We start from the raw sequence: 205,730 nt of genomic DNA, 5'->3' as shown, positions 1-205,730 counted from the left end.
TAATCAGACTTTGCACAAAGCCAGTGACCATACGTAAAGATAGACGGAATAAGGATTTAATCATTAAGCAGCATTGGATGGCTGCGTCGGAGTAGGTTTGATTTCGCCCTTGTTTGCCTTTTGATGGAGCATACCATTGCGTAGCAGGATCAAACCAAAGGGCAATATTTCCGCGATTAATGAGTGCTCGGTTATATGCGGGCCAATTGGTTGTGCGGTAGATTTTGTGTGTAGGCTTCTTCATTTGAAAATTATATCGCTGAAAAAGCCTTTACAGATAGGTTTGTGCAACAAAGCCGTTTTAGATATTAAGCTGCTATTTTTAGTGGCTTAATATTGTTTATTTTTTTGGAAATAAATTATAAAAACCTATTAGAATTAAATCATATTTTGTTTGGGGATTATATTATAAAGAAAACCTAAAAATTGCTTTAGTATAAAAATAAATAAAATGCTGGCGAATATTTTATGACTAAGAAAATTAGTTTTAATGCTTTTGAAATGAATTGTATTGCCCACCAATCTCCTGGATTATGGCGGCATCCTCAAGACCGATCTGTTGAATATAAAGATCTAGAATATTGGACAGATTTAGCACAAATTCTTGAGCGTGGTTTTTTTGACGGTATTTTTATTGCAGATGTGCTTGGTATTTATGACGTTTACCATCAAAGTGCTGAGCATGCTTTAACAGGTGCAGTACAGGTTCCGGTCAATGATCCTTTGCAGATTGTACCAGCGATGGCCGCAGTCACAAAGCACTTGGGCTTTGGTGTCACAACTTCGATTTCCTTTGAACATCCTTATCCTTTTGCTAGACGTATTAGTACACTAGACCATTTAACCAAAGGGCGAGTTGGATGGAATATCGTGACGTCTTATTTGGAAAGTGGTTCAAAAAACTTAGGTCTAAAAACTCAGGTTAATCATGACAATCGTTATGATATTGCTGATGAATACTTAGAGGTCCTTTACAAACTTTGGGAAGGTTCTTGGGAAGAAGGTTCGGTAGTTCGTGACCGTGAAAGCGGTATCTTTGCTGACCATAAAAAAGTGCATCCAATTCAGCACGAAGGTAAATACTTTACTGTACCGGGCATCCATATTTGTGAACCATCACCGCAAAGAACACCAGTACTTTACCAAGCAGGTGCATCTTCACGTGGGCAGAAGTTTGCCAGTCAAAATGCCGAGTGCGTATTCATAGCGGCGCCGTCTAAAATTGCCACTAAAAAAGTAGTACAGGGCATTCGCCAAAAATTGGCTCAAGAAGGCCGCGACCCGTACTCAGTTAAAATTTATGCGCTTTTGTCGATTGTCACTGATGAAACCGATGCAAAAGCACAGGCTAAGTTTAAAGAATATCAAACCTATGGAAGCTACGATGGCGCTTTAACATTGCTATCTGGCTGGTCGGGTGTTGATTTTTCACAATATCAACCCACCGATAAAGTTGAATATATTCAAACCAACGCCATTCAATCTTTATTAGATTCTTATGTAAATGCGGACCCAGAACGTGTTTGGACCATTGAAGAAATTGCAAACTGGAACAGCTTAGGCGGTAATGGGCCTGTGTTAGTGGGTTCGGGAGAAACCGTTTCGGATGCTCTACAGCAATGGGTTGAAGATACAGATGTCGATGGCTTTAACCTTGCCTATATTTTGGCGCATCAAACCTTTGCCGATGTAGTTGAGTTTATTGTGCCAGAGTTGCAAAAACGTGGGGTATATCAAACCTCATATGCACAAGGAACATTAAGAGAAAAACTATTTGGTGCTGGGCCATATTTGCCTGAAAATCACCGAGGTGCAAAATATCGTAATCTAAAAGAGTTAAAACTTGCAGAGGCGAGTTAATATTTTGGAAAACCTTTAAATAAATAGCTGGTTAAATGCCAGCTTTTATTTTGTCTTTTTATATCCATTTTACTGCTGAGTTAATAATGAAAAGATAATTCTATAATTTAGATTAAAACATCAGATTAATTTGTTTTTGTATTATGTGAATAATCATTATTTTGTTCCTGTTATTAAAATTCAGGAATTATTAAGTGAGCACACAAGAACTCGATCATAACCATCGTTATGAAATTAAATCTCCCGATGATGTTTCACAATTAATTTCCAAATTTGCAGGGAAGGGTAAATCGAATAAAGTTATTTGGTTGGCACTGATTGGGGTGTTTATTGATGCCTACGATTTAACAACGCTGTCCTTTGGTATTGAGCAAGTTATCTCAGAGTTTTCTTTAAGCCCTGTGATGACCGGTGTGGTGGCTTCAGCAATTGTCTGCGGAACCATTGTTGGTAACCTGATTGGTGGTTGGCTGACAGATAAAATTGGCCGTTATCGGGTCTTTATGGCGGACATGGTGCTCTTTGTCATTGCGGCAATTGTCGCAGGCTTTGCACCGAATGTATGGGTTTTGATTTTAGCCAGATTTATTATGGGAATTAGTGTTGGTATTGATTTGCCTGTGGCAATGTCATACTTATCTGAGTTTTCCAAGTTTAATGGAAGTAGCAACAAGGCGGCGCGTTTAGCTGCATGGTGCCCAATGTGGTATGCCGCTTCTTCGGTCTGTTTTGGTCTAGTTCTGGCGCTTTATTTTCTTTTACCCCCTGAGCATAGCAACTGGCTATGGCGAGCATCTTTAATTTTTGGAGCAGTGCCAGCGTTACTCATTATTTTTATTCGTGGTAAATATTTAACTGAATCACCAATCTGGCTTGCAAACCAAGGCGATTTAAAAGGGGCGGCTGAAGTTCTACAAGAATCCTATGCAATTAATGCAGTCGCTACAGTTGAAAAAGTAGAAAGAACTGCTGAAAAGAAAAAGCGCGAGGGGTTTGCGGTTTTATTTAATAAAACCTATTTGCCAAGAACTATTGTGGCAATTGTGATTCACATTTCGGTGGCATTTCAGTACACGACCATTGCCTTCTTTTTACCTTCTATTTTAACGCGTTTTTTTCATACCGATGTCTTGACGACCATTACTACCACACTCGGACTCAATTTACTGTTTGCATTTACGGGCGGCCTGTTAGGCGTATTTGTTGCCAGCAGATTTAAATCTCGTCATGTGTTGCTTACAGGCTTTTTACTTCAGTTTATTGCCCTGATTGCTTTGGCATTCATTGGTGAACCCGGTAATAGCTTTTTACTCTATACCGCAATTGGCATGCTCGGTTTGTGGCTTTTTGCCGAAGGCTTTGGGCCTGGGGCACAAATGATGGTTTATCCAACTATGGCTTATCCAGCTTCGATTCGTGGTGTTGGAGTCGGCTTTAACCGTGCGGTAACAGGTGTTGCTCAAGCCATTGCTTTGTTTGTTTTACCGATCTGGATGGCGGGATATAAAACCGATGTTTACCTGATTATTTCTATCTTTGCGTTTATTCCTTTAATTGTGATTGGACTACTGATTAAGTTTGAGCCTACCGCCCATGATGTCGATGTGATTGATGAAGATAAAGCAGAACTTCCTCTCAATAATTCACCTGTAATCGACTAGAGTAAAAATAAATCTCTAAATAAAAATAAAGGCCAACATCTGTTGGCCTTTATTTTGGGAGTTAGAAGTAGTAAGCAAAAATCACAAACGCTTTTTTGTTCCATTTATTATTGGTTCCGCCAGCCGCAAGACCTTCACTGTCTCCTAAATATGGATCATGTTTACCCATCAGCAACTCGGCTTGTACTGTCAATTTTTGATAGTTAAAGGCAATGCCGGGAATAAAACGGGTTGAATCTTTAAAGCCATCTTGTTCTTTTCGATAAGAGCTGTAGTTTAAATACGGGCGAACAGAGGTAATAGGGCCAAACTGCTGAGGAAATAAATAGCTGAGTTCTGCTGAGTAAATCTGACCTTTGGTTGCGGAGTTAAATGAATAATCGAAACCACCCAAAGTCAGGTGGTCTTTATATTCAGTGTCGGCATTATCAATGTCTTGATAACCAGCCAAAAGCTGTAAATTCCATTGATTATAATTGGTATTGCTAAAAACGGAATAGACTTGGCGATCTCCATCTTGCCCTGAACGTTTATTTTCAATGGTGGAGTACCATGCAGAGGCGCCCAGTTGGGTAGAAAAATTTTCTTGGCCTAAGACATTTTTAAAGGTATGAGCACCGCGAACAACAATGGAGTTCTTTTCTTTAGTATTGGTGCCTTGTGGTACAGAGTCATCTGCATTGACAGGGTTAATACTAAATCGACTCGAGTCTTTGCTTTTACCTCTATAGGTGCCACCATCGGTAGGATAAAAGGCGAGTTGTGCTTCATTGATTCCATCATTGAAATCATATTTTACCCCAAGGTTATGTACATCTTCCCAACCGGCACTATTGGCAATGCCTAAATAATAAGTATTTCCCCAAAAGCGACCCAAGCCAAAAGGAACGGGGTTTAAGCCAGCAATAATTTTACTGTTGTCATTAATTTTATAACCCAACCACGCATCGGTGAGCCAATTGGCATCGCCTAAACGTCCATAATATTCATAAACCCGATAATCTAGGCGGCCAATCCACTTTGGGGAATTGTAATCTAGCCATAATACCGCGTCATTAAAGGAAAATTTACTGGTAGTGGGGTCAGAGTCAAAATCATAAACATATTTAGCTCGAACAGTACCACTTACTTTAAGTTGACCTTCTTCAGCATTACCAAAGGTGAGAGCCGCATGACTTGAAAGGCTAAATGTAATTAAAGACACTGTAATTAATGTTTTTTTCAAAAATTGAGAATGTTTAAACAAAAGAATTTTTCTCCTCTTAAAAATAAAAATTAAATTTGCGTCATGTATAAACCAGAAAAAGATTTGTCCAAATCTTAATATTTGCAGAAGTTTTAAGATAAAAAGATAATAAAATCTTAACTTTATATAAAAGAATGAAAATTAATTAGATGCAAAACTCTGGATGCGATAAGCAAAAAATAAAAATGACGAAATGAGTAGGATAAAATAATTAGAGTAGGTATGTCAGGTTTTTCTCATCATGTGTTTTTTGAATATACTTTTTAATTATTGATATATAAGTATTTTAATTTTATGGCTAATCTGTAAGTTTACTTAGAATTTTCTTTTTACCAAAAGATAAAAACTTATAAGGAAAAGTTATTTATAAAAATTAGATAAGCAACTCATATTTTTTTATTTTTCATTATAAAGCCGGCTGCATACCATGGGCTTATATTATTGAAAGATCATGAAATTATGAGCACAAAGACCAAACCGTTGATTATCACGGCAATTGTGGCTGTAGCAATTGTTGCATTTATCGTATGGCAAAATAAGAAAGATAATAATACAGGTGCTTCAGTTCGTGACAACAAACCTGTCGTGATTGCTTATCAAACAGGGGTGGACCCAAGCAAAGTTGCACAGGCTAACGGAGATTATGAAAAACATAGTCAACGGACCATTCAATGGAAAAAATTTGATGCGGGTTCAGATGTTGTAAATGCACTTGCTTCAGGTGATGTGGTACTTGGCAATATTGGTTCAAGCCCACTTGCTGCTGCGGCAAGCCGTGATTTACCGATTGAAGTATTCTTAATTACTTCAAAACTTGGTGGGTCTGAAGCATTAGTGGTGAGTAATAAATCAGGCATTAAAACCCCTCAAGATTTAATTGGCAAAACCATTGCTGTACCTTTTGTTTCAACAACCCATTACAGCCTTTTGTCTGCACTTAAACATTGGAACATTCCAGAAGACAAAGTAAAAATTATCAACTTGCGTCCACCTGAAATTTCAGCTGCTTGGGAACGTGGTGATATTGATGCTGCTTATGTTTGGGAACCTGCTTTAAGTAAAGCCAAAGCATCTGGTACGGTTTTAACCGACTCGAAACAAGTGGGTGAATGGGGCGCTCCAACTTATGACTTATGGGTTGTACGTAAAGACTTTGCAGAGAAAAATCCTGATTTCTTAAAAGCTTTTGTCCAAACCACGCTTGAGCAGCTTGAAAAATATAACCAAGACCCAACCGCTTACGTTAAAGATGCCGATAACGTGCAAAAAATTGCGCAGCTCACAGGTTCTGATCCAAAAGATATCCCGCTTTTATTAAGTGGAAATATTTACCTTGACCACGCTCAGCAAAAACAAACTTTAGATGGTGAATTTGCACAAAATGTTTTTGATACGGCGAAGTTCTTAAAAGGTCAGGGCAAAGTCGATCAACTGAAAGCCGATTATAAAGGCAATGTGAATTCTTCATTTTTGCAGCCTTAAGGAGTTGTCATGAGTGTACTAGAAGCCAAACATATTCATCTGACTTTTCCTAAACAGCAAAAGCCAGTTTTACAAGATATTAACCTAACCATTGAAGAAGGTTCTTTAACCGTAATTTTAGGCGAGTCAGGTTGCGGCAAAACAACTTTACTTAATATCTTGGCAGGATTTCAAAAGCCGAGTTCTGGTGATGTGCTTGTAAATCATGAGGTCGTAACTGGTCCAGATGTAACCCGCGCTGTGGTGTTTCAGGATCATGCCTTACTTCCTTGGTTGAATGTTGCAGATAATGTTGGCTTCGCTTTGCAGTTAAAAGGTTTAAAGCGCGCAGATATCGAAGCACAAGTGAGTGCAATTTTAAAAATTGTAGGTTTAAGTCACGTTGAAAAAGCTAATATCTGGGAACTTTCGGGTGGTATGAAACAACGTGTTGGTATTGCCAGAGCTTTGATCAGTCACGCGCCGTTTATTTTATTAGATGAACCTTTTGCCGCCTTAGATGCTTTTACGCGTGAAAACATGCAGCAATTAGTGCTCGATTTATGGATTCAACAGAATAAAAGCTTCTTTTTAATTACACATGACATTGAAGAAGCATTATTGCTCAGCAATCAGTTAGTTCTGATGACGGCGCATCCAGGCAAAATTGTAGAAACTCTACATCTCGATTTTGCTCAACGATATCGTCAGGGCGAGCCTATTCGTTCGATTAAATCTGACCCTCAGTTTATTCAGCTCAGAGAACAGCTATTTGAAAGTTTAAGGGCTCAAAAACAAAGCGGTAAGGAGGCGTTACCTACATGAACACTAAAGATAACGTCTATGAATATGACAAAGCAGAGCTAAAACTTAAGCCAGATGTGCAAACAGAAAAAGCTTCATTTTTATCGTCATTTTTTGAGAAACATCGCACTTTGGCAGTTAGCATAATTAGTGTGGGAAGTGTGGTTGCACTCTGGTTCCTCATTACTGCTTTGCATGTCGTACCCGAACTGTTTTTACCAAGCCCACAGGCAGTCTGGCAAAAATTTATATCGGTCAGCCAAGAAGGCTTTATGAAGGCGACTTTGTGGCAACACTTGGCAGCCAGTATCTCGCGTGTGTTTTTAGCTTTGATTGCTGCCGTGGTGATTGGTGTACCACTGGGCTTATGGATGGGCCTGAACAAATGGGTTCGCGCTGTTCTAGATCCTTTGGTTGAATTATTACGTCCAATTCCGCCGTTAGCTTATTTGCCGTTACTTGTGATTTGGTTCGGTATTGGCGAAACCACAAAAGTACTTTTGATTTTCTTCTCGATTTTGGCACCTGTTATTATTAGTAGTGCGCATGGTGTGTTAAGCCATCAGCTAAATCGTGAGCGTGCAGCATTGTCATTAGGGGCAAGTCAGTCACAAGTCTTTTGGCATGTCATTTTACCAACGGCTTTGCCTCATATTATTACCGGTATTCGTATTGGTCTTGGGGTGGGCTGGTCAACATTAGTTGCAGCAGAGTTGGTTGCAGCGGACCGTGGTATTGGTTTTATGGTGCAATCGGCAGCACAGTTCTTAATTACCGATACGGTGATTCTGGGCATTATTGTGATTGCGATTGTCGCAGTTAGTTTTGAGCTGTTTTTACGTTGGTTACAAAAACAGTTTTCTCCTTGGTATGGTCAGCAGTTGTAGTAAAGAAGATGAATACAGTAGTAGCAAACTTAAATATAGAAGTGATCAAGCCTACCATTGGCGCAATTATTCACGATATTGATTTAAATGCGTTAAATGAACAGACAACGCAACAAATCCAGCAGGCTTTGCTTGATCATCAGGTTATTTTTTTTCGAAAGCAACAATTAGCGCCGCAAGCACAAGCAGACTTGGCACGCAGTTTTGGTAGCTTACATGTGCACCCGATTTATCCTTCAATTGAAGATGTACCTGAAGTGATGGTACTCGATAGCTGGAAACAAGATTTGCGTGACAATGAACTTTGGCACACAGATGTGACTTTTAGTAAAACCCCGCCTTTAGGTTGTGTGTTGCAAGCCATTAAAATTCCACCTGTAGGCGGAGATACATTATGGTCGAGTAACACAGCAGCTTTTAAAGGGCTTCCGCTTGAGTTACAGCAAAAACTACGTGGCTTAACTGCAACCCACGATATTCGTAAGTCTTTTCCGCTTGAACGTTTTGCTCATAACGAAGAAGAACGTGAAAAGCTTTTGCAAACATTTAAGCGTAATCCTCCAGTGGTTCACCCAGTGGTGCGTACCCATCCTGTTACAGGTGAGCCTTTGTTGTTTGTAAGTGAGGGCTTTACCACTCGCATTAATGAGTTATCTGAACAAGAAAGTGAGCAATTACTTGATTTCTTGTTTGAACATGCGACTCAAGAGCAATTTCATTTGCGTTGGAAATGGCAAGATGGTGATATCGCGATTTGGGATAACCGTTGCACGCAACATAAAGCATTATTTGATTACGGCGATGCTCATCGCATCATGCACCGTGCAACTATTAATGGTGATGTGCCATTTTATAAAAATGAACAACAGCCAGAGTTAGCCGAAGTTTAATTCTTTGATTTTGAGCCGTTTCAATTCCAACGCAGCGTTTTGAGTTGGAATTGAAACAATAGCTCTTTAGCGTATTCCAAATCCTGACAATATGCCTGTGTAATTTTTTACAGGGGGTGAGGCCCAATCACCAACTTTGCTGGTTTTTAAATTTAACTGAACTAACATTTCAGCTTGTTTAACTGCTGCTGCAACGCCGTCAATAACAATCACTTCCAATTCGTTTTGTAGTTTTAGGCATAAATCACTCATACCTGCACAGCCCAAAACAATTGCATCGCTTTTATCTTCTACCAGTGCTTTTTTGCACTCCTCTCGTATGGTTCGATAAGCATCTGAGTCAGGAAGCTCCAATTCTTCAACTGCAATGTCACAAGCTCGAACATTTTTGCAAAATGGTGTAGCCCCATAGCGATGAGCCAAATGCCAACTCATATTCACTGTACGTTGTAAGGTGGTGACTATACTAAACCCAGTACTGATATAACTTGCAGTTCGCATAGCTGCTTCGGCAATTCCAATCACAGGTGCTGATGTCATTTCACGGGCAGCATAAAGTGCAGGGTCACCAAAACAGCCAATAATATAAGCATTTACACCTAGATGCTCACCTTGGCGAATTTCCTCCAACACACCTACGGCACTTAGAGCTTCATCATAATAACTTTCAATTGTTGCAGGGCCCATTTGAGGACTCACTGCAATAATTTGAGTACCAGAACTGGCGACTACTTTTGCTGATGCAGCAATTTTGTCAGTCATGCTTTGGGTGGTATTGGGATTAATAATTTTTATTTTCATTATACTTTTGCCTTAGTCAGTGCCGATTTAGCATGAGCAAGCGGTTGATTAAGAAATCGGTATATGACAAAACCGAATCCCATCCCAATAAACCATGTGAAATTAGCAAGTGCAGATAATTGTGGTAAAAGTACGCAGAGAATAGGAATTAATGAAGCTGGAATTAAGGCATAAAAGGCAGAGTGGTTATAACCATTTTTGTACCAATACAAACCTTTGGGATCTAAGGTATATAAATCATCTACTTCGATTTTTTGTTTTTTAACGAGGTAAAAATCGGCGAGCAATACACCAAAAAGTGGGCCGATAAATGCACCTAAAATATCAATGGTGTAATGGATCACTTGAGGATTATTAAATAAATTCCATGGGGTAATGAAAATTGAACCTACTGCTGCGATCATTCCACCCATGCGCCAGCTAATTTTGCTAGGTGAAACGTTGGAAAAATCAAAGGCAGGTGAAACAAAGTTAGCGACAATATTAATCCCAATGGTGGCAATCATTAAGGTCAAACTACCTAAAATGACTACAAATGTGTTATCCAGTTTACCGACCATCTCGACAGGGTCTGTAATGAGCTTGCCGTACACTGGAAGCGTTGCAGCAATACAAACCACAGTAAGTAAAGAAAAGCCTAAGAAGTTAATCGGTAGGCCAAGAAAGTTGCCCATTTTAATCGCGTTAAAGCTTTTACCATAACGAGAGAAGTCACCAAAGTTCAGCATCGGCCCTGAAAAATATGAGACAACAAGCGCAATAGCACCAATCATGACAGGTACAACCGCAAAGCCGTCGTATTGAACACCACTCAAGTTTAAATCAATATTTTGCCAGCCAGCTTTCCAGATGAGCCAGACTGCCATCGCAAACATCACTACGTAGACAGCTGGACCTGCCCAGTCAATGAATTTACGAATGCTGTCCATGCCAGACCAAAAAACAATCGCTTGCAGTAGCCAAAGCAGCATGAAGCCAACCCATCCTAAATAGGAAAGCCCAAGAAAGCCGTAAGTTGAAACATCAGCATAGGGTGACCATTCTGGAAAGAACTTTAAAATGACCAATAAAAAGGCACTGGAGGCCAAATAAGTTTGAATGCCATACCATGCGACAGCAATAAGACCACGGATAACAGCAGGAATATTTGCACCAAGCACACCGAAAGTGGCACGACAAATAACAGGATAGGGCGTGCCTGTTTGTTGGCTAGACTTGGCAATCAGATTTGTAAAAAACTGAACTATGGCAATGCCGATGAGTAAAGATAAAAGTACCTGCCAGCTGTTCAGCCCGAGTGCAAAAAGGCTCCCAGCCATGACATAACCGCCGACACTATGAACATCAGACATCCAGAAAGCAAAAATATTATAAGCGCCCCATGTTTGCTTTTTTAAAGGAGCTAAGTCTTGATTTGTCAGTTTTGCATCATAAGAAGGTTTAATTATTGCTTCGGTATTATTCATCTTGAACACTCACTTCCCTTATGTTGGGCCGGCACATTCTTCAGCAGCTTGAAATTCTGGCTAAAAGAATGAAATTAAAATTGTGCACAATGTTATATTTATATTGTGCACAATTTTAATTGAGCAAAAGTTATGCCAAATTTAAGAAGTAGCGCTTATGAGTTATTTAAACTGGTATGGATTTTGGATATGCAGAGACAGATTTATAAAATGGGAAGTGCTTAATTTTTTATAAAAAGTAAGTAAATTTAGCTGTATAAGTGGATCTTTAGAGATTTAATATTGAATTATTTGGTTCAGTATATTTGTTATGGGGATGAGAGCAATATTCCATAATGCTTAAGTTAAACTTACACTACAGTTATTAGATAAAGTTTTAAAAAGAGGGGGGCGTTAATAAAAATGGAGAAATCAATGCCATCGAATGCACCAAAAAAAGCCGTAGAAATGAGCAATGATGAAATTGATGACCATATATATAACGCAATTGTAGATGCTATTTTAAATCGACAACTTGCCCCTGGCGCACGTTTAGTTGAAGCACCTTTGTGTGAAGCATTCGGTGTAACGCGGGGAGTATTAAGACGTGTTTTCGTCAAACTTGCACATGATAAGGTCATCGAAATTCAGCCCAATCGTGGAGCACTCATTGCAAAACATAGTGTTCATGAAACAAAAGAGGTCTTTGAAGCACGCAGCATGCTTGAAATCGCTACTGTAAAAAAGCTAGCTCAAAAATCACATAGCCTAGATTTTAGTGAGCTTCGAGGCATAGTAGATCAAGAGTCTCATGAGCGTTTAGCTGGCAATTGGGCCGAGTGGATTAAGCTATCAGGGCAATTTCATTTAAAGCTAATTGAAGCAAATCAAAATACGATTATGACCAGTTATTTGCAGACACTTATTGCAAGGACTTCATTATTAATTGGCTTATATGAAATTCCAAAACATAATAATTGTTCGGCAGATGAACACCGTGCAATTTTAGATGCGATTGAACAAGGCGATGAAAAACGAGCAACTCAATTGATGGAAGAGCATTTAGAACACTACGCGACGACATTTATTGAACAAGACAGCACAGCGTCAGCAGAACAAAATTTATTAAATTTATTTAAAAATAAGAAGATTGAATCCATTTAAACTAACTAAAAAATAATGGGGCCAATTCTTCTGGAAAAGGCCCAAATTGGTTATTTTATGGGAACGATTTGACGTGTTAGAAAATCAATAAATAATTTTACTTTCTTCGATAAAATCTTACGGTTTGGCCATGTGACATATAGGTGAAGCGGCTGACTGGTGTAGTCTTCCAAACATTTCTGTAATTTACCTTCTTTGTAGTAAGGCTCTGCAATAAACTCTGGAAGAAAGACGATACCATGATCTTTCAAACACATATCTAATAATAATTCACCATTATTACAGGTCATCACAGGGAAGCAATTAAAGGACACTTCTTTTTGATCTTTTTGAAAGATCAACTTCTTATGTCGGCTATCCTGATAGTAAATTAGAAACTTATGTTCTTTAAGTTCTTCTAATGAATATGGCAATCCATGCTGATTAAAATACTCAGGTGTTGCATACAAATATCGTTGATAGGTATTTAATATTTTACTATTTGCCAAATTAGGAGGAGAGCCATCTACACGAATGGTTAAATCAAATTTATTATTATTCATGTCTAATAGCTGATCAGTCATGAATAAATCAATTTTGATGCTGGGATATTTCTCTATAAAGTCCGAAATGATATGTTGAAGAAAAATGTTGCTAAAAGACATTGGTGTATTGAGCTTGAGTTCGCCTTCAGGGTACTGCTGATTATAGCTAATTTCATATGCAGCCCATTCGAACTCACTTAAAATGACTTTGCTATGTTGATAAAACTTTTCCCCACAAGAGGTGAGGTTCATCTGTCTTGTTGTTCGAGTTAAAAGTGTGGTTCTGAGGTCATTTTCGAGGTAGCAAACACGTTTGGCAACTAAGTCGCGAGAAATATCGAGTGCTCTGGCTGCGCTACTAAAATTCCCATGTTCTACAACACTTACAAAAGTGGAAATACAGTCTAATCGATCCATGGATAAGCGAAAGGTAAAAAAATATATATCAATGATTAAACTATAAAAATTAAAAAGCAATCATTGTTTTGATTGTATTCGTACAGAATACAGATTCGTGCTGATTTGCTGTCTATGCTTTTACATTTTTATCTGTTTTCATAATAACCAGTAAGCAATTTTAATGCATTACTCATAAGGAATAATGGAGTTTACCCATGAATAAATCACTTTTAGAACAACTATCACCAACCAATTGTCAGGTTATTTTTATTGATCATCAGCCACAAATGGCTTTTGGGGTACAGTCAATAGATCGCCAAGTATTAAAGAATAATACTGTAGGATTAGCAAAAGCAGCTAAAACATTCAATATTCCTGTCACCATTACAACGGTTGAAACTGAAAGCTTCTCTGGTCATACCTATCCAGAACTTTTAGATGTATTTCCAGATGCTCCATTACTAGAACGTACTTCAATGAATTCGTGGGATGACCAAAAAGTACGTGATTCGCTTGCAAAAAATAATCGTAAAAAAGTGATTGTTTCAGGTTTGTGGACTGAAGTGTGTAATAACACCTTCGCTTTTGGTGCGATGCTTGAAGGGGATTATGAGATTTATATGGTCGCGGATGCTTCAGGTGGTACATCGAAAGAGGCACATGACTATGCCATGCAACGTATGATTCAAGCTGGTGTTGTTCCGGTAACTTGGCAACAAGTATTACTTGAATGGCAGCGTGATTGGGCACACCGTGATACGTATGATGCAGTTATGGCGATTGTCCGTGAACACTCTGGTGCTTACGGTATGGGTGTGGATTATGCTTATACGATGGTACATAAGGCACCTGAGCGTACAACATCAAAACATGAAGTACTTGCACCAGTTCCTGCAAAATAAAACACTACTGATTTAGGTAAAGGCATGTCTAGTATTCAATATTTAAGTGATATTAATACAGATATGCCTTTATTTTTTAGAACGATAATTCACAAGAATGGAGTTCAGAATGACCGAAATAAACCTCATACTCATAAACGGTAAAATCACAACATTAGACCCCAAAAGTCCAGAAGTACAAGCAATTGCGATTGCAGATGGTAAAGTGTTACGCACGGGTACAAATGATGAGGTTATGAAGCTCGCAACACCAACAAGCAAAGTTGTAGATTTAAATGGCCGTCGCGTTATACCGGGTCTAAATGACAGTCATCTGCATATTATTCGTGGTGGCCTAAATTACAATATGGAACTGCGCTGGGAAGGTGTGCCATCCGTTGCCGATGCGTTACGCTTACTCAAAGAACAAGCAGACAATACTCCAGCTCCACAATGGGTTCGTGTCGTAGGCGGTTGGACTGAATTCCAGTTTGCCGAAAAGCGTTTACCGACTTTAGAAGAAATTAATAAAGCTGCACCAGATACTCCTGTCTTTGTTTTACATCTATACGCTAGTGCCATGTTGAACCGAGCTGCGCTTGATGTATTGGGCTTTAACAAAGACACACTGGACCCACCTGGCGGCAAGATTGTACGAAATGAAAAAGGTGAGCCAACAGGTCTCTTGCTCGCAACTCCATCCGCTATGATTTTATATTCGACTTTAGGTAAAGCGCCGAAATTGCCAGTTGAAGATCAAGTCAATTCAACTCGTCATTTCATGCGTGAGTTGAACCGATTAGGCATTACTTCAGCAATTGATGCAGGTGGCGGCGGGCAAAACTATCCTGAAGATTATGATGTGATTAAGCAATTGCACGATCAAAATCAAATGACGGTGCGAATCGCTTACAACCTATTTGCTCAAAAGGCAGGCCAAGAGCTTGATGATTATCGCCGTTGGACAGAAATGACATTTCCGGGTGATGGTGATGAGCTATTTAGAATGAATGGAGCAGGTGAGAACCTGACTTGGTCAGCGGGGGACTTTGAAGACTTCTATGAACCACGTCCAGATTTACCAGAAAAAATGGAAGGTGAACTCGAAGCTATTGTAGAGCACTTGGCTGAAAAGAAATGGCCATTCCGTATTCATGCAACCTATGATGAAAGTATTAATCGTCTGCTCAATGTATTTGAAAAAGTAAATTCAAAACAGCCATTTGCGACACGATTTATTATTGACCATGCCGAAACTGTATCTGAGCGTAATATTGAACGTATTGGCGCGTTGGGTGGTGGTATTGCCATTCAACACCGTATGGCATATCAAGGTGAGATTTTCGTAAAACGCTATGGTGCCGAAGCCGCTCAGGCAACGCCACCAGTCAAGAAAATGTTAGAACTTGGTGTTCCTGTGGGTGCGGGGACAGATGCGACTCGTGTTGCTTCTTATAACCCTTGGGTGTGTTTGTATTGGCTAAGTACTGGTAAAACAGTCGGCGGTTTACCTCTCTATGATGAAAAAAATCTATTAGACCGTCAAACAGCACTCAAACTCTGGACTAAAGGTTCAGCTTGGTTCTCAGGTGAAAAAGATGTCAAAGGTTCACTAACAGCAGGGGAACTTGCCGACTTAGTTGTGTTGTCAGATGACTACTTCAAAGTTGAAGCAGAAGATATCCAGTGGATTGAGTCTGTACTCACTGTTTTAGGCGGCAAAGTGGTGTACGCAGGGGCAGAGTTTAAGCAAGACGATCCGCCGTTACCGCCAGCATCTCCAACATGGTCGCCGGTAAAACGCTTCGGTGGTCAGTGGCGTTTATCTGAAAACCGTAATGCTCCTTCCAATCAATCATTACAGTCGCAAAGTGCATTGTGTGCATGTGCTAGCAGCTGTGGAATGCATGGACACAGCCACGCTTGGATGCTTGATGTACCTGTAAATGATAAGGACAAAAAATCTTTCTGGGGCGCACTTGGGTGCTCGTGTTTTGCATTTTAAATAAAACAGTATGGGAACCTGCTGATTAAATGGCTTGATTCTCTAAGGTATATACGATGAAAATGTACTTGTTATCTTTGGCTGTAGGGTTGCTTGTTGGTGTCTTATATTATGTTTTAAATGTTAAGTCACCAGCTCCACCTCTTGTTGCGTTAGTCGGATTATTAGGCATGGTAATAGGAGAGCAACTTCTTCCTTTTATCAAATCCTATTTTTAACCCGCTTCATTCAAAAAAAGCTAAATGGTTCCATGCCATTTAGCTTTTTATATTAATAAATATCTTCAATTACTTTATACGGCGGCCTTGTTCGTCAATAATCACTTCGCCATCTTCTTTCGCAAAATAGCCTAAGTTTTGTGAATCTAAAATGTCGAGCACCACTTCAGAAGGGCGGCAAAGGCGCGTGCCTTTTGGTGTAACCACAAATGGGCGATTAATTAAAATTGGATATTGCACCATAAAATCAATTAAATGTTCATCGGTCCAATGGTCTTGTTCCAAATCTAAATCTTTATAGGGATCAACATTTTTACGAATTGCTTCACGTACAGTTAAGCCTGAATCCTTAATGAGTTGAATTAATTCATCTTTACTAGGTGGAGTTTGCAAATATTCAATAACGATAGGCTCAAACCCAGCATGACGAATAAGCGCCAATGTATTGCGTGAGGTTCCGCAAGCAGGATTATGGTAAATTTTCACTAGCTCAGTCATGGTAAATTTATTATCAAATTAAGATATTGCATTTATATATGGATATCCGTATATTTGCAATAACGAATATATTTTGTTGAAGATATGATCAACCAAATCGATTTCTTTAAATGTCTATCTGACCAAACTCGGTTAAACATTCTTAAGTTAGTTCTGAGCAAACAAAATATTTGTGTTTGTGAGCTAACAGAACAGCTTGAGTTGAGCCAACCGAAAATCTCCAGACATTTAGCTTTATTAAGAACTCATGGTATTTTACTTGATGCACGACAGGGGCAATGGGTGTATTACAGCGTCAATCCAGATTTACCAAATTGGGCTGTTGAAGTTTTGAAAACTATAGGAAACCAAGATGAAAGTTTAGTGAATCAATCATCTTCAAAGTTTTCTTCTATTTCTACCTATTGTGAGTAAGACCATGAAATTCTTATTTTTATGCACTGGAAACAGTTGTCGTAGCATTTTGTCAGAAGTTTTATTTAATAGTCGTGCACCAGAAAATTGGAAAGCGTATAGCGCAGGCAGTAAACCATCAGGGCAGGTGCATCCATTAACCATTGAAACACTTGAAAACTTAGGTCTTTCAACAGATGGGTTATGGAGTAAAACTATTGATGACTGCGAACAGTATCAACCAGATGTTGTGATTACAGTCTGTGATTCTGCTGCACAAGAAGCATGCCCACTTTATTTAGGTGGCGCAATCAAAGCACACTGGGGCTTAAGTGATCCATCTCATTTGGACTTGCCAAAAGAAGAAAAGCTTAAAGCATTCCAAGAGACTGTAGATCATATCAACCGTCGTTTAGATGCATTGTTTGCACTTGATGTTCCGAACTTAAGCCGTTCACATTTAATTGCTGAGATTAATGAAATCTCTCATATTGAGTGAGAGAGCCGAGATGACTAAGCAAAAGCTTTCTTTTTTAGATCGTAACCTGACGCTATGGATTTTTATTGCCATGGCTTTAGGTTTGGCAATTGGGGTGTTCTTTCCTCAAGCCTCGGTTTCTTTGAACAGAATGAGTGTAGATAACGTTAATATTCCGATCGCAATCGGCTTAATTTTGATGATGTATCCACCTTTAGCAAAGGTTGATTATGCTACGTTACCAGAAGTATTTAAAGATAAGAAAACCTTAACTTTATCGTTGGTACAGAACTGGATTATTGCTCCAGTTTTAATGTTCGTACTTGCTATAGTTTTCTTGCATAGTTATCCGGAATACATGACAGGCCTGATTTTGATTGGTTTGGCACGTTGTATTGCAATGGTTTTGGTGTGGAATGGTCTGGCTTGTGGTGATAACCAATACGTTGCAGCTTTGGTTGCCTTTAACAGTATTTTCCAAATTTTGTTCTTTAGTACCTACGCCTGGCTTTTCTTAACCTTCTTACCTCCGTATTTTGGTGTGGCAGGGCAAGTCATTGATGTGAATTTTTGGACTATCACACATGCGGTTTTGGTGTACTTAGGTATTCCATTCTTAATGGGGTTCTTGACGCGTTTGATTTTAGTCAAGTCGAAAGGGTTGGAATGGTATCAAACTAAATTTTTACCAAAAATCAGCCCGATTAGTTTAATTGCTTTACTTTTTACCATTGTGGCTATGTTTAGTCTAAAAGGTGGTGATGTGGTGAGCTTGCCTTTAGATGTATTACGTATTGCAATTCCACTGACGATTTACTTTCTGGTGATGTTCTTTATTAGCTTCTTTATGAGTAAACGTATGGGGAATAACTATCCACGTACCACTGCTATTTCGTTTACTGCGGCTGGTAACAATTTTGAGTTAGCTTTAGCGGTTGCCATTGCAACATTTGGTTTGGCATCACCTGTGGCATTTACCACAGTGATTGGACCATTGGTTGAAGTTCCCGTTTTAATTTCACTCGTTACCGTTTCTCTTTGGTTAAAGAAAAAGTATTTCTCAGATGAACAGTCTTGATAATGATTTATCAAATGTAGCATTAGATCTTTTAGATAAACCTACATTTGAGCAAGTGCAAGCGCAGCAGCTTGAGCATCCACCTCGCATTTTATTGCTATATGGTTCTAATCGTGAACGTTCTTATAGTCGTTTTGCTGTGCTGACTGCTGGTCGAATCCTTGAATACTTAGGTGCTGAAGTCAAAATCTTTCATCCTAAAGGTTTACCTTTACCTGAGGATGCAGAAACAGATCATCCGAAAGTTCAAGAATTACACGCGCTTTTGGCTTGGGCAGAAGGTATGGTGTGGTGTTCACCTGAACGTCATGGTGCGATGAGTTCAATTTTAAAAGCCCAGATTGACTGGATTCCTTTGGCAGCCGGAGCAATCCGTGCAACTCAAGGTAAAACCTTAGCAGTCATGCAAGTTAGTGGTGGTTCGCAGTCGTTTAATGCGGTCAATCAAATGCGTATTTTAGGGCGTTGGATGCGCATGATTACTATCCCAAATCAGTCTTCAGTTGCTAAAGCTTTTTTAGAGTTTGAAGAAGATGGCAGTATGAAACCATCCTCTTACTATGACCGAATCGTTGATGTAATGGAGGAGTTGTATAAGTTCACTTTATTAACACGTGGGCAAAAACAATACCTGACAGATCGCTATTCTGAGCGCAAAGAATCGGCAGAAGAGCTGTCAAAACGAGTAAATCAAAAATAAACAGTTTCATAAAAAAGTGCTCCATTCGGGGCACTTTTTATTACTTTGCTTTTACACTCAGGCCATTGGGTAAAAGTTTTTGCAATAGTTCAATAAAGTTTGAAACTTTGGCAGAACTCTCATTTTCCCGAGTAATCAGGTAAAGAGGCGCATTTAGTTTCATTGAATCATCAAACTCCCGATATACAATTTCATGTTCCCAAAAATTATGCATTGAGGCCGGCACAATCGTTATACCAATTCCAGCAGCGACTAAATTTAATGTAGCGGTAGGTCTAGGCGCTTCTTGAATAATGCGTGGACTAAAACCTGCTTGGTAGCAACTATATAAAATATTGTCATATAAACCTTGTCCTGAAGAACGACGGTATAAAACAAAATTTTCATTTGATAAGTCATTTGAACTAATTTTTTCTTTTTGTGTAAGTGGATGGCCTATAGGCAATGCCACCATCATTGGCTCATCTAATATATGGTGATGTTTTAACCCAATATCACGGCTGATCGGTGCTCTTAAAAAAGCAATATCAAGTTTCTCGGAGATTAATCGATCTAATTGTTTTTGGCTGCCTGCTTCTTCAAGTTTGGTTTGTACGTTTGGATATATTTCTCGATATGAGCGCAATACTAGTGAAATAAGCGGATGCAAACCTGCGGAACTTGTAAAACCAATATTGAGTTGTCCAGTTTTACCTTGGCTAACATCTTGGACTAATTTTGGAATATGTCTGGCATGTTCTAATAAAAGTTGTGCTTCTTTAAATAAAGCTAAACCAGCCTCAGTTGGTTCAATTCCTCGAGGCTGGCGAATAAGTAATTGTGTACCAAGTTCTTCTTCGAGTTTTTTAAGTAAACGCGTTAGAGGCGGCTGTTGAATAAACAATCGGTTTGCGGCATGCGTAATATTCCTTTCTTCAACTACTACAACAAAGGCATGGAGCTTATGTAAATCGAGCATAGAAATACCTTTATGGTATGGTTAATGAAAATAAAAGCATTTGTAGATATATCACAAAAGTATCATTCTATTTTGGTCAGATAAAGTGAAAAGTAACGAAAATGAACCATGTTGAGATTGCCGTGCAGAAGGAGAGTGTCCCGACCTGCACAGAGTTATTTTTAGGTTTTTTAACATTAGGTTTAATTGGATTCGGTGGCGTGCTGCCTTTAGCCCGTAAAGTTATTGTAGAGCAAAGGCATTGGTTAAGCCCTGAAAAATTCACCGAGTTACTTGGTCTGTGTCAATTTTTACCGGGTGGCAATATTATTAATTTATCGGTTGCGATTGGCATGGAGTTTCGTGGTGTTCGTGGGGCAGTGAGCTCACTCATTGGTCTGATCCTTGCACCTACGATAATTGTTGTACTTTTACATTATGTCTATGAGCAGTTCCAAGATAATTTAATGGTTAAGCATCTTTTCGAAGGTTTAGCGGCGGCGGCGGCTGGACTTCTGGTTGCAACAGGTTTGAAAATGCTTAAGCCATTATTACGTAATCCATTAGCGATTTGCGTAGTTGTTGCTGCAATTATCAGTATTGCTTTTCTAAAAATCTCTTTACTAGTGACGATGCTGATTTTGTTGGCATTTTATTCAGCTATCATTTGGAGACGTGTGTAATGGGTGCAGTTCTACTTACTTTAGCGATTATTTTTACTCAATTGTCTCTTATTGCATTTGGTGGCGGCAATACAATTTTGCCTGAAATGCAACGCCAAGTAGTTGATATTCACCACTGGATGACGGCACAAGAATTCAGTGCATTGTTCGCCATGGCTCAAGCTGCACCTGGTCCGAACATGATGATCGTGCCGTTGGTGGGATGGCATGTAGCAGGGTTGTCAGGTCTACTTGTAACGTCTACTGCTAAATTTTTACCTTCGTCTCTTATTACTGTATTTGTGATGAGAGGCTGGTCAAAATTTAAAGATAAGAAATGGCGCCGTGTTTTACAGCTTGCTTTACAACCTGTCACTGTGGGAACTGTACTTGCCAGTGCGTGGATTATTTCTGAGGCAGCTGCCATAAATACTTTACTCATTATTATGGTAGTCATTGCAACTTTATTATCTTTAATTAAAAAGGTTCATCCTTTACATGTCTTGATTGCTGGGGCTGTATTTGGTGTGGTCTTACTCTAGTTTAACCAGTTTGCCGACCTGCGCTGGATGAGTTCAGGTTGGCTTTTTTTGATTTGAAGTAAATAATAATTAAATCTAAAAAACCGATTAAATATATAAAAACATACTGTTTCACCTATTCTGTGTTTTCACGTACTATGCATCTATTGAAAGAATTTGGATGCATTGGAGTAAAAACAGATGTTAGATCAAAACATTAAAACTCAATTAAAAGCTTACTTAGAACGTCTAGAAAGTCCAATCGAATTAGTTGCTGCTTTAGATGAATCAGATAAAGCTGCTCAAATTAAAGAGTTGGTGAGTGAAATCGCTGAGCTTTCTGACAAGGTGACTGCCCGTTTTGACGGTAATAATACACGTCGTCCAAGCTTTGGTGTGGTTAAAGCAGGTGAACAACCTCGCGTATTCTTCGCAGGCTTACCAATGGGTCATGAGTTTACGTCTTTGATCTTGGCGCTGTTACAAGTGTCTGGCTATGCACCTAAAGTGTCGGATGAAGTTTTAAATCAAATTAAAGGCTTAAACCTCAAAGCTAACTTTGATGTGTTTGTATCATTAAGCTGTCATAACTGTCCGGACGTGGTACAAGCGCTTAACCTGATTGCCATTTATAACCCGAACACTACAGCAACCATGATTGACGGTTCATTCTTCCAAGATGAAGTGGAACAACGCAAAATCATGGCTGTGCCAATGGTGTTCCAAGACAACGAACACATTGGCCAAGGTCGTATGACCCTTGAAGAGATTGTAGCGAAACTCGACACTAACTCAGCTGAAAAAGATGCAGCAGCACTCAATGCCAAAGATGCATTTGATGTGTTGGTGATTGGTGGTGGTCCTGCGGGTGCAACGGCTGCGATCTATGCTGCACGTAAAGGCATTAACACTGGTATCGTGGCTGAACGCTTCGGTGGTCAAGTGATGGACACCATGGACATTGAAAACTTCACTTCTGTGCAAAAGACGCAAGGTCCTAAGTTTGCTGCCGAGATGGAAGCCCATGTTCGTGAATATGATGTCGATATCATGAACCTGCAACGTGTCAGCAAAATCACGGGTGCCAACCAGACTGCAAATGGCTTGGTTGAAGTTGAACTTGAAAACGGTGCAAAACTTGAATCGAAAACTGTAATCCTTTCTACAGGTGCACGTTGGAGAGAAATGAATGTACCGGGTGAGCAAGAATACCGTACCCGTGGTGTTGCCTACTGCCCACACTGTGATGGTCCGTTGTTCAAAGGTAAACGTGTTGCTGTGATTGGTGGTGGTAACTCAGGTGTTGAGGCAGCAATTGACCTTGCAGGGATTGTTGAGCATGTAACTCTGGTTGAGTTTGACACCAAGCTTCGTGCTGACCAAGTGTTGCAAAACAAATTGCATAGCTTGCCAAACACAACGGTGATTATGAATGCCTTAAGTACAGAAGTGTTAGGTGATGGTTCACAAGTGACTGGTCTTAAATATAAAGACCGTGCGACTGATGAAGAGCATGTGGTCGAGCTTGCAGGGATCTTTGTACAGATTGGTTTACTGCCAAACACTGACTTCTTGAAAGACAGTGAAGTTGAATTAACCAACCGTGGCGAGATCATTGTGAATGACCGCAACGAAACCAATGTGCAAGGTGTATTTGCTGCGGGTGACTGTACCACTGTACCTTACAAGCAAATCATTATTGCCACAGGTGAAGGTGCTAAAGCATCACTCTCTGCGTTTGATTACATTATCCGTTCTGGGCAATAAAATTTAAGTCCAAAACGAAAGAGCCAAAGTATATCCTTTGGCTCTTTTTCTTTTTATGGTTTATATAAACCGTGTTCGACTAAATGCTCTCGTAAAATACGGCGTAACTCTAGTACAGCTTGCGGTGTAAGCTGGATGGAATGACCACCTGGAAGAACTTTCTCAGATTTTGCACCTTCTAAGTGAGCACTCTTATAAGGGACAATACCATCGGTAATCACATTTGGATCATCACTCTTGGTGATGTTGCCCATAATAGAGTGGAAAACTAATCCTTGGTGTGGATTAATATCTTTTGTGAGTTCCATAAATTTAGATTGATGACTTAGATCGCTCGGTCCATTTTGAATCAAACCATTATCAATATTACTCAAGAAATCTTTAACATCTAAATTTTCAGTTGTCAGTGAAGTCGCTACAGCCGACAAAAATGCACCCGGTAAACGAATAATTTTACGTGCTGCCAAGGTAAACCAACGATCCGCATAATCTGTACCGCGATGAGGAGAAGCCAAGAAAATTGCACGATCAAAATTATTGATTGAATGCATTTGCAATCGTTCAGTAACCATTGGATGTTTTTTAAAGCGGTTTTGCTGACGAATCGTCATCAACTCTAAGGCAGGTTTAGTAATATCTCCATCACTGACCAGTAAACGGCTGATAATACCTCCCATGCTATGTCCAACAAGAACTGCATCATGTGCGGCAGGATCATTTGGGTTTAGTGAACTAAAAGCTTGTTTAAGCAATGCATAAATTTGAAAACGACTTTCCAAAATTGGCATATTGGTCGAATAGAAAACTTGCCAAACTTGGTAATTGTCTCTTAAAACCGTATCGCCCATAACATCATTGGTCAGTGCAATCCATGCTTCGGGACTACTTGCTAAACCATGTACCAACACGATAATTTTTTTGTTCGGATTATATGGTTCAAGCATATAGAGATGCGGCATAGTTAAATGCTGATCGCGATCAATCAGACTCAAATAGGCTGCAACTCCTAAATTGTTTTCGGCTAACCATAGGCCATAAGGTGCTGAAAAGTTAGCTGCTAGCGGATATTGCTTGCCTGCTACATTAATATTATCTGTCCGATATGGATCATAAACTCGAATCACAAATTCTGGATTATTAATAATTTCTTCGACAGTGGTCGCGTGTTTGGGTTCAGCTACAATAGTCGCAGCTAAGTAGCGTGCATTATGAATATTTGGATTAACACCATTTTTATAATTATATTTAAGTGGGTCTAGGATATATTCATTAATATCTTCATTTCCTGAACTCGGAAAAACAGCCACAAATTCGGAGCCAAAACCATCGCGGCGGTTAATGGTTCTTAAGCCAGAAAAATTCAGGTTATAACTTGAAATTAATTTTTCTAGTTTTTGACCCGTTAATTGTTTATGAAATTCAAAATCGATTGAATAAATACTCTTACCAATATGAATTTGTGGTTCAACAACATTTTTCTTTGGATGTCTTAAGTCGTAAACACCGACCATTTTGGCGATTGCTTGATTATAGAAATCGCGAATTTGAACTTGTCTATTATCAAAAATACGGTCATTAGGCTTACGTTTTGTTGAAAATAGATAGGCATAGCTATAGCGAATACTTTTATCTAATAGGCTCAATTGCTGGTCTAAGCAATCATCATATCTATTCAGAAGATTCTTTTGTTCTTCTTCAGATTTATGTTTAGTAAATCTACTTACTTTACAGTCAGATGTATCTGATAAAGCCATTGCTTTTGCGAGATACATCTCGCTTGCTGCTGATAAGAACTGTTCATCTAAAATTTGAGGAAGGTTTTTGAGTTGAATTACACAGGTTTCAGGTGTATCTGTACAAACTTTAGCTTCCTGACCAGACATTGATAAAACATTCAGACTCGCTTCGCTAAGTTTATCTTGGGTAAGAATACTATTACGTTCATTTGCAATCGTTACATTCAAAGCTTGCTGTTTAACATTTACGACCTGACAACCACTCAGAATTGAACCGAGTAGTATGACCGTCAACAGTGTTTTGCTTCTTTTTATTGAAAACATTATGGTCAAAATATAGTGGCTCAATGGTAGGTAGATCATACAAATTTTAAAATATTTTTCAAATGATCAAATATAAAAAAGGGCTGTCAAAACAGCCCTTTTTTATAGAATTAAGTTTATTTTTTTGGTGCAGTAGCAGGAGTAGTTGCTGACATTGCTGGGTTAGTTAAAACTTGCCATACATTCCAACGACCTTGTTTTTCAATTTCTTGAATTAAACGGTCAGCAATTTCCGCTTCGTCTGGATATTTAACTTTATAGTTCTTTAGCGTCTGGATCGCGTTTTTCTTTTGCTCCATTGCAATATAGTTATTTGCAGCAGCTAAATATGCTTCTTGAACATTACCTTTAATGGCTTTGTCTAAGTATGGAATCGCTTCACGTTGACCGCCACCTTCAGATAAACCAAAACCGAACCAGAAATTTGTCTCCGCATCATCTGGATTAATTTTTAAAAGTCTTTGAGCATATTCTAAAGATTTAGTGGTATGAACAGTACCTAAATCAAGGTTACGTGCAAGAACACTTGCTTTAAAAGCACGAATTAAAATATCAAATGATGCATTTGGATTTGCAGCAAGTGTATCAAGTTGTTGTGTTACTTCTTTAAGTTTACTTTCAAAGCCTTTACGTTCTTGACGGTCAGTAAAGCGAGGCGGGTAGTGACGTGCTTTACCTTCTACTAACTGTAAAAAGTCATCAATAGTAGTCACGTCAATTTCATTTTCACCGGCTAAAACTGCGTATTTCATTGAACGTTGTGAATTATTGACAGTCGGAACGATCAGTTTATTGACGTCGAGAGTAAGCTGTTTGGTTGGATCATCTTGACGATTAACGACCATTTTGGTTACAGGCTGTGCAGCAGCGTCTTTTAATGCAACTTCAAATGCCGGTGGCTGATCATAGTTAAAAGGGTTTAGCGCATAAAAAGGAGGAGTAAGCTCTGGTTCCTTGAAAACAAAAGGCTCAATTTTTTGTTGTTTTACGGGTGCCATTGTACAAGCGGTTAAACTTGAGGTCGCAAGGATTATATATGCCAAAGGCTTAAAATTCATAGGATCTTCCGTTCATTTTAGTAAAGTCAGATTTGGTACAGGTAAGTCTAGAAAAAGCTAAACACACATGCAAGGGTAAGCGTGTTACATTATGAATCAAGAATATTACGTTTTTGATGTCTTATCTTGCGCACCGCATTCACGACGGACTTCTTCAATAATTTTCAGTTCTTCATCACTAAAAGGCTGTTCATCCTGACTTTCTTTTTTGAAGCTCGGATCTAGCTCTGATAAACGCTGGCATAAATTATTCATACGCGTTTCATTATGCTGAATACGATCAAGTAAAACGCGCATACCTTCTAAAATAGGGTCTGACTGATCAGCAGTTGTCGCATATGGGGCAAAGCCAATACTTTGTGCATAATCACGACGACGTTCTTCATCTTTATTCTTGTCAGGTGCATCTTTATAAATATAGCGGGCAGGGTTCCCTACAGCGGTCACGCCAGCAGGAACAGCTTTAGTTACCACAGCATTTGAACCGACTTTAGCACCTTTACCTATTGTAAATGGACCTAAAATTTTTGCACCAGCACCAACAACAACGCCATCTTCTAAAGTTGGGTGGCGTTTACCTTTATTCCATGTTGTACCACCTAGGGTAACACCATGATAAAGCGTAACATCATCGCCAATTTCAGCCGTTTCACCAATCACAACACCCATACCGTGATCAATAAAAAAACGTTTACCGATTTTAGCGCCAGGATGAATTTCAATTCCTGTTGCAAAACGACTAAATGAAGAAAGAAGGCGAGCAGCACCTTTACAATCTTTTTGCCATAACTCATGTGCGACACGATGCATCATAATCGCATGAATGCCAGGGTAGGTCGTGAGAACTTCGAGTGTATTGCGGGCAGCAGGATCTCGCGCAAATACAGCCTTTATATCTTCTTTCAGCTGTTTAAGCATTGGGTTGATCCTCCTTGTCAGATAATGCTTTTTTCCATTTACCACTGGTTAGGGCTTGTACACGACTAAAAATACCGCGAAGTAAATGATATTCCATACGATCTAATTGTATACGACCAAATAAACGACGCAAGCGTAAAGGTAACAAACGTGGATTATCTGGATCTAAAAATTCAATTTCAGTCAGCATTTTCTCTAGATGAGGATAAAACTCTTCCATTTGTTGTTGAGTCACCAATGGTTCATCCCATTGCATGCTTTGACCTTGGACTAATGGCATTTCTTCTGCATCTTGGTCCACGTTTTGTTGCTCTAGAGCAGACATGCGAAGTTCGTAACATACGACTTGAATTGCTTGCGCAACATTTAATACGCCATAGTCCGGATTTACAGGAATTGTTAAATGATAATTTGCCAGTGCTAATTCTTCGTTGGTTAAACCACGATCTTCACGGCCAAAAACAATCGCAATTTGTTGTCCTTGAGTAGTGGCCTTAATAGCTTCTTTAGCAGCTGGTCTTACGTCAAGTAAAGGCCAAGGAATAGTACGGCTACGTGCACTTGTTCCAAATACTAAATGGCAATCTTTAATAGCATCTTCTAGGGTATCGACAATCTCAAGATGTTCAAATAAATCCTGGGCACCAGCAGCAAGCGCTTGTATGTCTGGGTGAGGATATGTTTTAGGTGCAACAAGAACTAATTTAATTAGCCCCATTGTTTTCATGGCACGTAAAGCACTGCCAATATTGGCAGGCAAGGTAGTGTTTACCATGACAATACGCACTTGTGCTAATTGTTTTGACACAGTGTTGTGATCAAACGAACTCATAAGATTTCCAGAAATTACGAATATTGAGAAACTTCGCTTTGGTATAAATCCAATGCATCGTCCATAGTCATGTCCGCGGGAGGGGAAGCAACGGTTTGCGGACGAGCAGGTTCTGCTGCTTTAGCTGCTTTCGACTTTACTTGATATTCAATATAAATATTATCTTTACCAAAATAATCTCTGAGTTTAGCAAGTAATTCATCGAGAGGAGCAACTTTCCATTGCGGACCAAGTTGAAGCTCGGCTTGAGCATAAGGTTGATCAATCTGTAGCTGTAGAGCGATATGTTGATGCATATCTACATTGCAAAATGGCAAGATGATATTTTGTAAATCTTTTGCCAAAGTGGCTTGCATAAACTCTTCTGTTAATTTGATCTGAATGCTATTAGCACGTTTTTGTCGTATTTCATTTAAAGTAAAAGCCTTAGTTAAACGGCCCATCGGACGTTCAAAGCCTTCTCTTTCATAAATTTCGCCTTCAAAGACGACAACACGCTCAACTTGGATAATATCTTTAAAACGTTGGAAACGTTCATGGTTGCAACTTACTTCAATACGAGCTGTACCATCATCTAATACAATAACTACCCGATTTGGGAAGTTTGCGACGTCAATGACTAAACCTGCATACACCGTTGTAACACCACGACGTGTAGCCGTAATCTCATTTAATTTTACCGGAATAAAAGCTTTAAGCTCTTGGCGGTAAACATCAATTGGGTGACCAGTGAGATATAGGCCAAGCGTATCTTTTTCGCCTTTTAGACGAACTTCATCACTCCACGGTTTAACAGGTTTAGCTGGCTTACGCTGAACTTCTTCAACCTCACCAAATAAATCCATAATACCGCTTTCACGGTTACTGCGCGCTTGTTCAGCAGCTTGAACAGCTTCAGGCAATTGTGCCATTAAGCTTGCACGTTCAATTCCCAAGCAATCGAGTGCACCCGCACGAATTAAAGCTTCAAGAGTACGCTTATTGATTTTCTTCAAATCAATACGATGGCAAAAATCGAATAGATCTGTATAAGGACCAAATTGTCGACGAGAGTCAATAACTGACTGCATTGCTTGTTCGCCAACGCCTTTAATTGCACCTAAACCATACACAATAGTTTTATCATCGCTCGCATGGAAATGATAAGTCGACATATTGACTGATGGTGGTAAAACTTCTAGGCCATTATTTCGGCAGTCATCAATTAAAAATACAACACTGTCAGTGTTCTGCATTTCCGATGACATTACTGCTGCCATAAACTCAGCAGGATAATGTGCTTTTAACCATGCAGTATGGTAGGCAACGAGGGCATAAGCGGCGGCGTGAGATTTGTTGAAACCATAGCCTGCGAACTTTTCCATATAGTCAAAGATATGGTTGGCTGTACTTTCATCAATTCCTTTTTCAGCAGCACCTGCCAAGAAAATTTGGCGCTGCTTAACCATCTCCTCAGGTTTCTTTTTACCCATTGCACGGCGTAGTAAGTCCGCGCCACCGAGCGTATAACCCGCACAGATCTGTGCAGTCTGCATCACCTGTTCTTGATAAACCATAATCCCGTAAGTTGGCTCTAATACACCTTCAAGAAGTGGGTGAAGATATTCAAAATCTCCACCATGCATACGGTGAATAAAGTCAGGAATAAGATCCATTGGGCCAGGACGGTACAATGATACGAACGCAATAATCTCTTCAAATTTACTTGGACGTGCTTCTTTAAGCATTCGTTTCATGCCGACGGATTCAAACTGGAATACCGCGGTTGTATTTGCATCGGCAAAGACTGAATATGCTTTAGCATCATCAAGTGGAACATGCGAAATAATGAGCGGATCATTACTATCGCGATTTTTATTAATATTTTGAATTGCGTCTTCAATAACGGTTAAGTTACGTAAACCCAAGAAGTCGAATTTGACGAGACCTGCTGCTTCTACATCGTCTTTATCATATTGAGCAACACGGCTTGTTCCATCTTCCTCACAAAGTACAGCCGAGAAATCGGTAATCTTACCTGGTGCAATGACGACACCACCGGCATGTTTACCAGTATTTCGGGTGATACCTTCCAATTTTAAAGCCATTTCCCAGATTTCACTCGCATCATCATTATCTGGGTTAGATGGGTTGGTAACGATATCTTTAAGCTGAGGTTCCATCTCGATAGCAGTGGCTAAGTCCACACCGAGCGGTTTAGTCGGTACCATTTTTGAGATACGGTCAGCTAAACCGTAAGACTTACCCAATACACGGGCAACGTCACGAATTGCACCTTTTGCCGCCATCGTACCGAAAGTTGCAATTTGCGAAACGGCTTCACGTCCATAAGTACGGGAAACATAATCAATGACGCGGTCACGTCCGGCAATACAGAAGTCGACGTCAAAGTCGGGCATCGAAACACGTTCTGGGTTTAAGAAACGTTCGAAAAGTAGATCGTAACGAAGAGGATCAAGATCAGTAATTTTTAAGCTATATGCAACGAGTGAACCCGCACCTGAACCACGACCAGGTCCTACAGGAACGCCATTATTTTTTGCCCACTGGATGAAGTCCATGACGATAAGGAAGTAACCAGGGAAACCCATTTTGAGGATAATGCCGACTTCGTAATCAATTCGTTCATCGTAAGGTTTACGAATCTCTGGCCAGTCTTCGCCACGTTTTTCGAGAGGGTAGAGATAATCTAAACGTTCTTCTAGACCTACTTTTGACAAATGCTCAAAGTAGGTGTCGATGGTAAAGCCATCTGGAATTGGGTAGTCAGGTAAAAAGTAGGTGCCGAGTTGTAGGCTAACATTACAGCGTTTTGCAATGTTATAAGTATTTTCGATAGCACTTGGGATATCTGAAAACAACTCGATCATTTCGTCCGAGGTTTTAAAATGTTGCTCAGGACTATATAAGCGTGGACGACGGTCATCTGCTAATACATAGCCATCAGCAATACAAACACGGGCTTCGTGGGCTTCAAAATCTTCTTTTTCTACAAAGTGCACATCATTATGCGCAACTACACCGACATTATATTGGGCAGCAAGTTTAGCGGCTTCTTGAATAAAGTCTTCTTCACCAGGACGATCGGTACGTGTTAAAGCCAGATAAACACGGTTACCAAATTTTTCGATCCATGCTTCTAACAGGGGAGCTGCTTTTTGAGGGTTAGATGAACAAAGCATCTGACCCACATCACTGTGTTGGCCAAGTAAAACAATAATATCTTGATGCTGTTCAAGTACCCATTCTTTTTTTACACATGGAATACTGAGTTGTTGACCTTCAATAAAACCGCGTGAAACGATTTCGGTAAGACTTTTCCAGCCTACATTACTCATTGCAAGTAAAGTTGCACGATGTTGAGCATCGTCAAGGCGAATTGTGCTACCTAAAAGCGGCTTAATCCCTTTTTTTAAACAAGAATTATAAAATTTTACCGCAGCATGAAGGTTTGATAGATCGGTTAATGCCAGCGCAGGCATTTGGTCTTTAACCGCAGCGTTGACCAAGTCAGGTATGCGAACTATCGACTCTGTAATCGAAAATTCTGTATAAATACCGAGATGAACAAACTGCATAAACCAATCCTTAATACGACTGCAGCATAGTTTAGCACGCAAAGTTAAAACGAAATGCTTAATATTTTGGCAAACTGTTAAGGATTTTATTATTTAAGAAGAATGATTTGAATATCTATTGTACAGATTTAATATAAAAGAGCTTATTTTTAAGAAATAGGACCAACCCAAACTTTGTGTTTGGGCTGGTTGAAAAACTTAGTACTGCCAGAACATGCGCTGAATTTCTTTCGTGTCATTCGTCTTAGTAAGAGCTAAAGCTGCAAGAAGACGCGCTTTTTGAGGGTTTAAATCATGTGCTGCTACCCAACCATATTTAGAGTCAGGTTGTTCTGCATCACGTAATACGAAGCCTTGTGCGACACGTGATGAACGGATAATTTGAATACCGTTTTTGTCATGAAGATTTTGTAAGGTTGGTACGATATATTTTGGTACAGAACCGTTACCAGTACCTGCATTAATGATCGCTTTAGCACCAGCTTTTGCATACGCTTCATATGCATCTGGAAGCATAGAGTCCGAACCATAAACGATCTGTACAGTTGGAAGTGCATCGCCTTTAATATTTTCAATATTAAACTCTGAAGCATTTGTATGACGTTTTACAGACTGTCTGAACCAGTATGGTTTGCCTTCAACCAATGTACCTAAAGCGCCCCATTGACTAACAAAAGCATTTGTATGAATGTTAATGCCTTTAGTTACATCACGTGCAGCAAAAATAGAGTCGTTCATAAGAACCATAACGCCTTTATTTTTCGCATCATCAGAAGCTGCTAAAGCAACTGCACTATAAAGGTTAAGTGGGCCATCAGCTGAAAGAGCTGTTGAAGGACGCATTGAGCCAACAAGTACAATCGGTTTATCAGTATGAACAACCAAATTTAAGAAAAATGCTGTTTCTTCTAAAGTATCTGTACCGTGTGTAATTACGACACCATTAACAGATGGCTTTTTAACAAGCTCATTCACTTGACGAGCAATTTCTAATAATTCCTTGTCAGTAATACTCTCAGAAGCGATTTGTAATGCTTGAATACCAGTTACATTTGCCAAATCTTTGATTTGTGGAACTGCGTTAATTAGCGTATCAACAGGAACTTTTGCAGCAGTATAAGTTGCACTATTTGCCGAGCTTGCGCCAGCACCAGCGATAGTACCGCCAGTCGCAACTACAACAACATTATTTTTTGCATAAAGTGGGAGAGAGCAGGCTAATAAGCCCATCGCTAAACCTAAAGATTTAACAGTTTTAGTCAACATCGAAAATATCCTTATGAAGTGACGAAGTAAAAGTTTGTTGAATATGACTGCTTTTCCTAAGCAAAATACATACCATGTAAAACATATTCATAACTTGTTTGAATAAGAAGCATCCTTGAATAGCATTTTGTTTCACCAACAACCGCTTAATCATTGCTTTTATTTAGCGCTAATAAATAACATGAATAAAATAAAAAATCTATTAAGTTTTTCTAATTTATCTTGATTTGTTTACTTTTTAATATAAATAAAACAAATGATTTTTTTATCTGTATAAAATTAAAAAATAATAGATGTGTTTAAGTAATTTTTTGCCATTTGATATTTTTATATTGTTGATTTTTATTGTTATAATTTAATATTAAGATGATTTTAAATTTTTCAGTATGAATTGAAAAATAATTCCATTAATTTAATATAATTTAATCGTTGTAAATTGAATTAAAATTTAATCACTTGGTATTTATTTTTAAAAATATAAAATTTGTTTGAATAATTTTCATTCTATTTTTAAGGTTTGATTTAAGAAAATTTAATAGCAGTTTAAAGTCATTATTTAATATAAAAATATATGTGAATTTCCGCCACCAATTTTAAAATAAAAAAAGAGCAATTTTATAAGGTCATATAAAATTGCTCTTAAGTTGGGAGAGTGGGAGAAAAGAGAAACTTATGCGGTCGTTTGTTCTTGAGTTGATTTAATTAATACTGGCTCTGGTAGTTCTTCAGTATCAGCCACTTTATCGCCTTCAAGCTTGGCAACAACTGCGGTAGCAATACTGTTACCTACTACGTTTGTTGCAGTACGGCCCATATCAAGGAACTGATCGATACCGAGTAATAAAAGGATGCCAGCTTCAGGTAAGTGGAACATAGTGAGCGTCGCTGAAATAACTACAATAGAAGCTCGTGAAACACCAGCAATACCTTTACTTGTTACCATTAGAGTTAACAAAATTAAGATTTGTTGAGTGAAGCTAAGATCAATATTGTAGGCCTGAGCAATAAAGAGCACTGCAAACGTGGTGTACATCATTGAACCATCAAGGTTGAATGAATAACCTAAAGGTAATACAAAGCTCGTTACTTTTTTAGGCACGCCAAATTTATTTAGTGCATCCATAACTTTAGGATAGGCTGATTCACTTGAAGCTGTGGCAAAAGCAAGCGTCACAGGTTCACGAATTAATTTACCTAAGCGGAAAATATCTTTTTTAAGTACGATTGCACCTACAGAGAATAAGATGATCCACAGTAATAAAAGACCAAAGTAGAACTCCGCGATTAAAATGCCATAATCAACAATCAAGCCTAAACCTTGTACTGTAATTGCTGAAGCGATTGCTGCAAATACTGCAACAGGTGCAAACATCATGACGTAATCAGTAATACGGAACATGATTTTGCTGAGTTCATCAGTCAAACGAATGATAACTGAATCTTTTTCTTTGCCTTGATTTACAAAAGCAAGGGCTGAGCCAAAGAAAATAGAGAAAACAAGGACTTGCAAAATATCGTTATTTGCCATTGCTTCGGCAATACTGCGTGGGAAAACATGGCTTAAAAATGATTGTAGAGTGAAGCCTGTAGTCGCTGGAGCAGAAGAGCTACTCAATTGTTGCGCAGTTGGTAATACTAAATCTAAAGCTGCACCTGGTTGGAAAAAGTTTGCCAGACCCATACCGATAGCAAGCGATACGAACGAAGCAGTAATAAACCAAGTCATTGATTTAAGGGTGATACTGCCGATTGATGTCGATTTCCCCATTGATACAATGCCTGAAACAATAGTGGCAAATACCAATGGAGCAATAATCATTTTGATAAGGCGTAAAAAGATATCTGTAGGTATGTTGAGATAAGAAGCGATTTGCTTCAATTGTTCACCCTCATTAAAGAAGTGGTGACAAATCCAACCTGTCAGTATGCCAAGTAAAATAGCAACAACAATATACTTTAGCAATTTCTTTTGCTTCATATGAACCTCTATCCATTTGATTCAATCATCCTTTGATGGGATTTGAATGATTGAAAGCTTTCCTTGTTAGTTCAGTTCGGTTGTTCTAACGATGTTATCTTCCTAGATCTGTATCTGTTTTAACCGAATCGAATATGGCGATGTTGTTATGGAGATGGATTGTTGCTCGATTTTGAAGCGGTGTGAAATGCAAAAAAATATTGATCCATGCATTTTTTGCATAATAAAGGTTAAGTAGATTGAGGAAATCAAGTGATTTTAAACGTATGGTAAAAAATATATAAATCAAAAAATTAACTAATTTTTAAAGTTAAAAGAATTATAAAATTTATAAAAATAATTTAAATACAATAATTTATTTTGTGTTGATAAAATTGTTATGTGGTTAGAAGATTCTTCTTTTATAAAAATGAAAAAAATAGAATTATAAAAAAGGCACCTATTTAGAGATGCCTTTTTTGTTATGCATTTTTTTAACGGCGATTGGCTAAGAAACGACCTAGACGGGTAATTGCTTCACGTAATTCATTTTCAGCAGGTAAGAAAACCACGCGGAAATGATCAGGTGTTGGCCAGTTAAAGCCTGTACCTTGCACCAATAAAACTTTTTCTGCACGTAGCAAATCAAGCATTAACTTTTCATCATCCTCAATTGGGTAGATGTTCGGGTCAAGGCGCGGGAAACAGTACATTGCTCCATCTGGTTTTACACAACTTACGCCTGGAATTTCATTAAGCATTTCCCACGCAATATTACGCTGTTCATATAAACGGCCACCAGGACGGATCAAGTCATTAATTGATTGATAACCGCCTAGGGCAGTTTGAATCGCATATTGAGCTTGAACGTTAGCACATAGGCGCATTGACGCTAACATGTCTAATCCTTCGATATAGTCGGCAGCACGGCTTTTATCACCCGTAATTGCCATCCAACCTGAACGGAAGCCTGCAATACGATAAGCTTTTGATAAACCATTAAAAGATACGCAAAGCTGGTCGCCCGCTAATGATGCTACTGAAACATGTTCAATACCGTCATAAATAATTTTGTCGTAAATTTCATCAGCAAATAAAATTAGATCATATTTTTTTGCAATCTCTACAATCTGTTCAAGAATGTGGCGTGGATATACCGAACCCGTAGGGTTGTTCGGGTTAATGATGACAATACCGCGAGTATTCGGAGTAATCTTACTTTCAATATCAGCAATATCTGGGTACCAGCTATTTTCTTCATCACATTTATAATGAATTGCTGTGCCGCCTGAAAGATTAACTGCTGCTGTCCAAAGCGGATAATCCGGCATTGGAATCAGCATTTCGTCTCCATCATCTAATAGGCCTTGCATAGCCATTACGATGAGTTCAGATACGCCATTACCAATATACACGTCATTGACATGCATATTGAGAATTCCTTTTTGCTGGTAATACTGACAAATTGCTTTGCGAGCAGGGAAGATACCTTTTGAGTCAACATAACCAATTGCATTTGGTAAGTTTAAAGCAACATCATTAATAATTTCTTGGGGTGCTTCAAAACCAAATGGAGCAGGGTTGCCGATATTCAGCTTGATAATCTTATGTCCTTGCTCTTCCATTTCATTGGCGGCTCGTAAAACTGGCCCACGGATGTCATAACAAACATGCTCAAGCTTCGATGATTTTTTGATTTCTCGAGTAGATGGCATGGAATGGATGGTAGCAGTATTTTTAGACATAACGGGATTCACTTTTGCATATCGGTATAAATAACTTTTAAATGTTTTAACTGTTACCAAATTTAGATCATGTTGATCTTTCAATAGTTCAACAATTTTTTCATGGGTAAAACCCGATTGTTGATATTGTTTGATAATTGGTAGTAGTTGTTGGAAAACCACACTTTTTTTCTGAGACATGTTCTGTCCTATACAACCGTGCGCACTTAGAATAGCACTATGTTTGCTTGCTTTAAAGAAGATTAGTAATAAATTTGCTTACTTTTGATTTTGTATTTTGCTTACTTTTTGCTTTTTGTTCTTTATATGTTTAAATTCCAACAAATTTTACGTTCAGAGACTAGTGTTTTTGTGATGAATGGCGTAAATATAAAACTCGATCATCAGAAATGTTTACTTCAGAATAAAAGGTGTATGTCATGGGAAAAGTCAATAAAACAGACCGGGAATGGCAAAGAGAGTTATCACCAGAAGAGTATCGGATTACACGACAAAAAGGCACTGAACCTGCATTTACGGGGCAATACTGGAATACTAAGCAACATGGTACTTATGTTTGCCGTTGCTGCGGCGCAGAGTTGTTCTCATCAGATACCAAATATGATAGCGGTTGCGGTTGGCCAAGTTTCTTCCGTCCGATCAATGGTGCTGTCATTGATGAACATGAAGATTTAACGCATGGTATGGTCAGAACTGAAATAGTTTGTCATGATTGCGAAGCTCATTTAGGGCATGTATTTGAAGATGGACCACAGCCGACTGGTTTGCGCTACTGTGTAAACTCGGCATCATTACAACTGAAAACAGAAGAAAAAAATGATGAGGAAACCTATCCATGAGTAATATTTATCAGTTTGAAGCTGAGCTGTTAGAGGGTGAAGTTAAGCAATTAGCTGATTATAAAGGTAAAGTTTTACTAATTGTAAACACTGCCAGTAAATGTGGTTTTACACCACAATTTGCTGGCCTCGAAAAACTTTATGAAAAATATAAAGATCAAGGATTAGAAGTTTTAGGTTTTCCCTGCAACCAGTTTGGTGGGCAAGATCCAGGAAGCAATAAAGAAATTGGTAGCTTCTGTCAGCGTAACTATGGGGTGAAATTTCCCATGTTTGCTAAAGTTGATGTAAAAGGCCCGGAAGCCCATGTGATTTTTAGATATTTAACACGTGAAGCTAAAGGTATTTTAGGTAGTAGTAGCATTAAATGGAACTTTACCAAATTCTTGGTAGGTAAAGATGGTGCTGTTTTAAATCGCTATGCACCTACGACTAAGCCAGAAGCTTTAGAAGCTGATATTGAAAAAGCATTAGCGAGTTAATTGTTTAAATGAACGCTATTCCTCAAGCTTTTGAGTTTTGGCAGGATGGGCGAATGCCGTATGTTGAAACCAGAAGATCCTGTTTTAGCCGAACGTGTTATAAGTCTCATAGTCATCCAACGTTTTCTATCGGGGCTATAGACGAGGGGAATAGCGTTTTTCAAAGTTCATTTGGTACACCCCAAAAGATTGATGCTGGTACTTTGGTGATCGTACCCGCACATATTGAGCATTCATGTAACCCTTTGCCAGATCAAGCTTGGAGCTACCAAATGCTACATTTGGACATAAGGTGGTTAAATCAGCTGTATTCAGAATTTCGAGAACATGGTCTGGATTTACATCTGCCTCAGCATAAGCCGCTCATAATAAAAGAAGAAACTTTATATCAGGCTTTTTCTGATATGAATGAAACTTTATTCGATCCTGAAAAATTAATTATTGAAAAAGAACAGTCGCTGATCTATTGCCTTACCCAGTTGTTACTCCCACATTTCGTATTAGAAGAAATACAAAAAACTGAATATTTGTATGAAGATTTTTTGGACTTAATTCATATTATTAAATCGTCAGAACAATTTATTTCTCTTGAAGAGCTTGCAGAGCAGGTTGGTCTTAGTCGATATGCAATCATTCGTTTATTCAAGGCCAATGTTGGTTTAACTCCACATGCATTTCAAATTAATTTAAAGATTAATCAAGCCAGAGCTCAATTAAAGCAAGGGATTTCACTCGCAGAGCTAGCTGTCAATTTAGGCTTTAGTGATCAAAGCCATTTTCATAAAGCTTTTAAAGCACATACGGGAATTACTCCTCGACAGTTTCAACTTGCAGCCGCGCAATAATTTACAAGAAATTATTTTTCTCTATTTTTAAGCTACTCCATACAGTTTTAAAGATGAAATCGTTATGGAAGTTTTTTTGGTTATCGCCGTTACTCACTTTTTAGCACTACTATCTCCAGGTCCAGATTTTTTTCTTATTTTGACCAGTCTTTTGCAAAAAGGAGCGCGTTATACCTATGGCGTTATTCTGGGAATTACTTTGGGTAATGCTGTTATCTTAATGGTGTGTATATTTGGACTTATGGTTCTTGGTAATTTAAGTACAATGATTCTTTTAGTACTTAAATGGATGGGGGCTGGATATTTAGCTTATTTGAGTTTTCTCTGTTTTAGAGCCACTCAAGGAACAAACTTAAATATTACTGTTGCTGAAAATAGTTTGGTTGAACAAAAGTCTAATTATAAGAGTAAAGCTAAAAGCTTGGCTCTGGGTTTGCAATCCAGTCTTCTTAATCCTAAAAATATTATGTTTTATAGTAGTTTAATGCTACTTATTCAACAGGAATTTAGCTTATTTCAAAAATTACTAATGAGTATATGGATGACAGGAGTGGTTTTCGGGTGGAATTTATTATTAGTTCGTTTATTGCGTCAAGAGCGTGTATTAGCACAGATTAAACGCTCTGCTAGAGGAATATATTATTGCTCCAGTCTGGCTTTCGTTTTTTTCGCAGTGTTATTGGTTGCCTATAGTTAAAGCAGATCGCATAGCCTTCTAAATAAAACTGAAGGCTATGCAATTTTGCTGGGTTTAAAGAATCGCTTTTAAACGTTTAACAACTTCTTCACATTGTGCCAAATCTGCTACTAAAGCCATACGCACATGATTGGCACCAGGGTTACCTTGTTCGGTATCACGAGATAGATAACGACCCGGTAAAACTTTAATGTGTGCTTTTTCCATCAGCATCTTGGCAAAAGTTTCATCATTATCGACTTTTAACCAGTAATAAAAACCGGCATCAGGTTTTTGTAATGGGAGGAGATGACCTAGCTCAGATTGGAATAAATCAAACTTTGCACGATATTGCTTACGGTTTTCTTCAACATGGTTTTCATCGTTCCACGCTGCGATTGAAGCAAGCTGGTGTTGTACTGGCATTGCAGCGCCGTGATAGGTGCGGTATTGCAAATATGGCTTTAACAGATCGGCATCACCCGCTACAAAACCTGAGCGCAAACCCGGTAAGTTTGAACGCTTTGAAAGTGAATGAAATACGATACAGTTTTTGTAGTCATCACGTCCAAGCTCTGCACAAACTTCTAATAGACCAGTAGGTGCTTGGTCAAACCAAAGCTCTGAATAGCATTCATCAGAAGCAATAACGAAATTATATTGATCAGATAAGGCAATTAACTTTTTAAATTGTTCTTTAGAAAGCACAGTACCTGTTGGGTTACCTGGTGTACATACAAAAAGAAGGGCTGTCTTTTCCCAAACTTCTGCTGGTACAGCATCAAAATCACCTAAATAGCCATTTTCTTCCGTGCAATTAATGAAGTATGGCTTTGCACCTGCAAGTAAAGCTGCACCTTCATAAATTTGATAAAACGGATTCGGCATCACCACATAAGGTGCATCTTCACGATTAATTAATGCCTGTACAAAAGAGAAAATGCCTTCACGTGTACCAGAGACAGGCAAGATGTGGTTTTCAGCACTAATGCTGTTAAGTTTAAAGCGCTTAGTTAACCAATCTGCAATGCTTTGGCGAAGCTCTGGTAAGCCTTTACTGTTTGGATAAGTTGATAAATGGTTAAAGTTATCAATAATAGCCTGTTTAACAAACTCTGGTGCTGGATGCTTAGGTTCGCCAATTGATAGAGGAATCAAGGGAAGGTTAGCAGGAGTAGTATCCTTAAAAAGTTGGTTTAACTTTTCAAATGGATACGGGTGTAATAACGACAAGCTAGAGTTCATTAAACAGTTACCAAGTAGTTGAGTTTCAGTGCTGACAAATTTGATTAGATGCTTCATCTAATGCAGCTTTCAGTTTTTCCGAGAAGAGTTTGACCTCTTCGTTATTCAGCGGTTTTCCATCTTTTTTGGTGACAAAGAAAATATCTTCGGCACGTTCACCTAAAGTTGCGATTCGGGCTGAATGGATGTCTAAACCTTGCATCATAAATAAACCACCCACGCGTGCAAGTAGACCGGGGTGATCGAGTGTTGAAATTTCGACCATATTTTGCTGTAAGGCTTCATTTAATGTTACGTCGACTGTATTTTCAATATCGAAATGACGTAATTGACGTGGAATACGACGTTGCATGAGTCCCGGATATTGGTCTGGTTGGCTAAGGGCTTTCACTAATGCATTTTTAACGGTTTCTTCACGTTCTGGGTCGGTAAGCAATGTCCCGAAACGATCAAGTACAACATAAGTGTCTAAGCTAAATGCTGTACTTGCCGTGATAATTTTTGCATCCTGAACGTCTAAGTTCATTCGGTCTAAAACGGCAACAGTGGTGGCAAATAGGTTAGGTTGATCGCGAGTATAAATAAAGATTTGCACCGCATCTTGAGCTGCTTTACGGTGAGCACGCAAGAGGACTAATGGCTCTGGATTATCACCGTGTTTTAAAATTGCTTGTGTATGCCACGCAATTTCATCCGCTGATTCTTTAATGAAGTATTCATCACCTAGTTCTTGCCATACTTTTTCGACATCTGCCAATGCGAAGTTATTTACCAGCAATTCACTTGCTGCAAATTTGGTGTCTTCAATCAGCATTTGGTAGTCAACGGGACGGCCTAAACCTGTACGGATTACATCACGAGCATGCGTATAAAGTTGACGCATGAGAGAAGCGCGCCATGTGTTCCATAGTTTTGGATTTGTCGCGTTAATATCGGCAACCGTTAAGGTATATAGATAATCAAGATGCTCCATATCGCCCAGTTTCTCTGCAAAATCTTTCACGACATCAGGATCAGAAATATCTTTTTTCTGAGCGGTCAAAGACATGAGCAAATGGTTTTGAATAAGCCATGCAATTAATTTGCATTCACGCTCTGTAAAGCCATGTGCACGGCCAAACTCAATCGCGTCTTCTGCGCCGAGTTCGCTGTGGTCACCACCGCGACCTTTTGCGATGTCATGGAATAAAGCAGCAATGAACACAATATCTTGACGAGCAAGACGTTGGAAAACTGAACTTACTACAGGGAATTCTTTGGCAAATTCAGGTTCTCTAAAACGATTTAAATTACGCAGCAATAATAATGTGTGAGCATCGACCGTATAGATATGGAACAAGTCATATTGCATAAGGCCCATAATTTGGCCAAAAGCAGGAATATAGTTTCCTAAAACACCATATCGTTTCATCGCAACCAAGGTATCGTATAAACGATATGGTGAGCGAATAATCGACATAAACAGTGCTTGATGCTCTGGATTATCGCGATAACTTTGGTTGATTCGTTTTGCGGCAAGAATAAGTAAGCGTAAAGTCCGGGCGCGAATACCTTCAATATCTGGTCGATTGGCTAAAATATAGAACAACTCTAAAATCGCGCTTGGATGCTCGGCGAATATTTTATGATGTTGTACGGCAAGTTTATTATCGACAATTTTAAAGTGATCGTTAACAACTTCAATTTTGCGTTCATAGTTGGGCAGTCGAGGAGTAATCACTGACTCGCTAAAATACGCAAGCAACATTTCATTGAGTGTTGAAACTTGCTGCGCCGTACGGTAGTAGCGTTTCATGAACTGCTCAACACCATAATTTACAGGTTGGCCTTCTTGACGAACATAACCAAATTTAGCGGCAATTTCCCTTTGGTGGTCAAAGAGTAAACGGTTTTCATCACGTTTAGCTAAACGGTGTAAATGATGTCGAATTTCCCAAAGAAAACTTTCAGCTTCTTCTAAAACTGCCAATTCAAACTCTGAAATGAAACCTAAATGCACTAAGTCATAAATACGATTTACGCGAAAGTGACGTTTGGCTATCCAGCCAATTTGGTTAATGTCACGTATACCACCCGGTGCATTTTTAATGTCGGGTTCTAAATTACTTTCAGTATTGTTGTGTTGATGGTAACGCTTGGCTTGTTCGGCCATTTTTGCGTCATAGAATGTTTTGTCAGTCCATGTCTGCGAAACAATACGGCGAGGCCATTTCGCAAGCTGACTATTGCCAGTAATTAACCGCGCTTCAATTAAAGTTGTTGCAACGGTTAAATCGGTAGCAGCCTGTTCAACACAGCTTTGAATCGTGCGAACACTAATGCCGGGTTTAAAGTTTCCAACGTCCCATAAAGAAGAAATAAATGTAGAGATACGTTTTTCGTTTTCTTCGTTAATTTCATGCTCCGATAGGATCATGATATCGACATCGGAATAGGGCAACATTTCACGGCGCCCATAACCGCCTACAGCAAAAAGGCCCAGTTCTGTCTGATCGAGTTCAGCATGTTTCCATAAAAAGATCAGTGCTTCATCTACTAAATCTGAACGGGCTTTAATGATTTCACGAATAGATTGCCCATTTTCATATGAATCTTGCAACTGTTTTTCTACATCCGTTCGCCACTGATTAATGGCTTTAATATCATGATGACTTGAGACATAGTTCAACAATGGCGATATATTGATCATGAAAATGGGTCTACCAATAAGTAAAAATTAAGAGTTTGTTTGAACGCTTACTTGATCAGCGGTTTCTTTCGCTAAAGTACGAGCAAGATCAGTATTTTCAGCACGAGCGGTTGCTACCCCCATACGACGACGTTTGAAACCTTCTGGTTTGCCAAACAGGCGTAAATCGGTGTCTGGGTGGGTTAAAGCTACATTGAGATTGCTATAACTTAAATTGCTGGCATCAACTCCAGCATAAATTACCGCACTTGCTGCAACACTGTGGCGTGCTGTGTTTACAGGTAAACCTACAATTGCACGTGCATGCAGTTCAAATTCACTTTGAAACTGAGATGCTAAAGTTACGAGTCCTGTATCGTGTGGGCGAGGTGAGACTTCACTAAACCAAACCTTGTCGCCTTTAATAAACAGTTCTACACCAAAAATACCACAGCCACCAAGTGCAGTTGTCACTTTATTTGCAATACGTTTTGCTTCTTCAAGTGCCGCCGCCGTCATTGGTTGAGGTTGCCAGCTTTCTACATAATCCCCGGCATCTTGGCGGTGACCAATTGGGTCACAGTAATGAGTTTCGATTTCACCAGTTTCAGGGTTTTTAGCGCGAACGGTAAGTAATGTAATTTCAAAATCAAAATCAATTTGAGATTCAATAATAACCGTGCCTTGGTTAACACGGCCACCTTGCAATGCATATTCCCATGCAGCATCGACTTCATCGAAACTTTTTACACGAGACTGACCTTTACCTGAAGATGACATGACTGGTTTTACAAAGTTTGGATAACCAATGTCATCGCAAGCGGCGCGGAAGCTTTCGAGCGTATCAGCAAAACGATAAGCAGAAGTAGGTAGGCCAAGTTCTTCAGCCGCAAGACGGCGGATGCCTTCACGGTTCATTGTGAGGTTTACAGCTTTAGCAGAAGGGATGACAGTTGCTGTTTTGCTCGCTTCAATTTCAAGTAAAACTTCTGTCGCAATTGCTTCAATTTCTGGAACAATTAAATTTGGTTTAATTTTCTCGATGAGTTGTTTTAATTGGGCAGGATCTGCCATGTTTAATACATAAGAAAAATGTGCAACTTGCATTGCTGGTGCGTGATCATAACGGTCGGCTGCATGTACTTCTACACCAAGGCGTTGTAAGGAAATTACAACTTCTTTGCCAAGCTCTCCTGAACCTAACAATAAAACTTTAAATGCAGAAGATTGAAGTGGGGTACCGAGTGTCACGCTCATGCGAATCATCCTGACAAAATTATTTTTTTAAGCATAGCAGAACTTATGGTGGAGTTAAGCCTTATCATGCATAAAAAAAGTAATTTTGTCGGACAATTAAAAAAGTGGTTTTTAGATATTAACCTGATAGTTTAAAAGCAATTCATCCGCATTTTTACCACGGATGCCCCAATTTTCTTTAGGTGTTTCAAAAATAGTAATTTCAATGTCTTGTGGAGAAATTTTGCATTGTTCTTGAATATTACGAAATAAGGTTTGAATAAGCTGCTTTTTAGTGGCTGGGCTGCGGCCTGCAAACATTGAAAGTTCGATAATAATGTAATGCTGGCTCCTGTCAGAAGGATAAATGAAATTTCCTGGTTTAAGGCTAATAAAACGTTGAAACTTCTTCTCAACAGGATATTTCAATTCTTCAATAAGCGCTTGATGGATTGCATGAGAAAGTAATTCTCGGTACTGCATAATGGTTTGTTCATTTGCATAAATTTTAACTTGTGACATTTTTATCTCTATTAAGTAGCTAAGGTTATCTTTTTAATCAATTCAAAAATTAAATTTTCCAAGCCAGAAGTTTCAATCTTAAACGCCTCTAGCCAGATTTTATTTTATATAAGGAAGATCAGTTTATCTATTTATAAACGTAAATAAGTATAGATCAGACCATAAACAATTGCGGCAGTTAAAGTTGCAAGTACGATTTTCTTAAATTTAAAATAAAGACCTGCTAAAACAAAAAAACCGATAAGCATTGCGAAACTCTTATTGGGAGTTTCAAGGAGAGGTGGAAGGGTAGCAACTACAAGCATGGCACTAATTGCAGATATTCCAATACTTCCTAAGGCAATTTTGATCCAGATTGAGCCGCGTCTTTGTTGGTTGCCCTGTAGTTTTTGTATTACGAAAAAAGGTCCAAAGCGTGAAGCAAAATTGGCTATGCCTACAATAATGCCGACCAGAATAATTTCTAGGTTCATATTAAGCCTCAACCTCCTCATGCTGTTTCAGCACGTAGTGTTTAAATAGACCAGCTAAAATGCCTGAAAAAATACCTATAAAGATAGCCGCTGATAAGTTAATCCAATAACATGCCAAAGCTGAAACTACTAAAGATACAGCAACAACAAGGCTGTGCTTTCGTTCAAACGCCGCTAATAAAAAACTTAAGAATAAAGCAGGTAATAAGAAGTCTAAAGCTGCTTGTAAAAACTTTGGTAAATGAGCAACTTGATCGGCAAATAATCCGCCTAACAAAGAGCCAGTTGCCCAAGCCATCCAACTAAATAGACTTAAGCCTAACATCCAAGACTCGGACCATTGTTGTTTGCGCTGTGAAAGTTGGATCATTCCACTGGCAAAAACTTCATCCGTTAAGCCCCAAGCCCATACTGCAGTTTTCTTAAGATTTAATTTGTTTGGAATCAGGTTGTATAGAGCAGGCCCATAAAGGACATGGCGAATATCTAGTGCTATAACTGTTAATGCTGTTAGCCAGATGGATGAACCGCTAGCCAAAAGAGCGACAACCAAAAATTGGCTAGCGCCAGCATACATTGAACAAGATAGAAAAAAAGCTTCCCATGGTGTAAAACCAAACTGAGATGCAGAAACGCCAAAGGCAAAAGAAACGGGTAAATAGGTGAGTACGATAGCTTGGCTATCTTTGGCGCCTTGCCAAAAAGTTGCTGTTTGGGCAGGCATCAATTGTTGTTCGGACACAATACACCTTGGCAATAAACCAAATGATAAAAATACTTGAAAGATTGAGTATTGTAGCCGAATTTAATAGCATAGTGCCGAAATGTTTAATCGGCAGTTTGATATGTTCAAGGCAAAGATTCGTTTAGTTTATATCGCCATGATGAGTGCAGGTATTTTTACATTGCAGGGCTGTGATAATGGTAATCAAGGTGCAGAAAAAAAAGTAGAAATTAAGCCAGCACCGAAACTAACCAATGATGCAACTGTTTATGCTCAAAAAGCATGGGCATTAATTAACACGGTTGAGCATTTAGTTTATGAAAAACAACTCAGCCAAATTGATGACAAAGTTCGTAAACCTTTACGTCAACTGAGTACAGACTGGCGCATTAATGTAAAAATGACGGATTCGGTGACAGAAGGGAAATATGCACTCTGTCGTAAGGCTCTGACAAGTTTAGATATATGGGCACGCGAAACGCTAGAAAACAATAGTTCAGTTGCCCAAAAACAAGCGGACTATGAGCGAGATAAAGCGCAATGTAAGGATGCGATCGATACACCAAATCTTGGAAATACGTCGCCAAAATAAAACTAATGAATCTAAAAAAAGCGAGATGACCAATCTCGCTTTTTTTGCTTTTAAACGATAATGAATGTGAATTACGGTTTTGTGGCAGCTTTAGCGGTGTTTGCAGTCTTCACAGCATCTTGTTTCATTTGATGAGTCATTTGCTGTGATTCATGTTGAGAATGAGTCGCGCTGGTCATTGCATTATGTTTTTGAGTGCTTAAGTCTTTTTTACATCCTGTTTAGTTTTAGTTACCTCTTTCTTGGCTTTTTGAGCGGTAGCTTTTCCATGTACCGCTACACATTTTCCACCTTTGTGATTTGGTCCTGTACCGCCTTGTAGTTGAGTCCCTTTTGGACATGCAAATGCCGAAACACTTAACATAGCCAATACGCCTGCTGTAAGAATTGTTGATAATTTTTTCATGTTAATCAGTGCCTTGTTGAGTATTATTGCTCAGCTTGAGTGTAGGGTGAAAATATCTGCTTTAACACATTTATTTTGTGGAAATAGAGTTTGAACAATGTTTTGATTTGCAGTGTTATCTAATTTTTTAATTTAATTTTAAGTTTTTATTATTTAGCCGCTTTTAAAAAATTAGCATTGTGCTTGAGCAACTATTTTCAATTTCTCAATATCTAGAATCTCAATTTTTCTAAAAGCAATTTTGATGATTTTCTGTTTTTCGAGCAGGCTCAGCTCATGATTGATCGTCTGTCTAGATGTGGTCAGCATATTTGCCAACTGTTCTTGAGAAATATGAATTTGACGATCTTGAATAAGAATATGATTCCCATATCCTTCTAAAATGAATAGAAGACGCTGAGCCAGCCTTTGAGAAATACTGCGTGTTTGTATCGCAATCTGTTCTAAGAAAACGTATCTAAGTTTTTGACTGGTTAAACGTGCGAAAAAATACCAATAATATGGATTGTCCTTGAGTAGATCATTTAATGGTTTTGCAGGAATATGTAGAACTGTGCTTTTTTTCAAGGCAATCGCATCGTGTGAGCGCGGTTCATGATCAATCAATGATATTTCACCAAACCACATAATCGGCTCAGCAATAGCAGAAAGTGCTTCATTACCATTTACATCGACATAACCCAAGCTAATTGAGCCTTCAAGTACGGTATAAATACCATCAAATAGATCTTGAGCATGGAAAACATAGCTATTTTTCTCAAAGGTGATTTGCTTGCCATGTTCTAAAATAAAATTTTGGAATGTTTCCGGAAGCACACTAAACCATGTGTTTTCTTTTAGTCGGTTAATATAAATTAGGTCCAAAATTCGGTCATCCATGAAAAAATTCATTACTTTGTCAAATAGCTGACAACTTTACGTTTTCCTTATATGTACAGTATGACTATATGTAAGTGAATAGGGAATAACTCATGTCAAATCTGGAGCAAGAGCTTAGCAAATATGCGGCTTACCACTTAAATCATAAAAATATTTTGACGCATTTTATCGGTATTCCGCTCATCGTGTTTTCAATTTTGTGTTTAACCGCAAGAGCTGGAGTCGATATTGGTAGTTTTAAGCTTACTTTAGCCATAGTGCTGATTGTAGCTAGTACGATTTATTATTTATTGCTAGATAAAATTTTTGGTTTACTCATGCTCATTATCTTGTTTGCTGTGTATCCACTAGCGAGCCAAATTGCTCAATTGTCTTTAGGAGAATGGTTAGCAGCAAGTATTGGCTTCTTTGTTGTCGGTTGGGTCTTTCAGTTTGTGGGACATTATTTTGAAAAGAAAAAACCGGCTTTTGTTGATGATGTGATTGGACTTGCGATAGGGCCGTTATTTGTATTGGCAGAATTTATATTTATGCTAGGTTTTAGAAAGCCTTTGCATGCACGTATTTTACAAGAGGCGCGCAGTAAACGAGAGGCGATGGATTTAAGTCATTAAATGTAAAAAAGCCCCAACATATTGGGGCTTTTTTAGCTTTAACTTAAACGTTAAAACGGAAGTGCATTACATCGCCGTCTTGAACAACGTAAGTTTTACCTTCTAAACGCCATTTACCAGCTTCTTTAGCGCCGTTTTCACCGTTGTATTGTACGAAGTCATCATATGCAACAACTTCAGCACGGATGAAGCCTTTTTCGAAGTCGGTATGAATCACACCAGCGGCTTGAGGAGCGGTTGCGCCAACTTTTACTGTCCATGCACGAACTTCTTGTACACCAGCAGTGAAATAAGTCTGTAAACCTAAAAGCGCATAACCTGCACGAATAACCACATTTAAACCTGGTTCTTCCATGCCCATTGCTTCTAGGAACTCAGCACGGTCTTCATCTTCTAATAATGAAATTTCAGCTTCGATTTGGTTGCAAAGAGGAACAACAATCGCATTTTCCTCAGCAGCAAGTTTTTTAACAGCTTCTAAGTGTGGGTTGTTTTCAAAACCGTCTTCTGCAACGTTTGCAATATACATGGTTGGTTTTAAAGTCATTAAACCAAAACCACGAACTAATTTGCGTTCGTCATCAGACAAATCAGCTGCACGCGCTGGTTTACCTTCGTCAAGTAACGGTTGGATTTTTTCTAAAACTGCTTTAGTTGCTACAGCTTCTTTGTCACCACCTTTAGCAACTTTAGTTAAACGTAAAATTGCTTTAGCAACAGTTTCAAGATCGGCAAGCGCAAGTTCAGTATTAATAGTTGCGATGTCGTCTAATGGATCAATTTTACCATTTACGTGAATCACGTTTTCGTCTTCGAAACAACGTACAACATGAGCGATTGCATCAGTTTCACGGATGTTAGCAAGGAATTGGTTACCTAAGCCTTCACCTTTTGATGCACCAGCAACAAGACCTGCAATGTCCACAAATTCCATTGTAGTTGGCAAAATACGCTGTGGTTTAACAATCGCAGCAAGTTTGTCTAAACGTGGATCTGGTACAGGAACAATACCTGTGTTTGGTTCAATGGTACAGAAAGGGAAGTTTTCCGCTGCAATCGCTGCTTTCGTTAATGCATTGAAAAGGGTAGATTTCCCTACGTTTGGCAGACCAACAATACCGCAATTAAAACCCATGAAAACCACTCACAAATGTGTAAATTAAAAATTGTCGCTGATTTTACATGAAAGCCATGACAAAGTCATGGCTAGAGCAGGGTTGTATTGCGTTTAAACTTTACGTTTATCAAGTTGCTGGGCTAATGCATCGCCAGTCGCTTGTACCAACATGACTAAAACAATGAGCACTAAAATTACAGCCAACATAATTTGCATATCAAAACGTTGATAGCCATAACGATAAGCAATGTCTCCTAGACCACCTGCACCAATAGCACCAGCAATCGCAGAGGAGTTAATCATAGTCACAATAGTCACGGTAAAACCCGCCACAATACCCGGCAAAGCCTCTGGTAAAAGTACATGCCAGATAATTTGTTTACGGTTACAACCCATGGCTTGTGCTGCTTCAATTAAGCCTTGATCGACTTCGCGTAAGCTGACTTCTGCAATACGCGCAAAGAAGGGAATTGCCGCAATCGTCAATGGAACAACGGCTGCCCAAACCCCATAACTTGTCCCGACAATCCAGCGAGTAAGCGGAATAAGTGCAACCATTAAAATAAGAAAGGGTACAGAGCGAGTAATGTTGATGACCCAACCCAAAGCTTGATTAATCTTTTGTGACGGATGAATGCCGTGCTCAGAAGTACTGACTAAAACAACAGCAATCGGTAAGCCAATTAAAAAAGCAATAAATGCAGATGCACCTACCATGAGTAAGGTATCTACAGTTCCAGTAATTAATAAATCAATGAGCTGGTCGTGCATAGCCAAGTACCTCAAATTGTGCAATTGCAGTTAATGCATCTTGTCGTATAGATGAAATATCAATTTCTACGTTAGGAATACCGACTAAAAGTGAACCAATAATATGCCCTTGAATGGTATCGACCTGACTTTGATATAAATTGATGGGCGCTTTAAATTTGGCAAGTAATTCTTGAATATCAGGAACCTGATGTGCTTCAGCCTCATATTTCAGTTTTACAATAATATGAGTCGAATCTTCATCGGGTAGAGGACTGATTTTAAAAGGCAGGGTAATTTGCTCAAGGTTTAACAATTCTTGAGTAATTTGTTGTTCTGGTCGTGAAAATACAGACCAGACTTGTCCAGCCTCTACTATCTCACCTTGATCAATCACCACCACTTGATCACAAATTTCTCGAATGACCTGCATTTCATGAGTGATGAGTACAATCGTTAGACCCAGTTCCTGATTAATCTTTTTAAGTAAAGCCAAAATAGTGGCGGTACTTTCAGGGTCAAGTGCCGAGGTGGCTTCATCACAAAGTAAAATTTCTGGGTGGTGAACAAGTGCACGTGCAATACCGACACGTTGCTTTTGTCCGCCTGAAAGTTGCGATGGGTAGTAGCCAGACTTATCTGCAAGACCTACGAGTGCCAGAACTTCATTTACACGTTGGTCGATATCTGCTTTGTTGTAATTGGAAACTTTTAAAGGCAATGCCACATTTTCCCAGACCGTTTTTGCAGACATCAAATTGAAGTGTTGGAAAATCATTCCAATACGTTGGCGAGTTTGAATAAGCTCGGAATGGCTCAATTCAGCAATATTTTGTTGATGAATATGAATACTGCCTGTATTTACTTGTTCTAAGCCATTTAAAGTGCGGAGTAGGGAAGATTTTCCCGCACCACTTTTACCAATAATGCCTAAAATCTTACCTTGAGGAATATCAAGGTTAATCTCTTTTAAAGCATGCAGTTTTTGACCTTGCGATTGGTAAAATTTATTCAAACCACGAATTTTGATATGAGGTAGAGAAAAATCAACTTGTGATCCAAAACTCACCATTGTCATTCTCCTTATTTCCAGCCTTGAAACCACATACCTTGGCCAAAGTCTTTATCCAGAATATCTCGTGCTTGTTTTGAGTTCTGGAATGCTTTAACAAAGGTTGCAAGTTTTTGGTTTTTATCTTGGTAATCGCGACGGGTCACAAACAAAATTGCATATTTTTTATCGATTGGATCTAAAAATAATGCGCTATGTGGGTCGGTTACTTTTGCCATTTTTAAGTAGTGAGGGAAGCCGAAAATTAAATCGACATCGTTATATGCATGTGCTGTCTGTGGGCCTTCAACTTCAACAAAGCTCAGCTGTTTAGGATTAGCAATAATGTCTTGAGTGGTTGAAAGCTCATTATTAATGTCTTTAAGCTGAATTAAACCTGCACGATGTAATAAAATTAAAGCACGGGCTAAATTGACGGGATCGTTTGGAATAGCAACACGTGCATTTGAAGGTAAGTCTTCAAGTGATTTATATTTTCTTGAATATAAACCCACATGACTTCCTGAACCCACACCAAATGCGTGTAAGTCATAACCCGTTTCTTTAACAGCATTACGTAGAAATACGCTTTGCTGGAAAAAGTTTGCATCAATATCACCGTTTTGTACGGCAACATTGGGTGCTCGCCAATCAGAAAATTCAACGAGTTTGACATGAACACCTTGCTTTTCTACTTCATTGGCAACGCTTTGTAATAGCTCAGCATAAGGCGGGCTAATCCCGATCGTTAAAACATCATCGGCTTGTTTATTTTTAATATAACGGTAACCGACGAGGCCCAGAACTACGATTAAAACCGTAATTCCGAGTAACCAAGGCTTATGCTGTTTGAACTGAATCGCCATAATCTTTCCGTTATTACTTCCAGCCAGGGAACCAAAGTTTTGGACCAATCTCAGCATCTAACACAGCTTTAACTTTTGGCGAGTTTTGATAGATCTCAACAAATTTCTTTAATTTGTCTCCCTTATCTTGGTAGTCATCACGCACTACAAATAAAATTGCATAACGTTTATTGGTATTGTCATCAAGTAAAAGTGCACTTTCAGGGTCAGCTGTTTTTGCTAAGCGTAGGTAATGCGGATAGCCAAAAGCCAAGTCAACATCATCAATTGCACGAGCAGTTTGTGGTCCTTCAACCTCTACGAATTGCAAATTTTTAGGGTTTGAAACTACATCTTTTAGTGCAGATAAATGATTATTTGAATCTTTAAGCGTAATTAATTTAGCTTGCTGTAAGAGTAGCAGGGCACGACCTTGGTTCACTGGATCATTTGGAATGACTACACGTGCGTTTTGCGGCAATTCATCTAAGCTTTTGTGCTTCTTTGAATAAAGTCCCACATGTGATGCTGCACCCACTGCAAATGCCTTTAATTTAAAGCCAGTTTCTTTAATTGCATTATCTAAGAAAGGTTGATGCTGGAAAAAGTTCGCATCAATATCCCCATGATTTAAAGTAATGTTTGGTGTGTTCCAGTCAGAAAATTCGACCAGTTTTACATTTAAACCTTGTTTCTTTGCTTCATCGGCAGCAGCTTGTAAAGGTTTTGCAAATGGTGGGCTAATACCAATCACAAGTTCATTTGAGCCACTTTGACGATGTTTATTCCAAAAGAATAAAGCAGCAACAAGGACTACAACGACTAAGCCTATGCCTAGCCATTTTTTAGAGGCTGTTTGAGCCATGTCTATCTCCAAATTTAAGCGGTTATTTCTTCAATTTTTGTTAAGTTTTTGCTGTTGTTATAGGGACTACATCGGAACGCTTGAACAGGGTGTTGTTCTGGTAATTGATCACCCCGATTAAAGATTTTGTTCCGCAGTGAACCCGTTTTATATGCAGTTTTATAGCGACCACGTTGTTGTAGCTCAGGAATAACCAAGCGAATAAAGTCGTGGTGAGACTCAGGTGCAACAGTACGTGTCAAATTAAAGCCATCAATATCTGTTTCATCTAAAAGATGAATTAGGTATTCAGCAACTTCTTTGCCACTACCGACAATGAGTGGATAACGACCACCCAAAACATGCTGAGCTTTTAAGTCATTTTTCGTGATTTGTTGCTCTTTAAATTTTTCGGTAATCGAAACAATACTGTTACTTTTTTGGTAAGGAATCGCTTCATCGTCGGCAAATTTACTTAAGTCGATACCAGTTGAACTCGCATAATGCGCTAAGCCTGCTTCAGGACTTGCATATTGACGATATTCATTAAGTTTCTGTACAGCGAGATCATGTGTTTCGGCAACAACAACGGTGATGCCAACGAAGACTTTAATGTCATCCGCTGAACGGCCTTGCTGTTCTGCAAGAGCACGAATCTTTTTCACTTGTTCTCGTATTTTTTCGGGTTTTTCGCCGCCAATAAATACACACTCAGCATGACGAGTCGCAAACTGCATACCTTTGGGAGAAGCACCTGCTTGAAACAGTGTTGGAGTGCGTTGCACAGAAGGAGACACCTGAAATACACCTTCGCTTTGGTAATATTTTCCGTGGTGGTGAATGGTGTGAACTTTAGATGGATCTGTAAAAACACGCTGTACTTTATCTTTTTTTACTGCGTCGTTTTCCCATGAACCTTCCCAATATTTATAGCAAAGCTCTAAAAATTCTTCGGCTTGTTCATAGCGAGCATCGTGGTCTTTTAAACCTTTTTGACCAATTAAGCGTTCCGCACTATCTAGATAACCTGTCACGATATTCCAGCCAATACGACCTTGAGTTAAATGGTCGAGACTCGCAAAGCGACGAGCAAACTGATATGGATGCTCATAGCTTAAGTTCACAGTGACCCCAAAACTTAAGTTTTGAGTGACTGCCGCCATAGCAGAAATGAGTGTAGATGGGTCATGGCTCGGAAGTTGAATGGACTCTTTTAAAGTGAGATCAATACCATTTTGATAGACGTCATACACACCAGTAATATCGGCTATAAACAAGCCGTCAAATAAACCACTTTCTAAGGTCTTAGCTTGTTCTGTCCAATAGCTCAGTTCATTAAAGCGGTGTGATTCATCACGTGGATGTGTCCATAAGCCATGATTGATATGCCCAACACAGTTCATGTCAAAGGCGTTTAATAAAATCTCTTTTGCTTTGAAATCTGCCATTACAATGTCCCCCGACGAGGTGGAAGCACACCGTTAAGAACGTAGTTCCCAATAAAGTAATATTTCCATCGTGCGGCATCATGCAACGTATGTACACGCGCATTACGCCAGAAACGGTCTAGGCCATCTTGAGACTGACTACCACGACTACCAGCAAGTTCAATCAGCTTAGACGATGCTTTTAGGGCGATATCTGTACTATGAGCACGCACTTTAGCCACATCAATTGAAGCTTTAGCAATGCTTTCAGGTGTGGTCTCAATTTTTGCAGCATCGATTGATTGCGCAGCTTGTTTTAATAACACTTCGCTTGCCCGTACATCGACAGCAATGCGTCCTAGCTCATAAATCGTTAATGGATCTTGGTTGGCTATTTCTACATTTGAGTCAATCCATGGGCGGGCTTGATGCACTCTTTGCAAGCTTTCTTCAAAGGCCGCACGTGCAATGCCTACCTCAATCGATGCATGCATAATTTGCGCAAAAGGACCCACTAAGGTTGGCTGTAAAAATGCAGTATCAAAAGGAATAACATCATCTGCATCGACAAAAACCTGATCAAACTTGACCGTGCCGCTGCCTGTAGTTTTCTGTCCAAAGCCAGACCAGTCATCAACAAGTTTTAATCCTTGTGAACCACTTTTTACAAATGCCAGATACTCACGTCCTGCATCGTCTAAAACTAAGGTTGGAATACGGTGAGCAAATAAACTTCCTGTGCAGTAAAACTTTTCACCCTGAATGAGATATCCATTTTCGTGTGGACGGATATTGGTTTGCTTATGAGTTGAAGTTTTGGTTTTAAACTCAGCAAGTGCATTACCAAAGCGAGTGCCATTTAAAACTTCGCTATATAACCGTTGTTTTTGAGCTTCTGTGCCTGTATTGCGCAATACTTCTAAAGCGTAAAAATGGTTTTGTGGAATTTGTCCGATTGAGCCATCTGCACCACTTAAAAGAGCAATCACTTTAGCAACAGTATGACTTGAAACTTCGGCACCGCCATATTGCTTTGGCACTGTAATTGCCCAAAGACCAGATTGGCTCAATGCATCAATTTCGGTATACGGTAAAATTCGCTTAGTGTCTCGCTCAACTGCGGTTTTTTTAAATTGCTCAGCAAATTGTTTTGCAATTTCTAAAGCTTCAGCATCATTTTGAATAATGTGTGCTTGGCCAGATGCCGAGGTTTGTTTTGTTTGAACCGATTGATATGAAGTCATGACAATTTCTCCTTAAATCCAAGCATGGCGGGCAGGGAAATGACCATTAAGGTAATAATTGCCAATGGCATGTAATTTCCAACGAACAGGGTCGTGTAAGGTATGTACACGGGCATTTCGCCAATGTTGATCTAAATTGTGTTGGCTTAAGCTTGAACGGCTACCACCTAGTTCCAGCAATTTTTCAGAGATTTGTAGAGCCGCATCATTGGCATAGACTTTCGCTTCTGCGACCAAAATTGAAGCTTTAGCTACTTGTTCATCAGTCACAGTTTGAAGTTGGTCAAGTTCATCTAAATATTCAGCAGCTTCATCAAGCAGTAAAATTGCAGCATCGAGCAAAATATTTAACTTACCTACTTCTTGCAGGGTGTAATGTTCAAAGCTGGCTTTTTCAACATTTGCATCAATAATTGGGCGTGCTTTATGAATAGTCGATAAAGTATCGTCAAATGCAGCTTCTGCAATCCCCACATCAATGGCAACTTGTAATAACTGCGAATACGCACCGCGATAGGTGGGAACTTGTGTTAATAAGCGTTCGTCAAAAATGAGTTCTGGATTAACTTCAACTTGATTTAATTTAACTGTACCACTCGCTGTAGTACGCTGACCAAATCCATTCCAGTCATTAATGACTTCAATGCCTTGAGCATCTCGGTCAACAATGACTAAAACCACATGACCTTCGGGATGAACCGCTTTAATTGCGAGCCAATGCGCAAAACTTGTACCTGTCGAATAAAACTTTTCGCCGTTTAAAATATATTTGCCGTTCTCAACAGTAAGATTGCTTTTTAATGTTTTTGAATCATGGGTATTACGTTCTGGTCCACCGTTGGCAAGACGTTTACCTGCTAATATTTCTGAAAAGATGAATTGTTTTTGTTGTTCTGTGCCCATGATTTCGATCAGGTTTAACAGGCTAATCTGATTTTGTGGAATCTGACCAACGTTCGCATCACCTTTACTTAAAATACGGAAAACTTGAGCGAGTGTTTTATTGGAAACAAAAGCTCCGCCGTATTTTTTTGCAATGCGAATTCCGCCTAAACCTTTTTGGCTAAAGCTTTCGATTTGCTCATGCGGTAGTAAGCGTTGTTGATCACGTGTATTACGACCCTCTAAAGCATAATCAGCCACTTGATAAGCAGCATTAATGGCTTGTTGATCATTTTGAATGATTTGGACGTATGCCGTCGTTTTAGATAGAGAATTAGACATAATGACACCTTGTATTGCTGTCATTACCTTACAAAAGAAATATTTTTCCACTAAACGAGGACTTATGCTCAGCTTATGAAATAAAGTGCAAAGCATTTTTTTTGCTTTTTAATTAAAAAATATAGATATTGAAAATTAATAAAAAACAATACCTTATATTTATTATGCAAAAAAATAATAATAGAATTGGTTTTAATATGAAAAAGAGCAATAACTACGGTAAAAAAAGATATAAAAAAAATAGACTTAAGTGTCAGTGAAAAATGAGCACAATATCCATTGTTTTAACTAAAAATAGCTTCTAAAGTATCTACTTACCGACGACCATTTTTGTACAAATAGTCAAATAAAAATAAACGTGGAGATTTTATGCGGGTTTTGTATCAGTTTCCTTTGTCCCATTATTGTGAAAAAGCTCGCTGGTTGTTAGACCATAAAGAACTTGATTATGTGGCTCATAACTTAATTCCAGGCTTTCATCGTGCTTTTGCACAACTCAAAACAGGCCAAAATTTACTGCCTATTTTGAAAGATGATCATCAATGGATCGCTGAATCGACTAAAATTGCACTTTATCTGGATGATACTTATCCGGAGCATTCACTGTTACGTCGTGATGAACAATTAAGACAGCAAACATTAAAAATAGATAGCTTGGCTGATGAGCTGGGTATTCATGTCCGTCGTTGGGCTCTAGCTCACACGTTGGCGCATGGAGACCATGCTTTAGAAATTATGATGGGTGAACAAGGCTATTTACGTCAGTTTGAAAAAATATCGAAGCCATTCCTCAAAACACTGGTAAAGAAGAACTATAAACTTGAAGAAGAGCTAGTCAACCAGTCAAAAGAACGTATGGATGAACTCATAAATGAACTAAATAACTGCTTAATCGAAAATCAGGCACGTTATATGGTAGGTGATCGCTTAAGTCTTGCTGATATTTCTGTATGTTCTATGCTTGCTCCTTTATTAGAAATAAAGGGCACGCCATGGGAGCGGGAAGAAGCTGAAGGTGTTTCGGAAGAATGGAATAACTATCAGCAAAATTTACTCGATTTACCTCTAGGTCAGTATGTTTTAAGAATATATCAAACTGAGCGTAATGCGCGAGTAGATTGGCGCGGAATTTAAAATTATAAAATGCCCTGAGAAAATCGGGGCTTATTTTTATCTTTGCTAGTTATTTTATTAATGTAGATATTACTATCAATTTTCTAAATGATTTTTATTAAGCCATTTGTTTATATTATTTTGATGCCTAAATTACTTTTTACAATATAAATTCCATTTTATCTAAATGACTAATAACTTTAATTTTTATGATTTTTTGGAAAATACAATTTTTCTAAATAATATTTTTAGCCAAAGTTAAGCCACTTTATTGTGCATGTGTTTACAATGTAATCAATAATTGCCACATTTAAGTGTAAATAGATGAGCTTAATAATAGACAGAAGATTAAAACATAGATTAAAGTAGAAACATGTGAGCAGTTTTAAAGGTATTAATTCTGCAAAACAGATTGAATAGAATAAGTGAAGCAAATGGATGGGTCCGACTTGGAAAAGTTGGCTCGATAATTGCAATTTAATAAAAAATCACTCTATTGCTCTATATGAATGATTCTATAGATAAATAGAGAGAATGATCATCAAGGAGTTCTTATGAAACGTTCTGCAACCTCTCTCATTATTTCAACAGTTATGCTTTGTACGGTTGGCGCTACTTCTCAAATTCAAGCAGCAGATACATTAGCTAAAATTAAAAGTACCGGAAAAATCGTAATTGGTCATCGAGAATCCTCAGATCCAATTTCATATGTTGTTGCAGGTAAACCAGTAGGTTATGCAGTCGATATCTGTAACCAGTTTGCAAATGACATTAAAAAAGAATTGAAAATGCCTGGCTTAAAAGTTGAGTACAAGGCAGTAACTTCATCAACACGTATTCCTGAGCTTTTGGCAGGCAATATCGATATGGAATGTGGTACCACTACAAACTCTAAACAACGTCAGCAACAAGTTGGTTTCTCAACTAACTACTATGCAACAGAAGTGCGCATGGCTGTTAAAGCAAACTCTGGCATTAAGAGTTTGGCGGACTTAAATGGTAAAGCAGTTGTTACTACTCAAGGCACTACATCTGACAAATACATTAAGATGAATGAAAAAGGTCAGGCTGTTAATGTTCAAAATATTTATGGTAAAGATCATGCTGACTCTTTTGCCATGATGGCATCTGGCCGTGCTGCTGCATTTGTAATGGATGATAATATTTTAGCAGGCTTGATTGCGAAGTCTTCTACACCTAAAGCTTTCGCAATTGTAGGTCCGGTACTTTCATCTGAACCTTATGGAATTATGCTTGCTAAAGATGATCCAAAATTTAAAGCGGTTGCAGACCGTACTGTAAATAACTTGTGGAAAACTGGTAAAATGGACGCTTTATATAAGAAGTGGTTCTTATCTCCAATTCCACCAAAAAACACGAATTTGAACATGCAACAAAGTTCATCTTATAAGAAATTAAAAGCTAACCCAACAGATGCAGGAATCTAACTGGATCTTTTTGTCCTAAATTTACTTGTGTAAGTGTAAAGATTCATTTGCACAAGTGGTCTATTTTCTAAAGATATTAATTTAAGGGGCAAACATGTCAGTCGGCTCGCTAAACTGGACTATATTCTGTGCGGAGTCTAATGAATATGGTGTCGATAAAGCCGCATGGGCAGAATCAGTTTGTAAAGCTATTGGTAGCTCAAGCTACAATGCTTATGCTGAGGCACCCACATGGTTACAAATGTTAGGTTCAGGCGTGTTCACTATGGTTTGGACAGCTATTATAGCCTTTCTTATCGCATTTTTATTAGGTTCTCTCCTAGGTGTAATTCGTACATTACCCAACAAACCTCTCGCATTTATCGGCAATTGTTACGTTGAAATTTTCCGTAATATTCCACTTATTGTGCAACTATTCTTCTGGGCTTTTGTTTTTCCCGAGTTTTTACCGGACAGCTTAAGTGCAGGTAGTGGGGATGTAGTTGCTGGCGGTTGGTGGAAAAATATTTTAAATCAGCAACCGGCGGTTATTGGTGTTTTTGCATTAGGTCTCTACACGGCTGCCCGTGTATCTGAGCACATACGTGCCGGAATTAATACCGTTTCTCGTGGACAGAAGTTCGCAGCTTCCGCTATGGGTTTTACTACTGCACAAAGCTATCGTTATGTCATTTTACCGGTTGCATATCGTACCGTATGGCCAACGATTACATCTGAAGCAATGAACGTTTTTAAAAACTCAGCTGTTTTATATGCGTTGAGTGTGTTGAATTTCTTTGCTTACACGAAAACCATGCGTGAAGAAACTTCTCAGGACATTATCATTCTTATTCTCTCTACGCCTGTTTATTTGATTATCACTTATAGCATTAAGTTTGTGATGGCATGGATTGAGAAACGAATGGCTGTACCTGGCTTAGGTTCAGGAGGGAAGTAATCATGGATTTTTCTTTATTACAAAACCCTGATGTGATCGCGGCACTCAAAGAAGGTTTCATTTTTACGCTTACCGTAACGGTATTAGCAATGATGGGCGGTATCCTAATTGGAACCCCATTGGCAATGATGCGTTTATCTAGTAATGCCATCGCAAGTAATTTTGCAAAATTTTATGTTGATCTGTTTCGTGGTATTCCACTGATTCAGGTGATCTTTATCTTCTATTTTTTGTTGCCGAAAGTATTTGAGTTTCAATCTGATACTTATTGGGGACCGTTGTTTTCGAGTGTTGTAACTTTTGCCATTTTTGAAGCAGCTTTTTTCTCGGAAATTGTACGTTCTGGAATTCAGTCTATTTCAAAAGGTCAGGTACATGCAGGCTATGCGCTAGGTTTTACCTACGGTCAATCAATGCGCTACGTGGTATTACCTCAAGCCTTCCGTAATATGCTCCCAGTATTGTTAACTCAAACAATCATTCTATTTCAGGACATCTCTTTAGTTTATGTGATTAGTGCACCAGACTTTTTAGGCCGTGCAGATACATTGGCTAATACTTATGGACCTGAAACAAAAGCAACATTCTATTTAATCGTCGCTGTAGTGTATTTCTGTAGCTCGTTTGTGCTGTCGCATTTAGTCAAACGCTTACAGCAAAAAATTGCCATCATTCGCTAATTGGAGATTTTAAATGCCAATGATAGACATCCAACATATCTCTAAATGGTATGGTGATTTTCAGGTTTTAACAGATTGCACGACGAGTATTGAAAAAGGTGATGTCGTTGTTGTTTGCGGACCATCTGGTTCAGGAAAATCAACACTCATCAAAACAGTAAATGCTTTGGAACCATTTCAACAAGGTGACATTATTGTTGATGGAATTTCGCTTAAAGATCCAAAAACAGATCTTGCTAAATTCCGTTCACGAGTGGGGATGGTCTTTCAACACTTTGAACTTTTTCCGCACATGACTGTTTTGGAAAATTTGACGATTGCTCAAGTTAAAGTGTTAAAGCGTTCAGTTGCAGATGCTCGTGCAAAAGGTTTGAAATATTTAGAGCGTGTAGGCTTACTTGCTCATAAAGATAAATTTCCAGGGCAGTTGTCGGGTGGTCAGCAGCAACGTGTAGCGATTGCACGTGGCTTGTCTATGGACCCAATCTGTATGTTATTTGATGAACCAACTTCTGCACTTGATCCTGAAATGGTCGGTGAGGTTCTTGAAGTTATGGTGCAGCTCGCACATGAAGGCATGACCATGATGTGTGTTACTCATGAAATGGGCTTTGCTAAAAGAGTATCTAACCGTTTAATTTTTATGGATGAAGGTAAAATTTTAGAAGATTGCCCAACCCATGAGTTCTTTGATAATTTAGAAGCTCGTCATGAGCGTGCTAAACTTTTCTTAGAAAAAATTCAGGCGATGCACTAATAACCCTAATAAAAAAAGAGCCATTAAAGGCTCTTTTTTTATATCTAATTTTTAGAAACTATATTTTGCTAGCAGGTTGATACGTGAATAATCACCCTTGTCACCTGCAAAAGTTTCACGTTGACCGTAAGTATATTCTGCTCCTAAATCAATATTTTTAACTGGGTTCCAGATTAAATTGACTAAAGCGTTATAAATTTCTTTGTTATAGCTGGTATTGGTTAAATTGCTATTTGCATAGACATTATCATCTTTATATTGAATCCCACCTACAGCAAAAGTAGAACGCAGAATAGGGCTCCATTTACGTTGATACCCAATTACTGCGCTATCGAATTCTCCTAAATTAATATCTTGTGTTGTTGTGTCATAGTTATAAGCCGAATTGCTATAAAGTAAATAACGGCCATCACCTTTAACATGATAGTAGTTAGCAACCACACTATCTTGAGGCGTTAAATCATATTTACCACCAACACCGACACCCCAGCCAAATTTCTCTTCAGAAGTGCTATCTTTTGGAGCCACACGGTTTTCATGGGCAAGACCATGTAACTGTAATAGGCCTTTGTTATCCGTAGTTTTGAAATCATATCGTGCTGTTAAAGCAGGAAAACGGCTTCCACCGGCAGCATTACCTGCTTTTTCAACATCACCGCCTTCTAAGGCAACTAATATTTTTTGTTGTGGATTAATTGGCTGGGTGTAACGAACCTGTACTGTACGTGTAGTACCTGTACCAATAGCACCATTAAAGTCTACTGTTTCTGGTGATGTATCTGTGTTTACAAAGGGTGAGGTTGTTTGACCAGCTAACCATTTTCCTAAAGACATATAGGCATGACGAACACGGAAAGTACCATTGCCATTATCTCCATTGCCACCCATGAAATCGGCTTCAATTTTACCTGTTAAATCTCCATATTGAGTTGGGCGAGTAATATCTAAGCCAATTCGTGAAGTTGCTGCAGATACATTGAGTGAGTCTTGTTTTGGATCATCTTTATTGAGTGGATAATTGGCACCATTTGAAATATTGCCATTTGAACCTTTAAAGTCATAGGTTGCATCTGCGCGAACACTACCATAAAGCTTGACTTGAGTTTGCCCATCGGCCATAGCCATCCAACCTGGTTTTGATGCAGGAGGTGTAGGGGTGGCAGGAGTCGCGGGAATTGTTGCTGGAGCAGTGACAGTTAAAGCTGTTTTTTGTTGATCAGATAGTTTCTGAACGAGTTGTTTTAACTCCTTTACTTCATCACGTAAGGCGTTAACTTCAGCATCTGTAGCGGCATGCACAGGCATCGTCACGCTCATTACACCTAAAGAACTCATTGCTAACACTAGTGTTTTGATCTTATTCACAGGAACTCCCCCGACATGGATAAAAATTTTCCTGCAAATACATAACAAAAATGATGCCAACTTTACGAAGCTTGAAAAATAGTCAAATTTTGATGATTACTTCCTTTTTAGCGTTAAATAGTAGTGAGAATAAGGATTCTGAATAGATAAATCAGATTTAAGCATAAACCGACTCTCTAAAATGAACCGCCCCTGACACTATTTGCACGTTTAAAAGGCATAAAAGAATTAAGCTCTATAAAAGAAAAAGAGTTTTGCTGTCTATAAACCTCTGTATTTTCAATGCAGAGGTAATGGTATAGGGTTATACTGTCTTCACTGTGAAATTCTGGCTGGAGATAAGAGTGGAGTTAGATCGTTTTGATAAACAAATTCTAGAAATTTTGTCTCATGAAGACTTAAATTTGAATGAACTTTCAGAACGGATCAATCTGTCAGTCAGTTCTGTACACCGCCGTATTAAGCACCTGATTGAAGCCAATATTATGGGGAAGCTCAAAAGGGAAATTAATTTTAGTAAGCTTGGTTTTACTTTACATATTTTATTGCAAGTTTCACTGAGCAAACATGATAGCGAAACATTTGATAAGTTTTTGTCTGAAATAGAGGCAATTCCAGAAGTAACAAACGCATTCTTAGTCACAGGGCAAAGTGCAGATTTTATTTTGGAGCTTGTAGCACGCAACATGGATGACTACAGTGAAATTTTATTAAGACGTATTGGAAAAATCGACAATGTCGTTGCTTTACATTCTAGTTTTGTCATTAAAGAGTATAATGTATTTAATTGCTATAACTTGCTCAACAAGCTATAAAAAAACGCACCAAATGGTGCGTTTTCTTTGATTCAAATGTTTGATTTAAGCATCAAGTTGAGCCAAAACCTCATCCGAGAATTCAACGTTAGTATAAACGTTTTGTACATCGTCAAGATCTTCAAACATATCAATCATTTTAAGAATTTGTTTTGCTTGATCAACATCTGTAATTTCAGCTTTTGTGGATGGACTCATCACAACTTCTGCGTTATCAGATTTTAAACCAGCAGCAGCAAGAGCATCCTGAACTTCACCGAAAGTCTCAGGTGAGGTGATTACTAAAATTTCATCTTCTGAAACTTCAATATCTTCAGCCCCAGCTTCTAAAGCAACTTCCATGATTTTATCTTCTAAAGAAACATCTTCAAAAGTAATCTCACCACGTTTAGTAAATAGATAAGATACAGAACCCGCAGTTCCTAAGTTACCATTTGTTTTACTGAAACAGTGACGTACATCGGGAACTGTACGGTTCAAGTTATCTGTCATTGTTTCAACAAGAACAGCAACACCGCCAACCCCATAACCTTCGTAAGTTACTTCTTTTAAATCATCATTATCTTCACCACCAGCACCACGTTGGATTGCACGGTTAATGGTGTCACGTGTCATATTAACTGAGAGAGCTTTTTCAACTACTGCACGCAGACGAGGGTTGCTAGCAGGATCTCCACCACCAAGTTTGGCAGCAGTCACAATTTCACGAATATATTTAGTAAAAACTTTACCGCGACTTGCATCTTGTTTAGCTTTACGATGCTTAATATTGGCCCATTTAGAATGACCCGCCATGGACGTGAACTCCAAAAAAAGAAAATGCAAAAGTGCTAGAATATTAGCATAGGCTTGGTTTTGTTGAAAACTGTTGCCCTGCGTTTTGTTAGCCAATTGAATAAGAACAATAAGCTTAAAACCTAATGATTGAGATTAGGTCAAATCAAGTCCAATTTGATTTAGCTAATTTTGACATCTATGTCAAATTGAGCATATAACTCTTTAATAGTTTCCAAGTCTTTTTGTAAATCAGTCGGGTAAATTTTACCTAAAATCCCACCTTGTTTACTTCGAGCATTCGCATACATTAAAACAATAGGAACATTGGCTGCTTTTGCAATATGCCAAAAACCTGTGCGGATAGGTTTACGTTCAGAGCCATCTTTGGCACGTGTAGCTTCAGGAGCAATCACCAAGTTAAAAGTTTCATGAGTTTGAAACTGTTCAACCATTTGTGAAACGATATCTTTACTTGCTTTTCGGTCAACTGGAATACCACCAAGTTTTTCTAGAAGGGGCTTAAGTGGGCCCCTAAAGAGTTCTTTCTTTATTAAGGTATGAATTTTGATGTCTAACATTTGGAAGAGGGCAATCGAGAGCACTGCATCTAGATTTGATGTATGTTCAAAGCCAATAATAACTTGTTTTTTCTCAAGAATTTTTGGGTCTACATTGTAGGTCCAACCAACGGCTTTAAAGATAGAGTTAGCTAAAAATTTTTTCATACATCAGTGCAAGTTGATAAATTTTCAGGATTCTAATATGAGTTTGTAAAAAAGCCTAGAGAAATTATGAAAGCTAAAGTAGAGCACAAAAGTTAAGGATTATCTAAGTTCTAAAATACTTTAAAAGTTCTTTTTTTATTTTTCTCAAACCTCGTCTGAAAGTAATAAACCTAGATAATTTTAAAATTAAGATACTGGCTGTGGTATCTCTTCATTAATTAAATATTCAATATATTTCCAAATTTTTTCAGGGTTAATAAGGTTTTTATCGGTCGTTCCATCGATAATCATCCCATCAATAATAGAAATAATGATATGAACAAGGGGAGTTGGGTTTTCTATACCTAACTGAGTAAGTTTTTCATGTAACAGATTAGTCAACCATTTTGTATATTCATAAAATGGTTCACGAATTGAAGTATATTGTTTTGATACTTCAATAAATGCCTTTTTAAATAAACAGCCATTAAATGTTTCGCTATTGATCCATTCAATATACCAATTAAAAATAATATGAATTTTCTCAAGAGGACTAGCATCTTGATGTAAACTTAATTGTTCATTGATTGAGTTTTGAATATTTATATTTCGATGTTGCAAACATTCCATAATTAAATTTTCTTTTGACGGAAAATATTTATAAAAAGTCATTTTTGCAACATTTGATTCAGCAATAATACGGTCAACACCAGTAGCATTGTACCCAATCTGATTAAATAAATTTAAAGCAGTATTTATAATATCTTCTTTTTTTGACATTACTATTCCATATAGTTAAAACTAATTATAACTTAATCTAAAATATTAAATTTTTAATACAAATTATGATAATAAAAAACTGATTTTGATTCAAGTTGAGATTGTGATAATGATTATCATTAATTGAAGTTTTTTTTAATTTTTCATTTGATTTCGTACGATTTTAATTCTAATATTAATCGATGAAGGAACATATTTAAATATTAATTTAAGTCATTGTTTTTATAATAAAATATGTAAAAATCGATCATGCTTCAATAAGTTTAATGAGAGCGGATATGCCTAAGAAATTTGAGAATTTTAATAATCCTAGAAAGAAAGCACTCGCAGGGATGAAACAAAGCATTTCAGCTGAACTATGGGGAAAAAATTCAAAGTTTTTGACCCGATTAAGAGCAAAGATTGCGAAACATCCTGTATCTCATCATCCTGCAATCGATACTTTAAATAATGGCGAAATTAATAAAGAAGATTTAAAAAAAATTCATTTAGAGTATCGCCATGCAATTGTGCAAACTTTTACTGATGCATTGCTCATGGCTCAATTTCAAACTAAACAATTAGAGCCGAGATTGCATGCTGGTGCAAAAATGTTCCCGCGTTTTCTTTTAAGTTTAAATATTTTTGATGAATTTGGATTTCGGCCAGGATTAGATAAAGACGGCTACTATCAGGGAAATCCTGAATATGCTCATTATCCCTTATTTGAAGATATATTGAATGATTTTGGTATTACAGAACAAGATCGTCTAACTTATCATCCGACTGAAATTGCAGATCAGGTTAGAGTATTTTTAGAAAATGCTTATGATGACTATAAAGCTGTTTCAGCCTTATTAGCAGTCGCAGAGGAAGAAGTCATTCTATATAGTCCACCTTTACGTAGAGCAACTAAAGCAGTTGGTCTAGATGTGGAGGGTGGTGGTTATTATCATGTACATGGTATCTCTGAGGATGAAAGTGCTGAAGCAGCAGATGATGATCATGAAGAAGATTTATGGTATGTCTTGATGCAAGCTTGTACAGAAGAAGACTATAACTATATTGAAAAATTATGCTTAGAGTATTGTGATTTATGGGAAAAGTTTTGGGATACACAATTAGAGAATTCGGAGCCCATGCGAAAGCAAATCTTAGCCTAATAGATGAAAGATGGATATTTAGTACGGAACGTAAGTGTATTTTAAAACATCTAAAATTTAGGGATAAAATAAATTTAAATTTTGAGTATTTTTTATAAGAGTAAAGCATATTCTATTTAGATATATATTAAAAAACCCCATAAACTTTTTGTTTATGAGGTTCGGTATTTGGTGGGCCCACACAGACTTGAACTGTGGACCAACGGATTATGAGTCCTACAGTAAAAGTATTTATTACTGTTGATGACTACTAATTAAATTTATTTAAATTTATGAAAAACAATAGCATAGTCATGATTGTTATTGATTAGTGTTGACTATGATTGAATTAATTTGCTTACATACTGCTTACACGAACCCCATGTAACCGCTTTTTTATGAAAACCAAGTTCACAACCCTTAAAGTTTTAAAATTTGATCCTCCAACTGAAGGTAAGAACCAAATATTTTATTGGGATAGTGATACACCAAGTTTATCTGTCAGGGTAACACAGAATGAGAATAGATCTTACATATTTCAAAGTCGTGTTTCTGGTAAATCTATTCGTATAACAATAGGCGGCGTTACTATATGGTCTTTAGATGATGCAAGAAAAGAGTCTAGACGATTACAGCAACTATGTGATCAGGGAATTGATCCAAGACGTAGTAAAGCTGAAGAGAATTATAAAAATAATGAATATTCTGAATTACAAGAACAAAAGAAAATAAAATTTGAAACTGCTTTTTTAGAATATGTTGAGGAAAATAAAACAGCTTGGAGTGATCGTTATATTAATGATCATTACACTTTAATACACCGCGGTGGAGAAAAGAAAAAAAGGGGCCCGGGTCTAACAATACCTGGTGTATTAGCTTCATTATTAGATAAACCATTATATGAGATTAATGCTGAATTTATAATTTATTGGCAAATTGAAGAAGCTAAAACAAGACCTACCCGAGCTGCTTTAGGGTTTAGAACATTACGTGCATTTATTAATTGGTGCATGGAGCACGAAGTCTATTCACAGATTATTAATGATGAAGCTCATAAATCTAAACGCGTTCGTAAAGTAGTTCCAACTGTAAAAGCTAAAAAACAAGCTATACAAAGAAATCAGCTTGCGACATGGTTTAAAGCAGTTAATGATTTACCGAATATAATGCACCGAGCCTTTTTACAAATAACAATTTTAACAGGTCCACGTTCTGAATCGATGCGAGGATTAGAATATCACTTGTTAGATTTTAAATGGAAAACTATAAAAGTTTGGGATAAAGTTGATCAAGATTATCGTATTATCCCAATGACAAGATACGTAGAGAAACTATTATTAAGTCTTCCAAAACATCCAGAATCAAATTATGTATTTTGGTCTACTAATTCTGATTGTGGTTACGTTACCGATGTGCGCAAAAAATACTATCAACATTTAAAAGAGAAGGGTTTGCCACGTTTTACAATTCACGATTTAAGACGTTCTTTTAGTAACCTTACAGAGTGGCTGGATGTGCCAGCGGGTGTAGTCGCTCAGATAATGGGCCATAAACCTAGTGCAACCCAAGAGAAACATTATAAAGATCGTCCAGTTGATTTACTAAGAATACATCATCAACGTATTGAAGATTGGATTTTAACTGAAGCGGGAATAATAGACGAAGAAAAAGGGGCCTAAGCCCCTACAAGATTTCTGATATCAGTTAGCCGCCAACGTGCACCGTTTTTAGTCATAACTGGTGTTAAATCACCGCCCCCTCGACTAGCCCATACTCGCAAAGTGTTGGGCTTATAACCTAGGACCTTTGCAGCATCAATAGTGCTTACTAAACTTGCGCCAGAATCAATGAGCTGCTGCAATTTTTCTTCAGGTCTTAATTTCAACGCACCCATTTAAACTTCCTCCTTCTTAGTATTCACACGCTTTATTACTTTATTTAAAGTCTCTCTAGTCATACCGAGAATTTGCGCTGCTTCGGTTTTATTGCCTCTGGTCTTTACTAATACTTTTTCAATAAGTAAGAATGCGACATGATTAAGAATGTCTCGGTACGAATCACCATTATTAAGCGCTACATCTAGATCTGTTTCAGTTAAAATAATATTCATCTCTAAGACCTTTTTATTTTCTGCCTCAAAAATTGTTCCTTCTGGATCGATACCGAAATATCTGCAAATTTCGTGAGCTTTTGAAGATCCTGGTCCATGTTTTTCAACATGAACCCAATTCGGTCTTGTTTTGGGCTTAGGCGAGTTCATCAAAGCCATCAAATAGAGCTCTTCGAAATTAAATTCACTCATTTTGGCACCTCCCATTGCTTACGGTCTTTAATGTGCCCGAATAGAACAGGCTCAGAGAGCCGTATCTTTTTCACCTCAAAATCGAAATTACCTTCCTTGATTTGATCACCCGCTAATTTCTTTATTAAATCAACTTCATCAACGGAGAAATAGGCAGTATCATCAAAGCCAAGATAAAAAAGGTTACGTGTTTTATAACAATCAACTTTTTCAGCTTCTTCAAATTTTTGTAGGACTTCTCTACATTCAGATTGAATAAATCGCACATCATCAAGACTTAAGTTTTCAAATCGAACGTCAAATGATTCCATTAACACTCGCAAATCAAGTCCACCATTTTTGAAAGCTTTTTCAAAAGTTTCACTTAATCTACTCATCGATCAGTTCCTCAATTCATTGCGTTCTTGTTTCAAACGCATCACTAAGTTATTCAGAGTAACGCTCACAGTTTTCTCAAAATTCTTAGTAGATTGAAATTCAGCAAACTGAGACAGAGCCAAACCAAAAATATGGTATGCAAAAACTTTTGCTGCTTCAGGATTATTTTTTAGTAGCTCTTCAGTACTTGGGCAAATAATATTTTGAAAGATATGTGCAGCTACCTCAGCAGGTGTACCTTCAATACGATTAGGTGTTAGATTAACTTCACCAATAACTTTACTCACTCTGCTTCTCCTGATTCGCTATTAACTAATTGCTCAATAAACTCTGCAAGTTCATTTGCCCCCACTACAAAAGTTTCGCCGTCTAACTCCATTGCTTGTATGGATACGACAGCAACCCAAGATTGGATATCATCTGCAATTTGTTCTGGCACCGGCTGAGCTTTGGCTTTTTCCATCCAAACTTCCTGCATTAATTCAATGTCGTTATAACTAAGTGTGCAGCCAGCTTCACGAACCAAATTTGTTATAACACCTAAACTATTCCAACCAACTTTTACTACACCTTTCGTTTGAAGAAATCTTTGAAAAGCTTCTCTTTCTTTATTCAAATCAATCACGTTTGATCCTCCGAAACTATTTCCCATTCACCCCAATCGCCCAAATAGCCAGATTTAGAAATATTGGTTGTAATCACTTGGCCATCATCACAAGTAACTTTCATTCGATGCTCATCAATTCGAATTGCGTGATAAACCACATTGAGCTGAAGATTAGAAGGTAGGCCCATTTCTCCAGTAAAAGTTTTAATTCTTACTTCCATATTTAAGCCTTCAAATGTTCTTCAAATTCTTTACCAAGTGAATTAGCCAGCTCATTTCCAGTTAATGCTCTAGTAACCATGCCGTATTGCTTTTTAAAGCGGAAATTAAAGCCTCGGCCATCTTCCATATCTTTAACTTGGTAGCCCAGAAGGGCTAACCAAATTTTGAAAGCTAGTAGATTTTTGCGTTTTACTACTGTTCGCATTATTTTCCCCAGCTTCCTTCTTTAAGCTTTACGTCATAGAGACATTGTTCAATCTCAGAAGCATTAACATTGTCGAAGTGGTGATTCATAAAATTACCGATAACAATTAACGTGCGAGTGGTTGTGGAATACCGGTATTTCATGGGTAATTCTCCAGTAAATAATCAGGTTCAGCCGAAGGAGTTACTGGGACACTTAATTCAGCACGGCGTTTTTTGGCCATGTTCCACAATGTCTTATGAACATCTGGATTGCGTGAAGGAATTTCACGTTCTAATTCTTCAAGTGTTTTTAGATCTGCCGCATATTGAAGGCGAACAATTAAAGGAGATAGCCCATCATCTTGCTGTTTAGTTTGATTTAACTCAGATAGGCGTTTATGCATTTCATTTAATAGTGGCTTGCGTTGTTCTTCAGTCCATTTAGAGGTATACCGAACAACACTATTTACCTCTTCAGGTGTATGGGCCTGTTGAATAGTTTTAACAAGAGACTCATAGTTTTCAGGCATAGAGGTAACTGCATCAATTTCTTGCGCGTCAAGCTCAGTCAGGCGATTTTGTTTAGCATCATCAATCGATTTGATTTGCTCAGGTGAAAAGCCTTCTTTTTCAAGATTTACACAAGTTGAGTCGAGTTCTTTTTCAGATTGGCAAATGCGAATGGCATCCAGCAAAATTTCAAATTGAGCATTAACATTCGGCTTTATATCTGGATCAGAAGTTTCTGGAACTAACAGATCCTCTGACGTGGTGACATTAGTTTGTTCAGTAATAACAATTGCAGGCTGAGTTTCTACAGCAATAACTTCACTATTCTTTTCTTTAACTTGTGGTTCTTCTGCCTTGACCTGAGGCTCTTTTTTACTACGCTTCTTTGACTGTTTATTCTCAATCTCAAGTTCCGTAGTTTTCAAAGGCACATCTTTTATTGAATTGCCACCAAGTACTTTACAAAGAGCTTCATATTGTAATCTGGCATTATCCAAATCACGTTGAGCAAAACCGCCATCAACCATAGTGACAATGCCATAACCCACACCTTGATAAATATGCTTCTCAATAAAACCAGCGGGATTAATAACAAATACCTCTTTATCAATCTCTAATTCATCAACAGTTAAAGGCTTAGTAAAGGTAATGCCAGCAAGTTCAATCACATCAATTTTGATGCAGAATTCAAAACCCGGTTTACCAAACACAGAAGCAGGGAATTGATCTAAATCGGCAAAGTCCAACATGTCTCCAGCTGGACGACAAAGTACAGTTTTACCTTTTTGAAGAGCTTCAAATGCTTCGTTAGCTGAAATTAAATTTGTCATATTCTTATCCTTTTAATGCTTTAAGTACGTACTGATCTATTTCGTCCTGTCTTAACAACCAAGCAACATAATCAGCGGGTAGATCTTTAATTTTTGTCCCTTTGTATTTACCAAAAGGCATGATGGTCGGAACTCGTGCATGTTCAGATGCAAGGTAGAGCGATTGCATATCTTTAAGGCCGAGATTCTTGCAAATATGGGTTAAAACAAAACCTGTTAAAAATACGTCCTGCTTTGCATTGTGGGCATTACGAATACTTTGACGGGCTTTCTCACTCCCTTTGGTCAGCATGTAAACTAATGTTGAAATGTTATGAGCCTCTTCAGGCCATACCATTCTTGAAAGGGCTAGTGTACAAATTGCCTTCGCACTAAATTCTTTATGAGCTAATCGAATAGCTTGAATGTCATAATCAATATTATGGCCAATGATGAATTCACATTCTGGAGCACGGAAAGTTTCATAGCTTGGTTTACCTGCAATGTCACTTTCTAAAATGTGATGTACAGCCATAGCACCATATTCAATTTTATCTGGACAAGAAAAGTACTCGTCAAAACAGGCATCTTTATTGACAACCAACACACCATTTTCAAAGTAAGTTGGTACATGGGCTATCTCAATTGGATAGCCGTTTAAAGTGTTAGTTTCAGTATCTAAAATGATTGCACTCATGCAGAGATTTCCTGTTTTGCAAGTTGTTCAATTTCTTGTTTTACTTTTTCTAGCTGTACCGCTTCTATTTGAGTCAGAGCATCGATGCCGAAATGTTCACAGACCGACTTAACATCTAAACCACAAGTATCTATAAACACCTGTAATTGATCACGATCAGCTTCGGTGATTAAATCCACTGGAATAGAATTAGGATCCATGTATTTGTTTTTCTCAGTGTCAAATACAAAGCCCAAGCTTTTAACTCTATCAATGAAGTGCTTACGCATTTCTTTATAGTGAGGATGGTTTTTGTCGAGCTGTTCAATTAATGTATTTAGCTCAAAAACATAATTATTTTGATCGCATTCGGAAAAGAATTGATCGCGCTCTTCAATTGCCTTCATCGTTTGCAACTGGGCAGGGGTCATAGTGTTAAGATGACTTTTTGCTTGCTCGATCAAATCACCGAAAAATGTAGGGGCGTGGTAAAGATCTGGTAAAACTATATTTCCACCTGTTTCAGCACCAAGATTTCCTGAGTTTTTGGCATGATGCGAATTTGAAGCTTTGAACTTTAGAACACGGACAATTTGCCCATCTGTAGCTTTTTCATAAGTTAGATAGGCCATGATGTCTGATATGCGGTAAAGCACATCACGATTTTTACCACTCATAGAAGGACGGTGAATTAACAAATCATCATTACGCTGTTCTTCAGCATGACCAATAAAAATGATGTGTTTGCCATAACTACGAATACGATTAATTAATCCAATAAAATCATTACCAGCATAACCTTGGGCTTTTAAAGTCAGGTTTCCATCTCTCTGGGTATTTCCTTGAATGCCTTGATAATAGATTTTGACGCAATCAAGCATGGTGCCTACAGTGTCGAAAGCAACAGTTTTATAAGGTTTAAGATCCTCTTCAGTTACGTTAGATACATCAGTCCATTTTTGTACTTGTACAGCCGTTCCTCGACGTAATGCTCCTACACGGTGAACACCTTTATCAAAGTCAAACAAAATGGTGTCTTTTGCAGTAAAAGCTAAAGAAGATTTACCAATGTCCGGATCTGCATAGTAATAAGCGACAATTGTTTCTACATGGATCGGTTCATTTGCATGAACAATATTTGCAAGTGCCATATTACTTATCCTTATCTTGAGCCCGTGAAGCCGCGTGAACGCTTATAGTTTTTACGGTCATTTGATGGGATGTTTGTTTCGCGTAGCTTTATTGCGAGCTGCTTTCTACGCTGAAAATCAATTTCTCGCATTAGAGAAGCAAGAACTTTGGGGCGCTTCGCCTTAAAATCTTCCACATTTAAAGGTGTCTTTACGTCACCTTTTACGGTGTACAGCACACTGCAGTTTGCATTAGCTGCATAAACAGTCCAGCCGACACGTACAGAGTAGAGACCTGTTAAGCGGTCATGACCGATATAGGTTTTAATACCGTCTGGATGTGGTTTGAAATGAGCATTCATAATTAACTAGCTCCCTTAGGTTCTTCATAAATCCAAACTTTAGGATTGCTATCAAACTTTGCAGAAAAAACACCTGTACCTTTAGTTCGAATAATTACACCTAGATCATAGGCACATTGTTTTTCGGTAATTTGGTGACCTTTAACCACCATGCATGCAGCAACTTGCCAAGCAAAAGGCTGATGGCCTTTTTTATTAATCTCGATAACAGTTTGCAAAACTGCTTGTTGGCGTTCTGATAGATTTAGAGTTGAATTAGCCATAATTAAGCCTCCACCAACTTATTACGTTCGATGAAGCCTTTTAGAGTTGCATTGATGTTGCGAATGTCTTCGAATTCAGTGAAATCGTTGTATGACTTGCCATTAATATCAGTGATTTCATTTACTGTTAGTTGAGTAATATCAACAGCGGTAAATTCGGAACCTGGTACGCCGTAGCTGTCTGGATGAGCTTCAAAGTCGAAACTAACGTTTAAGCGAAAGCTATCTAACTTAACGACAGCAACGCCAGAACGTTTACTTGTGATTTTTGCTGTTAATACGCTGTAAGTACTTGGTTGAACTTTAGGAGTGAAAGCAGTATATGAATCATTAGCTTCAGCTGCTGGTTGAAATTGGCAAGCAACTAAAGTACCGCCTGATAATGCAAGGGCAGCCATACTACCAATTGCAAATAAGTTGAAAGAATTAGCTTTTACGTTCATAATCGATCTCGCAGTTTGCAAAGCACATTTGATTTGACGGTCGGTGTGCTTTTTTGTTGTCTACGAGACAAATATAAGTTCTCTAATATTAGTAGTCAATAAGTTTGCTAATATTTTTTTAAAAGTTTGCTAATATTTTTTATAGGCCGTAATAAAAAACCCACCAAAAGGTGGGTTTTGATAACAGGGAAGATTACTTTATTGGTTGCCCTAGTTTACCTTCTTTTACTAACTCAACGATTTGATCGTTAGAAAGTACTGGAATAAAAAAACTATCACCAATGTCTTTTGAAAGAATTTTCACTTCTTCAGCTGAGAGGATCAAACTCTCATTAGCATTAGCCGCTTCGTTTATGCGCGATATTATCTGGTTAATAGGGAGTTTGGTGTTATCCATGTATGTTCCTGGAAATCATAATTTTATCAATGTGATTTTGGATGATCATGTTTATGCTGACTTGGCGGGACAATATCAGTAATAGCCGTAATGCTTTCAACTTCATCCATATTAAACGTAAGTCTTTCTCCGCCATTTACAGCTATTAGACTTAAAACATCATTTTGAATTCCAATGAATTCTTTAATAGTACATCGACCATCTTTAAGACAAACTTGGACAAATTCCATAGGAACTAGTTCAGCATCTGGATCGCAAACTACATACCAACCATTACGAATAGCAGGGAACATTGAATCCCCAGTACCCTTTACAGCATATGCTTTTGATCCAGCAGTATGAGTTGGAATATATCCATCACCGCCATTTCCTTCAAAACCCATGTCTACGAAATAGCCATCCATGCCCATTTTAGAGTAAGCTTTTACTGGGACCCACCGCTTAGATGTTGGATTAAAAGGCTTTTCAACGATATTTGAAAATAGAACAGCCTCATCACTATCACTAATATTATATTTTTTCTTAAATTCTTCGATGTCTAATTTTTTAAAATTTGAACCATCATTTTGCTGTTGAGCGTGATCTTTATTAGGCTCACCCTCACCAGTTTGAAGCCAATAAGCATCTACACCAAGAAATTTAGCAATAGAGGCTAAATGCGATGATGAGCTTACTAAGCCTGTTTCGAGCTGACTCAATGCTGATTGAGTAATACCAACAGCTTCAACAACATCTTTCTGAGATTTTTTAGCCTTCTTACGGGCTTCTTTAAGTCTGTCCTTTAGCATATCGGATCACCTATTACAACTCGCGTTAGCATATTAGTGAACTAATAACAAATCAAATTAGAATACTTATTGACGTAGTATTAGTTTGCTAATATTATTCTAATATCACTTATATTTAAGAGATGGCTATGCAACCCATTTACCAAAAGCTTGTTGAGCATTTTGGTGGTCAAGTCGCCACTGCAAAAGCCCTGAAAGTTAGCCAAGCCAATATTAGTGGCTATGTTTCAGGACGATGGAATATGTCTGAAGTGGTAGCAATGAGAGCAGAAAAAGCTACTGAAGGCGAATTCAAAGCAGCTGAACTTTGTCCATCACTCAAAGAGTTTCAAATACAAACCGCTTAGGACACATCATGAGAAAAATATCACTACCAAAACATATAGAGGAAAAAACATGCAAAACATGAATTTAGACGATATGCACATAAGCAATAAATTACTTGTGAGTTTAAGCACTCGAGTACCTGAAGAAGTGCAAGTGCTAGTTGATGATGTAGCCAAATCAAATGGAATGGATCGGGCGAAATGGATAAGAGCAGCCATTAGATTAAAGCTCGAAATGGATTTAGAACAATCTTCATCCAATGACATAAATAATTCAATGAATACAACGTCTTCAAATGAATTCAAAAATGTATTCAAAAATATATTTAGCTTCCTTTTAGCAAATAAAAAGCCCGACGTTGCAGGTCGAGCTTTTCGTGTTCATTAATTTTAGGAATCGCAGAACATGAGTAATTTATCAAATCAACAGCAAATAATCCAGAGCTGGTTTGAGCCAGCGCTTCATACACTTAGCGCATTAATTAAAAAATGTGAAGAGAACTTAGAGCGCATTAAGGCAGACACTAAAAATGCGGCAGTTAAACGTGAAGAGTTCAAAGAGGCTTTAGCTCGTCAACATCGTATTACTTATATGCAAGCTGAAGAACTTATCAAAAGTTTGGGTCGTGCTGGTCGGATCCGTTTCTTGGGTAGTACTTACATTCAGCTTAATAAGGGCGGTGAAGCATGAATACATTTGTTGATGCTAAACGTTCTTTCAGAACACAGTTTGATTTAAATTTCTCTGAAAAAATCATTGTAGATTTTTTTGCAGGTGGTGGTGGTGCCAGCACAGGTTTAGAGATGGGATTAAACAGGCCTGTTCATGTTGCTGTAAATCATAACCCTAAAGCTATTTCTATGCATGAAGCTAATCACCCACACGCCAAGCATTATGTTCAAGATGTTTTTGCAGTTGATCCAGTTGAAATATGTGATGGCTATCAAGTCGGTTGGTTTCATGCAAGCCCAGACTGCACACATCATTCGCAAGCTGCTGGCGGTCAACCACGTAAAAAAGAAATACGTGACCTTTCATGGGTCGTTCTTAAGTTTGCTGGCAAGGTTAAACCAGACGTTATTAGTTTGGAAAATGTAGAGCAGATCCTTAATTGGGGCCCTCTTATTGCTAAGCGAGACAAAACTACAGGTCGTGTTATTACTCTCGAAAAAATTGATGTGAACGGAAAAAAGGTACACCGAGTTGCAGAACCTGGTGAACATGTTCCAAGAGATAATCAGTTCTTGGTGCCAGATCCAAAAAAGAACGGAAAAACTTGGCGACATTTTGTAAGAAGCCTTGAGCGACTTGGTTATGTTGTGGAATGGAAAAAGATTATTGCTGCAGACTATAGTGCTCCGACAATTCGTAAACGCCTGTTTATGGTTGCACGTTGTGATGGGCAAGCAATTGTTTGGCCAGAAGCTACTCATGCCAAAAAACCTAAACGTGGTCAAAAAAAATGGCGTGAAGCAGCTGAGTGCATTGATTTTAGTGATTTGGGTAATTCTATTTTTGATCGCCCAAAACCTCTTGTTGATGCGACCTTGAGACGAGTTGCACGAGGTATGAAAAAACTCGTCCTTGATGCCAAAAAACCTTACATCGTAAAAAATACAGCTCCTTTTATTGGAAGGGATTTTAATACGAGTTTTGGTCATGCAATTACCGAACCTTTAGGCACGACAACTGCTGGATATGGTGGACATAGTTCACTTGTCAGCCCAATCATAGCGCCATTTTTAACAGAGTTTGCAAATGCGTCACATCAACGTAATTGGGGAATTTTCGAGCCTTTAACAACGATATGCGCTCAAGTCAAAGGTGGTCATCATGCATTAGTAGCTCCAATGCTAGTACATATCGGTCATGGTGAGGGAACGCCTGATAGCCCTAGATGGAGTAAAGGCTTTGATTGCATAACACAACCTTTAGGAACTGTTACAGCTTCAGGAGCACAACGTAATTTAGTTACTGCATACATGATGCAGGCTAATGGTGGTTTCAATGAGACTGCGGGTCATGACTTAAGAGACCCATTAACCACCATTACAAACAAAGGAAGCCAACAGCAGCTCGTTACAGCAGAACTTAGTAAAGAAAATATGGATGGCGCATTGCGTGTAGCAGCTTTCCTAATCAATTACTACGGAAATGGGGATGCTCGAGACATTACTGCACCCATCGACACACTTACCACTAAAGACCGACTAGCTCTTGTAACTGTTTGGGTTAAAGGGGAGCCATGGGTAATTGTGGATATAAAAATGCGCATGCTTTATCCGCGGGAGTTGTACACAGCTCAAGGGTTTCCTCAGTCTTACATCATTGACCGTGGTCATGACGGCAAGCCCTTAACCAAAACAGAACAAGTCCATATGTGTGGAAATAGTGTCTCACCTGAACCTATGGCAGCAATTGCCAGAGCAAACAATCCATTTATTTCGAATCAAATGAAGGGGGCCGCATGAATACCATGAATCACCCTTTAATTCGCTATCACGGCGGTAAGTTCAGAATTGCTGATTGGGTCATTTCACATTTTCCTGACCACAAAACTTATGTTGAACCTTTTGGAGGAGGTGCTTCAGTTCTTTTGAAAAAGCAACCTAGCTCAATTGAAGTTTATAACGATATTGATAGCGAAGTTGTCAATTTGTTTAAGGTCTTAAGAAGTGAAGAACAAAGACAAATGCTTGAGGAGCAACTGTCTTTGACGCCTTTTTCACGTGATGAATTTTATCAAGCTTATGAAGATACAGACTGCCCAGTAGAGAAGGCTAGACGCATGATAATTCGTGCACAAATGGGATTTGGATCAGCAGGAGCTACTAAGGGTAGTACTGGGTTTCGGATGGCTGGTGGACGCCAGAAGAATTATGAAATTTCTTTATGGGATCGCTATCCGGAAAGGTTGGCTTTTTTTGCAAAGCGTCTTAAGCAGGTGCTTATCGAAAATCAACCTGCTACCAAAGTCATTTCTCTTTATGACCATCCAGAAACACTTTTTTTTGTTGACCCTCCATATGTGACAAGTACTAGAACTGCAAATGTAGTTGCTTATAGACATGAGTTAGCAGACCAAGATCACATTGAACTTATTGATTTGCTTTTGACCGTAGAGGGAAAAGTAGTTCTTTCAGGATATGAACATCCTATTTATGACAACCGATTAGATGGATGGAAGAAAGTAACTAAATCAGTTCAGGCCTCAGGAAATAGAGGCGGGGTAAGCCGTCAAGAATGCCTTTGGATTTCTCCAAATGCACAACACCAAGATTTATTTGGAGGCATCCATGTATAAATATTTACATCATATTAGCGACTTTATGGTTGATACAGCTCACCTAACACCAGTAGAGGAGTGCTTCTATCGCAGAGCTTTAGACTTCTACTACTTGAATGAAAAACCATTACCCAAAGAAACCCAGTCGGTTTTTCGTCGGTTACGTGCAAATACCCAAGAAGAAAGGGAAGCAGTATTAATTGTGCTGGAAGAGTTCTTTTGTGAGAAAGATGATGGTTTTCACAATAAACGTTGTGATGCCGAAATTGCTGCATATCTTAAGATTGGCGATAAAAATCGCGAAAATGGAAAGAAAGGTGGGCGTCCACGCAAGGAAAAACCAAAAGAAAACCAAAATGAAAACGGTTCGGTTAATTCTGAAAATCCAGAAAAACCCAGTGGGTTAAATTTGGGTTCCGAAAGTGAAAGCCAAAAAAACCTTAACCATAAACCGTTAACCGATAACCAATATATAGATAGTAGTAGTAATGCGCGCGGAGAAAATTCTCAAATTCCTCCAATTCAATTTGCTCAGTACCAAAGTGAAGATCACAAGCGTTACTCAATGCGTGAGTTCGTTTCTGAATACACAGAGTTTCAATACGATTTCATTTCACTTGCTCAACAGAGATTCGTTTCAGTACCTGAAATAGACTTGAGAACAATGATTCAAAACTTTGGAGATTGGTACTTTGCAAACGAAGCAAGTTCAGTGAATACACCAAGCCTTTGGTTGGTTAAGTGGTTTTCTTGGGTTCAAAACAACGAGAAACAAGTTGCTGCTAACCGCAAGAAGCAAGAAAAAATCACTACTGCAGGTCAAAAACCACAAGAGCCCGGTTACTTTGCAAATATTTTTGAAGAACAAAACCAATCTCAAATTGTGGATGTAACCCCAGCAAAAAAGTTTCCAATGATTGAGGAGATCGGTCATGCATGAGATTACTTTGAACGAAGTGCGTCAATTAATCGCATCTCTTCGTACAGTCTATGCGGCACAGTTCAATAAGCAATTCCCGGTAACAGGTGAAAGCGCAATACCTTTGTCGGTTGTAGAGCAGATCTCACTTAAAACACTTGCTGGGGTTCAGCAAAATCAATTTAACAACGCACTTGGTCGATTGCTTACAGCTGGTGGTCGTTTCATGCCTTCGTTTGCTGAATTCCGCACCTGGTGTATTGGTGAAAGTTGGATGTCTCCGGAAGAGGCTTGGTCGCGTGCTTGTAAGTTCACAGCAGATCGTTCGGTTGTGATTACCCAAATTACAAAGTACGCATTAGACGAGGTTATGTATTTGATCGAAGCGGGCCAAATGAGAGCAGCTCAAGATAATTTCTTTGGGACCTACAATGTGATGGTGGCTAAAGCGCAATTAAAAGGCCGTCAGCAAGAGTTTTACACCCCGCCGCTACAACTAGAGCATAAAGAGCCTAAACATGTTCCTGTGAGCAATGGTGAAGCACAAAAGCATCTCAATTCACTAATGCAACGCTTAAAGATTAATGGGCGTAAGCCTGCACCAGTGCAAAAACTGGAAGCCAAGGAAAAAGAACCTGAACTCACGCATGAGTTAGGTCCAGATCCTTTCGACAATCCGCACGAATACGCAGAGATGTGCCGCCGTGAAGGTATGCCTATTCCTCGCAATATTCAGCAGTTAATTGATGGGGCGAATGTATGAAGCTAACAAAGCAACAACGTGCTGAGCTCAAGCAAAAATTCGGTGGTCATTGTGCCTACTGCGGTGAGCTGCTTGGCGATAAGTGGCATGCGGATCATATCGAAGCTGTGAAACGAGATTTAATTCATATTGGTGGTGGCAAGTTGATTTCAGGAGAAATGACAAGACCACAAAACGACACCTTAGAAAACATGAATCCCGCTTGCGTCCCATGCAATACAAACAAGTCATCTATGCCTTTGGAAGGTTGGAGAAAGATGCTGGCTCATTATCGTGATGTGCAGTTATTGCGTGATAGCACACATGCACGTCATTTGCTCCGCTTTGGATTAATCGAAATCAAATCAAATCCAGTGACTTTTTTCTTTGAGAAGGGAGCCAGCCATGAGTGAGTTTGAGAGTAAGTTTGGAAAGTGGTCTTGGGAGATTCAAAAAGAACAACAAGCGACTGTGGATGAGCTTAAAAAATCAATAAGCGAAATGGCTCAGAAGTACAGAGTTGAAGCACACGAATTAAGTCGTATTAGAGATTTTGAAAAGTCTCAGATGTATAGCCATTTTGCTAATGAATTGGATCGCTTAAATAAGGGTGGTGCTTGATGTCATCCATGAGCTTAGCTGACTATCACTCAAAGTTTCCAAATGGCCACAAAGCTAAGAAGGGTCGTAATAAGTTTAATGCCTCGAAAGTTCAATTAGATGGAATGACTTTTGATAGCACCAAAGAATACAAGCGGTATATCGAACTTAAAGCATTGCAACAACGCGGTGAAATCTTTGGTTTAGAGCATCATACAAAATTTGAATTGGCACCTAGAACAAAGATAGAGGGGGAGAAACGTACAAAGCCAGCGCTTAGATATTTTGCGGATTTTACTTATTACCTCATCAATGGCGAATACATCGTTGAGGACGTTAAATCTATTGCTACTAGAAAGCTGCCAAGTTATCGCAACAAGAAACACCTGATGAAGACGGTGCACGGTATTGATGTTAGAGAGGTTTGAGGAGAGTTTATGAGTGACATTGAAACAGTAGGTTGGACTGTAGATAAGAAATTTTTCATATTGAAAATAAATATGAATGCATTTTTGAGTACAGATGAGTTTGATGCTTTGGCTGTGCTGTATGCAGGTAAATACGGTCAGGAATTTTCTGGTTGTCAGTTTAAGGGAAAGCTCGCCGTTATGTGTGGGGATACAGTTTATATAAATCCTTGGTCTCTTGATCATGAATTAAGTGTTGATGAACCAATCGAGGAACTACTTTTCAGTGAGTTCCAAAAGCATTTGAATAAATAAGGTGGTGAATATGCAGTCTCTAGTGGTAATGGATTGGTCAAGATTTCAAATTTTTGAATGGTTCGTAAGTGGCGGAAGCCTTAAATCACCATCTTATGGGGCTGCGAATGTTAGGTGTACAGATGGGAGGTCAATAGACTTTCAAGATAAATTAGGGGTGGTAGCTGCTATGGGTGATCAACTTACAAAATCGGTTGCAATGGTCATTATGACCGAAGGAAAATCACAACAGGATTATGAGTACGTTAGGAATCACCTGGCGAAAATCATGATGGATGGAGCCAAAAAGGATAAAAGAAGAGAGCCAGAAGGAATTGCGATTTATCATTTAGCCTGGTTAATTGCTCGTATTGTTATTGACTATGCTTTAGATCCTGAATTAGAAAATGGGCATAAAGATCCTGGGCGTTTAGTTTATGCTGGTATTAGAAGTTATCAGATGAATCCAGAGGTTTATCGTCAAACTTGGAAACGGTATGAAAAGTTAATGGTTGCTGCATTAGAGGAAGAAATTAAAAAAGCGACTAAAATTGCTAGACGTTACAAGGAAGAAACTTTAAATGAGGTGAGAAATTAGTTTCCACTTTTGCGCTAACTAAGGTATAGTTTTATTAAATTGGTCGTAGTATAAATTAGACCAAATTGAATTTAAAAGCTCATCTAAATAGGTGGGCTTTTTTATTGCCCAATAAAAACTCGGTTCCAAATGGAGACCGAGTTTTTTATATCGAGTAAAACTGGGGACGAAGTACTGCGGTAACAGCACTTCGACCTCCTGACAGATGTAGCCTGCCAAAAGCCAAGCCCAGCTATCGTGCACACGATTTGCGAAGGCTATCAGAATCAATTGCTTTTGCACAGGAAAATATTTATGAAATCAAAACCAATAATTCCATGGCAAGGTGGAAAAACCCGTTTAGCTAAGGATTTGTTGAGTAGATTCCCAGATCATTCTTGTTATGTGGAATTGTTTTGCGGTGGAGCTGCTTTATTTTTCTTAAAGGAAAATCAAGCTAAAACAGAAGTTATAAATGATCTAAATGGTGAACTCGTAAATCTTTATCGCGTTGTTCAAAATCATTTAGAAGAGTTTGTAAGGCAATTCAAGTGGTGTATATCAAGCCGCCAGATTTTTGAATGGGAAAAATTAAAGGTTCCAGACACTCTTACCGATATTCAGCGTGCAGCAAGATTTTATTATCTTCAGCAGCATGCATTTGGTGGGAAGGTTTCTGGCCAAACTTTCGGTTATGCCACAACAGGTCGTTCTTTAAATCTTTTGCGGATTGAGGAATATTTAAGCGCAGCACATTTGCGTTTAAATGGTGTCTATATTGAAAATCAGACCTGGGATGTTTGCTTTGATAAATATGATCGTGAGCATACTTTCTTTTACGCGGATCCGCCGTATCTTGATACTGCAGGTTACGGAATAGATTTTCCACTTGATCAATACGAATTGCTTGCTGAAAAGATGAAGAATTGCAAAGGGAAGGTAATGCTTTCAATTAATGATCATGAAAAGATTCGTGAAATCTTTAAGAGATTTAATTTTGAAGTTACTTCCATCAATTATTCGGTTGGTCGCGATTTAGCAGCCAAGAGCAAGAAAAGTAATGAACTAATAATTATGAATTATTAATTTCATAATTTGGTTTGTAAGTTTGCCGTAATTGTTTCGGCACAAATGGCCCCTCTAAAAAATGGTTATTGGAGGGGCTTTTTCTTTTTAAGAAAGAATTTCTTGATATAGTGTTTGTATCAAACTTGAGGAATTAATAATGATTCTAGATGAAATACAAGAAGCTTTTTTTAAACAAGAAGAAAAACCATACAAATTGGAAATTTCACGCAACACCTATCATGAGTTAATGAGGGATAGTCGTTGTATAGATCATTCTTTTGTGGCAGATAAAGAGGGAAAACTTGGAGCACCTCTTTTTGGTTGTGTTGTGCAAGTAGTAGATGATCTCAAAAGTCCATATAACTGGCTTTCTAGTGAAAGGCCAAGCCAAATTAAAGTAATTGTAAATTAAGCCACCCTTGAGGTGGTTTTTTTTGGGAGATATATATGCCTAATAACTGGATTAAGTTTGAGGATGAATCTCCAGTTGATAAAGGGGAAGTTATTCTTTATTTGGATAATGACTCAATGGGGTTTGGTGAGATTATTGACTGTAAGACTTATCTCAGGATGAGATTTAATGGAACTAGCCAAGCCTTAGAATATTGCAAAGCTAAGCCCACACATTGGACGTACAAACCAGAACCACCTTAATGGTGGTTTTTTTAATTGGATAATTTATGACTGACAAAGTACAAGCTCAAAAATCATTAGATTTCTGTTGTAGGGAACTCAACAAATATCAAACTTTATCTAGATCAGGTTTATCACGTGAAGAGCTTATTACTATCGATCGCATAATGATCCGTTTGAAGGGGCGCATTAAAAATTTACGGACTGCCTTATATGGAAATTAAAGATTACTTCGGACTAACAAGAAAAAAGGAATTTAAAAAAAAAACCAAAAGCCGACCATTACCTAAAGCCACCGAGAAATATTTAAAAGCAGAAGAAGAATTTACAAAGGCTTTAGATATTTTGGAAATCAAGTATGAAAAGAATTTTCAGTTTAAAACAACAAAGCACTGGCGTTTTGATTTTCATTTAATTGAATACAAAATTTTAGTGGAAATTGCTGGCGGCCCTTGGTCAGCTGGAAGAAAAAGAAAACAAATTTCTTATGATTTGGATCGTGAGGATACTGCTCATGATATGGGATATACGATTGTTCGATTGGAATCTGCAGCTAGATTCAAAATCAATGAATCTGGACCATTACAGATACAAGCTCACTTTGCCAGCCAGTGGCTCGAAAATTTAAAGAGGCAAATATTCAATGGAGATCAGACCATTCCCTCCAACGGACTTTCTTGATCAATCGGAAAATGAGAAAGCTATCCGTTTAATCCCTGCACCAGAATTAATGGAGTGGGTTAAAGCAAACTTTCTTACATTGGGTGGACCACTTCACAACCCTGACCATGACCACATTGCAGAAATACTTCATGATCAAGATGAGTTTTTAGCATTTGCCTGGGCTTCTTCAGCTTATAAAAGCAAACAGGCTATGGTGTTAGGGCAATGCGAAAAAGTTATGTTTAACGTTGGGGGGTGGCGCAAGGCTCGTCAAGAGCAACAGATGCGCGACTGGTTTGGATTTGTACCAACTTATTTAATTACGATTGATGGCGGTTTTTGCGATAAGGCAAACGATAGCGAGTTTTGTGCTTTGATTGAGCATGAACTTTACCACATCGGTGTAGAACGCGATGAAGATGGCGAAATGCTCTTCAGTAGTTCCACTGGATTACCTAAGCACTATTTAGCTGGGCATGATGTCGAAGAGTTTATTGGTGTTGTCAAACGGTGGGGACCAAGTAAGAGCGTAAAACGTCTTGTTGAGGCTGCGAAGAATCCGCCGTTTGTTTCAGATTTAGATATTTCAAGATGCTGCGGAAATTGCGTAATCAACTGAGCCTAGCGGCTCTTTTTTTTGCCTATCTTGTTGGACGTAGTTGGACGAAGGGGGGAGTATGGCGGCGCTTAAAGAGCCTGTGAAAATCTTTATAGTTCAGTCTCTTGCCTGCTTTGATACCCCTCAACAAGTAGCGGATGCTGTCAAACAAAGATTTGGTATAGAAATTGACCGAAGACAATGTGAGGCGTATGACCCCACAAAGGCAACGGGGAAGAACTTAAGTAAGAAACTTATTACTTTGTTTAATAAGACCAGGGCAGATTTCCAAAAGAATGTTTATGACATTCCCTTGGCCAATAAAGCCTATCGTTTAAGAGAGCTCCAGAATATTTATGAGGGCTGGAAAAATAACAGGCTGATGAAGCAGGGGGTAATTAAACAGGTTCGGGAAGAAATGCAAGGCCATGACCTGATGCTTTTAAATGTTGAGTTGAAACAACTTGAGATTGAGAAGATCAGAGAAGGCGAACGGGACGATGATCCAACACCAGTCAAGGTGACCATTCAAGTTGTAGATGCGAGTAAAAAAGATGCCGAACATCAATCCGACGCTGAATGTACCTCAGGCTAATTTTTTACAGATGGAAAATAAATTCCGTGCATTTGTAGCGGGATTTGGTTCTGGAAAAACTTGGGTTGGTAGTGCAAGCCTTTGTAATACTTCATGGGAGTTCCCAAAAGTACCATTAGGTTATTTTGCGCCGACTTACGCTCAGATCAGAGATATCTTTTACCCTACAATTGATGAAGTAGCATTTGACTGGGGTTTAAAAACAAAAGTTTATCAGTCAAATAAAGAAGTCGATATTTATTATGGTCGCCAGTATCGCACTACTATTATTTGTCGATCCATGGATATTCCTGACTCAATTGTCGGTTTTAAAATTGGTCGTGGCTTGATTGATGAACTTGATGTCATGGCTAAGCTTAAAGCACAACAAGCTTGGCGAAAGATCATTGCGCGTATGCGCTATAAGCAAGCTGGTTTGCTCAATGGTATTGATGTGGCCACAACACCTGAAGGGTTTAAATTCACTTATGAGCAGTTTGTAAAAGAGGCAAATAAAACACCAGCTAAGCGAAAGCTTTATGGAATGATCCAGGCTTCAACTTATGACAACGAAGCCAATTTGCCAGATGACTATATTTCATCGCTTTATGAGTCCTATCCGCCACAATTGATTTCAGCTTACTTAAAGGGGCAATTTGTCAATTTAACAAGTGGTGCTGTTTACCCAGACTTTGACCGAGTTAAAAATCACACAGATGAAGAAATCAAGCAGGGCGAGCCTTTACTTATTGGGATGGACTTTAACGTACTTAAGATGGCTGCTGTGGTTTATGTCATTAGAGAAGGTAAACCAAGGGCCTTGGATGAATTGGTCGGGGTGAGAGATACACCGACCATGTGTCAGTTGATTATAGAGCGTTTTCCTTTTCATGATATCACTGTGGTACCAGATGCTTCAGGTCAAGCGACCTCATCAAAGAACTTTAGTGAATCTGATCATGCGATCTTAAAGAAAAATGGTTTTAAGGTTGAAGTGAATGGTGTAAACCCAAGCATTAAAGATCGAATAAATGCAGTGAATGCACAGATCCTAAACGCTGACGGTGATCGACATCTAAAAGTGAACACAAATAAGTGTCCTAACTTTACGGCTACTTTAGAGCAGCAAGTCTATGACGATTTTGGAATGCCAGATAAAAGTGCTGGCTTGGATCATGTGGGTGATGCTGGTGGTTATCCGATAGCTAAGCGGTTCCCAATTATCATTCAGAAAGTATTTAAACGGCGCACGATCGCTGGTTATTCTCATTAAACAATGCACCTTTTTAGGTGCTTTTTTTTGGTGTTTTTTTATGGCAGTTACTGATAAACATCCGCAGTATATTGCTGCGCAAAAAGCCTGGTTGATTATGCACGATGCCGTTGCTGGTGAAGAGGAAATCAAACAAGCACAAACTAAGTATCTTTCTAAATCGGCAGGGATGATCGAAGCTGAAAAGCAGGGTGATACGGCTGGAGCGATTTATAAGGCTTATCTCAGTCGCGCTCAGTATCCATTATGGGTTCAGGATTCATTGCGCACGATGATCGGGCTAGTCTCAAAGCTTGAGCCCAATATTGTGATTGAAAGTTCTTTGCTTAAAGGACTGATCGATAATGCCACAAATGATGGATTTGGCTTAAAACAGCTTTTTATTCGTATTTGTCTAGAGTTACTTGAATATGGCCGTTGTGGCTTGCTTGTTGATGTAGACGCTAATGGAGTGCCTTATTTTGCACTTTATGACGCCTTATCAATTATTAACTGGAAGGAAAACAGTATTGATGGTCGAAAGGATTTGAAGCTTTTAGTGCTCGAGGAGCAGTTTGATAATAGTGAAGATGAGTTTGGCCATGATACCAGGACAGTACATCGCGTTTTATCTATGGATAATGGTGCTCTAACAGTCCGTTTGTTTGATGGATCTGCTGTAGAAGATAAAACACCAGATCTTGGTAAAAACATGCTTTCTTTTACACCTTTTGTTTTTTGTGGCACCACAGATAATTCAGCGCATGTTGGAACGGTGCCACTTCTCACTATGGCCAAAGCCGCTTTGAAGTATTACCAGCTAAGCGCTGATTATTTCCAGTCACTTCATCACACAGCTCATCCTCAGCCTTGGATTAATGGTCTTGATGATGGTGCTGATATTAGTGTTACTGGTGTTATGGCTGTTTGGGATCTTCCTGGTGAAGCGCAATGCGGTTATTTGGAAATTTCAGGTAATGGGATTGAGCTAACCAAAAAAGAAATGGATGCACAAAAGAATGCAGCTCTTGAGGCTGGTGCAAAGGTTATTGATACAAATACACAAGAATCTGGAGAAGCACGCCGCGCACGTCAGGATGACCAGCATGCAAGCTTACATAGCATTGTGATGTGTGCAGCTGCAGCAATCGAGCAAGCAATTAAATATGCAGCTCAGTGGTTAAAGCTAAATCCTTCTAAATATGCGTTTACTGTTGAGCCCGAGTTTATTGTTCAGCAATACGATATCAACCTTGCTAAGCAGCTTTATGAAGGTGCTATTTCTGGAAAAAATTCATTCCAGACATATTGGGAATATATCGCTACAGGTAAATTACCTGGTCATGATTATAAGGAAGAATTGAAGCGGATTGAAGGTGAGCGTGATAGCGCTCCGCTATGAGGTGTTAAATGGCTTCAGATACCCAAAAATCGCTTATTGAGGTACTTACACAACATCAGGCGTATTTATATCGAGCTTCTTCTCAATCAGTTAATGAGTTATTAAAAATCTTTAATGATGAGTCGGCATTGATGCTGGCAAAACTTAGAGATTTGTTAGAAGAGTTGAATGATTTTGAAAAGGCTGCCCTTGCTAGTGGCCAATATACAACTACAAACCTCAAAGAAATTCGGGACCTAATTTCTCAGTGGTTTACGGCAATTAATACTTCATTACCTGAAGCATTCGCGGTTTCTGCTACAGCATTAGCGGTATATGAGGCCAATTACACGGCAAAGCTATACGGCGGAAAGATAAAACAGCCCAGTGGGGAAAAACTTTATAAGGCGGCAAAAAAAGTTCCTTTGGTAGGCGGGGCATTGGTCGACGACCTTTTAACAAAGTTGGCTGAAAGTGCTCGTCAAAAGGTTGAATACGCGATTCGGGATGGAATTAGTTCTGGTAAAACGAATCAGCAAATTGTTCAGCGCATTGGTGGGACTAAGCGCCTTAATTATGAAGATGGCATTTTAATCAGTAGCAAGTCTGATATCGATCGGACGGTAAGAACTGTTAGGAGTCATGTTGCTAATCAAGCTTACCTGAATAGCTTTAACCAGATCGGCTTTGAATACGTAAAGCTGGTAGCAACGTTGGATGGTAGAACATCAAAACTATGCGCCTCACTGGATGGTGCCGTTTGGAAAATTGATGACCCAGCCAAAAGAGTGCCGCCGTTGCATCCAAATTGCCGAAGTATTCTGGTACCAGTGGAAAAAGACGGAAAACTAACAGGCGAGCGTCCTTTTGTAATGGATGACCGAAGAGTTAAGGACATTCCAAAGGACGAGCGAAGCCAACTCATCGGCCAACTGGATGCAAATACAACATTTAAAGAGTTTTTCGGAAAGACTGACGATTTCTTTCAAAAAGAATGGTTAGGGCCAAAGCGTTATAAGCTCTTTAAGGAAGGAAAATTTGATTTTGATAAGTTTTTCGATCCAGATGGGCGACTTTACACACTTGACCAACTTCGGAAGTTGGATGAACAAATTTTTAAGAGGTTGGGCATATGAGTGAATCAAAAGTTAAGCACCTGGTGCTTAAACGACATCCAACTTTGAAAGGTTACTTAATTATTTGTGATGAAGAATCTGGATTGCCATTAGCTGGGCAAAAAGCAGTACAGATGAACAGTAATGCTAATGATGGACCAGCCACAATAACAGTAACTTTCGAAGCTTATGGTCGTAATGGTGTTCGCTTAGTAAGCGATGAACCTAGGGCCAAAGAGGAAAAATAATGGTAAAGGTAATTAAGCCAGGTAAATTGCCTGAGGACACTATTCATGAGATTACTTGTCACAATTGCAAATCTGACTTGGAGTTTAAAGAAAGTGAAGCCCGCATTTTTAACCACCGAAATGAAATTAATTTAGTTATAACTTGTCCCGTTTGTAAGAAAGAACTCGGGAAAACAAAGTAATCAATTTATTTTAACCATAGCACCTTCGGGTGCTTTTTTTATGTGAGGTCATCATGACAAAGCAACCGCTAACACTTCAAGAGCTAGTGCAAAATTTTGAATATTTCAACGTGGACCAAGCATCACCAGAAGCACTACCTAAACGCATTATATGCATCTTAAAACTTCACTCTGGAGTGCAAGTAAACGGCGAGTATTTGATACCTGAAGGCTCACCAGTTGGTGATTACAATCCGTTTGCACTTACAGCTGCCATTGAAAATTTAAAACAGCTCGGGTTTGAAATTATTGAACCACCTTCAGAGCCACAAGTGATCGAAGGTGAGGCGGTTGAGGTTGGCCAGAATTTAGATGAGCCATCAAAGTCACCAGGTGTACAGTCGATTGAAGCGATTTCATCACCTTATATTCAGACGGTTGAAAACTCATATGATGCTCATCATGCAAATCTTCATTCTATTGAAGTATTGACCTCACTTTTGAAAGCTCCTCGGTTAAATAACAAAGTACAGGAATCAACCAATAATAAGCTTATTGAACTGATTGAGAGCCTTTAATTTTCTTTGATGTTTTGAGCGTGAAATCAATTTAACTAGCACCTAAAGGTGCTTTTTTTGTGAGTATAAAAAATGTCTAAGAAGTTATTAGCATTATCAATGGTTGCGTATATCGGCACTAAATCAGTATTAGCAGTGCCTATGTCACGTGGCGAATACAATGAGTACCAAGGTTGGCAAATTCCTGAAAATGAAGATCCAGCAGATCCAGGCTATTTGATCGAGTACAAAGATGGTGGCAAGGCTAATCATCCAGATCATGAAGGTTATATCTCTTGGTCACCAAAGGATGTTTTTGAACATTCATATCAACCAGATGGTATTCAAAATTGTGTAATGGGCCGTGAAATCCATAAAGATGATAACGAAGTAACGGTTTTCCATAACGAAACAGTTAAAACCCGAGACGGTGAGCAGTCTCTTGAACCAGGACATTTCTATGATGTTGTAGCTGGAGATTCACTTACTCCAATTCAATTCCAACTTGGTCCAGTTAAGGAAGTTGGAGTTAATGGCATCACGAATGAAGCGTTAATTGCGATTGTTCTACATCGTTTACGTGTTTTGAATGAAAAGTTTCCTTGCCGCGAAAATTCACTTGCTATTACTAATATTGAGCAAGGTCAAATGTGGCTAGAGCAACGTACCCGAAATCGTCAGAAGCGTGGTGTTGAAGGTTTTAACATCGCATAACTTTATTAATCGAAATACAGCGTCCTAATGGGCGCTTTTTTAATGCCTTGAGATAAGGCTTTACCCCAATCAAACGAGAGGTTTGAACATGTCATTGCCATTTATTGTTGATTCGCTTGATGCCATCAAAGAAGAGCACCGCGCTTTATATGTTGAGGAAAACGGGAAGTTTCGCCTTGACCTAGAAGGTTACGAAGATCCAAAAGGTTTGAAATCTGCACTTCAGAGTGAGCGTGATGCTGCTAAGAATGCAAAACGAGAACTTCAGGATTTTCAAAAACAATTTGAGGGCATTGACCCTGAAATTGTTAAGAAGGTTTTTGCTCAACTTGACCAGGATGAAGAAGCCAAATTAATCGCAGACGGCAAAGTAAACGAAGTGATCCAGAAACGTACCGAGAAGATGCGTGAAGAACATGAACGTGTACTTAAAGCCGAAAAAGACCGTGCTGACAAAGCAGAAGCTTATGCAAATAAGTTCAAAGATTCTGTAATCCAAGGGCAAATCATTCAAGCAGCTGTAGAGCTTGAAGCGTTACCTGAAGCAACAGGCGACATTGCGTTTTTAGCTAAAACAAAATTTGCATTAGATGAAAACGGCAAAGCGGTCGCTGTTGATGAAAACGGCGAAGTGATCATTGGTAAAGATGGCCAAACAGCATTATCGCCAAAAGAGTGGGTTGAATCTCTACGTGAACAAAAGCCGTACTACTGGCCTAAAGCAAGTGGTATGGGCGCACCAGGTTCAGGCGCTTCAATTAAAAAATGGTCGGACTATTCAGAAGCTGAACGAGCGAGTCTAGCTCGTGAAAATCCAGCAGCATTCCAGCAATTATTGAAAACTAAAGGTAACTAATTATGCCATCTGTTCAATTACAAGATATTTTCGTTGGTGACTACTACCAGACTTTGGACCCAGTAAATTCACCTGAAAAAACCGCCGTATTCCAATCAGGAATTGTTGTAAAAAATGAAGCTTTAACTGACATTGCTAATAATGGCCAAGGCTCATCAACGATTTCATATTGGAATGATCTTGATGCTGACGAAGAAGCGAATGCATCAACTGACAATCCTGATGATAAAGGTGCGGTCGGTAAGGCCACTCAAGGCTCAATGCAGGCCCGAACTCTTTATTTAAACAAAGGTTATGGAACAGCCGACCTTTCAACTGAATTGGCAAATAGTGAGCCAATGCAGCATATTCGTAACCGCTTTGGTAAATACTGGGAGCGCCAGTGGCAGCGCTATTTATTGGGAGCTGCACGCGGTGTTATTGCTTCCAATATTGCCAATAACAATGGCGATATGGTGATCGATGCAGGTGCAACTGTATCGGCTAATGCATTCCAAGACGCTGCATTTACAGCAGGTGATACCGCTGACCAATTTACAGCGATGGGTGTTCATTCAGTAGTAATGAACCAAATGGTAAAGCAAGACATGATCGAGTATTTACGTGACAGTAATGGTCAGATCATTCTTGCTACTTATCTCGGTAAGCCGATCTTCATGGATGATGGTTTGGTTTACGGTAATGGACGTTATATTTCTCTCATTTTTGGAAATGGTGCATTTGGTTATGGAGAGGGAACTCCAACTACTCCAGTAGAACTTGAGCGTCTACCGTCAGGCGGTAATGGTGGTGGTGCTGAAATTTTATGGGAACGTAAAACATTCATTCTTCATCCAGCTGGTTTCTCATGGAAAGGTTCTGTAGATCCAAATGCTTCGCCAAAAATTGCAGGCTATGCAACTGCTGGTAATTGGGAGCGAGTGTTTGATCGTAAAAATGTTCCATTTAGTGCCGTAATTTCAGGTACAGCAACCCCTTAATAAACATGGCGGCGTAAGCCGCCTTTGTTTTGGAGAGAAGAAATGAAAGTAATTTACACAAATAATATCCCATTGATTCGTGACCCAAGCGTTTGCTATCGAAACGACTTTATTGGGGTAATCGGGAACGCTACTGCAGTAGAAGTTGATGATGATTTTCCTGATGCTGAAATCATTAAGCAGGCTTATGGCCGTTTAGCAATACCTCTTGAAGAGGAAGCTGCTGATGTGGGCTCAAATAGCGATTTAAAATTGCAAGAACGCTTAACCGATGCTTTAAGCAAGCTTGAATCAGTTGAAGCAGAAAAGACCCGACTTGAAGCAGAAAATACTCGTTTAGAGGGTGAACTTGCAGAAGAAGTGGCGGAAAAAGCTGCATTGCTTGTCGATGAGCAAATCGCAACTGCAAAAGGTGAGTTGGCATCGTTCAAAAATGATATTCCTGCTATGAAAGCACGTATTGCTGAATTAGAAGCAGGCAAAGGTACACCTGATCCATTAGATGGCCCTACACCAGGTGATTATGAAAATTGGAAGGTCGACCAAATAAAGGCTTATTTAACTGATAAAGGTATCGAGTTTAAACAGTCTGCCTTAAAGCCAGAATTGATTGCATTGATTCCACAAGATCCAAAGGAATAATCCATGAGCTTTATCACTGAACAAGAAGCAATTGAACGTGTAGCTGGCTTTGCTGCTTTATCTGACGGTGATAAAGCTGACTATCTTGAAAAGTCAGAAGCTTATTTATTGGCGCGTAATGTTAAGCCTTATGAAGATATAACAACCGTCCCTAAAGCCCTCAAAACGGCGTCATACGAAGTCATAAAAGGCATTATGAAGGGTGAGATATATCAAGGCCAAGAACAGGCATTAAAGCGCAAAAGAGTGAAGGCTGAGGTTGAGTCTGAAAAAGAGTATCAAGACGGATCTGTAAAGCTTAATGCAACTGAGCAATACATTCTTGATTTGATCAAACCTTACTGCAAACGGCGCTCAGTGATCTATATTCGGAGAATCTAATGGGTTTAAGAGATGAACTTCAGGCTGAAATTGCCGAAGCATTTGATGAGGATCTAGCAGACGCCGTTCATGCTTTTACGTGTGAAAGGATTGTAAGCACAAGCTGGAACCCAAAAACGAATACTTCTGAAAATATTGTTGATCAATACAATGGTCGAGGTGTTTTGTTTGGCTCTTACAATCAGTATGAGATCCAGACATTAGGTGTACTAGCAACGGATAAAAAAGCCATTGTTCTTCAGAATGAAGTGACTATGGTACCGAAAATTGATGATGAGTGGATTACTGGGTTAGGAACATTCCGTGTAATACATATCCAACAAGATCCAGCCGCGACCATTTGGAAGTGTCAGTTGAGGAGAGTGTAATGTCTTGGGTTGTATATACATTTCATGAAAGTGTTCAGGTAGTACCTATAGAAGATTTAAAACCACATTCATTTTTTCATTGTGAATGCCATCCTAAAATTGTGGACGGCGTTTTTGTTCATAACTCGTTTGATGGTAGAGAGGCAACAGAAACAATCTTACCAAGTTAAAAGGATGGCCATGGTTAATACAGATTATGTGCCTGAGTGGTACACCTCACCGTTTCAGCATGTCAAATATACACTCGCAAGAAATCAGTTACACATGGACCTATTATTTGAGGATATGGGTAAAGCTGATCAATTCTTAGATATGGGTGCAGATGCTCAAGTTAGTTCCTTTTCTGATGGTGCTTATGCAATTGTCCAAATAGGTGACACGGGGGATAAGGACCAATTACAAGTTTATGGACTGCTTTTACACGAGGCAGTTCATGTCTGGCAAATAGTAAAACGAAGAATGGGTGAGCGAGAGCCAAGCTTAGAGTTTGAAGCTTATTCAATTCAAGCTATAGCTCAAGACCTATTTGAAATGTACGAAGCAAGCGAGGTTAAAAGTCATGGGGTGGACGGGGAAAAAGCCGACTAGATTTAGTTTTGAAGTAGAAAAAAAAGCTGAAGACCAAGTAAAGAAAATCGTCATGGATACAGTGCAATCACTTGTTGTTTCTAGTCCTGTTGATACTGGGGCTTACCGAGCTTCACACGTTGTTTCGATTGGATCTGCTGATTATGGTGTACGTGGACCTGAAACAGACGCCGTTCAGGATGCAGCAATTCAAGCCATTAAGTTTAAGCTTGGAAACTTAGTTTATATCCAAAACAACAAAGCCTACGCAGAACGTTTGGAAGATGGCTGGTCAGATCAAGCACCACTAGGTATTTACAGCACTACATTCACTTATATTACTCAAAAGTATGGTGGTTAAGATGGCAATGACTTTAGAACAAGCTAGGCAAGCTATCGTTGACCGTATGATGAGCTTTACAGGAATTTCTCAAGATAGAATCCAATATCCAAATGCTCCAGGCTTTACTGTTCCAACAAAAGGCTTATGGTGCCGATTAACCATAAAAGGCGGATCTAGTTTTATTGCTGGCCTTGCTGATACACCTTGCACCCGCCGTACTGGCAATATCTTAATTCAGTGTTTTGCACGGCATAATACTGGAGATCAAGAAATAACAGTTCTAACTGTCGCTTTGCTTGCTCATTTTGAATATTTCAATTTTCAGCATTTACAATGTTGGCAAGGGCAAGCGATAGATGCTGGAAAAGATAATGATTTTGTGCAGTACAATGTGACAATTGGATATACGGTGAATTGATATGTCATGCATGCTGACCCTAGAAGAAATTGAAATTAAAAGACAAGAACTCGAAAGACACTTGGAAGCTGTAATGGGTGCGGTGCTAGATAAATGGCAACTGGATAACAAGCTATGTGTTTCTGATGTAAACATCCGTTTGGCTAATGTTCATAGTATTGAAGGAACTAAACACAATATTGTCACTGGAGTAAGCGTTGAACTAGATGATTGATCTAAAACTTTAAAGAAATTACCGCCGTTTGGCGGTTTTTTACATCCCTAATTTTGTGGCCACCTTCGGGTGGCTTTTTTTATGCCTATCGTTAGGAGTATTAAGCCATGTCTAGTGGTGCACGTCAGCTAACACAAATCGCAAAGGAGTCCACGGTTGGTACCACACCATCACCTTTTGCACGTACAACTTTCGAATTTACTGAAAATGCCCTTGATGCAACGGTAACTAAGGAAGATTCAAATTCCATTACCAGTGGACGTATTGCACGTTCATCAATGATTACAGGTGCCGAGTATGCTGGTGAATTAAAGTGCGAGGCAAAATATAGCGCTTTAGTTCAAGACCTAATGGCCGCTGCTGCCTTTAATAACTGGTCATCAAATGTTTTAACTTTTGGGGGTACGCTTCGACAAACCTTTTCTGTTTTACGCGGCTTTGACGATGTAAATGACTATCATGTTTTCCGAGGGTGCCATGTAAACACTTTTGGAATTGATATTCCTGAAGCTGGTTTAATTACAATGACCTTTGGCCTAATGGCCCTCGGTCGCACAAACTTTTCTACAGCTCCTGCTGGAACAATTACAGCAGCAGATAACAGCCCAAAAATGTCAAATGTCTCAGTCGGTGATATTTTGATTGATGGTGTTTCTCAAGCAGGGATTTCATGTTTAACCGCTTTTACATTTAATTGGGATAACACTATGCAGCTGCAACGCTGCTTGGGCGGTGGGATCAATGCACGTGCAATTTTAGAAATGCTTGCCAATGGCACAGGTTCATTTACGGCGGCTTGGTCACGTAACACATCTGATATGTATGAAAAGCAATTCACCAATAAAACAATTTCTTTGAAGGTTCCAATCACTGATACAGATGGGAATAAATATGAAATCTTTATTCCTAAAGCTGAAATCACAGCACCTTTGCCAAGTGGTGGTAATGGCGACCTTTTAAATGCTTCATTTGAATATAAGGTAGTTGAAGTTGCCCCAACCATTACACGTACACCAGTAGCAGTTCCTGCGCCTTAATTAATCTGATAGCAGCCTTTATGGCTGCTTTTTTTGGAGTTAAACATGGCTTTAAAAGTAAGCATTCAGACTAGTAAAACTGTTAGTAAATGGCGTGAGTACGTTGATAAAGAAGGAAATGTATTAGCTGAATTTAAAATTCGTGGTATCTCATATAAGCCATATCAGGTGGCCCTTGAACGAGCAAATAACCAAATTACCTCTAAAGGTTATGATGTCAGTAAGGCTTCAAAAGAAGATAAGCTTTATCATGAGCTTCTTTTAGAAGCAGCTGCATGTCACCTAATTGAGGACTGGAAAGGTGTTGTTTTTGAGGAGGAGAATGCCGAAAAAGAGATTGTCGTAACAGAGCCAGAATATTCACCCGAGAATGCAACTAAGCTTTTAAATATGGGGGATATTGGTGTTTCAATATGGCTTTATATCAGACAAGAAGCCGAAACCATCCAAAAAGAGGCGGATTCTTATAAGGATGAAGTGGTGGGAAAGTCGTCCAGCTCTACAACTGGTCAAAGTTCAACACAGAACAAGAAGCGAGCGACCACAACCAAAAGCAAACGGCAATCGCCAAAGCTTTAAATCTACGACAGCCGCAAGAATTTAAGAAGCCTGAATATTCTTTTACTTCACATTCAATTTTAACGGCATACAACATCATTTCGCGCTCAAGACGTTATGAGCAAGGTATTCCTCTAGCATTAGATATTTCATCTATTTCTGCATACTGTGATTATTATGAACTGCCAGTCGATAGAGATATTTTTAACGACTGCATATTTGCTATGGATAATATTTTTCTTGATGATTCGCATAAAAAAATGAAGCGTCCTATTAAAAAATAACCCTAGAGGTATTTACTTAGAATAACTCTAGGGTTATAATTGTCTCATCAAGTTAATAAGGGGACGGTGTGAAAAGTCTGGATTTAGTCAAAATGATTGAAGCAGACGGTTGGTACTTAGTTAGGGTTAAAGGAAGTCATCATCACTTCAAACATCCAACTAAAGGGGGCTTAGTTACTATCCCTCATCCAAAAAAGGAATTACCAAGCGGAACTGTTAAAAGCATTTTGAAGCAAGCGGGTCTAAATTGACCCGCTTCAATCAGACTCATAAAGTCCTATTTCACAGTACGATTTTGTACAAGAGGTGAGTGCAATGTTGTATCCAATTGCTATAGAAAGAGGTAACGACACCGAGGCTTATGGTGTTACTGTTCCAGATATTCCTGGTTGTTTTAGTGCTGGCGACACTTTAGAGGAAGCTATCGAGAACGTAAAAGAGGCTATTTCTGGCCATTTAGAAATCCTAGCTGAAGATGGCGAGGAGATTCCATTAGCATCTGATGTAAGTAAGTTTATAGATGATGCTGACTATAAAGGAATGATCTGGGCAGTTACAGAAGTTGATGTTAGTCGTTACTTAGGTAAGCCAGAAAAAATCAATGTCACTTTACCAAGTCGTTTAATTCATATAATTGATGAAAATGTAGGTAAAGGAAAAAGATTTAAAACCCGATCTGCATTTTTGGCCGCTGGTGCTGAAAAGCTTCTACATGCTTAAAATAGAGAAGCCACTCAATCGAGTGGCTTTTTTATTTCCCACCTGTTAAATTTTATCCATTAAAAATGATGGGTAATTTCATGAAAAAGATTATTTTATTGAGCTTGATTTTTGGTCTTAGTGGCTGTGCAGCTACAACTGATATGATGAACAATCAATACATGTCTGTTATTCCGACCGAAACGGATTTAAACGGATACTGGTCGGGCAATAATGGTCCATATGCTGTGACTTATTCCTTCAAAAAAGATGGTACAGGTCTTATGTGTTCTAGTTGGAACGGGAAAGATTCAATCGAAAAATTAAAAGTAAGTGGAAATGAAATCATCGTTCAATCTGGTCTAAAACAAACAATTAAAAGTAAAACTGATTCAAAGCTTGAATTAAAAGCTAACTACTATGCTGGAGGTAGTTACCAATATAGTTCAGATCCAAACCTACAAAATGCCTCACCTTACTGTGAGAAAGCCCTCCGAAACTAATTTGAATTAAACATTAAACCCGCGAAAGCGGGTTTTTTATTGCCTAGAGGAAAGTTAAAGATGACTCAAGAATCACGTTTAGTCATTACTATTGATTCAAGAAATGCGGAACGAAACGCAAGAAATCTAGGCAATGAACTAGACAGCATAGAAAAGAAAGGTGATTTCGCAACAAAGTCAATGGATGGTTTATCTGTTGCAACAAGAGCACTGGCTGGACACATGGCAGGGCTTGTAACTATCGGTGCTGCTATCTCTAAAATGGATGAATACACAGGATTACAGAACCGACTTAAATTAGTTACCAGCAATCAAATAGAACTTAATAAGGCGACTGAAGACACCTTCAGAATTGCGCAAAAAACTTATTCTGCTTGGGATTCGGTTTTGCAGGTTTACCAACGCTTTAGCGACAATGCCAAAACACTTAATTTAAATATGGATGAAACTGCTCGCTTAACTGAGACAGTATCAAAAGCTGTGGCTATTAGCGGAGCAAGTGCAGCAGCTGCAGATGCTGCACTTGTTCAATTTGGACAAGCCCTAGCAAGCGGAACACTTCGCGGTGAAGAACTTAACTCTGTAATGGAACAAACACCTGCTTTAGCTAAAGCAATCGCTCAGGGTATGGGCATTACTGTAGGAGAGTTACGATCAGTAGCTGCTGAAGGAAAAATTACTTCTAAGGAAATTGTTAAAGCACTTAAAAATGTCCAAGATGATGTTGATGCTCTATTTGCAAAAACGGATATTACTATTGGCCAATCTCTCACCCTTTTAAATAATGAAATTACAAAGTTCGTAGGTGAATCTGGTAAAGGGAGTGGAGCAGCTCAAGTTTTAGCTGACTCAGTGCAGCTACTAGCCTCAAATTTAGAATTAATTTCAAATGGTGCAATGGTTTTAGGGATTGGTTATTTAACTAAAGCTATAGCTGCGAAGAGTGTTGCTGTTTATGCAGATGTTGCGGCTACTGCTGCAAATGTTAAAGCAAGTAAGGAAAAAGCTATAGCAGATGCTTTAGAGGCTTCGGCAGCCGTTAAAAATGCACAAGCACAAGTTGTAAGCTCTCAAGCTACCTTACAAGTATTAGCAGCTGAAAAAGCATTAGAAGTCGAGAGACTCAAAGCACAAATGAATGCAGTTGGCCGTACTCAGTCTATTACACGTATGGCTGAATTGAAAAAGGTAGAAGCTCAAGTTACACGTGAACTTGCAGCTGCAGAGACTGCGCTTGCAGCAGCACAAACAAAAGCCAATGCTACAAAGGTTACAGCATTATCAACTTTAGGAAAATTAGGTTCAGGAGCATTGGGATTAGTAGGTGGACCAATCGGTGCACTTGCTTTAGGTGTAACAGCATTATCCGCTACCTATGTTTATTTTAAAGATAAAGCAGAGGAGGCTAATAAGAAGCTCGAGGAGCAAGCGGACGTTGCCAATAGATCTGCAACAGAATTAAAAAATTTACAGGGTCAGGCCAGAACGAAAGCGATTGATGATTTAACTACTGCATTTAAAGCTCAGAATGATCAGCTTGAAAAAATGGAATTACGTGTCGGTTCAGCACTTATTGATATACAAAACTATGCACAAGGAAATGTGGAAGTAACACGTATTTCGAATGAGGCTCGCCTAGGTACAATTAGTTATAAAGAGGCATTACAACAATTATCAAAACAAAATCTACCTCCAAACTTGAGAAAAGCCCTTGAGGAACAAATTGAAAAATATAAGGAAGCGTATGATAAAGCCGATAAAACAAAAACGGCCATTAAGCTTTTCGGTAAAGAAGTTGAATTAACAGGCAACAAGGCTCAAAACGCAGCTTTAGAACAACAAAAACATGCTGATGCAATCAAAAATACCAAACAAGCAGCAGATGATGCTCAAAAGTCACTAAAGAAAATGTATGAAGATAAGTTGTTTGATACGCAATTTGTTGAAAAGGTGATGAAGCGAGGATTTACTGAAGCCCAAGCCAACGATCTTCTGAAAGTTTATAAAGATTCGATTGCCAAAGGTTTAAAAGGAGCTGATCTAGAGACTATTAATCTGCAAAAAGCGATTTGGAAATCTGAGGAATCCATTAAAGCGCAAACGGATGCAAGAACAGAGTCAATTCGTGAACAAAATAAGGAGTTAAAAAATCAGCAAAAAATTATGGCCGTGAATGAAAAAGTCCAATCATTATCTAAGAAATATAATATTTCAGAAAAGGCTGCTGCTGCTGGTATTCCACAAGGCTTGATTGAAGGCATGATTATGCAGGAAAGCAGAGGTGATACTTATCGTAAAGGCAAATTATTAACATCACCAGTTGGTGCTCAAGGTTTGGCACAATTTATGCCAGCCACAGCCAAACAGTATGGTGTAGATGTTACAAGCGAAGAATCTAGCATTAATGGAATGATCAAGTATGTTTCAGACCTTCTTAAGCAGTTTGGCGGAGATGTAAACAAGGCCATTATGGCTTACAACGCTGGTCCAGGTAATGTAAAAAGCGGTAAGGCATATGGATTTAAAGAAACTAAGCAATATCTTGCAAATGTAAAATCTTATACAGCTGGAGCAAATGGTTTTGATACGAGAGGGGTATCAGAGAAAGATTTTGATTCATATCTCAATCAGTTCCTGAAAACTCAGGAAGAAGCTGAGAACTTAAGAAATCAGTATCTTGATAAAGATACGCTTGCTGAAAAAGAGCACTTAAAAACTCTTAGTGACTTAAAACTGCATTTTAAGGGTGAAGAATTAAAAAGTTTAACTGCAAAAGAAGTTAATCGTTTTAATGCCCAGAAACAACTCAACGCTCAGCAACTAGAATATGAACTTAATGAATATAAGCTGAATGAAGTTCAAAAACTTGAGATGCAAAAGCAAACTAAATTGCTGCAAATTAAGGCATCAAAAGAATATTCTGATACTGAAAAAGAAATTCGCAGCAAGGCTGTAACAGCCATGTTTGATTATGAAATTGCGGAATATCGCAAACTTCAAAAGCAAAAGCTCGATGAATATCAAAAAGCGATGTATGAGCAGGCGTCTATCGCTCAAGCCGAGGCTTTAAACTTAAAAGCTAAGAAGACACTCACACCCGACCAACTTGATTCATGGAACTTACAAAATCAATATAGCGATGAAATGCAGAAGGCAAATGAATCTTATTCTTCTACAGCTAAATCAATCTCTGAAGATAAAACTATTGTGGATGAAGAGAAGCGTTTTCAAGCTTTATTAGATGCTGAAGAAATATTTCGCCAGCAAAAATATGCAATTAATGAAAAATATACGCTTATGGAGCAAGACCTACAGAAATCTGCAAGAGAACGAGAAATCGAAGGTTACGGGCAATTGATGTCTCAAGCTTCTACGGTTTGGGGAAATATGACCGCAATGGTCAGAGAGTCAGCTGGAGAGCAAAGTGGCGCTTATAAAGCAATGTTCTTGGTTCAGCAAGGGATTGCAATAGCGCAAGGTATTATTAGTACCGAATTAGCAGCAGCCAAAGCTTTAGAACTAGGACCAATTCTAGGTATTCCAGCTGCCGCCGTTGTGCGTGGTTTGGGCTATGCCTCTGTAGGCTTAATTGCAGCACAGACTATCGCTGGATTCTCTGATGGCGGCTATACAGGAAATGGGCTTAAACATACTCCAGCTGGAGTAGTACATAAGGGCGAAGTTGTATGGTCGCAAGAAGACATTAAAAGATGGGGTGGGGTGAGCGTTGTCGAATCTATGCGGACAAGCTCACCTGGTGGCTATGCTAACGGCGGGTACGTATCTAATAATCAATCTGATGCGATTGCTACGAGAAGGGAGTCTAGACAATTTGATGCGATTAATTCCAACCAGACGCAATCCAGTTCAAATGAAACCCCAATTACTGTCTATGTCACTGTAAGCGCTGATGGTTCTAGTAAAACTGAGACTCAGAATGATTCTAAAGAGTTAGGCCAGATGATTGGAAATGCTGTAAGAACTGTAATCCGTCAAGAACAGAGACAGGGCGGTTTATTGTCAAAGTAGGGCTCGAACTAGTTTCCACTTTTTCGTTATTTACGGTATAGTTTTATTAATCTGGTCATACTTTAGATATGGCTATTAAAAGCTCGCTTAACGCGGGCTTTTTTTGTGAGAAAAATTTATGAGTGATCTTATATTCACTTTTGAATGTGACCTAGATGGTAATAACCAAACGCAACGCTTTAATACGTTATCAACCAAATTTGGTGATGGATATGAGCAAACTGCATCAGTTGGTCTAAACAATAGATCTGGTGAATGGACTTATCAACGCACAGCTTATAAAGCTGAAATTATGCAAATTAAAGCTTTTTTTGATGCCCACAAGGGTGCTAATTCCTTTTTATGGAATTCGCCGTTGGATGGGCAAGTGCGTGTAAAAACTGTTGATTATCAACATACGTGTATGGGTGGTGATGTCTGGAGGATTTCCACAACCTTCACCCAAGTTTTCCAACCTTAATATTTTTACTCAACAGCTCCTATTAGGAGCTATTTTTTTGCTTATAGGAGCAAACCCATGGCTGTTAAAACTTTAGATCTTGCTGAAGCTTTTTTTGTTGGCGAATTGCGTGCTCAGTTGTTTGATGCTCGTAGTTTTGGTAACGATTTGCCCGCTGGTAAAATTGAAACGCTGACTATTAATTATGATAAACCTTCTAATTCAGTGGGTATCGTAGTTACACCTGGAGGCGGTACCAATGGAAGCATGACTTTACTTGATGCTGATATTACCAGATGGGTAATACAGGCAATTCAAAATGCTGGGTATTTATATGGCGTAACAGTTAATTCATTAAATATGAAATATGACTTAGCTACGAAAAAAATTAGCGTTGAATATACTCCTGTCGCGGAAGCTCCAGCTCAAGCTTAAGGAGTATCTATGACTTTACAAAGTGATTTTCAAAAACTTGAACCAGGTGGATTAGTTCACCTGTATGAATTAGATGCCAGTTCCTACGGAATTGGCATTTTGCGTTTTCATGGTCATCAACAAGAAGGAAGCATTTTTTGGCAGGGTGAAGAGTTTGAAGCAATTAGCTTAGAAGTCTCTGGCCTAGAAATGCGGTCGGACGGTAAAGCTTCTGCTCCAACTTTAACGATCGCAAATAACATCGGTGGAATACAGGGGGCAATTTCAGCTTACTGTCTTCAATGCAAAGATTTTGTTGGGGCAAAGCTTAAAGTAATAACTACCCTTGCCAAATATCTCGATGCTAAAAATTTCCCTGAAGGTAACCCTACAGCGTCGAATGAAGCTAAAGAACAGAAATGGTATATCGAGCAAAAGACATCTGAAAATGCTCAGCAAGTAACTTTTGAGCTTTCAAATCCAATTGATTTTGAAGGTTTAAAAATACCTGTTCGTCAAATCACTTCTTTATGCCATTGGTGCACCATGGGCAAATATCGGGGCGAAGAGTGCGGCTATACAGGAACTGCCATGTTTACTGATAAAGATGAGCAAACTGATGATCCAGCTTTAGATCGATGTGGTGGAAGGCTCCGATCATGCCGTGTGCGTTTCGGAGAAAACAAACCATTGCCTTTCGGCGGTTTCCCAGCATCAAGTCTTATGTGAGAACTTATGAAATTAACGGCAAAGATTAAAAAAGCAATCATGACACATGCTGATGAATGCTATCCACAAGAATGCTGCGGCGTGATCGTTGGTAAAGAGTATATCCGTTGCCGCAATATTTCTGATAATGCGGATCAATTTGAAATTCATCCCGAAGATTTAACTTTGGCAGAAGACCAGGGGGAAATCAAAGCTTATGTGCATTCGCATCCTGATGGCACTACTCGAGCAACTGATCTTGATTTAGTTCAAATCGAATTACATAAAAAACCGTGGGTAATCTGTTCTTATCCAGATCTAGATTTCGCTATTTATGAACCATGTGGATATCTAACGCCTTTAATTGGGCGAAATTATTACCATGGCTGGCAAGATTGTTATGCACTTATACGCGATTTTTATAGTCGAGAGTTGGGTATTGAGCTCATGGATTTTGAGAGAAAAGATGCCTGGTGGGAAGAAAGTGATCACCCTTCACTTTACCTAGAAAACTACGAGAAAGCAGGGTTCTATGAAGTAGATACTCCTCAATATGGCGATATGTTAATTTGCCGTGTAGGGCGTACAGAGCATCCAAATCATGCACTTGTTTGGCTAGGAGATAATGGAAAATTAAAGTCAGAAGAGGCAGAAAACTGCATAGGTTCAACTCTAATTCTTCATCATCCTTATAACCGAAAGTCAGTGCGAGAAATTTATGGTCAGCAATGGCTTGAACGTACAGTTAAAATCTTGAGGCATAGAGATGTTAAAAACAATTAAATTGTATGGCGTACTTGGACAACAGTTTGGTCGTGAATTTAAGCTCGATGTGGCAAATACACGTGAAGCTATGCGTGCCTTATCTGTACAAATTGCAGGGTTCGAGAAGTTTATGCTGCATGCCCACGAGCAAGGCTTGCGGTTTGCCGTATTTCTTAAAAGTAAAAATTCAAATAATAAACGCGGCAAGAAAAGCCCATCAATCTATGACCATGAAACTAAGCGACTCATTACTGGAGACAATATCGGTGAAGAGCAGCTTGATATGAATACCGAAGCTGATGTTATTCATGTAGTACCTCGTGTTGTAGGTGCTGGGGGTAATGGGGCATTACAAACCATTATTGGGGCTGTCATGGTTGTTGTTGGTGTGGTTGTTGGGGTGTTTGCTGGCTGGACTGGTGTTGGCGCAGTTGTAGCACAAGGTCTGATTGGAGCTGGTATCGGGATGATGTTGGGTGGTATTGCAATGATGCTGATGCCTAAAGTCGATAATACCCAAGACCAAAACCAAGATGGGAATAAAGCCAATAAAGGTTTTGGCGGCGCTGTAACAACAGTTGCCCAGGGAAATCCAGTTCCTGTTCTTTATGGCCAACGTGAGGTTGGTGGGTTCATTGTGAGTGCTGGCCAATATCCAGAAGACCAATTGTAAAAAATTAAATGTTTTCCAAGGCGCTTTTAAGCGCCTTTTTTATTGCGCGAGATTTTTGTTATGGCGATTGTAAAAGGCGCGAAAAAAGGTAAAGACGAAGCACGGCAACCAATAATTGCCTCAGATTCTGCACAATCCAAAACCTATATCAATATATTATATGGTTTAGCAGAGGGTGAGGTCGAGGGATTAGCGAATGGATATCAATCAATTTCTCTTGAAGAGACTCCGCTTCAGGATGCAAATGGAAATCTCAATTTTTCAAATGTAAAAGTAGATTTCCGAAAGGGTACTAATGACCAAGATTACATAGAAGGCTTCCCCTCAGTAGATAGTGAATCAGCTGTTGATGTTGAATTAAAGTCAGGAACTCCTTGGGTACGTGCATTTAACAATATCGATCTTGATGCTTTACGTATTCGGTTTAAGTGGGGTCCACTACGCAAACAAGATGCCACTACAGGGGATGTTAGTGGTCTAACAATTGAATACGCTATTGATCTTCAAACTGATGGCGGAACGTGGACAGAAGTTTTAAAAACAAAAATATCAGACAAAACTTCTGCAAATTATGAACGGGCTCATCGTATTGATTTACCTAAAGCTGATACTGGTTGGCTCATCCGTGTTCGCCGTCTTACGCCTAATTCAACATCTGAATATGTCAGCGACAAGATGTATATCGAGGCTATTACTGAAGTAGTCGATGTAAAACTACGCTACCCAAATACAGCTTTACTTGGCATTCGATACGATGCTGAAACTTTTGGGAATGTTGCAAAAGTTGCTGTTGATTTGAAAGGTACCTTAATTTTGGTACCCACAAATTATAACACTCAAACCCGACAATATACGGGAATGTGGGATGGTACCTTTAAGCGAGCCTATACAAATAACCCCGCATGGATTTACTACGATTTATGTACAAATGATCGGTATGGCCTTGGGAGTCGTTTAACTCCTTTTATGATTGATAAATGGTCTTTGTACCGTTTAGCTCAATATTGCGACCAGACAGTTTCTGATGGGGTTGGTGGCCAAGAACCACGTTTTACTTGTAACGTTTATCTGCAAAGTGCTGAAGAAGCTTTTAGCATTTTAATGAAGTTAGCTGGTGTATTTCGTGCGATTGCTTATTGGGATGGTAATAGCATCAATTGTGATGCAGACATTCCCCAAGATACATATTTCACCTATAGCCGAGCTAACGTAATCGGTGGAGTATTTGAATACTCTGGTACTCGTGCACGTGATCGTCACAACGTAGTTAAGGTTGCCTGGGATAACCCAGCAAATCACTACAAAACCGAGTACGAATATGTACGTGATGAGAAGGCAATTGCTGAGGCTGGCCAAGTACGCATTCTTGAATTAGATGCGTGGGGATGTACTTCTCGTGGCCAGGCTCAACGTGCAGGCCACTGGGCTTTAAAATCCGAGCAAAAGGAGACTCGTACAGTTTCGTTTAAAGTCGGTTTAGATGGGCATATTCCACTGCCAGGAAGAGTAATTGAAATTGCGGATGAACTGTTTGCAGGACGTGCTAATGGCGGACGTGTATCTAAAATTTCTGCTGATCTCAAAAGCATAACCATTGATCGAGATGACGTTATTGCTAAAGCTGGTGATCGTCTGGTTATCAATGGCGAAAATGGCAAAGCACAAACGCGAATTGTTCAGTCGATCTCTGGTCGGGTTATCACAGTAACACTTCCGTTCGATGAGAATTCAATTGCTGTACAAAACGTATGGGTTCTTGATGCTCAAGATTTAGCGACAATGAAGTTCCGTGTTATTTCAATCTCACAAGATGAAAAACACCAGTTCAGTATTACAGCACTCCAATATAACCCTCAAAAATTTGATGAAATTGATAACGGTGCATTCTTTGAAGAAGCACCTATATCAATAGTCAATCCTTCAACTCAAGAACCAGTCAAAGATGTTTTGATTACGACCGAAAGTCGTGTTGATCAAGGTATTAATGTCACCACAATGATTGTGTCATGGACACAAGCAAAAGGTGCTGTTAAGTATCTTGTTGAGTGGCGAAAAGATGATGGTTCGTGGATTCGTTTACCATTAACTGGTAATAATTCAGTCGAGGTACCTGGTGTTTATTCAGGTCAATATCAAGCTCGTGTTACAGCAATTTCTGCTTTTGAAATCGCATCTTTACCGGTTACATCTTCCTTAACTGAAATTACTGGAAAGCAGGGATTACCGCCGAAAATAGCTTTTATACGTGCCACAGGTATTTTGTTTGGAATGAAGCTTGATTGGGGATTCCCTCCAACAGGTGCAAAAGATACAGCTTATACCGAAATTGAAGTTTCACCTGATGGCATCAACAATATTGCTCAATTAGGATTGTTTGCATATCCGACTACCACTACCACAATCCAAGGTTTACAACCTAATCTTAGACAGTTTTATCGCGGTCGATTAATTGACCGGATTGGCAATGTTGGTCCTTGGTCTGAATGGGTCAATGGTACGACCACAGCAGATCCGGAAGCGGTTCTTGATCTTATTTCTGGTCATATTAATGAGAGTGATCTTGCCCAAGAGCTTCAAGGTAAAATTGAAAATTCAGTCGATGTATCTGAAGCAGCCCAAGCTGCAGCAAATAATGCCCAAGCTGTTGCTAGTAGCGCCCAAACTGCAGCTAACAATGCCCAGGCTGTGGCCTCTGAAGCTAAGACGGCGGCCTCGAGTGCTCAATCGGCAGCAACCTCTGCTCAAACACAAGCTTCTTCAGCCCAAAAAATAGCAAATGATGCGAGTGTTATAGCGACCAATGCTAAAAATACAGCGAATAATGCATCAACAGCAGCATCTAAAGTAGCAAGTGATTTAATCACTTCTACAAATCTGTTAAATCAAAAGATTGCAGATGAGAGTTCTACTCGTATCGCTGCAATTTCTAATTTGAATGATGGATTAACAACTGAAACTACTCAGCGCAAGTCTGAAGATGCGGCCCTGTTAAGCAACATTGAAACTTATAAATCAAGCACCAATGGCACTTTATCAAGTTTGCAGACTCAGATTACGACAAATGCTACAAATACAAGTGCCAATGCTACGCAAATTAACGCGCTAGATTCACGTTTAACTACGAATGAATCAAAGACGAATACAGCTATTTCATCTGCGGCCACAGCTCAAACAACTGCAAACACAGCAGTAAGCAAGGCTGATGCAGCTTCGATGTCAATCAATACGCTAAAAAGCACTTTAAGAGTACAAGCAGACGCGCTCAATATTGATCCTCATTTTGTATCTGGTTTGGAATATTACACAATTGCTGAAACACCGGCAGGTAACTCTGTTACGCACGGCGCTTACGGTGAGAATGGGTCACTTGGTATTCGTGTAATTAAGTCAAATACAGATACATCTGCTGGAACAAATACAAACGTCAATACAAACCGGACAGATGGTTTTTTCTTAAAAGCTAATAATACGTATCGGGCAATTGTTAGATGTAAGTTGATATCAGGCACGGGAAGTATTCTTGGTCGTTTTCACAGAAAATCTGATAATGCTGTTCTTGCGTCTGCGACACTATCTGTGACATCAACATCGGCTTATGTCGATTTAATTTATACATATAAACCGACATCAGATGTTCTTGTGTATTTCGGAACATGGGTCATGGCATCTGGTACGATTGATTATGATTCGATTAGTATCATTAATGCTACGGATGCGGTTGCTTCTGACGCCAATGCATCGGCTATCACAAATCTAGCCAGTCGTGTGACAAATGCCGAAGGGACTCTAACAAGTCAAGGCAGCTCAATTACGCAACTGAATAATAATATTGTAAGTATCAACGGAACGCTTGCAAGTAAAGCGGATGCATCTACTTTAAGTTCTTTGGCTAACCGTGTGACTACAACTGAGGGCAATATATCATCTCAGGGAGGTGCTATTACATCCCTTCAAAATAACGTTTCTACAATTAATAATGCGCTTGCATCAAAAGCAGATTCAATCGCCTTATCCGCCCTAGATAGCCGAGTAACTACTACCGAGGGGACTATTACAAGTCAAGGCGCGTCTATCGCATCTTTACAGAATTCATTGAGCAGTGTGGGTGTAAACTTAGTTGCTTTGGCAGATCAGTTAAAAACTGTATCAATGGCCGCAACTACGGGTGAAAGCTATATCACATGGTCTTTAACTGATCCTGCACTTAAGCCAGACACTTATTACACTTTGTCTTTTTGGGCAGTGCGAACCGCAAATGTTAAGAGCGTTGAATCATTCTTAATTGCTAGTAATGGTGCACATCACAAATCAACTTATGTGACAGTTGGAACAACGAATCTTGTTCGATATTCAGTAACATTTAAAACTAGTGCGGATGCAGTAGGCGTTACCTATTCCCTACGTTTTGATCTTAACGGTTCTAGTGATGGCAATAATGCGACATTAACAATTCAAAAGCCTCAATTAGAAGAAGGCCAAGTTGCAACTTACTGGAAACCATCTACTTATGATAAAGCAGATGCTAGTGCGTTAAGCACGCTTCAGAACACAGTTACACAACAAGGAAATACCCTAACATCAAACAGTAGTGCTATCACTTCGCTGCAAAACAGTGTTACTAACATTAATAACGCTTTAACGTCAAAAGCGGATGCAAGTGCGGTTAGTAGTATTGATTCAAAAGTGACAACTATTGACGGTAAAGTAACGTCAAATACTGCAAATATTACTTCGCTGAATAACTCGATCACGAATGGGAGTCTTAACTTAGTCTATAACACCCTTTACAACGACTTAAGTAATATCACAGCGAATGGTAATCATAGTATTGCAGTGGATAGCGCAACTTATGCCCGATCTAGAGTTTTAAAAGTAACAGCTAGTGGTGCTGGGCAAGATGGTGTGCATCAAATCTTAATGACCACATCAGTTGTTCCAGTGGCGAGTTCTAATGAACCACTTGTCTTATCGTTTTTTGCAAAAGCTGATGCTGCATTATCTGTAAAAATTCAATTATTCGGTGGTATCGGTTCCCAAAATATTGCACTAACAACTACATGGACAAAGTACACAATTACAACTTTAAGAAAGTCAGCATCACATGTTGATACTACTAATTTGTATATGTTATTGCTTGCCGCAGGCGTTGCATATTTTACAAATGTTCAATTAGAAAGAGGGACAATCGCAACCGCATATTCAGCAGCTTCTACTGAAACAGGTAATTTAATTGCTGCAAATGCTTCTGCACTTTCATCTTTAAGTTCCACAGTTACTCAGCAGGGAAATACGTTAACAAGTCAAGGTAACTCCCTTACTTCACTCAATAACAGTGTAGCAACAGCGCAAAAAACAGCTAATGATGCAGTATCCGCAGCAGATGCAGCACAGAAGACAGCGAATACAAAAGCCGATGCTTCGGCATTGGAGGCATTGTCTAACACTGTGACATCACAAGGTAATACTATATCTTCTCAAGGAAGTGCAATTACCTCTCTGAACAATAGTGTTAATACAATTAATAACGCTCTGGCATCAAAAGCAGATTCAAGTGCTATTACAGCTTTAGATAGTCGTGTAACAGCTACAGAAAATGGTCTAACTACAACCAACAGCAACATCACAAGTTTGCAGTCTGCTATTCAGTCAAAAGGTGATGCGCTAAATTTAGACCCAAATTTTAGAGAGGGCTTGAAGTTCATTGCCGTAAGTGAGCTTGCAACAGGTAACTCAATTGTTGCTGGTAATTACGGTGAAGGTGGGGGTACTGGCTTACGAGTAACTAAATCAAATGATGCCGGTACCTCTGGTACCAACCCAACGGTAAGAACACCGACCTCGGGGATGTGGTTAAAAGCAGGGCGAACTTACCAAGCAACTGTAAGGGCACGTAAGGTATCTGGAACCGCAGGTTTATTGCTGCGCTGGATTAGAACAGGTGATAACGCCACATTAGCAGTAAAACAAGTAACAGCAACAGATACAACCAATTTTGTTGATTTCTCTTTAGATTATGCACCAACCTCAGATGTATTCGCATGGTTTGGTGTATGGATGTATCCAAACGCTGGGGTTGTTGATTATTCTTCTATTCGCTTGGTAGATAAAACGGCATCTTTAGAAAATGCTGCAACAGCATCAGCCGTTTCTTCACTAACCTCCCGTGTCGCAAGTGCAGAAGGTACGATTACAAGCCAAGGGAACAGCATTGTTTCTTTAAATAATAGTGTTTCAAATATTAATGGCGCTTTAGCTACGAAAGCAGATAACGCTGCATTATCAAGTTTGGATTCCAGAGTCACCGCGACGGAGAACTCTATTACAAGCCAAGGTAACCAGATCACCAGTTTGCAGGCAGGTTTAAGCGCCGCGGCAGTAATTGGTGCAAACTTATTAAGTAATACGGCTGCTCCGAACTCTGCGAATCAACCAAAAACAAGCGATGGTACAGCTTCTGCCCAAGGATTTTCGACAAATTTCAATATTGATTCTTACTTTACTGTTAACGATGCGAGTGTAGAACGCTACTACCGTATGACCTCACCAGTCAACGCTACCAGTGTTTTACGCGCAAGCACTACTTACACAATTAGTGCAGATGTGCGTGGTGCTGCATTGCCAGTGCGCTGGCGGATTATTGCCCAAGTTGGCGGCGCTTGGAGTGATATTGCTGTTAAATCAATGAGCGGTATCAGCAATAATCAATACACTCGACAAAGTTGCACATTCACAGTTCCAGCAAATGCAACAAGCCTCATTATGTCTTTTCAGTCTGATTCAACTACAGTTGGAAACGCATTGGCTATAAGACGCATGAAGTTGGAACAAGGGAATGTTGCAACACTGTGGGAGCAACCAATTGGCGAAATTGCAACTTCAAAAGCTTTATCTTCACTTGATACTCGAGTTACGAATGCTGAAGGGACCATTTCTAGCCAAAGCAATTCAATTACACAATTGAATAACAGTGTATCGAATATTAATGGTGTCCTTGCAAGTAAAGCCGATGCTTCTGCGCTCAGTTCATTGGATTCTAAAGTTTCTGTTATTGATGGCAAAGTTTCAACTCAAGCATCGAGTATTACTACTTTGCAAACTACTGTTGGTGGAAATACAGCTGCAATTCAACAGGTAACTGAAAGCGTTGATGGTGTTAAAGCTCAGCAATATTTAAAAATGGATGTGAATGGGCATTTAGCAGGTCATGGTTCAATGAATGATGGTACCACGTCAACATTCATTTTCAATTACGATACTATCCAGTTCGGCGCGCCAGTTGGAGTCGATGGTGTAACTCCTAAGCCTATAATGTCGCTATTAAATACGCCACTAACTCTACCGAATGGAACAGTAATTCCAAGAGGTTTATATGTAGATTCTGGTAGCTTTGGCTATATTAATGCAAATAGAATCTGGGCAGAAAATCTAAGCACCATTAGCGCTGATTTAGGTGATATTGAAGTTGATAATGCTCACATTAAAAACGGAGCAATAGACACTTTAAAAATCCAAGATGAAGCCGTTACTGTCCCTTCCGGGGTAATTAATCAAACAGAGCGTAAATTTTATTTCGCTGTTTCTAATTCAATGGCAGGTTCAGTTGGTTATACACAAGATTTAGTTACTCTTAATGTGCAAACGCAAGGAGGTAAACTAAGGATTGATGGATCGTTTGTGTTTGACTGTAAGGTCAGGATCACACAATATCCATCCTCCTACGACATTTTGAAATGTGTGACGCTAGCTTGTCGGGTATTAGTAAATGGTACTGTTGCGTACACTCAGGAAATATACCCAACATTTTATGATGGGAGCAGTACAATCCGGTTTATTGGAGTTACTGCGACACCCGTTTATATCCTACCTGCTTCCACTGGTACAAAAACAATAGTGCTTCAGTTGGCCTATATCACTAAATATTCCAATATTTATTATGGTTCATTTGAAGCTCAAGGTGGCTTTGCCGAAACTCCTACAATAGTCACCATGTCATCTTTATCAACATTGGAGCTTAAAAAGTGACGGTATTAGTTTCAAAGAATGGTGAAGTTATTGGACATATTTTTGGTAATGAAGAGATGATCAAGCTGAATACTCCTGAGGGATGTATCGCTTTAGATGATCCTCCTTGTCCAAATATGTTTTTTCAAGAAGGAAAGTGGATAAATATTCCCACTCAGCCCTCGCCATATCATATCTTCGATTATGAAACTAAGAAGTGGGTCGATAATCGAACTTTAGAAGATGCAAAAAGGCATAAATGGGAGCAAATCAAGCAGATTCGGGATCAGTATGAGTTTGGCGGATTTGAGTTTGAAAATAAGCTTTATGATTCAGACTCTAATTCTCAACTAAGAATCGCTACTGCAGCTTTGCTCGGTGTACCAGTTGAGTGGACTTTAAAAGACAATTCAGTTGTTAATCTTAGTCCTGATCAATTGATTGACTTAAAAACCGCGCTTGCAGTGCACATTAATAACATTCATGAGAGAGGGCGTATTGCACGACAGAAAATTGAAACTGCTTTGACATATGAAGAAATTGAAGCAGTAAATTTCTAATTTAAAAATTTCAATGAGAGCACCCAATCGGGTGTTTTTTTTATTTCTGGAGTAATGGCTATGGAGCCACTTTCAACAAGCAGTATTACTGCATTTTTAAAGTTTTATGGTGCGGCAATTGCTGTCACCTTAGCAATTTCATTAGTTGCTGCCGTCGTTTTAATGACACGAATGCCAAGGTCTCCTCAAGAATGGGCCGTGGGTTTGATTTGCACCGTTGTTTCCAGTTTATGTGGCGGTTCATTCATTATCGTGAAATGGGGCTTGCATGAGTGGGTCACTGATATCTGGGGAATGATTGCTATAGGTGGTTTTTTCTTCATTTGTGGTTTGCCCGGTTGGGCCATTGTGCGATGGACCTTTAATTTCATCGACAAGCAAGAAGGGAAAACGATTGTTGAAGTGATTAAAGAGTTTAAGAAAGCCAAAAACGATATTTCAAACAGTTAATGCCGCCTTCGGGCGGTTTTTTTACATCTGAAGGAAACCGAAATGAATATTGAACAATATCTTGATGAGTTAATTAAACGCGAAGGCGGGTATGTAAATAATCCCGCAGATCGGGGTGGTGCAACCAAATACGGTATTACTCAATCTGTAGCTCGTGAAAACGGCTATAGAGGCAATATGAAAGATTTACCTCTTGATGTGGCCAAAGTAATTTATCGGAAACAGTACTGGATAGAACCACGTTTTGATCAGGTGAATACTCTTAGCTCTGCTGTAGCTGAAGAACTTTTAGATACTGGTGTGAACTGTGGTATCAACTTTGCAAAACCACTTTTACAGCGTGCTTTGAACTTGCTTAACAACCAAGGTAAAGCTGGGTACGCCGATTTGAAGGTTGATGGTGTTTATGGTTCTAACACTTTAGGAGCTTTAAAAACCTATCTAGCCAAACGTGGGAAAGAAGGTGAGAAGGTTCTAGTGCGAGTGCTCAACATTATGCAAGGCCAGCGTTACATTGAAATCTGTGAGCGTAATAAAAGCCAAGAGCAGTTTTTCTATGGCTGGATCGCTAATCGGGTTGTTATATGAAAGTCTTTCATTGCAGACGTTCAAAGATAGCTTTGACAATCACAGTGCTGTGCATTCTATTATCAGGATGCACAGCTCATACGATCAATAGCAATGTGAGTGTAGGTATTTGTGTGAAAGCTCTCTGAGGAGGGCTTTATTTGTAATAATCCACATAAAAAATACTTTGAATTTTAGGCTTAAATGGATCTAGTCCACCCCAGTTTTGAAAATCAATAATTTCACTTATATCCAGTGAAAATACTTTACTTAAAGGGTATTTACTTTTCTCTATGAGCAAGAAGGGTGAAATGATTTCATCAAATTGATGGGCTGTAAGATCAATAACATACTCATCATTTTCTAACCAAAAATGATGTTCATTTTCAATATTTGTCCCTTTCATGAGTTTAAAATCATTTATGCCTTCTTGTTGAAGAATTATTAATAGTAAGCTACTTGCTTCCTCACAAAAGTTTCTGGGAAAAACTTGCCATATCATTGGAGATTTTAGATGGTCTTCAAAAAACTTAAGAGCAGAGCTCGTTATCTGGTGCACCTTTTCGTATTGCATTTAATTTTTAATCCTTTTAAACAACAGTTCCTAGGATTGGAATCATCTGAGGCCCAGTCATCCGAGCCTTACTAATAATCTCGACGAGTTCATCATAAGTTAAATTTAAAAAATCTTCTTTTTAATTAGTTTATTAATGTATTCCAGTGATTGGTATTTTGGTAGGAAGATAAAACTATTCTAAATCTTCATCCGTTACGTAAATATAAGGTACAAAATAAGGAACCTCTCAACAGACCCTAATCATTTACTCGATTTTTGACATATTTTGTAGTGAATTACGCAAGTACTATATAAGTTTATTTTTTAAACACTCGGCTTCCTTATTTCATACATTAATTTACAGCTCTAGGTCAGGTTATAAGGCTCTAATAAAAAGGCTTTTTAATAATCAGCAGCCTTATTTGAGACTATTTATGTTGAACTAGAGAGGAAATCCGCATGCGTGCTCTTACCTATCATGGTGCTCGGGATGTACGAGTTGAATCTGTTCCAGATCCAGTGATTCAGGAACCAGATGACGTTATTTTAAGGGTGACAGCCACTGCCATCTGTGGCTCAGACCTACATCTATACCGGGGTAAAATCCCCGCCACTGAAGACGGTGATATTTTCGGCCATGAATTTATGGGAGTTGTAGAAGAAGTCGGCCCTGCAGTGACAGAAGTCAAAAAAGGTGACCGGGTGATCATTCCCTTTGTCATTGCATGCGGTCACTGTTTTTTCTGTGAACATGAACTGATGGCTGCCTGTGAAAATACCAATACGGGTCGTGGTGCAATTCTCAATAAAAAACAGATTCCACCAGGAGCGGCCTTGTTTGGCTTTAGCCACCTGTATGGTGGTGTTCCGGGTGGTCAGGCTGAATATGTGCGGATTCCCAAAGGCAATGTCGGACCGTTTAAGGTTCCTGGCTCCTTGCCTGATGAAAAAGTATTATTCCTGACCGATATTCTGCCAACAGCCTGGCAGGCAGTAACCAATGCTCAAGTCACCCGTGGTTCTACAGTGGCAATTTATGGTGCTGGTCCAGTCGGTCTGTTATCTGCAGCTTGTGCACGGATGCTCGGTGCCGAACAGATCTTCATGGTCGACCATCACCCTTATCGCTTGCGATTTGCTCATCAAACCTATGGGGTCATTCCGGTCAACTTTGATGAAGTCGATGCAGCTGAATTTATTATTCAAAATACAGCAGGTTATCGTGGTGTTGATGCAGTTATTGATGCCGTTGGTTTCGAAGCCAAAGGGAGTGTTCTGGAAACAGTAATGACCAACCTGAAATTAGAAGGTTCGAGTGGTTCAGCACTAAGACAATGTATTGCAGCAGTCCGACGCGGCGGTGTGGTGAGTGTACCTGGGGTTTATGCAGGTCCAATTCATGGCTTCCTGTTTGGTGATGCCTTTGACAAAGGTTTAACTTTTAAAATGGGACAAACCCATGTGCATAAATACTTGCCGCAGTTACTCGAACATATCGAAAATGGAGATCTGTCTCCGGATGTGATTATTACCCATCGCATGAAACTGGAAGATGCTGCGGAAGGTTACCGTATTTTTGATAAAAAGGAAGAAGACTGTCGTAAAGTCATTCTAACGCCGTAAATTTACTTAAAGAATAAAAAGTGCCTTCTAGGCGCTTTTTATTCTTTAAACAAGACAGATCAAATCACCTGTTTTTATTTTTCAATTTTCTTCATCAAAAACTAGGGTCTGTTAATACTTACTGTTCATAATTAACCCTATAAAGGTAGCCATAAAAATATACAGGCTAAAGCAACAGAACTTTGATAATTTCTTTTGAGCTTGTCATATCGAGTAGCTATTCCTCTAAATTGCTTTAATCTACAAAACATATTTTCAACTAAATGCCTGATTTTATATAAATACCAGTCCATATGGTCATTGTTCGATTGGCTATTCGTTTTCTTTGGTATATTCGCTTTAGTCCCTGTTTTCCTGATCTGTTCACGCAGTGGTTCTAAATCATAGCCTTTATCTGCGCATACCACTTTTGTCTCTTTTAAATCTAATGTTGATATTAAATCAGGCGCAACTTTAACATCATGTGTGGTTCCATCGGTAATCATGAAATCAATAGGATTGCCATGTGCATCAACAATCAAATGTATTTTTGAGGAGTTTCCTCCTACACTTTTAGAAATAGATTGATTCGCTATGCCGGCAGAATGTTGATGAGCACGTACATGAGAGCTATCAATAAAAATCCACTCCATATCGGGGCATGAGGCTATTAATTTGAATAATCTAAGTAACTTACCGCTGCTTGACCAACGATTAAAACGTTTGAAAATAGAGTTTGAATGACCAAAACAAGAAGGAATATCTCGCCACGAACAGCCTGTTCTAATTCTATAGAGAATAGCTTCAATAAAATTGCGTAAATTTGAGTTGTGGTGAATGGATAAATTACGCAGAATAACTTTCAACTTTTGCCAGTGTTGATCTGTCAGCATGGTACGAGGCATAGCGAATAGTAAAATTGGGTTTGGTGATTTGATTTTACTACTTCGCTATTTTTTTAAGCGAAAAGTGTCAACACACCCTAGTTATTAATAGTCAACAGTTCGTCCCACAAAAAAGGATTTCTGCTTAATTTATCCCGTGACATAGACCAGTTGCGACCTGGCACATAACACGTACTTATACCGAGTTTTTTCTTTCCAAATTTTGTATGTACGTTATCTAGTGTTTTCATCAATTGTTCTTTCTTATCTATAATCTCAAAGTCGGTTAAAAGATCATATGTATGTCCAGACTTGGGCTCTAAACCTGTTAGTATGACGCCGCATTTTTTATACTTAATACCTTCCTTAAATATATCTGCGACCATCTTAACTGCTGCTTTTACGAAATCTAATGCACAATCTGTTGGCTGTGAAAATGAGCCAGTTATTGACTTATTATAGAACGGCGCACTTTCATCAAAGGGACTTGATTGAACAAATACAAGTAGACAACCGCAAAGGGACTCCTCATCACGCAGCCGTTTGCAAGCTTCTTGTGCGTGCATGGCTATTGCTTCTTTCAAATCAGAGAGTTCAGTAACTTTTGTGCCAAATGAACAAGACTTTATTATTTGTTTTTTTGAGGGTGGGGTATCTTCAATTTCAATGCATGAGATGCCCTGCAATTCATTAATCGTTCTAGACATTACAATAGAAAACTGTCGTTGCATTTCGCGTGCTTCCGTACAAGCTAGGTCTAATACTGTTTTAACCCCCATTGTGTGTAATTTCTTTGCATGCTTACGACCGACACCCCACACTTCACTTACATCGATCTGGTCAAAATAATATTCTTTATTGCAAGGATCCATATTGACGAGGTCGCAAACACCTTTAAAACCTTGATTTTTCTTAGCTATATGATTTGATATCTTTGCTTCCGTCTTGCTGCGACCAATCCCTACGCACACGGGCAAACCAATCCATTTCCATATCTTTGCCCGCATATCGTGAGCAACTTTTTCTAAATCAAAATTTTTTTCATAAGCAGAGAAATCAACGAAGCATTCATCTATTGAATACGGTTCAATTTCATCTTCAGTAACGTATGAGCCTAATATTTTGTGAAAGCGCCGTGACATCTCCGCATAAAGAGCATAGTTGCTTGAAAGTACGATTACATTATGCTGCTGAACAATGTCTTTTATTTGAAAAAGAGGCACACCCATCCGGATTCCAAGTGCTTTAGCTTCATTTGAGCGTGCAACAGCACAGCCATCGTTATTTGAGAGCACGATGGTACTTTTACCATTCAAACTTGGATTAAAGACTCTCTCACATGACACATACATGTTATTTACATCAATGAGAAAGAAGACTTTATTCTCATGTCTCATGATTTTTTTCTTGTATTTTTTAAAATATAAGTAACAACACCCCAAATTAATAATTCTTGCCCATCCTTGAGATGTATATCTTCATAATCTGGATTTTCAGCCTTAAGCCAGTACTCATCTCCATCTATTATTAAACGTTTAACAGTGAAATCATTATCTATAAGAGCAACAACAATATCGTTGTGTTTAGCATCAAGGCTACGGTCGACAATTAGTTCGTCATCAATATCAATGCCTGCATTTAGCATTGATAAAGAGGCCACTCTGACAATAAATGTTGCGGTCTCATTCTTAATTAAGTGCTCATTCATATCGAGTGATCGATCAATGTAATCTTGAGCAGGTGAGGGAAAGCCGGCAGATACCTTTTCAATAGCTAATGGTATTGATAAATGCGTTGATGGAGTAACTAATTTTATTGAGGCGACATCAGTCAAAGCATTGCCAAGATTGAGATGTGGCTTTATTTCAATAATAAAAGGTTCGATAGTGCTCATAGTTACTCCTTGATTTTGTTACATAATCAAGATGATATGCTAGAGCTTGCTTAAAATTCAAATTTAAAAAGTTGTGGATAAATAATAACTAGTCGTAACTTGTCGCGTTGTACGATGCATTTGGTCGGAAAATCAACGGTGCTAATTTGCACTTTTTTTGGGTTTTGGGAAGTAGTCTGCAGTAAATTCGCCGCTCGGCATTTCAAAGAAAAATTGATCAGCATCTTCTTTTTTACAGTTCAGCCAATCTTCTCGATATTCTTCAGGGATTACAATAATCGATCGTTTCTCATCTTCTGGTTTATGAAACTGGTTCATAAAGGGATGTTTGTCTGCATTAATAGTCAGCATCGACATAGATCTAATTTGTTGTCCGTCAATTATTGTAGATTCATAAATGGCAGCCACAGTGAATGGCATGCCATCCTCACGATAAATTCCCCAACGTTCTGCTTTCCCATCGACATATTTTGGTTCATAAATCTTATCTACAGGTATTAACGCAAATTGGCTTTTAGCCCATGCATGTCTAAAACTATGTCGTGTAGAAACTGTTTCAGTTCTAGCATTATATGTATAGCGAGAATATTTAAGGTCATGCTTCCATTTTGGGATTAAGCCGAACTTAACAGATCTCCATTCTATATTTCCATTGTTACTAAAAATAAGAGGGCAGTCATATCCGGGATAAATATCATTTTTATATTCAAATGTCGGTTCGAGTAAATCTAGTAGATGTACTCGGTCTTTTGATATTGGTTCATAGTTTGCGCACATATTTTTTTAACCTTTATTATTATTCCATTTAAATCTATTTTACTAATTTTTGTCTGGCTAAAAAATTTAAATTCTTTGATGTTTTGTTGTCGATTAGAAGTAGATAAAGTGGGGTGAGATAAGTTAACTTTTTTGTCTGAAAATTGCACTTCTCGAAAGAAATTAAGAAATTAAAAAGATGCTTACATATTGCTTACATGGGAGTAGGTATTAAAAAACCACTTAGGGTAAATACACCTAAGTGGTTGTTTTATATGGTGGGCCCACACAGACTTGAACTGTGGACCAACGGATTATGAGTCCGCTGCTCTAACCAACTGAGCTATAGGCCCTATAAGTCAGAAAAGCTTTTAATCTCAATGCTTTTCAGTGCGTGCAATACTAATCAATTTTTTAATTAAACACAAGTCATTTTCTGAAGTAGACGCAAACTAAACCCAAAAATATTGTGTCTTATTGGTTAATATTTCAAGCGATAGTGATTCTAGCTTATGTGTACTTCAAGAGTAAAGTGGGAGAAGTTATTTATCGATCAATTAGAATTTATTCCAACAATCTATTGTGACGATGACTTAATTGTATTTGTAGTTTGAGACATTAATTTATATAAAATAAATTTTGTTTAAAATATAAGCATGAATTGTAGATATGCTGTTTGTGTTGTGAAATTATAGAATTAGAAAAAACTTATTTAAGATAAATATAAATGGTGATTAAAAATATTATATATTTTAATTAAGCTTTAGATATATGGTAGATTACCTTTTTAATTATATATTTCGAAAATAATAGTTACAATAATTCTCTTAATAATATTCTAGCCTATGTGTAGTAAAAAATATAGACTATTAGGCCAAATTACTGAAGAAAATAGTATTATTAATTTTTAGATTAGCTTGAAATTTAAACTCAACTTAAAAAAGTAAACATTAACATATAAAGTTAGCAACTTTAATAATGAAATATAAAAGTAACGAAAAACAGATTCAATTTTTTTGATGCAAATAAATTTAATTAAAATATAATACTTTTTCCTAAGGTGTTCGTTGTATTTTTCTAAAAAAGCTCTAAAGGACGGTAATAGAAATTTTTATCATTAAAATACCTTTCCGTCTTTAAAGTATTTTCTATATGAAACCTAAATTGTGATTGTCTTCACAACAATACAAATGTTTGTATCTTATAAACTTTATTCTTGACTAAAACACTTGGTTTTAATAAAGTATAAGTGTATTTTTTACAGAACAAAATATTATTGCTTAATCCTGGAATACAACAAGAGGCCTACTTTCTAAGTAGGCTTTTTGTTTTTAGTATTATTTAGAGATATGGTACAGAGTAATAAGCTTAAGCTTTAAATAAACTAGATGTAACAAGAATCAAAATTATAAAAAATCCTTAGACTTTCAGAACTAACCTATAAAGTTTTATAAATTTTCTTGAATAATTTGAATTAACTCTCTAGCTGCTTTAGGTAAAGGGCGGTCTTGGAGCCAAATTAAATAAATAGATAAGGGGAGATGATTTTTCGTATTTTTAAAATCTAAAAGGACTAAGTGACCTTGATCAATTTTATCTTGTACTAGTGATAACGGAAAATTTCCCCAACCAAGTCCAGCTTCAACCATATTAATTGCTGTTTGTAGACTATTAGTTTTCCAGTACATTGCACCAATAATTGAACGGGGATCTTTCATTTCATGTTCACTACTCGCCACAACAATTTGTCTAATATTGATTAATTCCTCTATAGAAAACCGTTTTGTTCTATCTTGTAGAAGAGCGTGGTTAGAAGAAATCGTAGCCGCTACTGTTTCAGTCATTACCAATTGTAGATTCTCGCGCATTTTTATATTGAGGTCTGAACCCGCTAAGCAAAGACTGATTTGCTCCGTATAAAGTAAATTAACAATGTCGTCTTGGGGAGCAGTAATCACTTCTATGTTCAGTAAAGGGAATTTATCGGCTAGTTTCTTTATTGAATGGAATAATAATTTTGTATTTACATCGGAAACAACGCCAATACGCAATTTACTTTCAAGTCCTAAGGAAAGTTCATGTGCATGATTGCTAAATAGCCTAAGTTGTTCAGAAATAATTCGTGCTTGAGGTTCCAAGGCTAATGCTGTAGCGGTAGGAATGACCTTTCGAGGTGTCCTTTCAAATAATATATAACCCAATTCTGCTTCTAAATTAGCAACGGCCATACTTACTGCTGATGGGACTCGATTTAGTTTACGAGCAGCCGCAGAGAAAGAACCCGTATCGAGTACAGTTATGAAAAGTTCAATATTTTCACTGTTAAAATTCATTTTGATATCAGTTGAACTGAAAGCTATTAACTTTATATATGATTTTGACTGAAATTAAAATATAAGGAATTAAGCAGAGTTTAGTGATTATGCAAGGTATAAAGCGTCGAATTGTATATGTATCTTCTTACGAAGTAATCGGAATGATTATTTCATCAGTAGGGTTAGCGATTTTGGCAGGTGATAGTGTTGAACATACAGGACCACTCTCTGTCATGATTACGACCATCGCCGTAACTTGGAATTTTATCTACAATATTTTATATGAGAAATGGGAAGCCAGACAAACCAGTAACGTCCGTACAGTTAAGCGTAGAGTGGAGCATGCTATTGGGTTCCAACTTACCTTAGTCTTGTTTTTGATTCCTCTTATTTCGTGGTGGATGGATATTTCTCTGGTTGCTGCTTTTTGGTTAGATGTGGCCTTTATTATCATTATTCCTATCTATACTTTTATATTTAATTGGAGTTTTGATAAGTTATTTGGATTGCCTATCTCGGCACAGGCTAAAGCACTATCAGAATAACCGTAAAATTATTTTATAAGCTATCAAGGTGATCGACTTTGATAGCTTATCTAGTTTCATTATTTGATTTGATCAATCACTAATTGTTTTGAAAACTTGAGTTGAGCTTTCTTGGCGAAAATGTAGTAAATCAATGCAGTAGAGATAAGTCCTACAAGCCATGATAAATCGATTCCTCCTAACATTGCCGCAATTTGACCCGTATAGAATTTACTATCAATAAATGGTAGTTGAATCAAAATACCTAGAAAGTAGCAGGTAATTCCAATCCGATTCCAACGGCCATACTTGCCATTTGGATCATAGAGTGCATCTACATCACATTCTTCTTTAGAGATAAAGTAGTAATCAACAAGATTAATAGCACTCCACGGAATAAAAAAGGTAAGCAAAAACAAAATAAATGCTTTAAAGGCGCTTAAAAAAGTATGTTCACCTATAATTGCAATAAAGGTTGAGACTACAACCATAGCAAGAACAATGAGTAATCTTGTTATTTTTGAGATTTGATTTGTCGATTTGAAACTATTCCAAATCGTAGCAATACACATAAAACTGCCATAGGCATTTAAGGTCGTTAGAGTAACTTTCCCAAAAGCGATACTAAAATATAGAAAGGTTACGACAAGGGCAATTGGGTTCATACCCACAACATATTGAACTTCATTTCCGACAAAATTGCCGTTTGCAACCTGAGCGATTAAAACGCCTAAGCTCATAGAAATTTGTGAGCCAATTAAAGAACCTAAGCCGACAGCCCAAAAAACACGAGATGAAGATGTTTTAGTTGGAAGATATCGAGAATAATCTGCAACATAGGGACCAAAAGAGATTTGCCAAGAAGCAGAAAGGGAAACTGCTAACAAGAATGAAGACCAGCTGAAATGACGTACTGCTAAGAGTTCAGAAAAATCAGAAAGTGCGAAGATCTGAGTCAAAATAATCACAAAAGCAATCAAACCAATAATACTGGCTACTTTGCCTACCAAATGGATTAAACGGTATCCAATCGTTGCGAATAAAATGATTAAACTTGCATAAATTAAGATACCAGTTGTATTGCTGACATGTGCCAAATGTGCAATTGCTTTACCCGCTAATACCTCTCCAGTTGCGGTAAAACCAATATACATAAGGCAAACGAGTATGATTGGAATACAAGCGCCATAAACCCCAAATTGCACACGGCTTGAAATCATTTGAGGGAGACCAAGTTTAGGACCTTGGGCAGCATGCAGTGCCATGACGGCAGCACCAAAACATTGTCCTACTAATAAGCCGATAATAGACCAAAAAACATCTCCGCCTAACACAACGGCTAGCGCGCCTGTCACAATGGCTGTGATTTGTAAGTTAGCACCAAACCATAGGGTGAATTGAGCAAATACTCCGCCATGTCTTTCATTTTCAGGAATAAAATCAATACTTCGGTTTTCTATAAAACTACTATTAGGTTTCCCAGCCGATGAGTCCATTTCACTCTCCTTATCCTTTAAGAGCCATCCTATTCTTATTTATTCATATTTGTATAAGCAAATATAAACATGTATATACAAGTAATTTTAAGAAGAATCAAATATTTTTGAAGTATTGGACGTTAAAATTGAGTTAAATAATTCATAGATAAGTAGAAAAAGTATTTGACTGATTTTATTTTTTAAAAGTTAAATGATAAAAAAATAATATATGAAAAAGCCCTCTGCAGAGGGCTCTATTTTATGCGTTTGCGTCTAAAACAAGTTGGAAATAAGTGGGAAGTTCAGAAAATTGTACCAGTTGGGTCTTATCTTCTTGCTTAAAATAATACTGATAATTTGGAGTGTCTAAATGGTTATCTAGATATTGGGTTGCATCTGTAAACTGTGCTTTTGCAATCGGCTTATCTTTCTTGCATTTAATAATAACAGGATTTACGGAGTTTAATTTTACAGGAACGCCATTTTCAAATTTAGCAGTTTCAATCAATAAGGAAATTTTGAAATCTCCGAAGGTTACACAGAAGTGGCCTCCATTTTCAGTCTTAATTTCTCTGTCAGAGAAAAGATCTTTAAATAAATTCTTAAGGGATTCTCTATGTTTATCTAAGGCAACTTGAAATTCATGATCTCGTTGCTCGATCTTTTCTTGCTCTTCTTGTAGCAATTTGGCTTGCTTTTCAATTGTTGTAAAATCCAGCTTCATTTTAATATCTCCTTTGGTTGTTTTAAAACTATATATGGCAATCTTTTATTAAGTTTTAAAGAAACATACAGTATTTGTTACAACGGAATAATTAAGATGAGCTTTTGTATAAACTATCACAAATGTAAAAAAAAATTGAAAATATAAGAATTTAAAGAAATTATTGAGGAATAATTTTTATATTTGAAAATGCTGCTACATATTAAGGATAAATTTTTAATGTAGCAGCACATTTCTTATTTTGTACAAGGTTTTGCTATAAGTGCAGTGCTTTTAATTTTAAAAAATCCTCCGCTACTCATTACACCAAGCATCACTAAAACTGTTCCTACTAACTGCCAGATATTGAGGGCTTGTCCAGTAAGTAGAGCAATTATCATACTGAACACTGGCACAAAGTTAAAAAAGACAGAAGCACGACCAGCACCTAACTTTTGTATACCATTAAACCAGAATAGATAAGCAATCATGGTAGAGCAGATAACAACATATCCCATGGCTAAGTGCGCATTTATAGGGGCAGATGCAATTGCTGTAAGAGGATCTTCAAATATCACGCTCAACAAACCAAGTGTTATTGCCCCGAACAGCATAGAAAAAGTTGTTGTTTCTAGCGGAGTCGCATTTTTTACATAACGGCGAGACAGTACATTTGCAAGACAAAATCCAAATGCGCCTAATAATATAAATAGATCTCCAATGTCTATTTTGAGGTGCAGCAAAGTCGTTATATGTCCCTGACTAATCACCAGTAACACACCACTTAAGCCAAATAAAACGCCTAAGAACTTATTAGTGGTAAGTTTTTCTCCATCTAAAAGGATTGTCATTAATAGAGTCATTAATGGCGTGGTTGCCATAATCAAAGCACCGTTAACAGCTGATGTGGTTTGAAGTCCATAAAAACAGCCGATGTTGAAACCCGCAATTCCGATAATACCAATAATCAAATAGATTACTAGATTCTGTCTTAAGGCTGCCCATCTAAGCTGGCCTGTTATTGAAAAGATTAAGAGTAAGCCTAGACTTGCAATAAAAAAACGTTCAGACGCAGCAGATAACGGGGGCATATGTTGAATAATATAAGACATTGCATTAAATGCTGATCCCCAAAAAAACATCGTTAAGACAACACCAGCATAGGCATAAGCCACCGTTCTGTTCATGGACAGGCTCCCATTATGAAAGGTTTTATTCTCGACAAATCTATAAAGGTGTACAATTCCATATTAATACACTTCTAATGTGAAAATTTGCACAATGATTGATTGGGAAAATTTGCATTACTTTTCAGTTTTTACAGAAGAAAAGTCACTTTCTGCTGCTGCCAGAAAATTGGGAGTAGATCACGCAACTGTATCTAGAAGAATTGCCCAGCTAGAACAAAATTTAAAACTTAAATTAGTTGATCGTAGGCCACGGACATACATTTTAACTCCTGACGGAGAACGTCTTGCACAAGTAGTTGCTCGTATGATGGAAGAAACTTTTTCTATTGAACGTTTAACACAAGCAGGTCAGCAAGAAGTAATGGGAAGTGTTTCTATTAGTATGCCTCCCTTAACTGCTGCACATCTCATCATGCCCCATTTGGGTAAATTTTATCGCCATTATCCGCAATTAAAATTACGGGTGCTCGGTGATGTTCATTATGTTTCTTTACAGCATAGTGAGGCTGATATTGCGGTACGATTTGGACGTCCCAAAGATGAAAATTTAGTTGCTCGCAAAGTAGGTGAAATACCTTTTGGAATATATGCAGGTCCAAATTATTTAGCTTCAACAGATCCTGAAAATTATGAATGGATTAGTGTAGAAGTGGGGGGAGTGCATGGTCAAAAACAGCAAAAATTAAAAGAAAGGTTAAGTCATAAAGAACCTATAATGGTTACCAATAATCCCGAGTTACAGTGGAGAGCTGCATGTGGAGAAATTGGTTTAGCGGTCTTACCTGATTTTTTAGGAGCTCTGAGTAATTTGATCAGATTACAAGATGATTATCCGATGAGTGCTGAAATATGGTTAGTCACACACGAAGATTTGCGACATAGCCCTGCAATACGTGTAGTAATGGATTTTCTTATATCTTGTTTTGAAGCTTTTAAGGTCTAATCTGTTAATTGCGATCCATTTGTATATCTAATCTGTTAATTGCGATCCATTTGTATATCTAATCTGTTAATTGCGATCCATTTGTATAAAAGCTACTGGAGTCCGCAGCTTTTATATTGAGATAAATTTTAAGCCAGACTGATTTCTATTCCTCTACGTAAATTAGATTGGTCCTGTTCGGAGTTTAAATCAATTTTGGCATACGATGTGGCAAGTATGCGTCGAGCAGCAAAATTAATTGGTTTTTCTAGCAACTTAGGTAATTTGATACCTAAGGGGTTACTTTCGGTTTGAGATACCTCGGTTTTGACCCTAGTTCCCATAATATAGTCAAACCATGGTTTGGTAACGCACCAATTAGCATTTTGATTGCTTGTCATATGATGATCATAGTGCCAAGGGATACGTTTCTTAGCATATTCAGGGTCTAAATGGGCTTTTGAATGTACACGCCAATAATTCCATAAGCCATAATAAAGCCCAGCTGTAAAAAAGGGCGCTACTGGTAAGAATACTGTTGCAGCACCAGCTAAACTAATTAATGCTGTTTTTTCATTATAAATTTCTGCATTTTTGAACATTGATTCTGCATAACCTTCATCATGAAAATTATTTAAGCGAGCACGTTTATGATGAGCAATATGAGTAAAAAAAGGGCTATTACGATACTTAGTTGGATATTCGTGTAACCAAACTTTATGGAAGTACCATTCAAGGCCATTTGCAACAAAAATACCGACAGGAAACCCGAGCATACTAATTACTTCTCATGAATCATAATTTAAATGCATTGTAAAATAAGAAAGTTTTATCGTTTTGACTTTATAGGCAGTCCAAGAACTGCCTATAAAATCAATTTTATTGCTTTTGTTTGCGTTGGCGATATGCGCTTGGAGTTTCACCAGTCCAACGTTTAAAAGCTCGTGTAAATGCAGAGGGTTCAGAAAAGCCAGTTAAATAAACAATTTGATCAAGGGTTTCTTTGGTGTTTGCAAGTAAACGTCTTGCAAGCTTCTCTCGATGCTGGTTTAAAATTTTCTCGTAATTAGTATTAATTGCTTGTAAATCAGCTCGAAGGGTACGTGGGTTACGATTTAATTGTTCAGCAATAAATTTTTGATCGAATTGACCAGATTCAAGTAAACCATTGCTGAGCAAGCGCTCAATCGCATAAACAAGTTGATGCTTTTCTAAGTTTGATAGTTGCTGTTCAGCAATTGTTTCATGAATTTTTAATAATTCAGGTTCAGCCGCTGGTGATGCTTTATTCAATAATGTACTAGGAAAAATTATAGCACCTTGTTTTTGGTTTAAAATTACCGGGCATTTCCAAGCTTCTTGATAATTATTAGCTGAAGCACCTTGTTGATAAGGTAATGTAATTTGGCTAGGTCTAAACTCGTTATTTGTAATATATTTAAAAAAATTAAGAAAAATACCGATACCACATTCAAGATAATGTCTTACAGGGTGTTCAAAACCTACTAATAACGCGATATCTTTTTCAACAATTAAAGAAAGATTAAATACATCGGTTAACAGGTCCTGATATCTTAAAGCACGTTGTAAACCTTCACCGAAAGTAGAACTACTTAAAAATAAATATTCAATAACTAAACCTCTGAAAGCAGGCATTTGACTACCTACATGCAAACCAATATCAGGATCTTCACTTATTTCTTCTGCCGCTGTCCAAAATCGCTGTTGAGTAGAATTGTCTCTACGAATATTTTTATCGGGCGGTTGATTGGGTAAATTTACACTTGCAAAAATAGATGCTGCATCTAATCCCATTTGCTGCATAGTTTGATAAGTCATCCATAAAAAAATTCCGGCATCGGAAGAATTTTTTGACATGTTTTTTATAAATATCCAGAAAGTTGTACAATGCATTCAATCATGAATTTATTGTTAATACGATATTCTTACCTATAAATTTCATTGATCAGAAAAAAAGCCTGCATCTTCACGTGCCTGTTTTAAAGCTAAAATAAAAGATATTAGTAAAAGTAGCCCTATGAGGAAAAGAAAAAGATCAATTTTACTGATCGCGTAACCTATACTTGTAGCTCCTAGACTTAGTAAAACAATACATAATATTTTCCAAAAAATGAGCATGTTACGTTCTGATAAAAGCCTAAGAATATTGTTTGTAATTGAAGGGGATTTCTAAATTTATTTATGTTTTTTTTATTATAGATTATGTAATTCTTTATAATTTTATAAAATTCGTTTTTTATTAAGCTTTTGAAAAATAAATAAATTATTTTTAGGCCATATAAATCAATTTCTTTCATTATTTCTTAAAATTAAGTTTTTATTAATTAATAGAATGATAATTCTTTAGAAACACTATAAAATAGGAATGTAAAAAATAAATTTAATTTTTTAATTAATATAAAACAATAGTTTACTGTGCTTATTTAAATTTTTGTTAAAAAAAAGACTTGATTTTTAAGCTAAATTTTGGAATTATAGTTATGCAAATTGTGATCTATTTCCCACAATTTGTATTTCAGGTTAAGTGGTTATCACTAATGCTCATTTGCTATTTTTGCTTATGAGCATTTTTTTATGTGACTTTTTAATATAACTACAAAATTTTTGAACCGTTAAATTTTAAGATTATTTAGCTGAGCTAAGCTTAATTATTTTTAATAAATTTTTAGAGATAAATTAATCATATTGAATAGTTACAGTTGCTGTTGCCGTAACCTCACCCGCGCTTACATTAGCCGCTGTTTGATAGTAACGAGCAGTTAAGGGGATATCGTACTCTATAGTCTGATTAGAGCTGACTGTGCCTATATTTTGTTTTATTGTTTTTTGAATTGGGGTAGTGGCACCATTCATATTCCATAATAGTTCTACACCCACACCATTGGCTTTGGTTGAGTTTGCTGCACTATTATTAATGACCTGATTATTTTTGGGATCAGAATTATAGTCAAAACTTAAGCTGATGGTGTTACTTGTTGCTATACCCGAGTTGTTTTCGCCGCCGTTACATAAAATCGATAGATTAAAGCTCTGCTCGCCTTGTGTTGAACCAATCGCTTTAAAACCTGACTTTGTAACAGTCGGGAGTTGAATAGGTATATCTACACCATTTTGAATTTCACATGATGAAGACGCGATCAGAATAGGAGCATTACTTAATACTGTAGTAGTTAAAAATGGTCGGTTTTGTTGACCTGATACATAATAGGTGCTGTAACGTCCTGCTACTAATGCTCCTGAACCTGTGGTCATGGATGTTTTAATAACTTCCATAACAAAATATCCCGGTGAAAGGGTATATGCAGTATTTGGGGTTAAAGTACGTCTATATGGATAATACCCAGAAAAATCTGAAGCATCTGCTGCTTCACGATAAAGACGAATACCAATACCGGGAATATTGGTTGCATATACATTATTACCTATTGGGCTAATTGGATAATTTAAGGGGAGAGCTGCAATAATTTGATCACTAGCACGACTACATGTTGCAGTAGAATTATTGGGAGAAATTGTAAAAGTATTCCTTTGTAAGATAGTCCCTATAGGGTCAGTCGGTTTTACGACGATTTTACCAATGTTCATCGGAATATCGACGGTGGTAAATCCCTTACTTAAATTACAATTTGCATTTGTATGGCTATAAGCAAATAGACTCACTGCCAAAAATCCAATTTTTTTTAAAATCTTATTCATTTACAGACTGCCTTTGTCATAATAATTGATTGATTGTTATGCTTTATTTGATCCGTGATATCGTATTCAAGTTCGCATTTTTCAGTACTCCTTTCTCCCCATTTCACATATAAAAGGTCATGGGTTAAGGGGGTTCGTAAATAAATACGGCTGCCTTGCGCAACAATACCTATCACTTCGTTATTTTGGTTATATACCTGTGCGGCAAAAGGTAAATGTGAGCCATCTAAAGTGGTTGGGCTGATAAAAAGTGCGTAACCTTTTTTTGTTGTGAATTGAACTTTAGTGATTGAGCCTGCATAGGGAGCAATACGTAAGCTACTTTCAGCTAGCTCAACCTGTGTGGACATGTTTTGCGGATCAAGGCTAATGTCATTCATATGGTAAGGCGTAACATAGGGGATAACCGCATATCCCTTTTTGTTTATGCTGAGGCCTGGTGTATTACCGACTTGTGCTCCTGTTGCATCTGGGGCATAAACTAAAACCATTGTTTGAGCTTGATCTGGACCAAACAGAATTCCTCCGGAGTGGGTAACGATATTGCCACTCAAGTTAAGCATTTCTTGTTGATATGAGTCAGCGTAACTGAATGAAGCACCTAATGTTGTGTAGTTTGTCTTATAGTTGCCATTGATATTGAGATTCGTTTGACCATGGTTTTGACTGGAAATTGATGCGCCGTAATTCAAACGGTTTCCTGTATAACCGCTAAAACTCAAAATTTGGCTATCTTCACTTAGAAGACTATTAAAATTTAAAGAGCTTTTCTTAAAATCTAAGGGAAAGGATAGAGAAATGAGGTATTGAGTATCTTGGTTAGCTCGCCCACCAGCTTCAATAGTTTCACTATTAATTGCAGAGAAACTATAAGTTAAATCTTTAAATTGGTTGCTATAACCTAATTGGAATTGCTTATTAGTAGTAGGCTGGTTCCAATAGTTTGTCCACGAACCTACTAAATAGAAATTTCCCCTTTGGTTTGGAAGAGCTTGATTTAAATTAATCTGAAATTCACTTTTTTGCTTACCTACCGAAAAACTATCAATGTTTTGCTCTTGTAAGTCCCGAATCAAAATTGCATCACGTAGTTTGAGATAGTTTTGTGTTGAATAACGATAAGTTGCTAGTGTTAAGTTAGTATGCGTTGGAGAAAATAACTTATTGTAACTTAGACGATAACTTTGCCCTGTCATTTTAGGTTGATAAGAAAAATTGGCATTTGAATGTGTTGCATCAAAAGAAATAGCGCCAATAGGCGTTGAAAAAGCTGTACCTAACAATACAGAGAAATACTGCTGCGTTCCTTGAATTGCGCTATAAGTTGTAAGGTAATTATTGATTCCACGTTGATATTTACCCTGTATTAGCCATGGGGTTAAATTAATGTTTGGGTCTCGAAATTGTCCTAAGGTGAATGAATATCGGCTCATTTGAGGACGTAGCATTTCAATGACAGAAGTATATGGAATAGAATATCTTTGAACTTCTCCATTAGATTCAAGTACCGAAACTTGTAACTCACCTCCAAATCCTGTGGGATAGAGATCATTAATTTCAAAGTTTCCTGGTGGGACTGTGGTTTGGTAAATTAAATTACCTTGTTGTCTAACTTCGACTTTTGCATTGGTTTTGGTATAACCTCGAACTCTTGGAGCATAACCGAGCCTACTATTTGGAAGCATTCTGTCATCACTTGAAATATTCATTCCACGATAGGGTAGAGAGTCAATAAAATCGCTATTAGTAAAATAATCTCCTAAAGTCACAACACCGTGAATATCGGGAAACGCTTTTTGTATATATGTATTTGTCGAGGTATAAGAAGAATTATTAGATTGAGAATTAGATTGGCTTTGCCATTTCCATTGTCCATTATGGCGAAACTGCCAACTTGCTAAATTTGCTCCAAGATTGGTTCCCATAAAAGCATAACTATTTTCATGTTGTTCATTGACTATTCGATATGCTGTGGCGTTATAGCTTAAAAAAGCTGCATTAATACCGCGATCCCACAAATGCGGATCGATGTAACCTTGCGCATTTTTTTCTAAGACGACTTGCGGGAGCGAAATATCAATTCTTAAACGGGAACTATCAAATACATAAAAAGCACTATCTATCCATGAAGCGAGAGCTTTACATGAAAGAGACGAAGTAGAGTCATGTTGACTTAGAACATTAGCTTTTACGCCATATTCAAGTAACGTGGCTTCTGTAAAACATGTTTCAGCATTTGCGTTAGGAGCTGAGGCAGTAAATCGCATACGCCGTTTACCCAGCCATTGACCATTAATATAAACATCTAAGCTATATTCACCAGGCAAGATCGGGTTTCCGTATTTGAAGCGAGCTATATCAATTTTTTGTGCATTACCTACTAAGAAATTGCTATCAAATTCAGCCTTTGTAAAATGTGGAACATCAGTAGTATTTTCAGCATATATAGCCATAGGCATGAATAGCGTAATACTTGAGACGACATACCAAGTAAAGGGGCTTTTTAAACATATATAAGGTATAAACCATTTAGACATAGTTCTAGAGCCTACTCATGATAGGTTTTAAATTTTCTTAAGAAATACAATGAGGTTAGAATTTTATTGGGTGCTCAACTCGTCCACCGTAATCATTGATATACACAAAGCTCATATCTGCTAAGTTTTTATTTTTTAGTTTAATTTTATCCTCTGAATAAGGGGCAATCATTAAGCCTTGTTGCAATAAGTCTGTTTTATGGCTTTTACTTCCTTGAAAAATGGAGGTAATAGTAAGAAAAAAAGGTGTCGGATTTTTTATCATTAGATATTGATCATTTATTTTCCACTCGACTTTGTCACTTAGTTGATCAATATTTTCTTTTAGATCTATAGGGCGGTAAAAAAATTTAATTCGCGAACGAACAGCGAGTTGCAAAAAATTGTTAGAGGTTGTTGTGGTTTGACCTTGTTGAGTTCTCCCTTCAGGTTTAGGAGGAATATCTAAAACATTAAGCCAAAAAATAGATTCTTGTTGTTGGCTTAGTTGAGATGTAGTAGGCAACGCTGTAATTCTTAAAGTTTGCCCCTTAGTTGCTTCTACTCTTGAAATTGGTGGAGTAATAATGAAAGGTACATTTGTTTCATCTGGTGTTGACTTTGCATTTCCATCATCGATCCATGCTTGAACAAGAGACGGGGCCGTGCCGTTGTTACTCAGTTGTAATGTGATCTCACGGGCATTTGAAGGATAAATGACACGAGTACCATGTAAAACAATCTCAGCATGACCTGTAGTAGTGAGCGCTACTTGCAGACAAACTAATCCCCAAAAAAATTTACGACCACGAAAAAGCATCAGTCATATTCTCAATAACAAATAATAGGAAGGAGATAGCTTCTATTCATGAATAGAAGCTTCAATTTTAAGTTTATTGATAAATGATCGTGTATTTTACTTGCGATGTTACCGTACCAGCAGTAGAAGCACCTGTAGCATAATATTCAGCATAATAGTTAAGATCAGCACTACCGCCTGCTGAAACATTTACCCATTGTGAATTCGTTTGAGTTTCATTTGTGCTTGTAGCAAGTACAGGAATTACAGCGTTATTACTGCCAAGTAATTGAATATTTACATTTGTTGCTGCACCAGAAGTTGCTTGGTTTAATAAACGACCCGTATTAAAGTCAACGGTTGCGCCTGGTTCAAAATAAGTTGCGACTTTACCTGCAGCGGTACAGTTCGTTAAATTAATTTGAAAAGGTGTACGACCAGCTACATCACCAGCATTTTTTAAGGTTTGAGATGAAACAGTAGGCAAATTGATTGTTAAATTTTTATCTCCAGTATCAATAGTACAAGTATTATCCGTGACAAGACCATTAATAGTAATTGTGCCATCTGCTGCTTGTGCATTTGCTATATTTAAGAAAGAAACTGCCGCCACAAAAATAAATTTTTTCATAAAATCCCCAGAATAGCTTTTTAAAATAAAATCCATTACTTTTCAGTAAGTTTATTCTGATTAAGTAAGGCGAAGGAAATATATCACTTTTCAATCAAAAAACAAGAAAAACATTATATTTATATATATTTTGATCAATTGTTTTTATTAATAAAAATTAAAAAAAATTATTTTTTATCATTTGGTAAAATAATTAATTAGTTTTTATTTAAAATAGAATTTAAAAATTAGTAATATCTAAGTAATTGTATTCTATTGAATTAATGAAATTTTAAAATATTTAGATAATATATATCTAATATTTTTTACTAAGCAATTGTTTTTAAATGATAAAATTGTTTTGTGTGTATCTTATAAATATATTTAATTTTTTAAGAATTTTTTAAGGTTCAATTCCTACTGTTTTAGTTGTAATTCAATAAAAGATAATCTGGAGTTCAGTTCCATGAATACTATGAAGTATAGCTATAAACCTAATTACTTTTTCTTTGCTCATAAATTAGTTTTATTTTTAAAGGATTATCTCATCAAGCATCCGACGGAGCAGCAAACAACGTTTAACTTGCAAACGATTTATGACATCTTTAGCCATGATCTTGCTTCAAGTACGACAAACCTTGAAGGCATCTTAAATATTGCAGATGAATATGTCTTTGAAACAGAAGATGGCTTACTTCCATTAATTAGTAAGCATTCAGTCAATCTCAAAAATCATGTGCTTTCTTTAGAATTTACACCTCAAGCCTTGGCAAGTCTGTTATCAGGTCATTCGTTAGTAAATCCTAAAGCAGCTTAGATTTTCTTTTAAGGTAGAGTGAACTCATATAAAATTCATAAAATTTATTTTTAAGAGTTATTTATGAGTAAAGACTTCAAGGCCTTAACTTATATTGCGGATGAAAATGTAGCAGATACAGTGACTTGGCTTTTACACCATCAAGATGTTTTTGATTCTTTTAATTTTGATGTGTTGAGCCAAGAATTCACAGTAACGCATGCGGCAGGAAAGGATATTATTCGAGTCGGAACCTTTCTAAATGCTACTTACGGAATATTAGTAACTTCTATATAAATGAAAAAAGCCCTGAATAATCAGGGCTTTTAAATTTTCTAATTTGAGTTAAGCACTCATTGCATCTACTGATAAATCAGCAACTGTTGGCTTTGGTTTTTCAGCCGTTAAACCTAGTTTATTAAATAAAGCTTGGTCTTTACCTTCACCGGCATTTGGTGTGGTTAGTAGTTTATCACCAGAGAATAATGAGTTTGCACCAGCCATAAATGCTAATGCTTGGTCTGAATCACTTAATGATTCGCGGCCTGCAGAGAGACGGATATAACTATGCGGCATGATAATACGCGCCACAGCAATAGTACGAATCCACTCAATTACATCAAGCTTTTCAACGTCAGCTAAAGGTGTTCCTTCAATAGGAACAAGCATATTGATTGGCACAGATTCAGGGTGAATTGGTAGGGTAGCTAGTTCATGTAATAAACCAATTCGGTCTTCACGACTTTCGCCTAAACCCACAATACCGCCACTACAAACTTTCATACCAGCTTGACGAACATAATCAAGGGTATTTAAACGGTCATCAAAAGTACGAGTACTAATGATGTGAGAATAATACTCACGAGATGTATCTAAATTATGGTTATAGTAATCTAAACCAGCAACTTTTAGGCGTTCTGCTTGAGATTGGTTAAGCATCCCTAAAGTCATACAGGTTTCCATACCTAATGCTTTAACTTCACGTACCATTTCTAAAACATAAGGCATATCGCGCTCATGTGGGTTACGCCAAGCAGCACCCATACAAAAACGCGAAGAACCTGAATCTTTTGCAGCTTTCGCTTCACTAATCACTTTTTCAACAGCAATACGTTTTTCTGCTTCTAGTTTTGATTCGTAATGTGCCGATTGTGAGCAGTATTTGCAATCTTCAGGACATTTACCCGTTTTAATAGATAAAAGGGTACTGACCTGAATTGAATTGGCAGTGAAGTGCTCACGATGTACTTGTTGAGCCTTGAAAACTAAATCCAAAAAAGGTTGTTCATATAAAGCTTGGATTTCTTCACGATTCCAATCATTACGTAGAGTCATTGTCATATCCATGATGATGGCATTAATTCACTATACATAATCATACAGAATTCGTATTAAAGCTATAGGGCAAAAAACATCATTTTTTTAATTTGATAGCTGAAGTTGATTAAGTTGCTGTTCAATTGCCCAATCAATATGCACATTGACGATTTCGTCATGTAAATTTTTGCCATTTTGTAGTTGATCTACAATTTCTTTTGAATAAGGAGCATTTCCTAATCCGATTGCAATATTACGTTTAAATGATTGATAACCTGTCCGGCGGATAGGGCTACCTTCCGTATTGGCTAAAAAAGTGGCTTCATCCCACTGCCAGATATCAAGCAGACTAATATTATCTAACCCATGTCTAGGATTAAAATCAGAAATAGATGCTGTTTTGGCAAAGCTATTCCAAGGACAAATTAACTGGCAGTCATCACAACCAAATATTCGGTTTCCAATACCTGCACGTAATTCTTCAGCAATAATTCCTTTATATTCGATAGTTAAATAGGCAATACAACGTCTTGCATCTAACATATAAGGCTCGACAATTGCTTGCGTCGGGCAAATATCAATACAAGCGCTACAAGAACCACAATGTGCTGTTGCAGGCTCGTCGAAAGGTAGCTCGAGTGATGTAAATAGCTCACCTAATACGAAAAAAGAACCTGACTTTTTATGAATGAGCAAAGTATGTTTACCTGTCCAACCCATTCCAGCACTTTCAGCTAATGATTTTTCAAAAATAGGTGCCGAATCTGCAAAAGGACGAGATTCAAAGTCACCAACTTTTTCACGAATTCGTGTTGCTAGGGTTTTCAATCTACCACGCATGACTTTATGGTAATCACGGCCACGTGCATAGCGGGCGATAATGGCAGAATTAGGCTCTAAAGGTACATATCGTGGTTTTGGCGATTCCACAAGATAATTCATGCGGACACAAATAATACTTTTTGTGCCAGGCACTAATAGTGTTGGATCAGCTCGTTTTTCTAGATTTTCTTCTAAATAAGTCATATCTGCATGATAACCACGTTCAAGATACTCTAAAAAACGTGGCATTTGCTCTTGAGCATCTGGTTTTGCGATGACACAATCAGCAAAACCCAAGTCTAATGCTTGAGCTTTGATCCATGCTTTTAATTCATGTGGATCAATTTGTTGCACTGCAATGCGTGATGTGTCGGAAGATGTCATAAACCAAAATGCAAGAGGATAATAATATGCAGGCGGTAGTTTACCATAGCGATGATATTCGAGCATGGGAGCGGCGCTGGTTTGCTGCGCAAAACTCCTCATTAGGTTTAATGCAGCAAGCGGCTTGGTCAATTGCACAGCAACTTATTGAGCTTTTTAAAGATCGGGCTATTAAGAATATTGCTATTTGGTGCGGACAAGGCAATAACGCAGGTGATGGTTACTTTATAGCAACTTATCTGAAACAAGCTGGATTTCATGTTGAAATCTTTGCAGCTCAATTGGGTGAGTCAACCGATTTACATTGTGCAGCGCAATTTGCTAGAGAAATGAAAGCCCAAATTCATCCAGATTTTGATATTAAAAGAACATTTGATTGTCATATTGATGCTTTATTTGGCATAGGCCTAAATCGTGAATTAAATACTAATTGGCAACAGGCTATTCAACAATTTAATGAACAATCTGGTCTAAAAATTTCAGTTGATATACCTAGCGGATTACAAGCAAATACAGGGCAAGTCTTACCTTGTGCAGTGAGAGCTGATCATACCTTTACTGTTTTAGGTCTTAAAGCAGGATTGTTTACAGGACAAGGAAAAGAATATGCGGGGGAAATTCATTTAATTAATTTAATTCCTATAGACCACGAGTTGAAACCCTTAGCTTATTTGTCACCCACAAACATTAAACTTCCTCAGCGTATGGCATTTGGCCATAAGGGAAGTTATGGGCATGTTTTAGTGGTGGGTGGACATGAGCAAATGGGCGGTGCAGTTATTATGGCTGCTGAAGCTGCCTTTCATGCGGGTGCAGGCAAAGTGACAGTGGTTTGTCATCGCAACCACCATCAGGCCATTTTGTCGCGGGCACCTAATATTATGCTTCGTGATATTAATGCTTTAGATGAAAACAATATTAAAGAGATTCTATCTCAGGTCGATGCAGTCTGCTTTGGAATGGGATTAGGCCGTGACGATTGGGCAAAGCAGATTTACCAACAATGGTTTAATTTGTTAAATCAGAGTATACGCCTAGAAGTTGTTTTAGATGCAGATGCTTTATGGTTTCTGGCTAAACAGCCTGAAAAGTTAAATACACATATTTATGCCACACCTCATCCTGGAGAAGCTGCTACTTTAGTTGGTTGCTCTACAGCGCAAATTGAAAATGACCGAATTGCTGCAATTTATGCCTTACAACAAAAATATGCAGGCCAGTGGGTACTTAAAGGAGCGGGTAGCTTAATTTTAGAAGATAATTTGTATATCTGTACGCAAGGTAATGCTGGTATGGGAACAGGTGGAATGGGAGATGTGTTAGCAGGAATGCTTGCAAGCTTGAAAGCCCAATTCCACCAAGATATTGCGTTACATGAGATTGTTACCCTTCATGCACAAGCAGGAGACCTTTTAGCTAAAAATGGTATGCGTGGCTTGCAGGCTTTTGAGATGAATCAGGCAATTATTCAAGTCGTAAATCAATAAATTTTTAACGTCTGCGACTGCTAGAACGACTTCGCCCACGTGCCATACCACCTAAAGCATTTAAAACAGACAGTTTTCTCATACTTCCCGATGCATGAGCATGGCAAATGGCAGCAGCAAGGGCATCAGCTGCGTCGGATTGAGGTTTAATGGTCAAATTAAGTAAACGCATGACCATCATTTGTACTTGTTCTTTATCGGCAGCGCCATAACCAACCACAGACTGTTTAATTTGACGGGCAGTATATTCTGCAACTTGTAAATCTAAATTAACTAATGCGGCTATGGCAGCACCACGAGCTTGTCCCAGTTTTAAGGCAGAGTCTGGGTTTTGAGCCATAAAGACTTGCTCAACTGCAGCTTCAGTTGGACCATGGAATTTCACAATTCGCTCAACGCCAGCAAAAATACGTTTTAAGCGTTCTGGCATTTCTTGAGTTTCTGTTCGGATTGTACCGGCATCAACAAAACGTAGTTTACTACCATCTTTTTCAATGATTCCATAACCTGTTAAGCGTGAACCCGGATCAATACCAATAATCAATGCCATGTGAATACTTATATAAATAGTTTAGAGAGTATTGTTACATAGCCAAAAAGGTTCTGCATGCGTAATTTAAAGAATGCTGCGATGAATGGTTATTTTTCGGTTTTTATCGAACCAATTTATATCTTTAAAATCATTTGATGTAATTCTATTTTAGTGGAATACTTATCTATAATTTTGGAATTAAAGTTTATCGGTAGATGGAAGATATTAATATCCGCATTGCGCAGAAAGTGCGTGAAATACGTCTAGCGCGTGGATATACCCTAGATATTCTTGCTAGTCGATGTCAGGTAAGCCGTTCTGCAATTTCACTCATTGAAAGAGGAGAAGCGAGCCCTACAGCTGTTGTTCTTGAAAAGCTAGCAAATGGTTTAGGGGTGCCTTTGACTCAGCTATTTGATTCGCCCCAGAATACTCAATCGCCTCAACCTATGGTACGGCGTACTCAACAAGCAGAATGGAAAGATCCAGAAACGGGATATATTCGCCGTCAAGTTTCGCCTCCAAATTGGAAATCTCCATTTCAGATCGTTGAAATTGAATTTCCAGCTCAATCTCGAGTTACTTATGAAACAAGTACGAATTCTAAAGTTGTATTACAGCAAATTTGGGTAATAGAGGGGCAAATTGATATTCAATTGGGTGAAAACTTTTATGCTTTACAAGAGGGGGATTGTTTGGCGATGCAATTAGATCAACCGATCATATATAGCAATCCTTCTTCTAAAGCTGCTCGATATATTTTAGTTGTATGTAATGAGCTCGTCTCTATTCTTAAGGAATCTTCATGATTAAAAATCTTAATCCAAATTTACGTTTAATCGATTGTCATGAAGCTACACATGCAAAGGCTATATTAGATATTTTGAATGAAGCAATTATCAATTCTACTGCTTTGTATGACTATTTGCCGCGCTCTGAAGAGTCGATGAAAAACTGGTTTGCAGTTAAAAGAGAAAATGGTTTTCCTGTCATTGGTATTGTAGATGAGACAAACAAGTTATTAGGTTTTGCAAGTTGGGGAACTTTTAGAGCTTTTCCTGCCTATAAATATACGGTCGAACATAGTATTTATATTCATCATGAACATCGTGGCGGCGGATTAAGCAAAATTTTAATGCAAGAATTGATTAAGCGTGCTCAAGAGGCAGACTTACATGTATTGATAGGCTGTATTGATGCAACCAACCAAGCAAGTATCGGTTTACATGAAAAAATGGGCTTTATTCATGCAGGTACTTTTAAGCAAGTCGGTTTTAAGTTTGGTCAATGGTTAGATGCTGCTTTCTATCAGTTAAATTTAAATACACCACATACCCCAGTTGACGGATAAATAATAAGGTTTTCAAATTTCAAGTTTTAAAATAACCCAGTTTATAAGGATGAATATAAGCTGGGCTATAAAGTTCAAATTATAAAATACCTAGCTGCTCTAATCCCTTATAAGCAATTTCTTTTCGAATAGAACTAGGTATGCCTTTTTTCATTTCTAAATTGAGTGAGAACGCTACAATTTCTCCTTGAGGTTGAACGACCCAGCCTGTTAACCAGCCCACTTGAGGCTCAACATCCCATCCCCAACCACTTTTGGCATAAATTTTCCGTCCATTTTTTTCTTCTATGAACAGCATAGATTGAACTTCTTCTTGCACATTCTTGCTAAAAGGAAGAGTTTTATGGGCTAGTTCATAAGCAAACTGGGCTTCTTGTTGAGGTGTAATTTTAAGTGGACCAACAAGCCAAAAATCATCTACTTTTGAACCAATATCAGCATTACCGAAACCAATGCGTTTTACCTCTTTAGACATAAGATCAAGGCCAATTCGTCGAGCTAGTTCCTGATAAACTGGAATAGCAGAAGCTTTCATCGCATCGCCTAGAGTCATGTCCTTTTCCCAATCAGGAAACAAACGCTTTTGCCCATCCCATTTAAACACTTCAGTTGGTGTTGCTTTATGATGCTCAAGTCCAATCAATGCATTTAACATTTTAAAGGTAGAGGCGGGAACATATTCGGTTGATGATCTTTTAAGATCATTGCCATAGATTTCCTCTGTTTGCCCACGTTTTATAACTAAAACACCTTCAGTTTGTGCTTGATCAAACAATGATTTAATTTTCTCTGAGTTTTTATTGGTAGAAATTGACTGTATTTGATGTTGTTGTACGGTATTAAAAGAACATGCCGACAAAAACATCGTACTAATGGCAAAGAAAAGAGCTTTTTTAGTCATGAGTTTATGTGGGTTTAAAAGAATTATTCTTTAATTTAACTTGAATAGAGGTACTTTTAGATAGAGAAAATGTAAGTTATTTAGGAAATTCTATATCTATGCACTACTTTTTTAAATTTTATAAAACAACTATATAAATAAAGGAATATATCCAATTTTTCTAAGAACCTAAGTTTTCAACTAGACTAAAAAACTGCTTTCTTGAAGGACTTTTCGTTTAACTAGAGTAAAAAAATTAAAATCTAATTGAAGTCGCACTTGATAAACTTGATACAGCACTCATTAATAATAAAGCATGTTTGTTTTTATCGAGTTAAAATCAAATGTACTCTAGTATTGCAGACTCTGGCTGTTTCGATAGGGTTGGGGCAAATAAACTGCAATGAATTTTCTTTTTGAGATAGATAAAGTTTTACATGAATTTACTTCTTATTGTAGTTCTGGGCGCGATTGTTGAAATTGCCGTATGGATTGGCGTAGCACAGTTCATCAGTGGATGGTATGTGTTCTTTTGGTTCATTCTTGCTTTCTTTATTGGTTTGGGGCTTATTCGCAGAAGTACTGCTGGTATTATGCCTCAATTACAGCAAATGCAGATGACTGGCCAACTCGGTAATGACCCAACAGTAACTAAAAAACTTGCTTATGCTTTTGCAGGTTTCTTATTAATGTTGCCAGGCCTTGTTTCTGATGTGTTAGCGGTTTTAATTTTGATCCCTGGTGTTCAAACTGCTTTCCGTAATATAGCCATGAGAACTCTTGCAAAACGCCAACAAGCTATGATGGATAAAATGATGGGTGGTATGGGCGGTAATATGGGTGGGCAAAATCCATTTGCTGATCTAATGCGCCAAATGCAAGATATGCAGAATCAACAAGGTGGGGGCAGTCAAGGTCAATACCGTGATTCAAGCATTATTGACGGAGAAGCGCGAGAAGTCACTCCAGATCATAAGAAAATTGAACATAAAAATAGGGATTAATAAATACCTTATCTAAAGGCCTAAACCTCTAAAGTTTAGGCCTTTTTTATTTTAAGAAGATATAAATTATTTAGTTAGATGTTCAGTCACAACAGAATCTGTTTGAGCCACTTCAGTTGGGCTTTCTTGTGGTTTTGTTTGAGGTTGGTATTTGTTTGAAGCTAAGGCTGTTTGCTTATTTTCAGATTGTTGATAACCTCGGCTTCGGTTGGCTCGTTCGCGAAAGCCACCTTTATTAATGAGCTTTGTATGTGACATGCATTTGCCTAAAATGTGAGATTATTCGCTTATTTTAACAAATTTGGCAAAATATCAAAATAAGAAAAATAGTCCTATAAAAATAATATTTAACTTATATATATGTTTTTAATTAATATTTTTTAATTGACTCAATTGTTCATCCAGATTGAATTATCTATTCATTTCACATAGGATAAATATAAAGGATGTATAAATTAAAAAATGTAGCAAACCTATTAAAACAACAACGGTTGAAATGAGGGAAGGAGGGTTACCTATGCTATATCAATACCATTGTGCGTGTTGCGACAAAGTTGTGGCATCGACTGATAAATCATGTCCATATTGTGGTTCACAACATATTCGAAGCCCGTATGGCTTATGGATGTTTTGTGTGATGGCTTGTCTAGCTGTTGTCGTTGTATTTAAAGTTGTCCATATTTATATCCAGAATCATCAAGATACTCCAACGCAGTCAACTTTACTGGATGTATTAAATCAGGATGATAAAACGACAAGACAATAGATTTTGATTACAGCTACAAATGATATAGCGTCAAGGATGATTGCTAGAAGATTAAACCCTACATACCATAAAATTTGAACTATAAATAAAAAAGCCCGCTCAATGGCGGGCTTTTTTATGATTTTATTTTAGAGGCCAGCAGCATCTTTAAGGGCATCAACTTTATCAGTTTTTTCCCAAGTAAATGCAGAATCTGAACCTTCGCGACCAAAATGACCATAAGCCGCGGTTTGTTTGTACATTGGTTGAAGAAGATCCAACATACGAGTAATACCAAACGGTCTTAAATCGAAATGATCACGTACAAGTTGAATAATCAACTCATCAGAAACTTTTGCTGTACCAAAGGTATTAATTGAAATCGAAGTAGGTTCTGCTACACCAATTGCGTAACTCACTTGAATTTCACATTTGTCAGCAAGACCAGCAGCTACGATATTTTTTGCAACATAACGACCAGCATAAGCAGCAGAACGGTCAACTTTAGATGGATCTTTACCAGAGAAAGCACCACCGCCGTGACGAGCCATACCGCCGTATGTATCAACAATAATTTTACGACCCGTTAAACCACAGTCACCTACAGGGCCGCCAATAACGAACATACCTGTTGGGTTAATGTGGAACTTAGTAGCTGCATGGAACATTTCAGCAGGGATGATCGGTTTGATAATTTCTTCAATAACTGCTTCTTTAAGCTGGCTTTGAGAAATTTCAGGATCGTGCTGAGTAGATAAAACAACAGCATCTAGACGTACAGGCTTGCCATTTTCATAGGCAAAAGTAACTTGGCTTTTTGCATCTGGGCGTAACCATGGAAGGGCACCTGAACGACGAAGTTCAGCTTGACGCTCCATTAAGCGGTGAGCATAAGAAATCGGCGCAGGCATAAGCACGTCTGTTTCACGGCTTGCATAACCGAACATTAGGCCTTGGTCACCAGCACCTTGATCTTCTGGTTTTTGACGGTCTACACCTTGAGCAATTTCAGGAGATTGTTTACCAATCATATTGATTACAGCACACGTTGATCCATCAAAGCCAAGATCAGAGTGGTGATAACCAATACCGTTAACAGTATTACGAACAACAGCTTCAACATCAATATTAGCAGTCGTTGTTACTTCACCAGCAAGTACAACAGCGCCTGTTTTTACCAGTGTTTCACAAGCAACACGTGCGTATGGGTCTTCTTTTAAGATTGCATCCAAAATAGCGTCGCTAATTTGGTCGGCCATTTTATCGGGATGACCTTCGCTTACAGATTCCGAGGTAAAAACAGCGTACTCGCGCATGAAAGTCCTATCTTGGTTATTTCAAAAGACATAATATGTTACATCGACTTGAGCTTGAGGACCAGTTCATACTGACTAAAAAGCATGAATTTATTTCATTTATAGTGTGTTTTAATTGATAAGTGTATTAGCAAAATTGATATAGAAAGCTTTAATTTAAAGTATTTATATTTTAACAACTTGTTGCTAGTGTGTTTTTTAAACATATAACTTAATAAAAATCTTAAATATCAGAATTTGAATTTTAAAGTAAAGAAACATGATTAACGCATAGAAGATTGGGTAAATATTTTATCTATATATCAAAAGCTAACCAGATAAATGCTTTTACATTCAGTCGTTGTGCAGAAAAATGAACACTGTTTTGTATAACTTAAAGATTCAAATGTTTTTTGTGTAACCAAGAAATGGTTAAAAATAAAGAAATATACCGTGTTGGGGTTTACCCTAAGCCTTTTTTTTAAGACAATATAGCGGCATTGAATGGTTATTCATCTTCTTCTTTTCATCAATCTATTAAAATTGGATTCTGATCTATGACGACCCCTTTAAACGAACGTCGTATTGCAAATGCAATTCGTGTATTGGCAATGGATGCTGTGCAACAAGCAAACTCAGGGCATCCAGGTGCTCCAATGGGGATGGCAGATATTGCTGACGTCGTCTGGCGTGAGTTTTTAAATCACAACCCAACAAATCCACAATGGGCAAATCGTGACCGTTTCGTTTTATCAAATGGCCATGGCTCAATGTTGCAATACGCCTTGCTTCATTTAACAGGTTATGATCTTTCAATTGAAGATTTAAAACAGTTCCGTCAATTGCATTCTAGAACTCCTGGTCATCCTGAATATGGCTATGCACCGGGTGTAGAGACGACAACTGGTCCTTTAGGTCAAGGTATTGCTAATGCTGTTGGTTTTGCTTTAGCAGAAAAAACATTGGCTGCTCAATTTAATAAAGATGATTTAAAAGTTGTTGACCATTTCACTTACTGTTTCTTAGGTGATGGCTGTTTAATGGAAGGTATTTCTCACGAAGTATGTTCTTTAGCTGGCACATTACAACTTGGTAAATTGATTGCTTATTATGATGATAATGGCATTTCAATTGATGGTGAAGTAGAAGGCTGGTTCAGCGACGATACAGAAGAGCGTTTCAAAGCCTACGGTTGGCAAGTTCTTCGTGTAGATGGTCATGATGCTGATGCGATTCGTCAAGCGACAATCGAAGCAAAAGCTGAAACTCAGAAACCAACAATCATTATGTGTAAAACGATTATTGGTTTAGGTTCACCGAATAAGCAGGGTAAAGAAGACTGTCATGGTGCGCCATTAGGTAAAGATGAAATTACTTTAACTCGTGAAGCATTAGGCTGGAACGAAGAAGCATTTGTTATTCCTGCTGATGTCTATGCTGCATGGGATGCAAAAGCAAAAGGTAGTGAATCTGAAGCAGCTTGGAATACGGTATTTGCACAATATCAAGCAAAATATCCAACTGAAGCGGCTGAGTTACTTCGTCGTATCAGTGGTGACTTACCAGCAGAATTTGCAGCGCAAGCAGATGCTTTTATTCGTGAAACAAATGCGAAAGGCGAGACAATTGCAACTCGTAAAGCAAGCCAAAATACCTTACAAGCATTTGGTCCTTTATTACCTGAATTGTTAGGTGGTTCTGCTGATTTAGCAGGTTCTAACTTAACACTTTGGAAAGGTTGCCAAGGTGTTCAAGAAAACCCAGCTGGTAACTATGTCTACTATGGCGTACGTGAATTTGGTATGACTGCGATCGCTAATGGCGTTGCATTGCATGGTGGTTTCGTTCCTTACGTTGCAACATTCTTAATGTTTATGGAATATGCACGTAATGCAGTACGTATGTCTGCATTAATGAAACAACGTGTAATTCATGTTTATACACATGACTCAATCGGTCTGGGTGAAGATGGTCCAACTCACCAACCGATTGAACAAATTGCTTCATTACGTGGTACACCTAACTTAAATACATGGCGCCCTGCGGATACTGTAGAAACTGCAATTGCTTGGAAATCTGCTTTAGAACGCAAAGATGGCCCTACAGCACTTATTTTCTCTCGTCAAAACTTACCATTCCAAACACGTTCTGAAGAGCAAATTCAAAACGCTGCAAAAGGCGGTTATGTACTTGCTCAAGAAAAAGGCGAATTAAAAGCGATTGTTATTGCAACTGGTTCAGAAATTTCTTTAGCAATGGAAGCTTACGCACAACTTGAGGGTGTGCGTGTAGTTTCTATGCCATGTGCAGAAGAATTTATGAAGCAAGATGCCGCATACCGTGAAGCAGTATTGCCAGCTCATATCCGTGCGCGTGTTGCTGTTGAAGCGGCTCATGTTGACTATTGGTGGAAGTTCGTTGGTCTTGATGGCAAAGTAATTGGTATGACAACTTATGGTGAGTCAGCACCAGCAAAAGATTTGTTCCAATTCTTTGGTATTACGACTGAAGCTGTTGTTGCAGCCGTAAAAGAATTAACTGCTTAAATATTAAAGTAGTGTAAAAAAGCGCTCTAGATAGAGCGCTTTTTTTATTTGAGAAGTTAAATAGTGAGTTCTGTTTGGATATTAATCTGAGAGGTTAATAACTTATGAATGGGGCAATTCTCTGCAACTTTTAGTAATCGCTTATGCTGGTCTTCAGTAAACTCGCCTTTGAGTGTGATTTCCCGTTCAATATTATTTTGGCCTTTCTCAGGTTCGCCATTTGGGTTTAATGCTAAATCCACTTGAACATGATCTAGCTTAATTCCTTTAAGATTCGCATACATTTCTAAAGTAATGGTAGTACAAGCTCCTAAAGCGGATAATAAAATCTGAACCGGGTTCGGAGCTGTATCTTGTCCACCTTTATCAGTTGGTTCATCTGCAAACCATTGATGACCTGAAGGATCGGTGAGAGTTACTCGATATGGAGTGGAAGTACTTTGTGCTTGGGCTGTATTAACCATGTTTTACCTTGTTATTCATCAATAAAATCGTAATAAAAATTAATAAATCTGAAGCTTCGAATAGAAGAATATCTAAACTTTATAATATTGTTTTTGAATAACAACTGTAACGCTTTTATTGTTGCATGGATGAAACATATCGTTTTATAAAGAATAGTGAATTAAATTACTTGATGTATACACTAACGACTATATCAATAAAGGATACGAAAAATGCATCTTAAAACATTAAGCTTCGGTTTGGCAGTAGCATTGGCTAGTTCAGTTACTTTAGCTGCACCAGTAGACTACAAAATTGACCCAACACATACAGCTACTGTTTTCTCATGGAATCACTTTGGTTTCTCTACTCCAAGCGCTAACTTCTCGGATATCCAAGGTGTAATTAAAGTTGATAATGCTAAACCAGCAAACTCATCTGTAAATGTGACTATTCCTTTAAGCAGTGTAAATACAAACGTACCTGCTTTAGATAAAGAGTTCCAAGAAGAAGCTTGGTTTAATGCTGCTAAATATCCAAATATTACGTTTAAAAGTACTAAAGTTGAAACCAAAGACAAAAAGCACTTTAAAATTACTGGTGACTTAACTGTTAAAGGCGTAACTAAGCCAGTTGTACTTGACGCTGTTTTAAACAAGCAAGGCGAGCATCCAATGGCTAAAGTTCCAGCAATTGGTTTTAATGCGACAACTTCATTCAAGCGTTCTGACTTTGGTTTAGGAAGTTATGTACCTAATGTTGGCGATAAGATCACTGTAAACATTACCACTGAAGCAACTGCTGCTAATGCAGCTAAAAAATAAGCTATAAGTTTTCTAAAAAGCCCTCAAATATGAGGGCTTTTTTATTTAGACTGGCTCTTTTTTATCTGGGTCTATAAATACTAAAGGCGTTGAAGGATCGATATTTCTTTTCTGAGATTTTTCTCTTAAGAACTGGTAAGTAGGGACTTTTCTTTTTGCCTGATCGCGCAGTTTCTTTTTAATATAAAGAACCAGAGCAAAACATGTAGTTGCAACGGTGAGCATCATACCATTCATATAGCTCATGATTGAGCTTACATAGCCAATAGTTGTTAAACGATGCATCATACGTTCAACTTGAGTGCTACTTTCAATGCCCGTAATTGCCCAACTACATAGATGTTCACAGTTATTAATAATCAAATGATAGTGGTTTTCATGCATACGTGAACGCATTCGGCGAACCACAATCTTTCCTTTATAACGAGGTTTGTCATAAGAACGGACGTGTATTTTTTTGCCATGCGAGAAAGCATCTATTGACGTGATTTCAATCGGGCGTTTTTTGATGAAATGAGCTAAGCCGGAATAATGGATAACTCGACCTCTCCCTGCATATATACCATGATGGCTATAGCCGAGATGCTTTACGATGAGGTGAGCCCCTAAAGGGTAGCGTTTATTCGGTTGTTGCATGCTTACGCTGATCCAATAAAGTGTAAATGGCTTTTATTGAAAAGCTGCTAAACATTATAACCAATATCAGCAATTTGGAGTGTATTGATTACGTCGAATGAAGGAATTTGATGCATATCCAATCTATTCATATTTCTTGTATATAATTTAAGAACTTAATATGAAGGGAAAATGTCATGTCAGGTGATGTTAAATGAAATGGGTCTTCGGATGCTTCGCTTTGTATGGGCTTTTGTTTCAGACTGCATATGCTATAGCGCATCAGCAGATTAAAACGGTGGAAGGTGACCAATACGATGTGATCTCGATCAGCGATTTTAAAGCATTACGCTTGTTTTTAAAGAATCCTAATAATCAGCAATACTATAAAAGCTTTAACAATATTAATGAACAATTAAAGCAGTGTGAGCAGCTTAGCTTTGCAATGAATGCGGGGATGTTTCATTTAGGATTTTCTCCAGTAGGGTTGTATATTGAACGAGCTAAGGTAGTTCAGCCCTTAAATGAGCATAAAGGATTGGGAAATTTCTTTTTACAGCCGAATGGGGTAGTAGCTTGGAATAAAAAACAGGCCTTTGTTTTAACTATGCAACAATATAGCCTACAAAATTTGAAAGTTGATTATGCAACCCAATCTGGGCCAATGTTAGTTATTGAAGGAAAGATAAATTCCCTTTTTTTACCAGACTCTCAATCAAAGAAAATTCGTAATGGAGTTGGTATTCGAGATAATAAACTCTACTTTGTAATATCTAAGAATCGTGTGAGTTTTTACAATTTTGCCAAGTTTTTTCAAAGAAATCTTAAAGTAGAGCAGGCCTTATATCTCGATGGCTCTATTTCTAGTTTATATATGCAAAAGAACAATCGGAATGATCAGCAATTTCAAATGGGACCAATGGTCGGTTGGGTGGATGAGTCCAATTGTGCAGTAAAGTGAAATATAAAAAAGCCAGTACAAGACTGGCTTTTTAATTAATGAATAGACGGTTTTTGAGTGAGTTCATTTAACTCTTTTCGGCTATAACCACGGGAAATAAGAACTTTTTTAATTCCCTTAATGACATCTTCATCTGTTGCTTGTGCAAGTGCACTTAGAAGTTGTTCATTAGTTTTACATGAGCAGTCATTTTCAACACAAGCAGTTTGGTTTTTATGCTCGTTATGCTGTTGATCTGCCAAGAACAGCTTTTGCCAAAAACTCATAGAGCCTTCATATACAACCTAACATAGCTCGAAATATAGCCAATTTAAAATAAAATACAAGACTCTATAAGTGATAAATCCACCACTTGAACTCGAGAATTTTCGATGGGAATGCTTGAGTTAAACGAAATTATGACACACAGATGACTTGATATTTTTTGAAAATTTAAATACTTAAATAATAAAACTTTAAAAAATAAGGAGGTATATAACCTCCTTATTTTAAAATTTACAATGAAAGATTTTGTTTAAATCTTCTCAAGTAAAACACCAGACTCTACATGATGTGTATAAGGGAACTGATCAAATAAGGCGAATTTAGTCACTCGATGAGTTTGACTGAGCGTTTTTAAATTTTCATATAACGTGTCAGGGTTACATGAAATGTAGATGATACGTTCAAAACCTTGTAGAAGTTTTAAAGTCTCATCATCAATTCCTGCACGTGGTGGATCTACAAATACGGTGTCAAAGTCATAGCTCTGAATATCAATATTCACTTCTTGTAGACGGCGGAATTCGCGCTCACCTTGATAAGCTTGAGTAAACTCTTCAGCCGATAGGCGTGCTACTTGAATATTATCAATTTGATTTTGTTCAATATTCCATTGAGCAGCATAAACAGAGGATTTTGCAAGTTCGGTAGCCAATACTCGTTCGAACTTTAAAGAGAGCGGAAGTGTAAAATTACCATTACCACAATAGAGTTCTAACAAGTGTTTCTTTGATCCCTCAGCTGCATCACATGCCCATTGAAGCATTTTTTTGCAAACTTGTGCATTAGGCTGGGTAAAGCTACTTTCGATTTGCTTGTATTTAAATGAACGATTTAAAAGTTCGAATTCTTCAACGACGAAATCATCGCCAATAACAATTTTCTGGCCACGACTACGGCCCATAATCTTAATATCTAATTTATCGGCAAGCGCTTTAGCGGCTTGTTCCCATTCTTGATCCAGTTTACGGTGATAAATGAGGGTAACCAACATTTCTCCGCTAAGTGTTGCGAGGAAATCAGCTTCAAATAAACGATTAGAAAGCTTAGGCTCAGCCTTAAGTTCTTCCAAGAGTTTTGGCATTAAATCATTGATGCTTTGATCTGCAATTGGAAACTCATCAATGCGTACAACGGTTTTTTGCTTATCGTCATCGTTACGCTCAAACATGGCATAGAACATATCATTTTCTGTATGCCAGATACGAAATTCAGCACGCATACGGAAATGTTGTTCAGGTGATTCAAACACTTCTAATGTAGGTGGTGTAAATTCAGAAAATTGAGTAGTAATGCGTTCAATTTTAGCTTGAAGTTGTTGACGATAAGAAGAGGTCATAGACAAAGAAAATTTAGACAGAATCAAATAGTGAATGGTATCAAAAAAATTGAACTTACAGGAGCCAATTTTAACCAGATATGCATAAGAGAAAAGAGGTACCTAAACTAGAGATGATTTAAAACGCGATTAATAAAATCTGCTTTTATTGCTCTATATTGATCGGGATCTAAATGGCTACACTGTAATTTTAATTGATTATATTCATTGACCAATGTGGGTGACTCTATAAGCTTGTTTTTAAAGGCTAAGAAAAAAGTGAATATTGAACCTGATACTACAATTTGAAAAGCAACGTCATCGTCGTTGAGTGACTCGAGCATACAAAGCTCCTGTGTTCTTAATGTATTTTGTTTTTCGATAAAATTAAGTGTTTTTAATTGTTCTATTGCGAATTCAAATTGCTCAGACATAACTTCAATATAAATATCTAAATCACCTTTTGAAATTGCATTCGGTATTGCAGATGAACCAATATGCTCAATTTTGGCAAATGGTAGAAGTGTGGAAATATCTTTTTGATATGAATTAAAAAGCTGAGCGCATCTTTGTTGATATTGTTCTGTTTCTAAAAAGACCATTATTCGAATCTCGAATTGATAAAGTTTATATATTTAAGAATAGATTACTCGATTAAATAAAAAAGCCCAAATACTGAGATTTGGGCTTTTTAGAAACTTAGGTATTAATCAGTCATTGTCATTAAGCTTGCGTTACCACCAGCCGCAGCTGTATTCACACTAATTGCACGTTCAATCACTAAACGCTCAAGTGGAATAGTTTCATTCGGCTCAACATGGGTAATACCAACAATTGCACCAGAACGAGTAGCAATCTCTTGCTGTAATGAGAAGATCTCTTCACGGTTACCATGATGTAAAACTGCATCAAAATCATCTGATGCGATATTTTTAACCGTAGTAATTGCTGCAAGTACATCTTTTGGCAAAGTTTGTTTGTATTTTGCCAATAATGGGCTATTTGGCATTACTGCTGCTTGGCTACCTACTGCAAAAATTGCGAGCAATTGATGCAACTGATTCTGTTCTGTGTCAGCGATAGAAAGAACACGATGACGTGGCAAAATAATATATTGGTTACTTTCCCCAGTAGGGCCTTGTAACTCATAGAATTTACCAACACCAAATGGTTCGATATCAAGATTTGCTTGCGGTAAATGCTGTTTCGCCCAATTTTGTAAGCTCTGATAAACCTCACGGTTAAAGCCTTCAAAAGCAGTTTGCTCATTCTTCATAGCAAATGGTGTTGCCAATACTTTGTTTGAACACTGCTGCATCAAGCGATACATGTAAAGCGGACCACCAGCTTTCGGGCCTGTACCAGATAAACCTTCACCACCGAATGGTTGTACACCAACGACAGCACCAACAATATTGCGGTTGATATAAAGGTTACCCACTTCTGCATGTTGAATGACTGTTTGGATGGTTTCATCAATACGGGTATGTAGACCCATTGTTAAACCATAACCTTTGGCATTAATGCGTGAGATCAACTGCTCAAGCTCACCATACTTATAGGTAATGATGTGTAAAACTGGACCAAAGACTTCGCGTTGCAAGTCATCAAGGTTAGGGAGTTCAATTGCTGTTGGTACAACAAAGGTTCCTTTATCCAGTTCATTCTGGCTTTTTGAACCAAACATCAACTGATGTACTGGATAGCCTTTCGACTTCATTTTTTGGATGTGTTGATCAATCGTCTGTTTTGCTTCGTCATCAATAACAGGACCAATGTCAGTTTTTAAAATCGCAGGGTTACCTACAATCAACTGCTGCATTGCACCTTTAAGCATTTTAATAACGGTTGCAGCACTGTCTTCTTGTACACATAAAATACGTAAAGCAGAGCAACGCTGACCCGCGCTATCAAAAGCAGAACTTACAACATCAAGTACGACTTGTTCAGTTAATGCTGATGAGTCCACAATCATTGCGTTTTGACCGCCAGTCTCTGCAATCAGAGGAATAGATTGACCATTTTCGGATAAACGTTTCGCAACGGTTTTCTGTAAAATTTTTGCAACTTCAGTCGAACCAGTAAACATGATGCCATCAATACGACTATCTTGGCTAAGCTGAGCACCTACTGTTTCACCGCGGCCAGGAAGTAGCTGTACAGCACCATGTGGAATACCAGCTTCCCATAAAATCTGAACTGCTTGAGCTGCGATTAATGGGGTTTGTTCAGCAGGTTTAGCAATAACGCAGTTACCACTGACTAATGCTGCAGCAATTTGACCAGAGAAAATTGCAAGAGGGAAGTTCCACGGGCTAATACAAAGTACAGTACCTAAAGGTTGAATAGCTGTATTTGCAGGAAGATTCTCAACTTGAGTTGCGTAGTAACGTAGGAAATCTACAGCTTCACGAACTTCTGCAATGGCATTGGCATAAGTTTTCCCGCTTTCACGGCAAAGTAAAACCATCAATTCTTGAATGCGACTTTCCATTAGGTCAGCTGCACATTTTAAGTATTGAGCACGCTGTTGTTTAGGCGTATTTGACCATTCTGATTGAGCTTGTTCAGCTGCATTAAGCGCAATTTCAACATGCTTAAGATCAGCTTCTTGCACATAACCAACAATTTCATCATTTTGTGCTGGGTTTGTAATTGCAACAGAATGCCCTTGCTCTAACGACTCGTTATTTGCCAATAATGGATGACTTTGCCAAATACGATTATGTAATTCTTGAGCTGTGCTATCTAAAGCTGCAAGTGGGGTGTCATTTGCTAAGTCATAACCTTTAGAGTTTTTACGAAGTGTTCCGTACATATCTAAAGGTAGAGGAATTGATGGATGTTTTAAACCAACTGAACCTTCAAGCTTAGCTGCATGACGAATATCATAAATTGGAGACTGGATAAGATCTTCAACTTTAAGTGTCTTATCGGCAATACGGTTAACGAATGAAGTATTCGCACCATTTTCGAGTAAACGACGTACTAAATAAGCTAACAACGTTTCATGGTTACCAACGGGTGCATAAATACGGCATGGTACACCTAATTTATTTTGCTCACGTGGACCAACAACTTGTTCATAAAGCGGTTCGCCCATGCCATGTAAGCATTGGAATTCATATTGACCAGCATAATATTTGCTCGGATCCGCTAAATGATAGATCGTTGCCAATGTTTGAGCATTATGAGTTGCAAATTGCGGATAGATGAAATCAGGTGCTGCAAGTAGTTTTTTAGCACACGCGATATAAGATAAATCGGTATGTACTTTACGGGTAAAGACAGGGTAGTCATCCATACCTTCGATTTGCGCTTTCTTAATTTCGCTATCCCAATATGCACCTTTCACAAGACGAATCATGAGACGCTTTTGGCTGCGTTTAGCAAGGTCAATAATATAATCAACTACGAAGAAACAGCGTTTTTGGTAAGCTTGAATAACGAAGCCAATACCTTTCCAGTTTGCAAGTTCTGGCTCGAAGCAAAGACGTTCTAGTAACTCAAGAGAAATTTCTAAACGTTCTGATTCTTCAGCATCGATATTTAAGCCAATATTGTACTTTTTAGCCAAACGAGCGAGTTCAAATACTTTGCCGTAAAGTTCTTGATGAACACGTTCAATTTGCGCGCGTTGATAGCGAGGGTGTAAAGCAGAAAGCTTAATTGAAATACCCGGACCATCATAAACACCTTTACCATTAGATGCTTTACCAATTGCATGAATGGCTTGCGTATAATCGTTAAAGTAGCGTTCAGCATCATGTTCGGTTAAGGCTGCTTCACCTAACATATCGTAAGAATAGCGGAAACCTTTGTCTTCGAGTACTTTCGCATGATCTACAGCTTCTTCAATGGTTTCACCAGTTACAAACTGTTCACCCATCATACGCATTGCAACGTCAACAGCTTTACGAATGATGCCACGTCCACTGCGTGCTAAAAGGCCAGTAAGTACACTTGAAAGACTAGTTTGCTTAGGGGTTTCCATCAGCTTACCAGTTAACATGAGACCCCATGCTGCAGCATTTACAAACATTAAGCTGCTTTGGCCAACGTGTTCTTTCCAGTTACCTTGATTGATTTTATCTCGAATAAGCAAATCACGTGTTGCTGAGTCTGGAATACGAAGCAAAGCTTCGGCTAGACACATGAGCGCCACGCCTTCTTGTGAAGAAAGAGAGAATTCTTGTAATAACCCTTGAACAATACCTGCTTTGCCCGAAGAGGTCTTACGTTCACGTAAATTATTGGCAAGATTAAAAGCAAGGTCATAAATTTTATGATCTAAATCATCAGATACCGCAGCAGCTTGTAATAGCTCTTCTACAGCTTCTGGTTCAGCACGTCGCCAAGCTGTATTAATGCGTTGTTCAAACTCACTTTTATCGTTAAATTCGGTGATATAGCCTTGGTGAGATTTATCCATTTGATGAAAAGTATCCATTGTGTTCATATCAGTTTCCGCCAAGCAACTCTCATACTCCCTTCTTGAGTAGAGAGGTTTAGATAATTTATCATTACAGAAGAAACACCGAATAACTCACTATATTTAGCCCATTTTTTAGAGGAAAATTCAGATGAATAGCCCGATATTAAGTCTTGACCGTACTGATTTAAAAATTTTGGATATTCTTCAAACAGATGGGCGAATTTCTAATAGTAAATTAGCCGAACTTGTTAACTTGTCGCCAACTGCTGTTATGGCTCGAGTGCAGAAGTTGACAAAGGATGATTTTATTTTGGGATATGAAGCAAAATTGAATCCAATCAAGTTAAACGCAAATTTTTTGGTGTTCGTAGAGGTGCTATTAGATAAGACTACACCCAATGTTTTAGATGAGTTTATTGATGCTGTTGTTCACTATCCTGAAATTGTTGAATGCCATATGGTGAGTGGTGGGTTTGATTTTTTAATTAAATTACGAAGTGGCAGCATGGAAGAGTTTAGACGAATTGCAGGGCAGGTACTGTGGCAATTACCAGGGGTCAAAGAGACTCGTAGTTATCCTGTCATGCAAGTTGTAAAAGATACTTCAAAAATTAAAATCAAAACTAAAAATAAATAAAGGGGCCGAAGCCCCTTTGATTTATTTCAATAACTTATACACTTTCTTTGTAGAGTTCATCTGCTTTTTCAAAGCGGCCAGTTACTGTCGTATTTGGCGCTTTAGTTAAGAGACTCACTACAATGATGCTGATAAATGCAAGGATAAAGCCTGGGATAATTTCGTAAACACCAGTGTCTGCGAAAAGATTTTTCCAGCCAATCACTACAACTGCACCAACGATCATACCTGCTAAAGCACCTTGTAAATTCATACGTTTCCAGAATAGTGACAAGATGATAAGCGGACCAAATGCAGCACCGAAACCAGCCCATGCATAAGCAACAAGGCCAAGAACCTTGCTATCAGGGTTGCCTGCAAGAAAAATTGCGAGAAGAGCAATGGCAAGAACCATAACACGCCCAACCCATACAAGTTCTTTCTGAGAAGCGTTCTTACGAATGAAACCTTTGTATAAATCTTCTGTTAATGCACTCGAACATACCAAAAGCTGGCAACTCAATGTACTCATCACAGCAGCTAAAATCGCAGCCAGAATGATACCTACAATCCATGGATTGAATAAAATTTTAGTCAATTCCATGAATACTGTTTCAGGGTTTTTGCTCACAACTGCTGCTAATTCAGGGTGTTGTTCAAAATAAGCAATACCGAAGAAACCGGCACCTACAGCACCGATTAAGCATAAAATCATCCACGTCATGCCAATACGACGAGCAGCAGGGATTGATTTTACAGAGTCAGCAGCCATGAAGCGCACAAGAATATGTGGCTGGCCAAAGTAACCTAAGCCCCATGCCATGGAGGAGAGAACCGCCACAACACTCAAATCTGAGATGATGTTAAACGCATGCGGGCGAGCAGTTTCAATGAGCGTAACGAAATGAGTCGTATCGCCAATTGCAAGGTAAGTCACAATTGGTGTTAACAACAGAGCAAAAATCATTAAGCCAGCTTGGAACGTATCGGTCCAGCTAATTGCTAAGAATCCACCAATACAAACATAACTGATGGTCGCGATAGCACTGAGCCAAATAGCCGTGTTGTAAGACATTCCGAATAAATTTTCAAATAGACGGGCACCTGCTACCATGCCTGAAGCACAGTAAATTGCAAAGAAAACCAAGATGATAACGGCAGAGAAAATACGAAGTACTTTTTTCTGATCATCAAAACGGCTTGTAAAATAATCTGGCAAAGTCAGTGCATTATTTTGGATTTCAGTATGAACGCGTAATCGACCAGCAACCAGTAGCCAGTTAAGCCAAGCACCGATAATGAGACCAATTGCAATCCACGCTTCAGATAAACCAGAAAGATAAATTGCGCCCGGTAAACCCATGAGCAGCCAACCACTCATGTCTGATGCGCCTGCGGATAATGCAGTTACGAAACTGCCTAAACTACGACCACCGAGAATATAATCTGAGAAGTCGCTTGTAGCACGGTAGGCAAATAAGCCAATAAGAACCATTGCTACGATGTACACCATAAACATGATGAGGGTGGGATCAAAATAACTCATAATGGATGTGTGTCCTTATATCCATAATCCGTGATTGTAACCTAATCCAGGTCGCTGTTTTCTTGTACGGCATCCAAGAGGTTGAGATTCAACCACAAAAGATTTTTTTTGCACTGTTATTTTTATATTGTACTTTTGTATCATTGTGTAACTTTAAATAAATTGATTTTAGAGATATAAAATTATAATATTAATCATTAACTTATAATTTTTTAATATTTATTTTTTTAAATTTTTTCAGTAAAAAAATGCCCTTATGAAAAAAACTAAATCAATATAGAGTTACAAATAGGCTATTGGCCAAAAAAAATTTATAGAAATTTAGAATAAAGTTAAAAAAATCGACAATTTTTTGTTCAATTAATAATTTTTTTTTTCAAGTTAGGCTTATTTAGTGTCTAAAAATAGCAATTAGCTGATTAAATTTTCAAAAAGTCTATGCATTCCTTGAGACGCTGACATTTTTAATAATTCATATTGATGAGGAACACGCAGATGATCTGCATTTGGATCTATATAGTAGGCTTTACATTGATTTGAAGTTTCATGAACTAAAGCCGCAACAGGATATACGCTTAATGTCGAGCCGATCACAATAAAAATATCTGCACTTTGTACTAATTGAATTGCTTCTTCATAAGCGGGTACAGCTTCACCGAACCAGACTACATGTGGACGCAGGGGATAGCCATCTGGGCAAAAGTCTTGTTCTAAATCTAGCTTCCAGCCATTAATATCGTAAAACTGTGTTGTAAATTGTGCATTCGGCCCAGAGCTTTTCGCTAAACGAATGTTTCCATGCAAATGTAAAACGTTAGAACTCCCAGCCCGTTCATGTAAATCATCAATATTTTGAGTAATCACTTGTACGTCAAAGTAGTCTTGTAGTTTGGCAATATATTGATGAGCTTCGTTAGGTTGAGCCTCTAAAATATTTTTACGTCGCTCATTATAAAAGCGTTGAACTAGAGCAGGGTTCTTTTGCCATGCTTCAGGTGTGGCAACTTGTTGGACGTCGTAATTTTCCCATAAACCATTGCTGTCACGAAAAGTGCTAATTCCACTTTCGGCACTCATGCCAGCGCCAGAAAATACAACAAGTTTTGTCATAGAAGTCACCGATTCGTAAAACTGAATTTGAATAGATTTTGAATAGATAAAGAAAAAACCAGTTTAAGACTAAACTGGTTTTTATTAAATATGAAAAGCTATAGCTATCTTTTATAAGCCAGCTTCATATTCTGCATTTGTTAAAAGTTTTTCAACATCTGCAATGTTGTCTGGTTTGATTTTATAAATCCAGCCTTTTCCATATGGATCGTCATTTACAAAATCAGGATCATCTTCAAGGTCAGTATTTACTTCTACTACAGTGCCTGAAACAGGAGCATGGATGTCAGAAGCAGTTTTTACTGATTCAACCACACCAGCTTGTTCGCCAGCAGTAACTTTACTCCCAACTTCTGGAGTTTCAACGTAAACCAAATCGCCAAGTTCATCTTGTGCATGATCGGTAATCCCTGTAATAACAAGATCACCCTCAATCTTTACCCACTCATGTGTATGTGCATACTTCAGTTCAGAAGGATGATTCATGGTAACTCCTTAAGCTTGTGTCCAATAGTTTTAAAGATTATAAGTATGGGTCTTTACGCCAGTTGCTCGGACTGCGGCCGCTCCAGCGTTTAAAAGCACGGCTAAAGTTTGCAACGTCCGAATAGCCAAGTTCATCAGCAATTTGTTCAAGACTATAATCTGTACGTGAAAGTAAAGATGTTGCGTGGCGATAGCGTACTTCATCAACTAAAGTTGAAAATGATGTTCCTTCCGCTGCTAATTGACGTTTGAGCGTTCGATCAGACATATGTAGACATTCAGCTACATTTTCGATGCTTAAATAATGTTGTTCAGAATTACTTAAAATATCACGAACTCGCATTGCTAAACGACGGCGTTCACCTAAAGCGGATAGTTCAGCTTCGCACTGATTAATAGCAACTTGACTTGCGATAGGGTCAGCATTAACCAATTTAATTCCTAAATATTTTTTATCAAAACTTGAAATTAAATGGGGTTGGTTAAAGCGAATTGTGCTGCTTAGTTTATTTCTATATTTGTCAAAGCCTTCTGGTTCAGGAAAGTCCAAATCTACATCACCAGCTAAATCTTCGATACCCGTAATCGCTTTAGCCATACTCATGATACCAATGGTCAAACCTAAAACGATTTCTGTCCGTAGAGGTTCAAGTTCGATGTCACACTGTAATTGTAGGGTAGCTTTTGGCCCAAACGTTGAAAAATAGAGTTGTAAAAAAGGTAGACGTAGTTGAATAAAGCGTGCTGCAAGGGCAATTGCTTCTGTAATATCTTTGGCTGTCATAATCGCATAGCCAATGAAGCCATGAATCGAAATACGCATTTGAGTACCAAGATGGTACCCCAACGTGGTTTCACCAGTTAAATTAAGCGCGTGTTTAACTAGTTCATTTGCTACAGGTGTAGAAATACGATAATCAGGATCGGCGAGTTGCTCACTAGTAAGATGAAATGGAGCAAATAATGTTTCATCGTTATATCCCCAACGCGAAACAACATCTAATAGCAATAAGCCATAGACACCCGGAATACCTTGATCTTGACGAGCTGAGGTAATTTTCATATGCGTTCCATTGCTCTCATCAATTTGTCACATGCATTTCTTACACATCTTGTCATGAAATATAATCTGAGTTTATAAAAACTGTTAGACAATCATATCAACCATGTTTTAAACATTCTTTTTAAAGACAACAATTTTTGTTGTTGAAATAAGTAATACGTCGCCATTTTGATTTAAGGCTTGCGTAACGTAACTTACAATACCACGATCTAATTTTGTTTTGGATGGTGTGATCGCTGAAATTTCTGCTTCCACATGAATTTTATCGCCTGGCCGAGTGGGGCGTGGCCACCGTAAGCTAGATTCTGAACCAATCAGGCCGCCATGAATCGGCATACATTCTGTCCATAACCGCATAGTAATTGCAGAAGTATGCCAACCGCTAGCAGCAATTCCTTGAAAAATTGGATCGTGCTTAGCTTGTTCTTCATCTATATGGAAGGGTTGAGGGTCATAGGAGCTTGCGAATTTTTTGATTTCATCTAAGGTAATTTCATATTCACGGCTAATGAAACGATCACCAATTTTCAAATCTTCTAAATAAAGCATTAATCTTGACCCTGTAATACTTTTTGTTCAATTAGGAAACCGCCTGTTTGACGTTTCCATAACTGTGCGTATATACCATTTTGCGCAATTAACTCTTCATGAGTTCCTTGCTCAGCAATTCGACCTTCATCAAGAACGATTAAACGGTCCATTTGTGCAATAGTAGATAAACGGTGTGCAATTGCAATAACGGTTTTATCAACCATCAGGTCATTTAAACTTGACTGGATTGCTGCTTCAACTTCTGAGTCTAATGCACTAGTTGCTTCATCTAAAATAAGAATAGGAGCATCTTTTAAGAATACACGTGCAATGGCAATACGCTGTCTTTGACCACCAGAAAGTTTAACACCACGTTCACCTACTTGAGCGTTATAACCAATACATCCTTTTAAATCAACCAATTGCGGAATAAATTCAGCAGCTTTGGCTTTATTTACAGCATTCTCCATGTCTGTATCAGATGCATCAGGGCGACCATATTTAATATTTTCTGCAACTGAGCGATGTAATAAAGACGTATCTTGAGTAACTAATGCAATATTAGCTCTTAAACTATCTTGAGTTACATCTTCGATGTTTTGGCCATCAATTAAAATAGCACCTTGCTTAAGATGGTAAAAATGTAAAAGCAACTGAATCAGCGTCGACTTTCCTGCGCCAGAACGCCCCACAATACCTATTTTTTCGCCTGCTTTAATATGCAAGTTGAAGTGATCAATCACATTTTTATTGTTATAAGCAAAGCTTACATCTTTAAATACAATCTCACCTTTGGTCACTGCAAGTGGTTTTGCATCTGGTTTGTCTTGAATATTGATTTTTTTACCTAATGTTTGCATACCATCTTGAATGGTTCCAACATTTTCAAATAAGGCTGACATATGCCACATCATAAATTCAGCCATACTATTAAGTTTTAAAATCATTGCAGTAGTTGCTGCGATTACACCTAATGCTGCTAAACCTTGGGTCCATAGCCAAACAGAAGTACCAATTACACCTACAAACAAAACAGCAGACAACATATTGATGCTGACTTCAAAGAGGGTACCTAAACGCATTTGAGCATAGACTGTAGTCATGAACTCTTTCATAGATGCTTTTGCGTATTGGCTTTCACGACCAGCATGTGCAAATAGTTTTACCGTTTGGATGTTGGTGTATGCATCTGTTACACGGCCAGTCATGATCGCTCTAGCATCGGCTTGTTGCTGGGAAACTTTACTTAAGCGGGGGATGAAGAACCATGCGCTTAATAAAAAAAGACTTAACCAAACTAAAAGTGGAATAAGTAAAATTGGTGAAATTGCGCCAAGAACAATGCTGACCGTAATAAAGTAAATGCTGACGTAGGCCAACATGTCACCCAAAATAATCCAGAACTCACGGATTGCTAATGCTGTTTGCATAACTTTGGCAGAAAGTCGTCCAGCAAAGTCATTATGGAAAAAGTCCAAGCTTTGTTTCAATAAAAGATTATGGAAACGCCAGCGCAAACGCATTGGGAAGGTGCTATATAAAATCTGATGTTTGATAATAGATTGAATATTTACAAAAAAGATGTTGGTAAATAAGACCGCAATCAAAATGAGTAAATCAGTAGCATGCTGACTTAAAAAGCTTTCCGGATGACTTTTACTTAACCAGTCTACGAGTTGTCCAATCTTTGAAAAAAGTAAGGCTTCAAAGCTTGCAGCACCTGCTGTAAAAAGAATGAGTAAGAATAAATAAGGGCGTAGGCCTTCCGTAGCTTGCCACACAAATGGGAAAAAACGAGTCGGTAAAGGTTCATCTAAACCTTTAGTTGGGTAGGGATCTACAAGTTTTTCAAACCACTTCAGCATGAATTACTACCTTTGAGACAAAAGCCACTTAATTAAATCTTTGCAATTTAATTTGCAAAAAGTCAGTTAGATCAATATCACTTAGGGTTTCGATCTTGTGAATATATGCAAATACACATGAACTGATAATGTTGTACGTCTTAAATTAATACATGACGCAAAAATGGAGACTCGAAGAAATCTTCAAGAACGTCGCGAGGACTAAAAGTATTATTCATTATATCGAGATTAATAGATAAAGGGTGAAGGAATTTATTCTTTAAGTATTTTTTCTTAGTATTTTGAACATGTGTTAAATTATTACAGCTACACATATTAGAAAAGGCCTTTAGATTTTGGTCGTAAAGGCCTAAGTATTGTATTACCACATTAGGTCGTCTGGAATAACATATGCTGCATATGGATCTTCCTCATCAGTGGCTTGTTCGTTTTTCTCAGCATTATTAATTAAAATGAAGCCTTGCATTTTTTGATCAATTTTTTCACCTAAAGCTTTTGGAAGATAGGCGTATTGATCTTGATCTTTAGCAATAACTAGGCTACCTGCAACAAGTGCATTATAAACTTGCTGAGATAGATACACTTTTTTGATTTTATTTTCATCAATAAATTGATAAGCCACATCCCCAGCAAAATCAGTAATCTTGTGCTGCTTAATCATCTGAATGATTGATGCTTTAAGTGCTTTTTCTTCAAGCTGTTTCTGTTTTTCTAAATTTAAAGCCTGATCTTTCGCTAACTTTTCTTGTTGAGCTTTTTCAATATTTGCTTTGATTTCAGCTTCATTACTTAGTCCAAGACGTTGTTCGTGATGAGCTTGCTTTGTTAATTTTTTTGCTTTTTTATTATCAACTAAACCAGCTTTTAATAGCTGTGCTTGTAAGGCATTTTTAACCATGTCTTAGTCCTTTTGTGAAGTTGAAGTACTATAGAGATAAACTATCCAGTAAGAAATACTTAAGGCTAAGCTTAAAATTGCTGGCAATAAAAATGATTGTAGTTTCAAATATGGATGTACTGAAGCGGCAAGAATTCCACCCAGCAGGAAGCCAGCAAGAATAAGTAAATGTAAAACAATACGTCGATTTTCTACAATTAAGCCTCTGGCTTTATATCCAAGTGCTAAACCAATATCAGTCAGCACACCAGATAGATGAGTAGTGCGAATAATCGTTCCTTTGTAGTGGCTTACCATCGCATTTTGTAACCCCATTGCCGTACAAGCCCATAATAATCCATAGCGTGGAAAATAAGGAAGCAATAGCCAGCAAAGGAAAATGAATAAGGCAACAAGGCTCAAAGGTAAGCCATAACGACGACCTAGTCGAAAATGACTGCTACCTAAAATAAAACCACTATAAAATGAACCGCAAACATAACAAATAATCACCAGAAGTAAAAAAATGATATGTTCTGGTTGCCACTCTACCAAACTCATAGCCAGCATACTAACGTTGCCAGTCATATGTGAAATAGATTGATGCAAAAGAGTAATTAACCCTAATACATTTATCATTCCGGCATTAAATGCCAGCAAAAAGGCTCCAAGTTGGAACCAGTTTGGTAGACGTTGAAATGGCATTTTGTTTAAGACGCTTGCTTAGAGCGAATATCTACAGCTGCGGTAAATAATACATCTGTAGATGAGTTAAGGGCTGTTTCTGTAGAGTCTTGCAATACACTGATAATCATACCAACGGCCACAACTTGCATTGCTACTTCTGATGAAATACCAAATAAACTACAAGCTACTGGAATCAGAAGTAAAGAACCGCCAGCAACACCAGAAGCACCACAAGCTGATACAGTCGCAACAACTGATAAAATAACCATTGTAGCTAAATCAACATGAATGCCAAGCGTATGGACGGTTGCTAATGTAAGTACAGTAATCGTTACTGCCGCACCTGCCATATTTACTGTTGCGCCTAAAGGAATAGACACACTAGCTGTAGACGGGTTAACACCTAAACGCTCTGCTAAATCCAAGTTAACTGGAATGTTTGCTGCTGAGCTTCGTGTGAAGAATGCAGTGATCCCACTTTCTTTTAAACATTTAAAAACTAATGGATATGGATTACCACGGATAGTTAAACCTACTAAAATAGGGTTCACTACGAGGGCAACAAATAACATTGTTCCTAATAACACCACTAATAAGTGTGCATAGCTCTCAAGCGTCGCAAGACCAGCATCAGCAAAGGTCACTGCAACCAATCCAAAAATACCGACTGGTGCAAAAGCAATTACTTTATGAATAATAGCACTTACAGCATGTGAAACATCTTGCATCACTTGTTTTGTGGTATCTGAACTATGGCGCATAGCTAAACCTAGGCCAATTGCCCAAGCTAAAATACCAATAAAGTTAGCTTCACTAATTGCTTGAACAGGGTTCGCAATAAAGCTTAAAAGCAAGTTTTTTAATATATCTGCGAGACTACCAGGCGCTTGTAAATTATTATGAGAAACCGTGTTGAGGTAAAGTGTGCTTGGAAAAGATAAACTTGCAATAACAGCACTAAAAGCGGCTAACAACATACCTATAACGTACAGTAGTAAAACTGGGCGTAAATTGGCGCTATGACCCACTTGGAAGTTGGCAATAGAAGAAAGCACCAATACAAAAACTAAAATAGGGGCAACCGACTTTAAGGCTTTAATGAAAAGCGCACCAAATAAACTTAAGTAAGGCGTAACGTTCGGAAATAGTAATGCAACGCCTATCCCTAGAATAATGGCGATAATAATCTTAGTGACTAAGCTTAATCGAGAAAAGAATGCAAGCATATAAAGGCCTTATTAACCTAATCATGGCTAAAGGTTGAACAAGCGGAGTATTTTATACTTAAGTGATGTGAATCTTAAGCTTTTTTATAGCACCTATAAGTATTTATACTTAATGGTAATATTAAATAATTGTTTTTATTGGTCTTAATTTAATATTTTTAATTTTATAGTTGGTGGTTTTGCTTGTTAATTGCTCATTAAAAAACTAGGTATATCAAAAAGCTGTGAAAGCATGGAATAGGCTAAAGAAAATAGGGTGGCAAAAAGTTAAATATGGTTGAGCTTTTTAGAAAAGCTACGCGAATTTTCAAAACTTTGTGCTTGGATTGGACTCTAAGCTTTCAAGCTGAAAAATCGCATATTTCAGGAAGTTACTACTATTATTATAAATTTATAATTTAAAAAATATTATTTACTTGCACAGTACAGCTGATGAAGCGTATTTAAAATTGAATGCATATTGTCATCCTTAATTGAATAAAAAATTTGCTTGCCATCACGACGGGTTGATACAACATCACTTTTGCGTAGCATCATAAGTTGTTGTGAAAGAGTGGGCTGGGTAATTTGGGTTTTCTCTTCAATTTGAGAAACATTTAACTCCTCATAAGCTAAGTGACATAAAATTAATAAACGATCTGTATTAGCCAAAGATTTAAGAATTCCAACGACTGAATCAGCCGCATTTTTCATTTCTTCAATTTGGAGTCCATCTTTCATACTTTATACCTATATCAATATAGCGGGCATAGTATAGATTGATCTTAGGAAAATGAATGTAGCAAAACTAATCAATCCAATTGTTTTTGTTGAAAAGCAATATAAGGGGAATTGATAAATAAGTAGTCTTTCTAATTAAAAACAACTATTTGTATTTCTTTTGTGTCTAAAATGTTGCTTTGTGTTATAAGTGTAATTGTTAAGTATAAGTGAAACGAAGTCAACCTAAAATAATTCCAATTTGCATCCAATAAATAGTTAAATCTAATTTATCTTGAGACAAATCATAAAAAAGGATTGAGTTTTTATTTTTTAAATATATAATCTGTTTTGTACAGACAGGTCTGTATATTTTGGTTCAGTAAGGTCGAAAAAAACGTCTAATTGTGAACCAAAATGACTTTCAGACGCAGCGTGATACATAAGAAGAATCATTAAATATAAGAAGAAGAATATCACGCTTTATTTTTATGCTGCTCTTTCGAAATCGATTAATTTTTCTACTCGAGTCCAGTAATCATTAATTTTTATTGAACCATGCTCGACTTGAGCCTGTATGGTCATACCTTCCAAAATATTAACGAGTAGTAAAGATAGGGGAACTGGCTCTTTTACATCATACTGGTTAAGAAGATTTTGCATGAGTTGGGTCAACCAAGCTTTATACAAAGTGGCAGGTTGATGTGTTGAAGGATATTGTTTTAAAACCTCTTCCAAGGCTTTTTGAAACATACAGCCATTAAAATCTTCGCTATTAAACCAGTCGGAATACCATAAAAATACTGCTTTAATTCTCGCAAGAGGGTCTAACTCATCATGTTTTGATAAGGCAGAAGTAAGAGAGTTTTGTAGAAGCGTATTTCGAAGAAGTAGACACTCTTCAATTAATTTTTCTTTTGATGGAAAATGCTTATAGAAAGTCATTTTTGCAACGCCAGATTCATTAATGATGCGATCTACACCTATAGAATTATAGCTATACGAGTTAAAAAGTCTTAATGCGGTATTAATAATGTCATCTTTTTTCGACATATTTTAGCCTCTCACAAATGAATTGCTATTAGCTTGAACGGTGATCTTTATCAATGAGAATCTAGATAATTTAATTTTACAAGGTATTGTTTGTTATTGATAGAAAAAAGATATTATTTTTTTAAACGCTGAAGTTTTACTTTTAAGTGAATGGTAAAGAGTTTTAGGCTATATATTTAAATAATTATACTTCCTTTTCCAAAATCTTTTAACTCCAATATTTTTGCGATAAGTCGATTTTAAAATTTAAAAAGGAAAATTAGTAAACAAAAAACAAATTTATTTTTGAGTTTGTCGGCCAATTTAAAAGTGGACTTCCCGTTGCTTTGAAAAGTCCACTTTTATTAAGTTTCTTACTCTGAAGGTGGCAAAAGCATCAAAATAGATTCATTGAGTAAGTAAGCAACATTTTCAAGGATTTCAAGCTCATTAAATTCGCTATCGAAAGCTAAGCTTTCTCCATCAGCAATAGCTTTTAATTTTGGTGCGAAAGTTTCAGCTATACATAGCGCTTCGCCATTTCCCCAGAAGTTTAGAATTCCGTTATTTTCTGTATAAAGTAGGCGAGAGGCAGGTTCTAATAGAACTTCATAACCTTCATGTAAGATCTCTTGAAGATCATCGGCTTCGATCTCATCAGGTTCTGGAATATTATCTGGATATTTAGGTTCGCTCATATAAGACATGATTGCTGCATCAAGTGCTGCAGAGTCTTGCAACTGAGCTAAAACTAAGTCTTTTAGATAGCTTAGTTCAGTTGAGTTAATTTCACCAATTTGACTCATTTGTTTGCGTGCGATGTCTATAACAGGATTTTGAAGTAAAGTATTGGCTGAAAATTGATCGCTAATGCGTTCCATCATTCCTGCAATGTTTGGCATGCGAAAGCCAAATGAGAAAGTTAAGCAGCCATCTTCGGCAACCCCATAATGTGCCATTCCAGGTGGAACATAGAGTAAATCACCTGGTGCTAAAACTTCATCAAATTGCACATCTATTTCTGGCAAAAGTTTTAATGGTTGATTGGGTACAAATGTAGTATTTACATCGCACATTTGACCTAGCTGCCAGCGACGATGACCATGACCCTGAACTAAAAACACATCATAAAAATCGAAATGTTTCCCAACTGAACCACCCTTAGGTGCATAAGACACCATAATATCGTCGCGGCGCCATTGAGGAATAAAAGGAAATTTTTTCCAAAGTTCAGAAAGATCAAAAGAGTAGTGATCTACTGCCTGTACTAAAATTGACCATAATTTTGGTAGCTTTTGAAAATCCCCTTTGGTTAAAGGTGAAGACTTTACGTGCCATTCATTTGGATTTTTATCTTTTTGGCGAATCAGTCTGGCACTTGCATGTTCTTCCAAGGCAAGTTCTTGAACATCCTGAGGTTGTAAAAGACCTATAATTTCTGGTAATCCGTTACGCACCAGTAAAGGTTTTTTCTGCCAATACTCTGCTAAAAATTGCTCGGCAGTAATACCGCCTAAAACTGTTAAAGGTTCTGTCATGGAAATAACCTATTTATAAAATATCTAGAATTAAGGAATTTGTAGATCAAGTTGCCTTAAAATATGGCAAAGTTGAATCATAGGAAGACCCATAAGTGTAGTCTGGTCTTGGCCTATCATTTTTTCAAACAAGCTAATTCCTAAACTTTCGCACTTAAAGCTGCCAGCGCAATGTAGTGGCTGATCTAATAAAACGTATCGTTCAATTTCAGCTTGATTCAGGTTTCGAAATTTAACTTGATAATGTTCAACAAGCGTTTGTTCAAAGTTTCTATCGAGCCATTGCACGCTAAGCGCTGTACTAAAAAAAACAGTTCGACCAGAATTATCTGCTAGTTGTGCTTTAGCATTTTCACTAGTCATCGGTTTGCCAATAAAGTCATGCGGAGCATGTTCTCGCCAAGCAACTTGATCTGAACCAATAACGATGGCTGATGGGTTCTGTTCAGCAATCACCTGAGCTTTTGTGAAAGCGAGCCTTTTTGCAAGTTCATCGGCATGGGTTTCATCGCGAGGACTTTCATCAATATCGGGACTAATACAAATATAATTAATTCCAAGACGGTCCATTAAGTCTTTGCGAGTTTGACTACTCGAAGCCAAAATAATTTGTGGCTGAACCATTACACTGCAAATTCCATTAATACATCTAAAGGTACATAGCTTAATACAGCTTGATGACATGCATGTATTTTAATAGGAGGGGCTTCACCCGCTTGATAAGCCTCTACCCAGCGAGTTACGCAGATACACCAGAAATCACCCGGTTTCAGACCAGGGAAACCTACTTCTGGCAAAGGGGTAATAAGATCATTACCAATTTTCTGAGAGAAATTTAAGAAATCAGCGGTCATTTGTGCACATACGGTGTGCTGACCAAGGTCTGTTACTGCTGTGTGGCAGAAACCATTTCTAAAATAGCCTGTAATAGGGTCAAAGCAACAACTTGCTAAAGGTTCCCCTAAAACATTTAAGCGATTGATTTGTGGATCTGGATGAATAGACATAATGGGTGAAATATCAAATAACTACCTCTATCATAATCAAAACTGGGGCTTTCTACAGCTTTTATGCAAAAAAACTAACCTTTTTTGATGTAATCATTTAAAATTGGCGCGTTTTTAAAATCATAAAGAGAGCTTTACATGAATTTTCAGCGTATGACTGACCTTAACTTAACAGGCAAACGTGTCCTTATTCGTGAAGATTTAAACGTTCCTGTCAAAAATGGTGTGATTACTAGCGATGCTCGCTTACGTGCAGCATTACCAACTATTAAAGCTGCTTTAGATAAAGGCGCAGCAGTGATGGTATGTTCACATCTAGGTCGTCCTGTTGAAGGTGAACCAAAGCCAGAACAATCACTTGCACCAGTCGCTGCTTATTTAACAGAAGTATTGGGTCAAGAAGTTAAATTATTAACAGATTATTTAGAAGGCGTTGAGGTTGAAGCTGGTCAAGTAGTATTGCTTGAAAATGTACGCTTTAACCATGGCGAAAAGAAAAATAATCCAGAGCTCGCTCAAAAATATGCTGCTTTATGTGACGTGTTTGTTATGGATGCATTTGGTACTGCTCATCGTGCAGAAGCATCTACTGAAGGTGTAGCTCGTTTCGCTCCAGTTGCTGCTGGTCCTTTGTTGGCTGCTGAGTTAGATGCACTAGGCCGTGCAATGCAAACTCCAGAAAAACCAATGGTTGCAATTGTTGCTGGTTCTAAAGTTTCAACTAAACTTGATGTTTTAAACTCACTTTCTAGTATCTGTGATCAACTGATCGTTGGTGGCGGTATTGCAAATACATTCTTAGCAGCTGCTGGTTTTAACGTTGGTAAATCATTATATGAAGCTGACTTGGTTGAAACTGCTAAACAAATTGCTGCTAAAGTAAGTGTTCCACTTCCTACAGATGTTGTAGTTGCTGATGCATCGCAAATTAATTTTGAAGATTTCTTAGGTTCTTTAGCAGCAGCTCAAGCTGTTGTGAAGAAAGTAGAAGATGTGACTGCAAATGATATGATTTTAGACGTTGGTCCAGAAACAGCTAAAGCATTTGCTGATATTTTAACAACATCAAAAACGATCCTTTGGAATGGTCCAGTAGGCGTATTTGAGGTAGATCAATTTGGTGAAGGTACGAAAGCGCTTTCTCTTGCGGTTGCTCAATCGGAAGGATTCTCGATCGCTGGTGGTGGAGATACATTAGCTGCGATTGATAAATATAACGTAGCTGACCAAATTGGTTATATTTCTACAGGTGGTGGTGCATTCCTTGAGTTTGTTGAAGGAAAAACATTGCCAGCAGTTGCTGTTTTGCTTGAACGTGCTTAATACTGTTATATAGAAATAAGAAGGGATTGGGTAACCAATCCCTTTTTCATTGATAAGTCATTAAACTGTCATATATTTGCAATAAAATGTCGAGTATTAAATCACCAACTGTGGAAAATAGTGATGAATTTAAAGCTTACATTTGCTGCTATGTTAATTGTACCGATGATGTTGACTGCTTGTGCTAAGAAAGATGAAGCATCTCAAGCGGGGCAAGAATCAGCTGCATCTACTGCTGTTTCTGAAAAAGTAACGCCTGAGCAACAAGCAGCAATTGATGCGATTGATAAGCCAGTTCTAGATGAAAAGAATACAGATGTGGTTGAAGGTAGTGCGCAAAGTGAGGCTGCTGCTTCAGAAACACATTAATTTGTTGTTTTTTGTTAAAAAATCCCTGCAAATGCAGGGATTTTTTTTGAAATACTGTGATTTGTTGCTGAATTGAAATAAATGACAGGGTAGAATAAGCCGCACTACCTGGGAGGATATTATGGCACTCATTTCAATGCGCCAGCTCTTGGATCACGCTGCTGAACATAACTACGGCGTACCAGCATTTAACGTAAATAACTTAGAACAAATGCGTGCAATTATGCTTGCCGCGGATGCAACCAATTCACCTGTAATTGTTCAAGCATCAGCTGGAGCTCGCAAATATGCAGGCGCTCCATTCTTACGCCATCTTATTTTGGCTGCAATTGAAGAATGGCCACATATTCCAGTGGTAATGCATCAAGACCATGGAACAAGCCCTGATATCTGTCAGCGTTCAATTCAGCTTGGCTTTAGCTCAGTGATGATGGACGGTTCATTAGGTACAGATGGTAAAACACCTACTTCTTACGAATACAACGTTGATGTAACTCGTAATGTTGTTGCTTTAGCACATGCATGTGGTGTTTCTGTCGAAGGTGAGATTGGCTGTTTAGGTAGCCTTGAAACTGGTATGGCTGGCGAAGAAGACGGTGTTGGTGCAGAAGGTGTACTTGATCACTCACAACTTCTTACTTCTGTTGAAGAAGCGACTCAGTTTGTTGCCGATACTAATGTAGATGCATTGGCGATTGCTGTAGGTACTTCACATGGTGCTTACAAGTTCACTCGTCCACCTACAGGTGATATCTTGGCAATTGACCGCATTAAAGAAATTCATGCGGCATTACCAAATACTCATCTTGTTATGCATGGTTCAAGTTCTGTGCCGCAAGAGTGGTTGAAAGTAATCAATGAGTTTGGCGGTGATATTAAAGAGACTTATGGTGTACCTGTTGAACAGCTTGTAGAAGCAATTAAACATGGTGTGCGTAAGATCAATATCGATACAGACTTACGTTTAGCATCTACTGGTGCAATTCGTCAGTTTATGGCTGAAAACCCAGCTGAATTCGATCCACGTAAATACTTTGCTAAAACTGTAGATTCAATGAAGCAAATTTGTATTGATCGTTATGAAGCGTTTGGTACAGCTGGAAATGCTGACAAGATTCGCCCGATTTCTCTAGAGAAAATGGTTGATCGTTATAAATAATTCCCGTTAGGGTTTAATTTAAAGAAACCGGTTATTTATATAACCGGTTTTTTATTATGTAAATTTCATGCATAAAAAACCTGTGACAAACACAGGTTTTAATAAAGAGAAAAAGAGTTACTTTTGTAAGTTCTTTTTGTCTAGACTTGGATCTTTGATTTCTACATATGCATTTGCACGTACTTCACGTAACCAGCTATCAATCTCAGTGTTGAATTGGCGTTCACCTAAAATTTGACGTGCCATACGCTCTTGATATTCGTGCGTCATATCTTTTTCACGTTTATCTGTTACTTGTAAGATATGCCAGCCGAATTGAGTTTGGAACGGTTCGCTAATTTCACCTACAGGAATTTCCTGCATTTTTTTATCAAATTCAGGAACCATCATTCCAGGTGTTACCCAACCCAAACTTCCCCCATCACGTGCTGAACCTGTGTCATTTGAATAGGTTGCTGCAAGTGTTGCAAAATCTTGACCAGCTTTTAAGCGTTTATAGATGTTATCAATAATTTGCTTAGCATTCTCGAGAGTCACTACTTCAGATGGCTGAATGAGAATGTGGCGGGTTTGAAATTGAGGTACTAAAGCTTTTTGCTCATTTTGTTTGCGTTCAAGAAGCTTTAAAACATGTACACCATCACGTACTGAAACTAAGTCAGTCGTTTGACCATCTTGTAATGGTGTAATACGAGCCGCAAGTTCAGCAGGAATATCAGACAGTGGGCGGAAACCCATATCAGCACCTTCAACTTTTACATTTGCAGTTGAAAGTTTTTTCAAAGCATTTATATCATTACTTTGAGCAAGCTTTGAACGCACTTCTTGAGCTACAGATTGAACTTCTTGTGCATTGTCACCAGAAATGCGCATATGAATTACATGTGCTTGATTACCTAACGCAGCTTGTCCCTGAGGTGATTTTAAGAAGTTTTCTACATCTTGATCACTAATTTTAATACGAGACATCACTTGTTGTTGACGCAAACGACTAATCGCTAAATCCTCAGCGATTCGGCCACGTAAACTTTCATAAGTTCCTGGTGCCATAGCATCCAATTTTTGCTGGAAAGCTTCTAAACTTTTACTTCCAGATTGATTTGCTACTTTTAAGACTGCTTCATTTAAGCTTTTTTCATCAGGTTTGATGCCATATTTTTTAACTTGTTCAAGTTGGGCTTGACGCAAGATGAGTTGATCTAATACCTGAAACTGCAAGTATTGCTGAGGTGGCACTTCTTTCTTTTGAGCTTGCAGTTCATGAGCTGCTTCAGCCATACCTTGTTGAAGATCGCTTTTTAAAATTACGCTATTGTCCACAATTGCCACAACTTCATCAGCGGGTTGGGCAAAACTATGCATTGATGAAGAGATTAGGGCAGCAAGTGTAGTTGCTTTAAAAAACTGTTTAAGATGCTTTGTCTTCATTAACGTTGTGTCCAAGATTGATTAATTTTGTTAAAACCTAAAACGCGATTTTCAAGTAAAGACGCGAGTTTATTGTTTAAACCACCTAAACCTTTTAGTGTAATTTCGGCCATGATCGCGCGCTTTTCACTAACATCTGGAGATTTTGGATCGTCTAGATCGTTATAGTATGAACGGCCATAGACAGAAATACCCCAGCAACATGACTCATAGTTAACTCCTAACAAGAGTTCACGGGCAACATCATTGTCCATGTCATATTGTACGTGGCCCATAATACGCCAATTGTCTTTAATTGGTTGTATAAACGATGCAACAACTTGGTCATAAGTATCTTGACGACCAGGAATATCTTTACGATAGAAATAGCCTAAGTTATATAGATTTCCTTTATCACCAGTATAGTAAAGTTGGAAGTCACGTTGAGCATTGTCACCATTCGACATCCAAGCTGAGTTGGCAGCAATGGTAAAGTTTTGGTTAAGCTGGCTTGATAGACTCACCACAGGACCTGTGTTGCGTTCAGTATCAATTTCATCTTGTTGTCGTTGTAAGGTGACACGACGGTCTTCGAAATAGTAACTTTGGCCTACGCTTGCACGTAAACGCTCTAAACCTACTGTGTCAAAAAGGCTATAACTTACACCTAATGATAAAAAGTTATTGTCTTCTAGGCGGTCATGACCATAAAAACGGTAAGGGTTAAATAATTGATCATAACTTACTGACGCAGTGGTTGAGTCAAAGTTAGGATAACCATCTTGATTTTTGTATGGCGCATATGCATAGAAAGCACGTGGTGTAAGTGTTTGTAAATACTTACCATCACGTTCAAAGTTCAGTCCAGTGTCTAACGTAAATTGAGGTACAACGACTGATTTATTTTCGGAACCACCATCTAGATTTTGAGATGCGATACTGTCCTTATCATAAAACGTTTGAATAGAACGTACAGAGACTTCAGGAATCACAAAAGCTGCTGGTGTACGGTAGTTATAACGCGTTGCAAACTGGTTATAAATACGTGTACCACTACTTTCTTGAGCAGAATCATCATTAATTGATTTCTTAAAGTAAGCAGTGTCGTTATTAAATTCGTATTGTAGTCCTAGTGGATTACCAGTGACGTAATTTAATAAGAATTGTGGCAAACGCGCGTATGGTTTATCTGCATCTGCAACTTCAGGATCAAGTGTCTGGAAATCTTCGACCTTAAGCTGTGCTTTTAAACCCGGAATACCATGTTGATAATTAAGTTCCCAAGCTCTACGTAAGTTAAGATCTGTTTTAGAGTTAGGACTGCTATCTAAGTCAGAGAAATAATCTTTATCTGATGCATAGTTATATTCGAGGTTAGTAGACCACTGGTCGTTGATATCCCAATTATGTAAAAAATGGAAATCTTTACGATCTTTGTCATTATAACTTTTGTCAGATGGCAAGATGCCACCCCACATTTCACCAGCACCAAAGCCATCGGTTAAATATCTAAACTCGCCTTTTAGCATTGCACCGCGGTCTGCTAAATATCGCGGAGTAAGTGTCAAATCATAGTTAGGTGCAAGATTTAAATAAACTGGAACAGAAAGCTCAACACCACCATCGTTTGAGAAACCAAATTGTGGGTTGAGAATACCTGTAGTACGGCGGTCATCAATCGGGAAGTTAAAATAGGGAACAGCTAGAACAGGAACATCCTTAACATATAATTTTGTTCCACGAGTTACGCCGCGTCCAGTTTCCTGATTTAACTCAATTTTATTGGCTTGGATTTTCCAACCGGGTTTTTGGCCTGGTGGGCAAGTCGTATAGGTTGCATCATTAAGAACCATAACATTTGGTGAGGTTCTTTCGATTTTTCCTGCATGACCATGGGCATGTTGCTGTTCAGAAATATAAAAACTATTATCTAAATTCCCGGTTTGGGTTTTTAGGTTGTAATTAATTTCATCACTCTGTGAAAGTAACCCGCCTTGAGCTAACTGTACTCGACCTTGTGCATGCGCAAAGGTTTGGGTCTTATCAATCGTTACTTTGTCAGCACGAACTGTGCGTCCTTCCTGATCAATAACGACATCACCTTCTAAAACAGAATCACCCGCTGGATTGTAATGTCCGTAGTTAGCAGTAACGACAGAAGTCGCTTTGTCGGCATCTAAAGCTTTGGTTTCAGGGTTAATTGGTGTAACCCATGTGCCTTGGCAAAATGCCGAGCTTAAATATTTATTGTCACGAAGCTGAGCTTCAGGTGCAGATTTATCAACATAATATTGCTGAAAGAATTCTTGACCTGGGTAAGCTTCCTTGATGCTCGCTTTAAGTTGATTATTGTCTATATTGGAGACAACATCAGTTGACTCAGCATAACTTGATTGTATGGAGCCACATAAGAGCGTAAAAATAGCTGTCGCTAAAGGATTAAATTTAAACTGATGCTTCATTGTCTCATTAACCAAGTATGCTAATTCACAATTAATTATTGTCGCATCATAGAGAAAAAGTTTATAAGTGGCTACACTTAACCCTTCAAAAATCTCAGCTTGTTTTAGATTTTATTGCAAATGAATACACAACGTGAACAATTGATATATACATGGCTTACATCTGTTCTTGAAAATGATCAATTTAAGATCGCTTTTTTAGCAGGTGATGCAAGCTTCCGCCGTTATGCGCGTATCGAGTTACAAAATAAAACGTATATGCTCATGGATGCCCCTCCAGAAAAAGAAGACTGTGTTCCGTTTGTGACCATTGACGAGTTTTTTGCGAGCCATGGCGTACGTGTGCCTCAGATCGTCGCGAAAGATCTGGCTCAAGGTTTTCTATTGTTAGAAGACTTTGGTGATGTGCTTTTGTCGACATTATTAACTAATGAAACTGTTGATAAATACTACGAACAAAGTTTTAAACAACTTATTCAATTGCAGTCTATTGACGGGACTAATCAGTTCCCAGCTTATTCTTACGAAAAATTAATGTCGGAAATGCAGCTACTCACAGACTGGATGTTGCCGTCGCTTTCTATTCACCCGACTGCTGAACAGAAAAAAACGATTGATAATGCATTTGACTTCTTGGCTCACGCTGCATTAGCCCAACCGCAAGTTATTGTACATCGAGATTTTCATAGTCGAAATTTGATGAAAATTACCGATGAGCAAGAATTAGGGGTAATCGACTTCCAAGATGCTGTTATTGGCGCTGATACATATGATCTAATTTCGATTACTCGTGATGCATATGTTCAATGGAACGCTGATCGTGTTTATCAATGGTTTAAAGTGTTTTATGACCTGTTGCCAGCGTCGACTAAACAAAACCGTAGTTTTGATCAATTTAAACGTGATGCAGATTTAATGGCGATCCAGCGCCATATTAAAATTCTAGGTATTTTTGTTCGCTTGTTTGAACGTGATGGTAAGTCAGGTTATTTGAAGGATTTACCACGTGTCATGTGGTATTTGCTTGAAGAAAGCCGTGGTTACCCTGAGCTTGAAGAGTTTATGGTATTTATGAATAACATCGTGATGCCTAAATTTATCGAGAAATATGGTAGCTATGAGGTAGCAGCATAATGAAAGCAATGATTCTTGCTGCTGGCTTGGGCAATCGTATGCGTCCACTTACGCTATATACACCAAAGCCTTTGCTCGAGGTGGGTGGTAAACCCCTGATTGTGTGGCATATTGAAAAACTTAAGAAAATTGGTGTGACTGAAATAGTCATCAATTCTGCATGGTTGGCCGACAAGCTCATCAGTAGTTTAGGTGATGGCTCTCAATTTGGTGTGGATATCCGTTGGACACGAGAGGATGAAGGGTTAGAAACAGCTGGTGGAATTATTAATGCTTTGCCACTGCTTGGAACAGATCCTTTTATTCTGGTGAATGGAGATGTATGGACCACAATGAATTTTGAAGGTCTGCGCCATATTAAGCTAAATGATGATTTGGCACATCTTGTGTTGGTTGATAATCCTAAACAGCATCCTGAAGGCGACTTTACATTATTGGATGGGCGCGCTTTTACATTCGATCAAGATGTGACGGGCGAAAACCTCACTTTTAGTGGTCTATCTGTTATTCATCCTAAACTTTTTGACGGATTGGAAGCGGGTAAGCGTCCTTTAGCTCCACTATTGAAGCAAGCGATGCATAATCAGAAAATATCTGGTGAAAAGCTTAAAGGTGCATGGGTAGATGTGGGAACGCCTGAGCGTTTAATGGAGCTAGATTTGCAAATTCGTGAAGGCTTCTACGATTAAGTGTGTAATCCCTAATCGTTAACTAGTGTTCCACGATGCATAAATGGGTATACTTTGTTTTAAATTTTACTTAGATGTTATCTGTTTATGCATCCGTTTTTTCAAGAGTTACAACAGGGTAGTCAAAAATTAGGTTTATCGCTTAGCGATGAAGCTTTGACATTATTGTTGAAGTATCAAGATGCTTTGGTACTTTGGAACAAAGCTTATAATCTAACAGCGATTCGTGATCCGAAAGAAATGTTAGTGAAGCATTTGTTAGATAGCCTAAGTATTTTGAAAGATTTGCCAACGGGCCGTTTGCTTGATGTAGGTACAGGTGGTGGTATGCCGGGCATGATCATTGCTTTATGTCAGCCGGAACGCTCATGTGTATTGCTTGATTCGAATGGTAAGAAAATTCGTTTTTTGAAACAGTTTATTGCTGACCTTAAGTTAAAAAACGTAGTAGCCGTGCAAACACGTGTTGAAAATCAAGATACAATTGATGAGCTTGGTCAATTTGATGTGATTACAAGTCGCGCTTTTGCTTCTTTAACGGATTTTGTGGATGCAGCTCAGCCATACTTGCATCAGAGCAGTATAATTGCAGCAATGAAAGGAGTTGTGCCAGTTGAGGAAATTGAGCAACTTAATCAGGACTTTTCATGTAAAGTGATTGAGCTGCGCGTACCAAGACTTGATGAACAACGTCATTTACTTTTACTTCAACGTATTTAAATAAAAAGTATTAGGGTTACCATGGCTCAAATTATTGCGATTGCAAACCAAAAGGGTGGTGTTGGTAAAACAACGACTGCAGTAAATCTTGCAGCGTCTCTAGCTGTATTAAAGAAACGTGTATTACTTGTAGATATGGATTCACAAGGTAATGCTACGATGGGGTCTGGTATTCAAAAGAACGATCTTTTGTATTCCATTACGGATGTTCTACTTGGTGAAGTACCAATTGAAACGGCCATTCAAAAAGCAGAAGTTGGATATAAAGTTTTAGGGTCTAATCGTGAACTTTCCGGTGTTGAGCTTGCTATTGCAGAACAAGAGGGCCGTGAATTCATTCTAAAAAATGCTTTGAATGAAATCCGAAACTCATTTGATTTTATCATTGTGGATTGTGCGCCAAGCTTGAGTTTGATTACTGTCAATGCTTTGGCAGCTGTAGATAGTGTAATCATTCCAATGCAATGCGAATATTATGCGCTAGAAGGTTTAGCTGATTTAACCCAGACTATAGATCGTATTCAAAAGGCATTAAATCCTGATTTAGAGATTATTGGTGTATTACGTACAATGTACGATGCACGAAATGCTTTAACACGTGATGTATCTGCTGAGTTAGAACAGTATTTCGGAAAAAAACTTTATGATACTGTCGTTCCGCGTAATGTTCGCTTAGCAGAAGCGCCGGCGCATGGTTTGCCTGTTATATATTTTGAGAAAAGTTCTAAAGGTGCAGTTGCATACTTAAATCTTGCAGCTGAGATGTTGAAGAAAAGTAAAGTAAAGAAAGGAAGTAAAGTATGAGCATCAAAAAACGCGGATTGGCTAAAGGACGTGGTTTAGATGCATTACTTGGTTCAATTCAAAAAGAAAAATTACAGCTGGAAGCACAGGCACTTGACCACGGACAGTTGAAACAAATTGATGTAAATTTATTGAAACGTGGTGAATATCAACCACGTCGCTTTATTCATGAGCATGATTTGCAAGAGTTAGCATCTTCTATTGAAAAACATGGAGTGATGCAACCTATTGTAATTCGTCCAGTTGATGATGAATCACATCCATACGAAATCATTGCTGGTGAACGACGCTGGCGTGCAGCGCAACTTGCGGGTTTAACTGAAATTCCTGCAATTGTTCGTGATTTAAATGATCAGGTTGCCATTGCATTAGCACTTATTGAGAATATTCAGCGTCAAGATTTAAATCCGATTGATCAGGCTATAGCCTTGCAGCGTTTTCATGATGAATTCGGTTTGAGCCATCAAGAAATTGCTGACACAGTAGGGAAAGCACGTACTACCGTAAGTAATTTACTTCGTTTGTTGAGTTTGGCGGATGAAATTAAAGATTTCATGCAGCAAGGCCAGCTTGATATGGGGCATGCTCGAGCTATCTTGACGTTAAAGGGTAAAGATCAATTAGACGTTGCTAAAATCGTAATTGAAAAAGGACTATCTGTTCGTCAAACAGAGCAATTGGTGCGTGATAGAAGTGAGCCTAAGCAGGAGAAGGAAAAAGCACCTGTAGCACCTGATATTGAACAATTGACACAAAAATTATCAGAGCGTTTTGGCGCTAATGTGAAAATTGATCATAATCAAAAAGGTAAGGGTAAGCTTGTTATTCATTACCATACTTTAGATGAGTTAGATGGCATTTTAAATATTTGTTTGCCTAATTAATTTGTATTTGGGTCATATATTTCTAATTTTATATTCTTGGGGAAGAAGATATGTGGGAACTTGTGAGAGCGGGTGGCTGGTTGATGCTGCCTTTAATTCTGTGCTCAATTTTAACTGTTGCGATCAGCATTGAACGTTTTGTTCGGTTAAGACGTTCACAAGTTCTACCCAAAGCATTAATTGATGATAGTTCGTTAAGAACTGAAGATATTGTGGAAAATTTGGAACAAAATGTAGAAGTGCAAAACAGTGCATTGGCTCACATTTTAAAAGCAGGTTTTGATCATCGTGAGCATGGTGAGCAATTTGCACGTGCGCAGATGGAAGTTGCAGCTTCTCAAGAAATTTCTTATTTAGAAAAAAATATTAATTTTTTGGGCACTTTAAGTGCTGTAGCGCCGTTACTGGGATTGCTTGGCACTGTGGTGGGAATTATTGAATCATTTCTTGTGATTGATTTTGGATCGGCTGGTAGTCCAAGTTTAATGATTCCGGGTATTTCTAAAGCGCTTATTACTACAGCTGTGGGAATGTTAATTGCGATTCCTGCTTTAGTTGCTTATCGCTATTTTCAAAGATTAGTACAAGATTATATTACTGACCTAGAACAGCAATCGACTTTATTTCATGCCTCATTGTTCTATAAACGTTCCTCGTCTATAGCAGAACATCGTCGTGTTGGGTGATGGGTGAATAGCCAGATGAAATTTAAACGTTCTAAGGTTGAAGACATTCATATCAATTTAACGCCTATGATTGACTGTTTGTTGTTCATTTTAGTTTTTTTATTACTATCGACTACTTTTAATCAGCCAAGTCGCCTCAATTTAACTTTACCAGATGCACAAGGTGTTCCACCAAAACAGTACGATCACAAAATTGAAGTCGTGGTAGACTCTTCTGGTCATTATGCTGTAAATGGTCAGGCACTTTCGTCTAAAGAGGTTGCTGATCTGAGTACTGCGATTAAGCAAGTTGCTCAAGAGCGCCGTGATTTTATGTTCATCATTGCTGCGGATGCCAAAGCGTCTCATCAGGATGTAATTCGCGTTATGGATGTAGCAGGACAACTCGGTTTTGTTAACATCAATATTAGTACCAAAGTTCCTTCTAGAGGTTTTTCTGAGTGAATCAAGATTTTAAGGTTTATTTGCGTCTCATAGCCTATTTAAAACCTTATTGGGGCGTGGCCTTATTAGTTCTTATCGGGTTCGGTATTAACTCAGCAACAGAAGTCTCCGTTGCTAAATTGATTAAATTTATTATTGATGCAATCCAAAGTGGCAGTAGAAGTGATTTGGATTGGTTCCCATTATTAATCATTTTATTGGTTTTTTTCCGTGGTTTAGGCCTTTTTATGGGAGGTTACTATACTGCGGTGATTTCACGTAGTTTGGTTTTTAGTATTCGCCAAGAAGTTTATGCCAAACTTTTAAGACTACCGGCACAATATTACCTAGATAATTCATCTGGCCATATTACTGCCAAGATTATGTATAACGTTGAGCAGCTAACAGCAGCTTCTTCGGAGTCATTAAGAGTCATCGTTAGGGATGGGATGATTACACTGGGATTATTAGGCTATCTGTTTTATACCAATTGGCGTCTTACTTTATGTGTTTTTGTATTTTTACCTGTAATTGGTGTATTGGTACGTAAAGCTTCAAAACGTATGCGAAAACTCTCATTACAGGTTCAAGATACAATGGGTGATGTGAACCACGTTGTTCAAGAGAGTATCAATGGTAATGCTGTAGTAAAAACTTTTGCTGGTGAAGAGTCTGAACAAGAACGGTTCTATAAGTCATCAGAAGAAAACTTAAAACGTGGTTTAAAAATGGTAATTGTACAAAACCTGAATAGCCCTGTGGTTCAGGTAGTAATGGCTTGTGCGATGGCCCTTATTGTATGGTTAGCTTTACGACCACAGATTTTAGGTAATACTAGTGCTGGTGAGTTCGTGGCTTACCTTACAGCTGCTGGTCTATTAGCAAAACCAGTTAAAAACTTGACTGATGTTAATGAAAAGTTACAACGCGGTTTAGCAGCAGCTCATTCTGTTTTTGAACTATTAGATTTGCCTGAAGAGCAAAATAACGGTCAGTTGAAACCTAAACTAAATGGTGCAATTCGTTTTGATCATGTGGCATTAAATTATGCTGATGGCGTACAGGCTATTAAAGATTTCTCTTTAGATATTCTTCCTGGGCAAACTGTAGCATTAGTTGGACGTTCAGGTGCTGGTAAAAGCTCATTAGTTAATATGTTGGTACGTTTCCAAGAGGTATCAAGTGGGCAAATTTATTTAGATGGTTTGCCAATTAATGATATTGATCTTTCTTGTTTGCGTACCCAAATCGCAATGGTAAATCAGCAAGTTGTATTATTTAATCGTACTGTTCGTGAAAACATTGCGTATGGTCAGTTGCAAGGTGCGTCAGATGAGGAAATTCATGCCGCTGCAAAAGCTGCATATGCACATGACTTCATTATGAATTTACCAAATGGTTATGATACTGTTTTAGGGGCACAGGGCCTAAACTTATCTGGTGGTCAGCGTCAGCGAATTGCTATTGCTCGAGCAATTTTAAAGAATGCTCCAATATTAATTTTAGATGAAGCTACAAGTGCTCTTGATAATGAATCTGAACATTTTATTCAGCAAGCATTTGATGAAGCGATGCAAGACCGCACTACGATTGTCATTGCTCACCGTTTATCAACAATTGAAAATGCTGACCGTATTGTAGTGATGGATCAAGGACAAATTGTTGAACAAGGTACTCATCAAGAACTCCTCGCAAAACATGGTGCTTATTATCAATTACATCAGCGTAATTTCGAGGATAACTAAGCATGTCATTAGTCCAGCTGATCCAGAATGCATGGAATAAACAATCGAGTTGGTTGATTGCTTTACGTCCATTGTCTTGCTTGTATCGGGCTGGGTTTTTACTAAATCGTAATCTTTATAATTCAGGTTTTAAGCAAATTTATAAAGCGCCCGTACCTGTGATGGTTATAGGTAATATCACAGTAGGTGGAAGCGGAAAAACTCCCTTGCTAATACAACTGGTGAATTATCTACAGCAGCATAATGTAAAAGTAGGGGTAATTAGTCGGGGATATGGGGGTAATGGTCCTTTTCCACTGCTGGTTACCTCGGGCGGCCAAGTAGCTCAAGCTGGGGATGAGCCAGCATTAATTGTTCAGGCTACAAGTGTACCAATGGCAGTAGGTCCTAATAGGCAGGCCGCAATAGAGTTATTGCTTGAGTCATCAGAAATAGATTTGATTATTAGTGATGATGGGTTGCAGCATTGGGCATTAGATCGACAGATCGAGTGGATTGTACTGGATCAAAATCGTGGTTTAGGGAATAAAAAACTATTACCTGAAGGTTATCTGCGAGAGCCTGTTGAACGTTTAGAAACTGGAACAGTGATTGAGCATACTCATAAACCTGCTACAGAATTAAACATGTATCTCGAGACAGGACAGCCATATTTACTTAACCCTTTATCTAATTCTAAACCAAGCTTTAATCTTGAGAATAATTATCATGCTGTAGTGGGTATTGGCTTTCCTCAACGGTTTTATCAAACCCTTAAAGATCTAGGGTTGAAGCAATTCGAAGAGCATGCCTTTCAAGATCATCATGATTACACAATCAATGATTTAATTTTTAATGATGAGCTGCCACTTATTACAACTGAAAAAGATGCAGTTAAACTATTACCGTTACTTGAAAAACATCCTGAATTTAAACAATCTATTTGGGTAGTTCCTGTTACAGCTGTGCTGTCTACACAGTGTTATCAGGTTTTAAAAATGCAATTGCAAGAACTTGATATACAATTATCTTAGGAAGAAAAAATGAAACACATCGTCATTCCAGCACGCTTCTCAAGTTCGCGTTTGCCAGGTAAACCATTGTTGCTTATTCATAACCGTCCTATGATTTTACGTGTAGTGGATCAGGCAAAAAAAGTCGAAGGTTTTGATGATTTGTGCGTGGCAACAGATGACGAACGTATTGCTGAGATCTGCCGTGCAGATGGAATTGATGTAGTTCTTACCAGCGCTGATCATCCTTCGGGTACAGACCGTTTAAGTGAGGTTGCTCGTATTAAAGGCTGGGATGCAGACGATATTATTGTAAATGTTCAAGGTGATGAACCTTTATTGCCAGCTCAACTTGTTCAGCAAGTTGCAAAACTTTTGGTTGATAAACCAAATTGTTCAATGTCGACGTTGTGTGAGCCGATTCATACTTTAGATGAGTTTCAGCGTGACAGTATTGTAAAAGTAGTCATGTCTAAACAAAATGAAGCTTTATATTTTAGTCGGGCTACCATTCCTTATGAACGAGATGGGGCTAAGCATGATGAACCGACTTTACATTCACAAGCATTTCGTCATTTAGGTTTATATGCTTATCGAGTGAACTTATTACAAGAATACGTAACATGGGATATGGGGAAGCTTGAAAAGTTGGAGAGCCTTGAACAATTACGTGTTTTGGAAAATGGTCATCGAATTGCAATTGCTGTAGCCGAAGCCAATTTGCCACCAGGTGTGGACACTCAAGCTGATCTTGATCGCTTAAATAGTATGCCTGTTGAATCTTTTGAATAAGCGTTAATTTTTAATGAATCCGAATGTAACTTCAAAGGTTTATCCTTGGCAGCAAACAACATGGGACACCTTGACAACAAGGTTTCCCAATATTGGACATGGTCTCTTATTTTACGGCAAGCAAGGTTGTGGAAAACATGCTTTTGCTAAGCAGTTTTTGGCATGGGTACTTTGTTTAAATAAGCAGCCGCAGGGCCCTTGTGGTGAATGTAGTAGTTGCCAATGGTTAAAATCAGACACTCATCCCAATTATGTTTATATCACAACGGATGAAGAAAATAAAAAACAGAATGCAAAAATTAAAATAGAAAAGATCCGTGACTTACTACCTTTCGTACAACAAACGGGAGAAGGTTGGCGCGTTATTGTGATTGAGCCTGCAGAAGCACTTAATTTGGCATCTTCAAATGCTTTGCTAAAGACTTTAGAAGAACCAGGCGAGCGTGTTGTTTTAATTTTATTAGCTGATCACTATCTTAAACTACCGGCCACTATTCGTAGCCGATTGCAACATTTCGCTTTAGATCGTATTTCATATGAGCAAGCTACTTCTTATTTGAATGAGCATTTATCTGAACTTGCGGAAGTGCAGCCTGATTTACTGCTTGGCTTATCTAATGATATGCCTTTACAAGCAATACAAATTGCTCAAAGTGACTGGTTTGCGAAAAGGCAAGTTTTCTTAAATGATTGGCTTAAAATTGTTGCTCAAAAAAATATGCCTTTATTTTTCTCAGGCAAATGGCAAAAAGAATTAAGTTTTAATGATTTTATAATGCTTTTTGAATACTTGTTGGGTGATTTAATTTGTGTCAAGCTAAACCAACCACAGAAAAATACTGATTTAGATTTTGATCAGTTAAGCCCATATTATGATTTAGAAAGCTTATTTAATATTTATAGTGAATTACAGCAAGCAAAAAAGCTTGTTGAACAAAATGTACAAAGCCAACTTATTATTGATCAATTATTTATAACGTTAATGAATATTTAAGGGGAAAACTATGCAACCGCAAATGGGGGGGATTATTCAGGTAAATATTCCTGATAAAGCTACTTTGCAAGCAAGCTATATGGGATATGTGCAAGGTGGAGGCCTATTCGTACCATCAAAACAAAAGGTAAAGATGGGACAAGAAATTTTCATTTTAGCGACTTTGCCTGAGCAGTCTCAAAAAATTCCTCTAACAGGCAAAGTAATCTGGATCTCCCATAAGCAAAGTGGATTTAAACCTCAAGGTTTTGCTATTCAGTTAAGCGGAGATAAGGGAATTTACTATAAAACTGAGGCAGAACGAGTTTTGGCTGGTAGTATGTCTCTAGACCGTCCAAGTTATACGATGTAATTAAATAGGAAAGAAAAGTGTTTGTTGATACGCATTGCCATTTAACGATGTTAGATTTAACGCCTTATAACGGTGATCTGGACCTTGCGCTTGCAGCGGCGCGAGCAGAAGGAGTGTCTAAGTTTATGGCAATTTCCGTTGATCTCGATGACCATATTGCATTGGCTGAAATTGCAAATAAACATGCAGATGTTGGTTATACGGTAGGTGTACACCCTTGTGAGGATGTGGGCACAATGGCACGTGCAACAACTGAGTATTTGGTTGAATTGGCTCAATCAGAAAAAGTATGGGCTTTAGGTGAAACTGGACTGGACTATTATCACAGTACTGATTTTATTGAAGAGCAAAAAGCATGTTTTGCAAGACATATCCAAGCTTCAAAAATTGTAAAAAAACCAGTTGTCGTTCATACCCGATCAGCAAAGCATGATACGGTAGATATTATCCGTGCTGAACAATCAACCCATGGGATTCTGCATTGTTTTACTGAAGATTGGGAAACTGCTAAAGCTGTGCTTGATTGTGGTTATTACATTTCTTTTTCCGGTATTGTGTCATTTAAGAATGCACAGGATTTGCGCGATGTAGCTAAACAGGTCCCACTAGATCGCCTTTTAATTGAAACAGATAGCCCGTATTTAGCACCTGTCCCATATCGTGGTAAAACAAATGAACCAAAATATGTGCCTTATGTAGCCAAAGCGCTCAGTGATGTATATGATAAATCGGTTGAGGAAATTGCAATGATCACCTCACAAAATTTTGAGAACTTGCTAAAAGCGATTTAGGTTATAGAAACTATATAAGAGAGTAATTGCGTGAAGATGGATCGTCAGGCTCAGTTCCGAGCAAGAGAAGTATTAATATTTCAGGTTGCGGAACAATTATTGCTAGAAAATGGCGAAGCCGGAATGACACTCGATGTCTTGGCTGCTGAGCTTGATTTAGCAAAAGGAACTTTGTACAAACACTTTCAAAGTAAAGATGAGTTGTACATGCTGTTGATTATTCGTAATGAGCGTATGTTACTTGAAATGGTTCAAGATACTGAAAAAGCCTTTCCAGAGCATTTGGCCTTTTTCATGTTGCATCATTTACATCATCCTGAGCGAACAGTTTTATTCCATCAAATTGAGGAAAAACTCTCAATCACTGCTCAAGGCGTACATCATCTTTTTCACGAACTTTATCAGGTGCGTAAACAGAGATTGCGAATTATCATTCGCATGACAGACCACTACTTAGAATCTATTCAAAGCAGTATGCCTACACGAGATTATCTTGCTTCTATTTGGTCATTAACTCATGGTGCGGCAGCTATTCTCAATTCAAGTTTTTATCAACGATATTTAGGTTCAAGAGACACTTTAAGAGTGGCTTATATTGATCAGGCTTTAGCCTTACCTAAACAAGCTGTTGAGCAATATGCTTAGGTCGATATGAAATCTCAATCACCACTTAAATCCCAAAAAGGTTTTACTCTCATAGAAGTGATGGTGGTGATTGTTATTATGACGATTATGACCTCTCTAGTTGTACTCAACATAGGTGGGGTTGACCAAAAGAACGCGATGCAAGCAAGAGAGTTATTTTTGCTTGATATGCATAAGATTGGTAAAGAGTCGCTTGATCAGTCTCGTGTTTTAGCTTTATCTACTCTCAGTGAAACAGATGTTTCACCATTTTCTTATGAATTGTATGAGTATCACGATCAGAGTAAATTACAGGTCCAAGATTTAAAAAATCGCTGGCAGAAATATTCTGAGTTTAATACACGTCAGTTGCCTAAACATGTATCGTTTACAATACAACCTTTAGATGAGCAAAACTATTCAAAAGCTACGAATACCGATTTAATTGGAGGGCAGGCTCCCCAGTTAATCTGGTTCGGTAACGGTGAAGCTAAAACTGTGAAAATACAGTTTTACTTTGAACAAAAACCAATTGGTTCAGAAATACAAATTGATCATTTGGGTAAAATAAATGAAATCTAAAGGCTTTACTCTATTAGAAGTAATGGTTGCTTTAGCAATTTTTGCAGTAGCGGCTGTCGCGTTAACTAAAGTAGCCATGCAATATACTCAATCTACCTCAAATGCAATTCTTAGAACCAAAGCTCAGTTTGTAGCAATGAATGAAATTGCTTTAATGGAGATAAATCAGGAATGGCTTGAAGGTACTCAAAGTAAGCAAGTTACTTCTCAAGGCGAAACATGGCAGATTGACAAATCTGCACAATCTACAATTAGCCCGAATGTTCAGAAAGTTGATTTGCAAATTAGCTTATATGATTCTGATAAGGGCAAAGTTCAAAATGGTATTACTCACTTGGTGTTTTTTAATTATCCAATGAAAGCAAAATAATGATAAAGAATAAATGTTTTCGCTATCCAAGCACCGCTTCACGTCTTGCGGCACGATCGGAGCAGATGATGAGGGGTTACTCCGAGCAAAGCTCTTCGTCTTGCGCTCGGACAAAGCATTGCTTTAAAGACTCTCACACTCGAAACATAGTTTCTCATCTTGCGACACGATCGAGCAGTGCTCGATTAACTCGTGCTTCAGGATTTACTTTAGTTGAGCTTTTAGTTTCAATTGCAATTTTTGCTATTTTATCTTTGTTGGGTTGGAAGGTTTTTGACTATTTATTAAAAGTTCGCGATCGTAATACTCAACATGAAGTGCAGCTATTTGAATTACAAGATGCTTATCAACAAGTTTTGCGTGATACATTGCAAATTATACCTTTATCAGCCAATCAAGGCGGGCAATTACGTCCAGCTTTAGAGATTGATAATCAAGTTCTTCGCTTTAGTAAGGCGGGTGTTACTGATCCATTAAAGCAAGGATTATCACCTTTTGAGCGTATCGAATATCGATATGATCCTGATCAAAAAAAGCTTTATCGCCTTAAATATAGTAACTTAAATACTTCAAATAGAGAGCAACCCTTATCAAGTACGCTGTTGAGCCAAGTTGAACAATTTCAAATTATGGTTTTGACACCTCAAGAAGTAACAAAGTGGCCTGAAGTTAATATTGACCCTACAAAACCTGATGAATTTAGGAAGTTGCCAAAAGGAATAAAAATGCAACTCACGGTTGCAGGTGTAAGTTATGAGTGGATTTATAGCTTAAACCAAGGTGACTTATCGCTCTCCAAACAGGGAGGTCAATAAATGTTACTCTATAAAAAAAATCAGCAAGGTGTAGCGTTACTCACAATTTTGATAATGGTTGCTTTGGCTACAATTTTAGCTGCCTCTATCGCAAAGCATCAAACTAATACGATGGAAAATACGGGTTATTTGATGCGTCAAAATCAGTCATTACTCTATGCAAAAAGTGCAGAAGCTTTTTTTTCTGAATTATTAATTCAAGATGCAAATAATGCTGGTGGTATCGATCATTTAAAGGAAAGTTGGGCTCAGCCAATGCCACCTTTTCCAATAGAAGATGGAGTTGTATCGGGGCGCTTACTAGATGAGTCAGGAAAATTTAATCTAAACAATTTAACGACCAATGAAGGCAAGGTAAACGAAGCTGCTAAAAATTGGTTTGAGCGATTGCTTGTGCGTGTAGGATTGCCAGCAGAGTTAAGTCAAGCAGTTATTGATTGGCAAGATCCCGATGATGAACCAAGCGGCCCTATGGGGGCAGAAAGTAACTATTATGAAGGACTTGACTCTGGCTATTTGGCTTCAAATGCTAAATTTCATCGTATAGAAGAGTTAAAATTGGTAAGAGGTTTTGAAGGCAAGAAATATGATTTAATTGCACCATATATTTCTGCATTACCTGAAAATACAAAAGTGAATGTTAATACCGCATCACCATTAGTATTAGCGAGTATTGATCAAAAATTAGATTTAGGGACTATAGAAAAAGAACTTCAATTACGCCAACAGAATTTAAAGTTCTTTCAAAATATTGATGAATTATGGCAATTGAATGCTTTTTCAGCAGTTGATGCGCAAAAGAAAACTGAAGTTAATAGCCTTTTAGATGTGAAGTCGAACTTTTTTCAAGCACAAATTGAGGTTGTGTTAAATAATAGAAAAAGACAGTTTACAAGTGCTTTAATGCGCAGTGATAAGCAGGTTTATGTATATTCTAGAAATATAGCGCCTTTTAACTAATTGAAAAATTATGATTTATTTACTTTGGATGTTTTTGAAGTTTGTAATTATAAATTTTTCTGAAGTTAAATATTAAAGTAAATATAAACTCTCTATATGTTTATATTCAATATTTCTTCATCAGTCTTATCATACTTTTTGCTAATTGTTTCTAATTGAAAAGTGGTGCGAAATTTTCGTCTTTTGCTTTATAATAATGTTCTTAGAAGGAATGATCGATTTGGCACATGTTAATTCGTAAGTTATTTAAGTTTGAAAATGCACATGTTGTACGTAACTGTACATCGGATCGTTGTAAGCGATCAATTCATGGACATAGCTATAAAGTTGAGTTATTGCTTAAAGCTTCGAAATTAGATCATGGGCAAATGGTTTATGATTTTGGACTCCTAAAAGGAGTAATAAAAGACCTATTCGACAGCTTTGATCACGCAATCTGTTTTTGGGAAAAAGATGATTCTCAATATATTGATGCATGTCAGACTTTTAGTGCTCGTTGGATTTCTTTACCTGTTTCACCGTCGGCTGAACAGTTTTCACGTATTTTCTTTTATCTAGCTCAGCAAGTTTTACAATCAACAGTCACTCAAAATGGGGAAGGTGATGTTGAAGTATATTCTGTTATTGTTCATGAGACTGATACTGGATATGCTCAAAGCTTTATTGAAGATATTCAAAACGAACAAATGGGTATTTTAAGTCTTGATGGAATTGTTTTTTCAGAACAAATTCAGATAGAGTGGACAAATCCACAAATGTATGAAGACTTGAAAAAAGGGATTAAATTTAATAATCCTCAAGTTGATTTGCAAGTCGAAGTATAAATCGAATTACTTATTTTATTTGTAGAATTGAAAATTGATCTAGGATGACATTAATGCAATTAACTGAGCAACAGCAAGATAAACTCAGTAAAGTTCAATTAGAAGAAAGTTGGAAAAGATCTTTAGCACCTTTTCTATTAAGTCCTCAGATGGATAGTTTGCGCGATTTCTTATTTCAACAGAAACAAGCTCAGAAAATAATATATCCGCCTAGTAAACAGATCTTTAATGCTTTAAATACCACACCACTGGCTGATGTGAAAGTTGTGATTTTAGGGCAAGACCCATATCACGGGCCAAACCAAGCGAATGGATTAAGTTTCTCTGTTCAAAAAGGTATTGCATTACCACCATCTTTGCGCAATATTTTTCATGAATTACATACAGATTTGGGTATTCCAGCTCCTCGCCATGGTGACTTAACAAAATGGGCTACGCAAGGCGTACTTTTACTGAACAGCGTGCTTACTGTTGAAGCTGGACAGCCAACCTCACATCAAAAGCAAGGTTGGGAAGCATTTACTGATGAAGTTATTGATGTTCTAAATGAACAGAGACAACATATAGTATTTATTTTGTGGGGTGCTTATGCACAGCGCAAAGGACAACGTATAAATAGAGATAAACACTTGGTTTTAACAGCCGCACATCCATCACCTCTTGCTGCAAATAGAGGGGGATTTTTTGGATGCAAAGTGTTTTCAAAAACAAATCAATATTTGAAACAACATGGCATTGAGCCCATAGACTGGCAATTGGACGCATGATGAACTCTCCCAATGTAAATAACTATCACCCGGACTTGGTGGTTGAAGAAGCAAAAAACGGCTGGCGTATAGTACGTTTGAATCGTCCTAAATCGTTACATGCTTTAGACGAATCAATCGTAACGGCATTATTGCGTGTATTTGAAGATTTCCGTGACGATGAACAGGTTAAAGCAATTTGGTTAGACTCAACTACACCAAAAGCTTTTTGTGCAGGTGGTGATGTTAGAAAATTACGCCAACTTGTTATAAATCAAGAAGTCGATACCGCAAATAAGTTCTTCCAGCAGGAATATGCTTTAGATCTACTTTTACATAATTATGCTAAACCGGTTGTGGTTTGGGGAGAAGGTTACGTAATGGGCGGTGGTTTAGGCTTGTTTATGGCTGCACCATTCCGTCTAGTGACACCATATTCACGTTTAGCAATGCCTGAAATTAATATTGGTTTATATCCTGACGTTGGTGCGAGCCGTTTCTTGGCAGATCGTGGTCCAATAGGTTTGTTTACGGGCTTAACCGGTTCAATCATGACTGCTGCTGGGGCGTATAGCATCGGTTGGGCAACACATATTTGTGAAGCTCAGCGTGATAATGTTTTGCAAAAAGTTTTAAATATTAATTGGGCTCATTATCCTGCAGGGGATTTCCGAGCAATTGATGATACTTTAAATAGTTTACACCGTCCTGTTGCGGCAGGTCCATTGCAAAACTCACTTGATGTAATTCATAGCGTTTGCCGTGGTTTTAATTTTGAACAAGACTATCAAGCTATTGTTAGCTTACGTGATGCGAGCAGTGATTGGTTACGTCAAGCGAGTGAGAATTTGCAAAAAGGATCTCCTAGTACTGCGGCAATTACTTGGTTACTGTGGCAATGGGGCAAACAAATTCACTCATGGGATGAGGTCTTTGATCTAGAGGCTCAGATTTCTGAGTGGAAAATACGTCATCCTGACTTTGTGGAAGGTGTTCGCGCACGCTTAGTTGATAAGGATTTATCACCTGAATGGAAGCCATGTGACGATCTAAGCTTAAGAGGTATATTGGCTGATTGCCCGCCAGTGACTTCAATTGATAGCTGGAATGCCTTACTTAGACAGCACGGTGTGATCACCTAAAATAAATGACTGAATATAGTGATGAATACTGGATGCAGCTTGCTTACGAGCAAGCTGAATTAGCCGCCCAGCAGGGTGAGATACCTGTTGGAGCGGTTCTGGTGAGCCAAAATCGAGTAATTGGATCTGGTTATAATGCTCCAATTACTTTATTAGATCCAACCGCACATGCAGAAATTCAAGCTATCCGTGCAGCGTGTTCCTCTTTAGAAAATTATCGATTACCCGAAGATACAACTTTATATGTCACTCTTGAGCCATGTACTATGTGTGTAGGTGCGCTCGTACATGCAAGAATTAAACATGTAGTTTTTGGTACGCCAGAACCTAAAGCAGGTTCTTTGGTGAGTGCACGTCAGTTATTACAGCAAGGTTATTATAATCATAGGTTTACATTTCAGAATGGTTGTCTACAAGAAAAATGTGCTCAACAGCTTAGCCATTTTTTTAAACAAAGACGTGAGCAAAAGAAACAAGAGAAACAACAAAAAACGTCCTTAAATGATTAAAAATTAACATACTCTTATGGCAAACTAACGCGGTTTTAATGTCATGATTCTATTTAATAAGGACGATCCAATGCGTAATGTAATTACCGTAGAAAAAGAATTTAATGCTCCTCTTACTGATGTATTTAATTTGCTCTCTAAGCATTCAACTTACAATACTGCTTTTGCACCTTTACAGGTTGTGCGTGTTAAAGACTCCGCAGATTCTAAAAGACCTGATGGACTAGGCTCAATTCGACGTATGGGATTTGGTCCAATTAAGCCACTTAAAGAAGAAATTACATTGTTGGAAGAAAATAAAAGTATTGAGTATAAATTAATAGACAATCCTTTGATTAAACACCATTTAGGCAGAATCGAGTTTTCTGAGATAACACCATACATTACTTTAGTTACATACCGCATCGAGTTAACGGCAAAAGCGCCAGTGGTCAGTAAATTAATCCTTGCACAGCTAAAACTAGCCATTACACTAGGCTTTTCGAGATTAGCTAAAGCATTTGCTTCTTAGTGAGAGTTCAATGACAGTTCAAATTATTACTATTGATGGTCCGAGTGGTTCGGGTAAAGGAACATTGGCCGCAAAACTTGCAGCACATTATCAATATCATTTACTCGATTCTGGTGCCTTATATCGTTTATTAGGGTTGTCATTACATAAACACGATTTATTAGAGAAATTAGACAGTCAGCTTGATGAATGTATTCAATATGCACGTCAACTGGACATTAAATTTGAAACGTCTACCTCAGGGATTTTGGTCTTCTTGGATGGCGAAGATGTATCTCAAACAATTCGTACAGAACGAGTTGGTGAGTACGCATCAAAAGTTGCAGTGGTTCCAGAGCTTAGACAGGCACTATTTGAAAGACAAAGAGCTTTTGCGCAAAGTCCTGGTTTAGTTGCAGATGGCCGTGATATGGCAACATCTATCTTTCCAGAAGCCAATGCCAAAATTTATCTGACAGCTTCGGCAGAGTCACGCGCTGAGCGAAGAGTAAAACAGTTGCAGGGTATGGGGCTAGATGCTAAAATAAACGACATTTTAGCTAATATACAGGCACGAGACAAAAGAGATATGGAGCGAGAAGTTGCTCCGCTCAAGCCAGCCAAAGATGCTTATATCATTGATAGTTCGGAATTAACGATCGATCAGGTATTTAAGTTAATGGTTGATTATGTCGATAGCCGTACTATTTAGTAAATAGAATTATCAGTTGACGCATAGCTTGATCAGTCTATAAAGACTATGTTGATACTTAACTAAACCGGCCTTGTCTGATCCAAGACCGCTGAATTTATCAGGTATATCATGACCGAATCTTTTGCAGCCCTCTTTGAAGAAAGTGAATTAAACCTCAACGTTGAAAAGGGTGCAGTCATCCAAGGTGTTGTTGTAAACATCGATAGCGACTGGGTAACTGTTGACACTGGCCTAAAGTCTGAAGGCATTGTTGACCGTGCTGAATTTTTAAATGAACAACGTGAACTTGAAGTTCAGGTTGGTGATACTGTTGACGTAGTTGTTGAAGCTCTTGACAACGGTATGGGTCAAACAGTTTTATCACGTGAAAAAGCTAAGCGTGCTGAAACTTGGACTAAACTTGAAAAAATCTTTGAAGATGGCGAAATCGTTACTGGTGTTATCTCTGGTAAAGTTAAAGGCGGTTTCACTGTTGACATCGGTCCTGTTCGTGCATTCTTACCAGGTTCATTAGTTGACACTCGTCCTATCCGTGACACTACTCACCTTGAAGGTAAAGAGTTAGAGTTCAAAGTAATTAAACTTGATGCTAAACGTAATAACGTTGTTGTATCTCGTCGTGCTGTTATGGAAGCTGAATCTTCTGCTGACCGTGAAGCATTACTTGCTCAACTTGAAGAAGGTCAAACAGTTACAGGTACAATCAAAAACCTTACTGATTACGGTGCATTCGTTGATCTTGGCGGTATTGATGGTCTTCTACATATCACAGATATGGCTTGGAAGCGTATCAAGCATCCTTCAGAAGTTGTTGAAGTTGGTCAAGAAGTTACTGTTAAAGTACTTAAATTTGACCGTGAACGTAACCGCGTATCTTTAGGCCTTAAACAATTAGGCGAAGATCCGTGGTTAGCGATCATGAGCCGTTACCCTAAAGGTTCTATCGTTAAAGCTCGCGTAACTAACTTAACTGACTACGGTTGTTTCGCTGAAATCGCTGAAGGCGTTGAAGGTTTAGTTCACGTTTCTGAAATGGACCACACTAACAAAAACATCCACCCATCTAAAGTTGTTCAGATTGGTGATGAAGTTGATGTTATGGTTCTTGAAGTTGATGAAGAACGTCGTCGTATTAGCCTTGGTATCAAACAAACTCGTGCTAACCCATGGGAAGAGTTTGCTAAAGCTCATGAGAAAGGCGAAAAAGTATCTGGTACGATCAAGTCTATCACTGACTTTGGTATCTTCATTGGCTTGAACGGCGGTATCGACGGTTTAGTACACTTGTCTGATATTTCTTGGAACGAGCAAGGTGAAGAAGCTATTCGTCGTTACAAGAAAGGTGACACTGTTGAAGCAGTTATCTTGTCTGTAGACGCTGAAGGTAACCGTATCAGCCTTGGTATCAAACAATTGAACAGCGATCCGTTCAATGACTTCTTAGCTGCTAACGAACGTGGTGCTTTAGTTAAAGGTACTGTAACTGCAGTTGATGCTCGTGGCGCAACTGTTAAGTTAGCTGACGAAGTTGAAGCAACTCTTAAAGCTTCTGAAATCAACCGTGACCGCGTAGAAGATGCGACTAAATTCTTAGAAGTTGGTCAAGAAGTTGAAGCGAAGATCATCAACGTTGATCGTAAATCTCGCTCTATCAACTTGTCTATCAAAGCGAAAGACGAAGCTGAAGAGAAAGAAGCAGTTGCTAGCTTGCGTACAGCAACTACAAGTCAAGACAATGGTCCTAAGACTATTGGTGACTTGATCAAAGCACAAATGAAGTAATAAGTTAACAAAGTACAGTTTCATGTAACGGAATTGTACTTTTTATACAAATTACTGTAAACGGTAGCCTAGTATTCAACATACTGCGCTACCGTTTTGTATTTAAACAGGTTATTATCGAACGACATAGAGTAGCAATAAATAACGAGGTCGTAGATGACTACTGAAGCTCTTAATAAGTCTGATTTGATTGAACGCATTGCGCTAAAAAACCCACACTTAGCTGAACCTTTGGTGGAAGAGGCGGTTAAAATTATGATTGATCAAATGATAGAAGCCCTATCAACTGATAATCGAATTGAAATCCGTGGTTTTGGTAGCTTTGCTTTACACCACCGTGATCCAAGAGTTGGTCGCAATCCTAAAACAGGAAAATCAGTTGAAGTTGCAGCTAAAGCTGTTCCTCATTTCAAACCCGGAAAAGCCCTTCGTGATGCTGTAAACGAATCTGGGAAATAAATAAAATTTATAAGTCGGGGTGCCTATGCGTTATATTTTAATTGCATTGCTTATTGTTGTATTTGGCTATTCTTTAGCACTTGTTTTGCAAAATCCAACAGAGCTTTCTGTTGATTTGTTATTTACCCAAGTTCCAGCTATGCGTTTAGGCTTATTATTGCTACTCACATTAGTACTAGGAACTGTGGTTGGTCTTTTATTAGGTGTGCAAGTTTTCAGAGTATTCCAAAAAGGTTGGGAAATTAAACGCCTGCGTAAAGATATTGACCATTTAAGAAAAGAACAAATCCAAAGTGCTCAATTAGCAGCGGCTGAAGCAGCTGCAAATGTAAGACATGAAAAAACCGTTGTAGATATTTATCCTCAAGATAAAAATTCTACTCCGCTATAATCCCCGTACTACTCTTTATTAATGAGTAAAGAGTAGTATCTCTCTAAATTTTATCTCTTCTTTTATTCTTCTAAATATAAACGCTTTTGTTCTTATCGTTTTAATTTTGGAAAGCAGCTCTCTACATTCCTTTATTCCTTCATGAGTTGTCTATTATAATAACGCTGATTTTATATGATGGAAGAAAGTCTCTTGAGTATCATTGTTGCGTTAGATGCAAAAAGCCAATATGACGCTTTAAAAATTGTTGAACAGCTTGATCCTGCTTTATGCCGCGTAAAAGTAGGTAAAGAGCTTTTTACTCATGAAGGCCCATCTGTTGTAAAAAAACTGCAAGAACAAAATTTTGAAGTTTTTCTTGATCTTAAATTTCATGATATTCCAAATACTACCGCTCAAGCAGTATGTGCAGCGGCTGATTTAGGCGTATGGATGGTAAATGTTCACGCTTCAGGTGGCCGTAAAATGATGGAAACTTGTGTGGAACGCTTAAAAGCGGGTAACTATCAAACCCAACTTATTGCTGTGACAGTACTCACATCAATGGGTCGTGAAGATTTAAAAGATATTGGTTTAGATGTTGAGCCAGTAGAGCATGTAAAGCGCTTGGCTAATTTAACGAAAGAAAGTGGCTTGGATGGAGTGGTTTGTTCAGCTCAAGAAGCTAAGATTCTTCGTGAATTAATTGGGCATGACTTCTCTTTAGTAACACCTGGTATTCGTCCAGAAGGTTCTAATGCAGACGACCAAAAACGTATTGTAACTCCAAAGCAAGCTATGCTTGATGGCTCTACGCATCTGGTAATTGGTCGACCGATTACTAAAGCAGAAAACCCAACAGAAATGTTGAAGTCTATTCTTGCTTCAATTACCTAAAAATTTAGGAATAAGCTAATTAATAACGGGGCAAGTAGGCTTAGTAATAAGCCGCTCATCATGGCATGTGGTACATAATGTGTACCACATGATTGTTTTACCATTGCTAAGGTAACATCCATTGAGGTTGCACCAGCACTTGAGATGGCAGGGCGTGGAAAACGCCAACCCATCGTATACATTAGAAAAATAGCAACAATTTCTCTAAATAAGTCGGTTAATAAGGCGATTCCACCCAACTCTGCCGAATGTAATTGCGTAAATAAAATCCCCGACATTGAATACCAGCCGTAGCCTTGTGCTAAAGCTAAAGTTTCATTAAGTGTAAAATGCTTGTGGAGCAAATAGTAATTCAAAAAGCCTGCTATACATGACCCTATAAAAGCGGCTAAGGGTACAATTAAAATTTTCCAGCTTAACCATGTGCGGTTAAAGTGGGTGAAGGCAAGTTCGATACCAATTAAAAAAATAAAAAGTAATAACAAATACCAGCTATTAAATGCGATATGTGAGGTGAATTGAGTAATGATAGCGCCGAATAAAACACCGACACCTAGTGCAAGAAAAGCCTTCGCAATATTCTTTAAAGCATTTACAAAAAGTTGTAGGGAAATTTTGCCTTTAACACTTTGTTTATCAAAAATTGTATAAGCAAATAAACACGTAAAGAACGAACCAAAAGACGTGGTAAGAGCAATGATAATAGCGGGTGGGAGTATGGCAGAAGGATTCTCGATTTGGTCAAGGGCCAAGGTTAATTCAAAAGCTACACTAGCTAAAAGAATATAAGAAAAATAGGGCAGTATTTTAAATATAAATTGTCGGATATTTAGAGATAGTTTGGGTGCTAGGAAATAACCGAAAGCCAGTGCTAAAAAAATTTGAATGATGAGATAAAAAGATTGCATATAATAGATAGATTGTTATCAATCTACCTATTATGTCTTGAACATTTTAAGCTGCATAGCTTTGTGAGCTTTTATTTAAAAGTAAGTAGTCTTTGGGCTTAACTTTACGTGTTTCTAACCAATACTTCCATGTGTAAGTTGGCCATAGTGAAAAGTTTCTACCATCGGCAGATTGATACCAACTACTACAGCCACCAGCTTGCCATACGGTTCCTTGTAGCTGCTTTTGGACACGTTCGTTAAAAGCATCTTGAACTTCTGGTTTGATCTCAATTGCTTTTTGACCAGACTCTTCTACTAACTGAATAAGCTGTAAAATGTAATTCACTTGAGATTCAATCATAAAAATAATCGAATTATGACCTAGAACTGTATTAGGGCCTACCAGTTGGAATAGGTTGGGAAAGTTTTTAGTCATAATGCCGTAATAGCTTTCAGCACCATCTTTCCATGCTTGTTTTAACTCGATTTGATTACGTCCGATACATGTGAAATATTTTAAATAAATACGTGGGTCAGTAATAAAACCTGTACCGTAAATTAAACAATCAATAGGTCGTTCCCGACCATCTTTAGTAACAATACTGTTTTCTTTAATCTCTTGAATACTATCAGTTACTAGCTCAACATTTTTTCGGTTAAAGGTAGGAAAGTATTTATTTGAGATAAGGATACGTTTACATCCCATAACGAAGTCAGGTGTGAGTTTTTTTGCTAACTCTTTGTCTTTAACTTGAAAACGGATGAATGCTTCTGCCAATTTTTGGCCATACTTCATGATTTGAGGTTGAACAATGGGTACAACGCGAGATTCATTACTCCAGTAAAGACGACTACGATGAATCTGGCGATAAATATTAGAAGATTTGAATAATGCTTTACTTAAGCTTGAATATTTGCGCTCATCTCGTGGTATTACCCATGCAGCTGTTCTTTGAAATACATAGAGCTGTTTAACATCTTTGGCTATTTCAGGAATATATTGAATTGCGCTACCACCTGTACCAATAGATGCGACTGACTTTCCGTTTAAGTCATAGTCATGTTCCCATTGTGAGGAATGAAATACTTTTCCTTTGAATTTTTCGATCCCTTTGATCGGAGGAATTTGTGGGATGTGTAGGGGAGAGGTGGATCAGGAAATTTGAACAACACTTATAAGTGATATTTTGCTCCCCAAATGATGTTATAAACATCAATATATGGAGTATTTTATGGCACGTAGACCAAGAAGAAATCATTCAAATGATTTTAAAGCTAAGGTAGCACTTGCTGCGATTAAAGCAGAAAAAACACTTGCTGAATTGAGTGCTGAATTTGATGTTCATCAAAACCAAATTATCGACTGGAAAAATCAACTGATTTCAGCTTCCTCGCAAGCTTTCGATCAATCAAAAGCTCCAACAGAACCACCCATCGATCTAAAAAAACTACATGCAAAAATCGGTGAGCAGGCATTAGAAATTGATTTTTTAGAAGGTGTGTTGAAGAAACTGGGCCGCTTCA

The 205,730-nt window shown here is 38.0% G+C and carries 220 protein-coding genes, 1 tRNA gene and 4 pseudogenes; 127 read left to right on the top strand and 98 right to left on the bottom strand.

Annotated elements, in window-relative coordinates; all coding sequences use genetic code 11:
* A partial coding sequence (locus ACO6UW_RS06090) for a transposase (RefSeq protein WP_010590125.1) occupies nucleotides 1-244 on the bottom strand: 244 nt, incomplete at its 3' end.
* A 224-nt stretch (nucleotides 245-468) separates the two neighbouring features.
* Between ACO6UW_RS06090 and ACO6UW_RS06085 the strand changes: the two genes are divergently transcribed.
* Complete coding sequence (locus ACO6UW_RS06085) at nucleotides 469-1,860, top strand: LLM class flavin-dependent oxidoreductase (RefSeq protein WP_057062507.1); 1,392 nt, start codon at nucleotides 469-471, stop codon at nucleotides 1,858-1,860.
* 194 nt (nucleotides 1,861-2,054) lie between these two features.
* Nucleotides 2,055-3,521 carry an MFS transporter gene (locus ACO6UW_RS06080; RefSeq protein ID WP_057062506.1) on the top strand — a complete coding sequence of 489 codons (1,467 nt, stop codon included), beginning with the start codon at nucleotides 2,055-2,057 and terminating at the stop codon, nucleotides 3,519-3,521.
* Between the two features lie 61 nt (nucleotides 3,522-3,582).
* Here the strand turns inward: ACO6UW_RS06080 and ACO6UW_RS06075 are convergent, their stop codons facing one another.
* On the bottom strand, nucleotides 3,583-4,767 hold the full coding sequence (locus tag ACO6UW_RS06075) for a hypothetical protein (protein WP_057062505.1): 1,185 nt from the start codon (nucleotides 4,765-4,767) through the stop codon (nucleotides 3,583-3,585).
* 441 nt (nucleotides 4,768-5,208) lie between these two features.
* Here ACO6UW_RS06075 and tauA point away from each other — a divergent pair, with 441 nt between their 5' ends.
* From tauA to tauD, 4 genes are read left to right on the top strand one after another with little or no spacing between them, the layout of a single operon-like run.
* On the top strand, nucleotides 5,209-6,249 hold the full coding sequence (tauA, locus tag ACO6UW_RS06070) for a taurine ABC transporter substrate-binding protein (protein ID WP_081037675.1): 1,041 nt from the start codon (nucleotides 5,209-5,211) through the stop codon (nucleotides 6,247-6,249).
* A 9-nt stretch (nucleotides 6,250-6,258) separates the two neighbouring features.
* Nucleotides 6,259-7,053: a taurine ABC transporter ATP-binding protein gene (locus ACO6UW_RS06065; protein ID WP_057062503.1), complete on the top strand. Its 795-nt coding sequence runs from the start codon at nucleotides 6,259-6,261 to the stop codon at nucleotides 7,051-7,053.
* Nucleotides 7,050-7,919 carry a taurine ABC transporter permease TauC gene (gene tauC, locus ACO6UW_RS06060; RefSeq protein ID WP_057062502.1) on the top strand — a complete coding sequence of 290 codons (870 nt, stop codon included), beginning with the start codon at nucleotides 7,050-7,052 and terminating at the stop codon, nucleotides 7,917-7,919. The genes ACO6UW_RS06065 and tauC overlap by 4 nt, the downstream gene beginning before the upstream one ends.
* Before the next feature lie 8 nt (nucleotides 7,920-7,927).
* Entirely contained in the window at nucleotides 7,928-8,809 is an 882-nt protein-coding gene (gene tauD / locus ACO6UW_RS06055; RefSeq protein WP_057062501.1) for a taurine dioxygenase, read from the top strand.
* Nucleotides 8,810-8,875: 66 nt separating this feature from the next.
* On the opposite strand, the gene ACO6UW_RS06050 is transcribed toward tauD, so the two are convergent.
* Nucleotides 8,876-9,610: an aspartate/glutamate racemase family protein gene (locus tag ACO6UW_RS06050; protein ID WP_057062500.1), complete on the bottom strand. Its 735-nt coding sequence runs from the start codon at nucleotides 9,608-9,610 to the stop codon at nucleotides 8,876-8,878.
* Complete coding sequence (locus ACO6UW_RS06045; protein WP_057062499.1) at nucleotides 9,610-11,076, bottom strand: NCS1 family nucleobase:cation symporter-1; 1,467 nt, start codon at nucleotides 11,074-11,076, stop codon at nucleotides 9,610-9,612. The genes ACO6UW_RS06050 and ACO6UW_RS06045 overlap by 1 nt, the downstream gene beginning before the upstream one ends.
* Nucleotides 11,077-11,478: 402 nt before the next feature.
* Between ACO6UW_RS06045 and ACO6UW_RS06040 the strand changes: the two genes are divergently transcribed.
* Nucleotides 11,479-12,219: a GntR family transcriptional regulator gene (locus ACO6UW_RS06040; RefSeq protein ID WP_065388157.1), complete on the top strand. Its 741-nt coding sequence runs from the start codon at nucleotides 11,479-11,481 to the stop codon at nucleotides 12,217-12,219.
* Between the two features lie 50 nt (nucleotides 12,220-12,269).
* Here ACO6UW_RS06040 and ACO6UW_RS06035 read toward each other — a convergent pair whose 3' ends face one another.
* Nucleotides 12,270-13,160, bottom strand: a complete 891-nt coding sequence (locus ACO6UW_RS06035) for a LysR family transcriptional regulator (protein ID WP_057062497.1) — start codon at nucleotides 13,158-13,160, stop codon at nucleotides 12,270-12,272.
* A 197-nt stretch (nucleotides 13,161-13,357) separates the two neighbouring features.
* On the opposite strand from ACO6UW_RS06035, the gene ACO6UW_RS06030 reads away from it, so the two are divergent.
* From ACO6UW_RS06030 to ACO6UW_RS06020, 3 genes are all read left to right on the top strand, one after another.
* Entirely contained in the window at nucleotides 13,358-14,044 is a 687-nt protein-coding gene (locus ACO6UW_RS06030; RefSeq protein WP_001043290.1) for a hydrolase, read from the top strand.
* 109 nt (nucleotides 14,045-14,153) lie between these two features.
* Nucleotides 14,154-16,028, top strand: coding sequence for an amidohydrolase (locus ACO6UW_RS06025; RefSeq protein WP_057062496.1), 1,875 nt, complete (start codon nucleotides 14,154-14,156; stop codon nucleotides 16,026-16,028).
* 56 nt (nucleotides 16,029-16,084) lie between these two features.
* Nucleotides 16,085-16,246 (top strand): DUF1427 family protein, encoded by a 162-nt coding sequence (locus ACO6UW_RS06020; protein ID WP_000784879.1) that lies wholly within the window; start codon nucleotides 16,085-16,087, stop codon nucleotides 16,244-16,246.
* Nucleotides 16,247-16,315: 69 nt separating this feature from the next.
* Here ACO6UW_RS06020 and arsC read toward each other — a convergent pair whose 3' ends face one another.
* On the bottom strand, nucleotides 16,316-16,744 hold the full coding sequence (gene arsC / locus ACO6UW_RS06015; RefSeq protein WP_057062495.1) for an arsenate reductase (glutaredoxin): 429 nt from the start codon (nucleotides 16,742-16,744) through the stop codon (nucleotides 16,316-16,318).
* A gap of 84 nt (nucleotides 16,745-16,828) precedes the next feature.
* Between arsC and ACO6UW_RS06010 the strand changes: the two genes are divergently transcribed.
* The 4 genes from ACO6UW_RS06010 to arsH are packed head-to-tail and all read left to right on the top strand — an operon-like array spanning nucleotide 16,829 to nucleotide 19,393.
* Nucleotides 16,829-17,158 (top strand): metalloregulator ArsR/SmtB family transcription factor, encoded by a 330-nt coding sequence (locus ACO6UW_RS06010; RefSeq protein WP_032034726.1) that lies wholly within the window; start codon nucleotides 16,829-16,831, stop codon nucleotides 17,156-17,158.
* A gap of 4 nt (nucleotides 17,159-17,162) precedes the next feature.
* Nucleotides 17,163-17,636, top strand: a complete 474-nt coding sequence (locus tag ACO6UW_RS06005) for an arsenate reductase ArsC (RefSeq protein WP_032034728.1) — start codon at nucleotides 17,163-17,165, stop codon at nucleotides 17,634-17,636.
* 10 nt (nucleotides 17,637-17,646) lie between these two features.
* The gene (gene arsB / locus ACO6UW_RS06000; protein WP_057062494.1) at nucleotides 17,647-18,693 is read left to right on the top strand and encodes an ACR3 family arsenite efflux transporter; all 1,047 of its coding nucleotides are present in this window, start codon (nucleotides 17,647-17,649) and stop codon (nucleotides 18,691-18,693) included.
* Entirely contained in the window at nucleotides 18,680-19,393 is a 714-nt protein-coding gene (arsH, locus tag ACO6UW_RS05995; RefSeq protein WP_057062493.1) for an arsenical resistance protein ArsH, read from the top strand. The genes arsB and arsH overlap by 14 nt, the downstream gene beginning before the upstream one ends.
* 40 nt (nucleotides 19,394-19,433) lie before the next feature.
* Here the strand turns inward: arsH and ACO6UW_RS05990 are convergent, their stop codons facing one another.
* A complete protein-coding gene (locus ACO6UW_RS05990; RefSeq protein ID WP_005069732.1) occupies nucleotides 19,434-20,351 on the bottom strand; it encodes a LysR family transcriptional regulator in 918 nt (305 codons plus the stop codon).
* 101 nt (nucleotides 20,352-20,452) lie between these two features.
* Between ACO6UW_RS05990 and ACO6UW_RS05985 the strand changes: the two genes are divergently transcribed.
* The 3 genes from ACO6UW_RS05985 to ahpF all read left to right on the top strand — a co-directional run bounded on the left by ACO6UW_RS05985 (nucleotide 20,453) and on the right by ahpF (nucleotide 23,280).
* The gene (locus ACO6UW_RS05985; RefSeq protein ID WP_005069729.1) at nucleotides 20,453-21,013 is read left to right on the top strand and encodes a chromate transporter; all 561 of its coding nucleotides are present in this window, start codon (nucleotides 20,453-20,455) and stop codon (nucleotides 21,011-21,013) included.
* Complete coding sequence (locus ACO6UW_RS05980; RefSeq protein WP_000501457.1) at nucleotides 21,013-21,534, top strand: chromate transporter; 522 nt, start codon at nucleotides 21,013-21,015, stop codon at nucleotides 21,532-21,534. The genes ACO6UW_RS05985 and ACO6UW_RS05980 overlap by 1 nt, the downstream gene beginning before the upstream one ends.
* 180 nt (nucleotides 21,535-21,714) lie before the next feature.
* Nucleotides 21,715-23,280 (top strand): alkyl hydroperoxide reductase subunit F, encoded by a 1,566-nt coding sequence (gene ahpF / locus ACO6UW_RS05975; RefSeq protein ID WP_068976467.1) that lies wholly within the window; start codon nucleotides 21,715-21,717, stop codon nucleotides 23,278-23,280.
* Between the two features lie 53 nt (nucleotides 23,281-23,333).
* Here ahpF and ACO6UW_RS05970 read toward each other — a convergent pair whose 3' ends face one another.
* The 8 genes from ACO6UW_RS05970 to ACO6UW_RS05935 form a co-directional block, all read right to left on the bottom strand.
* The gene (locus ACO6UW_RS05970) at nucleotides 23,334-25,340 is read right to left on the bottom strand and encodes an esterase/lipase family protein (RefSeq protein ID WP_057076775.1); all 2,007 of its coding nucleotides are present in this window, start codon (nucleotides 25,338-25,340) and stop codon (nucleotides 23,334-23,336) included.
* A gap of 116 nt (nucleotides 25,341-25,456) precedes the next feature.
* Entirely contained in the window at nucleotides 25,457-26,398 is a 942-nt protein-coding gene (locus tag ACO6UW_RS05965; protein ID WP_057061769.1) for an ABUW_2363 family tetratricopeptide repeat lipoprotein, read from the bottom strand.
* A gap of 105 nt (nucleotides 26,399-26,503) precedes the next feature.
* A complete protein-coding gene (gene cysE, locus ACO6UW_RS05960; RefSeq protein WP_017403186.1) occupies nucleotides 26,504-27,316 on the bottom strand; it encodes a serine O-acetyltransferase in 813 nt (270 codons plus the stop codon).
* Nucleotides 27,309-28,148: an RNA methyltransferase gene (locus ACO6UW_RS05955; RefSeq protein WP_032062440.1), complete on the bottom strand. Its 840-nt coding sequence runs from the start codon at nucleotides 28,146-28,148 to the stop codon at nucleotides 27,309-27,311. The genes cysE and ACO6UW_RS05955 overlap by 8 nt, the downstream gene beginning before the upstream one ends.
* A 14-nt stretch (nucleotides 28,149-28,162) precedes the next feature.
* Nucleotides 28,163-31,726 carry a DNA polymerase III subunit alpha gene (gene dnaE / locus ACO6UW_RS05950; RefSeq protein ID WP_032062438.1) on the bottom strand — a complete coding sequence of 1,188 codons (3,564 nt, stop codon included), beginning with the start codon at nucleotides 31,724-31,726 and terminating at the stop codon, nucleotides 28,163-28,165.
* A 198-nt stretch (nucleotides 31,727-31,924) separates the two neighbouring features.
* On the bottom strand, nucleotides 31,925-32,992 hold the full coding sequence (locus tag ACO6UW_RS05945) for a type II asparaginase (RefSeq protein ID WP_014206524.1): 1,068 nt from the start codon (nucleotides 32,990-32,992) through the stop codon (nucleotides 31,925-31,927).
* A gap of 670 nt (nucleotides 32,993-33,662) precedes the next feature.
* Nucleotides 33,663-34,970: a dicarboxylate/amino acid:cation symporter gene (locus ACO6UW_RS05940; RefSeq protein ID WP_002114420.1), complete on the bottom strand. Its 1,308-nt coding sequence runs from the start codon at nucleotides 34,968-34,970 to the stop codon at nucleotides 33,663-33,665.
* A 473-nt stretch (nucleotides 34,971-35,443) separates the two neighbouring features.
* Nucleotides 35,444-36,874 (bottom strand): pyridoxal phosphate-dependent aminotransferase, encoded by a 1,431-nt coding sequence (locus tag ACO6UW_RS05935; protein ID WP_057062657.1) that lies wholly within the window; start codon nucleotides 36,872-36,874, stop codon nucleotides 35,444-35,446.
* 239 nt (nucleotides 36,875-37,113) lie between these two features.
* Here ACO6UW_RS05935 and msrB point away from each other — a divergent pair, with 239 nt between their 5' ends.
* The 4 genes from msrB (at nucleotide 37,114) to ACO6UW_RS05915 (ending at nucleotide 39,557) form a co-directional block, all read left to right on the top strand.
* Nucleotides 37,114-37,533: a peptide-methionine (R)-S-oxide reductase MsrB gene (gene msrB / locus ACO6UW_RS05930; RefSeq protein WP_002114184.1), complete on the top strand. Its 420-nt coding sequence runs from the start codon at nucleotides 37,114-37,116 to the stop codon at nucleotides 37,531-37,533.
* The gene (locus ACO6UW_RS05925) at nucleotides 37,530-38,015 is read left to right on the top strand and encodes a glutathione peroxidase (RefSeq protein ID WP_002114194.1); all 486 of its coding nucleotides are present in this window, start codon (nucleotides 37,530-37,532) and stop codon (nucleotides 38,013-38,015) included. The genes msrB and ACO6UW_RS05925 overlap by 4 nt, the downstream gene beginning before the upstream one ends.
* 8 nt (nucleotides 38,016-38,023) lie before the next feature.
* Entirely contained in the window at nucleotides 38,024-38,860 is an 837-nt protein-coding gene (locus tag ACO6UW_RS05920) for an AraC family transcriptional regulator (RefSeq protein ID WP_032062434.1), read from the top strand.
* Nucleotides 38,861-38,924: 64 nt separating this feature from the next.
* Complete coding sequence (locus tag ACO6UW_RS05915; RefSeq protein WP_057062658.1) at nucleotides 38,925-39,557, top strand: LysE family translocator; 633 nt, start codon at nucleotides 38,925-38,927, stop codon at nucleotides 39,555-39,557.
* A gap of 54 nt (nucleotides 39,558-39,611) precedes the next feature.
* Here ACO6UW_RS05915 and dapC read toward each other — a convergent pair whose 3' ends face one another.
* The 6 genes from dapC to ACO6UW_RS05885 form a co-directional block, all read right to left on the bottom strand.
* On the bottom strand, nucleotides 39,612-40,781 hold the full coding sequence (gene dapC / locus ACO6UW_RS05910) for a succinyldiaminopimelate transaminase (protein ID WP_025469676.1): 1,170 nt from the start codon (nucleotides 40,779-40,781) through the stop codon (nucleotides 39,612-39,614).
* A 25-nt stretch (nucleotides 40,782-40,806) separates the two neighbouring features.
* Nucleotides 40,807-43,470 carry a [protein-PII] uridylyltransferase gene (gene glnD / locus ACO6UW_RS05905; RefSeq protein ID WP_000608324.1) on the bottom strand — a complete coding sequence of 888 codons (2,664 nt, stop codon included), beginning with the start codon at nucleotides 43,468-43,470 and terminating at the stop codon, nucleotides 40,807-40,809.
* A 27-nt stretch (nucleotides 43,471-43,497) separates the two neighbouring features.
* Nucleotides 43,498-44,715, bottom strand: coding sequence for a formate-dependent phosphoribosylglycinamide formyltransferase (gene purT / locus ACO6UW_RS05900; protein WP_081037716.1), 1,218 nt, complete (start codon nucleotides 44,713-44,715; stop codon nucleotides 43,498-43,500).
* Nucleotides 44,716-44,817: 102 nt separating this feature from the next.
* Nucleotides 44,818-45,207 (bottom strand): tautomerase family protein, encoded by a 390-nt coding sequence (locus ACO6UW_RS05895; protein WP_057062660.1) that lies wholly within the window; start codon nucleotides 45,205-45,207, stop codon nucleotides 44,818-44,820.
* Nucleotides 45,208-45,338: 131 nt separating this feature from the next.
* The gene (gene ygaH / locus ACO6UW_RS05890; RefSeq protein ID WP_057062661.1) at nucleotides 45,339-45,680 is read right to left on the bottom strand and encodes an L-valine transporter subunit YgaH; all 342 of its coding nucleotides are present in this window, start codon (nucleotides 45,678-45,680) and stop codon (nucleotides 45,339-45,341) included.
* 1 nt (nucleotide 45,681) lies between these two features.
* Nucleotides 45,682-46,404 carry an AzlC family ABC transporter permease gene (locus tag ACO6UW_RS05885; protein ID WP_348891935.1) on the bottom strand — a complete coding sequence of 241 codons (723 nt, stop codon included), beginning with the start codon at nucleotides 46,402-46,404 and terminating at the stop codon, nucleotides 45,682-45,684.
* 121 nt (nucleotides 46,405-46,525) lie between these two features.
* On the opposite strand from ACO6UW_RS05885, the gene ACO6UW_RS05880 reads away from it, so the two are divergent.
* On the top strand, nucleotides 46,526-46,996 hold the full coding sequence (locus tag ACO6UW_RS05880; protein WP_025466018.1) for a hypothetical protein: 471 nt from the start codon (nucleotides 46,526-46,528) through the stop codon (nucleotides 46,994-46,996).
* A gap of 71 nt (nucleotides 46,997-47,067) precedes the next feature.
* On the opposite strand, the pseudogene ACO6UW_RS05875 reads toward ACO6UW_RS05880, so the two are convergent.
* Nucleotides 47,068-47,402: pseudogene (locus ACO6UW_RS05875) on the bottom strand (hypothetical protein).
* 171 nt (nucleotides 47,403-47,573) lie between these two features.
* On the bottom strand, nucleotides 47,574-48,281 hold the full coding sequence (locus ACO6UW_RS05870) for a Crp/Fnr family transcriptional regulator (RefSeq protein WP_014206532.1): 708 nt from the start codon (nucleotides 48,279-48,281) through the stop codon (nucleotides 47,574-47,576).
* A gap of 92 nt (nucleotides 48,282-48,373) precedes the next feature.
* On the opposite strand from ACO6UW_RS05870, the gene ACO6UW_RS05865 reads away from it, so the two are divergent.
* Nucleotides 48,374-48,895: a DUF962 domain-containing protein gene (locus tag ACO6UW_RS05865; protein ID WP_057062663.1), complete on the top strand. Its 522-nt coding sequence runs from the start codon at nucleotides 48,374-48,376 to the stop codon at nucleotides 48,893-48,895.
* A gap of 43 nt (nucleotides 48,896-48,938) precedes the next feature.
* On the opposite strand, the gene ychF is transcribed toward ACO6UW_RS05865, so the two are convergent.
* The 8 genes from ychF to ACO6UW_RS05825 form a co-directional block, all read right to left on the bottom strand.
* Entirely contained in the window at nucleotides 48,939-50,030 is a 1,092-nt protein-coding gene (gene ychF / locus ACO6UW_RS05860) for a redox-regulated ATPase YchF (RefSeq protein ID WP_002050104.1), read from the bottom strand.
* A 93-nt stretch (nucleotides 50,031-50,123) separates the two neighbouring features.
* Nucleotides 50,124-50,783 (bottom strand): methionine ABC transporter permease, encoded by a 660-nt coding sequence (locus tag ACO6UW_RS05855; RefSeq protein ID WP_005069679.1) that lies wholly within the window; start codon nucleotides 50,781-50,783, stop codon nucleotides 50,124-50,126.
* Complete coding sequence (locus ACO6UW_RS05850; protein ID WP_075382845.1) at nucleotides 50,764-51,840, bottom strand: methionine ABC transporter ATP-binding protein; 1,077 nt, start codon at nucleotides 51,838-51,840, stop codon at nucleotides 50,764-50,766. The genes ACO6UW_RS05855 and ACO6UW_RS05850 overlap by 20 nt, the downstream gene beginning before the upstream one ends.
* A gap of 5 nt (nucleotides 51,841-51,845) precedes the next feature.
* Entirely contained in the window at nucleotides 51,846-52,679 is an 834-nt protein-coding gene (locus ACO6UW_RS05845) for a MetQ/NlpA family ABC transporter substrate-binding protein (RefSeq protein WP_057062665.1), read from the bottom strand.
* 13 nt (nucleotides 52,680-52,692) lie between these two features.
* Nucleotides 52,693-53,523: a MetQ/NlpA family ABC transporter substrate-binding protein gene (locus ACO6UW_RS05840; protein ID WP_057062666.1), complete on the bottom strand. Its 831-nt coding sequence runs from the start codon at nucleotides 53,521-53,523 to the stop codon at nucleotides 52,693-52,695.
* Nucleotides 53,524-53,537: 14 nt separating this feature from the next.
* Nucleotides 53,538-54,950 (bottom strand): LLM class flavin-dependent oxidoreductase, encoded by a 1,413-nt coding sequence (locus ACO6UW_RS05835; protein ID WP_057062667.1) that lies wholly within the window; start codon nucleotides 54,948-54,950, stop codon nucleotides 53,538-53,540.
* Complete coding sequence (locus tag ACO6UW_RS05830; RefSeq protein ID WP_057062668.1) at nucleotides 54,950-56,173, bottom strand: SfnB family sulfur acquisition oxidoreductase; 1,224 nt, start codon at nucleotides 56,171-56,173, stop codon at nucleotides 54,950-54,952. Before ACO6UW_RS05830 ends, ACO6UW_RS05835 begins: the two co-directional genes overlap by 1 nt.
* 12 nt (nucleotides 56,174-56,185) lie before the next feature.
* Nucleotides 56,186-57,421, bottom strand: a complete 1,236-nt coding sequence (locus ACO6UW_RS05825; protein WP_081037715.1) for an SfnB family sulfur acquisition oxidoreductase — start codon at nucleotides 57,419-57,421, stop codon at nucleotides 56,186-56,188.
* Between the two features lie 345 nt (nucleotides 57,422-57,766).
* On the opposite strand from ACO6UW_RS05825, the gene ACO6UW_RS05820 reads away from it, so the two are divergent.
* The 5 genes from ACO6UW_RS05820 (at nucleotide 57,767) to ACO6UW_RS05800 (ending at nucleotide 62,332) form a co-directional block, all read left to right on the top strand.
* Nucleotides 57,767-58,531, top strand: coding sequence for a glutathione S-transferase family protein (locus tag ACO6UW_RS05820; RefSeq protein ID WP_005076380.1), 765 nt, complete (start codon nucleotides 57,767-57,769; stop codon nucleotides 58,529-58,531).
* Nucleotides 58,532-59,064: 533 nt separating this feature from the next.
* Nucleotides 59,065-59,958 carry an amino acid ABC transporter substrate-binding protein gene (locus tag ACO6UW_RS05815; protein ID WP_005076378.1) on the top strand — a complete coding sequence of 298 codons (894 nt, stop codon included), beginning with the start codon at nucleotides 59,065-59,067 and terminating at the stop codon, nucleotides 59,956-59,958.
* A 94-nt stretch (nucleotides 59,959-60,052) separates the two neighbouring features.
* Nucleotides 60,053-60,895: an amino acid ABC transporter permease gene (locus ACO6UW_RS05810; protein WP_002114400.1), complete on the top strand. Its 843-nt coding sequence runs from the start codon at nucleotides 60,053-60,055 to the stop codon at nucleotides 60,893-60,895.
* Between the two features lie 2 nt (nucleotides 60,896-60,897).
* Nucleotides 60,898-61,575 (top strand): amino acid ABC transporter permease, encoded by a 678-nt coding sequence (locus ACO6UW_RS05805; protein ID WP_002114551.1) that lies wholly within the window; start codon nucleotides 60,898-60,900, stop codon nucleotides 61,573-61,575.
* 13 nt (nucleotides 61,576-61,588) lie between these two features.
* Nucleotides 61,589-62,332 (top strand): amino acid ABC transporter ATP-binding protein, encoded by a 744-nt coding sequence (locus ACO6UW_RS05800; protein WP_002114298.1) that lies wholly within the window; start codon nucleotides 61,589-61,591, stop codon nucleotides 62,330-62,332.
* Between the two features lie 51 nt (nucleotides 62,333-62,383).
* Here ACO6UW_RS05800 and ACO6UW_RS05795 read toward each other — a convergent pair whose 3' ends face one another.
* Entirely contained in the window at nucleotides 62,384-63,697 is a 1,314-nt protein-coding gene (locus ACO6UW_RS05795; RefSeq protein ID WP_199970311.1) for a DcaP family trimeric outer membrane transporter, read from the bottom strand.
* A gap of 344 nt (nucleotides 63,698-64,041) precedes the next feature.
* Here ACO6UW_RS05795 and ACO6UW_RS05790 point away from each other — a divergent pair, with 344 nt between their 5' ends.
* The gene (locus tag ACO6UW_RS05790; RefSeq protein WP_057062670.1) at nucleotides 64,042-64,512 is read left to right on the top strand and encodes an Lrp/AsnC family transcriptional regulator; all 471 of its coding nucleotides are present in this window, start codon (nucleotides 64,042-64,044) and stop codon (nucleotides 64,510-64,512) included.
* A 45-nt stretch (nucleotides 64,513-64,557) separates the two neighbouring features.
* On the opposite strand, the gene ACO6UW_RS05785 is transcribed toward ACO6UW_RS05790, so the two are convergent.
* The 3 genes from ACO6UW_RS05785 to ACO6UW_RS05775 form a co-directional block, all read right to left on the bottom strand.
* Nucleotides 64,558-65,307, bottom strand: coding sequence for a YebC/PmpR family DNA-binding transcriptional regulator (locus tag ACO6UW_RS05785; RefSeq protein ID WP_057062671.1), 750 nt, complete (start codon nucleotides 65,305-65,307; stop codon nucleotides 64,558-64,560).
* 161 nt (nucleotides 65,308-65,468) lie between these two features.
* The gene (locus ACO6UW_RS05780; protein WP_057062672.1) at nucleotides 65,469-66,014 is read right to left on the bottom strand and encodes a 1-acyl-sn-glycerol-3-phosphate acyltransferase; all 546 of its coding nucleotides are present in this window, start codon (nucleotides 66,012-66,014) and stop codon (nucleotides 65,469-65,471) included.
* Nucleotides 66,015-66,200: 186 nt separating this feature from the next.
* Nucleotides 66,201-66,773, bottom strand: a complete 573-nt coding sequence (locus ACO6UW_RS05775; protein ID WP_017481648.1) for a TetR/AcrR family transcriptional regulator — start codon at nucleotides 66,771-66,773, stop codon at nucleotides 66,201-66,203.
* Between the two features lie 278 nt (nucleotides 66,774-67,051).
* On the opposite strand from ACO6UW_RS05775, the gene ACO6UW_RS05770 reads away from it, so the two are divergent.
* Both ACO6UW_RS05770 and ACO6UW_RS05765 read left to right on the top strand, forming a co-directional pair.
* Nucleotides 67,052-67,915, top strand: coding sequence for an iron-containing redox enzyme family protein (locus ACO6UW_RS05770; RefSeq protein ID WP_057062673.1), 864 nt, complete (start codon nucleotides 67,052-67,054; stop codon nucleotides 67,913-67,915).
* 377 nt (nucleotides 67,916-68,292) lie between these two features.
* Complete coding sequence (locus tag ACO6UW_RS05765; protein ID WP_348891906.1) at nucleotides 68,293-69,573, top strand: integrase family protein; 1,281 nt, start codon at nucleotides 68,293-68,295, stop codon at nucleotides 69,571-69,573.
* On the opposite strand, the gene ACO6UW_RS05760 is transcribed toward ACO6UW_RS05765, so the two are convergent.
* The 16 genes from ACO6UW_RS05760 to ACO6UW_RS05685 all read right to left on the bottom strand — a co-directional run bounded on the left by ACO6UW_RS05760 (nucleotide 69,570) and on the right by ACO6UW_RS05685 (nucleotide 76,967).
* A complete protein-coding gene (locus tag ACO6UW_RS05760; protein ID WP_348891908.1) occupies nucleotides 69,570-69,788 on the bottom strand; it encodes a hypothetical protein in 219 nt (72 codons plus the stop codon). The genes ACO6UW_RS05765 and ACO6UW_RS05760 overlap by 4 nt on opposite strands.
* Nucleotides 69,789-70,196, bottom strand: a complete 408-nt coding sequence (locus ACO6UW_RS05755; RefSeq protein WP_348891909.1) for a helix-turn-helix domain-containing protein — start codon at nucleotides 70,194-70,196, stop codon at nucleotides 69,789-69,791.
* Nucleotides 70,193-70,573: a hypothetical protein gene (locus tag ACO6UW_RS05750; RefSeq protein WP_348891910.1), complete on the bottom strand. Its 381-nt coding sequence runs from the start codon at nucleotides 70,571-70,573 to the stop codon at nucleotides 70,193-70,195. Before ACO6UW_RS05750 ends, ACO6UW_RS05755 begins: the two co-directional genes overlap by 4 nt.
* A gap of 3 nt (nucleotides 70,574-70,576) precedes the next feature.
* Complete coding sequence (locus ACO6UW_RS05745; RefSeq protein WP_348891911.1) at nucleotides 70,577-70,861, bottom strand: hypothetical protein; 285 nt, start codon at nucleotides 70,859-70,861, stop codon at nucleotides 70,577-70,579.
* Nucleotides 70,858-71,199, bottom strand: a complete 342-nt coding sequence (locus tag ACO6UW_RS05740; protein ID WP_348891912.1) for a hypothetical protein — start codon at nucleotides 71,197-71,199, stop codon at nucleotides 70,858-70,860. Before ACO6UW_RS05740 ends, ACO6UW_RS05745 begins: the two co-directional genes overlap by 4 nt.
* Entirely contained in the window at nucleotides 71,196-71,402 is a 207-nt protein-coding gene (locus ACO6UW_RS05735; protein WP_348891913.1) for a hypothetical protein, read from the bottom strand. Before ACO6UW_RS05735 ends, ACO6UW_RS05740 begins: the two co-directional genes overlap by 4 nt.
* Before the next feature lie 2 nt (nucleotides 71,403-71,404).
* Nucleotides 71,405-71,608 (bottom strand): hypothetical protein, encoded by a 204-nt coding sequence (locus tag ACO6UW_RS05730; RefSeq protein ID WP_078210431.1) that lies wholly within the window; start codon nucleotides 71,606-71,608, stop codon nucleotides 71,405-71,407.
* On the bottom strand, nucleotides 71,608-71,751 hold the full coding sequence (locus ACO6UW_RS05725) for a hypothetical protein (RefSeq protein WP_348891914.1): 144 nt from the start codon (nucleotides 71,749-71,751) through the stop codon (nucleotides 71,608-71,610). Before ACO6UW_RS05725 ends, ACO6UW_RS05730 begins: the two co-directional genes overlap by 1 nt.
* Nucleotides 71,748-72,929, bottom strand: a complete 1,182-nt coding sequence (locus ACO6UW_RS05720; protein WP_372552637.1) for a hypothetical protein — start codon at nucleotides 72,927-72,929, stop codon at nucleotides 71,748-71,750. The genes ACO6UW_RS05725 and ACO6UW_RS05720 overlap by 4 nt, the downstream gene beginning before the upstream one ends.
* Nucleotides 72,930-72,933: 4 nt before the next feature.
* Nucleotides 72,934-73,605 (bottom strand): putative quorum-sensing-regulated virulence factor, encoded by a 672-nt coding sequence (locus tag ACO6UW_RS05715; protein WP_347761733.1) that lies wholly within the window; start codon nucleotides 73,603-73,605, stop codon nucleotides 72,934-72,936.
* Nucleotides 73,602-74,735: an ATP-binding protein gene (locus ACO6UW_RS05710; RefSeq protein ID WP_347761732.1), complete on the bottom strand. Its 1,134-nt coding sequence runs from the start codon at nucleotides 74,733-74,735 to the stop codon at nucleotides 73,602-73,604. The genes ACO6UW_RS05715 and ACO6UW_RS05710 overlap by 4 nt, the downstream gene beginning before the upstream one ends.
* An 11-nt stretch (nucleotides 74,736-74,746) precedes the next feature.
* Nucleotides 74,747-75,076: a hypothetical protein gene (locus tag ACO6UW_RS05705; RefSeq protein ID WP_347761731.1), complete on the bottom strand. Its 330-nt coding sequence runs from the start codon at nucleotides 75,074-75,076 to the stop codon at nucleotides 74,747-74,749.
* 2 nt (nucleotides 75,077-75,078) lie between these two features.
* Entirely contained in the window at nucleotides 75,079-75,339 is a 261-nt protein-coding gene (locus tag ACO6UW_RS05700) for a hypothetical protein (RefSeq protein WP_347761730.1), read from the bottom strand.
* A 2-nt stretch (nucleotides 75,340-75,341) separates the two neighbouring features.
* Entirely contained in the window at nucleotides 75,342-75,782 is a 441-nt protein-coding gene (locus ACO6UW_RS05695; RefSeq protein ID WP_347761729.1) for a hypothetical protein, read from the bottom strand.
* A gap of 193 nt (nucleotides 75,783-75,975) precedes the next feature.
* Nucleotides 75,976-76,179, bottom strand: a complete 204-nt coding sequence (locus ACO6UW_RS05690) for a hypothetical protein (RefSeq protein ID WP_347761728.1) — start codon at nucleotides 76,177-76,179, stop codon at nucleotides 75,976-75,978.
* A 26-nt stretch (nucleotides 76,180-76,205) separates the two neighbouring features.
* The gene (locus tag ACO6UW_RS05685) at nucleotides 76,206-76,967 is read right to left on the bottom strand and encodes a helix-turn-helix domain-containing protein (protein ID WP_347761727.1); all 762 of its coding nucleotides are present in this window, start codon (nucleotides 76,965-76,967) and stop codon (nucleotides 76,206-76,208) included.
* 128 nt (nucleotides 76,968-77,095) lie between these two features.
* Here ACO6UW_RS05685 and ACO6UW_RS05680 point away from each other — a divergent pair, with 128 nt between their 5' ends.
* The 50 genes from ACO6UW_RS05680 to ACO6UW_RS05435 all read left to right on the top strand — a co-directional run bounded on the left by ACO6UW_RS05680 (nucleotide 77,096) and on the right by ACO6UW_RS05435 (nucleotide 117,560).
* Nucleotides 77,096-77,314: a YdaS family helix-turn-helix protein gene (locus ACO6UW_RS05680; RefSeq protein ID WP_347761726.1), complete on the top strand. Its 219-nt coding sequence runs from the start codon at nucleotides 77,096-77,098 to the stop codon at nucleotides 77,312-77,314.
* Nucleotides 77,315-77,363: 49 nt separating this feature from the next.
* Nucleotides 77,364-77,681: a hypothetical protein gene (locus tag ACO6UW_RS05675; RefSeq protein ID WP_347761725.1), complete on the top strand. Its 318-nt coding sequence runs from the start codon at nucleotides 77,364-77,366 to the stop codon at nucleotides 77,679-77,681.
* A gap of 18 nt (nucleotides 77,682-77,699) precedes the next feature.
* Nucleotides 77,700-77,984 carry a hypothetical protein gene (locus ACO6UW_RS05670; protein ID WP_347761724.1) on the top strand — a complete coding sequence of 95 codons (285 nt, stop codon included), beginning with the start codon at nucleotides 77,700-77,702 and terminating at the stop codon, nucleotides 77,982-77,984.
* Nucleotides 77,981-79,765, top strand: a complete 1,785-nt coding sequence (locus tag ACO6UW_RS05665) for a DNA cytosine methyltransferase (protein WP_422406004.1) — start codon at nucleotides 77,981-77,983, stop codon at nucleotides 79,763-79,765. Before ACO6UW_RS05670 ends, ACO6UW_RS05665 begins: the two co-directional genes overlap by 4 nt.
* Nucleotides 79,762-80,598, top strand: a complete 837-nt coding sequence (locus tag ACO6UW_RS05660; RefSeq protein ID WP_347761722.1) for a DNA adenine methylase — start codon at nucleotides 79,762-79,764, stop codon at nucleotides 80,596-80,598. Before ACO6UW_RS05665 ends, ACO6UW_RS05660 begins: the two co-directional genes overlap by 4 nt.
* Nucleotides 80,591-81,520 carry a YdaU family protein gene (locus tag ACO6UW_RS05655; protein WP_347761721.1) on the top strand — a complete coding sequence of 310 codons (930 nt, stop codon included), beginning with the start codon at nucleotides 80,591-80,593 and terminating at the stop codon, nucleotides 81,518-81,520. The genes ACO6UW_RS05660 and ACO6UW_RS05655 overlap by 8 nt, the downstream gene beginning before the upstream one ends.
* Nucleotides 81,513-82,262 (top strand): hypothetical protein, encoded by a 750-nt coding sequence (locus ACO6UW_RS05650; RefSeq protein WP_347761720.1) that lies wholly within the window; start codon nucleotides 81,513-81,515, stop codon nucleotides 82,260-82,262. Before ACO6UW_RS05655 ends, ACO6UW_RS05650 begins: the two co-directional genes overlap by 8 nt.
* Complete coding sequence (locus ACO6UW_RS05645) at nucleotides 82,259-82,654, top strand: HNH endonuclease (RefSeq protein ID WP_347761719.1); 396 nt, start codon at nucleotides 82,259-82,261, stop codon at nucleotides 82,652-82,654. Before ACO6UW_RS05650 ends, ACO6UW_RS05645 begins: the two co-directional genes overlap by 4 nt.
* The gene (locus ACO6UW_RS05640) at nucleotides 82,647-82,862 is read left to right on the top strand and encodes a hypothetical protein (RefSeq protein WP_347761718.1); all 216 of its coding nucleotides are present in this window, start codon (nucleotides 82,647-82,649) and stop codon (nucleotides 82,860-82,862) included. The genes ACO6UW_RS05645 and ACO6UW_RS05640 overlap by 8 nt, the downstream gene beginning before the upstream one ends.
* Nucleotides 82,862-83,269, top strand: a complete 408-nt coding sequence (locus ACO6UW_RS05635) for a DUF1064 domain-containing protein (protein WP_347761717.1) — start codon at nucleotides 82,862-82,864, stop codon at nucleotides 83,267-83,269. The genes ACO6UW_RS05640 and ACO6UW_RS05635 overlap by 1 nt, the downstream gene beginning before the upstream one ends.
* A gap of 9 nt (nucleotides 83,270-83,278) precedes the next feature.
* Nucleotides 83,279-83,563, top strand: coding sequence for a hypothetical protein (locus ACO6UW_RS05630; protein ID WP_347761716.1), 285 nt, complete (start codon nucleotides 83,279-83,281; stop codon nucleotides 83,561-83,563).
* 10 nt (nucleotides 83,564-83,573) lie between these two features.
* Nucleotides 83,574-84,140: a hypothetical protein gene (locus ACO6UW_RS05625; protein WP_068541668.1), complete on the top strand. Its 567-nt coding sequence runs from the start codon at nucleotides 83,574-83,576 to the stop codon at nucleotides 84,138-84,140.
* A 294-nt stretch (nucleotides 84,141-84,434) separates the two neighbouring features.
* Nucleotides 84,435-85,205 carry a DNA adenine methylase gene (locus tag ACO6UW_RS05620; protein WP_348891916.1) on the top strand — a complete coding sequence of 257 codons (771 nt, stop codon included), beginning with the start codon at nucleotides 84,435-84,437 and terminating at the stop codon, nucleotides 85,203-85,205.
* A 139-nt stretch (nucleotides 85,206-85,344) separates the two neighbouring features.
* Nucleotides 85,345-85,599: a hypothetical protein gene (locus tag ACO6UW_RS05615; protein ID WP_348891917.1), complete on the top strand. Its 255-nt coding sequence runs from the start codon at nucleotides 85,345-85,347 to the stop codon at nucleotides 85,597-85,599.
* A gap of 35 nt (nucleotides 85,600-85,634) precedes the next feature.
* Nucleotides 85,635-85,841: a hypothetical protein gene (locus ACO6UW_RS05610; RefSeq protein WP_348891918.1), complete on the top strand. Its 207-nt coding sequence runs from the start codon at nucleotides 85,635-85,637 to the stop codon at nucleotides 85,839-85,841.
* A 26-nt stretch (nucleotides 85,842-85,867) separates the two neighbouring features.
* The gene (locus tag ACO6UW_RS05605; protein ID WP_348891920.1) at nucleotides 85,868-86,044 is read left to right on the top strand and encodes a hypothetical protein; all 177 of its coding nucleotides are present in this window, start codon (nucleotides 85,868-85,870) and stop codon (nucleotides 86,042-86,044) included.
* Nucleotides 86,034-86,501, top strand: a complete 468-nt coding sequence (locus ACO6UW_RS05600) for a hypothetical protein (RefSeq protein ID WP_348891921.1) — start codon at nucleotides 86,034-86,036, stop codon at nucleotides 86,499-86,501. Before ACO6UW_RS05605 ends, ACO6UW_RS05600 begins: the two co-directional genes overlap by 11 nt.
* On the top strand, nucleotides 86,464-87,102 hold the full coding sequence (locus tag ACO6UW_RS05595) for a putative metallopeptidase (RefSeq protein WP_057090120.1): 639 nt from the start codon (nucleotides 86,464-86,466) through the stop codon (nucleotides 87,100-87,102). Before ACO6UW_RS05600 ends, ACO6UW_RS05595 begins: the two co-directional genes overlap by 38 nt.
* A gap of 58 nt (nucleotides 87,103-87,160) precedes the next feature.
* Nucleotides 87,161-87,676, top strand: a complete 516-nt coding sequence (locus tag ACO6UW_RS05590) for a DUF2280 domain-containing protein (RefSeq protein ID WP_068549399.1) — start codon at nucleotides 87,161-87,163, stop codon at nucleotides 87,674-87,676.
* The gene (locus ACO6UW_RS05585; protein WP_119048113.1) at nucleotides 87,636-88,928 is read left to right on the top strand and encodes a terminase large subunit domain-containing protein; all 1,293 of its coding nucleotides are present in this window, start codon (nucleotides 87,636-87,638) and stop codon (nucleotides 88,926-88,928) included. Before ACO6UW_RS05590 ends, ACO6UW_RS05585 begins: the two co-directional genes overlap by 41 nt.
* A gap of 40 nt (nucleotides 88,929-88,968) precedes the next feature.
* Nucleotides 88,969-90,309, top strand: a complete 1,341-nt coding sequence (locus ACO6UW_RS05580; protein ID WP_119048114.1) for a DUF4055 domain-containing protein — start codon at nucleotides 88,969-88,971, stop codon at nucleotides 90,307-90,309.
* Nucleotides 90,310-90,317: 8 nt separating this feature from the next.
* Entirely contained in the window at nucleotides 90,318-91,424 is a 1,107-nt protein-coding gene (locus tag ACO6UW_RS05575) for a minor capsid protein (protein WP_119048115.1), read from the top strand.
* Nucleotides 91,421-91,651, top strand: coding sequence for a hypothetical protein (locus ACO6UW_RS05570; protein WP_119048116.1), 231 nt, complete (start codon nucleotides 91,421-91,423; stop codon nucleotides 91,649-91,651). The genes ACO6UW_RS05575 and ACO6UW_RS05570 overlap by 4 nt, the downstream gene beginning before the upstream one ends.
* Before the next feature lie 235 nt (nucleotides 91,652-91,886).
* Complete coding sequence (locus ACO6UW_RS05565; RefSeq protein WP_119048117.1) at nucleotides 91,887-92,390, top strand: hypothetical protein; 504 nt, start codon at nucleotides 91,887-91,889, stop codon at nucleotides 92,388-92,390.
* 141 nt (nucleotides 92,391-92,531) lie between these two features.
* Nucleotides 92,532-93,083, top strand: a complete 552-nt coding sequence (locus ACO6UW_RS05560) for a hypothetical protein (RefSeq protein WP_086221728.1) — start codon at nucleotides 92,532-92,534, stop codon at nucleotides 93,081-93,083.
* Nucleotides 93,084-93,171: 88 nt separating this feature from the next.
* Nucleotides 93,172-93,939, top strand: a complete 768-nt coding sequence (locus tag ACO6UW_RS05555) for a hypothetical protein (RefSeq protein ID WP_078210446.1) — start codon at nucleotides 93,172-93,174, stop codon at nucleotides 93,937-93,939.
* A 2-nt stretch (nucleotides 93,940-93,941) separates the two neighbouring features.
* A complete protein-coding gene (locus tag ACO6UW_RS05550; RefSeq protein WP_057090124.1) occupies nucleotides 93,942-94,919 on the top strand; it encodes a hypothetical protein in 978 nt (325 codons plus the stop codon).
* Nucleotides 94,920-94,961: 42 nt separating this feature from the next.
* Nucleotides 94,962-95,561: a HeH/LEM domain protein gene (locus tag ACO6UW_RS05545; RefSeq protein ID WP_250635194.1), complete on the top strand. Its 600-nt coding sequence runs from the start codon at nucleotides 94,962-94,964 to the stop codon at nucleotides 95,559-95,561.
* Between the two features lie 3 nt (nucleotides 95,562-95,564).
* Nucleotides 95,565-95,942: a hypothetical protein gene (locus ACO6UW_RS05540; protein ID WP_262522122.1), complete on the top strand. Its 378-nt coding sequence runs from the start codon at nucleotides 95,565-95,567 to the stop codon at nucleotides 95,940-95,942.
* Nucleotides 95,942-96,310 (top strand): glutamate 5-kinase, encoded by a 369-nt coding sequence (locus tag ACO6UW_RS05535; protein WP_262522123.1) that lies wholly within the window; start codon nucleotides 95,942-95,944, stop codon nucleotides 96,308-96,310. The genes ACO6UW_RS05540 and ACO6UW_RS05535 overlap by 1 nt, the downstream gene beginning before the upstream one ends.
* Nucleotides 96,310-96,480 carry a hypothetical protein gene (locus tag ACO6UW_RS05530; protein ID WP_262522124.1) on the top strand — a complete coding sequence of 57 codons (171 nt, stop codon included), beginning with the start codon at nucleotides 96,310-96,312 and terminating at the stop codon, nucleotides 96,478-96,480. The genes ACO6UW_RS05535 and ACO6UW_RS05530 overlap by 1 nt, the downstream gene beginning before the upstream one ends.
* A gap of 10 nt (nucleotides 96,481-96,490) precedes the next feature.
* On the top strand, nucleotides 96,491-96,898 hold the full coding sequence (locus ACO6UW_RS05525; protein WP_262522125.1) for a hypothetical protein: 408 nt from the start codon (nucleotides 96,491-96,493) through the stop codon (nucleotides 96,896-96,898).
* Nucleotides 96,870-97,238, top strand: a complete 369-nt coding sequence (locus ACO6UW_RS05520; RefSeq protein ID WP_262522126.1) for an HK97 gp10 family phage protein — start codon at nucleotides 96,870-96,872, stop codon at nucleotides 97,236-97,238. The genes ACO6UW_RS05525 and ACO6UW_RS05520 overlap by 29 nt, the downstream gene beginning before the upstream one ends.
* A 1-nt stretch (nucleotide 97,239) precedes the next feature.
* A complete protein-coding gene (locus ACO6UW_RS05515) occupies nucleotides 97,240-97,638 on the top strand; it encodes a hypothetical protein (RefSeq protein ID WP_262522127.1) in 399 nt (132 codons plus the stop codon).
* Nucleotide 97,639: 1 nt separating this feature from the next.
* Nucleotides 97,640-97,852 (top strand): hypothetical protein, encoded by a 213-nt coding sequence (locus ACO6UW_RS05510; protein ID WP_262522128.1) that lies wholly within the window; start codon nucleotides 97,640-97,642, stop codon nucleotides 97,850-97,852.
* 107 nt (nucleotides 97,853-97,959) lie between these two features.
* Entirely contained in the window at nucleotides 97,960-98,889 is a 930-nt protein-coding gene (locus ACO6UW_RS05505; protein WP_348891924.1) for a phage tail tube protein, read from the top strand.
* A 45-nt stretch (nucleotides 98,890-98,934) separates the two neighbouring features.
* The gene (locus tag ACO6UW_RS05500) at nucleotides 98,935-99,468 is read left to right on the top strand and encodes a hypothetical protein (protein WP_348891925.1); all 534 of its coding nucleotides are present in this window, start codon (nucleotides 98,935-98,937) and stop codon (nucleotides 99,466-99,468) included.
* Between the two features lie 331 nt (nucleotides 99,469-99,799).
* Nucleotides 99,800-99,982 carry a type II toxin-antitoxin system HicA family toxin gene (locus tag ACO6UW_RS05495; RefSeq protein ID WP_000838150.1) on the top strand — a complete coding sequence of 61 codons (183 nt, stop codon included), beginning with the start codon at nucleotides 99,800-99,802 and terminating at the stop codon, nucleotides 99,980-99,982.
* 64 nt (nucleotides 99,983-100,046) lie between these two features.
* Nucleotides 100,047-100,451 carry a type II toxin-antitoxin system HicB family antitoxin gene (locus tag ACO6UW_RS05490; RefSeq protein WP_078210450.1) on the top strand — a complete coding sequence of 135 codons (405 nt, stop codon included), beginning with the start codon at nucleotides 100,047-100,049 and terminating at the stop codon, nucleotides 100,449-100,451.
* 80 nt (nucleotides 100,452-100,531) lie between these two features.
* Nucleotides 100,532-100,933, top strand: a complete 402-nt coding sequence (locus tag ACO6UW_RS05485; RefSeq protein ID WP_348891926.1) for a J517_1871 family lipoprotein — start codon at nucleotides 100,532-100,534, stop codon at nucleotides 100,931-100,933.
* Between the two features lie 60 nt (nucleotides 100,934-100,993).
* Entirely contained in the window at nucleotides 100,994-104,962 is a 3,969-nt protein-coding gene (locus tag ACO6UW_RS05480; RefSeq protein WP_348891927.1) for a tape measure protein, read from the top strand.
* A gap of 118 nt (nucleotides 104,963-105,080) precedes the next feature.
* On the top strand, nucleotides 105,081-105,422 hold the full coding sequence (locus ACO6UW_RS05475) for a phage tail protein (protein WP_348891928.1): 342 nt from the start codon (nucleotides 105,081-105,083) through the stop codon (nucleotides 105,420-105,422).
* A 57-nt stretch (nucleotides 105,423-105,479) separates the two neighbouring features.
* A complete protein-coding gene (locus tag ACO6UW_RS05470; RefSeq protein WP_086335786.1) occupies nucleotides 105,480-105,836 on the top strand; it encodes a hypothetical protein in 357 nt (118 codons plus the stop codon).
* Between the two features lie 9 nt (nucleotides 105,837-105,845).
* Complete coding sequence (locus ACO6UW_RS05465; RefSeq protein WP_348891930.1) at nucleotides 105,846-106,544, top strand: phage minor tail protein L; 699 nt, start codon at nucleotides 105,846-105,848, stop codon at nucleotides 106,542-106,544.
* Nucleotides 106,545-106,550: 6 nt separating this feature from the next.
* Nucleotides 106,551-107,306, top strand: coding sequence for a C40 family peptidase (locus tag ACO6UW_RS05460; RefSeq protein WP_348891931.1), 756 nt, complete (start codon nucleotides 106,551-106,553; stop codon nucleotides 107,304-107,306).
* A complete protein-coding gene (locus ACO6UW_RS05455) occupies nucleotides 107,290-107,961 on the top strand; it encodes a tail assembly protein (RefSeq protein WP_348891933.1) in 672 nt (223 codons plus the stop codon). The genes ACO6UW_RS05460 and ACO6UW_RS05455 overlap by 17 nt, the downstream gene beginning before the upstream one ends.
* A 60-nt stretch (nucleotides 107,962-108,021) precedes the next feature.
* Nucleotides 108,022-115,983, top strand: coding sequence for a TipJ family phage tail tip protein (gpJ, locus tag ACO6UW_RS05450; RefSeq protein ID WP_348891934.1), 7,962 nt, complete (start codon nucleotides 108,022-108,024; stop codon nucleotides 115,981-115,983).
* A complete protein-coding gene (locus ACO6UW_RS05445; RefSeq protein WP_005070349.1) occupies nucleotides 115,980-116,522 on the top strand; it encodes a DUF4376 domain-containing protein in 543 nt (180 codons plus the stop codon). Before gpJ ends, ACO6UW_RS05445 begins: the two co-directional genes overlap by 4 nt.
* 60 nt (nucleotides 116,523-116,582) lie before the next feature.
* On the top strand, nucleotides 116,583-116,972 hold the full coding sequence (locus tag ACO6UW_RS05440) for a hypothetical protein (RefSeq protein WP_005070347.1): 390 nt from the start codon (nucleotides 116,583-116,585) through the stop codon (nucleotides 116,970-116,972).
* A 42-nt stretch (nucleotides 116,973-117,014) separates the two neighbouring features.
* On the top strand, nucleotides 117,015-117,560 hold the full coding sequence (locus ACO6UW_RS05435) for a glycoside hydrolase family 108 protein (protein ID WP_005070345.1): 546 nt from the start codon (nucleotides 117,015-117,017) through the stop codon (nucleotides 117,558-117,560).
* 136 nt (nucleotides 117,561-117,696) lie between these two features.
* Here ACO6UW_RS05435 and ACO6UW_RS05430 read toward each other — a convergent pair whose 3' ends face one another.
* On the bottom strand, nucleotides 117,697-118,113 hold the full coding sequence (locus ACO6UW_RS05430) for a hypothetical protein (protein ID WP_005070343.1): 417 nt from the start codon (nucleotides 118,111-118,113) through the stop codon (nucleotides 117,697-117,699).
* Nucleotides 118,114-118,554: 441 nt separating this feature from the next.
* Here ACO6UW_RS05430 and ACO6UW_RS05425 point away from each other — a divergent pair, with 441 nt between their 5' ends.
* Nucleotides 118,555-119,718: a zinc-dependent alcohol dehydrogenase gene (locus ACO6UW_RS05425; RefSeq protein ID WP_002045824.1), complete on the top strand. Its 1,164-nt coding sequence runs from the start codon at nucleotides 118,555-118,557 to the stop codon at nucleotides 119,716-119,718.
* A gap of 118 nt (nucleotides 119,719-119,836) precedes the next feature.
* On the opposite strand, the pseudogene ACO6UW_RS05420 reads toward ACO6UW_RS05425, so the two are convergent.
* The 6 genes and pseudogenes from ACO6UW_RS05420 to ACO6UW_RS05395 form a co-directional block, all read right to left on the bottom strand.
* Nucleotides 119,837-120,602 (bottom strand): annotated as a pseudogene (locus tag ACO6UW_RS05420) (IS5-like element ISAba31 family transposase).
* Between the two features lie 77 nt (nucleotides 120,603-120,679).
* Nucleotides 120,680-121,978 (bottom strand): Y-family DNA polymerase, encoded by a 1,299-nt coding sequence (locus ACO6UW_RS05415; protein ID WP_262521159.1) that lies wholly within the window; start codon nucleotides 121,976-121,978, stop codon nucleotides 120,680-120,682.
* Nucleotides 121,975-122,475 carry a LexA family protein gene (locus ACO6UW_RS05410; protein WP_119048213.1) on the bottom strand — a complete coding sequence of 167 codons (501 nt, stop codon included), beginning with the start codon at nucleotides 122,473-122,475 and terminating at the stop codon, nucleotides 121,975-121,977. Before ACO6UW_RS05410 ends, ACO6UW_RS05415 begins: the two co-directional genes overlap by 4 nt.
* 141 nt (nucleotides 122,476-122,616) lie before the next feature.
* The gene (locus tag ACO6UW_RS05405; protein WP_119048214.1) at nucleotides 122,617-123,252 is read right to left on the bottom strand and encodes an SOS response-associated peptidase family protein; all 636 of its coding nucleotides are present in this window, start codon (nucleotides 123,250-123,252) and stop codon (nucleotides 122,617-122,619) included.
* A gap of 255 nt (nucleotides 123,253-123,507) precedes the next feature.
* Nucleotides 123,508-123,584, bottom strand: a tRNA-Ile gene (locus tag ACO6UW_RS05400).
* Nucleotides 123,585-124,679: 1,095 nt separating this feature from the next.
* Nucleotides 124,680-125,564: a LysR family transcriptional regulator gene (locus ACO6UW_RS05395; RefSeq protein ID WP_057062674.1), complete on the bottom strand. Its 885-nt coding sequence runs from the start codon at nucleotides 125,562-125,564 to the stop codon at nucleotides 124,680-124,682.
* Between the two features lie 89 nt (nucleotides 125,565-125,653).
* Between ACO6UW_RS05395 and ACO6UW_RS05390 the strand changes: the two genes are divergently transcribed.
* Nucleotides 125,654-126,091: a PACE efflux transporter gene (locus ACO6UW_RS05390; RefSeq protein ID WP_057062675.1), complete on the top strand. Its 438-nt coding sequence runs from the start codon at nucleotides 125,654-125,656 to the stop codon at nucleotides 126,089-126,091.
* 59 nt (nucleotides 126,092-126,150) lie between these two features.
* Here the strand turns inward: ACO6UW_RS05390 and ACO6UW_RS05385 are convergent, their stop codons facing one another.
* From ACO6UW_RS05385 to ACO6UW_RS05375, 3 genes are all read right to left on the bottom strand, one after another.
* Nucleotides 126,151-127,566, bottom strand: coding sequence for a purine-cytosine permease family protein (locus tag ACO6UW_RS05385; protein WP_032034789.1), 1,416 nt, complete (start codon nucleotides 127,564-127,566; stop codon nucleotides 126,151-126,153).
* Nucleotides 127,567-127,807: 241 nt separating this feature from the next.
* Nucleotides 127,808-128,272 carry a hypothetical protein gene (locus ACO6UW_RS05380; RefSeq protein ID WP_014206549.1) on the bottom strand — a complete coding sequence of 155 codons (465 nt, stop codon included), beginning with the start codon at nucleotides 128,270-128,272 and terminating at the stop codon, nucleotides 127,808-127,810.
* Between the two features lie 236 nt (nucleotides 128,273-128,508).
* Nucleotides 128,509-129,438, bottom strand: a complete 930-nt coding sequence (locus ACO6UW_RS05375; protein ID WP_017482307.1) for a DMT family transporter — start codon at nucleotides 129,436-129,438, stop codon at nucleotides 128,509-128,511.
* Between the two features lie 94 nt (nucleotides 129,439-129,532).
* Here ACO6UW_RS05375 and ACO6UW_RS05370 point away from each other — a divergent pair, with 94 nt between their 5' ends.
* Nucleotides 129,533-130,384 carry a LysR family transcriptional regulator gene (locus ACO6UW_RS05370; protein WP_005069638.1) on the top strand — a complete coding sequence of 284 codons (852 nt, stop codon included), beginning with the start codon at nucleotides 129,533-129,535 and terminating at the stop codon, nucleotides 130,382-130,384.
* Between the two features lie 128 nt (nucleotides 130,385-130,512).
* Here the strand turns inward: ACO6UW_RS05370 and ACO6UW_RS05365 are convergent, their stop codons facing one another.
* The 7 genes from ACO6UW_RS05365 to ACO6UW_RS05335 form a co-directional block, all read right to left on the bottom strand.
* Nucleotides 130,513-131,139, bottom strand: coding sequence for a sterol desaturase family protein (locus ACO6UW_RS05365; RefSeq protein ID WP_005069636.1), 627 nt, complete (start codon nucleotides 131,137-131,139; stop codon nucleotides 130,513-130,515).
* Nucleotides 131,140-131,242: 103 nt separating this feature from the next.
* Entirely contained in the window at nucleotides 131,243-132,241 is a 999-nt protein-coding gene (locus ACO6UW_RS05360; RefSeq protein WP_005069634.1) for an AraC family transcriptional regulator, read from the bottom strand.
* A gap of 81 nt (nucleotides 132,242-132,322) precedes the next feature.
* On the bottom strand, nucleotides 132,323-132,502 hold the full coding sequence (locus ACO6UW_RS05355) for a hypothetical protein (RefSeq protein ID WP_002115975.1): 180 nt from the start codon (nucleotides 132,500-132,502) through the stop codon (nucleotides 132,323-132,325).
* 558 nt (nucleotides 132,503-133,060) lie between these two features.
* Entirely contained in the window at nucleotides 133,061-134,080 is a 1,020-nt protein-coding gene (locus ACO6UW_RS05350) for a fimbrial protein (protein WP_005069631.1), read from the bottom strand.
* Complete coding sequence (locus tag ACO6UW_RS05345; RefSeq protein ID WP_081037720.1) at nucleotides 134,077-136,533, bottom strand: fimbria/pilus outer membrane usher protein; 2,457 nt, start codon at nucleotides 136,531-136,533, stop codon at nucleotides 134,077-134,079. The genes ACO6UW_RS05350 and ACO6UW_RS05345 overlap by 4 nt, the downstream gene beginning before the upstream one ends.
* A gap of 139 nt (nucleotides 136,534-136,672) precedes the next feature.
* Nucleotides 136,673-137,416 (bottom strand): fimbrial biogenesis chaperone, encoded by a 744-nt coding sequence (locus tag ACO6UW_RS05340; protein ID WP_057061995.1) that lies wholly within the window; start codon nucleotides 137,414-137,416, stop codon nucleotides 136,673-136,675.
* Between the two features lie 73 nt (nucleotides 137,417-137,489).
* A complete protein-coding gene (locus tag ACO6UW_RS05335; RefSeq protein ID WP_025465521.1) occupies nucleotides 137,490-138,026 on the bottom strand; it encodes a fimbrial protein in 537 nt (178 codons plus the stop codon).
* Between the two features lie 445 nt (nucleotides 138,027-138,471).
* On the opposite strand from ACO6UW_RS05335, the gene ACO6UW_RS05330 reads away from it, so the two are divergent.
* Together ACO6UW_RS05330 and ACO6UW_RS05325 are read left to right on the top strand one after the other, a co-directional pair.
* On the top strand, nucleotides 138,472-138,822 hold the full coding sequence (locus tag ACO6UW_RS05330) for a hypothetical protein (protein ID WP_017386793.1): 351 nt from the start codon (nucleotides 138,472-138,474) through the stop codon (nucleotides 138,820-138,822).
* A 63-nt stretch (nucleotides 138,823-138,885) separates the two neighbouring features.
* Nucleotides 138,886-139,098 (top strand): hypothetical protein, encoded by a 213-nt coding sequence (locus ACO6UW_RS05325; protein ID WP_002121471.1) that lies wholly within the window; start codon nucleotides 138,886-138,888, stop codon nucleotides 139,096-139,098.
* Nucleotides 139,099-139,146: 48 nt separating this feature from the next.
* On the opposite strand, the gene bioB is transcribed toward ACO6UW_RS05325, so the two are convergent.
* Together bioB and queG are read right to left on the bottom strand one after the other, a co-directional pair.
* Nucleotides 139,147-140,136 carry a biotin synthase BioB gene (bioB, locus tag ACO6UW_RS05320; protein WP_005069622.1) on the bottom strand — a complete coding sequence of 330 codons (990 nt, stop codon included), beginning with the start codon at nucleotides 140,134-140,136 and terminating at the stop codon, nucleotides 139,147-139,149.
* A gap of 87 nt (nucleotides 140,137-140,223) precedes the next feature.
* Nucleotides 140,224-141,324 (bottom strand): tRNA epoxyqueuosine(34) reductase QueG, encoded by a 1,101-nt coding sequence (gene queG, locus ACO6UW_RS05315; RefSeq protein ID WP_005076330.1) that lies wholly within the window; start codon nucleotides 141,322-141,324, stop codon nucleotides 140,224-140,226.
* Nucleotides 141,325-141,350: 26 nt separating this feature from the next.
* Here queG and ACO6UW_RS05310 point away from each other — a divergent pair, with 26 nt between their 5' ends.
* Nucleotides 141,351-142,811, top strand: a complete 1,461-nt coding sequence (locus tag ACO6UW_RS05310; RefSeq protein WP_057061997.1) for a bifunctional ADP-dependent NAD(P)H-hydrate dehydratase/NAD(P)H-hydrate epimerase — start codon at nucleotides 141,351-141,353, stop codon at nucleotides 142,809-142,811.
* Nucleotides 142,812-142,815: 4 nt separating this feature from the next.
* Here the strand turns inward: ACO6UW_RS05310 and ruvC are convergent, their stop codons facing one another.
* Nucleotides 142,816-143,361, bottom strand: a complete 546-nt coding sequence (gene ruvC / locus ACO6UW_RS05305) for a crossover junction endodeoxyribonuclease RuvC (protein ID WP_348891974.1) — start codon at nucleotides 143,359-143,361, stop codon at nucleotides 142,816-142,818.
* A gap of 197 nt (nucleotides 143,362-143,558) precedes the next feature.
* Between ruvC and ACO6UW_RS05300 the strand changes: the two genes are divergently transcribed.
* Together ACO6UW_RS05300 and ACO6UW_RS05295 are read left to right on the top strand one after the other, a co-directional pair.
* The gene (locus tag ACO6UW_RS05300) at nucleotides 143,559-144,152 is read left to right on the top strand and encodes a helix-turn-helix domain-containing protein (RefSeq protein ID WP_057061998.1); all 594 of its coding nucleotides are present in this window, start codon (nucleotides 143,559-143,561) and stop codon (nucleotides 144,150-144,152) included.
* Nucleotides 144,149-144,694 carry a GNAT family N-acetyltransferase gene (locus tag ACO6UW_RS05295; protein WP_017482297.1) on the top strand — a complete coding sequence of 182 codons (546 nt, stop codon included), beginning with the start codon at nucleotides 144,149-144,151 and terminating at the stop codon, nucleotides 144,692-144,694. Before ACO6UW_RS05300 ends, ACO6UW_RS05295 begins: the two co-directional genes overlap by 4 nt.
* Nucleotides 144,695-144,773: 79 nt before the next feature.
* Here ACO6UW_RS05295 and ACO6UW_RS05290 read toward each other — a convergent pair whose 3' ends face one another.
* Nucleotides 144,774-145,595 (bottom strand): OXA-213 family carbapenem-hydrolyzing class D beta-lactamase OXA-821, encoded by an 822-nt coding sequence (locus ACO6UW_RS05290; RefSeq protein WP_057061999.1) that lies wholly within the window; start codon nucleotides 145,593-145,595, stop codon nucleotides 144,774-144,776.
* A gap of 416 nt (nucleotides 145,596-146,011) precedes the next feature.
* Between ACO6UW_RS05290 and ACO6UW_RS05285 the strand changes: the two genes are divergently transcribed.
* Nucleotides 146,012-146,578 (top strand): FxsA family protein, encoded by a 567-nt coding sequence (locus ACO6UW_RS05285; protein WP_033849823.1) that lies wholly within the window; start codon nucleotides 146,012-146,014, stop codon nucleotides 146,576-146,578.
* Nucleotides 146,579-146,644: 66 nt separating this feature from the next.
* Here ACO6UW_RS05285 and ACO6UW_RS05280 read toward each other — a convergent pair whose 3' ends face one another.
* Nucleotides 146,645-146,836: a hypothetical protein gene (locus tag ACO6UW_RS05280; RefSeq protein WP_032034812.1), complete on the bottom strand. Its 192-nt coding sequence runs from the start codon at nucleotides 146,834-146,836 to the stop codon at nucleotides 146,645-146,647.
* 259 nt (nucleotides 146,837-147,095) lie between these two features.
* On the opposite strand from ACO6UW_RS05280, the gene ACO6UW_RS05275 reads away from it, so the two are divergent.
* Complete coding sequence (locus ACO6UW_RS05275; RefSeq protein ID WP_002121448.1) at nucleotides 147,096-147,344, top strand: hypothetical protein; 249 nt, start codon at nucleotides 147,096-147,098, stop codon at nucleotides 147,342-147,344.
* A gap of 128 nt (nucleotides 147,345-147,472) precedes the next feature.
* On the opposite strand, the gene metK is transcribed toward ACO6UW_RS05275, so the two are convergent.
* The gene (metK, locus tag ACO6UW_RS05270) at nucleotides 147,473-148,639 is read right to left on the bottom strand and encodes a methionine adenosyltransferase (RefSeq protein ID WP_005069601.1); all 1,167 of its coding nucleotides are present in this window, start codon (nucleotides 148,637-148,639) and stop codon (nucleotides 147,473-147,475) included.
* Nucleotides 148,640-149,175: 536 nt separating this feature from the next.
* Between metK and tkt the strand changes: the two genes are divergently transcribed.
* Nucleotides 149,176-151,164: a transketolase gene (gene tkt, locus ACO6UW_RS05265; RefSeq protein ID WP_057062000.1), complete on the top strand. Its 1,989-nt coding sequence runs from the start codon at nucleotides 149,176-149,178 to the stop codon at nucleotides 151,162-151,164.
* Nucleotides 151,165-151,220: 56 nt separating this feature from the next.
* Here the strand turns inward: tkt and ACO6UW_RS05260 are convergent, their stop codons facing one another.
* Nucleotides 151,221-151,628 carry an OsmC family protein gene (locus ACO6UW_RS05260; protein WP_057062001.1) on the bottom strand — a complete coding sequence of 136 codons (408 nt, stop codon included), beginning with the start codon at nucleotides 151,626-151,628 and terminating at the stop codon, nucleotides 151,221-151,223.
* A gap of 213 nt (nucleotides 151,629-151,841) precedes the next feature.
* On the opposite strand from ACO6UW_RS05260, the gene ACO6UW_RS05255 reads away from it, so the two are divergent.
* Nucleotides 151,842-152,432, top strand: coding sequence for a YceI family protein (locus tag ACO6UW_RS05255; RefSeq protein ID WP_002121395.1), 591 nt, complete (start codon nucleotides 151,842-151,844; stop codon nucleotides 152,430-152,432).
* A 45-nt stretch (nucleotides 152,433-152,477) separates the two neighbouring features.
* Here the strand turns inward: ACO6UW_RS05255 and ACO6UW_RS05250 are convergent, their stop codons facing one another.
* A complete protein-coding gene (locus tag ACO6UW_RS05250; RefSeq protein WP_057062002.1) occupies nucleotides 152,478-153,068 on the bottom strand; it encodes a lecithin retinol acyltransferase family protein in 591 nt (196 codons plus the stop codon).
* A gap of 193 nt (nucleotides 153,069-153,261) precedes the next feature.
* Here ACO6UW_RS05250 and ACO6UW_RS05245 point away from each other — a divergent pair, with 193 nt between their 5' ends.
* Entirely contained in the window at nucleotides 153,262-154,008 is a 747-nt protein-coding gene (locus ACO6UW_RS05245) for a phosphodiester glycosidase family protein (protein ID WP_057062003.1), read from the top strand.
* A 35-nt stretch (nucleotides 154,009-154,043) separates the two neighbouring features.
* Here ACO6UW_RS05245 and ACO6UW_RS05240 read toward each other — a convergent pair whose 3' ends face one another.
* From ACO6UW_RS05240 to putA, 4 genes are all read right to left on the bottom strand, one after another.
* Nucleotides 154,044-154,274, bottom strand: a complete 231-nt coding sequence (locus ACO6UW_RS05240; RefSeq protein ID WP_000011679.1) for a hypothetical protein — start codon at nucleotides 154,272-154,274, stop codon at nucleotides 154,044-154,046.
* Nucleotides 154,275-154,522: 248 nt separating this feature from the next.
* On the bottom strand, nucleotides 154,523-155,608 hold the full coding sequence (gene trmA, locus ACO6UW_RS05235) for a tRNA (uridine(54)-C5)-methyltransferase TrmA (protein ID WP_057062004.1): 1,086 nt from the start codon (nucleotides 155,606-155,608) through the stop codon (nucleotides 154,523-154,525).
* A 107-nt stretch (nucleotides 155,609-155,715) separates the two neighbouring features.
* The gene (locus ACO6UW_RS05230) at nucleotides 155,716-156,189 is read right to left on the bottom strand and encodes a GrpB family protein (protein ID WP_057062005.1); all 474 of its coding nucleotides are present in this window, start codon (nucleotides 156,187-156,189) and stop codon (nucleotides 155,716-155,718) included.
* Between the two features lie 104 nt (nucleotides 156,190-156,293).
* On the bottom strand, nucleotides 156,294-160,046 hold the full coding sequence (gene putA, locus ACO6UW_RS05225; RefSeq protein ID WP_057062006.1) for a trifunctional transcriptional regulator/proline dehydrogenase/L-glutamate gamma-semialdehyde dehydrogenase: 3,753 nt from the start codon (nucleotides 160,044-160,046) through the stop codon (nucleotides 156,294-156,296).
* Nucleotides 160,047-160,170: 124 nt separating this feature from the next.
* Here putA and ACO6UW_RS05220 point away from each other — a divergent pair, with 124 nt between their 5' ends.
* Entirely contained in the window at nucleotides 160,171-160,659 is a 489-nt protein-coding gene (locus tag ACO6UW_RS05220) for an Lrp/AsnC ligand binding domain-containing protein (protein WP_057062007.1), read from the top strand.
* Between the two features lie 34 nt (nucleotides 160,660-160,693).
* On the opposite strand, the gene putP is transcribed toward ACO6UW_RS05220, so the two are convergent.
* The 14 genes from putP to ACO6UW_RS05150 form a co-directional block, all read right to left on the bottom strand.
* Nucleotides 160,694-162,184, bottom strand: a complete 1,491-nt coding sequence (gene putP / locus ACO6UW_RS05215) for a sodium/proline symporter PutP (RefSeq protein WP_057062008.1) — start codon at nucleotides 162,182-162,184, stop codon at nucleotides 160,694-160,696.
* Between the two features lie 411 nt (nucleotides 162,185-162,595).
* Complete coding sequence (locus tag ACO6UW_RS05210) at nucleotides 162,596-163,303, bottom strand: SIR2 family NAD-dependent protein deacylase (RefSeq protein ID WP_081037711.1); 708 nt, start codon at nucleotides 163,301-163,303, stop codon at nucleotides 162,596-162,598.
* A gap of 102 nt (nucleotides 163,304-163,405) precedes the next feature.
* Nucleotides 163,406-163,780 (bottom strand): glycine cleavage system protein GcvH, encoded by a 375-nt coding sequence (gcvH, locus tag ACO6UW_RS05205; RefSeq protein ID WP_057062359.1) that lies wholly within the window; start codon nucleotides 163,778-163,780, stop codon nucleotides 163,406-163,408.
* 37 nt (nucleotides 163,781-163,817) lie between these two features.
* Entirely contained in the window at nucleotides 163,818-164,843 is a 1,026-nt protein-coding gene (locus ACO6UW_RS05200; protein ID WP_004792780.1) for an AraC family transcriptional regulator, read from the bottom strand.
* A gap of 108 nt (nucleotides 164,844-164,951) precedes the next feature.
* Complete coding sequence (locus tag ACO6UW_RS05195; RefSeq protein ID WP_002121358.1) at nucleotides 164,952-165,392, bottom strand: MaoC family dehydratase; 441 nt, start codon at nucleotides 165,390-165,392, stop codon at nucleotides 164,952-164,954.
* Nucleotides 165,392-167,239, bottom strand: coding sequence for an ABC transporter ATP-binding protein (locus tag ACO6UW_RS05190; protein WP_057062358.1), 1,848 nt, complete (start codon nucleotides 167,237-167,239; stop codon nucleotides 165,392-165,394). The genes ACO6UW_RS05195 and ACO6UW_RS05190 overlap by 1 nt, the downstream gene beginning before the upstream one ends.
* 361 nt (nucleotides 167,240-167,600) lie before the next feature.
* Nucleotides 167,601-168,137 carry a DUF2058 domain-containing protein gene (locus tag ACO6UW_RS05185; protein WP_002121466.1) on the bottom strand — a complete coding sequence of 179 codons (537 nt, stop codon included), beginning with the start codon at nucleotides 168,135-168,137 and terminating at the stop codon, nucleotides 167,601-167,603.
* A gap of 3 nt (nucleotides 168,138-168,140) precedes the next feature.
* Entirely contained in the window at nucleotides 168,141-168,821 is a 681-nt protein-coding gene (locus ACO6UW_RS05180; RefSeq protein ID WP_002121399.1) for a YoaK family protein, read from the bottom strand.
* Between the two features lie 5 nt (nucleotides 168,822-168,826).
* Nucleotides 168,827-170,029, bottom strand: a complete 1,203-nt coding sequence (sstT, locus tag ACO6UW_RS05175; RefSeq protein WP_422406546.1) for a serine/threonine transporter SstT — start codon at nucleotides 170,027-170,029, stop codon at nucleotides 168,827-168,829.
* Nucleotides 170,030-170,437: 408 nt separating this feature from the next.
* On the bottom strand, nucleotides 170,438-170,749 hold the full coding sequence (locus ACO6UW_RS05170) for an ArsR/SmtB family transcription factor (RefSeq protein WP_002121379.1): 312 nt from the start codon (nucleotides 170,747-170,749) through the stop codon (nucleotides 170,438-170,440).
* A gap of 468 nt (nucleotides 170,750-171,217) precedes the next feature.
* Nucleotides 171,218-171,781: a TetR/AcrR family transcriptional regulator gene (locus ACO6UW_RS05165; RefSeq protein WP_002121343.1), complete on the bottom strand. Its 564-nt coding sequence runs from the start codon at nucleotides 171,779-171,781 to the stop codon at nucleotides 171,218-171,220.
* Nucleotides 171,782-172,134: 353 nt separating this feature from the next.
* Nucleotides 172,135-173,298 carry a cupin domain-containing protein gene (locus tag ACO6UW_RS05160; RefSeq protein ID WP_057062357.1) on the bottom strand — a complete coding sequence of 388 codons (1,164 nt, stop codon included), beginning with the start codon at nucleotides 173,296-173,298 and terminating at the stop codon, nucleotides 172,135-172,137.
* 30 nt (nucleotides 173,299-173,328) lie between these two features.
* Nucleotides 173,329-173,922, bottom strand: coding sequence for a Maf family protein (locus ACO6UW_RS05155; RefSeq protein ID WP_057062356.1), 594 nt, complete (start codon nucleotides 173,920-173,922; stop codon nucleotides 173,329-173,331).
* Nucleotides 173,922-174,305, bottom strand: coding sequence for a DUF2237 family protein (locus tag ACO6UW_RS05150; protein WP_057062355.1), 384 nt, complete (start codon nucleotides 174,303-174,305; stop codon nucleotides 173,922-173,924). The genes ACO6UW_RS05155 and ACO6UW_RS05150 overlap by 1 nt, the downstream gene beginning before the upstream one ends.
* 138 nt (nucleotides 174,306-174,443) lie before the next feature.
* Between ACO6UW_RS05150 and ACO6UW_RS05145 the strand changes: the two genes are divergently transcribed.
* The 3 genes from ACO6UW_RS05145 (at nucleotide 174,444) to fba (ending at nucleotide 177,156) form a co-directional block, all read left to right on the top strand.
* A complete protein-coding gene (locus ACO6UW_RS05145; protein ID WP_057062354.1) occupies nucleotides 174,444-175,628 on the top strand; it encodes a phosphoglycerate kinase in 1,185 nt (394 codons plus the stop codon).
* Nucleotides 175,629-175,751: 123 nt separating this feature from the next.
* Nucleotides 175,752-175,997, top strand: coding sequence for a hypothetical protein (locus tag ACO6UW_RS05140; RefSeq protein ID WP_057062353.1), 246 nt, complete (start codon nucleotides 175,752-175,754; stop codon nucleotides 175,995-175,997).
* A gap of 121 nt (nucleotides 175,998-176,118) precedes the next feature.
* On the top strand, nucleotides 176,119-177,156 hold the full coding sequence (fba, locus tag ACO6UW_RS05135; protein WP_002121428.1) for a class II fructose-bisphosphate aldolase: 1,038 nt from the start codon (nucleotides 176,119-176,121) through the stop codon (nucleotides 177,154-177,156).
* Nucleotides 177,157-177,273: 117 nt separating this feature from the next.
* Here fba and ACO6UW_RS05130 read toward each other — a convergent pair whose 3' ends face one another.
* Together ACO6UW_RS05130 and ACO6UW_RS05125 are read right to left on the bottom strand one after the other, a co-directional pair.
* Complete coding sequence (locus tag ACO6UW_RS05130; RefSeq protein ID WP_057062352.1) at nucleotides 177,274-178,584, bottom strand: peptidylprolyl isomerase; 1,311 nt, start codon at nucleotides 178,582-178,584, stop codon at nucleotides 177,274-177,276.
* Nucleotides 178,584-181,025 (bottom strand): LPS-assembly protein LptD, encoded by a 2,442-nt coding sequence (locus ACO6UW_RS05125; protein ID WP_057062351.1) that lies wholly within the window; start codon nucleotides 181,023-181,025, stop codon nucleotides 178,584-178,586. Before ACO6UW_RS05125 ends, ACO6UW_RS05130 begins: the two co-directional genes overlap by 1 nt.
* 120 nt (nucleotides 181,026-181,145) lie before the next feature.
* Between ACO6UW_RS05125 and ACO6UW_RS05120 the strand changes: the two genes are divergently transcribed.
* The 28 genes from ACO6UW_RS05120 (at nucleotide 181,146) to pyrF (ending at nucleotide 203,316) form a co-directional block, all read left to right on the top strand.
* On the top strand, nucleotides 181,146-182,159 hold the full coding sequence (locus tag ACO6UW_RS05120; protein ID WP_057062350.1) for an aminoglycoside phosphotransferase family protein: 1,014 nt from the start codon (nucleotides 181,146-181,148) through the stop codon (nucleotides 182,157-182,159).
* Nucleotides 182,159-182,848 (top strand): N-acetylmuramate alpha-1-phosphate uridylyltransferase MurU, encoded by a 690-nt coding sequence (murU, locus tag ACO6UW_RS05115; RefSeq protein WP_057062349.1) that lies wholly within the window; start codon nucleotides 182,159-182,161, stop codon nucleotides 182,846-182,848. Before ACO6UW_RS05120 ends, murU begins: the two co-directional genes overlap by 1 nt.
* Nucleotides 182,849-182,935: 87 nt before the next feature.
* Complete coding sequence (gene rsmG, locus ACO6UW_RS05110; RefSeq protein ID WP_032057021.1) at nucleotides 182,936-183,568, top strand: 16S rRNA (guanine(527)-N(7))-methyltransferase RsmG; 633 nt, start codon at nucleotides 182,936-182,938, stop codon at nucleotides 183,566-183,568.
* A 21-nt stretch (nucleotides 183,569-183,589) separates the two neighbouring features.
* Entirely contained in the window at nucleotides 183,590-184,372 is a 783-nt protein-coding gene (locus tag ACO6UW_RS05105; RefSeq protein WP_002121458.1) for a ParA family protein, read from the top strand.
* Nucleotides 184,369-185,256: a ParB/RepB/Spo0J family partition protein gene (locus tag ACO6UW_RS05100; RefSeq protein ID WP_002121476.1), complete on the top strand. Its 888-nt coding sequence runs from the start codon at nucleotides 184,369-184,371 to the stop codon at nucleotides 185,254-185,256. Before ACO6UW_RS05105 ends, ACO6UW_RS05100 begins: the two co-directional genes overlap by 4 nt.
* 50 nt (nucleotides 185,257-185,306) lie before the next feature.
* On the top strand, nucleotides 185,307-185,942 hold the full coding sequence (locus tag ACO6UW_RS05095) for a MotA/TolQ/ExbB proton channel family protein (protein ID WP_002121473.1): 636 nt from the start codon (nucleotides 185,307-185,309) through the stop codon (nucleotides 185,940-185,942).
* Between the two features lie 15 nt (nucleotides 185,943-185,957).
* Nucleotides 185,958-186,386 carry an ExbD/TolR family protein gene (locus ACO6UW_RS05090; RefSeq protein ID WP_002121347.1) on the top strand — a complete coding sequence of 143 codons (429 nt, stop codon included), beginning with the start codon at nucleotides 185,958-185,960 and terminating at the stop codon, nucleotides 186,384-186,386.
* Nucleotides 186,383-188,110, top strand: a complete 1,728-nt coding sequence (gene msbA / locus ACO6UW_RS05085) for a lipid A export permease/ATP-binding protein MsbA (RefSeq protein WP_002121388.1) — start codon at nucleotides 186,383-186,385, stop codon at nucleotides 188,108-188,110. Before ACO6UW_RS05090 ends, msbA begins: the two co-directional genes overlap by 4 nt.
* A gap of 2 nt (nucleotides 188,111-188,112) precedes the next feature.
* On the top strand, nucleotides 188,113-189,123 hold the full coding sequence (gene lpxK, locus ACO6UW_RS05080) for a tetraacyldisaccharide 4'-kinase (protein WP_002121338.1): 1,011 nt from the start codon (nucleotides 188,113-188,115) through the stop codon (nucleotides 189,121-189,123).
* A gap of 9 nt (nucleotides 189,124-189,132) precedes the next feature.
* Nucleotides 189,133-189,894 (top strand): 3-deoxy-manno-octulosonate cytidylyltransferase, encoded by a 762-nt coding sequence (gene kdsB / locus ACO6UW_RS05075; RefSeq protein ID WP_057062348.1) that lies wholly within the window; start codon nucleotides 189,133-189,135, stop codon nucleotides 189,892-189,894.
* Between the two features lie 13 nt (nucleotides 189,895-189,907).
* A complete protein-coding gene (locus ACO6UW_RS05070) occupies nucleotides 189,908-190,888 on the top strand; it encodes a DNA polymerase III subunit delta' (protein WP_057062347.1) in 981 nt (326 codons plus the stop codon).
* 10 nt (nucleotides 190,889-190,898) lie between these two features.
* Nucleotides 190,899-191,240: a PilZ domain-containing protein gene (locus tag ACO6UW_RS05065; RefSeq protein ID WP_002121335.1), complete on the top strand. Its 342-nt coding sequence runs from the start codon at nucleotides 190,899-190,901 to the stop codon at nucleotides 191,238-191,240.
* Between the two features lie 17 nt (nucleotides 191,241-191,257).
* Nucleotides 191,258-192,031, top strand: coding sequence for a TatD family hydrolase (locus ACO6UW_RS05060; RefSeq protein WP_057062346.1), 774 nt, complete (start codon nucleotides 191,258-191,260; stop codon nucleotides 192,029-192,031).
* Nucleotides 192,032-192,067: 36 nt separating this feature from the next.
* Complete coding sequence (locus ACO6UW_RS05055; protein ID WP_005069536.1) at nucleotides 192,068-192,676, top strand: TetR/AcrR family transcriptional regulator; 609 nt, start codon at nucleotides 192,068-192,070, stop codon at nucleotides 192,674-192,676.
* A 6-nt stretch (nucleotides 192,677-192,682) separates the two neighbouring features.
* On the top strand, nucleotides 192,683-193,237 hold the full coding sequence (locus ACO6UW_RS05050; RefSeq protein ID WP_057062345.1) for a type II secretion system protein: 555 nt from the start codon (nucleotides 192,683-192,685) through the stop codon (nucleotides 193,235-193,237).
* Complete coding sequence (gspI, locus tag ACO6UW_RS05045) at nucleotides 193,227-193,607, top strand: type II secretion system minor pseudopilin GspI (protein ID WP_002121425.1); 381 nt, start codon at nucleotides 193,227-193,229, stop codon at nucleotides 193,605-193,607. Before ACO6UW_RS05050 ends, gspI begins: the two co-directional genes overlap by 11 nt.
* Complete coding sequence (gene gspJ / locus ACO6UW_RS05040) at nucleotides 193,607-194,422, top strand: type II secretion system minor pseudopilin GspJ (protein WP_057062344.1); 816 nt, start codon at nucleotides 193,607-193,609, stop codon at nucleotides 194,420-194,422. The genes gspI and gspJ overlap by 1 nt, the downstream gene beginning before the upstream one ends.
* Entirely contained in the window at nucleotides 194,423-195,382 is a 960-nt protein-coding gene (gspK, locus tag ACO6UW_RS05035; protein ID WP_057062343.1) for a type II secretion system minor pseudopilin GspK, read from the top strand.
* 227 nt (nucleotides 195,383-195,609) lie between these two features.
* Nucleotides 195,610-196,206, top strand: a complete 597-nt coding sequence (locus ACO6UW_RS05030; protein WP_017386831.1) for a 6-pyruvoyl trahydropterin synthase family protein — start codon at nucleotides 195,610-195,612, stop codon at nucleotides 196,204-196,206.
* A gap of 53 nt (nucleotides 196,207-196,259) precedes the next feature.
* On the top strand, nucleotides 196,260-196,973 hold the full coding sequence (gene ung / locus ACO6UW_RS05025; RefSeq protein WP_005069527.1) for a uracil-DNA glycosylase: 714 nt from the start codon (nucleotides 196,260-196,262) through the stop codon (nucleotides 196,971-196,973).
* Complete coding sequence (locus tag ACO6UW_RS05020) at nucleotides 196,970-198,094, top strand: enoyl-CoA hydratase/isomerase family protein (RefSeq protein WP_014206599.1); 1,125 nt, start codon at nucleotides 196,970-196,972, stop codon at nucleotides 198,092-198,094. The genes ung and ACO6UW_RS05020 overlap by 4 nt, the downstream gene beginning before the upstream one ends.
* Nucleotides 198,095-198,099: 5 nt before the next feature.
* On the top strand, nucleotides 198,100-198,603 hold the full coding sequence (gene tadA, locus ACO6UW_RS05015) for a tRNA adenosine(34) deaminase TadA (protein ID WP_002121378.1): 504 nt from the start codon (nucleotides 198,100-198,102) through the stop codon (nucleotides 198,601-198,603).
* A 70-nt stretch (nucleotides 198,604-198,673) separates the two neighbouring features.
* Nucleotides 198,674-199,114: an SRPBCC family protein gene (locus ACO6UW_RS05010; protein WP_014206600.1), complete on the top strand. Its 441-nt coding sequence runs from the start codon at nucleotides 198,674-198,676 to the stop codon at nucleotides 199,112-199,114.
* Nucleotides 199,115-199,124: 10 nt separating this feature from the next.
* Nucleotides 199,125-199,805: a (d)CMP kinase gene (cmk, locus tag ACO6UW_RS05005; protein WP_005069521.1), complete on the top strand. Its 681-nt coding sequence runs from the start codon at nucleotides 199,125-199,127 to the stop codon at nucleotides 199,803-199,805.
* A 111-nt stretch (nucleotides 199,806-199,916) separates the two neighbouring features.
* A complete protein-coding gene (gene rpsA, locus ACO6UW_RS05000) occupies nucleotides 199,917-201,590 on the top strand; it encodes a 30S ribosomal protein S1 (protein ID WP_002121348.1) in 1,674 nt (557 codons plus the stop codon).
* Nucleotides 201,591-201,746: 156 nt separating this feature from the next.
* On the top strand, nucleotides 201,747-202,049 hold the full coding sequence (locus ACO6UW_RS04995) for an integration host factor subunit beta (RefSeq protein WP_002121337.1): 303 nt from the start codon (nucleotides 201,747-201,749) through the stop codon (nucleotides 202,047-202,049).
* Nucleotides 202,050-202,074: 25 nt separating this feature from the next.
* Nucleotides 202,075-202,440, top strand: coding sequence for a lipopolysaccharide assembly protein LapA domain-containing protein (locus ACO6UW_RS04990; RefSeq protein ID WP_002121360.1), 366 nt, complete (start codon nucleotides 202,075-202,077; stop codon nucleotides 202,438-202,440).
* Between the two features lie 177 nt (nucleotides 202,441-202,617).
* A complete protein-coding gene (gene pyrF / locus ACO6UW_RS04985) occupies nucleotides 202,618-203,316 on the top strand; it encodes an orotidine-5'-phosphate decarboxylase (RefSeq protein ID WP_057062342.1) in 699 nt (232 codons plus the stop codon).
* Here pyrF and ACO6UW_RS04980 read toward each other — a convergent pair.
* Both ACO6UW_RS04980 and ACO6UW_RS04975 read right to left on the bottom strand, forming a co-directional pair.
* A complete protein-coding gene (locus ACO6UW_RS04980) occupies nucleotides 203,313-204,224 on the bottom strand; it encodes a lysine exporter LysO family protein (protein WP_032057014.1) in 912 nt (303 codons plus the stop codon). The genes pyrF and ACO6UW_RS04980 overlap by 4 nt on opposite strands.
* Nucleotides 204,225-204,270: 46 nt before the next feature.
* Nucleotides 204,271-205,359: pseudogene (locus ACO6UW_RS04975) on the bottom strand (flavin-containing monooxygenase); the annotation flags it as partial.
* Between the two features lie 67 nt (nucleotides 205,360-205,426).
* Between ACO6UW_RS04975 and ACO6UW_RS04970 the strand changes: the two are divergent.
* Nucleotides 205,427-205,730: pseudogene (locus ACO6UW_RS04970) on the top strand (transposase); the annotation flags it as partial.

It is taken from the genome of Acinetobacter sp. JADD-222 (genome assembly GCF_049310645.1).
Note: the sequence above shows the minus strand (reverse complement) of the source record. Positions and strands in the feature narration are given on the sequence as shown.

Excerpts from the sequence above, each read along its gene's own strand:
- ACO6UW_RS06085 (WP_057062507.1), top strand. The coding sequence starts at position 469 with ATGACTAAGAAAATTAGTTTTAATGCTTTTGAAATGAATTGTATTGCC.
- ACO6UW_RS06065 (WP_057062503.1), top strand. The coding sequence starts at position 6,259 with ATGAGTGTACTAGAAGCCAAACATATTCATCTGACTTTTCCTAAACAG.
- tauC (WP_057062502.1), top strand. The coding sequence starts at position 7,050 with ATGAACACTAAAGATAACGTCTATGAATATGACAAAGCAGAGCTAAAA.
- tauD (WP_057062501.1), top strand. The coding sequence starts at position 7,928 with ATGAATACAGTAGTAGCAAACTTAAATATAGAAGTGATCAAGCCTACC.
- ACO6UW_RS06050 (WP_057062500.1), bottom strand. The coding sequence starts at position 9,610 with ATGAAAATAAAAATTATTAATCCCAATACCACCCAAAGCATGACTGAC.
- ACO6UW_RS06045 (WP_057062499.1), bottom strand. The coding sequence starts at position 11,076 with ATGAATAATACCGAAGCAATAATTAAACCTTCTTATGATGCAAAACTG.
- ACO6UW_RS06040 (WP_065388157.1), top strand. The coding sequence starts at position 11,479 with ATGGAGAAATCAATGCCATCGAATGCACCAAAAAAAGCCGTAGAAATG.
- ACO6UW_RS06035 (WP_057062497.1), bottom strand. The coding sequence starts at position 13,160 with ATGGATCGATTAGACTGTATTTCCACTTTTGTAAGTGTTGTAGAACAT.
- ACO6UW_RS06030 (WP_001043290.1), top strand. The coding sequence starts at position 13,358 with ATGAATAAATCACTTTTAGAACAACTATCACCAACCAATTGTCAGGTT.
- ACO6UW_RS06025 (WP_057062496.1), top strand. The coding sequence starts at position 14,154 with ATGACCGAAATAAACCTCATACTCATAAACGGTAAAATCACAACATTA.
- ACO6UW_RS06020 (WP_000784879.1), top strand. The coding sequence starts at position 16,085 with ATGAAAATGTACTTGTTATCTTTGGCTGTAGGGTTGCTTGTTGGTGTC.
- arsC (WP_057062495.1), bottom strand. The coding sequence starts at position 16,744 with ATGACTGAGCTAGTGAAAATTTACCATAATCCTGCTTGCGGAACCTCA.
- ACO6UW_RS06010 (WP_032034726.1), top strand. The coding sequence starts at position 16,829 with ATGATCAACCAAATCGATTTCTTTAAATGTCTATCTGACCAAACTCGG.
- ACO6UW_RS06005 (WP_032034728.1), top strand. The coding sequence starts at position 17,163 with ATGAAATTCTTATTTTTATGCACTGGAAACAGTTGTCGTAGCATTTTG.
- arsB (WP_057062494.1), top strand. The coding sequence starts at position 17,647 with ATGACTAAGCAAAAGCTTTCTTTTTTAGATCGTAACCTGACGCTATGG.
- arsH (WP_057062493.1), top strand. The coding sequence starts at position 18,680 with ATGAACAGTCTTGATAATGATTTATCAAATGTAGCATTAGATCTTTTA.
- ACO6UW_RS05990 (WP_005069732.1), bottom strand. The coding sequence starts at position 20,351 with ATGCTCGATTTACATAAGCTCCATGCCTTTGTTGTAGTAGTTGAAGAA.
- ACO6UW_RS05985 (WP_005069729.1), top strand. The coding sequence starts at position 20,453 with ATGAACCATGTTGAGATTGCCGTGCAGAAGGAGAGTGTCCCGACCTGC.
- ACO6UW_RS05980 (WP_000501457.1), top strand. The coding sequence starts at position 21,013 with ATGGGTGCAGTTCTACTTACTTTAGCGATTATTTTTACTCAATTGTCT.
- ahpF (WP_068976467.1), top strand. The coding sequence starts at position 21,715 with ATGTTAGATCAAAACATTAAAACTCAATTAAAAGCTTACTTAGAACGT.
- ACO6UW_RS05970 (WP_057076775.1), bottom strand. The coding sequence starts at position 25,340 with ATGTTTTCAATAAAAAGAAGCAAAACACTGTTGACGGTCATACTACTC.
- ACO6UW_RS05965 (WP_057061769.1), bottom strand. The coding sequence starts at position 26,398 with ATGAATTTTAAGCCTTTGGCATATATAATCCTTGCGACCTCAAGTTTA.
- cysE (WP_017403186.1), bottom strand. The coding sequence starts at position 27,316 with ATGCTTAAACAGCTGAAAGAAGATATAAAGGCTGTATTTGCGCGAGAT.
- ACO6UW_RS05955 (WP_032062440.1), bottom strand. The coding sequence starts at position 28,148 with ATGAGTTCGTTTGATCACAACACTGTGTCAAAACAATTAGCACAAGTG.
- dnaE (WP_032062438.1), bottom strand. The coding sequence starts at position 31,726 with ATGCAGTTTGTTCATCTCGGTATTTATACAGAATTTTCGATTACAGAG.
- ACO6UW_RS05945 (WP_014206524.1), bottom strand. The coding sequence starts at position 32,992 with ATGTTGACTAAAACTGTTAAATCTTTAGGTTTAGCGATGGGCTTATTA.
- ACO6UW_RS05940 (WP_002114420.1), bottom strand. The coding sequence starts at position 34,970 with ATGAAGCAAAAGAAATTGCTAAAGTATATTGTTGTTGCTATTTTACTT.
- ACO6UW_RS05935 (WP_057062657.1), bottom strand. The coding sequence starts at position 36,874 with ATGTCTCAGAAAAAAAGTGTGGTTTTCCAACAACTACTACCAATTATC.
- msrB (WP_002114184.1), top strand. The coding sequence starts at position 37,114 with ATGGGAAAAGTCAATAAAACAGACCGGGAATGGCAAAGAGAGTTATCA.
- ACO6UW_RS05925 (WP_002114194.1), top strand. The coding sequence starts at position 37,530 with ATGAGTAATATTTATCAGTTTGAAGCTGAGCTGTTAGAGGGTGAAGTT.
- ACO6UW_RS05920 (WP_032062434.1), top strand. The coding sequence starts at position 38,024 with ATGAACGCTATTCCTCAAGCTTTTGAGTTTTGGCAGGATGGGCGAATG.
- ACO6UW_RS05915 (WP_057062658.1), top strand. The coding sequence starts at position 38,925 with ATGGAAGTTTTTTTGGTTATCGCCGTTACTCACTTTTTAGCACTACTA.
- dapC (WP_025469676.1), bottom strand. The coding sequence starts at position 40,781 with ATGAACTCTAGCTTGTCGTTATTACACCCGTATCCATTTGAAAAGTTA.
- glnD (WP_000608324.1), bottom strand. The coding sequence starts at position 43,470 with ATGATCAATATATCGCCATTGTTGAACTATGTCTCAAGTCATCATGAT.
- purT (WP_081037716.1), bottom strand. The coding sequence starts at position 44,715 with ATGATTCGCATGAGCGTGACACTCGGTACCCCACTTCAATCTTCTGCA.
- ACO6UW_RS05895 (WP_057062660.1), bottom strand. The coding sequence starts at position 45,207 with ATGTCACAAGTTAAAATTTATGCAAATGAACAAACCATTATGCAGTAC.
- ygaH (WP_057062661.1), bottom strand. The coding sequence starts at position 45,680 with ATGAACCTAGAAATTATTCTGGTCGGCATTATTGTAGGCATAGCCAAT.
- ACO6UW_RS05885 (WP_348891935.1), bottom strand. The coding sequence starts at position 46,404 with ATGCCTGCCCAAACAGCAACTTTTTGGCAAGGCGCCAAAGATAGCCAA.
- ACO6UW_RS05880 (WP_025466018.1), top strand. The coding sequence starts at position 46,526 with ATGTTCAAGGCAAAGATTCGTTTAGTTTATATCGCCATGATGAGTGCA.
- ACO6UW_RS05870 (WP_014206532.1), bottom strand. The coding sequence starts at position 48,281 with ATGGATGACCGAATTTTGGACCTAATTTATATTAACCGACTAAAAGAA.
- ACO6UW_RS05865 (WP_057062663.1), top strand. The coding sequence starts at position 48,374 with ATGTCAAATCTGGAGCAAGAGCTTAGCAAATATGCGGCTTACCACTTA.
- ychF (WP_002050104.1), bottom strand. The coding sequence starts at position 50,030 with ATGGGTTTTAATTGCGGTATTGTTGGTCTGCCAAACGTAGGGAAATCT.
- ACO6UW_RS05855 (WP_005069679.1), bottom strand. The coding sequence starts at position 50,783 with ATGCACGACCAGCTCATTGATTTATTAATTACTGGAACTGTAGATACC.
- ACO6UW_RS05850 (WP_075382845.1), bottom strand. The coding sequence starts at position 51,840 with ATGACAATGGTGAGTTTTGGATCACAAGTTGATTTTTCTCTACCTCAT.
- ACO6UW_RS05845 (WP_057062665.1), bottom strand. The coding sequence starts at position 52,679 with ATGGCGATTCAGTTCAAACAGCATAAGCCTTGGTTACTCGGAATTACG.
- ACO6UW_RS05840 (WP_057062666.1), bottom strand. The coding sequence starts at position 53,523 with ATGGCTCAAACAGCCTCTAAAAAATGGCTAGGCATAGGCTTAGTCGTT.
- ACO6UW_RS05835 (WP_057062667.1), bottom strand. The coding sequence starts at position 54,950 with ATGGCAGATTTCAAAGCAAAAGAGATTTTATTAAACGCCTTTGACATG.
- ACO6UW_RS05830 (WP_057062668.1), bottom strand. The coding sequence starts at position 56,173 with ATGACTTCATATCAATCGGTTCAAACAAAACAAACCTCGGCATCTGGC.
- ACO6UW_RS05825 (WP_081037715.1), bottom strand. The coding sequence starts at position 57,421 with ATGACAGCAATACAAGGTGTCATTATGTCTAATTCTCTATCTAAAACG.
- ACO6UW_RS05820 (WP_005076380.1), top strand. The coding sequence starts at position 57,767 with ATGCGGGTTTTGTATCAGTTTCCTTTGTCCCATTATTGTGAAAAAGCT.
- ACO6UW_RS05815 (WP_005076378.1), top strand. The coding sequence starts at position 59,065 with ATGAAACGTTCTGCAACCTCTCTCATTATTTCAACAGTTATGCTTTGT.
- ACO6UW_RS05810 (WP_002114400.1), top strand. The coding sequence starts at position 60,053 with ATGTCAGTCGGCTCGCTAAACTGGACTATATTCTGTGCGGAGTCTAAT.
- ACO6UW_RS05805 (WP_002114551.1), top strand. The coding sequence starts at position 60,898 with ATGGATTTTTCTTTATTACAAAACCCTGATGTGATCGCGGCACTCAAA.
- ACO6UW_RS05800 (WP_002114298.1), top strand. The coding sequence starts at position 61,589 with ATGCCAATGATAGACATCCAACATATCTCTAAATGGTATGGTGATTTT.
- ACO6UW_RS05785 (WP_057062671.1), bottom strand. The coding sequence starts at position 65,307 with ATGGCGGGTCATTCTAAATGGGCCAATATTAAGCATCGTAAAGCTAAA.
- ACO6UW_RS05780 (WP_057062672.1), bottom strand. The coding sequence starts at position 66,014 with ATGAAAAAATTTTTAGCTAACTCTATCTTTAAAGCCGTTGGTTGGACC.
- ACO6UW_RS05775 (WP_017481648.1), bottom strand. The coding sequence starts at position 66,773 with ATGTCAAAAAAAGAAGATATTATAAATACTGCTTTAAATTTATTTAAT.
- ACO6UW_RS05770 (WP_057062673.1), top strand. The coding sequence starts at position 67,052 with ATGCCTAAGAAATTTGAGAATTTTAATAATCCTAGAAAGAAAGCACTC.
- ACO6UW_RS05765 (WP_348891906.1), top strand. The coding sequence starts at position 68,293 with ATGAAAACCAAGTTCACAACCCTTAAAGTTTTAAAATTTGATCCTCCA.
- ACO6UW_RS05760 (WP_348891908.1), bottom strand. The coding sequence starts at position 69,788 with ATGGGTGCGTTGAAATTAAGACCTGAAGAAAAATTGCAGCAGCTCATT.
- ACO6UW_RS05755 (WP_348891909.1), bottom strand. The coding sequence starts at position 70,196 with ATGAGTGAATTTAATTTCGAAGAGCTCTATTTGATGGCTTTGATGAAC.
- ACO6UW_RS05750 (WP_348891910.1), bottom strand. The coding sequence starts at position 70,573 with ATGAGTAGATTAAGTGAAACTTTTGAAAAAGCTTTCAAAAATGGTGGA.
- ACO6UW_RS05735 (WP_348891913.1), bottom strand. The coding sequence starts at position 71,402 with ATGGAAGTAAGAATTAAAACTTTTACTGGAGAAATGGGCCTACCTTCT.
- ACO6UW_RS05730 (WP_078210431.1), bottom strand. The coding sequence starts at position 71,608 with ATGCGAACAGTAGTAAAACGCAAAAATCTACTAGCTTTCAAAATTTGG.
- ACO6UW_RS05725 (WP_348891914.1), bottom strand. The coding sequence starts at position 71,751 with ATGAAATACCGGTATTCCACAACCACTCGCACGTTAATTGTTATCGGT.
- ACO6UW_RS05720 (WP_372552637.1), bottom strand. The coding sequence starts at position 72,929 with ATGACAAATTTAATTTCAGCTAACGAAGCATTTGAAGCTCTTCAAAAA.
- ACO6UW_RS05715 (WP_347761733.1), bottom strand. The coding sequence starts at position 73,605 with ATGAGTGCAATCATTTTAGATACTGAAACTAACACTTTAAACGGCTAT.
- ACO6UW_RS05710 (WP_347761732.1), bottom strand. The coding sequence starts at position 74,735 with ATGGCACTTGCAAATATTGTTCATGCAAATGAACCGATCCATGTAGAA.
- ACO6UW_RS05705 (WP_347761731.1), bottom strand. The coding sequence starts at position 75,076 with ATGAATGCTCATTTCAAACCACATCCAGACGGTATTAAAACCTATATC.
- ACO6UW_RS05700 (WP_347761730.1), bottom strand. The coding sequence starts at position 75,339 with ATGGCTAATTCAACTCTAAATCTATCAGAACGCCAACAAGCAGTTTTG.
- ACO6UW_RS05695 (WP_347761729.1), bottom strand. The coding sequence starts at position 75,782 with ATGAACGTAAAAGCTAATTCTTTCAACTTATTTGCAATTGGTAGTATG.
- ACO6UW_RS05690 (WP_347761728.1), bottom strand. The coding sequence starts at position 76,179 with ATGGATAACACCAAACTCCCTATTAACCAGATAATATCGCGCATAAAC.
- ACO6UW_RS05685 (WP_347761727.1), bottom strand. The coding sequence starts at position 76,967 with ATGCTAAAGGACAGACTTAAAGAAGCCCGTAAGAAGGCTAAAAAATCT.
- ACO6UW_RS05680 (WP_347761726.1), top strand. The coding sequence starts at position 77,096 with ATGCAACCCATTTACCAAAAGCTTGTTGAGCATTTTGGTGGTCAAGTC.
- ACO6UW_RS05675 (WP_347761725.1), top strand. The coding sequence starts at position 77,364 with ATGCAAAACATGAATTTAGACGATATGCACATAAGCAATAAATTACTT.
- ACO6UW_RS05670 (WP_347761724.1), top strand. The coding sequence starts at position 77,700 with ATGAGTAATTTATCAAATCAACAGCAAATAATCCAGAGCTGGTTTGAG.
- ACO6UW_RS05665 (WP_422406004.1), top strand. The coding sequence starts at position 77,981 with ATGAATACATTTGTTGATGCTAAACGTTCTTTCAGAACACAGTTTGAT.
- ACO6UW_RS05660 (WP_347761722.1), top strand. The coding sequence starts at position 79,762 with ATGAATACCATGAATCACCCTTTAATTCGCTATCACGGCGGTAAGTTC.
- ACO6UW_RS05655 (WP_347761721.1), top strand. The coding sequence starts at position 80,591 with ATGTATAAATATTTACATCATATTAGCGACTTTATGGTTGATACAGCT.
- ACO6UW_RS05650 (WP_347761720.1), top strand. The coding sequence starts at position 81,513 with ATGCATGAGATTACTTTGAACGAAGTGCGTCAATTAATCGCATCTCTT.
- ACO6UW_RS05645 (WP_347761719.1), top strand. The coding sequence starts at position 82,259 with ATGAAGCTAACAAAGCAACAACGTGCTGAGCTCAAGCAAAAATTCGGT.
- ACO6UW_RS05640 (WP_347761718.1), top strand. The coding sequence starts at position 82,647 with ATGAGTGAGTTTGAGAGTAAGTTTGGAAAGTGGTCTTGGGAGATTCAA.
- ACO6UW_RS05635 (WP_347761717.1), top strand. The coding sequence starts at position 82,862 with ATGTCATCCATGAGCTTAGCTGACTATCACTCAAAGTTTCCAAATGGC.
- ACO6UW_RS05630 (WP_347761716.1), top strand. The coding sequence starts at position 83,279 with ATGAGTGACATTGAAACAGTAGGTTGGACTGTAGATAAGAAATTTTTC.
- ACO6UW_RS05625 (WP_068541668.1), top strand. The coding sequence starts at position 83,574 with ATGCAGTCTCTAGTGGTAATGGATTGGTCAAGATTTCAAATTTTTGAA.
- ACO6UW_RS05620 (WP_348891916.1), top strand. The coding sequence starts at position 84,435 with ATGAAATCAAAACCAATAATTCCATGGCAAGGTGGAAAAACCCGTTTA.
- ACO6UW_RS05615 (WP_348891917.1), top strand. The coding sequence starts at position 85,345 with ATGATTCTAGATGAAATACAAGAAGCTTTTTTTAAACAAGAAGAAAAA.
- ACO6UW_RS05610 (WP_348891918.1), top strand. The coding sequence starts at position 85,635 with ATGCCTAATAACTGGATTAAGTTTGAGGATGAATCTCCAGTTGATAAA.
- ACO6UW_RS05605 (WP_348891920.1), top strand. The coding sequence starts at position 85,868 with ATGACTGACAAAGTACAAGCTCAAAAATCATTAGATTTCTGTTGTAGG.
- ACO6UW_RS05600 (WP_348891921.1), top strand. The coding sequence starts at position 86,034 with ATGGAAATTAAAGATTACTTCGGACTAACAAGAAAAAAGGAATTTAAA.
- ACO6UW_RS05595 (WP_057090120.1), top strand. The coding sequence starts at position 86,464 with ATGGAGATCAGACCATTCCCTCCAACGGACTTTCTTGATCAATCGGAA.
- ACO6UW_RS05590 (WP_068549399.1), top strand. The coding sequence starts at position 87,161 with ATGGCGGCGCTTAAAGAGCCTGTGAAAATCTTTATAGTTCAGTCTCTT.
- ACO6UW_RS05585 (WP_119048113.1), top strand. The coding sequence starts at position 87,636 with ATGCCGAACATCAATCCGACGCTGAATGTACCTCAGGCTAATTTTTTA.
- ACO6UW_RS05580 (WP_119048114.1), top strand. The coding sequence starts at position 88,969 with ATGGCAGTTACTGATAAACATCCGCAGTATATTGCTGCGCAAAAAGCC.
- ACO6UW_RS05575 (WP_119048115.1), top strand. The coding sequence starts at position 90,318 with ATGGCTTCAGATACCCAAAAATCGCTTATTGAGGTACTTACACAACAT.
- ACO6UW_RS05570 (WP_119048116.1), top strand. The coding sequence starts at position 91,421 with ATGAGTGAATCAAAAGTTAAGCACCTGGTGCTTAAACGACATCCAACT.
- ACO6UW_RS05565 (WP_119048117.1), top strand. The coding sequence starts at position 91,887 with ATGACAAAGCAACCGCTAACACTTCAAGAGCTAGTGCAAAATTTTGAA.
- ACO6UW_RS05560 (WP_086221728.1), top strand. The coding sequence starts at position 92,532 with ATGTCACGTGGCGAATACAATGAGTACCAAGGTTGGCAAATTCCTGAA.
- ACO6UW_RS05555 (WP_078210446.1), top strand. The coding sequence starts at position 93,172 with ATGTCATTGCCATTTATTGTTGATTCGCTTGATGCCATCAAAGAAGAG.
- ACO6UW_RS05550 (WP_057090124.1), top strand. The coding sequence starts at position 93,942 with ATGCCATCTGTTCAATTACAAGATATTTTCGTTGGTGACTACTACCAG.
- ACO6UW_RS05545 (WP_250635194.1), top strand. The coding sequence starts at position 94,962 with ATGAAAGTAATTTACACAAATAATATCCCATTGATTCGTGACCCAAGC.
- ACO6UW_RS05540 (WP_262522122.1), top strand. The coding sequence starts at position 95,565 with ATGAGCTTTATCACTGAACAAGAAGCAATTGAACGTGTAGCTGGCTTT.
- ACO6UW_RS05535 (WP_262522123.1), top strand. The coding sequence starts at position 95,942 with ATGGGTTTAAGAGATGAACTTCAGGCTGAAATTGCCGAAGCATTTGAT.
- ACO6UW_RS05530 (WP_262522124.1), top strand. The coding sequence starts at position 96,310 with ATGTCTTGGGTTGTATATACATTTCATGAAAGTGTTCAGGTAGTACCT.
- ACO6UW_RS05525 (WP_262522125.1), top strand. The coding sequence starts at position 96,491 with ATGGTTAATACAGATTATGTGCCTGAGTGGTACACCTCACCGTTTCAG.
- ACO6UW_RS05520 (WP_262522126.1), top strand. The coding sequence starts at position 96,870 with ATGGGGTGGACGGGGAAAAAGCCGACTAGATTTAGTTTTGAAGTAGAA.
- ACO6UW_RS05515 (WP_262522127.1), top strand. The coding sequence starts at position 97,240 with ATGGCAATGACTTTAGAACAAGCTAGGCAAGCTATCGTTGACCGTATG.
- ACO6UW_RS05510 (WP_262522128.1), top strand. The coding sequence starts at position 97,640 with ATGTCATGCATGCTGACCCTAGAAGAAATTGAAATTAAAAGACAAGAA.
- ACO6UW_RS05505 (WP_348891924.1), top strand. The coding sequence starts at position 97,960 with ATGTCTAGTGGTGCACGTCAGCTAACACAAATCGCAAAGGAGTCCACG.
- ACO6UW_RS05500 (WP_348891925.1), top strand. The coding sequence starts at position 98,935 with ATGGCTTTAAAAGTAAGCATTCAGACTAGTAAAACTGTTAGTAAATGG.
- ACO6UW_RS05490 (WP_078210450.1), top strand. The coding sequence starts at position 100,047 with ATGTTGTATCCAATTGCTATAGAAAGAGGTAACGACACCGAGGCTTAT.
- ACO6UW_RS05485 (WP_348891926.1), top strand. The coding sequence starts at position 100,532 with ATGAAAAAGATTATTTTATTGAGCTTGATTTTTGGTCTTAGTGGCTGT.
- ACO6UW_RS05480 (WP_348891927.1), top strand. The coding sequence starts at position 100,994 with ATGACTCAAGAATCACGTTTAGTCATTACTATTGATTCAAGAAATGCG.
- ACO6UW_RS05475 (WP_348891928.1), top strand. The coding sequence starts at position 105,081 with ATGAGTGATCTTATATTCACTTTTGAATGTGACCTAGATGGTAATAAC.
- ACO6UW_RS05470 (WP_086335786.1), top strand. The coding sequence starts at position 105,480 with ATGGCTGTTAAAACTTTAGATCTTGCTGAAGCTTTTTTTGTTGGCGAA.
- ACO6UW_RS05465 (WP_348891930.1), top strand. The coding sequence starts at position 105,846 with ATGACTTTACAAAGTGATTTTCAAAAACTTGAACCAGGTGGATTAGTT.
- ACO6UW_RS05460 (WP_348891931.1), top strand. The coding sequence starts at position 106,551 with ATGAAATTAACGGCAAAGATTAAAAAAGCAATCATGACACATGCTGAT.
- ACO6UW_RS05455 (WP_348891933.1), top strand. The coding sequence starts at position 107,290 with ATGTTAAAAACAATTAAATTGTATGGCGTACTTGGACAACAGTTTGGT.
- gpJ (WP_348891934.1), top strand. The coding sequence starts at position 108,022 with ATGGCGATTGTAAAAGGCGCGAAAAAAGGTAAAGACGAAGCACGGCAA.
- ACO6UW_RS05440 (WP_005070347.1), top strand. The coding sequence starts at position 116,583 with ATGGAGCCACTTTCAACAAGCAGTATTACTGCATTTTTAAAGTTTTAT.
- ACO6UW_RS05435 (WP_005070345.1), top strand. The coding sequence starts at position 117,015 with ATGAATATTGAACAATATCTTGATGAGTTAATTAAACGCGAAGGCGGG.
- ACO6UW_RS05430 (WP_005070343.1), bottom strand. The coding sequence starts at position 118,113 with ATGCAATACGAAAAGGTGCACCAGATAACGAGCTCTGCTCTTAAGTTT.
- ACO6UW_RS05425 (WP_002045824.1), top strand. The coding sequence starts at position 118,555 with ATGCGTGCTCTTACCTATCATGGTGCTCGGGATGTACGAGTTGAATCT.
- ACO6UW_RS05415 (WP_262521159.1), bottom strand. The coding sequence starts at position 121,978 with ATGAGACATGAGAATAAAGTCTTCTTTCTCATTGATGTAAATAACATG.
- ACO6UW_RS05410 (WP_119048213.1), bottom strand. The coding sequence starts at position 122,475 with ATGAGCACTATCGAACCTTTTATTATTGAAATAAAGCCACATCTCAAT.
- ACO6UW_RS05405 (WP_119048214.1), bottom strand. The coding sequence starts at position 123,252 with ATGTGCGCAAACTATGAACCAATATCAAAAGACCGAGTACATCTACTA.
- ACO6UW_RS05395 (WP_057062674.1), bottom strand. The coding sequence starts at position 125,564 with ATGAATTTTAACAGTGAAAATATTGAACTTTTCATAACTGTACTCGAT.
- ACO6UW_RS05390 (WP_057062675.1), top strand. The coding sequence starts at position 125,654 with ATGCAAGGTATAAAGCGTCGAATTGTATATGTATCTTCTTACGAAGTA.
- ACO6UW_RS05385 (WP_032034789.1), bottom strand. The coding sequence starts at position 127,566 with ATGGACTCATCGGCTGGGAAACCTAATAGTAGTTTTATAGAAAACCGA.
- ACO6UW_RS05380 (WP_014206549.1), bottom strand. The coding sequence starts at position 128,272 with ATGAAGCTGGATTTTACAACAATTGAAAAGCAAGCCAAATTGCTACAA.
- ACO6UW_RS05375 (WP_017482307.1), bottom strand. The coding sequence starts at position 129,438 with ATGAACAGAACGGTGGCTTATGCCTATGCTGGTGTTGTCTTAACGATG.
- ACO6UW_RS05370 (WP_005069638.1), top strand. The coding sequence starts at position 129,533 with ATGATTGATTGGGAAAATTTGCATTACTTTTCAGTTTTTACAGAAGAA.
- ACO6UW_RS05365 (WP_005069636.1), bottom strand. The coding sequence starts at position 131,139 with ATGCTCGGGTTTCCTGTCGGTATTTTTGTTGCAAATGGCCTTGAATGG.
- ACO6UW_RS05360 (WP_005069634.1), bottom strand. The coding sequence starts at position 132,241 with ATGTCAAAAAATTCTTCCGATGCCGGAATTTTTTTATGGATGACTTAT.
- ACO6UW_RS05355 (WP_002115975.1), bottom strand. The coding sequence starts at position 132,502 with ATGCTCATTTTTTGGAAAATATTATGTATTGTTTTACTAAGTCTAGGA.
- ACO6UW_RS05350 (WP_005069631.1), bottom strand. The coding sequence starts at position 134,080 with ATGAATAAGATTTTAAAAAAAATTGGATTTTTGGCAGTGAGTCTATTT.
- ACO6UW_RS05345 (WP_081037720.1), bottom strand. The coding sequence starts at position 136,533 with ATGGCTATATATGCTGAAAATACTACTGATGTTCCACATTTTACAAAG.
- ACO6UW_RS05340 (WP_057061995.1), bottom strand. The coding sequence starts at position 137,416 with ATGCTTTTTCGTGGTCGTAAATTTTTTTGGGGATTAGTTTGTCTGCAA.
- ACO6UW_RS05335 (WP_025465521.1), bottom strand. The coding sequence starts at position 138,026 with ATGAAAAAATTTATTTTTGTGGCGGCAGTTTCTTTCTTAAATATAGCA.
- ACO6UW_RS05330 (WP_017386793.1), top strand. The coding sequence starts at position 138,472 with ATGAATACTATGAAGTATAGCTATAAACCTAATTACTTTTTCTTTGCT.
- ACO6UW_RS05325 (WP_002121471.1), top strand. The coding sequence starts at position 138,886 with ATGAGTAAAGACTTCAAGGCCTTAACTTATATTGCGGATGAAAATGTA.
- bioB (WP_005069622.1), bottom strand. The coding sequence starts at position 140,136 with ATGACTCTACGTAATGATTGGAATCGTGAAGAAATCCAAGCTTTATAT.
- queG (WP_005076330.1), bottom strand. The coding sequence starts at position 141,324 with ATGACATCTTCCGACACATCACGCATTGCAGTGCAACAAATTGATCCA.
- ACO6UW_RS05310 (WP_057061997.1), top strand. The coding sequence starts at position 141,351 with ATGCAGGCGGTAGTTTACCATAGCGATGATATTCGAGCATGGGAGCGG.
- ruvC (WP_348891974.1), bottom strand. The coding sequence starts at position 143,361 with ATGGCATTGATTATTGGTATTGATCCGGGTTCACGCTTAACAGGTTAT.
- ACO6UW_RS05300 (WP_057061998.1), top strand. The coding sequence starts at position 143,559 with ATGGAAGATATTAATATCCGCATTGCGCAGAAAGTGCGTGAAATACGT.
- ACO6UW_RS05295 (WP_017482297.1), top strand. The coding sequence starts at position 144,149 with ATGATTAAAAATCTTAATCCAAATTTACGTTTAATCGATTGTCATGAA.
- ACO6UW_RS05290 (WP_057061999.1), bottom strand. The coding sequence starts at position 145,595 with ATGACTAAAAAAGCTCTTTTCTTTGCCATTAGTACGATGTTTTTGTCG.
- ACO6UW_RS05285 (WP_033849823.1), top strand. The coding sequence starts at position 146,012 with ATGAATTTACTTCTTATTGTAGTTCTGGGCGCGATTGTTGAAATTGCC.
- ACO6UW_RS05280 (WP_032034812.1), bottom strand. The coding sequence starts at position 146,836 with ATGTCACATACAAAGCTCATTAATAAAGGTGGCTTTCGCGAACGAGCC.
- ACO6UW_RS05275 (WP_002121448.1), top strand. The coding sequence starts at position 147,096 with ATGCTATATCAATACCATTGTGCGTGTTGCGACAAAGTTGTGGCATCG.
- metK (WP_005069601.1), bottom strand. The coding sequence starts at position 148,639 with ATGCGCGAGTACGCTGTTTTTACCTCGGAATCTGTAAGCGAAGGTCAT.
- tkt (WP_057062000.1), top strand. The coding sequence starts at position 149,176 with ATGACGACCCCTTTAAACGAACGTCGTATTGCAAATGCAATTCGTGTA.
- ACO6UW_RS05260 (WP_057062001.1), bottom strand. The coding sequence starts at position 151,628 with ATGGTTAATACAGCCCAAGCACAAAGTACTTCCACTCCATATCGAGTA.
- ACO6UW_RS05255 (WP_002121395.1), top strand. The coding sequence starts at position 151,842 with ATGCATCTTAAAACATTAAGCTTCGGTTTGGCAGTAGCATTGGCTAGT.
- ACO6UW_RS05250 (WP_057062002.1), bottom strand. The coding sequence starts at position 153,068 with ATGCAACAACCGAATAAACGCTACCCTTTAGGGGCTCACCTCATCGTA.
- ACO6UW_RS05245 (WP_057062003.1), top strand. The coding sequence starts at position 153,262 with ATGAAATGGGTCTTCGGATGCTTCGCTTTGTATGGGCTTTTGTTTCAG.
- ACO6UW_RS05240 (WP_000011679.1), bottom strand. The coding sequence starts at position 154,274 with ATGAGTTTTTGGCAAAAGCTGTTCTTGGCAGATCAACAGCATAACGAG.
- trmA (WP_057062004.1), bottom strand. The coding sequence starts at position 155,608 with ATGACCTCTTCTTATCGTCAACAACTTCAAGCTAAAATTGAACGCATT.
- ACO6UW_RS05230 (WP_057062005.1), bottom strand. The coding sequence starts at position 156,189 with ATGGTCTTTTTAGAAACAGAACAATATCAACAAAGATGCGCTCAGCTT.
- putA (WP_057062006.1), bottom strand. The coding sequence starts at position 160,046 with ATGAACACAATGGATACTTTTCATCAAATGGATAAATCTCACCAAGGC.
- ACO6UW_RS05220 (WP_057062007.1), top strand. The coding sequence starts at position 160,171 with ATGAATAGCCCGATATTAAGTCTTGACCGTACTGATTTAAAAATTTTG.
- putP (WP_057062008.1), bottom strand. The coding sequence starts at position 162,184 with ATGAGTTATTTTGATCCCACCCTCATCATGTTTATGGTGTACATCGTA.
- gcvH (WP_057062359.1), bottom strand. The coding sequence starts at position 163,780 with ATGAATCATCCTTCTGAACTGAAGTATGCACATACACATGAGTGGGTA.
- ACO6UW_RS05200 (WP_004792780.1), bottom strand. The coding sequence starts at position 164,843 with ATGAAAATTACCTCAGCTCGTCAAGATCAAGGTATTCCGGGTGTCTAT.
- ACO6UW_RS05195 (WP_002121358.1), bottom strand. The coding sequence starts at position 165,392 with ATGCTTTATTTAGAAGATTTGAAAATTGGTGATCGTTTCATTAGCCGT.
- ACO6UW_RS05190 (WP_057062358.1), bottom strand. The coding sequence starts at position 167,239 with ATGCTGAAGTGGTTTGAAAAACTTGTAGATCCCTACCCAACTAAAGGT.
- ACO6UW_RS05185 (WP_002121466.1), bottom strand. The coding sequence starts at position 168,137 with ATGGTTAAAAATGCCTTACAAGCACAGCTATTAAAAGCTGGTTTAGTT.
- ACO6UW_RS05180 (WP_002121399.1), bottom strand. The coding sequence starts at position 168,821 with ATGCCATTTCAACGTCTACCAAACTGGTTCCAACTTGGAGCCTTTTTG.
- sstT (WP_422406546.1), bottom strand. The coding sequence starts at position 170,029 with ATGCTTGCATTCTTTTCTCGATTAAGCTTAGTCACTAAGATTATTATC.
- ACO6UW_RS05170 (WP_002121379.1), bottom strand. The coding sequence starts at position 170,749 with ATGAAAGATGGACTCCAAATTGAAGAAATGAAAAATGCGGCTGATTCA.
- ACO6UW_RS05165 (WP_002121343.1), bottom strand. The coding sequence starts at position 171,781 with ATGTCGAAAAAAGATGACATTATTAATACCGCATTAAGACTTTTTAAC.
- ACO6UW_RS05160 (WP_057062357.1), bottom strand. The coding sequence starts at position 173,298 with ATGACAGAACCTTTAACAGTTTTAGGCGGTATTACTGCCGAGCAATTT.
- ACO6UW_RS05155 (WP_057062356.1), bottom strand. The coding sequence starts at position 173,922 with ATGGTTCAGCCACAAATTATTTTGGCTTCGAGTAGTCAAACTCGCAAA.
- ACO6UW_RS05150 (WP_057062355.1), bottom strand. The coding sequence starts at position 174,305 with ATGTCTATTCATCCAGATCCACAAATCAATCGCTTAAATGTTTTAGGG.
- ACO6UW_RS05145 (WP_057062354.1), top strand. The coding sequence starts at position 174,444 with ATGAATTTTCAGCGTATGACTGACCTTAACTTAACAGGCAAACGTGTC.
- ACO6UW_RS05140 (WP_057062353.1), top strand. The coding sequence starts at position 175,752 with ATGAATTTAAAGCTTACATTTGCTGCTATGTTAATTGTACCGATGATG.
- fba (WP_002121428.1), top strand. The coding sequence starts at position 176,119 with ATGGCACTCATTTCAATGCGCCAGCTCTTGGATCACGCTGCTGAACAT.
- ACO6UW_RS05130 (WP_057062352.1), bottom strand. The coding sequence starts at position 178,584 with ATGAAGACAAAGCATCTTAAACAGTTTTTTAAAGCAACTACACTTGCT.
- ACO6UW_RS05125 (WP_057062351.1), bottom strand. The coding sequence starts at position 181,025 with ATGAAGCATCAGTTTAAATTTAATCCTTTAGCGACAGCTATTTTTACG.
- ACO6UW_RS05120 (WP_057062350.1), top strand. The coding sequence starts at position 181,146 with ATGAATACACAACGTGAACAATTGATATATACATGGCTTACATCTGTT.
- murU (WP_057062349.1), top strand. The coding sequence starts at position 182,159 with ATGAAAGCAATGATTCTTGCTGCTGGCTTGGGCAATCGTATGCGTCCA.
- rsmG (WP_032057021.1), top strand. The coding sequence starts at position 182,936 with ATGCATCCGTTTTTTCAAGAGTTACAACAGGGTAGTCAAAAATTAGGT.
- ACO6UW_RS05105 (WP_002121458.1), top strand. The coding sequence starts at position 183,590 with ATGGCTCAAATTATTGCGATTGCAAACCAAAAGGGTGGTGTTGGTAAA.
- ACO6UW_RS05100 (WP_002121476.1), top strand. The coding sequence starts at position 184,369 with ATGAGCATCAAAAAACGCGGATTGGCTAAAGGACGTGGTTTAGATGCA.
- ACO6UW_RS05095 (WP_002121473.1), top strand. The coding sequence starts at position 185,307 with ATGTGGGAACTTGTGAGAGCGGGTGGCTGGTTGATGCTGCCTTTAATT.
- ACO6UW_RS05090 (WP_002121347.1), top strand. The coding sequence starts at position 185,958 with ATGAAATTTAAACGTTCTAAGGTTGAAGACATTCATATCAATTTAACG.
- lpxK (WP_002121338.1), top strand. The coding sequence starts at position 188,113 with ATGTCATTAGTCCAGCTGATCCAGAATGCATGGAATAAACAATCGAGT.
- kdsB (WP_057062348.1), top strand. The coding sequence starts at position 189,133 with ATGAAACACATCGTCATTCCAGCACGCTTCTCAAGTTCGCGTTTGCCA.
- ACO6UW_RS05070 (WP_057062347.1), top strand. The coding sequence starts at position 189,908 with ATGAATCCGAATGTAACTTCAAAGGTTTATCCTTGGCAGCAAACAACA.
- ACO6UW_RS05065 (WP_002121335.1), top strand. The coding sequence starts at position 190,899 with ATGCAACCGCAAATGGGGGGGATTATTCAGGTAAATATTCCTGATAAA.
- ACO6UW_RS05055 (WP_005069536.1), top strand. The coding sequence starts at position 192,068 with ATGGATCGTCAGGCTCAGTTCCGAGCAAGAGAAGTATTAATATTTCAG.
- ACO6UW_RS05050 (WP_057062345.1), top strand. The coding sequence starts at position 192,683 with ATGAAATCTCAATCACCACTTAAATCCCAAAAAGGTTTTACTCTCATA.
- gspI (WP_002121425.1), top strand. The coding sequence starts at position 193,227 with ATGAAATCTAAAGGCTTTACTCTATTAGAAGTAATGGTTGCTTTAGCA.
- gspJ (WP_057062344.1), top strand. The coding sequence starts at position 193,607 with ATGATAAAGAATAAATGTTTTCGCTATCCAAGCACCGCTTCACGTCTT.
- gspK (WP_057062343.1), top strand. The coding sequence starts at position 194,423 with ATGTTACTCTATAAAAAAAATCAGCAAGGTGTAGCGTTACTCACAATT.
- ACO6UW_RS05030 (WP_017386831.1), top strand. The coding sequence starts at position 195,610 with ATGTTAATTCGTAAGTTATTTAAGTTTGAAAATGCACATGTTGTACGT.
- ung (WP_005069527.1), top strand. The coding sequence starts at position 196,260 with ATGCAATTAACTGAGCAACAGCAAGATAAACTCAGTAAAGTTCAATTA.
- ACO6UW_RS05020 (WP_014206599.1), top strand. The coding sequence starts at position 196,970 with ATGATGAACTCTCCCAATGTAAATAACTATCACCCGGACTTGGTGGTT.
- tadA (WP_002121378.1), top strand. The coding sequence starts at position 198,100 with ATGACTGAATATAGTGATGAATACTGGATGCAGCTTGCTTACGAGCAA.
- ACO6UW_RS05010 (WP_014206600.1), top strand. The coding sequence starts at position 198,674 with ATGCGTAATGTAATTACCGTAGAAAAAGAATTTAATGCTCCTCTTACT.
- cmk (WP_005069521.1), top strand. The coding sequence starts at position 199,125 with ATGACAGTTCAAATTATTACTATTGATGGTCCGAGTGGTTCGGGTAAA.
- rpsA (WP_002121348.1), top strand. The coding sequence starts at position 199,917 with ATGACCGAATCTTTTGCAGCCCTCTTTGAAGAAAGTGAATTAAACCTC.
- ACO6UW_RS04995 (WP_002121337.1), top strand. The coding sequence starts at position 201,747 with ATGACTACTGAAGCTCTTAATAAGTCTGATTTGATTGAACGCATTGCG.
- ACO6UW_RS04990 (WP_002121360.1), top strand. The coding sequence starts at position 202,075 with ATGCGTTATATTTTAATTGCATTGCTTATTGTTGTATTTGGCTATTCT.
- pyrF (WP_057062342.1), top strand. The coding sequence starts at position 202,618 with ATGGAAGAAAGTCTCTTGAGTATCATTGTTGCGTTAGATGCAAAAAGC.
- ACO6UW_RS04980 (WP_032057014.1), bottom strand. The coding sequence starts at position 204,224 with ATGCAATCTTTTTATCTCATCATTCAAATTTTTTTAGCACTGGCTTTC.